Source organism: Streptomyces sp. NPDC001914 (assembly GCF_042891215.1).
Lineage (GTDB): Bacteria > Actinomycetota > Actinomycetes > Streptomycetales > Streptomycetaceae > Streptomyces.
In genome coordinates this window covers 539,116-756,764 of the sequence record NZ_JBIASW010000001.1, presented here as the reverse complement: position 1 = coordinate 756,764, position 217,649 = coordinate 539,116, and the positions used below count along the sequence as shown (strand labels likewise).

Sequence of the window (217,649 nt, the reverse complement as noted above, 5' to 3'; positions counted from 1 at the left end):
CTCCTTCTCGTAGTCGAACGGGAGCGGTTCGAGGTCGGTGAAGCCGGTGTTTGTCCGCCACTCGGTGACGAACTTCTTCGCCTGCGCTATCTCGCTGCGCCACTCCGCGGGCGACCAGCGGCGGACCCCGTCCGTGCCGCAGAAGTGACCGTTGAAGTGGGTGCCGATCTCGTGCCCCTCCAGCCAGGCCGCGCGTATCTGCCGGAGCGTGGCGTGGATGTGCCGGTCGGAGAGATAGCCGATGGCGGAGGCGCCCACAGGGTGCTGCGGAGGGTGGTACAGGTGCTTCTTCGACTCCGGCAGGGTGTAGATGCCGCTGAGGAAGAACGTCATGGACGCCCCGTGGTCGGCGGCGACCTTGCGGAACCGGGAGAACAGCTTGTTGCTCAGTTCGCCCGCGCCGTCCCAGGAGAACACGACGAACTGAGGAGGCCGTTCACCGGACTTCAGCCGCTTCGCCTTCGGCTGCCTCGGCTGGGCTCCGGTGTCCGCCGTGGACCCGTCGCCGATCAGTTTGACCGGCCGCAGCCGCGCCGGCCCGTCACCACCGCTTCCCACGGACCAGTCCCGGGCCGAGCAGGCCGACAGGGCTCCCAGCGCGCCCGCCGACGCCGTCGCGGTCAGCAGTCGCCTGCGTGAGACACCGCTCATGGTTCATCCCCCGATGTTCTTGGCACCGGCCCGGGTCCGGGGACGGAGCCTTCGTCAGAACGACGCGCCCCTCGCGGGGTACGTCAAACGGTGGGATGCGTGAAATTCCGGAAAGGGTCGCAGGAAGCGGGACGCGTTGCCGTTCTGTGACAAATCGCGCTGCCGCAGGGGCGGTTGGTGAGCAGGAGACGCCGCCCGGCGCCGCGAAGGGACCTGCGACGACGGGACCACGGGACCACGGGGCGACGGGGTGACGGGGTGACGGGGCGACGGGGCGACGGGGTGATGGGGTGATGGGGCGACGGGGTGACGGGGTGACGGGGTGACGGCCGGGCGTACGGGGTCAGGGGGCGGTCCCCGGCCGGACGACCGTCAGCGAGACCGACGACGCGTTGCCGGACACGGGCACCTCGCCCTGCGTCCACGTCACGGTGAGCGAGTCCTGCTCGTCGGGCGGCGTGACGATCAGCGAGGCGGGCGTCGCCGTGTTCGCTCCGCTGACCTCCGGGTTGGAGAAGGTCATGCCGGACCACGCGCTGTGCCCGGGCGTGAGCACGACGGTCGTCGGCGTGCCCGAGGACCGCCGCGGGTCGGGCCCGAGCTGCTTGCCGGACGCGTCGACGAAGGCCGCTCCGGGGTAGCCACGCACCGTGCAGGTCCGCTTGGACGTGTTCGTCAGGACGATCGGGAAGTTCTCCTGGCCCGCCCCGGGGTCGTTGCGGCCGACGGAGGCGCGCAGTTCCGAGGTGTGGCAGCGTCCGCCGCCCGCGGCGCTCCCCGCGGAGGCCGGGGCCGACGCGGACCCGCTCCCCGTCCCGGACCCCGTCTTCTCGGACGGGGTGCTCGCGGCCGTGCCGGCCGCCTCGGTGGAACCCGCCGTCGCGCCCGGGCTCGCGCTCGCGCCGCCGGACGCCGGTCCGGCCGTGCCGGGAAGGGTCGTCGGCGAGCCCTGCGGGGTGCCGTTGCCGCAGGCGGTCAGCAGGCCCAGCAGGGCGACACCCGCCAGCAGCCCGGCCCGCCGGGCCGCGGGGGAGGCACGGTGCGCGGACACCGTGCCGGTCCGGTCCGTGTCCGTCGTCGTACGCGGGAAGGTCGACATGTCACCACTCCTTGCGGATCTCCGTACGAGCCGGTCGCACGTGCGGGAGGCGCATCGCGCCCGTCATTCCTCTTGGATGCGCCCGGGGACCGAAAAGTTCGCGGGATCGCCGACGGGTTCCGGCGGGACCGCCGCTCCAGGATCAGGCCTTGAGGCGTACGGAGGCGATGACACCGTCGGCCGCGTCGTCGTCGCCGCTCTCCTGGCGGACCTGGACGTACACCTGGGGCCGCGCGCCGCTCCCCGTCGGGGTCAGCGCGGCCTCGGTGAGGCGGCCGTCCTCGCCGGGACAGCCGTCCCACGTCCGGATCAGCCCGTGCCAGCGCGCGCCGGAGTAGGAGTGGCTTCCGGCGTAGTGGCATCCCGGGTGCGTGATGGAGCGGACCGCGCCGGTCACGTCGCCGTGTTCGCTGAGTCCGACGAAGGCCCCGTCGACGCCGGAACGGAGGTCGGGCCACCGTGTCAGGCGGTCCGCGACGACGAGGCCGGGTTCGGTGCCGTCCCGAAGTCCCAGCGACCTCGGATTCCAGCCCGAGTCGCGCACCTGACCGCCCCAGGCGGCCGGTACCTCCACCGCGATCCGGCCCGTGCCGTCCTCGACCGTGAGGGTGCTCGCGGCGGACTCGTCGGTCAGCACCACGGCGGTGAGGGCGACCGCGGCGGCGCAGGCCGCCGCGACCCCGGCCAGCACGAGGAGCGCGGTACGCCGGCCCGGCCGGGGCGCGGGCACACGACCGGCCGTCATTCCGTCGGCCAGTCGTTCGAGCTCCCCGGCGAAGGCCTCGGCGCTCGGCCAGCGCCGCTCGCGGTCGGGTTCCATGGCGCGCAGCAGCGCGCGTCCGACGTCCGGACCGATGTCCGTACGGAGCCTGTCGGCGCGTTCGGTCCTGCCCGGCGGGCCGGGAACCGACCCGGTGACGAGGTGGTGGCCGAGCGCGCCCAGGCTGTACACGTCCGCCCGCGCGTCGATCCCGGATCCGGGCCGGGACTGCTCGGGCGGGGTGTACCCGGCCGACCCCGCCGCGACGGTGAGTCCGGAGGCCTGGGCCAGGCTCTTGGCGAGGCCGAGGTCGGCCAGCAGCACCCGGTCCGCCCCGCCGGCTGCGGTGCGCAGCAGCACGTTCGAGGGCTTGATGTCGCGGTGCACGATCCCCGCCGCGTGCAGGTCGGCGGCGGCCCGTGCCGCCAGCGCCGTCAGACGCAGCGCCTCGGCGACGGGCGGCGGACCGGCCTCGACCCGGTCGGCGAGGGTTCCCCCGTCCGCGTACTCCATGACGAAGTAGGGCCTGCCGTCCGGGAGTTCACCGATGTCGTAGACCTGGACCACCCGGCTGGAGTCGGCCTTGCGCAGCAGTCGCGCCTCGGAGAGGAAGCGTTCCCTGATGTCCAGCCGGTCGACCCAGTTCTCGGTGAGCACCTTGACCGCGACGGCCGCGTCGAGAACGTCGTCGTGGGCGAGCCAGACCACGCCGAAACCACCGGCGCCCAGGCGCCGTTCGAGGCGGTAACGGCCGATCCGCTCCAGCGAGTGCATACGACTATCATGCCTGGCCTCTGGTCGGCATCGAGGGGAGTGCCAGGTGGGAGAAGCGGACGAGACCGAGGGGCTCGCGCTGCTGGCGGCGGCCGGGGACCGGGCGGCCCTCGACGTCCTGCTCCGGCGGATCCGGCCCGAGGTCGTCCGCCGGTGCGGGCGCTTCCTGCCCTGCCGCGAGGACGCCGAGGAGGCGGCCCAGGACGTCCTGCTCCAAGTCGCCCGCGGGATCACGGCGTTCGAGGGCCGCAGCCGGTTCGGCACCTGGCTGTACACGGTGGTCGCCAACTGCGCCCGGCAGAAGTACCGCGAGCTGAAGCGGCGCGCCGCCGAACGGCCGGAGGTCATCGACGCCGCCCGGTACGTCGACCCGCGGACGACGAGTGTCATCGCGGGTTCCAGGGTCGACCTCCTGGAGGCGCTGGAGCGCCTGGAGCGCGAACACCCGCGTCTGGTGGCGCCGTTGGTCTACCGGGACATCTGCCGGCTGGAGTACGCGGAGGCCGCCGAGCGCGTCGGCGTTCCCCTCGGCACGTTCAAGTCCCGGCTGCACGAGGCCCGCAGAAGGGTCAGACCCTGGCTGTCGGACGCTTCCTGACGGGTTCCGCCGGGTCCGGGTTCCCGCCGGGTCCGGGTACCCGGCGGGAACGATGCCGTGCCTGACGCCGGTCAGCGCCGGGTGTAAATGAAGCCGATCTTGTCGACCTCGTCCCCCGAACGGCCGTGGAATCCGGCGAGCTGCCAGCCGCTGGGCGCGGTGCGGGTCACGCAGTCCGAGGTCGTCGTGCCCCCGGACAGGGCCCGGCCGAGGTTCGTGGTGAACTTGGCGTAGAAGACGCGTGTATGACTGTCCTTCACTCCCTCGCAGAGCTGCGCGGTGGTGACGTACTCACCACTGCCGAGGGTCAGTGACGCGGCGGTGCCGCCCGTGCCGCCGTGCGCGAAGCTGGTGCCGTCGCTCAGGGTCAGCCCCATCCGGTCCACCCGTGAGCCGGCGGAGATGGACATGACCGATGCGCGGGCGCCGGCCGGCACCCGGGCGATGTCGTTGAAGTAGTCGCCGTGCGGCCCGCCGAACTGGTCGCTGAGCTGGAAGCCGTCGGCGCGCGACCACGCGAACGACGCGGTGACGGGATCGTGGTCGGAGAGCATCAGACCGTCGGAGGTCAGGAAGCGCGTGTGCTCGTTGTGGTAGCTCGTGGCGTCGAGCGTGACGAGCTTGCTGCCGCGGTAGAGGATCTTGTCGACGACCTCGCAGGTGTCGGGCACCGTGGTGCCGCTCTGGTCGCAGACGAGGGCGTCGCTTCCCTTGGCCGGCGCGGTGCCGCCGCGCACGAGCTGGACCCAGGCGTCCGACAGGCCGTTGGCGGCGGCGAACTCCGCGATGGTGTCGCCGGATCGGGTGTAGCGGGTGTTCGTGTCGCCCATCACGACGACGGCGTTGCCCGCGGAGTGGCTGCCGATGAACGCGGTGAGCTGACTGAGGTTGTCGGCACGGGAGGAGAGGTCGCCGTCACTGGTGCCCGCGTTGGTGTGCACGTTGTAGAAGTCGACGTAGACGCCCTCGGCCAGGCGCTCCCGCATGAAGGTGAAGCCCTTGGGTGTGAGGCAGTCGCCCGAGTCGAGTTGGCAGGAGTTCCAGCCGACCCGCTCGAAGTCACCGGTGTCGTAAGGGATCTTCGAAAGGGTGTTGAGACCGCTGCCGATGCCCGCGCCGCCGCTGGTCGCGGTCCGGTACGCGTGCGCCGTGTCGGCCGCGTACAGGGCCGCGTGGAAGTTGAAGTCCTCCTCGACGTGGACGATGTCGTAGGGGGCGATGAGCCCGCCGATCGCCGTGGTCGCGCTCTGCCGGGGTGTCGGCGCGCTGGAGATGGCTTCGGGCAGCCCGGCGACGTTGTAGCTGAGCACGCTGAAGGTGCCGGAGTCGGCGGCCGCGGCGGAGGGCGCGGCCGCGGTGAGGCCGCCGAGCACGGCTGCTGCCGCCGCCGCGCCGGCGAGGAGTCTGCGGAGAGGGTGCATGGGGGGTGTCTCCAGGGGGCGAAGGGATGTCAGGAACCGACCGAGAAGGTGGCGTCGGCCTTGTCGGTGGCGGTGGAGATCGGATCGATGCGCAGCACGTAGTCCGCGTGCCTGAGGTGGCGGTCCGGGTGGTTGTGGGAGCGTAACGACGACCACGAGGCGTCGGCCAGGCCCGCCGTCCGGTGGAAGGTGGCGTCCTGCGCGAACGTCGTCGTCCCGTCGTCGACGTGGAGCGCCATCTGGTAGTTGCTGTGCCGCAGGTAGCGCGTGGGGTGGCTGACCGAACGGAACGAGACGCCGGCCGGGTCGGCGAGTCCGGTCACCAGAGTCCACTGCGCATCGGTGTACGGGTCGAACGGGTACGCGTCGATCCGGCCGACGTAGTTGGAGTGCCGGACGTAACGGGCCGGATAGTTGTAGGACTTGAGCCGGTTCCAGGCAGGCGCGCCCCACCGGGCGAGGAGGTTGTCGTACTCCGCCGTGGTGATCGGCTGGATGCTCGCGTGCTTGGAGTTCAGCGGCTGGGTGTACAGCCGCTGGTCGACCGCCGTCCAGGTGCCGCTCGCGAGATCGGCCGACTGCCAGGCGTAGAAGACACCGTTGGGCGTGTACGTGTCTCCCCACAGGTAATACGACCCCGTCGACTGTGACTTGACGAGGATCGGCGCCTCGGTGCCGCCGTGGGAGACCGGGGTGCTGAACACGGTGAAGCTGCCCGGGTCCAGCGACGTCGACCGGGCGCCCACAAGGGTCTGGTCCCTCTTGAAATAGAGGTAGTTCACCCCGCCGACGCCCACGGCCAGGTCGCCGTCGATCACGTCGTAACCGGGGTCGAAGAAGACCTGGGCGGCCGACGCGGTCACGAAGTCGGCCGTGTAGTTGACCATGATGACGTTGTGGCCGCTGGAGTCGACCGCGGAGTAGATGATCCCGTACTGCCCCCGCCCCGTGTCCCAGTAGGCCTCGGGCGCCCAGCTGTGGGTGGCCATGTCGTGCAGTTTCAGCCGCCGGTAGCCGCTGAAGCTCCGCAGATCCGCGGAGTCCCACACATGGATGTACTGGCTCTGCAGACTCCAGTCGGTGCCCTTGAGATCGGTGGCGAGCACCACGAACGTGCCGTCCTGTCTGCGCAGGACGAACGGATCGCGCAGGCCGCCGGTGCCGCCGGTCGGCGTCACGACGGGCTTGTTCTGGTTCAGCGGTGTCCACTGGAGCGAGTCGGTGCTGACGGCCAGATGCAGACCGTAGTCCGCTCCGTCGCCGTTCGGGGACTCGGTGAAGTAGCCCATCACATAGGCCGTCGCGGCCGCGGCGCGCGCGGTCGGGGCGCCGAGGGCGAAAGCGGCGGTGAGGCCGGCCATCGCCCCCAGCGCGACGCGCCGGGAGGGCTGAGGGGGGCTGCCGTTCATGCCGGTCTCCTTCGGTGGAGGAGCGGGGCGGCGGGGAGTACGCTCCTCCCGCCGGTCACTCCTGTTCGACATACCGAATGCTGTGCGACATGCTGTGCAACGTGCTGTGCGAGGCCTTACGGTAGGGGCCTGCCCGTGATGTGAACAGGGCCTGGAGAGACGGAAGTTGAGCGTGTTCCCGCCGCTTCGCGGCCAGAGGGCCGAGGGTTGCGGCCCGGCGGCTGTCGGAGCCGCTGTCTAGGCTGGTCCGCGTGAAGGAACAGAGCAGCAGACCACTCGCCGTGTTCGACCTGGACGGCACGCTCGCGGACACCGCGCACCGGCAGCGGTTCCTGGAGCGCTCACCGCGGGACTGGGACGCGTTCTTCGCGGCGGCGCCTCAGGATCCGCCGCTCGCGGAGGGCGTCTCGCTCGCGCTCGGCAGCGCGCGGGAGTGCGAGGTGGTCTATCTGACCGGCCGCCCCGAGCGATGCCGGCGGGCGACGGTGGAGTGGCTGGCCGAGCACGGCCTGCCCGAGGGACGCATCTGGATGCGGCGCAACGACGACCGCAGGCCCGCCCGCCGCACCAAGCTGGAGATCCTTCGCCGGCTGGCCCGCGACCGGGAGGTCCGCGTCCTCGTCGACGACGACGAATTCGTGTGCGAGGAGGCGGAGCGGGCCGGCTTCACGGTCGTACGGGCACGGTGGGCGGCCGCGTCGGCGGCACTGAAGGACGCGCAGGAGCGGGAGGGGCGGACCTGAGGCGACTGTCCGGCGGGTGGGGTGGACCCGTGGGCGCGGGTCGGGTCAGTCGGCGTCCTCCAGCCGGAAACCGAGCTTCAGACCGACCTGGTAGTGCTCGATCCGCCCGTTCTCGATCTGGCCCCTGACCTGGGTGACCTCGAACCAGTCGAGGTTGCGCAGGGTCTGCGAGGCCCGGGTGACCCCATTGCGAATGGCCTGGTCGACGCCTTCGTGGGAGGTCCCGACGATCTCGGTGACCCGGTAGGTGTGCTCGGACATGCGGCTGCTCCTCTCCGCCGTGGCGGGAGTGCCAGGCGTGTTTCCACGGTGCCCCACCGGGTGGCGCTCCGCGAGACGGCGGGGTGTCCCGGGTGACGGGGGCCCGCCGGGGCACGGTGAGGGTCGGGCCGACCGGAGCCGAGCCGGACCCCCCGCCGGCGGCCCCCCTGCCGACGGAACCTCCCGCCGACGGACCCCCTGCCGACGGGACCAGCCCCCGTTGGCGGGACCGGCCCCGCCGACGCCCCCCGCCGACGGGACCCCCGTCGACAGGACCCCCGTCGACGGAACCCCCGCCGACGGAGCCCCCGTCGACAGGACCGCCCCCGCCGACGGACCCCCCGCCGATGGGCGCCGCCGCAGCCGACGGGCCCGGCCGTGGACCGGTGTGCTTGAGTGAGGCGCTGCGCCGGCCCCCGGCCCCGCCGCTCATGTCCCGCCCGCCCCCTCCGGAAAGGAACCGGACGCCGTGCACGTACTCATCCTGGGCGGTACGACCGAGGCCCGCCGGCTCGCCGAGAGCCTGGCCGCGGGGACCCGGGCCGGCCTCAGGGTGACGAGCTCGCTGGCCGGACGGGTGGGCGCGCCCCGGCGGCCGCCCGGCGACGTCCGCGTGGGCGGGTTCGGCGGTGCGGAGGGCCTGGCGCGCTGGCTGCGGGAGCACGCGGTGGACGCGGTCGTGGACGCCACGCACCCCTTCGCCGGAACGATCAGCTCCAACGCGGCCTCGGCCGCGGCCGCCACGGGTGTTCCGCTGCTCGCCCTGAGCCGCCCCGGCTGGGTCCCGGTGGAGGGCGACACCTGGCACGAGGCCGGTTCCCTGGAAGACGCCGCCGGACTCCTGCCCTCCCTGGGCCGCAGGGTGTTCCTCACCACCGGCCGGCTGGGTCTGTCGGCCTTCGCGGCCCTGGGGGACCTGTGGTTCCTCGTACGATCGGTGGACGCGCCGCAGGCTCCGGCACCGGCCCGCATGGAGGTGCTGCTCGACCGGGGCCCGTTCACGCTCCAGGGAGAACGTGAACTGCTCCGGCGTCACGCCATCGACGTCCTGGTGACGAAGGACAGCGGCGGCGAGGCCACCGCCCCGAAACTGACGGCGGCCCGCGAGGCCGGACTCCCGGTGATCGTGGTCCGCAGACCGCCGGTGCCCACCGGAATCCCCGTCGTGACGGGACCCGAGGCGGCCGTCGGCTGGCTGGCTGATCGCTTCGGCCTGGGCCCCGACCGGACGTCGCCCGACACCTGAGGCGACCGCGACACGGCAGACCGGCCGCCTGCGGAGGTGGATCGCCGCCCGAGCCGAAACGGCGGTCAGCCGCTGGTGCCGTTCGCCGCTTCGGCGGTTGTCCGCCGGACGCGATAGTTCCAGCGGGCGAGCGACCGGACGACGTTCTCGGCGCCGATGGGGTTGGCGCTGTGCACGAAGACCGTCCCGATCCGGAAGGGCCGGCCGTCGAAGGCGGCTTCCTCCAGGAGCGTCACCACCGGCATGACGGTGTCGTCGCCGCCGAGATCGTGATCGAGCCAGAGCTCGTCGACGAAGCTGTCGCGATGCTCCTCCAGAAGCTGGACGCCTTCGCGACTGGTACGCGCGATCCGCGTGGCCCGCGGAAGCGCCCGGAGGTCATCTATGCCGAGCACGACGGGTACGGGTGCCGTGGGGTCTGCTGTCACCGGCCGATTGTCCCAGCAGCCGGTTACTCCTCCTCGCTCGCCATCGCGTTGATCGCCGCCGCTGCCATCGCGCTGCCGCCCCGGCGGCCTCGTACGATCAAATGGTCCAGGGCCGAGGGGTGGTCGGCCAGGGCGTCCTTCGATTCCGCCGCGCCCACGAAGCCGACGGGGACACCGATCACCGCGGCGGGGCGGGGGGCGCCCTCCTCCATCAGTTCCAGGAGGCGGAACAGCGCGGTGGGGGCGTTGCCGACGGCCACCACGGCGCCGTCCAGGCGGTCGCGCCACAGTTCCAGGGCGGCCGCGCTGCGCGTGGTGCCGAGTTCCGCCGCCAGGTCCGGCACCGACGGGTCGGAGAGCGTGCAGATCACGTCGTTGTCCGCGGGCAGCCGCTTGCGCGTGATGCCGCTCGCGACCATGGAGACGTCACAGAGGACGGGCGCGCCCGCACGCAGGGCTTCGCGGGCGCGGGCCACCACGTGGGGCGTGTAGGCGAGGTCGCCGACCAGGTCCACCATTCCGCAGGCGTGGATCATCCGGACCGCGACCTGGCTGACGTCGGCGGGCAGGGCCGCGAGGTCCGCTTCCGCGCGGATGGTGGCAAAGGACTCGCGGTAGATGACCGCGCCGTCCTTCTCGTAGTCGAACACTGTCTTCTCGCTCATCCGTTGACGTCGTTCCGGGTGCGTGCCGCCGCCGGAGACCGATCGGAGGGCGCGGGCATGACCGCGAGCATACCGATCACCTCGAAACGCCGATCCCGTGATCGTCACGTGGGTGTTCCCGCGGGAGACGGCAACGAGAAGGGGCTCCTGCGAGGCCGTCCTCGCAGGAGCCCGTCCGGTCACGTGCGGGCCGGCGCCGACGCCCGGGGTTCTGGTGTCGTGGAGCCCGCGCGGGACGTAGGCGGCGTCAGGGCGAGTTCTCGGCCGCCTCGCTCAGCGACAGCGCGAACCGGCCCTCCGCGTCCGTCCACCAGTGGGTCAGCCCGAAGCCCGCCGCGGCCAGTTCACCGCGGACGCCGTCCGCGCGGAACTTCGCCGAGATCTCCGTCCGCATCTCCTCGCCCTCCGCGAAGTGGACCGCCATGTTCAGCGCCGGGATCTTCACGGTCTGGGAGACACGCGACCGCAGCCGCATCTCGATCCACTCGTGCTCGGGGTCCCAGAGCGCCACGTGCTCGAACGCGTCGAGGTCGAAGTCGGCGCCGAGTTCACGGTCGACGACGCTCAGCACGTTCTTGTTGAACGCCGCCGTGACCCCGGCCGCGTCGTCATAGGCCGTGACGAGCACCGACGTGTCCTTGACGAGGTCGGTGCCGAGCAGCAGGGTGTCGCCGGGCGACAGCAGCGACCGTACGGACGCCAGGAACGCGGCGCGCTCGGCGGGCGCCAGATTGCCGATCGTGCCGCCGAGGAAGGCCACGAGCCGCGGCCCGGGGGTGTCCGGGAGCGCGAGATCGCCGGTGAAGTCGGCGATCAGAGCATGGACGTTCAGCCCGGGCCGCTCGGCGATCAGCGCCTGACCGGCCTGCGTGAGGGCGCTCTCGCTGACGTCCACGGGCACGTAGGTGTGCAGGTCCGGCATCGCGTCCAGCAGATGACGGGTCTTCTCCGAGGATCCTGAACCGAGTTCGACGAGCGTGCGCGCACCGCTCGCCGCGGCGATCTCGCCGGCCCGGGTGCGAAGGATTTCGCGTTCCGCGCGGGTCGGGTAGTACTCGGGGAGTTCGGTGATCTTCTCGAAGAGTGCGCTGCCGTGGGCGTCGTAGAACCACTTCGGCGGGAGGGTCTTGGGCCGGCGTCCGAGGCCGTGCAGGACGTCGGCACGCAGTGCCGCGTCGGTGGCGTCCTCGGGAAGGGTGCGGGTCAACTGGAACGGACTCACGTACGGGGCTCCTTGCGCTGTGCGGGTGCCATGTCGTCGCTCATGTCCTTGAGCGGCGTGAGCAGTACCTCGGTGCGGTTCGCGGTGAGAAGGGTGCGGTCGGGGACCTCCCGCCAGAGCGGGTCGTCGTCGTGCGGCTCGGAGGCCACGAGGGTGCGGCGGCCGGGCTCGCTCAGGTACCAGAGCGTGTCGCCCCAGGCGGTCGCGGTGATCGTCTCGCCGTTGGTGAGCAGCAGGTTGAGCCGTGAGCCGGGGGCCGCCTCGGCGACCTCCAGGACGGTGTCGGCCAGCGCCTGCCCCTCCTCGTCGCCGGCCCGCAGCCGGTGCAGGACCAGGGCCCACACGAACGCCGAGTCGCACCGTGCCTCCAGCGACAGCAACTCGGCCGGAGGCAGGCCCGCCACGAGCGGGGCGAGGCTCCCGGGCCAGCCGCCGACGGCGCCGTTGTGGCTGAACAGCCAGGGACCCGCGGCGAACGGTGCCGCCGCGGCCTCCCCGTCGGCGCCCGCCACGGTCGCGTCCCGCACCGCGGCGAGCAGGGCCCGCGTCCCGATCACCCGGGCCAGGTCCGCGAACGACTGGTCGCCCCAGATCGGACCCGTGCGCCGGTAGCGGGCCGGCACCGGGTCTCCCTCGACGTACCAACCCACGCCGAAACCATCGGCGTTGACGGTCCCGTGCCGCTGGCGCCTGGGCGCCCACGACTGCCGGTACAGGCTGTGCTCCGGTGCCACGAGGAGTGCGCCGAGCCTCTCCTCGTCACCCAGGAACGCCAGATGACGGCACATCAGGCGTTCCCGTCGCGGGCCGTGCGGAACCCGGAGAAGATCTGCCGCCGGATCGGGTAGTCCCAGTTGCGGAACGTGCCCCGGCAGGCCACCTGGTCCACCGCGAACGAACCGCCGCGCAGCACCTTGTACTCCGGGCCGAAGAACACCTCCGAGTACTCCCGGTAGGGGAACGCGACGAACCCGGGGTAGGGCTCCAGATCGCTCGACGTCCACTCCCACACGTCACCGATCAACTGCCGGACGCCGAGCGGCGACGCACCCGCCGCGTAGCTTCCCGCCGGGGCCGGGCGCAGGTGGCGCTGGCCCAGGTTGGCGTGGACCGGCGTGGGGTCCTCGTCCCCCCACGGGTAGCGCCGGGAGCGGCCGGACACCGGGTCGTGGCGGGCCGCCTTCTCCCACTCGGCCTCGGTGGGCAGCCGCCGCCCCGCCCAGCGCGCGTACGCGTCGGCCTCGTACCATGACACGTGCAGCACCGGCTCCTCGGGCGGTACGACTTCCGTCACCCCGAAACGCCGCCGCAGCCACTGCCCGCCCTCGCGCCGCCAGAACAGCGGTGCGTCGATGCCGTGGGTGCGGACGTGGTCCCAGCCCGCGGGAGTCCACCAGCGCTCCTCGCCGTAGCCGCCGTCCTCGATGAAGGCCTGGTACGCGGCGTTCGTGACCGGAGTGGTGTCGATGAAGAACGACGGGACCGTGCGCCGGTGCGCGGGCCGCTCGTTGTCGAGCGCCCACGGTTCGGTGGAGGTGCCCATCACGAACGGGCCGCCGGGCACCAGGACTTCGGCGGGACCGGTGAAGGGCGCGGCGGGCGCGGGGTCCGGCGCCGTGAGGACGGCGGGCCCCTTGCGCAGCTGATGGGTGATCAGCATGGTCTCGTCGTGCTGCTGTTCGTGCTGCGCGATCATGCCGAACGCGAATCCGGACTCGGTCAGCCGGGTGCCCTCGAACGCCGCGCTCTCCAGGACGTCCAGCGCCCGGCCGCGCACCTCGGCCGCGTACGTACGGGCCTCCGCCGGCGGCAGCAGAGGCAGGGAAGGGCGTTCGGCCCGTGAGTGCTCGAACGCGTCGTAGAGCCCGTCGATCTCGGGCCGCATCGCCTCACGCCCCGCGACCGCCCGCAGCAGCCACAGCTCCTCCTGATTGCCGATGTGCGCGAGGTCCCAGACGAGCGGGGACATCAACGGCGAGTGCTGCGCGGTCAGATCGGGGTCCTCCACGCAGGAGGTGAGCAGGGCGGTGCGGGCGCGGGCGGTGGTGAGCGCGTCCAGGGCGCGCTGCCGGAGCGACTCCGGATCCGTGCGCGGACCGGAGGCGGTCGTGTCGGAAGCGGTCGTGCCGGTCATGTGTTCATGTCCTTCCCGTCGGACAGACCCTGCCGTGGGCCTGCCGGGTGCCGCCCTGACCCGCCGTCGTGACGAGCCGCGGCCACGCCGGCCAGGTCGTCGGCGGGGCAGCGGCCCCGGGCCACATAGCGGTCGGTGAACTCGGCCACCGCGTCGAGGACTTCGGTGGTGGCACCGAGCCGGGGCAGCGCCTCGTACGCGGCCGCGAAGCAGATCGCCGCGGCCTCGCGCAGCTCCGGATCGGCGAGGCCGAACCGTGCCGCGTCCTGCCACAGCGGGTTGCGCGGCGCCGGTGCCGGACCGGCACGCTCCGCCAGCGGCTTGACGGTCCGGTAGGCGGTCTCGGCGGCGTCCGGGTCGTCGAACAGGGCCGCCGTCACCGCGAGCGGCACGATCCAGCCGTCCTCACCCGGCTGTGCGTCGATCATGCGGAGCTCCAGATGGCCGCGCGGCCGGACCGGCGGGAACAGCGTGGTCATGTGGTATGCGAGGTCCGCCCGGTCGGGTGGTGCGGCGGACCGCGTCCAGTCCCGGAAACTGAGGCCCTTGGGGACCTCCCAGGGCGCCTCGTCCGCCCGTACGCACATCACCGGCGCGTCGAGCACACGCCGGGCCCAGGCCGCACGGGGATCGCCGTCCAGAGGCGGCGCGTCGGTGCGTCCGGGGTCCATGGACGACCACAGGGACTGGCGCGTGGAACGCCAGCCCGTGCGCTGTCCGCGGGCCATCGGGGAGTGGGCGAACGCGGCCACCAGGACCGCGCCGAGCTGATGGGCCAGCCACCAGCGGCGCCCGTGCCCGAGCGGGCCCGGTTCCTCGTATCCGGCGTCCACGCACACCTGGACCGAGGCCGACGTGCACATCATGGCGCGGCCCTCGGGACCCGCGCGGTCGAGATACCGCTCCATGGCGTCGTACCTGGGTTCATGGAGAAAGCGGCTCGGCGCGTTCCACGGGTCCTGGCCGAAACCGCTGAGGCCGAGGCCCGCCTCGCGCAGGGTGGCGCGTACGGCGTCGAGGTCGGCCGAGACGGATCGCACGCACTCCATCAGGGAGGCGGCGGGGGCGGAGCTGAGTTCGAGCTGTCCACCGGGTTCGACCGTGAGCGCCGAACGCAGGGACACGGTCCGCAGTGCGGCGTACGCCGCTTCGAGTCGTTCAGGGTGCACCGGGAGCCGCGGCGCCCGCAGCTCGTGGACGAGCCATTCCACCTCGACACCGAGCAGGCGGGGCGGACCGGTCTTGAAGCAGATGCCACGGACCAGTGCCTCCACCTCGGCCTCGGTGACGGCGGAGCGTCGTCGCTCCGTACAGTCACTCACCGAATCGGACATGTCAGGATCCTCCTGAGATTCCACCATGCCGCCGGCCCGGGGTCTTGTGGGCCGGACCGGCAATGACCGTTCCACCCAAGACCCTCTCGGCGGTTCGCACAAGGGTGCAAACCCTTGCTTTCGGGACCGGGAAGCAGTGTTTGCGAGGCCGCGAAACTCTGTTGCGCCGCAGGACCAGCATCACTCACGATGCGTTCATGGGCACGACGGGGGATCGCACGCAGGCCGCGCCGGTGGCGCGTACGGGGGTGGCGCCATGAGCGCGCGCCTGCGTGCGATCGCCCGGGAGACCGAGGAGATCGTGGCGGCCGGGGGCTACCGCGGCCCGTCCGGGAACGCGGTGTCCATCGCCGCGGCGGTCGGGACCGCGCGGGCCGGGACGGTGCTGCACGGACCGGAGCCGGTGGACATACCGTCGGTGACGCCGGTCGTGACGTCGTTCGAGGTCACGGGCGAGAGCAGCCTGGAGGCCGCCCGTCGTCTGGTCTCCGGGGGCGGGGATCCCGTCGCCGTGCTGAACTTCTCCTCGGCGCGCAATCCCGGCGGCGGCTATCTGAACGGTGCGCAGGCCCAGGAAGAGGCCCTGTGCCGGGCCTCCGCGCTGTACACCTGTCTGCTGGGCGCCCGCGGTTTCTACGATCACCACCGCGCCCACCGTGACGCGTTCTACACGGACCGTGTCATTCACTCGCCCGGCGTACCGGTGTTCCGGGACGACCGCGGCCGGCTCCTCGACGAGCCGTTCCGGGCCGGTTTCCTGACCGCGGCGGCCCCGAACGCCGGGGTCGTCCTGCGCACCGCCCCGGAGCGGGCGGCCGATCTGCCGGGCGCGCTGGCGATCCGCGCCGAACGGGTCCTGGAGACGGCCGCCGCCCACGGCTACCGCCGCCTGGTCCTCGGGGCCTGGGGCTGCGGAGTGTTCCAGAACGACCCCGCGCAGGTGGCGCTGGCCTTCCAGGGTGTGCTGGCCGGTGGCCGTCTGGAGGGGTACTTCGACCGGGTGGTGTTCGGCATCCTGGACCGGACGCCGGGCCGGACCACCCGCGCGGCATTCGATCAGGTGTTCGCACCCGAGCCTCACCCGGCGTGAAGGCTCACTCGGGGTGAAGCCCATCCGGCGTGAAGGCCCAGTCGGCGTTGAGGCTCACTCGGTGTGAAGCCTCATCCGGCGTCAAGGCCCATCCGGCGTGGAGGCCCACTCGGCGTTGAGGCTCACTCGGTGTGAAGCCTCATCCGGCGTCAAGGCCCATCCGGCGTGGAGGCCCACTCGGCGTTGAGGCTCACTCGGCGTGAAGCCCCATCCGGCGTGAGGCCCCATCCAGCGTGAAGGTTCACTCGGCGTGAAGAGCTGCCTGGCCTGAGCCTCACGTGGCGTGAGGCCCGCCCGGCCGTGTGAAGTCCCGCCGGGCGCTCCGCACGGCCGTCACCGGAGAACCGGGACCCTCAGCGCCAGCCGTATCGTTCCCGCAGCCGGTACACCACGGAGTTGAACCGCATCCGGTCCAGCGCGCACGCCTCCCGGCGCATCCCGTCCTCGTGCAGCCGCAGCACGCGGTCCACGTTCACCCAGGAGTCCCGCCCGGTCCGGTCCCACGGACCGCTGCCGATCGGCACCCACTCGCGGTCGCCGTGGTGCGCCTTGCTGGAGAGCTGGACGGCGAGCAGCGTTCCCGCGGCCTCCCGGGCGACGACCAGCACCGGGCGGTCCTTGCCCCGGCCGTCGTTCTCCTCGAAGGGGACCCACGTCCAGACGATCTCCCCGGGGTCGGGGTCGCCGTCGTGCGCGGGGGAGTACTCGGTCTTCACGGGGCCGACCTCGCGGGGCTCGGCCTCGGTGGTCGCGGAGGGGCCGTAGCGGCCGGGGACGGCTTCTTCGGTGTCATCGGTAAAGGCAGTCACGCGGGCCACCGTAAGGCCTGCGCACCAGGTCGCGGCGGGCGGGTCCGGGGCCGGACGGCTTCGCGCGGACCCGGGACCGGGCCCAACTTCCCCACGGCTCCCGCCGAACGGCCTCACGCGGGCCGCCGGAAACGGCTCGGGCGCACGGGAGCCGTGGTGCAACTCCCGTACGCCCGCGCCCTACTGCTCGGGACCCCTGGTCTCCGTGCGCCTCAGCGCGGCGATCTCACCCCTCGTCCTTCTCCACGGGCACCTTCTCGCCGACCGGCGAAACGAACCCGTTGAGTTCCGCCGTCGGGTTCTTGGCCGGGCTCCCCTCGGGGTTCATCGAGGAGAGCAACTGGCGTGCCAGGCCGAGGCCGGTGCCGCCCATGGTGAGCGCCTTGGCGAACAGGTCCGACATGCCGTCGGCGCCGTTGAGCAGCACCATGTGATCCACGTTGCCGAACGCGCTCGCTCCGGCCTGGACGATCTCCGGCCAGTTCTCGGCGAGTTGCTGGGCGACCACGGCCTCCTGGTTCTCGGCCAGCGCGGCGGCGCGGGCCTGGATGGCCTCCGCCTCCGCGAGACCCTGGGCCCGGGTCGCCTCGGCCGTCGCCAGACCCTTGGCCTGCGCGGCGGCGGCCTCGGCCTCACCGGTCGCCCGGGTCGCCTCGGCGGCCGCGGCCCCGCGTGCCTTGGTCGCCTCGGCCTCGGCGTTGGCGGCCGTCTTGACGCGGGTCGCCTCCGCCGCCGCGGCGAGCTCGGTCTCCCTGGCCTTGGCCTGTGCCGCCGAGATCCGCGCGTCGCGCTCGGCCTCGGCCCGTGCCCGGGTCTCGTAGGCCCTGGCGTCCGCCGGCTTGCGGACGTCGGCCTGGAGCTGCTGCTCGCGGCGGTGCGCCTCGAGTTCGGCGACCCGGGTCTCCTGGACGACGACATCCTGCTGAGCGGCCGCCGCGGCGAGCGGGCCGGCCATCTGGGCCGTCGCCGCCGCCTTGTCCCGCTCGGCCTGGTAACCGGCCTGCTGGATCTCGCTGTCCCGGGTCGCCTCGGCCATCCGTGCCGCGGCCTTCTGCTCGGCCTCGGTGGCCAGCCGGTTCGCCTCCGCCTGCGCGATACGGGCATCACGCTGGACGGCGGCGGCGTGCGGCATGGCCAGGTTCCGGATGTACCCGGTCGGGTCCTCGATCTCGTGGATCTGCAGCGAGTCGACGATCAGACCGAGCTTCTCCATCTCCGTGCCGCAGGCGGCCCGCGTCTGACCGGTCAGCTTCTCCCGGTCGCGGATCATGTCCTCGACGGTCAACCCGCCGACGATGGACCGCAGATGGCCGGCGAACACGTTGTGCACCCGCTCGGCCATCATCTTCTGCTGGTCGAGGAAGCGGCGCCCCGCGTTGGCGATCGACACGAAGTCGTCGCCCACCTTGAAGATGACCACGCCCCGCACCTTGAGCGGAATGCCCTGGGTGGTCACGCAGTCCACGTGCAGTTCGGTCTCGTTGAGGTCGAGCGAGATCTTCCGCACCGCCTGCACGCCGGGAAGTACCAGCGTGCCGCGCCCCGTCACGATGCGGAATCCCATGCCTTCCTCGAGACCTTCGGTCCGATGCTTCGAACCGGAGATGATCAACGCTTCGTTGGGCTCCGCGACGCGCCACATGAGCTTGAAGACCACGACGACGAAGATCAGCGCGAGGACAGCAGCCCCCGCAACGACGCCGACAACCATCGGCATACGCCCCCTTTGGATGGTGCCCTTTCGGCACCGAACGAACGGGAGTGTGCTCCTCGCCGACGGCCGGGTACAGAGGCGCGTGAATCCTTGTCGCGTTCTTGACGCATACGGCTCTCACCTGGGACGGACGTCGCTCAACTGTCGTACGGGGAGCGCTGATCCGGGGGTGGGGGACCGGGAACGGAGGCGCGCTCAGTCGTCGTACGCGGCCGAGACGTACACCGTGCGCGGCGCCAGGTACTCCACGACCATCACCACCGTGCCCCGCTCGATGCGGTCCTTCGGCGCGGCCGGATACGCGAGGAAGTGCTCGGCGCCGCCGCGCACCCGGACCATCACCTCGCCGACGAGCCCGGGTCCGACCGTGCCGGTGACGCGTCCCATCAAACCGACCATCGAGGCATCGTCCATGGTCACAGCGTAAGGCCGGAACTCGCCTACACGGCCGGGGAGTCCACGACGGCTTCGTGCGGAGGCCACCGCTCGTGCCAGCGCAGGTCGGCCTCCAGCTGCGCGGCCAGCGACACCAGCAGCGGCTCGCTGGCCGCCGGGCCGAGCAACTGCGCGCCGACGGGGAGCCCTTCGCCGACGAAGCCGGCGGGGACGTTGACGCCCGGCCAGCCGAGGACGTTCCACGGCCAGGCGTACGGGCAGGCGGCGATCATCGTGCGGTCGGTGCGCAGACCGCTCAGGCCGAGCATCGAGCCGATGGCCGGCGGGGGAGCGGCCGTGGTGGGCGCGAGCAGCACGTCGTAGGTGTCGAAGAGCGCGCCGACGCGCCGTTGCAGCGCGGCCTCGGCCCGGCGGGCCGCCCGCAGCGGAGCGCCGCCGAGCAGCCGGCCGAAGCGCGCCGCGCCGTGGGTGCGCCGGTCGAGGAGTTCGGGGAACGGCACGGCGCGCACATGCTCGGCGATGCCCGCCGTGGCGCGTGGGACGAAGGTGAGCCCGATGGGCCCGTAGCGCGGATCGGCCTCCTCGACGGTGTGCCCGAGCGAGGCGAGCCGTTCCGCGAGCGCGAGCACCTGGGTCCGCACCGCGGGGTCGAGTCGCGCGGGCAGCGCGGTGAAGGGCGGTTTCAGCGACAGCGCGATGCGCAGCCGGCCCGGGTCGCGGCCCACGGCCTCGTGGACGCGCAGCGTGGCGGGCCGGTGCAGATCGCCCGCGTGGCTCCCGCTCGCCGCGTCCAGCAGCAGCGCGGCGTCCGCGACCGTGCGGGCGAGCGTGCCGTTGACCGTGATGCCCTGGAAGGACTCCGGGCGCGGCCAGGTCGAGATCCGGCCGCGCTGCGGTTTGATGCCGACCAGATGGGTCCAGGCGGCCGGGATGCGCACGGAGCCCGCCCCGTCCGAGCCCAGCGCGGCGGGCACCAGGCCCGCGGCCACGGCGGCCGCGGAGCCCCCGGACGAGCCGCCCGGGGTGTGCCCGTGATGCCAGGGGTTGCGGGTCGCGCCGAAGGCCGGGCCCTCGGTGAAGGGCCACTGGCCGAGTTCACAGGTGTTGGTCTTGCCGACGACGACGGCCCCGGCCGCGCGCAGCCGGCGGACCGCCTCGCCGTCCTCGGGCACCCGCGGGAAGTCCCCCGCGCAGCCGAACGCGGTCGGCTCGCCCGCCACGTCCATGTCGTCCTTGACCGCGACCGGCACCCCGAGCAGCGGCCGCCGGACGCCCGCGGCGAGCTCCGCGTCCGCCGCGTCGGCCTCCGCGAGGGCGGCCTCGGCGCGCACCAGCCGGAAGGCGTTCACCGTGGGCCGGGCCGCCTCGATCCGGGCGAGCGCCCGCTCGACCAGCTCGCGCGAACTCACCTCGCCCGCGGCCAGCGCACGCGCGCTCTCCGTCAGCCCTGGGGCACGGTCGGGATCCATCCGGGTCACCTCCGAAGCGGTCGTCTACCGAACGGTAACCTCTGGGGCCGCGTGACGGTACCGGGCGCTCAACCTCCTTTACGGAGGCGGGAGTTCCGTAAACGGGGGACCCGATCGGGGTGCCCCGGCGCGCGGCGGTGTCCGGGCCCTCTGCAAGGATGCGTCGCGTCATGGTGCAGATACCGAAACAGTCCGCCGGCCGGCCGGCGCCCGCACGACGTCCCGTACCGACCAGTGCCGACGTGGCACGCCTCGCGGGTGTCTCCCGCGCGACCGTCTCGTACGTCCTGAACAACACCAGCGCGGTCCGGATCAGCGAACCGACCCGGCGCCGGGTCCGCGAGGCCGCCGAGGAGCTCGGATACGTCCCGCACGCGGCCGCCCGCAGTCTGCGCGCCGGACACAGCCGCATGGTCCTGATGCCCGCCCCGGCCGCCCCCGTGGGCCCGCTCTACCACCGGTTCATGTCCGAACTCCAGTCCGAGCTGGGCCGGCTCGACTACACCGTCGTGCAGTACGGCAGTGTCGGCCTGCGCGGCGACGAGGCCGCCCGCGCCTGGGCCGAGCTGCGCCCGGTCGCGGTCCTGGTGCCCGGCAGCGGCCTCGGCCCGCAGGGTGTCGCGGTCCTCAAGAGGGCCGGCGCCCGTGCCGTGGTCACGCTCGGCCCCGAACGGGTCGAGGGCGCCCACGCGCTGCTCATGGACCACGGCCGGGTCGGCCACTGCGCGGGGGTCCATCTGCTGTCGGGGGGCCGCCGGAGCATCGGTGTGGTGATGCCCGGGGAGAGCGGCCTGGAGATCTTCTCCAGGCCCCGCCTCGACGGGGTCCGCCGTGCCGCGCGCGGCACGGACGCGACGGTGACCGAGCTGCCGCTGGTGTACGAGGAGGAGGCCGCCGCCGGCCTCGCGGCGCGCTGGCGTTCCCTCGGCCTCGACGCGGTCTTCGGGTACAACGACGAGTACGCGATGCTCCTCATGCGCGCCCTCCAGGACGAGGGGGTCGCCGTGCCCGAGGAGACCGCGGTTGTCGGCGCCGACGACCTCATGCTCGGCCGGCTGCTGCGGCCCCGGCTGAGCACCGTGCACCTCGATCTGCCCTCGGGCCGCGACCTGGCCGAGCTGGTCGACCGCGTGGTGCGGGAACCGGGCGCCGAACCCGAGACGCACGAGGTGCTGGGCGCACGAGTGGTGCACCGGGCGTCGAGCTGAGAGAGGCTGGTGCCGCAACAGGCGGACGGTCGCCCCCGCGACGCGGAGCCTGTTCGCCCGGCCCGCGTGCGGCGGGACCGGTCCCCGCGCCGGGGTTCGGCCCCGGCGGCACCGGACACCGGAGGCGCGTCATGCGGACCACGGTCGGCATCATCGGTGCGGGCCCGGCAGGACTCCTGCTGGCCCGGCTGCTGCACCGGACGGGGGTCGACTGTGTCGTCCTGGAGAGCAGGGATCGCGCGTACGTCGAGCACCGCCAGCGGGCCGGCATGCTGGAGCAGGGCACGGTCGACGCCCTGCGCGAGTGCGGAGCGGGCGAACGGCTGGACGTGGAGGGCCTGGTCCACCACGGGATCGAGCTGCGCTTCGAGGGCGAGCGCCACCACATCGACTTTCCCGGGCTCACGGGCGGCCGGACCGTCACGATCTACGCGCAGACGGAGATCGTGAAGGATCTCGTCGCCCTCCAACTGGCGGACGGGCCGCCTCTGTTGTTCGGGGCCGAGGCGCTCGCCGTGGAGAAGCCGGACAGCGCCGCGCCCGTCGTGCGGTTCGCGCACGAGGGACGGGAACGCACGCTGAACTGCGACTGGGTGGTGGGCTGCGACGGCGGCCACGGCGTCGCGCGTGCCGCGTTTCCGGCCGGCGCGGGCCGTACGTACGCGCACGACTACCCGTACTCCTGGCTCGGCATCCTCGCCGATGTGCCGCCCTCCTGCGATGAGTTGATCTACGCCCGGGGCGCCACCGGCTTCGCCCTGCACAGCATGCGCTCCCCGCGGGTGTCCCGGCTGTACCTCCAGGTCCCGAACGGCACCGACCCCGGCGACTGGCCGGACGAGCGCATCTGGGACGAACTGGCCGCGCGTCTCGCGGTGGACGGGGACTGGCGGCTGGAACGCGGGCCCATCACCGCCAAGTCGGTTACCCCCATGCGTAGTTGGGTGCACGAGCCGATGCGTCACGGGCGGCTCCTCCTGGCCGGGGACGCCGCCCACATCGTGCCGCCGACCGGTGCCAAGGGGCTCAACCTCGCGGTGTCGGACGTACGGCTCCTGGGCCGCGCGTTCGCCGAGCTGCACCGCACGGGATCTACCGAGCTCCTGGACCGGTACTCGCGGACGGCCCTCGAACGCGTGTGGCAGGCCACGCGTTTCTCGTACGACATGACTAAGATGTTGCACGCTCAACCAAATGAGGATGCCTTCGAACACCGGATGCAGCTCGCGCGACTGCGCCGGATCACCGCATCCCGCTCCGCAGCCGCCGAACTGGCAGCGAACTACACGGGACTTCCGCTGGTACCCCAGCCGCAGGAGTCCGCCGAGTCCCGCTGGTGATCAGTGAACGATCGGAGAGCCGACATGCCGCTGCTCGACCCCACGACCTGGCAGTCCCGCCCCCTCTCGGGCGATGAGCACACCGTCACCGAACCCGCCACCGGTGACAGCCTCGGCACCGTCACCCTCGCCTCCGCCGAGGACGTCGTGACGGCCGCGCGCACCGCCCGCGCCGCACAGACCGAGTGGGCCAGGACCCCGCACTTCGTCCGTGCCGGCGTACTGCGCCGGGCGGGCGACCTCTTCGCCGCGCACGCGGACGAACTGCGCGACTGGATCGTGCGGGAGTCCGGCTCCGTCCCGGGCAAGGCGGACTTCGAGCTGCACGTCGCCGCCCAGGAGTGCTACGAGGCGGCCGCCCTCGCCTCCCGCCCGACGGGCCAGATCCTGCCGTCGGAGGCCCCGCGGCTGTCGTACACGCGCCGTGTCCCGGTCGGCGTCGTGGGCGTGATCGCGCCCTTCAACGCACCGCTGATCCTCTCGATCCGCTCGGTCGCCCCGGCGCTCGCGCTCGGCAACGGCGTCGTCCTGAAACCGGACCCGCGCACGGCCGTGTGCGGCGGCCTCGCGCTCGCGGCCGTCTTCGCCGAGGCGGGACTTCCGGACGGGCTGCTCCAGGTCCTGCCCGGCGGCCCCGAGACCGGCCGCGCCCTCGTCGCCGACCCGCTGGTCCCGGTCATCTCGTTCACCGGCTCGACGGCCGCGGGACGCGCGGTCGGTGAGGCCGCAGGACGTCATCTCAAGCGCGCGCACCTGGAGTTGGGCGGGAACTCCGCCCTGGTCGTCCTGGCGGACGCCGACATCGAGGCGGTCATCTCCACGGCCGCCTGGGGCTCGTTCTTCCACCAGGGCCAGATCTGCATGACCACCGGCCGCCACCTGGTCCACGCCTCGCTGTACGAGGAGTACGTCGAACGGCTCGCCGCGAAGGCCGACTCGCTCGCCGTCGGCGACCCGCACCGCGAACAGGTCCACCTCGGGCCCATCATCGACGACACCCAACTCGCCAAGATCCACGGGCTGGTGGAGTCCAGTACCGCGGGCGGCGCGAAGCTGGCCGCGGGCGGCACGCACGACCGGCTCTTCTACCGGCCCACCGTCCTCGCCGGAGTCGACGACACGACCCCGGCCTACACGGAGGAGGTCTTCGGCCCGGTCGCGCCGGTCCGTTCCTTCGACACCCTCGACGAGGCGGCCGCCCTGGCCTCGGCGGGTCCGTACGGCCTCGCGCTCGGCATCGTCACCCGGGACACCGCGCGGGGCCTCGACCTCGCCGAACGCATCCCGACCGGAATCGCGCACATCAACGACCAGACCGTCAACGACGAGGCCGTCGCGCCCTTCGGCGGCACGGCCGCCTCCGGCACCGGCGCGCGCTTCGGCGGCGAGGCCAATCTGGACGCCTTCACCGACCTGCGCTGGACGACGGTGCGCGGGGACGTGGCGGGCTACCCCTTCTAGATCCCGGCGATCCGGGGCCCGGGGACACCTGACCCGGGCCCACCGCGGGGCCCGGGAGCAGCCGGTGTCCTCGGCCCGCTCCCGTCGCTCGGCCGGCCGGGCCTGCCCGGCCTACTCGGCGTTCTTGGCCTGCTGGGCCGCTACCGACTTGCGGACCTCGTCCATGTCCAGCTTCCTGGCCTGCCCGATGACGTCCTCCAGGGCGGCCGCGGGCAGCGCCCCGGGCTGGGCGAAGATCGCCACCTGGTCGCGGACGATCATCAGGGTCGGGATCGACTGGATGTCGAAGGCCGCGGCCAGCTCCGGCTGCGCCTCCGTGTCGACCTTGGCGAAGACCAGGTCGGGGTTGGCCTCGGCCGCCTTCTCGTAGACCGGGGCGAACTGACGGCACGGCCCGCACCACTCCGCCCAGAAGTCGATCAGGACGAACTCGTTGTCCGTGACCGTCTGGTCGAAGTTCTCCTTGGTGAGCTCAACGGTGCTGCTCATTCCATTTCCCTTCCTCGTGTCCGGGGCATGCCGGTCAGCACAACACAACCCACCGGGGGCCTATTCCGTGCGCGTATCCGGTGGCCACGGCGCACGGCGGCAACCAGACTGGCCCCATGACGGAAACGGAATCCATCGCCTACGACGTCGTGGTGCTCGGTGCCGGACCCGTGGGGGAGAACGTCGCCGACCGCGCCCGCGCCGCCGGCCTCTCCACCGCGGTCGTGGAGAGCGAACTGGTCGGCGGCGAGTGCTCGTACTGGGCCTGCATGCCCAGCAAGGCCCTCCTCCGCCCGGCCATCGCCCGCGCCGACGCCCGCCGGGTACCCGGCCTCGCCGCCGCCGTACAAGGCCCCCTCGACGCCTCCGCGGTCCTCGCCCGCCGCGACTGGTTCACCTCGGACTGGAAGGACGACGGCCAGCTCGCCTGGCTGGACGGCATCGGAGCCGACTTCCATCGCGGACACGGCCGGCTCGCCGGACCGCGCACCGTGACGGTCGACGGACCCGACGGCGAACGGCGCACGCTGACCGCCCGGCACGCGGTCGCGGTGTGCACCGGCACCCGCGCCCAACTCCCCGACCTCCCCGGCCTCGCCCAGGTCAAACCGTGGACGAGCCGCGAAGCCACCAGCGCGCACGCCGTGCCCGGGCGTCTGATCGTGGTGGGCGGCGGTGTCGTCGCGGCCGAGATGGCCACGGCCTGGCAGGCGCTCGGCTCCCGGGTCACGCTCCTGGTCCGCGGCAAGGGCCTGCTCCCGCGCATGGAGCCCTTCGCGGGAGAACTGGTCGCCGAGGCCCTGTCCGAGGCGGGCGCGGACGTGCGCACCGGCATCTCGGTGACGGCCGTCTCGCGCGAGAACTCGGCGGTGGTCGCCCTCACGGACACCGGTGAGCGCTTCGAGGCGGACGAGATCCTGTTCGCGACCGGCCGCGCGCCGCGCACGGACGACATCGGCCTGGAGACGGTCGGCCTGGAGCCGGGCAAGTGGATCGAGGTCGACGACAGCCTCCGGGCCGTCGGCAGCGAATGGCTGTACGCGGTCGGCGACGTCAACCACCGTGCGTTGCTCACCCACCAGGGCAAGTATCAGGCCCGGATCGCGGGTGCCGCCATCGCCGCCCGTGCGGCGGGCGTGCCGCTGCTGGAGACGGACCCCTGGGGCGCGCACTCCGCCACCGCCGACCACGCGTCCGTCCCGCAGTGCGTGTTCACCGACCCGGAGGCGGCGGCCGTGGGCCTCTCCCTCGCGGAGGCGGAGCAGGCCGGTCACCGGGTCCGGGCCGTGGACGTCGACATGTCCTCGGTGGCCGGCGCCGGACTGTACGCGGACGGCTACCGGGGCAAGGCCCGCATGGTGGTCGACCTCGACCGCGAGATCGTCCTCGGACTGACCCTGGTCGGCCCCGGCGTCGGTGAACTCATCCACTCCGCGACCATCGCCGTCGTCGGCCAGGTCCCGGTCGACCGCCTGTGGCACGCCGTCCCGTCGTACCCGACGGTCAGCGAGGTCTGGCTGAGGCTCCTGGAGGCCTACCGGGACGCGTGAGCCGGAAAGTCCCGGCCGGGTGCGGGGCCCCGGCCGGGTGTCGGGTGCCGGGCCCCGGCCGGGCCCCCGCGCACCCACCGGTACGGGGGCGGGGCTTCCGGCGCGGCACGCCGACACGGCGTCGCACACCGCTCGCGTGGCCCCGTACGACCGGATGCCCGTCGGCCCGCCCCGCACCCGCCACGTACGGGTGCGGGGCGGCTCCGACGGCCTGGCCGGTGTCAGGACAGGGACACCAGTTCCCGGTACTCCTCGCTCCACAGGTCCTCGTCCGCGTCCGGGAGCAGCAGCACGCGGTCCGGGCGCAGGGCGTCGACGGCCCCCTCGTCGTGGGTGACCATGACGAGGGCGCCCGGATACGTGGCCACCGCGGCCAGGACCTCGGCGCGGGAGGCGGGGTCCAGGTTGTTGGTGGGCTCGTCCAGGAGCAGCACGTTCGCGCCCGAGTGGACCAGCCCCGCCAGGGCCAGCCGGGTCTTCTCGCCCCCGGAGAGGACGCCGACCCGTTTGCCGGCGTCGTCGCCCGTGAACAGGAACGACCCCAGCACCCGCCGCACCTCGCCGTCGGTGAGATGCGGCGCGGCGCCGGCGAGATGATCCCGGACCGTTCCGGCGGGGTCCAGCGTGTCGTGCTCCTGCGCGAAGTACCCGAGGCGCAGCCCGTGCCCGCGCACCACCCGCCCGCCGTCCGGAACCTCGTGACCGGCGAGCAGCCGCAGCAGCGTCGTCTTGCCCGAGCCGTTCGGGCCGAGGATCACCAGGCGGCTGCCCCTGTCGACGGCGAGGTCGACGCCGCCGAGGACCCGCAGATCGCCGTACGACTTGGCCAGCGCGACCGCGCCGAGCGGCACGCGTCCGCACGGGGCCGGTTCGGGCAGCCGGATCCGGGCGACCTTCTCCGTCCGCCGGACCGGTTCGAGACCGGCGAGCAGGCGGTCGGCGCGGCGGTCCATGTTCCTGGCGGCCACGGCCGTCGCCACGTGCGAGCGCATCTTGTCGGCCTGCGCGTGCAGCGACGCCGCCTTGCGCTCCGCGTTGGCGCGCTCCCGGGCCCGCCGTCGTTCGTCGGCGTCGCGCTGGGTGAGGTAGGCCGCCCAGCCGGTGTTGTGGACGTCGAGCGTGGCGCGGTGCGGGTCCAGGTGGAAGACGCGGTTGACCACGTCGGCCAGCAGGGAGGTGTCGTGGCTGATGAGGACGAGCCCCGCCCGGCGGCTTGCCAGGAACCCGCGCAGCCAGGTGACCGAGTCGGCGTCCAGGTGGTTCGTCGGCTCGTCGAGGAGCAGGGTGCCGTCGTCCGAGAACAGGATGCGGGCGAGTTCGACGCGCCGCCGCTGCCCGCCGGACAGGGTGCCGATCGGCTGGTCCATCACCCGGGCCGGCAGACCGAGCCCCGCGGCGACCCGGGCCGCCTCGGCCGCGGCCGCGTATCCGCCGCGCGCCTGGAACTCGGCCTCGGCGCGCGCGTAGGCGTTCATCGCGCGTTCGGATCCGTCGGCCATGGCGGCTTCGGCGGCCCGCAAGGCCCGTACGGCACGGTCGAGACCGCGGGCCGACAGGATCCGCGCGGTGACCGTGACCGCGGGGTCCGCCGCGGCCGGGTCCTGTGCGAGGTGCCCGACCGCTCCGGTACGGGCGACGGAACCGGCGGCGGGCCGTGTCAGCCCCGCGAGGGTGCTCAGAAGGGTGGTCTTGCCGGCGCCGTTACGGCCGACCAGGCCGATGCGGTCGCCGGGGGAGACGGTGAAGGAGATGCCGGACAGCAGCAGGCGCGCGCCGGCGCGCACGTCGACACCGCGAACGGTGATCATGGGAAAACGCTCCAGAAGTCAATCGGCTCAAGGACACACGTGTGGCGTGGAAGCGGGTCCTGGAGCTAAGAGACGCGGGGCGTAGACATGCCCGCAGGCTAACGGAACCGGCGTCGGAGCGCCCGCGAATTACCGCCGGGGCCCGGCCGGGGTTCAGCCGGGGCCCAGCCTGGGCGGCGTGGCGAGGGGGCCCGTGAACGGCTCTCGTGGGACGGCGGTGAGCCGCCTGTACGCACTGAGGTGAGCGGTCCGGGTGCACGCGCCGGGGTGACCGGTCCGCACGGGGCCGGCGCGGACGGTTGGCGCGACACGCCGTGCGCTGTCGGCGCGGTGGCGTGGTGATTGACCCCGTACGGCACCGGGGTGATTGACCCAGTACGGCGCCAGGGTGATTGACCCAGTACGGCGCCGGGGTGATTGACCTCGTACGGCGCCGGGGTGGGCGCTCCGCGCGACACCGGGGTCCGTGCACCGTATGGCGCCGGGGCCGGGGTGAGCGCTCCGCACGGCACCGGGGTCAGTGCTTCGCACGGCACCAGGTGAGCGGTTCGCGCGGCGCCCGCCCGGCGACCGGTGCGGCGCAGACCGATCCCGGCGCGGTGGGCGTCCGCCGGGCGGGCCCGGTGAGTCAGTCCGGCAGCGCGAACCCCAGGGCCGCGGCCGCCCGTTCCGGTGTCGGCTGGGCCCAGAGTTCCGCCGCCGCCTGGTTCGAGGACAGTGAGCGCAGCTCCGCGCGGTCGAGGTAGAGCATGCCGTCCAGGTGGTCCGTCTCGTGCTGGACGATCCGCGCGGGCCACCCGCCGAACACCTCGTCGACCGCTCGCCCGTGCTCGTCGAGCGCCGTTAGCCGCACCTCGGCGTGCCGGGCCACCACGGCCTGCCAGCCCGGAACGCTCAGGCAGCCCTCGAAGAACGCCGCCCGTCCCGGACCGATCCCCTCGTACGAGGGATTGACCAGCACCCGGAAGGGCTGCGGCTCCCGCCCGCGGGCGAGGCGCACCTCGTCCGAGACGGGCGCCGGGTCCTCGATGACGGCGATCCGCAGGGGCACGCCGACCTGCGGCGCGGCGAGACCGACACCCGGCGCCGCGTGCATCGTGGCGCGCAGGGCGGCCACGAACCGTGCCAGGAGCCCCGGGTCGAGCTGCCCGTCGAACGGCTCCGTGCCCTGGCGGAGCACGGGGTCGCCGGCCGCGACGATCGGCAACGGACCCTCGTGGCCGAGGAGTTCCTCGACCAGGTCGCTCAGACTGATGCGGGGGACGCTGCCGTCACGTTCGGATGCCATCCCGCCAGGATGCCAAGCCGGACCGGGGTGATCGAGGCGGCGCGGGGGAGTCCCGCGACTTTCCTCGTGTGGCCCAGGACACACCCCGGCCGGACCGTTCACCTGTCCGTAAGGCCGCTCACCCTTCCACCCGGCCGTCCACCTGTCCCGCCGGGCCGTTCACCCCTCCGCCCGGCAGCCCACCCGTCCGCCCGCGTGGCGCACGGAAGGCCGGCCACCGAGGTGACCGGCCTTCCGGCATGGCTTCTGGACCCGGTACCGCCGAGGAGGCGGGACCGAACCGGGATCAGGATCAGGCCCCTTCGAATTCGCCTCCGAGCGCGGACGCGATCCGCAGGTGCGACGCCGCCTCGTCGGACCGGCCGAGGCGCTGGAGCGTGCGTCCCAGCATCAGCCGGGCGTAGTGCTCGACCGGGTCGAGCTCGACCAGGGTGCGCAACTCGGCTTCGGCGCGGCGCAGTTGGGCCGAGTGGTAGTAGGAGCGCGCCAGCAGCAGCCGGGGTCCGGTCTGCTCCGGCACCTCCTCGACCAGTCCGCTCAGCACACGTGCCGCCGCGGCGTAGTCCCTGGCCTCGAAGAACATCCGCGCCCGCTCCCAGCGTTCCGCGGCCGTCCCGTGGTCGTAGTACGTCGTGTCCACCACTGACCTCCTTCGACGGGCCACAACCGCACTGGTTGATTGAATATTCCACGAACTGGTCGGGGGGGTGGGGCCGGGCCGTGCGTCCGCGACGGCCCAGCCCCGGACTGCTGCGGACCGCTGTCGACCACTGTCGACCGCTACGGACTGCTACGAACCGGCGAGTTCCGCCTCGGCCCGCTCCGTCACGAGGGCCAGGACACGCCCGGCGGTGGCCAGATCCTCGGCCGGGATCCCGGCGTACACCCGGGCCGCGATCTCGTCCCCCGCGGTGCGGATCGACGCGAACAGCTCCAGTCCGCCGTCCGTCAGGGACACCTGCCCGGGCGCCGGCTCCTCGAGGAGCTTCAATGCCGTCAGCTCGTCGACGGTCCGCAGGGCCGCCGGCTCCTCGATCTTCAGGGCGCCGGTGAGCCGGCCCACGACCCGCGCCCGCTCGGCGGTCCCGCCGTTGTCGGACACGGCCCGCAGGGCCACCGACTGCTCGAACGTGGTGCCGCTGCGGGCCAGTACCCGCTCCAGGGCGGCGCGGCTCGCGTAGTGGGCGAGGCCGATGACCTGGCCGTTGACAGGGGGAACAGAGGTGGTCATGACTACTCCTCGGGTGAAAGCTCTTCGGAGAGGGGTGAAGCCTCGCCGGGACGGGTCCCGGCTCCGGTGAGCGGATCGAGCGGTACGTCGAGCAGGATGGCCAGTTCGGCGCTGAACGCGCGGGTGCGTTCGCCGCCGAGGCCGCCCAGCGGTTCGAGAAGCTGCTCCAGAAGGCCCTGGACCACGGAGATGGCGCGGCGGGTGACCTCGCGCCCGTCGTCGGTGAGGGTCAGCCGCACCGCCCGGGGATCCGCCGGATCGCGGGCGCGGTCGAGCAGGCCGGCCGCCTCCAGGGAACGGGCCAGCTTCGAGACGTAGAGCGGTTCGAGCCCGGTGTGGTCGGCGAGTTGACGCTGGCTGGGGTGCCGGCCGTCCCGGTGCATGCCGTACAGCGACGCCACCAGCGAGTACTGCGCGTGCGTCAGGCCCAGCGGGCCCACCGCCCGGTCCACCGCCACGCGCCATTTCGTCGACAGGCGCCACACGAGGAACCCGGGCGTCGCGTTCCCGGAATCCGGCTTCGCTGTACTCATGCAAGAAACAGTACATGGCTACTATGTCCATGGCTACTATTTTCTCGAACGGACCGTTCGGGACCGACCCGCCCGGGGCCCGACTCCCGGTCCGCCGCGCCGGTTCTGAGCCATGTGCCCCTCAATGGGCGGATAGATGGACTGACGAGAGGCCTCCGGCGGGACTAGGTTGTGCGCCATGAGCAATCTTGATCGGGAGGCGGTTCCCGCCCCCTGCGGCGGCCGCGGGTTCGTGGTGGCCGAGCCGGTGCGCGAACTCCTCAGCCCCCGCCGGGTCAAGCTCGGCGAGTCGACCGAGGTCCGCCGTCTGCTGCCCAACCTGGGCCGGCGCATGGTCGGCGCCTGGTGCTTCGTCGATCACTACGGACCCGACGACATCGCCGACGAACCCGGCATGCAGGTCCCGCCGCACCCGCACATGGGCCTGCAGACCGTGAGCTGGCTGCACGAGGGCGAGGTGCTGCACCGCGACTCCACGGGCAGCCTCCAGACGATCCGCCCGCGCGAACTGGGCCTGATGACCTCGGGCCGCGCCATCAGCCATTCCGAGGAGAGCCCCCGGGCGCACTCCCGCCTGCTGCACGGGGCGCAGCTCTGGGTCGCGCTGCCGGACAGCCACCGGCACACCGACCCGCACTTCGAACACCACGCCGAACTGCCCGTCGTCACCGCCCCCGGCCTGCGGGGCACGCTCCTGCTGGGCACGCTCGACGGCTCGACCTCGCCCGGTACGACGTTCACACCGATCGTCGGCGCCGATCTGGCCCTGACGAGCGGCGCGGACGTACGCCTCCCGCTGGAGCCCGACTTCGAGTACGCCGTCCTGTCCATGTCCGGCGAGGCCGAGGTCGACGGCGTGCCGATGCTCCCCGGCTCCATGCTCTACCTCGGCTGCGGCCGCACCGAACTCCCGCTGCGCGCCGCGAGCGACGCGGGCCTCATGCTGCTGGGCGGTGAGCCGTTCGAGGAGGAGCTGATCATGTGGTGGAACTTCATCGGCCGCACCCAGGAGGAGATCGAACAGGCCCGCGAGGACTGGGCCAAGGGCGCGCGCTTCGGCGAGGTGGTGGGCTACGACGGCGCCCCGCTGACCGCTCCTGAACTGCCCCCACTGCCCCTGAAGCCGCGCGGAAGGGTGCGCTGACCTGGGGTTCCAGCTCTGGTGCATGACTCTCGCGGGACGCGGCTGTCCCCGCCCGGCATCCGGTCGGGTCTGCCGCACGATCGAGTGACATCTTGACCTGCCCCAGGTCCTGGGTTCCAGTTCTGGTAGCTGACTGACAGACCTTCACGGAAGGCGGGCAGTCATGCCTCGCCCTTATCCTCCGGAGTTCCGGGCACGTGCCATCGCGCTGGTCCACGCACCCAGTTAGCCACCGCAGCTGGAACCCAAACCGTGGCGCAGGTCAACCTGTCACCCAAGCCTGCAGCAGACCCGATTGCCTGAATGCAGCGTCGTAGCGCGTGCGCTCCTGGCTCTCCGGAGGATAGGCAAATTCGAGTGTTGCCAACGCGTCCTCGGGCCGGCCGAGGAACTTCTGCGACGCCGCCAGCACGACAGGGCGAGGTCCGCGCGGTAGGCGATCACTCGCTTCGTTCATGAGGCTCCGCACCTTCAGGAGCACAAAAGCTTCCACGGACTTACGTGCATCGAGATAGGGGATCACCGAGGAGCTGACCCAACTCTTCAAGTGCTTGACAGCGTCCCGCGCTTCGGGCTCATTGGTGAATTTCAGGATGGGCGGATTGCGCATGATCTGGTCCAGCGCGGAGCGGTCGACCACGTCTTTGCGAACCACGACGGCGGCGTCATCAGCTGGAAGCATCGCGCGGGCGACTGCAGCGATCGCGGCTGACACGAAGGAAACGCTCAGCGACACCTGCACCGCGTCCCGTGCGTAGTGCGGGCGGACGATCAAATCGAAGTCGACTTTCTGCCGCCCGCCATCCCAAGGCCTGGCGTACGAAACGCTGCGCGCCGACCGCTTGAACCCGCTCAACTTCATGAGGTCGTCAAGCTGATCGGCAAGAGCCTGCCGAAGCCAGGTAAGTGCGGTGGCACGGTCAGGGCTCGTCTTGCTTCCTGTCATGGCACGATCCACATGTAGACACCAACAGCGCTGCTGCCCGGAGGCTAGCCCAACACCAAGATTGCCGCCTGCCGCGTTGAGCCACGCGTCGAAGGTGCATTGTGGGTCTGGTTCTGATCTCTTGCGGTTCGTGCGGCGGCTTCCAGGGTGCCGCAACCGCTTATCAGAGACGGGGTGCCCGGTGGACTAGATCAGTTTCCGTTGGCCCCCGGAACACGGCAGCGGGCCAATCGCGATCACGCAACTGGCCCTCTGAACAGCCTCGGGGTGGCGGGATTTGAACCCACGACCCTTTCGTCCCGAAGCAACTTGGGTAGGCGTCTCACCTAGGGTCAGTGTGCCTCTCGCCTGCTCCGACGGTTCGCAGGCGTCCGCGCTTGTCCGCCGCTGTCCATCGGCGTTGTCACGCAGTTAGACACTCACTCGGCAGAAGGCTCCTTCACTCCTCGCCCGCCGGAATGAGGCGATCGGCGCTCTCGGCGTCGTCCACATGTCCGTGCGCGTTCACGGTGATCGGAGTGGCTCGTCTCTACACCTGGTCGGCTCGCTCCAGGTGTGAGAAGTCCGGGTAGTCGGTCACCGGCCGACGGGTTCCTCGCTGGGGATCGACGAAAAGGCCTACGCCTGTCGCTGCGTCCCAGGCGTCCACGTCGACAGTCCGACCGATCGACGTCTGCGTGCCGTTGAAGATCTCAAGCCAACCCGTCCCGTTGAAGTAGTGCATCCTGCCATCGTCCCGGACGGCGACAGGACCACCCCATTACTCCCTCGTGACTCCCTCGTGGGACATCAGCTGAGGAATCACCCGGTGCTTGAACGTGGAAACTCCGTCTGACCTGTGGGAACGGCCGTAATGGGGAGGCGACCCCGATGCCTGGCCGGACCCCCCCCCGTCGACCGCTGTGCACAGGTCCTACTGGCACGTTGTGACACGCGCCTGCGCAAGGCTTCAAGGCTGTCGCGCGCCTCCTGGGTGCGTCCACCGGGGCCGACGCTCTGAGGCTGAGGGCGGCGAAAAGCGCGTTGGTATCCCCGGAGGCGTCCTGCCGGCCCGAAGCGGTCGTTCTGATTCGCTCTGGGCAGCTCACCCCGTGACCCGGGCCCGCTGGTCGATGCGGCTGGAAGGGTGCAGTTCGGACGTGGCTCCGGTGCCCTCGGCTCGGAGCGGCGCGTCGCCGGGTTACACAGGGGCATGCGCCTCGGCGCGGGGCGTGCCGGTGCCCTTCACGGCCCGGGACCCGACGACTGGAAGAGCACCGCACCGGCCGGAGCCCGCTACGTCGCGGGCTCGTGACCGCCGTACTCGCAGTCGGCATGCTGACGGCTTCAACGGCACCCGGATACGGGACCGACACGGCCGGTCCAGCATCCGGCCCACAGTTCACGCCGCTGACGGCAGCGGTGATGACCGAACCGACGCCGTTCCATGCCACGGACGGCAGGACGCACCTCTCGTACGAACTGCTCACCACGAACGCACTGCCCAGCAGCACGCAGGTGCGCCTCGACCGTGTCGAGGTCCGGGACGCCCGCACACACCGGGTGGTGGGCTCGCTGAGTGGCCAGGCGCTGGCCGATGCCGCCAATCCCGTGGGTGATCCCCTGCCGGGTGCGGACGGGTACACCCCGGCGCCCCCGGGGCCGACGCCGACCGTCATCCCGGGCTCCCAGCAGTGGGTCATCTGGCTCGACCTGGCCCTCGACCGCGGTCAGCATGTGCCCAAGGTCCTTGAACACCATCTCTCAGGTGCCGTCGTCACCGCCTCCGGTTCCTCCCCGTTCGAGGAGACCGTTCAGGTCACCCCGACCGGCCGCACCGCGCCGATGAACCTGAACCCGCCGGTACGCCCCGGCACGTGGTACTCCAGCGAGTCGTGCTGCGGGAACACCCATCACCGGCGCGGCCTCGGCCCGATCAACGGCCGCTTCGACGTGCCGCAGCGCTTCGCGATCGACTGGTACCGGGTCGGAGAGCAAGGACAGACCTGGGAAGGCGACCCCACACGGCTCACCAGCTACCTGAGCTACCGGCAACCGGTCGTCGCCGCGGCCGGCGGCAGAGTGGTGGAGGTCCAGGACGGGATCCCGGACAACACGCCGCCCGTCCCGCCCATCGAGGAGACCGTCGGCAACCACGTCACCGTGGAGGTCGCGCCCGGCCGCTACCTGCTTTACGCCCACCTGACGCCCGGCTCGCTCAAGGTCCGGGAAGGCGACCGCGTCGAACCCGGCCGGGTTCTCGGGCTGATCGGCAACAGCGGCAACTCGACCACGCCACACCTGCACTTCCAGGTGATGACCACAGCCGAGTTCTTCCCGACCGACAGCCCGCCTTTCACCTTCCGGGAGTTCCGCGTCGTCGGACAGGTCGAACCCCGCATCTGGGACGACAACCTGGGCCTGCAGCCGACCGGCGTCCTGCCGATCACGCCCTCGCCGTACGAGGGCCCTCACCGTGCGCGGTATCCGCTCGACCGCGAGGTGCTGGAGTTCTGACCGGATTCCGGTCGTGCCGACGGTCGAGACAACGGCGAAGGCCCAGGTTGCTGAACTGGGCCTTCGCTCAAGAGCGGATAACGGGAATTGGCTTTGTTCACGAGAACGCGCTCTCGTGAACAAAGCCAGGCACCGGACCGGCCATCTCGGCCCGCCACTCACCTCAGCTCCCATCCCGTCTGCCGTCAGGGGTTCTCGCGCATTTCCCCTGTATCCAGCGGTTCGGTCGACCCCGGCACCCGCAGGAAGCGCGTCGTCAGTTCCGCGTGGACCTGGGGAGTTCGTCGTGGACGTCGATCAGAGCAGTACACCGATGCCTCGTCCGGGGGAACTGCCGTTCCAGCCGCACTGTGGATAAGGCCTCGCAAGGTCAACTCTTGTACCAACTCCGCTGCATCTCCTGCGGGATCTCTTGCGACTTCTCTGGCGCGACGATCGCCCACATCACGGAATCCGTGCTGGTCAACTGCCCCGTGAAGGCATGGTCAGGGCTAAGACATCCCCGTTGTGACCGCTTGCCCTTGGCTGAGTGAAGGAGAAAGAAGGGCGGGAGTGCGGCGCGGACCCGGCCGGGGAGCAGGCGTGCGTACGAGTGCTGCGGCCGGAGCCGTGGACTCGGGCCGCCTGGTCATGTGACAAGCGCGCGGCGAGGGTTGATGTGAGGTTCGAGGTGCGGGAGAAAAGGAACCGAAGTTGTCCCTGCTGTGCGTCGCCATGGCTCTCGCAGCACGGGCAACCAGATCGGCAAGTTGGATCGAGGCACGGCCGTGAAAGGCTTCCCACGACTCCAACCTTGCCACCAACCACCACGCCCGCGGATCAACGGTGAGGCAGCTTGGCTCGTCGCTGTCCTGCTTCCGGACCACCACCTGGACTCCTCAGCGAGCCGCAGGGCGCGCGTCCACGGAGTCGTCCTGGACGTCGCGGTGGGACAGGGCGAGGTACGTGACGAAGCCGATGATGGCGATGGTCCAGGACGCGGTGACCGGGCCGAGGCCGAGGGCGAGGCCGCCGCGCGCGTGGCTCAGCGCCATCCAGTCGGCGACCGACGCCCCGAGCGGGCGCGTGATGACGTACGCGGTCCAGAAGGCGGCGACCGCGTTCAGGGAACCCAAGCGGTGGGCGCAGGCCGGCACCGCGATGGCGACGGCGTACAGGACGGCCGAGCCCAGGTAGCCGAGGCCGGCCGTGGCCGAGAGGTCTCCGGCCGCCGTGCCGAGCGCGAACGTGGCGAGCACGGTGGCCCAGTAGAAGATCTCGCGGCGGCGGGTGCGGACGCTGTGGATCGAGAGCGTGCGCTCACTCGCGTACCAGACGGCGAACACGGCGCCCAGCGCGACCAGGAAGAGCGGAGTGGAGATCGTGTACGGAACGCCGAGACCGACGTGGAGCACGTCCGCGGCCATGGTGCCGAACACGCTGACCATGACGATGGCGGTCCAGTAGATCCAGGCCACGTAGCGCCGGACGGCGAACTGGAGCGCCAGCGAGGCCGCGAGAGCCAGCCCGCCGAGCCCCACGGCGGGCACGGGGCCGAGCCGCTGGGCCAGGAGGTCGGAGGCGGTCTCGCCCATTCCGGTGGTCAGCACCTTGATCACCCAGAAGTACAAGGTGACTTCGGGGACCTTGCTCGCCAGGACGGCGGTGGGCGGGAGGGGTGGGGTGTGACGGGTGAGGTGCTCGGTGCTCATGGGCGGCACCATGACACGCCGGGACCCCTTCGCCACAGGGGGCTTTGCCAGGGCTTGGACGCTTCCGGAGCAGGTCTTGCCGGGACGGTCGACGAGCCTGAACGCGACCTGAACGGCCCGGCGGAATGCCTGGTCGGCGCCATGATCCCGGTGATACGAAGAGTGGTCGCGCGGGGTTCGCCGCCCCCCGGCGCGGCTCGTCCGTCACGCTTCCTCCACCAGGATCACCTCCAGCGTGCGCGGCCCGTGCACCCCCTCCACCCGGTCCAGTTCGATGTCGCTGGTGGCGGACGGGCCGGAGATCCAGGTCAGCGGGCGGGCCGGGTCCAGGCGTTCCATCGCCTGGGGGACGGAGGCCACCACCTGGCCGGGGACCCGGACGACGCAGATGTGGTGGTCCGGGACCAGGGTGATCCGGCGCCGGCCCTGGTCCGGGCCGCCGTCGAGGACGATCGTGCCGGTCTCGGCGACGGCGAGGGCGCAGCCGGTCACCACGCTCTCCACCTGGTCGAGTTCACCGGGTGTGCTCACGGCACGGTCGTGGACCCGGGTGGCATCCGCCGCCGACATCCAGGCGGGCGGGAGCCCCGGCGGCACGAGCACGTGCCGGGATCCGCGTGCGGCGAGCAACCGCATGACGACGTACGGCAGTTCGTCCTCGGTGGCGCGGTGCACGATCGCCCGGTAGTCCGCCAGGTTCTCCGCGAGCAGATCCACGGTCGCGGAGACACTCCGCGCACCGTGCTCGCGCAGGTAACTCCGGTCAACCGCACCTTCGTACGGCCCCTCGTCGTCCTCGGGCACGTCCGCGAGGGCCCGCCGCACCCGGCCGAGGACCAGATCCCTGCTGCTCATTTCGTCATGTCCTTTCCGCCTTGCGTGCGTTGCCACCAGGCGCGGAACGACTCCGCCGGAACCGCGGGCAGTTCACGGCTTCCGCTCCACGCCCTGCCGGGACCCGGCAGGGTCCGCGGATGGAAGCGCCGGGTCCCGGACGCCAGGCGCTGCCCGGTGCGCAGGACGCCGGGACGGCCGAACGCCCAGCGCGCCGCGCGCATCGCCGCCCGCTCGGCGGCGTGTCCCTTGGCCGGCCTGAGCACGACGGTGTTGCCCTCCCGGGTCGCCCGCCCGCCCTGCACGACCCGTTCGCGCAGATGGACGAGCACTTCGGGGATGTCGATCGCGACCGGACAGACCTCGTAGCAGGCGCCGCACAGCGAGGAGGCGTACGGCAGGGAGGCGTCGATCTCGCTCGCGGTGCCCCGGAGTTGGGGGCTGAGGATCGCGCCGATCGGGCCCGGATAGACCGAGCCGTAGGCGTGACCCCCCGCACGCTCGTACACCGGACAGACGTTGAGGCACGCGGAGCAGCGGATGCAGCGCAGCGCCTGGCGTCCGACCTCGTCGGCGAGCGTGTCGGTGCGGCCGTTGTCCAGCAGGACCAGATGGAAGCTCCGGGGACCGTCCCCGTCCGTGGTGCCCGTCCACATCGAGGTGTACGGGTTCATGCGCTCGGCCGTCGAGGAGCGCGGCAGGGTCTGCAGGAACACCTCCAGGTCACGCCAGGCCGGCACGGTCTTCTCGATGCCGACGACCGAGATCAGGGTCTCGGGCAGGGTCAGGCACATCCGTCCGTTGCCCTCGGACTCGACGACCACGAGCGTGCCGGTCTCGGCGACCATGAAGTTGGCGCCGGAGATCCCGACCTTGGCGCGCAGGAACTTCTCGCGCAGATGCAGCCGTGCCGCCTCGGCCAGTTCGGCGGGCGAGTCGGTGAGACCGTCGGGCGCCGCGCGGCCCCAGGCGCCCATCTCGCGGGCGAAGATGTCACGGATCTCACCGCGGTTGCGGTGGATCGCCGGAACGAGGATGTGCGAGGGCCGGTCCTTGCCCAACTGCACGATGAGCTCGGCGAGATCGGTCTCGTACGCGTGGATGCCCGCGGCCTCCAGCGCCTCGTTGAGCCCGATCTCCTGCGTGGCCATCGACTTGACCTTGACGACCTCGCTCTCGCCGGTCGCCTTCACCAGGTCCGTGACGATCCGGTTGGCCTCCTCGGCGTCGGCGGCCCAGTGCACGACACCACCGGCCGCCGTCACCGACTCCTCCAACTGCACGAGGTAACGGTCGAGATGGCGGAGCGTGTGGTCCTTGATCCGCCTGCCCGCCTCGCGCAGTTCCGCCCAGTCGGAGACCTCGGCGACGGCCTTGGCGCGCTTGGCGCGGATGGTGTGGGTGGCGTGCCGCAGATTCCCGCGCAGGGTCGCGTCGCCGACCGCCTCGCGCGCCGCCTTCGGAAAGGCCGGCATCCCGACGAACGTGCCGCTCATGCGCTCCGCCCCTCCGCGTCGCCCGCCCGCGTGCCCGCGTCGGCCACCGCTCCCGCTCCCGGTCCCGGCTCCGCGTCCGCCTCCGTGCTCGCCAGGATCTCCGCGATGTGCACGGGCCGCATCCCCGTCCTGAGGCGCCCCATCGTGCCGCCGATGTGCATCAGACACGAGTTGTCCGCGGCGCACAGCACCTCGGCGCCCGTCGACTCGGCGTTGCGCACCTTGTCGGCGCCCATCGCCGCGGAGACGTCCGAGTTCTTGAGGGCGAAGGTGCCGCCGAAGCCGCAGCACTCCTCCGCGCCGGGCAGCTCCCTCAGTTCGAGTCCCCTGACGGCCCGCAGCAGCCGGAGCGGCCGGTCGCCGAGGCCCAGACCGCGCAGCCCGTGACAGGCGGGGTGATACGTCACGGTGTGCGGGTAGTACGCGCCGACGTCCGTCACCCCGAGCACGTCCACCAGGAACTCGGTGAGCTCGTACGTCTTCGGCACCACCGGGGCCAGCGTCCGGGCCAGGGTGTCGCCGCGGCCCTCCGCGCGGGCCCGTTCACCCATCCGCGGATACAGCTCCCGCACCATCGCCCCGCACGATCCGGACGGCGTCACGATCGCCTCGTACTCCTCGAAGACCTCGGCGAAACGCCGGGCGAGCGGTTCGGCGTCGTGGCGGTAGCCCGTGTTGTAGTGCGCCTGACCGCAACAGGTCTGCCCCATCGGGAAGTCGACGTCGACACCCAGTCTGGTCAGCAGGCCCAGCACGGCGCGGCCCGTGTCCGGGTACAGCGTGTCGTTGACACAGGTCAGGAACAGGGCGACACGCATCGCGGCTCCTCGGGGTCGGTCACGGACGGTTGCAGGGTACGGGGCGGGTGCGTGGCGGACGGGCGACGCGCACCCGCCGTCCGGGCGGCGCGCCCCACCGTGTTCCTCATGGTCCCCACCTCACACGCGTTCCCCCGTCGAACTCGGGCGCGTTCCCCGGCCGGTGCTCCGGGACGCGGCTCTCACGACGTGCCGAGCCGTGACTCGGCCGCGCGCCACGCCGCCGTACCGCCCCGTGGCTCGTAGCGTCGGAGCGGTTGCGTGCGCGCCACCAGGTCGCGCATCTCGGCGCGGTCGCCGACCAGTCCGCGCGCCCGCGCCTGGACGAGCACGTTGCCGAGCGCGGCCGCCTCCGCCGGGCCCGCCACGACCGGCAGGCCGCACGCGTCGGCGGTGAGCCGGCACAGCAGCTCGTTGCGGGCGCCGCCGCCGACGATGTGCACGACGTCGACCGGATGCCCGGCCAGCGACTGCGCCTCCCCGATCGCCCGCCGGTGCGCGAGCGCGAGGGAGTCGAGGATGCAGCGGGTGATCTCGGCGCGGGACTCCGGCACCGGCTGACCCGAGGCCCGGCAGGCGTCCGCGATCCGCGAGGGCATCCGGCCCGGCGCGAGGAACGCCGTGTCGCCCGCGTCCACGACCGACCGCAGCGGCGTCACCTCGGCCGCGGCCGCGAGGAGTTCACCCAGTGCGGGGTCGCCCCACTCCCGTACGCACTCCTGGAGCAGCCACAAGCCCATGATGTTGCGCAGATACCGGACCGTGCCGTCCAGGCCCAGTTCGTTGGTGAAGTTGGCGGCCCGGCTCGCCTCGGTGAGGACGGGCGCGTCCAGCTCCAGACCCGCGAGCGACCAGGTGCCGGTGCAGATGTAGGCGAACCGTTCCCCGGTCGCGGGGACGGCGGCCACCGCCGAGGCCGTGTCGTGCGAACCGACCGTCGTCACGGGCACCGGGCCTCTGGTCCCGGTCTCCTCCAGCACGCGCGGCAGCAGGGTCCCGGCCGGCTCGCCGGGCCTGCGCAGCGGCGGGAACAGCCGCAGATCGACGCCGAGCCGTTCCGCGAGCCCGTACGACCAGTCACGGGTCCCCGGATCGATCAACTGGGTGGTGGAGGCGTTGGTGAGCTCGGTGCCCATCTCGCCGGTGAGCCAGTACGAGAGCAGGTCCGGGACGAGCAACACGTGCCTCGCCGCCGCCAGTTGGGCGGAGGAGCGGGCCGCCGTGAGCTGGTACAGGGTGTTGAAGGGCGCGTACTGCAGCCCGGTCGCCGCGTACAGCTCGGCGGCGGGCACACTCGCCCACACCTTCTCCGCGACACCCTCGGTACGAGAATCGCGGTAGTGCACCGGGTTGCCGAGCAGCGCTCCGTCGGCGTCCAGCAGACCGTAGTCCACCGCCCAGCCGTCGATGCCGACGGAGTCGACCTGCCCGGCCGCGCGCAGCCCGTCGAGGACACCCGCGTACAGCCCGAGCACGTCCCAGCGCAGCCCCTCAGGGACGCGGACGGGCCGGTTCGGGAAGCGGTGCGCCTCGGTCAGGCCGAGCGTGCCCGGCCCGACACGGCCGACCATGACGCGCCCGCTGGACGCGCCGAGGTCGACCGCGGCGAACCTCATGCCGGCCGTCATCGCAGGAAGGCGGCGGCGACGCCGGCGTCGACCGGGACGTGGAGCCCCGTGGTGTGCGTCAGGTCCCCGCCCGTCAGGGCGAACACGGCGGCCGCGACATGCTCCGGAAGCACCTCCCGCTTGAGAATGGTCCGCTGCGCGTAGAACTCGCCGAGCTTCTCCTCCTCGATTCCGTACGTCGCCGCCCGCTGCGCGCCCCAGCCGCCGGCGAAGATGCCGGACCCGCGCACGACCGCGTCCGGGTTGACGCCGTTGACCCGGATGCCATGCGCGCCCAACTCGGCCGCCAAGAGGCGTACTTGATGGGCCTGGTCGGCCTTGGTCGCGGAGTAGGCGATGTTGTTCGGGCCCGCGAAGACCGCGTTCTTGGACGCGATGTAGACGACGTCGCCGCCCAGCTTCTGCGCGATCATGACCCGGGCCGCCTCGCGTGAGACGAGGAAGGAGCCGCGCGCCATGATGTCGTGCTGGAGGTCCCAGTCCTTCGCCGTGGTCTCCAGGAGCGGCTTCGAGATGGAGATGCCCGCGTTGTTGACCACGAGGTCGACCCCGCCGAAGGCGAGCACCGCGCTCTTGAAGGCCTCGGCGATCTGCTCCTCGGAGGTGACGTCCACGGCGACGGCCACGGCCCTGTCGGGGCCCCCGAGCCCGGCGGCGACCCGCTCGGCCCCCTCGGCGTCGAGGTCGGCGACCACCACACAGGCGCCCTCGGCCACCAGCCGCTCGGCGATCGCCCGGCCGATCCCGCTGCCCGCGCCCGTCACCAGCGCGACCCGCGTGGCGAGCGGCTTGGGCTTCGGCATCCTCTGGAGCTTCGCCTCCTCCAGGGCCCAGTACTCGATGCGGAACTTCTCCGACTCCTCGATCGGCGCGTACGTGGAGACGGCCTCGGCCCCGCGCATCACGTTGATCGCGTTGACGTAGAACTCGCCCGCCACCCGGGCCGTCTGCTTGTCCTTGCCGAAGGAGAACATGCCGACCCCGGGCACCAGCACGATCGCCGGGTCCGCTCCGCGCATCGCGGGGGAGTCGGGCAGCGCGTGCCGCTCGTAGTAGGCGGCGTACTCCACGCGGTACTCGGCGTGCAGCTCCGCGAGCCGTGCGACCGCTTCCGCCGGCGAGGCGGCCGGCGGAAGGTCGAGCACGAGGGGCCTGACCTTGGTGCGCAGGAAGTGGTCAGGACACGAGGTGCCGAGGGCCGCGAGACGTCCGTGCTCGGCGCGGGCGAGGAAGTCGAGCACGTCCTCGGAGTCGGTGAAGTGGCCCACCTGCGGGCGGTCCTGGGAGGCGACCGCCCGGATGTGCGGCGCGAGCGCGGCGGCCCGCTCGCGGCGTTCGCGCGGGGCGAGTGCCTCGTACCCCGCGACGACGGGCCCGAACGGCTCCGCCTTCCCCCGGTCGGCGAGGAAGGCCTCGGCGGTGCGGATGACGTACAGCGAGTTGCGCTCGCACTCCTCGGCGGTGGCGCCCCACGCGGTGATGCCGTGGCCGCCCAGGACGCAGCCGACTGCCTGCGGGTTGGCCTCCTTGACCGCCGCGATGTCCAGCCCGAGCTGGAATCCGGGCCGCCGCCAGGGAACCCACACCACGCGGTCGCCGAAGCATTCGGCTGTCAGCTTCTCCCCGTCGGCCGCGCAGGCCAGCGCGATCCCCGAGTCGGGGTGCAGATGGTCGACGTGCGGGGCGTCGACCAGTCCGTGCATCGCCGTGTCGATGGACGGAGCGGCGCCGCCCTTGCCGTGCAGGCAGTAGTCGAACGCGGCGACCATCTCGTCCTCGCGCTCGACGCCCGGGTACACCGCGGTCATCGCGCGCAGCCGGTCCAGCCGCAGCACCGCGAGTCCGTCCTCGGTGAGGGTGCCGAGGTCCCCGCCGGACCCCTTCACCCACATCAGTTCCACGTCACCACCGGTCACGGGATCGGCGCCGGTGCCCTTCGCGGACGTGTTGCCGCCCGCGTAGTTGGTGTTACGGGGATCGCCGCCCAGCCGACGCGACCGCGCCAGCAGAGCCTCGGCTTCCGGATGGGGTGCCATGTTCCAGATCCTTTGAAAGAGGGGGAAAGGGGTGCCCTGTCAGGGGCGCGGGTTCACGTGGAGAAGGCGGATGGGGAGGGCCAGCCAGGGGCGGGGGTTCACAAGGAGGAGGGTCCAGGAGCAGCGCCCCGTCAGGGGCGCGGGGAACTGCGCGACGAGCCACGACGAGCCGCGCGGTCCGTGAACTGCGGGTTGGGGCAGACGCGATGCGGAGTTCGTGCGAAGAGAGGCTTGCGTGGAAGACGGGTCCAGGAGCAGCGCCCCGCCAGGGGCGCGGGGAACTGCGCGACCGGCCACGACGAGCCCTGCGGCCCGCGAACCACGGAGGGGGGCAGACGCGACGCGGGGCTCACATGGAGGAGGGCCCAGGTGCAGCGCCCCGTCAGGGGCGCGGGGAACTGCGCGACCAGCCACGACGATCCCGCGCCCCGCGCTCCACAGAGCGAGGCAGACACGACACGGCGGTCCCGACGGACCCGAGCCACCCCACCGAGGGAACCCGCTCCCGAAAAGCGGCCCCGGCAAGGCGACCCCCGGCAAGGCGACCCCCGCCAAGTCGGCCCCGGCCTAGCCGAGCACCCACCCCAGGAAAGCCGGCCCGGGCAACGAGCTAGGCCCCCCACCCCGCCTGGTTCCCCCCAACCCGCTCGACGGCAATCCGCTCCGCCCACCCGGACCGGCGATATGCGGCAACGGGATCCGGGTCGAGCCCCACCTCGGTGCGAACCTCCGCGAGCAGCGCCCGCACGTCGGTGCTGTACGCGTCCATGATCACCGCGTTCGCGGCCAGCACGTCCCCGCTCCGCTGCGCCTCGGCCAGCGCGGCCCCGTCGACCAGGAGAGCCTTGGCGGTGGCCTCCTGCACGTTCATCACGGACCGGATGATCGCCGGGATCTTCGCCTCGATGTTGTGGCACTGGTCGAGCATGAAGGCGACGTCCGGGGTGAAGCCGCCGCCGCGGATCACCTCGTACATGATCCGGAAGAGCTGGAAGGGGTCGGCCGCACCGACCATCAGGTCGTCGTCGGCGTAGAAGCGGGAGTTGAAGTCGAAGGCGCCGAGCTTGTTCTCGCGCAGCAGCGTGGCGACGATGAACTCGATGTTGGTGCCGGGGGCGTGGTGCCCGGTGTCGACCACGACCTGTGCCTTGGGGCCGAGCTTGAGACAGTGCGCGTAGGCCGTGCCCCAGTCGGGGACGTCCGTCGCGTAGAAGGCGGGCTCGAAGAACTTGTACTCCAGCAGCATCCGCTGGTCGTCGCCGAGCCGCGCGTACACCTGTGCCAGAGCCTCCGCCAGCCGGTCCTGGCGTGCGCGGAGATCGTCCTGGCCGGGATAGTTCGTCCCGTCGGCGAACCACAGCTTCAGGTCCCGCGATCCCGTCGCGTCCATGATGTCGACGCAGGCGAGCAGATGGTCGACGGCCTTGCGGCGCACCGCGGCGTCGGGGTGGCAGACGGAGCCGAGGCGGTAGTCGTCGTCCTGGAAGGTGTTGGAGTTGATCGCGCCCAGCTTCAGACCGCGCTCCTCGGCGTACTTCGCCAGCGCCGCGTAGTCGTCGGTCGTGTCCCAGGGGATGTGCAGGGCGACGGTGGGGGCCGCGCCGGTGAACTCGTGCACCTTGGCGGCGTCGTCCAGCTTCTCCCGCGGAGTCCTGGGCACACCCGGTTGCGCGAACACCTTGAATCTGGTTCCCGAGTTCCCGTACGCCCATGACGGCGTCTCGACGGCCTGGGTCTTGAGCGCGGCCTTCACCGCGGCGAACTCGGTCACTTCGGGACTCCTACGACTTCGGATGCGACAGCTTCTTTGAAACGACTGTCTGAAACGACGACTGTCTGAAACGATTCAGCAGCGAAGTTATGAGCCCCCCGAAAGGCTGTCAACCCCTCCGGCGCGGGCCGATCGCCGTGACCCTCCCGTGACACCGGGCCGTCGAAGAATTTCGACACGAACCCATTGACGAGCCCCGGTTGGCATGCCTAACGTCCCGGCAACCCAATTGAAACCTTTCACGACGCCGTGGGGCCGTCCCGCCGGCGCCGTCGAGGAGCCCCTCATGACCCACCCGTCCGACACGGGACCGGCCCCGGTGCTGGCGCTGAAGGACCTCTCGAAGTCCTTCGGCGCCGTGCGCGCCCTGCGGGACGTGTCCCTGGAACTGTTCCCCGGCGAGGTGCACGCGCTCGCCGGAGAGAACGGCGCGGGCAAGTCGACCCTCATCAAGACGCTCGCCGGCGTGCACCGACCCGACGCCGGCCAGGTGCTGCTGGACGGTGAGCCGACCGTCTTCCACGGCCCCGCCGACGCCCGCGACGCGGGCATCGCGGTGATCTACCAGGAACCCACGCTCTTCCCCGACCTCTCCATCGCCGAGAACATCTTCATGGGCCGTCAGCCCCGGCGGACGCTCGGCCGCATCGACCACAAGGCGACCCGCGCGGCGACCGCGGCCCTCATGAAGCGGCTCGGCGTCGAGCTCGACCCCGAGCGTCCGGCGCGCGGGCTGTCCATCGCCGACCAGCAGATCGTCGAGATCGCCAAGGCCCTCTCCTTCGACGCCCGCGTCCTGATCATGGACGAGCCGACCGCCGCCCTCACCGGCAGCGAGGTGGCCCGTCTGTTCGGCGTGGTGCGCACCCTGCGCGAGCAGGGTTCCGCGGTGCTGTTCATCTCGCACCGGCTGGAGGAGATCTTCCAGATCTGCGGGCGGGTGACGACCCTGCGCGACGGGGCCCTGATCTCCAGCGAGCCGCTGGAGGGCATGACGGAGGACGACCTCGTACGCCGGATGGTCGGCCGCGACCTCGACGAGCTCTACCCGAAGCAGGACGTCGAGGCGGGCGAAGTCGCCCTCAGCGTGCGGCGGCTGACCAGGGAGGGCGTCTTCACCGACGTCTCCTTCGACGTCCGGCGCGGCGAGATCGTCGGACTCGCCGGTCTCGTCGGCGCCGGGCGCACGGAGGTCGCGCGGTCGGTGTTCGGCGTGGACCGCTGGGACGCCGGGGAGGTGGAGGTCGACGGCCGGGCGCTGACCAACGGCGCCCCCTCCGTCGCCATGGCGGCCGGACTCGCCCTCGTCCCCGAGGACCGGCGCGCCCAGGGACTGGTGATGGACATGTCCATCGAGCGCAACATCGGCCTGACCGGGCTGCGTACGACGGTCAGGGCGGGCCTGATGGACCGCGGGGCCGAACGCAGCCGCTCCCTCGACTGGGCGGTCCGGCTCCAGGTGAAGTACGCCCGGATCGCGGACACCGTCGCCACGCTCTCCGGCGGCAACCAGCAGAAGGTCGTCCTCGCCAAATGGCTGGCCACCGGCCCCAGGGTGCTGATCGTCGACGAGCCGACCCGTGGCATCGACGTGGGCACCAAGGCCGAAGTGCACCGGCTGCTAGGCGAGTTGGCCGCCGACGGGGTGGCCGTCCTGATGATCTCCTCCGATCTGCCCGAGATCCTCGGCATGGCGGACCGCGTACTCGTGATGCACGAGGGCCGGCTCACCGCCGAGATCCCGCGCTCCGAAGCCACGGAGGAATCCGTGATGGCCGCCGCCACCGGGAGGGCCGCCGCATGACAGCCATCGAACGGGCCGCCCGGGCGGCCCGGACCGACCGCCGCCACGGCGGCCGGACGACCGTCACGGAGAGGGCCGCCCGCATGACCCCGATCACGCCCCGGAGGGCCGCCGCATGACGGTCACCGCGCCCACCCCCGCCCCCGCCACCGAGGTGCCCAGGTCCAGCGGCACCCGGCTGGTGGACCGCGTCTTCAAGATGCGCGAACTCGCCATCCTGGCCGTCTTCCTGGTGATGATCGCCGTCACCCAGCTCGGCAACAGCGAGTTCCTGTCCGAACAGGGCATCAAGGACCTGCTGCTGAACGCGACGATCCTCGTGCTCGTCGCCACCGGCCAGTCGCTCGTCGTCATCACCCGCAACGTCGACCTGTCGGTCGGCTCGACCCTCGGCATCAGCGCCTTCGCGGCCGGCACCTACCTCCAGGGCGGCGGCAACCCCGTCGTCGCGGTCCTGCTCGCGGTCCTGCTCGGCGTCGGCTGCGGACTGCTGAACGGCGCCCTCGTCAGCCTCGGCCAAGTGCCCGCACTCGTCGTCACCCTCGGCACCCTCTACATCATCCGCGGCGTCGACTCCATCTGGGTCGGCTCCCGCCAGATCACGGCGGCCGATCTCCCCGGCGGCTTCGTCGACTTCGGCTCCGGCGGCATCTCGGCGGTCCCCTATCTCGCGCTGATCGCCCTGGCCGTCCTGGTGGTCGCCGCGTACTTCCTCAAGCACTTCGGCGGCGGCCGCGAGCTCTACGCGCTCGGCTCGAACCCGGAGGCCGCCCGGCTCGCCGGCATCCCGGTCCGCAAGCGCATCCTGACCGCGTACGTCGTCTGCGGCGGCCTCGCCGGACTCGCGGGCGCCCTCTACCTCGCCCGGTTCGGCAACGTCGACTCCGGCACCGGCAACGGCTACGAACTCACCGTCGTCAGCGCGGTCGTGGTCGGCGGAGTCGTCTTCACCGGCGGCTCCGGCAGCGTCTACGGAGCCGCGCTCGGCGCTCTGCTGCTCACCTCGGTCAACAGCGTCCTGCCCGCCCTCGGCGTCAGCTCCGTCTGGGTGCTCGCCATCAACGGCATCCTGCTCATCCTCGCCATCGCGGTCGACCGGATCGTCGCGCTGCGCGTCGCCTCCGCACTGAAGAAGAGGAACGCCCGCCATGGCTGACTCCCCCTTCGCGCGCGCCGTCCGCTGGGACACGGTCGTCGGCGCCCTCCTCATCGTCCTGCTGCTCTTCTCCTTCTCCTTCGTGGACGGCTTCGGCAACGCGCTCAACCTGTCGTTCCTGATCGGCAACACCCTCCCGATCGCGTTGATCGCCCTGCCCATGACCCTGCTCGTGGTGGCCGGCGAGATCGACCTGTCCGTCGCCTCCACGGCCGGGCTCTCCGGATCGGTGATGGGCGCCCTGTGGAACCAGGGCATGGCGATCGAGACGATCATCCCGCTCTGCCTGGTGCTCGGCGTGGTGTGCGGGCTCGTCAACGGCCTGCTGGTGACCCGGCTCGGGCTGCCGTCGCTCGCCGTCACCATCGGCACCCTGGCCGCCTACCGCGGCATCGCGCAGATCGTGCTCGGCTCCGACGCCGTGACCGACTTCCCCGTCCCGTACCAGGACTTCGCGGCCGGACGCATCGGCGACAGCTTCGTCCCGCAGGCGTTCCCACTCTTCCTGGTACTGCTCGCGGTCGCCGTGATCGTGCTGCACGCCACCCCCTTCGGGCGCTCCGCGTTCGCCATCGGCGCCAACGAGGAGGCCGCCCGGTTCGCCGGCATCCGGGTCAGGCGGCACAAGCTGCTCCTGTTCGTCGCGACCGGCTTCATGGCCTCGCTGACCGGTGTGTTCTGGGCCCTGCACTACGCCAGCGCCCGCTACGACAACGCCACCGGGCTCGAACTGTCCGTCGTGGCCGCCGTCCTGCTCGGCGGCATCGACTTCGACGGCGGCAGGGGCACGCTCGGCGGCGCGATCGCGGGCGTCTTCCTGCTCGGCTCGCTCCAGAACGTGATGAGCCTCCTGAACGTCTCCGCGCAGTCGCAGATCGTCGTCACCGGCGTCCTGCTCGTCGTCTCCGTGCTCGGCCCCCGGGTCGGGCGCCAGATCTCCGTGGCGAGGGCGGGCCGCAGAGCCGCCGCCCCGACCCCGAACCCGTAAGCCCGCTCCACTCAGCCCCGTCGTCATCACCGTGGTCCGCTCACCGTCGCAAAGGAACCCTCAGCCATGCGCACATCATCGATCCGCCGCACCTGCGCGGCGCTCGCCGCCGTCACCTCCCTCGCCCTCGCCGTCACCGCCTGCGGCGGCACCACCAAGGACGACGTCAAGGACTCGGGCGGCTCCGGCGCCGCCGCCGGCGCCAAGGCCGACCCGAACGCGGCCACCAAGAAGGGCCTCACCGTCGGCTTCCTGCCCAAGGCGGTCAACAACCCGTACTTCACCTCGGCGGACAAGGGCGGCGAGAAGGCGCTCACCGAACTGGGCTCGAAGTACAAGGAGGTCGGCACCAGCAGCGCCACCGACACCAGCGGCCAGGTGAGTTACGTCAACACGCTCACCCAGCAGCAGGTCGACGCCATGGCGGTCTCCGCGCAGGACCCCGGCGCCCTGTGCACCGCGCTCAAGCAGGCCATGTCCAACAAGATCAAGGTCGTCACCTACGACTCCGACACCAAGGCCGAGTGCCGCAACGCCTTCGTCTCGCAGGCGAGCGCCGAGGACCTCGGCCGTACCGAGGTGCAACTCCTCGCCGAACAGATCGGCTACAAGGGCGAGATCGCCATCCTGTCCGCCGGTCAGACCGCGACGAACCAGAACACCTGGATCGGCTACATGCAGGACGAGCTGAAGGACCCCAAGTACAAGGACGTGAAGCTGGTCAAGGTCGCCTACGGCAACGACGAGGCCCAGCAGTCCTTCCAGCAGACACAGGGTCTGCTCCAGGAGCACCCGAACCTGAAGGGGATCATCTCGCCGACCACGGTCGGCATCAAGGCCGCCGCCCAGTACCTGTCCGGCTCCAAGTACAAGGGCAAGGTCAAGCTGACCGGCCTCGGCACCCCCAACGACATGCGCAAGTACGTCAAGAACGGCACGGTCGAGGCCTTCGAGCTGTGGGACCCGGCCAAGCTCGGCGAACTCGCCGCGCGCACCGCCGTGGCGCTCTCCTCGGGACAGATCACCGGCAGGGAGGGCGAGACCTTCAAGGCCGGTGACATGGGGTCCTTCACCATCGGCAAGGACGGTGTGATCAGCCTCGGCAAGCCGACCGTCTTCGACGCGAAGAACATCGACCAGTTCGACTTCTGACGTCCCGCCGGGCCGGCGGCGCCCGCGGGCCGGCCCGGCCCACTCCCAGGCCCCGGAGGGTCATCGATGCAGCGTGTGTGCTTTCTGCTGAAGGTCCGGGCGGACCGCCTCGACGCGTACCGCGAGCGGCACGCCGCCGTGTGGCCCGAGATGCTCGACGCGCTCTCGGCCACCGGCTGGCACAACTACTCGCTCTTCCTGCGCGAGGACGGCCTGCTGGTCGGCTATCTGGAGACCGAGGACTTCGCGGCCGCGCGGGCCGCCATGGAAGCCACCGACGTCAACGCCCGCTGGCAGAAGGAGATGGCGCCGTTCTTCACCGCGTTGGACGGCGCCAGACCCGACGAGGCCATGAAGCCCCTCACCGAGGTGTTCCACCTCGCCTGAAGGGCGCCCGCCGCTTCACCCGGCAGGCACCGCCCGGCCCCCGCGCACCCGGGCCCGCCCAGCGCGTCCCGTCCCCTCGGCGGCACGCGCGTCCCGTACCGCCCGAACCGTCCCCGCCCGCAGTCCGACCGAGGAGCCCGCGCATGAGACGACGCACCGTACTGACGACTGCCCTGCTGGGCGCCGTGGCCGGCCCCGCGCTCACGGCGGGGACGGCCCGGGCGGCCGCCCCCGGCCCCTCCGTCACGCGGACCGGCACCACCCGACTCGACGCCCAGGCCCTCTACTTCGTCTCCTACGACGGGCTGGTCAACAACAACTCGTTCCAGAAGAACGGCCTGTTGACCTATCGCGGACACCAGTACGCGGCCTGGTACACCGGGGACCGCAGCGCGGTCGTCGCCCGCCGCGCCCTGGGCGGCTCCACCTGGTCCACGATCACGCTCGGCCACAAGCTCAAGAGCGACGACTCCCACAACGTGATCTCCATGGGCGTCTCCAGGACCGACGGCCGGCTGCACCTGAACATGGACTCGCACAGCGACGGCTTCTTCTACGTCAAGTCGGTGGCCGGGCTGCTCGACAACCCCGCGTCGACGGCCTGGACCTCCGCCGTGCTCGGGGCCGTGCAGACCTCCCTGGACGGTCTCGCGCTCACGACGCAGTTCACCTATCCGCAGTTCGTCGCGACACCGGAGGGCCGCCTCCAGCTCTCGTACCGTGCGGGCGTCTCGGGCAACGGGCGCAACGCCCTCGCGGAGTACGACGGTTCGGCCTGGAAGGCGCTCGGCGAGTGGTCCGCCTCCACCGGGACCTACACCAGCGCCCACGGATCGAGCACCGCCCGCAACATGTACCTGCACGGGATCGACTACGACGTGAACGGCCGGCTGCACTCCTTCTTCACCTGGCGCGAGCAGAACGCCGCCGTGATGTGCAGCGCCGGAGGCATCACCAACCACGACACCGGCTACGTCTACTCCACCGACCGGGGCCGCAGCTGGCGCAACGACGCGGGCACCGTCGTCGGCACCACCGGAACCACGGGCACCGTCGCCGTCACCGGCACCGGACTCGTCGTCGACGCCCTCGACCCCGACCACTCCCTGATGAACCAGGAGAGCCAGGCCACCGACGCGGCGGGACTGCCGCACGCGATCATCAGCTACGTGCCCGGACGCTTCGGCCAGTGCACCACCGGCTACGTGAAGGACCGTACGGCGAACGGCCGGGCCTTCCACCTCCGCAAGGGCTCCTCGGGCACCTGGACCAAGACCGAGATCCCCATCGCCCTGAACTCCAGCCAGCGCACCAAGCTGGTCCTCGACCGGTACGACAACGCCTACGCGATCCTGCCGTTCGGGCGGATCGCGGGCGCCTCGAAGTCCTCCGGGCACACCGACTGGACGCTCCTGTTCGACGGCGGCGGCCTGAACGCCTTCGGCGAGGTCGTCATCGACGAGACACGCGTCCCACAGGACGGAACGCTGTCCGTGATGTACCAGGAGAAGTCCGGCGGCACCACGCCGTCGGCCCTGCACGTCGTCGATTTCCGCCTGCCCTCCTGACCCCCGGCTCCGGCCCGCTCGCGGATAATGTGAGGGCCCGCCCGCCGCTACTCGCTCTACTCGTGGAGGTTCCCGCCCGATGGCCCAGTCGGTGGGTATCAAGGACGTCGCCCGTGCCGCCGGAGTCTCCGTCGGCACGGTCTCGAACGTGATCAACCGCCCCGACTCGGTGGCGTCCGAGACGAGGGCACGTGTCCTGTCCGCCATCGACCGGCTCGGCTACGTACGCAGCGAGTCGGCACGCCAGCTGCGGGCCGGGCGCAGCCGGATCATGGGGCTCCTCGTCCTGGACATGGGCAACCCGTTCTTCGTGGACGTCGCGCGCGGCGCCGAGCGTGCCGCGCGGCAGGCCGGACTCGGTGTCATGGTCTGCAACAGCGCCCAGTCCCCGAGCGAGGAGGCCGACTATCTGTCGCTCTTCGCCGAGCAGCGGGTGCGCGGGGTGCTGCTGACGCCGTCCGACGCGAGCGGGCGCAACATCGAGGCGTTCCGCCGCAACGGCATCCCCTTCGTGCTGGTCGACCGGGTCGCGGACGGCACCACCGAGTGCTCGGTCTCCGTCGACGACGTGGCGGGCGGCGCACTGGCCGTCCGGCACCTCGTGGACGCCGGACACCGCTCGATCGCGTACGTCAGCGGACCACCCGGTCTCAGCCAGGTGAGGGACCGCCGTACGGGCGCTCTGAACGCGCTGCGCGAGGCGGGCCTAGGCCCGGAGAGCCTGCGCGAGCTGCCCACCGAGCGCCTGGACGTGGCCGCGGGCCGCGACGCCGGCGCCCGGCTCCTGGGCCTCGCCGAACGGCCCACCGCCGTCTTCTGCGCCAACGACCTGCTCGCCCTCGGACTGCTCCAGGCCATGTACGCGGCCGGCGTCGGCGTCCCCGACGACCTCGCGATCGTGGGGTACGACGACATCGAGTTCGCCGCCGCCGCGGCCGTCCCGCTCACCTCCGTGCGCCAGCCTGCCGTGACCATGGGAGCCCTCGCGGCCGAGCTGCTGCTGGAGGAGATCGACGCCGAGACCGCGCCCACGCCGCACGAACACCGCCGCGTCGTGCTCCAGCCGGAACTGGTCGTGCGCCACTCCAGCCTCGCTCCACGCTGACCAGCGGTTCAGTTCCCCGTCACCGGCCTGCTGAGCCACTGTTCAGTCCCTCTTCCCGGTCCCCGGGCCGCGGAGCCCGGGAGGCATGTGCTGAACTGGGACGCAGTCTGGAATCCGTACGACTCGGGAGACCTGTTGACCGTCAGCTACCGCCAGCCCGGTGTCGTCCTCACCGACCACCGCTTCACCGTGCCGCTCGACCACGACCGGCCGGCCGGTGAGACCGTCGAACTCTTCGCCCGCGAGGTCGTCGCGAGCGACAAGGCGCACCAGAACCTGCCGTGGATGGTCTACCTCCAGGGCGGCCCCGGCTTCGGAGCGAATCGTTTCGTCGGCCGTCAGGCCTGGCTCGACCGGGCCCTGAAGGACTTCCGTGTCCTGCTGCTCGACCAGCGCGGCACCGGGCACTCCACGCCCGCCAACCGGCAGACGCTCCCGCTGCGCGGCGGCGCCCGCGAGCAGGCCGACTACCTCGCGCTCTTCCGCGCCGACTCCATCGTCCGCGACTGCGAGGCCATCCGGCCCGGACTCACCGGCGGAGCGCCCTGGACGGTCCTCGGCCAGAGCTTCGGCGGCTTCTGCACCGTGCACTACCTCTCCACGGCCCCCGAGGGACTGAGCGCCGCCGTCGTCACCGGCGGCCTGCCCTCCCTCGACGCCCACGCGGACGACGTGTACCGCGCCGCCTACCCGCGCATCGAGCGCAAGGTCGCCGCGCACTACGCCCGCTACCCGCAGGACGTCGAGCGCGCCCGCCGGATCGCGGAGTACCTGCTCCAGCACGAGCCGGTGCTCAGCGGCGGCTACCGCCTGACCGCCGAGGCCTTCCAGTCGCTCGGCATCCTTCTCGGCGGCAGCGACGGCAGCCACCGCCTGCACTACCTGCTGGAGGACGCCTTCGTCCGCACCCCGCAGGGCCACACCCTCTCCGACGCCTTCCAGGAGGAGGTCCAGGCCCTTCTGTCGTACGCGGGCCACCCCCTGTACGCGCTCGTCCACGAGGCCATCTACGCCCAGGGCGGCCGTCCCACCGCCTGGTCCGCGGAGCGGGTGCGCGGCGAGTTCCCGCAGTTCGACGCGGCCAAGACGCTCGCGGACGACGGGCCGCTGCTGTTCACCGGCGAGTCCGTGCACCCCTGGATGTTCGAGACGGACCCGGCACTGCGCCCGCTGCGCGACACCGCCGAGGAACTGGCCGCGCGCACCGACTGGGCGCCGCTCTACGACCCGGCCCGCCTCGCCGTGAACGAGGTACCGGTCGCGGCGGCGGTCTACCACGACGACATGTACGTCGACGCCGGCCACTCGCTGGCCACCGCGCGCGCCGTCCGGGGCCTGCGGACCTGGGTGACCGACGAGTTCGAGCACGACGGAGTACGGGCCGGCGGTCCGCGTGTCCTTGACCGGCTGCTCGCGCTCACGCGTGACGACGTCTGATCGACCCGGCCTCCTCTAGGATTCTGACGGACTGTCAGAATCCTGAGGGGGCAAGGATGATCGACACCACCCGCACGGACATCCCGGAGGACGAGCGACGGCTCCGCCTCGACGTCGAGGACGGGATCGGCGTCCTCACCCTGTGCCGGCCCGCGAAGCTCAACGCGTGGAGCTGGGAGTCCACACGCCAACTCGGCCTGTTCGCCGACCGGATCCGCTTCGATCCGTCGGTCCGGGCGGTGCTGCTGCGGGCCGAGGGGCGCGCCTTCTGCGCGGGCATCGACGTGAGCGCCCCGGGCGGCGCGATCACCGGCCGCTCGGATGCCGAACGCGCCCGCGCCTACTACGAGGGCCTTCGCTGGGCCCACGAGCGCTTCGCGGCCTTCGCACGGCTGCCGCAGCCCGTCGTCGCGGCCGTCCAGGGCTACTGCCTCGGCTTCGGCTTCGAGCTCGCGCTCATGGCGGACATCAGGATCGCCGCCCGCGACGCCGTGTTCGCCCTGCCCGAGGCCCAGTTGGGGCTCGCCGTCGACGCCGGCGGGGACCTGCGGATCGCCCGCGAGGCGGGCGCGGGGTGGGCGAAGTTCCTCGCGCTGACCGGGAGACGACTGGACGCGGCGACGGCCGAACGCCTGCACCTCGTCCAACTCGTCACCGAAGAAGCCACCTTGGACGAGACCGCCCGAGCCGTCGCCGCCGAGATCGCGGCCAACGCGCCGCTCGCCGTGCAGGCCGTCAAACACGACATCGACGCGTACGCCGAAGCCCCGCTGACCGCGGCGCTCGACCGGACCGCCCTGTCGGCCGCGCTCACCCTCACCTCCGAGGACGCGGCGGAGGGATACGCGGCCAGGGGCGCCCGCCGCGCGCCCCGCTTCGAGGGAAAGTGACCCACGTGTTTTGATCGGTCACTGTTGTGTACGACGAGACAGCCAGGGGGGACCGATGCACGACAGTGAACTTCTCGCGGACAGGTTCGAGGAGCACCGGGGCCGGCTGCGGGCGGTGGCCTACCGGATGCTGGGATCGCTGAGCGAGGCGGACGACGCCGTCCAGGAGACATGGCTGAAGCTCGGCCGCACCGACCCGGACGAGATCAGGAACCTGGGCGGCTGGCTGACCACCGTGACCGGCCGGGTGTGCCTGGACATGCTGCGCTCCCGCACCGCGCGCCGCGAGGACCCGCTGGAGCCCTCCGGCACCTTCGTCCCCGACCCCGTCGTCAGCCCCCTGGACCGGATCGACCCCGAACAGGAGGTGCTGCTGGCCGACTCGGTCGGGCTCGCCCTCCTCGTCGTCCTGGAGACCCTGGAGCCCGCCGAACGGCTCGCCTTCGTCCTGCACGACATGTTCGCTGTGCCCTTCGACGACATCGCGCCCGTCGTGGGCCGCAACGCCGCCGCCACCCGGCAGCTCGCCAGCCGGGCACGCCGTCGCGTCAAGGCAGCCGCGCCCGAGCCCGAGCGGGACGTCGTCCGCCAGCGCGAGGTCCTCGACGCCTTCCTCGCGGCGTCACGCGGCGGGGACTTCGAGGCGCTGGTCGCCGTCCTCGATCCGGATGTCGTGCTCCGCGCCGACGCGGGCGCGCTGGTCGGCGGCGTGACCGTGTCCAAGCTGGTGCGCGGCGCGGAGGCGGTGGCCCGCCAGGCCCTCGCCTTCCGCCGGTTCGCGGCGAGTTCCCGGCTCGTCCGGGTCAACGGCGAGGCGGGCGTCGTCGCGATCGTGGACGGCCGCCCGCAGTCGGTCATGGCGGTCACCGTCGCCGACGGCAGGATCACCGCGATGCACATCCTGGCCGACCCCGAGCGTCTCGCCCGACTCGATCTCGCGGGGGAGAAGCCGGGAGAGTGACGGTCAGCCGGTGAAGGGACCGCGCCCCAGCTGGTCCCGCACCGGTGTGACCGGCGGGGCGACCAGGTCCCTGCGCTGCCAGTTGGCGCCGTCGACCACCAGGGTGTGGCCGGTGATGAAGCGGGCGTAGGGGGACGCGAGGAAGGTGGCGGCCCAGCCGAGTTCACGGGGTGTGCCGACGCGCAGGGCGGGCTGCCGCCGCCCGAGCGCGTCGGCCGCCCCGGCCGGGCGTTCGCCGAGACCGCCGCCGTCGTGACCGCCCTGACTGCCACCGTCGTGACTGCCCCGCCCGTCACCGGCGTGCCGACCGTTCTCGGCGTGCCGCCCGTCACGACCGTCCGTGGCGCCGGCGCCTCCGCCGCCCCGGCCGTTCTCGGCGTGCCGGCCGACCCCACCGACCCCGGCGGACCCGCCGACCCCGCCGGACCCGCCGACCCCACCGCACCCGCCGGACCCGTCGTTCTCGGCGTGCCGGCCGTCCGTGCCGTCCCGGTCGTGCCGTCCGCCGCCGATCGCCGCCCGGCCGTCCCCAGGCCCGCTGCCGGTCCCGGCCCCCGCGGGGTTGGCGTCGGTCACGGCCCGGGCCAGGTTGCCGCGGATGTCGTCCGTCATGTCCTCGTGCGGCATCAGTCCCGGCACCAGACCGTTGACCTGGATGCCGTACGGTCCCCACTCGACCGCCAGGGTGCGCACGAGGCTTTCCACGCCGGCCTTGGCCGCGGCGCTGTGCGCGAAGCCGGGGCCGCCGGTCCAGGCGTAGGACGCGCCGACGTCGATGACCGAACCCGGCGTGCCCGCGGCGAGGTGGCGCCGTCCGAACTCACGGGTCATCAGGAACGTGCCCGTGAGGGTGATGTCGACGACAGCCTGCCAGGCGTTCGGGGACATGTCCTCCGTGGCGACGGGGAAGTTGGCGGCCGCGTTGTTGACCAGCACGTCGGGCAGCGCGTGCGCGTCGAACACCTCGGAGACGCGCTGGGGGTCCCGTATGTCGCAGACCGCGGAGCTGACCCGAGTGCCCAGCTTCGCCAACTCCGCCCGTGCGGGCGACAGATGGCGCTCACGGCGGCTGACGATCAGCAGATCGGCGCCCAGCCGGGCGAACTCCGCCGCGATCGCCCTCCCGAGTCCGGTGCCGCCGCCGGTGACCAGCACCAGTGAACCGTCGTACGTCCCGGCCGGCAGGGCGCTGGCGCCGAGCGGGGGAGGGACGGGGAGGCCGGGGAGCGCGATGTCGTCCATGGCGGACTCGATACCCGGTGGGCCCGAAGACATCAAGAGCGGGAACGGGTGGATCACCTTGCGCAGGCGAGCCCGTCAAGTCGTTCCAGTTCAGGGCGTATGGAGAGATCGGTAGGCTGGAGGACATGCCCGAGGAAGTCAGTACATCCCAGGATCCCCGCGACGAACTGCGCGCCGACTGCGGCCGGTGCTTCGGGCTGTGCTGTGTCGCCCTGCCCTTCGCGCGCTCGGCCGACTTCGCGATCGACAAGCGCGCGGGCGAGCCCTGCCCGAATCTGCGCGGCGACTCCCGGTGCGGCATCCACTCCCGGCTGCGGACGGAGGGCTTCACGGGCTGCACGGTCTACGACTGCTTCGGCGCCGGGCAGCACGTCTCCCAGGTGACCTTCGGCGGTGTGGACTGGCGCTCGGGGCCGAAGGAGCGCGCCCGGCTGATGTTCGACGTGTTCCCCGTCGTACGCCATCTCCATGAACTGCTCTGGTATCTGAACGAGGCGCTGACGCTCCCCGCCGCGCGTCCGGTGCACGCCGAGGTCCGGCGCCTGATCGCCACGACCGAGGGCCTCGCCCGGCAGAGCCCGGAGGAACTGGCCGCGCTCGACGTCGGCGCGCACCGGCAGGAGGCCGGCGAACTGCTCCTGCGGGTCAGTGAACTCGTACGGGCGGGGGCGGGCGGGGGCAGGAAGAAGGACCGGCGCGGGGCGGATCTGATGGGGGCCAGGCTCAAGGGTGCCGACCTGCGGGGCGCGAGTCTGCGGGGCGCACTGCTCATCGCCGCCGATCTGACCGGGGCCGATCTGCGCGGCGCCGACCTGATCGGCGCCGACCTCAGGGACACCGACCTCACCGACGCCGATCTCACCGGGGCCATCTTCCTGACCCAGCCCCAGCTGAACGCGGCCAAGGGCGGCCCCGGCACCCGCCTCCCCGAATCGGTCACCCGCCCCGACCACTGGGCCACGCACGACTGAGGGAACCGCCGGACGGAGCACCGCGACCCCGCAGGCGGGAGACGGGCTCACTCGGCTGAGCGCGCCAGGGTCGCCGTCCGGCCCGGTGGCACCGGTGTGCGTCGTTCGAGGTGCAGGTGCAGTCCTTCCGGCATCAGGGTCAGCCGCTCGGCGACCCGCAGGCGGTAGCCGGGGTCGGGCCGCAGGTCGTAGCGGCGCAGCAGCAGTCCGAGGACCAGTGTCGCCTCGTGCAGGGCGAACTGGCGGCCGATGCAGGCGCGCGCCCCGGTGCCGAACGGCTTGAAGGTGTGCGCGGGCCGGGCCCGTACCGCCTTCGCCTCGAAGCGGTCCGGGTCGAAGCCCTCGGCGTCGGCGCCCCACACCTGCGGGTCGCGGTGCAGCATCGAGGTCAGGACCAGCGCCCACGCCCCCTGCCGCATCGGGTGGACACCACCGAGCACGGTGTCGTGCCGGGCCTCGCGCGCGAACGCCGGTGCCGTCGGCCACAGGCGCAGGGACTCGTCGAGGACCCGCCGGACGTAGCGGAGTTTGGCGACCTGCTCGTAGCCCGGCCGGTCGGTGCCGCCCCAGACGCGTTCGACCTCGGCACGCGCGCGGGCGGCCGTCTCCGGGTGCCGGGAGAGGTAGTGCAGGGCGAAGGACAGGGCCCCCGAGGTGGTCTCGTGGCCGGCGATCAGGAAGGTGATGACCTGGCGGCGGATGTTCTCGGGGGTCAGTCGTTCCCCGGTCTCGGGGTGGGCCGTCTCCAGCATGCGGTCGAGCAGGTCGCCCTCGCCGTCGGCGGTGCGGCGCGCGGCCACCACGGCGTCGACCGTGCGATTGAGGTGGGCCATGTCCGCCGCGTTGCGCCGGGAGGCGCCCCGCAGCAGGAGCGGTGCCAGCGGGACCGGGACGACGTTCAGGCGCTGCGCGTAGGTCAGCGTGCCCACCATCGCGGTCACGAAGGGGTGCGGCCGGGAGCGCTCGAAGGAGCCGAAGTCGTGGCCGAAGCCGGTCCTCGCGATCGTCTCCAGCGTCAGCTTCGTCATGTCGCCGGGCACGTCCACGGCGCGGCCCGCGGCCTGCTCGCGGTCCCAGTGGCCCGTCAGCCGCTCGGCCACGTCCAGCATCATCGGGTGGTAGCCCTCCATCGCCTCGCGGCCGAAGCCGGGGGCGAGGACGTCGTGCGCGAGCTGCCAGTTGGGCTCGTGGTTGTAGGCGGTGAACAGTCCGTCCCCGGCCACCGGACGGAGGTTGGCGACGCCCAGGCCCACGTGTTTCGCGAACCGTGATTCGTCGGCCAGTTCGGCGGCGAGCTCCGCGCCCCAGACGAAGACGATCTCGTTGCGGAAGGCCCGTCGCCGGAAGATCGGCCCGAGTTGCCTTGCGAACCTCATGGAGTCCTGGAGCGGGGAACGGACGCTCGCGCCCAGCACATCGCCGACCAGCGGGACGCGGCGCGGCGGGTGCGGGATGCGGTGCAGCTCCGGCCAGCCCAGTTCCGCGCTGCGGAACCCCTTCGGCCCTGCCTTCGCCTTCGTCTCCGCCATGACGCCATCTCCCTTGTGACACGGGCAGGTTGAGTCTGTTGTACGTGAGTTCAATAGCGGAGTTCAGTCTGATCCCGCTGTTGAACCGGCGTCAAGTAAAGTGCGGGCATGACGGGGAAGCAGGGGGAGCGCGCACGCCGCCGGCTCAGCACCGAGGCGCGCCGCGAGCAGCTTCTGTCGGTCGGCGCCCGCCTGTTCTCGGAGAGTCCGTACGACGACGTCTGGATCGAACAGGTCGCCGAGATCGCCGGAGTCTCGCGCGGACTCCTCTACCACTACTTCCCGACGAAGCGGGACTTCTTCGCCGCCGTGGTGGAGCGTGAGAGCGGGCGGATGCTGCGGATGACCGCGGCGGTGCCCGGCGTCCCGGTCCGCGAGCAGCTGGGCGCGGGGCTGGACACCTTCCTCGGGTACGTCGAGGAGCACGCGCACGGATTCCGCGCCTTCCACCGTGCCGACGCGGCCGGTGACCAGGCCGTGCGCAGGGTCTACCGGCAGGCGCTCGCCGCGCAGGAGCGGCAGATCCTCTCGGCCCTGGCCGCTGATCCCGAGCTCGGCAGGTCCGCCGAGGACCGGCCCGAACTGCGGATCGCCGTCCGCGGGTGGCTGGCCTTCACCACGGCCGTCTGCCTGGAGTGGCTGCGGGGCGCGGACCTGACCCGTGACCAGGTGCGGGATCTGTGCGCTCGGGCGCTGCTCGGCGCGATCACGCCCTGAGCCGTTCTCGCCGGTGGCCGCGACGCCGCCCTCGGCTGCGACGCCCGTCCGGCCGCGATGCCCCGTCCGGTCGTGACGCCCCGTCCGGTCGTGACGCCCCGTCCGGTCGTCGTGACGCCCCTCCGGTCGCGACGCCCTTTCGGCGGCCGTGACCCTTTCGGCGGCCGTGGATGCACGGTGGGCGCCTCCGATCGGCGAGACGTGGTTGGCGTACGGCCCGATCTTCGATAGGTTAGGCAAGCCTTACCTAAGGAGGAACTGATGGGTGACCGTCACACCTGGACGGCCGCGCCCGCCGCGGCGGAGCACGCCCGCTCGGTGCTCGCCGCGGCCTGGTCCTGCGCGGTGAGCGCCGAGGGCGGCCGTGAGGAGTTCGTCGGCTCGCACTCCGTCACGGCCGACGGCCGGGTGCTGCTGCGGGTGCCCGAGGACAGCGCGCTGCTCGCCGCGGCCATCTGCTCCCCGCGCGGAGAGCCGTCCGCCGTCCTGGAGTTCGCCGACGTCGCACCGGTCCCTGTACGGAACCGGATCCGGGCCAGGCTCTGGCTCGCCGGCTGGTTCGTCCCCGAGGACGGGCAGCTCTCGTTCCGGCCCACCAGCGCGGTGCTGCGCCGGCCCGACGGGACCGTGGTGGTCGACCTGGACGAACTCGCCGAGGCCCGGCCCGACCCGCTCGCCCTCGCCGAGGCCCATCTCCTCACCCATCTCGCCGACGCTCACCCGGACGCCGTCGAACGGCTCACCCGTCTCGTCGAACCCGACAGCCTGCACGGCGCGGTCCGCGTGCAGCCCCTCGCCGTCGACCGCCACGGACTCACCCTGCGCATCGAACGGGCGCGCGGCAACGGCGACGTACGCCTGCCGTTCCACGCGCCCGCCGACGACGTCTCCCAGCTCACGGAGCGCATGCACGTCCTGCTCACCCAGGCGAGCCTCGCCTCCTGCCCCCGACCGCTACAGCGGCAGCGCACAGACCGCGAGGGGTGAGGCGAACGGCTCACCCGTACGCCGGAGTTCACCGCTCTCCTGGTCGACCCCGAAGACCGTGACCGTGCCCGACCGCTGGTTCGCCGCGAACAGCAGCCGTCCGTCCGGCGAGAGGGCGATGTGCCGCGGGAAGTCGCCGCCGACGGGCACCGTGTCCAGCAGCCGAAGCCGCGCGCCGTCCGCCTCGATCGCGTACCGCGTCAGGCTGTTGTGGCCCCGGTTGGCGAGAAACGCGTACGACCCGTTCGGGGTCACCAGGAACTGGGCCGGGTAACTCGTGCCGCCTCCCGTGCCCGTGGACTGCGGCTCACCCACCGAAAGGCGGCCCGTCGCCGGGTCGTAGCCGCACACCGTCGCCGTGTTGTCGACCTCGTTGGCGAGATAGGCGTACCGGCCGCCGGGGTGGAACGTGAGATGGCGCGGACCCGCGCCCGCCCTCGTCCGCGCCCGGGAGACCTCGGTGAGCGTGCCCCGGGTCTCGTCCAGGCGGTAGGTGTACACCGTGTCGGTACCCAGATCGACGGCGAGCAGGTGCCCGCCGTCCGGGGCCGTGACGAACTGGTGCGCGTGCGGACCCTGTTGGCCGGGACCGGGCGCCGGGGAGGCGTGCCTGACGAGATCGGTGCGCTCGCCGAGCGCGCCGGACGCCCCGATGGGATGCACCGCGACGCTCCCCGACGCGTAGTTCGCGCTCAGCAGCCAGCGGCCGCCCGGATGCACGGACAGATGGCAGGGACCCGAGCCGCCGGTGGAGCGGCTGCCGAGCACCTCGTTCCCCGGGAGACGCACGGCCGTCACCGCGCCCGCGTTCTGCTCGTCGACGGCGTACAGCGCCCGGCCGTCCGGATGCACGGCGAGGAACGACGGGTTGTCGACGCCCGCCACCACACCGCCGCCGGTGACCGCGCCCGTCTCCGCGTCGTACGTGGCGACGCCGATCCCCTTCCCGCCGCCGTCCCCCGAGGTGTAGGTGCCGAGGAACAGCGGACGCGGACCGGACGGGGGAGCCGGGGACGAAGGCGCCGACGCGGAGGCCGACGCCGGGGGACCGGCCGGCGGCGCCTTCGGGAGCGTCGTCCCCGGGACCGGCGCCGTCACGGCGGGATCCGTCCGCGGCGCCCCGCAGGCCGGAACCGTCGGGGCGGCCGCGGCCGCGGCCAGCGCGCCGACGAAACGGCGTCTGGTCCAGCCGCCGCCCGCCCCGCGCGACGGTTCTGCACCACTGCTCATGCCTGCACCTCGGGATGTCGGTTGCCTCGGCCGGAACGGCCACCTTGGCGTGCGACACCCCCGACGTGCAAGATCGGCCCCCCGCGGCGCGCTTCACGCGTCGCGTTCGACGCGTCGCGCGGGACCGGCCGCGGGGATCTACCAGTCGCCGTCCCCGACGGGCTTGCCCGGCGCGTCGCCGAGCGGCTTGATCTGCTGGGGCGAGGGCTGCTGCCAGGGCTCGTGGTCGTCGCCCAGCCAGTCGCCCACCGGCTGCACCGCACCGAGCTGGTCCGTGGGCGCCAGATCCGTGGCGTCCTGGTCGTAGTAGTCGAACCAGGGGAGCCCCGCGCGGGTGTAGGCCGCCCGGTCCACCGGGGACGGCGGCGGCGCCTCGCCGGTGATGCGGCGCCATTCCGGGGGCGTCACGAGGTGGACGAACACGCGTCCGGCCGGTTCCTTCGCCCAGGCCTTCAGCGGCCGGTCGTCGCGGTAGACCTCCTGGCGCATCGAACCGCCCACGCCGAGACCCATCGCCGGGGCGCTGCGCGCACGCGCCGGGGCAGCCCCGGCGGGCGCGGCACCCGGAGCGGCCCCGGGCGCGGGCGGGGCGGCCATCATCGGCATGGCGGCGCCGTAACCCGGCGCCTGGGGCATCCGGCTCAGCGCCTCCGTCCGGCGGCGCTCCGCTTCCCGCCACGCCGCCAGCTCTCCGGCCTCCAGCGGGAACGACTGGAGCTGGACACCGCCCCAGACCTCCTCGCCGGTGACCTGGCCCTCGACCGTCGCCCCGAGACCGAGCGGCACGGCCACGAACTGGCGGACCGTCCCCTTGCCGGAGTTGATGCCGTCGAGCCAGGGCTGCCGGGGGAGAACCACGTAGTTCTGCGGGTCGCGGGAGAGCCGGGAGCTCCACGGCTTGCCGGACACCGCGCACACCTTGCCGACGCCCACCTGCAGCGCGGCGGGCTCCGTCGTCCCGCCGAAACTCAGCCACATGGCCTCGCGCAGATACACCGGCAGCATCACGCCGCCGCGCGCCCGCCACTCGGCGGGCACCCGGTCGCCGTAGTCCTCGACGCGCCGGACGGGGAACTCGCCGAGCCCCGGCGGCAACGCGTGCGTGCCCGTCTCGGGCAGCCGCAGCGTCCGTATGAACCGCACCTGCACCCCGCCCGGCAGCCGCAGTGCGTTCCCGTCGATCCGCACGGTGTCCTCGGTCATCCGCCCGCCCCCTCGTTCTGCTGCCACCGGCCGCGCCGTGTGCGGCTCACCGCCGCGGCGTCGCGCCGTTTCGTCTCACGGAACTCGTCATCTAGAACGCCTGGAGGCGTCGGAACGGTTCCGGTTCCGGCGGCGCGGGCGCAGCCAGTTCTCCAGCCGGGTGAGGCGCGGCCGGCGCTCGCGCTGCTCACGGGTGCAGCGGTCCAGCTCCTCGAACAGCCGCCTGGTGCGGTGCTCGGTGTCGAGCTCGTCGATGATGCGGTTGGTCTCGGCGAGGACCGAACCGTGGAGCTGCCACTGGCTCGGATCGCGCTGGACCTCCTCCAGGAACAGCTGGGCCAGCTTGTCGCGGGTGGCGGCGGCGGTGGCGAGTTCCGCGCTCAGCCGCTCCTCGGCGGACGCCGCGTTCCGCGCGACGTCGGTGGTCACCAGCACCGCGAAGCTGACGATCGCGTCGGCGATCTCGGACAGCAGTTCCTGGAGCACGGCTCCGGCCTGCGGTTCGAACAGCGGCCGGGGCTCCCGCTCCTTGGCCAGGTCGGTGAGGCTGCGCGCGAGGACCCGCAGGACCACCGTGCAGATCTCCAGGGTGTCCAGGCCGGTCCTCAGGACGACCCGGTGCAGCAGCCCCTCGCGCACGCGCGGGTTGAGTTTCAGACTGTCCTCGGCCTGCCGCAGGGCCGCGTCCACCCCGGCGATGTCGTTGTCGAGCCGGCGGGCCTCGTGCAGCCGCTCGGCCGCCACATGGAAGGGCGTGTGCGCGGCGGCACCCTCGCCGACCCGCAGCATCAACTGCCGCATCCGGCGTGCCAGGTCCTCGATCTGCTCCCCGGCGACCCCGACCCACACCGGCGGCGCGAGCACGAGGTTGCAGGTGAGGCCCACGACCGCCCCGATCAGTGTCTCCAGCACGCGGGCCCACGCCGTGTCGCCGACCCTCGTGACGCCGAGGACCAGCATGGCGCTGATCGCCACCTCGGGCACGAACTCGCTGACCCGGACCAGATGCCCCACCGCCAGCGAGGCGAGGATGATCAGGCCGAGACTCCACCAGGTCAGGCCCACCAGACTGCTGAAGCCGATGGCGATGACGACGCCCACCACCACGGAGTTCACCCGCCGGATCGCGGTGGTGATCGTCGAGTACAGGGTGACCTGCACGACCAGCAGCGCGGTCAGGGGAGCGGTCAGCGGCGCGGGCTCGGGACTGAGATGGATGGCCACCACGTACGCGATCGTCGCGGCGGCCGTCGAACGAAGTGTCTGGACGACCACCGGCTCCCGGCGCCGCTCCACGATCTTCGCGACGGATGCCGTCCACTCACCACGTGCCTCGTGCATCCTTGTGGCCTTCCCGTTTAACACGGGTACCGAACGTGCCGATTGCGGACCGTATCTGTCCGCAAGGGATCCTAGATTGAAGGTGTCAACCGGGACGGACCGCACCAGGAGGCACCGGAATGAGCGAGACGAGCAACGTCCAGGGCATCGAACTGCTGACGCTGTCGCACGACCGGCTGCGGGCCGTGGTCGCCGGTGTGCCGGGGAACGCCTGGTCGGCGCCGACGCCGTGCGATGAGTGGACGGTGGCCCAGGTGCTCAACCACGCCCGGCTCGATCAGCAGGCGTACGGAGCGGCGGTCACCGGTACCGGATGGCCCGAGTCGGACGCCTTCCACCCGGACGACGCCCTGGAGGCCGAGGCCGCGGCGTCGCTCGACAAGGTCCTCGCCCAGGTCGCCGACGTCTACGCGGGGCTGTCCGCCGACGCGCCGGAGGTGCCCACGCCGCTCGGACCGCTGCCGTTCCCGGTGGCCGCCGCCGCGGCCGCCATGGACGCGGGCGTGCACGCCTGGGACATCGCGGTGGCGACCGGTCAGGCGTCCCCCCTCGACGACGCCCTGGCCGACGGCATCCGGCTCGCGGCGGACCGGCTGGCCGACCACCTGCGCGACGCGTACGGAGTGTTCGCCCCCGCGCGCGAGCTGCCCGAGGGTGCCGGCCGCCCCGGGTCCCTGCTCGCCTTCCTCGGCCGCGACCCGCACTGGACGCCGGCCGTGCGGCCCTAGTGCGGCCCTAGTCGTACAGCTTCGTCAGGAAGGCGGACAGGCGGCCGACCGTCCGGGTGATCTGCTGTTCCGTCGTCAGGGTCTCCTCGAAGCGGCTTCCCGTCCGGAGGGGCTTCTTCCCCCGGACGTAGAGGGAACAGGAGAGGTCGGCGCAGATGTAGATGCCGACCGAGTTGCCCTCGCGGCCCGCCGCGCCCGCCTTGCGGGCCGTCATCAGCGAGACCCCGTCCCCGGGGTGCGTGGTCAGGCACAGCGAGCACATGCTGCGGTGCAGGAGTCCGCGCCGGGAGGAGGGCAGACGCAGGGCGACGCCGACGAGGTCCCCGTCCCGTTCGGACACGAGGTAGCTCCGGTCGGGTGCCCCCGGGTCCCGCCAGCCCAGGAAGTCCAGATCGTCCCAGGGCCGTTCGTCGAGGTCGCGAGGCGTCGCGAGGCGCTTGGCCTCACCCCGGGAGCAGTTGACGAACGAGTCGCGGACGGCCTGCTCGGTGAGTGATCGCATGGGGTTCTCCTGAATCCGCCGGGTTCCCGGACCGGGTCTCCTCGGTCGAAACCGGTGCCCTCGGTCAAAACCTAGGAGCCCTAGGTTTTGACCGAAGGTACCTAGCCCGATGGAACGGATCCAATGAATTTCGGGGACGCGACCGTCCCCCGCGCGCCGGGCGGCGAACGGGTCACCCGGGTGCGCGCCAGGCCGGCGCCGCGGCTCACGGCCGCCCCGGACGGGACCGGCCGGGGTGCGAACACCCCGGCCGGCGAAGAATCCTGGAGCGTACGGGCCTCAGGCCGCCCTGCTCGCGCCCCCGCGGTGCCCGCGGACGATCTCCGCGTAGCGGTGACCGCTGCCCTTGATCGTCCGTACCTGCGTCTTGTAGTCGACGTGCACGAGACCGAACCGCTTGTCGTAGCCGTACGCCCACTCGAAGTTGTCCAGCAGCGACCAGGCGAAGTAGCCGGCCAGCGGGACACCCTTGCGGGCGGCCGACGCGCAGGCCGCCAGGTGCTGTTCGAGGTAGGCGACGCGCTCCGGGTCGTGGACGGTGCCGTCGGGGCGTACGACGTCGGGATAGGCGGAGCCGTTCTCCGTGACGTACAGCTTGCGGGCGCCGTACTCGTTCGTCAGGCGCAGCAGCAGCCGCTCGATGCCGGCGGCCTCGACCTCCCAGTCCATGCCCGTGACGGGCACACCGGGCCGGCTGATCTGCCGTGCGTACGGGGCCGGACCGGTCGGGTCGTCGACCACGTGGGACGGGAAGTAGTAGTTCAGGCCCAGCCAGTCCAGTGGCGCGGCCATCGTCTCCAGGTCGCCCGCCACCTCCGGGAGGTCCACCCCGTAGACCTCGACCATGTCGGCGGGGAAGCCGCGGCCGAGCACCGGGTCGAGCCACCAGCGGTTGGTGTGCCCGTCCTGCCGCCGCGCCGCCGCGATGTCCTCCGGGCGGTCGGTGGCGGCCTCGATGCTGCCCAGGTTGTTGACGATGCCGATCTGCGCCCCGGGCGCGGCGGCGCGGATCGCCTGCGTGGCGAGTCCGTGGCCGAGCAGCAGGTGGTACGAGGCGCGCACGGCGGCCGTGAGGTCGGTCAGGCCGGGGGCCATCCGCCCTTCCAGGTGGCCGATCCAGGCCGAGCACAGCGGCTCGTTGAGGGTGGTCCAGTGCTGGACGCGGTCTCCGAGCCGCTCCGCGACCGCCGACGCGTAGGCGGCGAGGTGGTGCGCGGTGTCTCGGGCGGGCCAGCCGCCCCGGTCCTGGAGCACCTGCGGCAGGTCCCAGTGGTAGAGCGTGACCGAGGGGGTGATGCCCGCCTCCAGCAGGCCGTCGATCAGCGCGTCGTAGTAGTCGAGCCCCTTGGCGTTGACCGGCCCGTCGCCGCCCGGCATCACCCGGGGCCAGGCGACGGACAGCCGGTAGGCGTTGGTGCCGAGCCGGCGCATGAGATCGATGTCCTCGCGCCAGCGGTGGTAGTGATCGCAGGCGACGTCCCCGTCGTCGCCGTTGTCCACCTTGCCGGGGGTGTGGGAGAAGGTGTCCCAGATGGAGGGGGAGCGGCCGTCCTCGGCGACGGCGCCCTCGATCTGGTAGGCCGACGTGGCCGTGCCCCAGAGGAAGTCCTCGGGGAGGGCGGCGAGGTCGATGGTCACTGAAGTCCCTTCTTCGTCAATGGTGTCGATGTCCTCGGCGGGGCCGGTCACTTGACCGCTCCCGCCGTGAGACCGGCGACGAGGTAGCGCTGGAGCAGCAGGAAGCCGGCCACCACGGGGACGCTGACGACCAGCGAGGCGGCCATGATCTGGTTCCAGTACACGTCGTTGAGCGTGGAGTAGCCCTGGAGGCCGACGGCGAGGGTGCGGGTGTCGTCGTTGGTCATCACCGACGCGAACAGCACCTCGCCCCAGGCGGTCATGAAGGCGTAGACGGCGACCGCGACGATGCCGGGGATCGCCGCCGGGACGACGACGCGGAAGAGCGCCCCGAGCGGCCCGCAGCCGTCCACCAGCGCCGCCTCGTCGAGGTCGCGCGGCACCGAGTCGAAGTACCCGATCAGCATCCAGATCGAGAACGGCAGCGAGAAGGTCAGATACGTGAGGATCAGACCGCCGCGCGAACCGAACAGCGCGATCCCGGTGGCGTTGCCGATGTTGACGTAGATCAGGAACAGCGGCAGCAGGAAGAGGATGCCGGGGAACATCTGGGTGGACAGCACGGTGACCGTGAACACGCGCTTGCCGCGGAAGCTGTAACGGCTCACGGCGTACGCGGAGAACACGGCGATCACCACCGAGCAGGCCGTGGCCGCACCGGCCACGATCAGCGAGTTCGCGAAGTACTTCGCGAGCGGCACCGTCGACCAGATGTCGATGTACGGCCGGATGGTCAGCCCGCTCGGCAGCCAGCGGAACTTCCCCGAGACGTCCGCGAGCGGCTTCAGCGAGCTGGAGACCATGACGTAGACGGGCACCAGGACGAAGCCGGTGAGCAGGGTCAGGAAGATCCGCCGCGACCACAGGAAGGACCGCGGCGGGGCCATCGGGGAGCGGGGCGTGGTGGAGGTGCTAGACATCGGCCGTCTTCCTTCCCCGGGAGGTCAGCAGCAGGTAGGCGCCGGTCACCACGAGCAGGAAGAGCAGCAGCAGCACGGACATCGCCGAGCCGGTGCCGAAGTTCCAGGTGACGAAGGACGCCTGGTAGATGTGGACCGAGATGAGGTCCGCCGATTCCGGGGCGGTCTTGCCGAACAGGACGAACGGCGTGTTGAAGTCGTTGAACGTCCACAGGAACAGCACCAGGATCAGCACCTGGTTGACCGGCCGGAGCGAGGGCAGGGTGATGCGGCGGAGCTGCTGCCACAGACCGGCGCCGTCGAGGGCGGCGGCCTCGTACAGCTCACCCGGGATGTTCTGCAGGCCGGCCATGACGATCAGGAAGGCGAACGGCCAGCCCTTCCACACGGACACGGTGAGCAGGGCGTAGAAGCTGTTGTCGCCGATCAGCCAGAACGACGGCTTGTCGGTGATGCCGAGCTGGTCGTGCAGGACGTGGTTCACCAGGCCGTTGTCGTGCTGGAACATGAACACCCAGGTGATCACGGCCGCGTAGACGGGCAGCGCGTACGGCACCAGGAACAGGGCCCGCAGCACACCCCGCCCCACGAAGTTGTCCTGCATGTAGATCGCGGCCGCCGTGCCGATCAGCCAGCACAGGCCGACCGAAAGCAGCGTGAAGCCGATGGTGACGAAGAAGGAGTGCAGCAGCGCCTCGCCGACGGGCTCGTCGAAGTGCACCGACACCGAGTAGTTGTCGAAGCCGGCCCAGGGCGCGGTGCCCCAGTCGCGGATGTAGAACTGCGTGAGCTCCTTGAAGCTCATCACGATGCCGATCACCATCGGCACCAGGTGGACCAGGAGTTCGAGGACCAGCGCGGGCAGGAGCAGCAGGTAGGGGAGTCCGATGCGCTTGATCCGCCCGGTGCGGCGCGGGCCGCGCGCCGCACCGGGGGAGCTCTTGCGCACCGTCCGCTCGCCGGGTTCGGCGGAAGCGGCGGTCGTGGTGGTCATGAGGGTGTCCGCACTCACTTCTTCGGCATCTGCTGCTGGGCCTTCTCGAGCGCCGCCTTCACCGACGCGGTGGTCACCGCGCGGCCGCCGGCCGCGTCGGCGAACAGGCCCTTGATGGCGGTGCCGACCGCGGTCTCGAACTGCGACTCGTCGGCGACCTGCGGCAGCGCGGCCGCGCTCTTGGCCAGGGTGTCCTTCAGAACCGCGTTCGAGGGGGAGTTGAACGCGGTGTCCGACTGGGCGCCCTTGACCGGCGGGATCGAGGTGTAGGCGCCGTTGAGGATCTTCTGCTCGGCGTCACTGGTCATGAACTTCACGAACTTCGTGGCGCCGTCGAGGTTCTTGGTGTTCTTGAACACCGCGAGGTTGATGCCGGCGACCATCGAGTTGACGTTCGTGCCCGTGCCCGGGGTACCGGACTGCACCGGCACCGGCGCGATGCCGTACGCGTCGTCGGCCATGCCCTGCGACTTGAGGTTGGCCGCCGCCGACTGCCACAGCAGCATGGCGTTCTTGCCCTTGGCGAAGTCGCTGACCGACTGGTTCTGCGCGTACTCGGCGTTGCCCGGGGCGATGATCTTGTCCTTCGCCATCAGGTCCACGTACTGCTTGACCGCGGCGACGACCCCGTCGTTGGTGAAGTCGGCCTTGCCGTCGGCGGTGAAGAAGTCGGCGCCGTGCTGCTTGGCGAAGACGAAGGCGTGGTGGATGTTCTCCGACGCGTTGGAACCCTCCGCGCCGAGGCCCCACTTGCCGTTCTTCGAGATCTTCTTGCCGTCGGCGATCAGCTCGTCCCAGGTCGCCGGCGGGTTCGTGATGCCGGCGTCGGCGAACATCTGCTTGTTGTAGTAGAGCGCGTACGCCATCGAGTACAGCGGCACCGCGGCGGGGTCCTTGCCCTCGGCGCCCGTCGAGCCGAGCGCGGAGTCGACGAAGCGGTCCTTGCCGCCGATCTTGTCGAAGTTCTTCGCGTCCCAGGGCAGCAGCGCGCCGGTGGCCTGGAGCGAGGCGCTCCAGGTGTTGCCTATGTTCAGGACGTCCGGACCCTGGCCCGAGGTGGTGGCGGTGAGGATGCGGTTCAGCAGGTCGGACCAGGGCACGACCTCCAGCTTCACCTTGATGCCGGTCTGCTTCTCGAACTTGGCCAGTTCGGGGGCGAGCGTCTTCTTGTCGATCTCGATGCTGGCGCCCTGGTTGGACGCCCAGTACGTGAGTGTCTTCGGCGAGGCGTTGGACCCGCCGCTCGACGAGCCGCCGCCACAGGCGGTCGCGGCGGTCAGCAGAGTGATGGTGACCGCACCTGCGGCCGCGGCTCGGATTCTGCGCATGGCTGCTTCTGTCCCTTTCCCGGAGGGAGCCGTGAGGGGAGCCCGTGTTCACTTCCCGAACGATCCTCATGGCTTAATTTAGGACGTGAGTTAAGACCCGGAAGAAAGTCGCGTCAAGGGATCGCGCAGGGGTATCTTGCAGGTCGGGCATGCCGGAAGGGACATCACATGGCGGGGCGGAACGGGCGGACAGTGCGTGACCTGCGGCGGGGCAACCGGACCGCCGTACTACAACGGTTGTATTTCGACGGCCCGATGAGCCGCTACGAACTCGGTCCAGCGACCGGGCTGAGTTCCGGATCCATCAGCAACGTGGTCGCCGAACTCGTCGCCGACGGCCTCGTCGAGGAGGCCGGAAGCGTCGACTCCGACGGCGGGCGCCCCCGCACCCTGCTGCGCGTCGTGCCCGGCAGCGGCCACATGATCGGCGTCGACGTCGGCGAGACCCGGGTCCGCGTCGAGCTGTTCGACCTGACGCTCACCGAACTCGCCCGCACCGAGCGGCCGTTGGAGCACCAGGGATACGAGACCGACCCGCCGCTGCGGCGTCGGGGGTACGACGTCGACGTCATCGTCGGGCACATCCGCGACGGCATCGCCGAGGTCCTCGCCGAGGCGGACATCGCCCCCGGACAGCTCCTCGGCGTCGGCATAGGGGTCCCCGGCATCGTCGCCCGAACCCCCGAGCGCGGCGCGGTCGTGCACGGCCAGACCATCGGCTGGGACGCCGTCCCGCTGGAGTCCCTGCTCCGCTCCGCCTGCGAACTCCCCGACACCGTGCCGTACTTCGCGGACAACGGCGCCCGTACCCTCGGCCAGGCCGAGATGTGGTTCGGCGCCGGACGCGGCGCCCGCAACGCGGTGGTCGTGCTGTTCGGCTCCGGCGTGGGCGCCAGCCTGGTCACCGAGGAGGTCGAGACCGGCCGGTCCGTCGAATGGGGCCACCTGACCGTGCGGGTCAGGGGGCGCCGCTGCCGCTGCGGCGCGCTCGGCTGCCTGGAGGCGTACGCGGGAGCGGAGGCGCTCCTCGACCGCTGGCGGGAGGAGGGCGGGCGGCCCCCGGAGGACACGGACGAGGAGACCGCGCTCACCGCGATGCTCGCCGCCGCCTACCCGCCCGAGGGCACCGAGCCCGACCGCATCGCGCTCGCGGTCCTGGAGGAGACCGCCGAGTACCTGGGCGCGGGCCTCTCCGACCTGATCAACCTCTTCCAGCCCGAACGCATCCTCATCGGCGGCTGGGCCGGCCTCCAGCTCGGCTCCCGCTTCCTGCCCGCCGTCCGCCGGTACGCCTCCTCCTACGCCCTGCGCTACCCCGCCCAGCACGTCACCGTGGACCTCGGCCGCCTCGGCCCCGACGCCGTCACGGTCGGCGCCGCGATCCTCCCGCTGGCCGACTTCTTCGCCCGCGGCGGCCGGCGCGCGGAACCCGCGCCGACGGGACCGTCACCCGCCTGGCGCACGGCCCTGGAGGAACGCGCACCGCACTGATCCGCTTCGCCGCAGAGCGCGTTCGCGCCGCCCCGGGGGATCGGGGCCGTCACCGCCTCCCGGAAGCGTGAACGGCGGGCGGCAGGCGCCCGCGCCGCTCAGCCGAAGGCGTTCACCCCGGTCAGCTCCGCCGACAGCTCCCACAGCCGGGCGGCCTGTCCGGGATCCGTCGCGTGGGCGCTCACCCCGGTCCTGGTGCCGTCCGCCGGAGCCGGCTCGGCGATGTCGCAGTCCTCGCAGTACACCCCGCCCATGCCGGCGAGCTGCGGCGAGGTCGCCGCCCACACCTGGGTGGCCGCGCCCTGCTCGGGCGTCTTGAAGCCCTCCGGGTTCAGCGGCACGCCGTTCTCGTCGATCCAGCCGCGCTCGACCATCTCCTGCCTGGGCAGGTGCCGCTGGAGCGGGGTGAGGATGCCGCCGGGGTGCAGCGAGAAGGCCCGTACGCCGAAGTCCCGTCCCCGCCGGTCGAGTTCCACCGCGAACAGCACGTTCGCCGTCTTCGCCTGCCCGTAGGCCTGCCACTTGTCGTAACCGGTCCGAAAGTGCACGTCGTCCCAGCGGATGCCGGAGTTGTGATGGCCGGCGGAGGACACGGACACGACCCGCGCGCCGCCCGGCGCGATCGCCGGCCACAGCCGGTTGACCAGCGCGAAGTGGCCGAGGTGATTGGTCGCGAACTGGGCCTCCCAGCCGGGGCCGACACGCGTCTCCGGGCAGGCCATGATGCCGGCGCTGTCGATGACGATGTCGATGACACGGCCCGAGGCGAGAAACCGCTCCGCGAACGCGCGCACGCTGTCCAGGTCGCCGAGGTCGAGTTCGTCGGTCTCGGCCCCGTCGATGCCGGCCAGCGCCTCGCGCGCGGTCGCCGGGCGCCGCGCGGGGACCACGACATGGGCGCCCGCCTTGGCCAGGGCCCGGGTCGTCTCCAGGCCGAGGCCCGAGTAGCCGCCCGTCACGACCGCGAGCCGTCCGGAGAGGTCGATGCCCCGCAGGACGTCGTCCGCGGTGCTCCGGGCACCGAATCCCGAACCGATCTTGTGCTGTGCAGTGCTCATGCCCCGCACGCTACGAATGGGAGCGGGCTCGAAGTCAAGCGGACACGGCCGTGCCGGGGAACGGCCGGCCCCGGCAGAGAAAAAGACCCCGACCGGACGGGGGAATCGCGGTCGGGGTCGTCTGTGTGGGCGCCGATGGCGGTCGCCTCGCGGCGAAACGCTCCACAGGGCTTCAGCCGGACGATCGTCCCTGCGGGCTTGGGTGAGGCCCGGGGACACTGTCCCATCCACACCCACGGTTGGTTCAACGGGTAACTACCGGTGGGTGTTCCCCGGAACGGGGGCGTCGACGGTGACGTGCGTCACGGTGTTTCGCGGGTCCGGGTCCAGGTCAGCAGCTGCTCCAGCGTCCAGGTGGTGACGACACGCTCCGGCGGCACCCCGCACTCCTCGGCCCGCGCGCACCCGTAGATCTGCCAGTCGAGCTGTCCGGGCGCGTGCGCGTCGGTGTCCAGGGAGAACAGGACACCCGCCTCGACGGCCCGGCGCAGCAGCCGGCGCGGCGGGTCGAGGCGCTCCGGACGGCTGTTGATCTCGACGGCCGTGCCGGACTCCGCGCAGGCCGCGAAGACGGCGTCCGCGTCGAACGCGGACTCGGGCCGGCCGCGGCCCGTGATCAGCCGGCCCGTGCAGTGGCCGAGGATGTCCGCGTGCGGATTGCGCACGGCGGCGACCATCCGGCGGGTCATCGGCCCCGCGTCCATGCGCAGCTTGGAGTGCACGGACACGACCACCACGTCCAGTTGCTCCAGCAGCTCCGGCTCCTGGTCGAGCGATCCGTCGTCGAGGATGTCGCACTCGATGCCGGTGAGCAGCCGGAAGGGTGCCCAGCGTTCGTTGAGGGCGGCGACGACGGCCAGCTGCTCGCGCAGCCGCTCCGGCGACAGGCCGTTCGCCACGGTCAGCCGGGGCGAGTGGTCGGTGAGCGCCGCCCACGAGTGGCCGAGCCGTGCCGCCGTGCGCCCCATCTCCTCGATCGTGCTGCCGCCGTCCGACCAGTCGGAGTGCAGATGGCAGTCCCCGCGCAGCAGCTGCCGCAGGCCCTCACCGCCCTCGGTGAGCGGCCCCGAGGTCTCCCGTTCCGCCTTCTCCAGGTAGCCGGGCACCTCGCCGGCCAGCGCCTCCCGCACCACCTGCGCGGTCTTGGGGCCGATGCCCTTCAGCGACTCCAGCGTCCCGTTCGCGGCGCGCTCGCGCACCTCGTCGGCGGGCAGCCCGGCCAGCAGGGTCCGCGCGGTACGAAAGGCCCGTACGCGATAGGTGGGTGCCAGGCTCCGCTCCAGCAGGAACGCGATCCGGTCCAGGGCCTCGACGGGGTCCATCGGCACTCCTCCCTGCGGTCGCGCCGGCCGCCGCGCGCTTCCCCCAGCGTTGCCCAGTCGTCGCCGGACCGCACGGCGGATGTCCGGGGCGGGTCCGGCACCGGGCTCACGGGCTGCCCGGGCCGGTGCCGCTTGCGGGTCTCACCCGGCCGGGTGAGCGCCCGGATGCCGGCCGCCGCGTCCGCGCCGGGCCGGACCTGCGACGGACCCCCGGCACGTTGCCGCTGACCAGCGGGAAGAGCGGAAACCCCCTTACGCTCTAGTCATGACCGAAAGCGCGAGCCCTCACATCTCCCACCCACGGATCATGGTGCTCGGGGTGCAGCCGGGCACGCCGCCGTTCCGGATCATGGAGATCGACGGCGAGATGGTGGGCGAGGCGAAGGCGATCACGGACGTCCTGGAGTACGCGGCGGCGTACGGCATCACGGTCGACGATCTCGACGATCCCGACGTGGTCCGCTGGGTCGGCGGCGACAAACTCACCTGGCATCCGCGCTGAGGCGGTCGCGGCCGGGCGAAAGGGCCCGGCAGGGGTGACCGTGCCGGGCCCTTCACCGTCCGTACGGCGGTCGCTCAGCCGGTCGTCCACTTCTGGTTGGCGCCGCCGCTGCACGTCCAGATCTGCAGCCGGGTGCCGTTGGCCGGGTTGTTGCCCGTGACGTCCAGGCATTTGTTCGCCTGCGGATTCACGATGTCGTGGGCCGCGGTGACCGTCCATTTCTGGTTGGGTCCGCCGGTGCAGTCCCAGAGCTGGACCGTCGAGCCGTCCGCCGTTCCGTTGCCCGTGACGTCCAGGCACTTGCCGAGCGCGCGGATCGTGCCGTCGGCGGACACCGTCCACTGCTGGGCGCCCGTGCCGTTGCAGTCGTAGAGCTGTACGGGTGTTCCGTTGGCGGAGTTGGCGGCGGCCACGTCCACGCACTTGCCCGCGAGGCCCTTGATCGGGCCGGCGGTGCCGCCCGAGCCGTCGCTCGTGGTCACCTTCACCTCGTCGACGACGAGTTGCTGCGGGAAGGAGGTGGAGCCGTCGGGGTCGCCGGGCCAGTATCCGCCGACCGCGAGGTTCAGGATCAGGAAGAACGGCTTGTTGAACACCCAGGTGTTGCCGCCCAGATCGGCGGGTGTGCGCCGCTGGTAGACCGTGCCGTCCACCGACCAGGTGATCGAGTTCGGTGCCCAGTCGACCGCGAAGGTGTGGAAGGCGTCCGCGAAGGCCTGACCGTTCGGGAGGGAGTATCCGGCGCCGATGCCGGCGGAGCCGGAGTAGCCGGGACCGTGGATCGTGCCGTGCACGGTGGACGGCTCGAAGCCGACGTTCTCCATGACGTCGATCTCGCCGGAGTTCGGCCAGCCGACCTGCCCGATGTCGCTGCCGAGCATCCAGAACGCCGGCCACATGCCCTGTCCGCGCGGGATCTTGATCCGGGCCTCGACATGGCCGTACGTCGACGTGAACTTCCCGGAGGTGTTCATCCGGGCCGAGGTGTACTGGCATGTGCCGTACCAGCACTGGTAGTTGGCCGGATTCTCCTTGCGGGCCGTGATCACGAGATGGCCCTGGCCGTCCAGCGCGGCGTTCTTGTTGCCCGAGGTGTAGTACTGCCGCTCGTGGTTGTTGACGTTGTCGCCGGTCTCCAGCTGCCACTTGGAGGAGTCGACGGCGGAGCCGGCCGGACCGTCGAAGGTGTCCTGGAACGTCACGGCCGCCGCGGCCGCCGCCGGGCCCGCGTGGGCGGGAGCGGCGACGGCCGAGGCGGAGGCGACGAGCGCGGCGGACAGTACGGCCAGCAGACATCGGCGGAGCAGGCGTGGGGAGTCCATGACTCTCATTTCCGTACGGCCGCCCGTGACGGGTGAGCCGACTGAGGTGGGGGGTCCATGCTTCGCCTCTTGATTTAAGGAGTGAGGTAACGGCGTGTCAATACTCTGGTACGGACCAGCAGTTGGCGTCGCCTCAGACGGTGGAGCGCTTCTTCCTCGGGTGGACGGCCCGGCCGAGACGCCGGCCCAGCAGGAGGTAACCCACCAGCGCGCCGGTCGTGTTGAGGATGACGTCGTCGATGTCGAAGGAGCGGCCGGTGATGAGGGCTCCCTGGACGAGTTCGACCAGGAGCATGACCGTCGCCGTGAGGGCGACGACGCGCAGGATGCCGCGGGTCTTCGGGAACACCACCGGCATCAGCACGCCGAAGGGCACCCCGAGCAGGAGGTTCCCGCCGATCTGCTTGACGGCGTCACGCAGCTCGGGCTGGTCGAGATAGGCCCGCAGGGAGTCCCCGGGGTGAAGATTGTTGTGGATCAGCTCCGTGGACGCGGGCGAGGGCTCCAGCGTCAGCCGGGCCAGTACGACGGCGAACGCCACCATGGCCGCGAACGCGACCAGCATGGCCAGGAACCGGAAGGGCAGCGCCAGGGCACTCGTCTCCCGGGCCGGGGCCGGATCCGGCGTGCGCGCCGGCCTCCTGCGGCCGAAGGGCGACCACGAGCTCTTCTCCGGCTTGTTCCGGTCCGCCTTCGACGCCGCCTTGTCCCGGCCGGCCTTCGACGCGGACCTGCTCCGCTCGCTCTTCGGCGCGGGCTTCCCGTCCGATCCGGACTTAGGTGCCGGTTTGCCCCGGCCGGCCTTCGCGGCACGTGCGCGCAACGCGGTGCGGACCATGAGTCCCTCCCCTTTTCAACTGCCCTCTGGTGCAGCCCGCTTACCCCCGGCCGGGCCGAGAATGCCCGGCATCTCGGCCCGGGGGAGGACTTTGCGACAGGAGAGGGGCGTTCCTCGGGCGTCCCTCAGGCGTTCTTCGCCTTCGCGTAGTCGGTGGCCATGCCTCCCGCGAAGTCGTACACGATCACCTGTTCGTCGCCCACGACCCAGGCGTCGTGTCCGGGCGGGCAGACGAAGACGTCTCCGGGACCCACCTCGCCCTCTCCGCCGTCGTCCATGACGAGGTGCATGCGTCCCTGGACCACATAACCGTTGTGGTGGATCTCGCAGGTCTTCGTTCCGGCGATCGGGCCGACCGACTCGGACCAGCGCCAGCCCGGCTCGAAGGTTCCCACGGCGAAGTCGAGCCCGCTCATGTGGACCGCTTCGAGGTGGCCCCGCGGGAAGTCGCGTCGCTCGTCGGGCTTGTCCACCGTCTTGATCTCCAGCATGACGGCTTCCTTCCGTTGCCTTCCTCCATCGTCCGCCCGTCCCGAGGGGGCTGTCATCCGGAGTCGTCCGGGGGACCGCGGCCCCGACGGACGCGGGCGCCGGGCAGGGCCGCGTGCCCGTACCCGGCGCCCGCGGCTCGGCCCGGACCGGGGCTCGGCCCGGACCGGGGCTCCGCCCGGCCTGGTGCCGCGCCCGGACTCAGGTCCCGTAGACGACCGTCACGTCCGTGAAGCCGAGCGAGCGCAGCAGGCCCTCCAGCATGCCGGTGGTGTTCTCCTCGGCCCGAGCGGTGAGGCGGCTGTCCTTCGCGGCGTCGCCGATGTGCCGGGCCGCGAGGCGCTGGACGGCCCGCTCGTCGTTCGGGTTGTCCGAGAAGACGTCACCGAGCCGGTCGAGGAGACCGCGCTGCTTGGAGACGGCGTAGGAGTGGTCGGGGTCGAGGGCGGGTTTGCCCAGGGCCGCGTGCGGCAGACGGAGCGTGGCCGACGTGCGGTCGTCGTTGACCGTCACGTCCTTCTGGCCGACCCGCCCGAGATCGACATAGGCGTCGACGGTGCCGGCTCCCACGTACAGCGTGCGGGTGCCGCGGATCGCGTCGGGCAGGTACTTCGCGTCCTTCTCCAGGTCCACGACCACCTGGAAGTTGCCCGACGCGGCGTCGTAACGGCTCATGTCCTGAATGGACTTGAGCAGTGCGGGGCCCGAGTTGTCGTGGGTCTCCGTGCCGAACACATCGCGCAGCCCCGGCAGAACGGCCAGCCGCAGCCCGGCGAACAGCACCACGAGCACCAGCACGAAGGCGGAGACGACCTTCGCCCAGCCGGGCATGCGCTTGATGGACGTCGTCATGTAGACGGTCCTCCTTTCGACTGTCCGTCTACCCCGCAAGTCCGCCGACAGGCCGCCGGGCCGGCGTCGTGGCCGCCACGGCACTCCGTGGGCCGATCCGCAACCGGAAAACCCCCGGTCGTAGGCCCGAAGGGTGCCCAGTAGCATGAGGTGCGCACTCCGGGCCGATCTTGCGCCCGGCGACGCGATCCGGTTCGACCATGCGAGGAGCGGACGTGCGTGACATCGCCGTGTTCAGCGGTAGTGCCCATCCAGAGCTCGCGGCCGAGCTCTGTGCCCACCTCGGTGTGCCCCTCAGCCCGACCCGTGTCAGCCGGTTCGCCAACGACTGCCTGGAGGTCCAGCTCCAGGCCAACTGCCGCGAGCGCGATGTCTTCCTGGTGCAGCCCCTCGTCACTCCGGTGCAGGAACACCTGGTCGAACTGCTGATGATGTGCGACGCGGCGCGAGGCGCCTCCGCCGGGCGGATCACCGTGGTCATGCCCCATTATTCGTATGCGCGTTCGGACAAGAAGGACATGCCGCGGATCTCCCTGGGCGGCCGGCTCGTGGCGGATCTGCTCGTGGCGGCCGGGGCGAGCCGGGTCCTCGCGATGACCCTGCACTCTCCGCAGGTGCACGGCTTCTTCTCGGTGCCCGTGGATCATCTGCACGCCCTGCGCGAACTCGCCGCGCACTTCCGGGCGAACGACCTGTCGCGCACGACGGTGGTCTCGCCCGATCTCGGCAACGCCAAGGAGGCAGCCGCGTTCGCGCGACTGATCGGCGCCCAGGTGGCCGCCGGCGCCAAACAGCGGTTCGCCGACGACCAGGTCAGCATCAGCTCGGTCATCGGCGAGATCTCCGGGCGCGACGTCATCGTGCTGGACGACGAGATAGCCAAGGGCAGTACGGTCCTCGAACTCCTGGACCGGCTGCGCGAGTTGGGTCCCAGATCGATCAGGGTCGCCTGCACCCACGGGCTGTTCGCGGCGGGAGCCCTCAAACGGCTCAGTGAGCAGCCCGACGTACTGGAGATCGTCTGCACGAACACCGTGCCGGTCCCGGACGAGGAGTACACCGAGAAGCTGAGCGTCCTGTCCATCGCCCCGGCCCTCGCCGAGGCGGTGCGGCGCATTCACAACGGAGAGTCCGTCAGCGCCCTGTTCGACGCGCCCCGGAACCAATAGACAGGAGGGAGCGGACCTTCCCTCCCCACCGCTCGGTCACCAGGAGCGGCCGCCGTGCCCGGCCGGGAAGCCGCGGAGCAACGCTCGGCGTCACCCAGGCGATCAGGAGGGCTCGCAGTGGCCAAGGCGAAATTCGAGCGGACCAAGCCGCACGTGAACATCGGCACCATCGGGCACATCGACCATGGCAAGACGACCCTGACGGCGGCCGTCACCAAGGTGCTGCACGACCGCTTCCCCGATCTCAACCCCTTCACCCCGTTCGACCAGATCGACAAGGCGCCCGAGGAACGGCAGCGCGGCATCACGATCTCGATCGCCCATGTCGAGTACCAGACGGAGAACCGGCACTACGCGCACGTCGACTGCCCGGGGCACGCGGACTACATCAAGAACATGATCACGGGGGCCGCGCAGATGGACGGCGCGATCCTCGTCGTCGCGGCGACCGACGGCCCGATGCCGCAGACGAAGGAGCACGTCCTGCTGGCCCGGCAGGTCGGCGTCCCGTACATCGTGGTCGCGCTCAACAAGACCGACATGGTGGACGACGAGGAGATCCTGGAACTCGTCGAACTCGAGGTGCGCGAACTGCTCACCGAGTACGAGTTCCCGGGCGACGACGTCCCGGTCGTCAGGGTCTCCGCGCTCAAGGCGCTGGAGGGCGACCCGCGGTGGAGCGCGACGATCCTCGAACTCCTCGCGGCCGTCGACGCGTTCGTGCCGGAACCGGTGCGTGATGTGGACCGGCCGTTCCTGCTCCCGATCGAGGACGTCTTCACCATCACGGGCCGCGGCACGGTCGTCACCGGGCGCATCGAGCGCGGGGTGCTGAAGGTGCACAGCGAGGTCGAGATCATCGGCATCCACGAGCAGAAGACCCGGACCACCGTCACCGGCGTCGAGATGTTCCGCAAGCTCCTCGACGAGGGCCGGGCGGGCGAGAACGTCGGACTGCTGCTGCGGGGGGTCAAGCGCGAGGACGTCGAGCGGGGACAGGTCGTGATCAAGCCGGGTTCGGTGACCCCGCACACCCGGTTCGAGGCGCGCGCCTACATCCTCTCCAAGGACGAGGGCGGCAGGCACACGCCGTTCTTCGACAACTACCGCCCGCAGTTCTACTTCCGCACGACGGACGTGACGGGAGTCGTGACCCTGCCCAGGGGCACGGAGATGGTCATGCCGGGCGACAACACCACCATGGAGGTGGAGTTGATCCAGCCGATCGCGATGGAGGAAGGGCTGAAGTTCGCCATCCGCGAGGGCGGCCGGACGGTCGGCGCCGGGCAGGTCACGACGATCCGGGAGTAGGCGCGGCCGCGTCCGAGGGACTTCCCGGCAGGTCCGGGGCGGCCCCCGGACGGCTCAGTGCCGCCTCCAGCGAGGCCGAGGGCGGAAGGATCCGCGAGAGCCCGGTCAGCCGGAACATGCGCAGTGCCATCGGATGGACGCAGACCAGGTGCAGCCGTCCGCCCCGGTCGAGGACGCGGCGCCTGGCGCGGTACAGCAGCCGCAGGCCCGAGCAGTCGAAGAACTCGACGCACCGCAGGTCGATCACGACCTGCGGTGCGGGATCCGCGGTGACCTCGTCGAGGAGCGGGGTGATCTCCGTCGTGGCGAGCAGGTCGATCTCCCCGTGCAGTTCCAGCACCACATGACCGTGGTCCTGGTGGATCCGCAGATGCCGGGTGCACGGCGCGAAATCGCTCGCCACGCGGACATCACCTCCAGCCGGCTGTCGGCCCGCTCCCGGTGGAACGGGAGCGGGCTCACCGGAGGCCGGGGCGACGAAACGTCAAGCGATCACTGGACGGGCCCGGGCACCGGCTCGATGTAAAACCGTTTCCTGCCCTGCAAGTTACCCTCGTTGAGGTGAATTCCAGCATGTTCGATTGACATATGCCTCAGCTGTGTGGGGTCAGTCGACGACCAGGACGAGCTTCCCGCTGGTCCGGCCCGTGTCGCCCAGGGCGTGTGCCTTGGCGGCCTCGGCGAGCGGGAAGGTCTCGGCGACGGTGGCGCGCAACGCGCCCTTCTCGACGAGATCCGCGACCGCCTTCATGCCCGTCCGGTCGGCGTCGACGAGCATCCGCACCGCCCGGACCCCGAGCCGTTCGGCCTCCTCGTAGAACGCGTCGGACCCGACCGGCAGGATGGAGACGACGATGCCTCCGGGGCGCAGCACCCGCAGCGAGCGCTGTCCCGTCTCGCCGCCGATGGTGTCCAGGACGACATCGACGTCGCGCACGGTCTCGGCGAAGTCGACGCTGGTGTAGTCGACCGGCTCGTCCACGCCGATGGACCGCAGGAAGTCGTGCTTGCCCGCGCTGGCGGTGCCGATCACGTACGCGCCGAGGGACTTCGCGATCTGCACGGCGACGTGGCCGACCCCGCCGGCCGCCGCGTGGATCAGCACGCGCTGGCCCGGCCGTACGTCGGCCCGCTCGGTCAGTGCCTGCCAGGCGGTCAGGGAGACCAGCGGAAGGGCCGCGGCCTGGGTGTGGTCGATGACGGACGGCTTGTGGGTGAAGGCCCGTGCCGGACCGGTCACGTACTCGGCGTGCGAGCCGTGGCCGAAGGGGTAGGGCAGCATGCCGAAGACCTCGTCCCCGGGCTGGAAGGCGGCGACGCCGATCCCGGTCGCCTCGACCACGCCGGAGACGTCCCAGCCGAGGACGAAGGGCGGCTCGCCGAGGAACCCGCCGTTCTCGCGGTGCTTCCAGTCGGTCGGGTTGACGCCCGCGGCCCGTACCCGGACCAGGATCTCGTTCGGTCGCGGCGAGGGCCGCTCCAGGGTGACTTCCTCAAGGACCTCGGGACCGCCGAGGACGGTCTGGCTGATGGCTCGCATCGTGTTCACAGTGCTCATGGCGAACCAGCCTGCCCGGAGCCGCCCGAGCAGAAAATGGCATGATTGCCAACCTTCGATAAGATCGTGCCATGCGGACAAAGGCGCGGACAGCGGCGAGGGAAACGGCGAGGGAAGCGGTGCGGAAGACGGAGCGGGCAGGCCGGACGGGGTGTGCGGAGCGAGGGGAGCCGGTGGAGCGCGTGGAGCGTGTCGTGGTCCTGGCACTCGACGGCGTCTATCCCTTCGAACTGGGCATGCCGAGCCGGATCCTCGGCGCGGCGGACGGCCGCTACGAGGTCCTGACCTGCACCCTCGACGGCGGGCCGGTCCGTACCGACGCCGACTTCTCCATCACCGTGGGCCACGGTCCCGAGGTCCTGCGCACGGCGGACACGGTGGTGATCGCCGCCGTCACCCCGGCCGCGCTCCCCGTCGGCCGCCCCGACGAGGTCGCCGCCGCCCTCGCGTACATCCGCCCGGGAACGCGCATGGTCTCCATCTGCACGGGCGCGTTCGTCCTGGCCGCCGCCGGTCTGCTGGACGGGCGCCCGGCGACCACGCACTGGCATGTGGCCGACGCGTTCCGGCGCCTGTTCCCGCGGGTCGACCTGGACCCGGACGTCCTGTTCGTGGACGACGGCGACATCCTCACCTCGGCCGGAGCCGCGTCCGGCATCGACGTCTGCCTGCACATCGTCCGGCGTGACCACGGCAGCGAACTGGCCAACAAGGTGGCCCGCAGCTGTGTGGTCCCGCCGCTGCGCGAGGGCGGCCAGGCCCAGTTCATCGAGCAGCCCGTGCCGGAACCCTCGACGGCGAGCACCGCCGCCACCCGCGACTGGGCGCTCGCGCGCCTCGGCGACCCGCTGACCCTGACCGATCTCGCCGCCCACGCCGGAATGAGCCTGCGCACCTTCGCCCGCCGCTTCAACGACGAGGTGGGCCTCAGCCCAGGCCGCTGGCTCATCCAGCAGCGGCTCTCCCGGGCCCGCCATCTGCTGGAGGCCAGCGATCTGCCCGTGGACCGGATCGCGGGCGAGGTCGGATTCGCGACGGGGGCCTCACTGCGCCAGCACCTCCAGGCGACGATCGGCGTCTCGCCCCAGACCTACCGCCGCACCTTCCAGACCACGCACTGACCCCGCGGGGCCGGGCCGCGCCGGTCACGCGCCGTCCCCCGGACGACCGGCCGCGCGAGTCAGCCCGAGGACCGGCGAACGAACCTCCGCACCACCGCGTCGTAGGAGCACGAGCGACGGGTGGAGGAGCAGTGGTGGGGACGCGCAGCGGGATCGTGGCCGCGATGGTGCTGGTGGGGTTCGCGGCGGTGGCGTGCGGCGGGGACGGGCACGAGGGGGTGGTGGTGACCGGCTCCGCCCCCGCCACCCCGTACACCGGACCGCTGGACCTTCCGTACACGGCGGAGGGCGACGGGGACGCGCAGGAGAGTTCGGGTGCGGCGGGCCGGGCCCTGGAGTGCGACGGCGCGATCCGGGCGGGCGACGCGGGCGACGTGTGGAGCAAGGGCGACGGGGGGTCGACGCCCGAGGAGGGGCTGAAGGCGTACTTCGAGATCTACCAGCCCGAACTGCCGGAGCGGGGCTACCGGGTGGAGCGCTCCGAAGGGGATCGCGTCCTGTTCTCGTACGACGTCGGGGGCAGGACCAAGGTCGCCGTCGTCGTCGCCAAGGACCAGCCGCGGCGCCCGGGTTGGGGCCCGGAGACCAGCGCGTCCTGCGACCCCTCCGAGTTCCCGGCGAGCTGGACGAAGGCGCAGGGGTACGAGATCTGGACCGACCGGGACGGCCGGCGCGTGCCGACCACCGAGGTGAGCAGTTCGGTCGGTCCCGCGCACTGCGACTGGCAGAGCGCGCACTTCCTCGACCTGGGCCGGTACGGCCGTCAGTACGCGCGCGATCCGCACCGGGTCCTCCCGGACGGGGCACTCACCGCCGCCTATGACGGAGACGTCCGCATGCCCGCCGACGCCCGCGACACCGGCTACCGCTACGGCGACCGGAGGCTGTGGCTGACGCCGGACAGGTCCACGGCGTACATCAAGACCTCCGACGGAGTGGAGGCGTGGCCGGCCACGGCCTCGCACTTCGGCTGCAAGTGAGGCGCCGACCGGGCCGGCCGACGGTCGGCCCGGCGCGTCACCTGCTCGTGTGCAGGGCGACGAGGAGCTGCCAGACCTCGTCCGCGACGGTGTCCGGGGTGCCCTCCAGCAGGCCGTGCAGCCAGTCCGCGAGGACGCCCGCGAAGGTGGCGGCCACCGCGGAGGCGACGAGGGGGGCGTCCGGGGCACCGGCCAGGGTGCGCTCGGCCAGGCTGCGGGCCCGCAGGTCGCGGTGGAGCACGAGGCCAAGCGGCCCGCCGCCGCCCGGGGAGAGCAGCGCGCGGTAGAGACCGGCGTGCGGGACGAGTCCGGTGAAGAAGGCGCGCAGCGCGGGGGGCGCGGACACCGGGTCGGGCCGGCCGCGCCAGGCGTGCAGCGCCTCCACCGCCTCGCGCACGACATCGGCGCACGCGTCGACCGCCAGGGCCTCCAGGTCGGCGTAGTGCATGTAGAAGGTGGCCCGGCCGACCCCGGCCCGCCGCACCAGCGCGGCGACGCCGGTCTCCTCCAACGGGTGTTCGGCGCACTCCTCCAGCAGTGCCTGCCGCAGCTTCGCGCGCGTCCGGGCGGCGCGCGGGTCGTCGGGCGTCATCCGGCGAGCAGGACGGCTGCCAGGGCGAGCGCCCCCGGCAGCGCCTGGGCGAAGAGGATGCGGCGGTTCGCGGTGACCGATCCGTACACGCCCGCGACCACGACACAGCACAGGAAGAAGACCTGCGCGTCGTGCCCGGTCGGGTCCGCCGCGATCAGTCCCCACACCAGTCCGGCGGCGAGGAATCCGTTGTAGAGCCCCTGGTTCGCGGCGAGCGGTGCGGTCGCCCGCACCATCGGAGCGTCGAACCCGTGCAGCCCCCGGCCGGGCTTCTTCTCCCACAGGAACATCTCCAGCACCAGGATGTACAGGTGCAGCGCGGCCACCAGCCCCACCAGCACGTTCGCGACCGTTTCCATCGTCGGCGGACTCCCTCTGTGATCGTCATTTCCCAGACAGGTGTCCAGAATAACAGGACACCTGTCTGGGAAGCTTCCGGATCCTCTCTGGGGTTGTCGTGCGCTTCGCCGGGGTAACGATGGCTCCGGTTTCCTTTGCGGGGAGGGGAGTTGGCATGGCGCGCAGCCTCGGTCCGAGGGGGCGGAGGGAGCGCGAGATGCTGGCCGCGTTCCGGCGGGGGGACTGGTTCGAGGACAGGGGTCCCGTACGGGCATCCGTCGTCCGCGGGCTCCTGCTGGCGCCGCCGGCGGCCGGGACGGCCCAGCCGCCACGGCTGCGGCTCAGGGGCGTGACGATCACCGGCACCCTCGATCTCGCCGAGACCGTCGTCGCCGGGACCCTGCGACTCCATGACTGCCGCTTCGAGCAGGCTCCGTGTCTCGACGGTGCCTCGCTGGGCGGCCTGGAGATGCGAGGCTGCCGGCTGCCCGGTCTGTCCGCGGCGGGCCTCACGACCGGCTGGAAGTGCGAGATCTCCGGGTGCCGGGTGACCGGCCCCATCGATCTCTACGGCGCCTCGATCGGCGGCAGCCTGCACCTGGAGAACAGCCACCTGGCGGGACGGGGCGAGCGACGAGGTGAGGCGGCGCTGCAACTGCTGTGCGCCACGGTGGGAGGGGACATCCAGGCGGGCACCGGACTGCGCGTCGACGGCTGCACCGACCTGCGGGACACCTCGGTGCGGGGCACGGTCGTCCTCAAGCGTGCCCAGCTGATCAACCCGGACGGGACGGCGCTCAACGCCAAACGGCTCCACGTCGGTGGTGACCTCAACTGCCGCGCCGGGCTGGCCGCCGAGGGAACGGTCGACCTCCGCGATGCCCAGGTCGGCGGTGGCGTCCTCTTCGAACAGGCCTCGATCACCGCGGCGCACGGCCCGGCCCTGCGGGCCCACGGCATGGCGGTCGGCGCGGAGTTCAACTGCTGCGACGGGTTCGCCGCCCACGGCAGGATCAGCATCAGCAGTGTCACCGTGCGCAGCCGCATCAGCTTCGCGGACGCCGTCATCGACGTACCGCCCGGCACGCCGGCGCTCACCTGCCGCCGCTCCACGGCGTTCGAACTCGTCCTGGCCCCACGCGAGTCCATCAAGGGCGTGGTCGACCTCAGCCACACCCGGCTGACCCTCCTGCGCGGCGGGCCGGACGCGTGGCCGGACGCCACACGGCTGGACGGCATGGTCTACGACGGCCTGCTTCCCCGGCTCCCCGCGGCCCAGCGGCTTCCGCTGCTCGCTCGCGACCCGGAGGGCTTCACCCCGCAGCCGTACGAACAACTCGCCACGGCCTACCGGCTGCACGGGCACGACTCCGACGCCCGCACCGTGCTGCTCGCCGAACAACGTCACCGCCGCACCACTCTGGCGTGGCCGGGGCGGACATGGAGCCTGCTCCAGGATCTGACCGTCGGTTACGGCTATCGCCCGCTGCGGGCCGTGTGGTGGCTGTGCGCGATCGTGCTGAGCGGGATCCTGATGTTCACGCGCTGGCCCCCGCAGGCGGTCGACCCGGGCAAACCGCCCCGGTTCCAGGCCGCCATCTACACCTTCGATCTCGTGGTGCCGCTGGTCGACTTCGGGCAGGAGGAGGCGTTCCGCCCCAGCGGCGGACTGCAGTGGGCGGCCGTCGTCCTCGTCTGCCTCGGCTGGCTGCTCGCCACGACCGCCGCCGCGGGCGCCAACCGCATGCTGCGCAGGTCGTGACGCGCCCGCACCCGACAGCCGTCTCCCGGAGCCGGGGTCGGCCCCCGGACCCCGGGCCGGGCTTCCGGGCACGTGGGCGTGGATACGGGTATCCACGCCCACGTGCTCCAGGTGCCCGCTTCGAGACGGCGGGCCTCAGGCGTCCGGCGCCGCGTACACGCGTTCCCCTCCCACGTAGGTGAGCGCGACCCCGGTCTCCTTGATCGCCTCCGGTGGTCCCGCGAAGGGGTCGCGGTCCAGGACGACGAGGTCCGCGAGGGCGCCCGCACGCAGGGTTCCGGTGTCGTCGAGGTGGTTCGCGTACGCCGTCCCGGCGGTGTACGCCGTCAACGCGGCTGTCAGGTCCAGGCGTTCGGCCGGCAGGAACACCGGCCCGGGCTCGTCCGGGCTCACCCGGTTGACCGCGACATGGATGCCCTGGAGCGGATCGGGGCTGCTGACCGGCCAGTCGCTGCCCGCCGCCAGCCGCGCGCCGGAGCGCAGCAGCGAACCGAACGGGTACTGCCAGGAGGCCCGTTCGGGGCCGAGGAAGGGAATGGTCAGCTCGTCCATCTGCGGTTCGTGGGCGGCCCACAGCGGCTGGATGTTGGCCGTGGCGCCGAGCGCCGCGAAGCGGGGGACGTCGTCGGGGTGCACGACCTGGAGGTGCGCCAGATGCGGCCGGGTGTCGCTCGGCCCGTTCGCCTTCCGCGCCGCCTCCACGGCGTCCAGGGCGTGGCGTACGGCGCCGTCGCCGAGCGCGTGGAAGTGGCACTGGAATCCGAGCGCGTCCAACTCGGTCACGTAGGCGGGCAGATGAGCCGGGTCGATGAAGCTCTTGCCCCGGTTCGACGTGGCGCAGCCGCACTTGTCGAGGTAGGGGTCGAGCAGCGCGGCGGTGCCGTTCTCCGCGACCCCGTCCAGCATCAGCTTCACGCTGGTGGCCCGGAACCTGCCGTGCCGCAACGCGGCCCGCCGCTCGACGAGTTCGGGGATCTGCTCGGCGCCGCGCGCCCGGTCCCACCACAGCGCGCCGACCACGCGCGCGGTCAGCGAACCGTCACGGGCCGCCGCCATGTACGCCTCCGACGGATCCTCCATGCCGAGGAAGGATCCGACGATCGCGTCCTGCCAGGCGGTGATGCCCAGCGCGTGCAGATGCCGCTGCGCGTGCAGCAGCGCGGCGAGCCGGTCGGCCGGCGTGGCCGGGGGAGTGAGCCGGCCGACCGCCTGCATGGCTCCCTCCTGCAGCATGCCGGTGGGCTCGCCCGACGCGTCCCGCTCGAAGCGTCCGTCCGCCGGATCGGGCGTGTCCCGCGTGACGCCGGCGAGTTCGAGGGCGCGGCTGTTGACCCAGGCGCCGTGATGGTCCCGGTTCGGCAGATACACCGGCCGGTCCGGCACGACCGCGTCCAGGAGTTCCTTCGTGGGAGTGCCGCCCGCGAACGCCTCCATGGACCAGCCGCCGCCCGTGATCCACTCCCGCTCGGGGTGGGCCTCGGCGTACGCGCGGACGGCGGCCACGGTGTCCTTCGCCGTCTTCGCGCCGGTGAGATCGCACTGGGAGAGTTCCAGGCCCGCCGGGACCGGGTGGACGTGCGCGTCCTGGAACCCGGGCAGCAGCAGCCGCCCGGCGAGGTCGACGACCTCGGTGCCGGGGCCGATCAGATCGTGGACCTCGGCGTTCCCGACGGCGGTGATCCGCTCGCCGGTGACGGCCACCGCGGTCGCGGTGCGGCCGTCGGGGGTGAACACCGGGCCGCCGGTGAAGAGTAGGTCAGCGTGCATGGTTCCGTTTCCTTGTCCGGATCGCCGGAGGCGTTCAGTTGGGGGTGGCCAGGAGCTGGGGCGCGTCGGCGTCGGTACCCCGTCCGGTGGTGAAGTACGCGGACTTGCGCACCCACTTGGCCCAGGCGCCGGCCACGAAGCCCGAGACGATCATGAGGGTCGGGGTGAGCAGCAGGAACCAGCCGTTGTCCGCGCTGACCTCGAAATGATCGGCCGAGTCGTAGAAGGACCAGGCGAGATAGCCGGCGAGGCCGAGCAGCGCCACGGCGCTCAGGGCGGGCAGGACGACCGCGCGTATCCCGTCCCGCGGGTTCTCGCGCAGCAGCCCGCGGAACCGGGCGGCCGCCGCGAGGGCGATGAGCGCGTAGGACATGGCCACGACGATCCCGACGGCGTTGACCGTCGCCATGATCATGTCGGCGAGGCGGGGAATCACCAGCGAGAGCGCCGCCACCGCGACGGCCATCGCGCCGATGAGCAGCGTGCCGGCCGCCGGAGTCCCGTACTTGGCACTGACCCTGGACCACACGGGCCCGAGCGTACGGTCGCGGCTCATCGCGAACATGCCGCGCGCCGTCGGGATCACACCGGCCTGGAGCGAGGCGACCGCCGAGAACATCAGCGCCACCAGGGGCAGCGCGGCCAGCGGCTGGTCGGCGAGCCGGTTCCCGAGGAAGGCCAGCCCCTCGGCGCCGTGCCCGGCGAGCTCGTCCTCGGACAGCACCCGCTGGAAGGCCACCGAGCCGAGCAGGAACAGCCCGAGCATCGTCACCAGCGTGATGGTCCCGGCCCGCGAGGCGTCCCGGGGATCGCGCACCTCCTCGTTCACGGTGAACGCCGCCTCGAAGCCCCAGTAACAGAACACCGACAGCAGCAGGCCCTGCGCCAGAGCCGTCGCCGACGGGATCTGGAACGGGTCGAACCAGCTGAGGCTGAAGGGGTGCGGACCGCTCACGATGCCGTATCCGCAAAAGCCCAGCAGGACGACGTACTCGAAGACCAGCAGTCCGGCCTGGAGCCGTGCCGCCGTCCTGACGCCGGTCACCGCGGTGAGCGTGACGGCGACGAGGACGAGGACGCCCACGGCCGTGGTCTGGGCGGTCGAGCCCGGATCGAGCTCCAGCCCCGCCACCTCGTGCAGGCCCGCCTGGCCCGCGAGCTGGATCATCGCCGAACCGGTCACCGCCGTCGTGTACGCGAGGAACGCCACGGTGGCCACGATGCTCACCCAGCCGACCAGGAAGCCCAGCCAGGGACTGAGCGAACGGCCCACCCACACATAGCCGTTGCCCGCGTTCGGCTCGACCTTGTTCAGCCGGGAGAAGGCGCCCGCGATCCCGAGGATCGGGACGAAGGCCAGCAGCATGATCGCGGGCAGATGCAGCCCGACCACCCCTGCCGTCACCCCGAGGCCGATCCCGATGCTGGTGGTCGCCGCCGTGCTGGACGCGGCGATGGCGACACCGTCCAGAACGCCCAGCGTCTTGCGCAAGGACGGGGGATCCACACCGTACGACTTCTGCGTCATGGCCTGCTCCGATCGCACCCGGGGCCTGGTTCCGGCCCGATGACCGGAAATGAAACTGCCCGGGGACTTAACAGGTCAACGGCGTTGACATAAGGTCTCCCGCACCGGAGGGAGACACCATGACGTCCACGAACGACCGCGTCGTACCGCCCGCCGCCCGGCGGCGCAGACGCCCCACCAAGACCGGCGTCGTGCTCTCGGAGGAACTGATCGTCGAGACCGCCCTGCGGCTGCTCAAGGAGCACGGCGCCGACGCCCTCACCGTCCGCCGCCTCGGCCTCGCCCTCGGCGCCGACCCCAGCGCCCTGTACCGGTACTTCCGCGACACCGACGACCTGCTGCTCGCCATCGCCGACGAGCTCATCGGCCGCACGCTGCGCGCCTGGCGTCCCACGGGTGACTGGCGCGTCGACCTGCGGGAACTCGGCCTGCGCATGCACACCGGGGCCCTCGCCCATCCGCAGGCCGCCGTCCTCAGCTCCTACCGGGTGACCGGCCGGGTCCACGAGATCCAGGCGGTGGAGCGGATTCTCGGGGTGCTCCGCGGCGCCGGATTCCCGGATCCCGAGGCCGTACGGATCTACCACGCCTTCGTCGACCAGGCGCTCGCGTTCGCGGCCCTGGACGCCGCGAGCGTCGCCCTGCCCGCCGCCGCACGCGACGCGGAGGCCGACGTGTGGCGGGCGACGTACGCACGGCTGCCCGCCGGGACCCACCCGAACATCGCGGCGACGGCCCGCCACCTCGTGCTCGACATGCGGCACAGTTCCTATCCGACGGCGCTCGACCTGCTGCTGAGCGCCGCCGCGGCCCGGCTCGCGGAGATCACCGCGGGCGGCTCCGCGCAAGGACCCCGCGCGGACGGGTCCCGCCCGTCACACTGAGGCCCGCTCCACCGTCATCCCTGTGCGGGGCGACCCGCCCGCCGTGGCGCAGGTGCGCCGTCCGTACGCCGTCGACCAGGAGGCCGTCCGCAGATGAACCCGCCCGCCCGCACCCGCAAGCAGCGCAAGCAGGACACGCTCGACCGGCTGGAGAGCGACATCGACGTCTGGGTGTCCACCGCGGACAGCGCCGGGGGAACGCCGTACCTGGTACCGCTGTCCTACCTCTGGGACGGGACGACCGTCCTGCTGGCCACCCCCGCCGCCAGTCCCACGGGCCGCAACCTGCGGGCGACCGGCACGGTACGCCTCGGTCTCGGGCCGACCCGGGACGTGGTGATGATCGACGGCACCGTCCGGACCCTGGAGGCCGGCGAGCTGCCGGAGGGGACCGGGGACGCGTTCGCCGCCAGGACCGGTTTCGACCCGCGCGAACTCGACACCCATTACCAGTACTTCAGCATCACCCCGGTACGGGTGCAGGCCTGGCGCGAGGCCGACGAGCTCTCCGGCCGCGACCTCATGCGCGACGGCGCATGGCTGACGGCCGACTGACCTCGCCGGAGGCTCGTGCCCGGGACCGCTCAGTCGCGGCCGGACTTGGAAGAGGGCCACATGCCCGTGGACCGTTCGATGGCCTTCGCGCCCGAGCGGTCCACGGCGCTGCGGACCACCGCGAAGATCGCGCCCTGGAGGGCGGCCGCCAGCAGGATCTCGCCCCAGCCGCGGTCCTTGTCCAGGGCGTCGGGGGCGTCCTCCTCGTGACGTATCGCCATCCAGGTCTTCTGGAAGGCGAGCCCGGCGGCGGCGCCTCCGGCCCAGCTCAGGACGAAGCCGATCGGCTTGTACGCCAGGGGCAGTTTGAGCTTCTTCTGTTTCTTGGACACCGAGGCTCCTTCTCCGCTTCCGAGGCCGCTGACCTGCGCGGTCCTCCTCCCACCCGGTACGAGTGCCCTGTGTGCCGCCCTCGTACCCCTCGGTCCGATTGTCCCGGCCCGTCCGGTGTGAGGTGGGGACCCGAGGGAAACCGGCCGGTGTGAGTGGAGAAGAGACGACGCAACCGACGGATCGTGCCCCATCGACGCGGCGGAAGAGCCGTGAGGAGGACGGCTCGGACGACAGGACCAAGGTCACCGTGATCGTGGCGCTGGGCGCCAACCTGCTGATCGCCGTGGCCAAGGCGGTGGGCGGCCTGTTCTCGGGATCGCCCGCGCTCCTCTCGGAGGCCGCGCATTCCGTGGCGGACAGCCTGAACGAGGTGTTCCTGCTGGCGGCGCTGCGCCGCAGCCGCCGGCCCGCCGACCGGCGGCATCCGTTCGGCTACGGCAAGGAGCGGTTCTTCTGGTCACTGCTCGCGGCCGTCGGCATCTTCGTCATGGGCGGCTGCTTCTCCTTCTTCCAGGGCTTCGAGGCCCTGCGCAACGGCGCCGAGGAATCCTTCGGCGGCTACATGACCGGGCTCGCGGTGCTCGGCGTGGCCCTGCTCGCGGAGGGCGTCTCCTTGCTGCGGGCCCTGTTCCAGGTGCGCGGCAAGGGCGGCGACGGGCTGCGTGACCCGGCCCTGCGGACGGTCGTCGCCGAGGACGGTACCGCGGTCCTGGGTGTGATCTTCGCGATCGCCGGCATGGTGCTCCACATGATCACGGGCCAGGTGGTGTGGGAAGCCTGCGCCTCCTTCGCCATCGGGCTGCTGCTCGTGTGCATCGCCTTCTGGCTCGGCAGCGACGCCCGCGAACAGCTCATCGGGCGGGCGGTCGACGAGGAGCAGAGCGGCCGGATCCGCGAACTGCTGAAGGCGCAGCCCGAGATCGACAGTGTCGAGGCGCTGCTGACCATGGAGCTCGGCCTCGACTCGACCCTGGTGGCCGCCCGCATCGACCTGGTCCCCGGGCTCGACAGCGAGGAGGTCGAGGAGATGGCCGTCCGCGTCAAGCGCTCGGTCGCCCACACCTTCCCCGCGGCCGACCAGATCTTCCTGGACGTGACCGACGCCGGAGCCGCCCGGTCGGCCGGGCACCGCGGCGAGGGAGGGGCGGGTGACGGGGGCCGCGCCGCGGAAGAGGCCGCGGTCGCGGGTGACCCGGCCCCTACGGAAGGCTCCACCGGATCGGGCAGTGCCATCGGGGCCAGTCGCACCGGATCGGGCAGCCCCACCGGATCGGGCAGCCCCACCGGATCGGGCAGCCCCACCGCAGCGGGAAGCCCCGCCGCGACGGGGGAGCGCGGCGGGGCCTGAAGGCCGGGTGCCCGACGTCCTTCGGTTCATGCACACCGGCACCGCGGGAATCCGCGGCGCACCGGAGTCAGCCGACCGGCTCCAGCACGAACATGGGAATCACCCGGTCGGTCTTCTTCTGGTAGTCGGCGTACGGGGGATACGCGGCGACGGCGCGCTCCCACCACTGGTCCTTCTCCGCACCCGTGATCTCCCGGGCCCTGAACTCCTTGCGTTCGGGCCCGTCCTGGAGCTCGACGCGGGGGTCGGAGGTGACGTTGTGGTACCAGACGGGGTGCTTGGGAGCGCCGCCGAGCGAGGCGACCACCGCGTACTGCCCGTCGTGCTCGACGCGCATGAGCGGGGTCTTGCGGATCTTGCCGCTCTTGGCGCCGCGCGTCGTGAGGATGATGACGGGCAGGCCGGTGTCCATCAGGGTCGTTCCCTTGGTGCCACCGGAACTCTCGTACAACTCCACCTGGTCCCGGACCCACTGCGTGGGGCTGGGCTCGTACTCGCCCTCAAGTGGCATGACTTCCGTCCCATCGTCGCATCGGACTGGTCCTGTCTCGGCACGATTCAACACCAGCGCGGACGCGAATCTTCCGCACCGCGGCCCGCGTGGCTCCCTTTGCCGGGCCGATCCCCCGGTGGGGCGTACGGGGCCGCACCGGGTCCGGGCCGCGGCCCTCATGACGAGCCCGCCAGGACGCGTACGGCCAGCAGCATGATCACGCCGCTCGACACGAGCCCCGTCACCAGCCGTCCCCGGTGGCCGGTCAGAGTCCGGCCCAGCAGGGCGCCGCCCCCGGCGATCAGGAGCTGCCAGCTGGCGGACGCGGCGAACGCGGCGAGCACGAACACCCCCTGGTCCAGCGGACGTACCGCCTCGGCCGTCCGGCTGCCGAGCACCAGCGCGGCGAAGTAGACGACGGTGGTGGGGTTGAGCAGGGTGATCCCCAGGAGGGCGACGTAGGCGCGGACAGGGCGCGGAGGATCCTGCCCGGTCCGCTCGGGGAGCCGGCGCCGGCGGTAGCGGCGGACCGCGCCGATCGCGCCGTGGACCGCCAGCACGGCGAGGACCAGGGCGGAGGCCCGGCTCAGCGGGAGCATCACCGGCTGGAGCGCCGCGGCGAGCACGGTGCCCCCGAGGGCCGCGGCCAGGGCGTACAGCCCGTCGGCCGTCGCGACGCCGAGCGCGGCCGAGGCGCCGATCCGCAGGGACGTACGGGCGGTGAGGGAGACGAGGTAGGTCGCGACCGCTCCGACGGGCATGGCGATGCCATAGCCCGCGAGAAGCCCCGCGACGAGCGCGGCGGTCACGACCGGGGAAGCTCGGGCCTCCGGGGTCGGCCGGGCTGCTGCTGGACCCGCACCGGAGCGACGGTGGCGGAGGTCGGCGGCAGGAAGGCTTCGTTCGTGGACATGGGCAGATGTTCGGGCCGCCGGACACGGCCGTGCAACCCATTTTCGGAAGGGGTCTCCCGCGGACTTCGAGCCAACGCCGGGCAGGCGGGTGGACCGACCGGGCGGGAACGCCGGGGTAAGCGGAACCGCGCCCACCGCGCTTCGGCCAGATCGCGCGAGCGGCCCATCTGGCCGAACTTCGCGTGGCCGCATAGATGCCCGGGGCATCTAATGAAGATCGGTAAGAGGGAACCGTCGCTTGCGAGGTCACTCATGACAGAAACCCCCCTGACCCGACCCCCGTCACTCCCGGCCCCGGCGTCCGAGGGCCCGTCACTCCGGAGCCCGGCGTACGGGGCGGGCCTGGTATCCGAGAAGGGCCCGGCGTCCGAGAAGAGCCCGGTATCAGGGACGGGCCCGGTATCCGAGAAAGGCTCGGCATTCGAGAAGAGCCCGGCATCCGGGAAGATCCCGGTATCCGAGAAGGCCCCGCTGTCCGGGAAGGGCCCGGCATCCGGGAGGGGCCCGGCATCCGGGAGGGGCCCGGCATCCGGGAGGGGCCCGGCATCCGGGAACCCGGTGGCCCGGTCGTCGGCCGGTCCCGGGACCGCGGCGGCCGAGCCGTCCCCGGTCCGCTTCCCGCAGGACCGTACGTGCCCCTACCACCCGCCCGCCGCCTACACGCCCCTGCGCGAGGGGCGCCCGCTCTCCCGGATCACCCTGTACGACGGACGCACCGTCTGGGTGGTCACCGGTCACGGCGCCGCCCGTGAACTCCTCGCCGACCCGCGGCTGTCCACGGACCGCACCCGGCCGGCCTTCCCGGCCGTCAGCGAGCGGTTCGCGGCGGTGCGCGACCGCAGGATCGCGCTGCTCGGCGTCGACGACCCCGAGCACCACGTCCAACGCCGCATGCTGGTACCGAGTTTCACCCTCAAGAGGACCGCCGCGCTGCGTCCCGCGATCCAGGAGACCGTAGACCGGCTGCTCGACCGCATGGAGCGGAAGGGCCCGCCCGCCGAGCTGGTCAACGACTTCGCGCTCCCCGTGCCCTCCATGGTGATCTGCGCCCTCCTCGGTGTCCCGTACGGCGACCACGCCTTCTTCGAGGAGCAGTCCCGCCGGCTGCTGCGCGGCCCCGCCGCCGCCGACACCGAGGACGCCCGTGATCAACTGGATGCCTACTTCGGTGCGTTGATCGAGCGAAAGGAGAAGGATCCCGGGAACGGGCTCCTCGACGATCTCGTCCGCGATCAGCTCCGCGAGGGCAGGGTGGACCGGGAGGAGCTGATCTCGCTCGCGACCATCCTGCTCGTCGCCGGGCACGAGACGACGGCGAACATGATCTCGCTGGGCACGTTCACCCTGCTCGGCCATCCGGAACAACTCACCGAACTGCGGGCCGAACCGGCGCTGATGCCGGCCGCCGTGGAGGAGCTGCTGCGGTTCCTGTCCATCGCGGACGGACTGCTGCGGGTCGCGGTGCGGGACATCGAGATCGCCGGCACCACGATCCGCGAGGGCGAGGGCGTGGTCTTCTCCACCTCCGTCGTCAACCGCGACGAACTCGCCTTCCCCGAGCCCGACACCCTCGACTGGCACCGGTCGGCCCGCCACCATGTCGCGTTCGGTTTCGGGATCCACCAGTGCCTCGGCCAGAATCTCGCGCGGGCCGAGATGGAGATCGCGCTGCGTTCCCTCTTCGACCGCTTCCCCGGCCTGCGGCTCGCCGTTCCCGCCGACGCCGTCGCGTTCAAGCCCGGAGACACGATCCAGGGGATGCTGGAACTCCCCGTGACCTGGTGAGGAGCCGCGTGGACACGGGCGTTGTCATCGCGATCGACAGGGACGTCTGCATCGGCGCGGGGCAGTGCGCCCTAGCCGCTCCGGGCGTCTTCACCCAGGACGACGACGGATTCGGCGCGCTGCTCCCGGACCGGCCGGAAGGCGGCGGAGACCCGATGCTGCGGGAGGCGGCACGGGCCTGTCCGGTCGGCGCGGTCACGGTGGAGGAGCGGCCCGCCTGACCCCGCGGCCCGGCTCTACTTCCGCTCCTCCAGCAGGAGTTGGGCGGCGGCGCGCGCCTGGGCGGCGGGTTCGGCGCTCCCGTCGATGCCCGCCGTGACCATGGCGCCTTCGGCGAGGAGGAACAGCTGGTCGCCGAGCGCGGCGGGACGCCCCGCCGCGCTCACCAGCCCACCCAGATAGGCCCGGAAGGCCGCCTTGTGCGCCCGGGTCCGCTCGGCCACCCGCTCCGAGCCGGCGCCGAGTTCGCCGTACGCGTTGATCCAGGCGCAGCCGCGGAAGCCGGGCTCGGCGAACCACAGGCCGAGCCAGTCGAAGACGGCGAGGACCCGCCGCTCGGGGTCCCCCAGGCTCTCCACGTGCTCGGCGAGCCGTGCCCGCCAGCGGACGTCACGCCGCTCCAGGTAGGCATCCACCAGGTGTTCCTTGGCCGGGAAGAGCTGGTAGAGCCGCTTGAGCGACACGCCCGAGGCGCCGCGGATGTCGTCCATGCCCACGGCCTGGATGCCCCGGCCGTAGAACAACTGCTCGGCCGCGTCCAGGGCCTGCTCACGGGCGAGCGCGAGGGCCTGCTCGCGGGCCGGGGTGAGGGCGGGTTCCCGGGTGGGTGAGGGTGCCCGGTCCCGGGCGGTCGTGCTGTCCATACGGTGAGGCTCCTTGACCTGAGAACGAGCGTTCTCTATCTTAGCGGCCAGTCATAGAGAACGTACGTTCTCTCTTGTATTCGTCCACACTCAGGAGTCCTCATGGCCGCCGACCGCCCGCCCCTGCCGCCCTTCACCCGCGAGACGGCGCTCCAGAAGGTCCAGGCGGCGGAGGACGCCTGGAACACCCGTGATCCGCACAAGGTCTCGCTCGCCTATTCCGAGGACTCGGTCTGGCGCAACCGGGACACCTTCGTCACGGGCCGGGCCGGGATCGTCGAACTGCTCACCGACAAGTGGGCCCGGGAACGCGAGTACGCCCTGCGCAAGGACCTGTGGGCCTTCGACGGCAACCGCATCGCGGTCCGCTTCCAGTACGAGTCGCGGGACGGCGACGGTCAGTGGTGGCGCTCGTACGGCAATGAGCTGTGGGAGTTCGACGAGCACGGTCTGATGGCGAGGCGCGAGGCGTCCATCAACGACGTGCCGATCGAGGAGGCGGAGCGCCGGATTCACGGCCCCCGCCCCGAGTCGGAACGCGGACAGGGCTTCCCGCTCAGGTAGTTAGGGTTCCCCCGTGAACGAACCCACTGACCTCCGGAAACCCTTCCTCTATGTCGTCGTCTGTGCGGCGGGCGTTGCCAAGGGGGTCGGCTCGTTGATCACCGCGGCGCGGGAGCGGGGCTGGGAGGTCGGTGTCATCGCCACGCCCCAGGGCCTCGGCTTCATCGACGCGGCGGCGGTCGAGGCGATGACGGGCCGCCCGATCCGCTCCGCCTGGCGGGCCCCGGGCGATCCGCGTCCCTTCCCCGCGCCGGACGCGGTGGCCCTCGCGCCGGCCACCTTCAACACCGTCAACAAGTGGGCGGCCGGCATATCCGACACCCTCGCCCTCGGAACGCTGTGCGAGGCCTACGGACTCGGCGTCCCGATCGCCGTACTGCCCTGCGTGAACAAGGCGTTGGCGGCCCACCCCGCCTACCGGGCCGCCGTCCAGCGGCTCCGCGAAATGGGCGTCCGCTTCGGCGACCCGTACGGCGGTGAGGGTCAACAGGACGGCGGGGCAGGGGACTTCCACTGGGAACGAGTGCTGGACCTGCTGACGCCCCGGGTGTCTCCCGGCTCGCTGTGAGTGCTCCCGAGAAAGAGTTGAACATGTTCAAATTCGCTGGCAGGATGGCAGGCGCGTGATCGACGTCCGGTCGGACCGCAGTCGTTGGTGGGGGCCGTCGCGGAGGGCCGGATGGTGGGGATCGAGTCGCCCGGCAGGGCGGGCCGGAGCGGGGAGGCCGGCTCGCCCGGCGGGGCAGGGCGGATCCTGAGGTCCGGCGGGGCCGGGGCGGCCGGGTGGTTCCTGGCTCTTGTCGCCTTCCTGCTCCTCCTGACGGGATGCAATCCGCACATGTACGACGAGGTGCCCGCGGTGCACGACGTGCAGCGGGCGGAGCTCGTGCGCTCGTGGCGTTGCGTCGACGGGACCGAGGTCACGCTCCGCGCCGACGGGACGGCCGTCATCCGCCTCCTGGACGGGCAGGAGTTCGACTTCGACGACCGGTGGCGGGTGTCGGGGACGGGCGTGTGGGAGCTGACCGACGAGCGCGCCGGGTGGAACGACGGTCAGCACGTCCGGCTCACCCTCACCTCGCGCACGGCGACGGCCATGCGCGCTCCCGATGCCGAGGAATCGCTCGACCCGTCGGCCGGACTCGAACCGGCCCCCGATACCTACACCTGGACCTTCGAGCTGCGGCGGAACGAGAGGAAGGGGCTACTGCTGTACTTCTTCTTCGGCGACCCCGACTCGCGCAGCGCCTATGTCCTGGAGCGGGCCTAGGTCGTGTCCGCGACCTCGGCGCGCCCGCCGCCGGCTCAAGGTCTCCGGAACACCGTCATCGAGTGGCCGACGTCCTCGACCCGCCTGCTCGTCGCCAGCAGCTTCTTCAAGCGGGCGTCGGCCTTGTCGATCGCGGTGTCGGACACGACCAGCAGCCCGCGCACGCGCGCCGCGGGCACCGTGCGCGGGTCGGTCGCGCGGATGCCGTAGGCCGACGGTACCCCGGCGCCCTTGTACACGAGCCACACCTTCTCCTGGGGGTAGTGCCCCTTCAGGCGGTCGGCGAGACGGCCGAGGTCCTGGCCCCAGTCGACGTTCGAGTCGTGCAGCCGCAGATAGGTCTTCTCCGGACCGCCGAACGCCTCGTTCGAGTACGGCAGGTAGTACGGGTACGTCAGCAGTGAACTGACGGCCACGAACAGGACGAGTGCCGCCGTCCCGGCCCCGGCCCGGCCCGGCAGGCGGCGGCGGCCCACGCTCGCGGCCGGCGTCGTCCGGCCCGCCGCTTCCGGCCGGCGCCCCCGCGCGACGACGGTGCAGCCCGCCGCGACCGCGAGGAACACCGGCACGAACAGGGCGTAGCGCACGCCGAGATCACGGGAGCCGGTCATCGCCGAGGCCAGCAGCAGCGCCGGAGGGACCAGGAGGTACGGGGCCGCGGGGCGCAGCCGGCGTACGGTCAGGAGCGTGAGCGAGCCGGCCGCCCAGAGCGCCGTCATGCCGAGCGGGGTCTTCACCAGGAGCGCGGCAGGCAGGTAGTACCAGAGGGAGCCCTCGTAGAGCCGGCCGAAGAGGAAGCCCTGCCAGGTCGCGTTCTCGAAGCCGAACTGGACGTGCATCCCGTCCCGGTAGGGCAGGGGCAGGGGCAGGTGGTCGACGAGCAGCGCGCGCAGCCCGTGCACGGCGGGGAGATCGGCGGGCGCCGTCCAGCGCAGCCGGGGATCGACGGCCAGATAGGTCGCCCACACCACGGCGACGGCCACCACGGCCATCCCGGCGGCGGCCGCGGCGCCGCGTGCGAGCGTCCGGGCCTTCGCCCGCCTTGCGCCGTCCCGTGCCGCGGCGGGGCCGGTGCCGCCCGCGTGCCACACGGACACCATCGCGAGGAGCAGCACCACCGGTACGGCGGGCAGCATGCTCATCTTGGTCGCCACCGCCGCGCCGAGCGCCACGGCCGAGAGCGGCAGGTACGGGAACGGCCGGCGCCTGGCCCGCCACACCAGCCACACCGAGGTCAGCAGGAAACCCGAGGCCGGCACGTCGAGCGTGGCCAGCGAGCCGTGCGCGATCACGTCCGGCGAGAACGCGTACAGCGCGAGGGCCGCCAACGCGCCCGCGCGGCCCGCGAGTTCACGGGCGAAGGCGAGGACGACCAGCCCGAACAGCAGCGTCAGGACGATCACCGGCAACCGCGCCCACAACATCACCCGCCAGGGATCGTTGCCGGACTCGTACAGCACGTGCCGCCCGAGTTCGGTCTGGTCGCCGTCGAACGCGGGGTCGAGGTGCGGGTGCGCGAACAGCAGGCCGGTCCCGATGACCAGCTTGCCGAGCGGCGGATGCTCGGGGTTGTAGCGCAGGTCGTGCTGCTGGACGTAGACCGTCGCGGTGCCCACGTACACGGGCTCGTCGATCGTCGGGGTCTGCTCCACGGCCGTACTGACCATGGCGACGGCCATCTGGAGCAGCAGCAGGACCACGGCCACCACGAACACGGCGCGTTCGTGCCCCCGCAGCCGCCCGAGGAGCGGGTGCGGTGCCACCGCGCCGTCCGCGGGCGCGCGCTCGTCGTGCCTGCTGGCCAGGAATGTCGGCATGCCCTTTGTTACGTCCGCTCCGTACGAGCCTGCTCACCGGGCGGCCCGCGGATTCGGGTACGCGCCGAGGCGCCGGCCGGATCGTCCGGTCGGCGCCCGGGCAGGGGAGTCACGAGTATGCCCGGCCTTGCGCGCAACTCGAGGTGTCGCGGGCGGCGATGTGCGCGGGGCCGGTGTGCTCGGGCCCCTCCGTCTCCGCCTCCCTCAGTACGGGGAGGCCGGGTCGCGCGGAGTGACGGCCACCGCCCGGCGCAGCGCGGCCCGCCAGGCGAAGGCGATCGCGAGTTCGACCAGGCCGATCAGCACCATCCACAGACCGAGCAGCCGGGTCAGGGCACGGGCCGACTCGGTCGGCAGGGCGAGTACGACGATGCCCGCGATGACACCGATCGCCGCCCCGCACAGGACGAAGCCGCGGTGCGGCAGATCCCTGGAGGACAGGGCCGTGTACGCGGTCAGCACACCGGACACGAGCCAGACGATGCCGAGGATCAAGGAGAGCGCGGCGATGGTCTGCATCGGGTTGCGCAGGCACAGGACGCCGGCCAGCACGTAGAGCACCGCGATCAGCAGCGTGGCGAACCGGTTGCCCTGCTCCCGGTGGCCGAACACGGCCACGAACCGGAACCCGCCGATGACCAGCAGGTAGAGGCCGAGGAGGACCGCGAGGACGTGCAGGGTCTCCTCCGGCCAGACCAGGACCAGGATGCCGGGGATCAGCGTCGCGACGGCGGAGCCGAGGAGCCAGGTCCAGGAGGCGCCGACGCGGTCCAGGATCACCACGGGGTCGCCCGGGGGCGCGGAAGCCGGGCGGCCGGGCCCGGGCTCAGGTCCGGTGTGCGGTGCCGAACCATGCGATTCCGTCATGGTTCCTCCTCACGCGGTCGAGCGGACCGGTCGCGGGCCGCCGACGGGACGGTGGGTGGATTCCCGCCGTCCACGGTCCCGTGCGCCGGGCCCCGGCGGCTCACCCCCGGCGGGTGATCCTCACGGTCACCCGGGCAGTTGGCGCATCTCCACGACCCGCAGTCCGAGCGAGCGGCAGCGGGCCAGTAGTCCGTACAGATGCGCCTCGTCCACGACGGGGCCGAACAGGATGGTCTGACCCGAGATCAGCACGTGGTCCATCTCCGGGAACGCCTCGGAAAGCGTCTCCGACAGATGTCCCTCGACACGGATCTCGTACTGCATGCGGGGCTCCCCCCGGCGGGCGGCCCGGGGCAGGTGGACGGCACCCTTCCCCACGATCATCCGGCAGCCGGCGCCGCCCGCCCTCACCCGCAGGAGGTGAACCTGGGGCCGGACGGCCGCCTCGACCGTCCGCCGAGGTCACGCCTGTCCGAGGGGGACGGCCGGGCTGCTGCCCGGGCCCGGCTCCTTCCCGCGGCCCGTCCGCCCGGTCGGCAGGTGCGTCGTGACCAGGAAGCTGGCCAGCGTGATGCCGCCGGCCGCCAGGATCGCCGCCTTCAGACCGTTGAGCTGTGCCGTCGCGTACGAGTCCGTGACGGCGTCGACCTCGGCCGGCGGCAGCCCGGCCTGTTCGGCCGCCGAACGCACCTGGTCGGTGGGGACGAAGCTGATGCCCGCCTCCAGCGCGACGCCGGTCTGCTCGCGTGCCTCCTGCGACACGTCCGGATGCTTCGCCACCTCGGTGGTGAAGGCCTGCGCCAGCGCGCCGACGAGGATCGACCCGATCAGGGCCGTACCGAGCGCGGAGCCCAGGTTCTGGGCGGTGAACTGGAGCCCGCCGACCTCGCTGCGCTCCTCCTCGCCCGCGCTGGACTGCACCACGTTGCCGAGCTGGGAGGCGAGCAGGCCCATGCCGACGCCCAGCAGGGCCATGGCCCCGGCGAACTGGGCGTCGTCGATGACCGGTTGGATGGTGGCCAGCAGCCACGTGATGGCTCCGAGCAGCGTCAGCAGAGCCAGCCTGACCACGCGGCGCGGCCCCATCACCCGCCCCAGCCGGGAGGCCAGCACGGAGGACAGCAGCATCGTGACGGACACCGGGAGCAGCCGCAGACCCGTCTGGAACGCGTCGAACCCCTGCACCACCTGGAGATACAGCGGGATGGCGAAGAACAGCCCCAGCAGGATGAGGTTCTGGCTGACCAGCGTCAGCAGACCGGAACGCAGCGGCAGCCGGTGCAGCAGCGCCAGATGGATCAGCGGGTCGGTGCCGTGCGCCTCCCTGCGGCGCTCCCACTTGGCGAAGACGGCCAGGACGAGCACCCCGGCGGAGACGACGAACAGCGTCGGGGCGAAACCGAGGACGGTGAAGGGCGGGTTGCGGGGCTGCACCCACCCCCAGGTGCCGCTCTGGAGGACACCCAGCACGCCCAGCCCGAGTCCGGCCGCCGACAGGAAGGCGCCCCAGCCGTCCAGCCGGGGGCGCTTCTCGGGCCGGGGCTTCTCGGGGATCGCCCGCCGGAAGCACAGCATGGCGACGACGACCACGACCTCGCCCGCGAAGACCAGCCGCCAGGTGAGGTACGTCGTCACCCAGCCGCCCAGCAGCGGTCCGACCGCGATGCCGGCGCCGGCGAGTCCGCCGATGACGCCGTACGCGACCGCGCGGTCCCGCCCGCTGTAGGACTCCGCCACGAGGGCCGCCATGGCCGGCAGCACCAGAGCGGCCCCCAGCCCCTCGACGACCGACCAGCCGAGCGCGAGCATCCACAAGGTGGGAGCCACCGCGGTCAGGGCCGACCCGACGCCGTAGACGACGAGCCCGACGAGGAACAGCCGACGGCGCCCGAGGATGTCGCCGAGCCGTCCGCCGGTGGCCATGAAGGCCGCCATGACCAGCGCGTAGAGGGTGATGACGGCCTGGATGGCGGTGACCTCGGTGTCGAAGTCCTCCACGAGCTGGCTGATGGACACGTTCATGACGGACGTGTCCAGGACCATCAGGAACTGCGCCGTCCCGAGCACGGCCAGAGCGCGCCAGTGTTTCACCGGTGACCACCTCATCGATTCGGCCCGCAGGACCAAGGGCGCCGGACGGCGGCGTCCGGCCCGGCTCCTGGAGGAGGCCGGCGGCGCCGTAACCACGGCACATCCATGGCACCCGGAGTCACGCCTCCCCGCCATCCGGGGATCCGCTCCCATGGCACCCGAAGCGGGGTGCCGCGCGCCTCACCCGCGGCGGGGGACCGGAAAGTCTGTCTTGCGACATTCGGGACAGCGGGTGACGATCAGTGTGCGGGGGTTACACCGGGGAGGGAGCCGTGGACCCGGACCACATCGGATCGGACGCTTCACCGCTGCCGAGACATCGCGGAGGCAGGACCCCATGGCCGGGCTGCTGACACCGGGTGGAGACCCGCTGCTCGCCGTCCGGTTCACCGTCCCGGACCTGACGGAGACCTTCGTCCGCAGGCCGCGGCTGACCGGGCGCCTCACCGAGGGAGTACGGGGTCCCCTCACCCTGGTCAACGGGCCCGCCGGCGCCGGGAAGACACTCCTGGTCGCCCACTGGATCTCCACGAGGGACCGCCCGGACGACGTGGCCTGGCTGACCGTGGAGCACGAGGACACCGGCCCCGGCATCTTCTGGACGTACGTCCTGGAGTCCCTGCGGCGCCACGGAGCGGCCGTCCCCGACGACATCGGCAGCCCGTCCAGCCCCGGCGACGTGGACCACTCCCTGCTGACCCGGCTTGCGGCCTGGCTGAGCGAACGGGCCGAGCCCGTGATCCTCGTGCTCGACGAGTTCGACCGGGTGGGCGCCTCGGCGGAGGTCGCCGACGAGCTCCAGTTCGTACTGCGCCACGCGGGCGGCGGCCTGCGGCTGATCGTCGTCAGCCGTACGGAGCCACAACTGCCGCTCCACCGCTACCGGGCCGCCGGAGCGGTCGCCGAGGTGCGGGGCGCCGACCTGGCGTTCGTCCCCGGCGAGACGGCCGCGCTGCTGAACCGTCACGACATACGGCTGTCGGACGAGGGCGCGCGCTCGCTGACGGAGTGGACCGGAGGCTGGGCGGCCGGGCTGCGCCTGTGCATCCTGGCCGCCCAGCACGTCGACGACCCGGACACCTTCATCAAGAACTTCGAGGCGGGCCAGAGCACGCTCGCGGACTTCCTGCTGGCCGAGGTCCTGGAGGCGCAGTCGCGGGAGACACAGGACCTGCTCCTGCGGTCGAGCATCCTCGACCAGATCCACCCGGATCTGGCCAACGCCCTGACGGGCCGGGACGACGCCGACGCCATCCTGGCCGGGCTCCAGCACGCCAACGCCTTCGTCGAGGCCATCGGCCACTCGTGGTACCGGCTGCACCCCCTGTTCGCGGAGATCCTGCGGGTCCACCTGCGGGTCAGGCTCCCCGGTCTGGAGCCCGAGCTGCACCGGCGGGCCGCCCGCTGGCTGAGCGAGGCGGGCCTGCTGGCGGAGGCCCTGCCGCACGCGGCGGGCGCGGGTGAATGGGAGCTCGCGGCCGGCCGGTTCGTCGACGAGCTGGCCGTCGGCGAACTGCTGACCGGCCTCGACGCCGAGCGCCTCGACGGACTCTTCGCCGCCATGCCGCCGGACGCGGCCGGACCGGCCGCGTGCCTGGTGCGCGCCGCCCGGGAACTCGTCCGCCACGACATCGACCGGGGCCTGGACCATCTGCGCCGGGCGGGGGAGGACCTGGAGGGCGAGGAGACCGGCACGGCGGCCCTGCGGCTGAGCCACGCGCTGCTGCGGGTGTTCGCGGCCCGGCTGACCGGCTCGGCGGACGGGGCGCAGGCGGCGGCCGAGGACATGACGGCGGCGGAGCTGTCCGTGCCGGCCGAGAAGCTGGAACGGCACCCGGAGCTGCCGGCCCTGATGCTCACGGCGCTGGGCTCCGCACAGCTCTGGGCGGGACGGCTCGACGCGGCCCGGATCTCGCTGTCCGCCGTCACCCAGGTCGACGACGGACCGTCCACCGCCTCGCCCCGGCACGAATCCCTCGGCCGGCTCGCCCTGATCGACCTCCTGTGCGGACGCCCCGGCCGCGCCGAGTCGCACGCGCGGGCGGCGGTCGCCGGGGCGGAGCGCTCCGGCCTGCCGCCCCCCGCCCGCACGGGCGTCGCCCAGCTCGTCCTGGCGGCGGTCGCCGTCGACCGCGACGACCTGGCCGCGGCGCAGACCCACCTGGACCAGGCGACCGCCTCCAGCGCGGTCGCGCACGATCCCGTCGCGACGGCGGGCCTGGCCCTGGTGCGCTCCAGGATGCTGCTGGCCAAGGGACATCCCAAGGAGGCGCTGCGCGTCCTGGAGGAGCTGAAGCGCCTTCCGCACGGGGTCGAACCCTCGCCCTGGGTGGGCGAACGGGCCGCTCTGGCCATGTCCACCGCCTACCTCGCCCTGGGCGAACCGCTCGCCGCGATGGACGTGCTGGTCGAGGAGGGTGCGACCGGGCCCGAGGCCACGGCCGCCGCCGCCCGTGCCCGGCTCGCCACCGGTGACCGTGAGGCGGCGCGCGCCCTGCTCGACGCCCTCCCCGCCGAGATGGACGAGGGGCCGGCCGTCGCCGTCCGGGTGCTGCTCGCACGGGCGCAGACGGCGGACGCGCTGGGGGACGACTCCACCGCCCAGCGGCTGGTGGCGCGGGCCCTGCGGACGGCCAGGCCGGAGCATCTGAGGCGGCCGTTCCTGGAGACCGGCCCCTGGCTGCGGACCTTCGTACGGCACCGGCCCGTGCTGGCCCAGGGACATGAATGGCTCCCGGAGGCCGCCGCGGTCCGGGCCACCGGACAGGACCCGCGGACGGGCCGGGACACGGTGTGCGAGCTGGTGATCGAACCGCTCAGCGAGCGCGAACAGGAGGTGCTGGAACGGCTGGCGCAGATGATGTCGCGGGACGAGATCGCCGCCGACCTCCATCTGTCGGTCAACACGGTCAAGACCCACCTCAAGAGCGTCTACCGCAAGCTCGCCGCCACCCGCCGGGGCGAGGCCGTACGGCGGGCCCGCGACCTGCACCTGCTGTGAGCCGCGGACCGCTCGCACCGGATGCCGGCCGGTCGGGTCGAGCCCGGTCCGGTCCGGCTCCGGCGCCGTCGTCCGGCTACAGCGCGTCCGAGTCCGGCCGTGCCACGCAGAGCGCCCAGATGACGAATCCGTACAGGGCTATCAGCGTCAGAGACCAGACCGGGTAGTACGGGATGTCGAGGAAGTTGGCCACGATCAGCAGCGCGGCGATGCCGATGCCGATCACCCGGGCCCAGGTGGCCGCCGTGAACAGGCCGAGGCTCACGATCACGGCGAGTGCGCCGAGTGCCAGATGGATCCAGCCCCAGCTCGTCAGGTCGAACTTGAAGACGTAGTTCTGCGTGGTGACGAAGACGTCGTCCTCGGCGATGGCCATGACGCCCCGCAGGATGTCCAGGACGCCGGAGACGAACAGCATCACCGAGGCGAAGATCATCAGACCGCTCGCGGCCGTCAGTGTGCCTTTGGAGCGGGTGTGATGCTGGGTGGTTGCCATGGCGAGACCTCCGTTGCACGGGCTGCGACCGCAGCCACTCACCACGAGCCTGCGGCACCCGGGCCCCACCGGCCTCACCCCCTGAGGGTGACGGTGAACGGACATCCGCCCCCGAGAGGCTGCCGCGGCCCGGCCGCCACGCCCGGGAGCGGCCGCCACCGGGTGCGGCGGGCGGCCCGCGATCACGCGTGCCGCCCCGGCCTCCGTCAGTGCGTCCTGCGGACGTAGTCCTCGCTGCCGGGTGTCGAGACCAGCACGTCCCGGCGCACGATGCTCAGCCGGTCGCCGAAGGCCGCGCGGGCCTTGCGCAGCCCGCTGTCGGTGTACTCGATCACCACCACCCGGTCGTGGAAGGCCTTCGCGTACGTGCCGCACTCGTCGTACTCGCCGCACTCCTCGGCCACCGCGAAGTCGAGCCCGGCACGCGACCGGACTCCCGCGAGTTCGGCGGTGTTCTTCTGCCCGATCGCCAGATGCCGGGCGTGCGCGTGCCGCGAGAGCAGGCGGATGAAGGCCGTCGCGTCGTTCGCGGTCAGGAGCTCGTGCGAGCGGGTGTAGCTGTCGTAGTTGTCGGGCTCGACCGCGTCGAACCCCTTGTCGGCGCAGTCGTCGATCCACCGGCCGACCCGCTCGGCCACCCGCCGCCGCTTGTCCGGCGTCCGGATGTCCAGCAGCGCCTCGTTCCAGTCCTTGTCCACCACGACCTCGCCGTCCGCGTCGCGCAGCAGCAGGTCGGCGGGCCACTGTCCGCGTTCCTCGGGCTGGGCCTGGAAGGCGTTGACGTAGCAGATGTTGTACAGGCCGCGGGCCGGTGAGGACGAGCGGTCGCGGCTGACGACGCGGACGTCGGCGGCCGGGGGGTAGGCGCCGCCGATCTGGTAGTCGAACCCCGCGTGGAGCGGGGGGAGTCGCACGGAGGTCGCCGTCCGGCCGGGGCGGGGCGCCGGCCCGGACGAGGCGCTCGTGTCGTTGCCCGTGTCGCAGCCCGCGAGTGTCAGGAGGACGGCCAGGGTCGTGGCCGAGGCCCGGACTCCGGTACGGAGAACACGTGTGACGGGAGGCATGTCCGCTCCACGAATCGCGAGTACGTCCCCGCCTCGGACGCCGCGAGCGGTCCTGGCGACTTTGGCCGGACTTGGAGCTGGTCCGTCACCGGCTGGGCGCACCTCTGGGTGCCGGGTCGCGCCACGGCACCCAGAGATCAAATCGTGCGGGCCCCGCTTCGTCAAATGCCCGCCCGGGCCGGGGCCGCCGCCGCTACGCTGTTCCGCCCGCGGCAGGCGGCACCGCACCACGGGGCGCCCGGGGGCCGGCGTCCCCGGGGACGGTGCCGGTCCGGCGTCCTCAGGGGCGCGGGTGGTGCGGATGATCCGGATGGTGCGGCGGATGCGGGGGCGGGGGCGGCAACGTCGTGACGTCCGGCGCCGGTTCGGGCCACACCAGCAGCACGGGGCAGGGGGCGTGGTCGACGACGAAGCGTCCGGCCGGTCCCAGGCTGTGCGGGCCGAGCCGGCTGCGGTCGCCGTCGCGGGCCAGGACGAGCAGATCGGCGCCCTCCGCCGCCGCGACGACCTCCCGCTCCACCCGGCCCGTGCGCTCCAGGCGGGTCGCCGGGCCGTCGAGCCGCCGGGCCGCCGCGTCCAGGAGCTCGGCCGCGGAGGCCGTGCCCAGGGTCTCCAGGAGGTCGCCGGGGTCGGGCTCGGAGCGCCCGCGTCCGAGGAGCCCGGCGAAGGCGCCGTGCGCGAGACCGGGCACGGCGGTGTCCGTGACGTGCAGCAGCACCACGTCCGTCGCCCCGGGGGCGTGCGTCCGTACGGCGTCCACGCACGCGGGCCAGGTTCCCTCGGCCAGCCAGACGACCACCCGCATGTCCATCAGCCTCCGATGACCTGGAGCGAGAGCCACAGCGCCAGCACGGCCGGCACCAGCGCCGCGGGTACGGCGATCAGGCCCAGCCGGGTGAACTCCTTGAGATCGACGCCGTGTTCGTGCTGATGCACGATACGCCGCCACAGCAGCGTCGCGAGGGAACCCGCGTACGTCAGATTGGGTCCGATGTTGACGCCGAGCAGGACGGCCAGCACCGCGCCCGCGCCCGAGTCGGCGGCCAGCGGCAGCAGCACGAGGACCGCGGGCAGGTTGTTGATCAGGTTGGCCAGGACGGCGGCGATCGCGGCGATGCCGAGCAGGGCCGCCGCCGAGTCGCCGTCCGGGAGGAGACCGTCGAGGGCGTCGGCCAGACCGTTGTCGACGACCGCGCGGACGACGATGCCGAGCGCGAGGACGAAGGCGAGGAAGGAGGGCGCCGCCGCGCGCACCACGGTGAGCGGGGTGGTGCGGCGGCGCAGGAGAGCCCGGCCGGCCAGCACGAGGGCCCCCGCGGCGGCGGACCAGGCCGGGTCGATGCCCACGGCCGAGGCGAGGACGAAACCGGCCAGGGTGCAGCCCACGGTGATCAGGGCGAACAGCGGCAGCGCCGGCGCCTCCTCCGCACGCGGAGCGGCCGCGCCCGCCGCGATGTCACCGGCGAAGAAGCGCCGGAAGACCACGTACTCGGCGCCGATCGCGACCAGCCAGGGCAGCACCATCAGCGCGGCGAACCGCGTGAAGCTCAGACCGCTGGCGGTGAACGCGAGGAGGTTGGTGAGGTTGGAGACCGGCAGCAGCAGCGAGGCGGTGTTCGACAGGTGGGTGCACGCGTACACGTGCGGCTTCGGGCGCGCCCCCATCCGCGCCGCCGTCGCGAAGACGACCGGGGTGAGCAGCACGATGGTGGCGTCCAGGCTGAGCACCGCAGTGATCGCCGAGGCGAGCGCGAACACCGCGGTCAGCAGCCGGCCCGGCTGCCCCGCCGCCCAGCCGGCCATCCACGCGCCGCACGCCTGGAAGAGTCCTTCGTCGTCGCAGTACTTGGCCAGGACGAGGACCGCCGCCAGGAAGCCGATCACCGGACCCAGATGCGCCGCCTCCGCGCGGGCGTGGTCCCAGGAGATCGCGCCGGTGGCCAGGACCAGCCCGGCGGCCGGAACCGCCACGACCGCCTCCGGCCAGTTGAACGGCCGGACGACCGCGCACACCAGGACGGCCGCGAGCAGGACGACGGACAGGGACTCGGCGAACGGGCTCGCGAGAGCGGCGGCCAGGGGGGTGCCGGCCGCGCCGGGGACGCCGTGGACGAGCGGGCTGTTCAGGATGGTGTTCCTCCGGGCGGTGATGGCGGCGCCCTCCATCACATCAGACGGGGCGGCGGGGGCCCGTGAAGGCCCTCCCCTCGCGTCGCCGCCCCGTCCGGTCTTCCGCTCAGCACGGGGCGGCGACGACTGATGGCCGAACGGTTCCCCGGACAACGCTCACGCGTCGTCGAACCGGTCTCCGAGCGGCGCCCGCTTGTCGTCGGCCGGTGCCTGAGTGGCACTCACCCGTCCTCGGCGGGTCCCCGAGGGGCGTTCACCCGTCGTCGGCCGGTCCCCGAGCGGCGCTCATTCCTCGCCGAGGAGGGACAGCTCCGCCCAGATGGTCTTGCCCTCCGGGGTGTGCCGGCTGCCCCAGCGCTGGGTGAGCTGGGCGACGAGCAGCAGCCCGCGCCCGCCCTCGTCGAACGTCTTCGCCCGGCGCAGGTGCGGCGCGGTGTGACTGCTGTCCGAGACCTCGCAGATCAGGATCTCGGTGTCGTGGATGAGCCGCAGCCTGATGGGCGGTTCGCCGTAGCGGATGGCGTTGGTGACCAGTTCGCTCACGACCAGTTCGGCCGTGAAGGTGGCCACGGTCAGACCCCAGCGCTCCAGTTGGTCGGCGACCTGCTTGCGGATCGGCGCGACGAGGGCGGGGTCGGCGGGGATGTCCCAGGTCGCCACGTTGGACGGGGCGAGGCCCTGCGTACGGGCGAGCAGCAACGCCACGTCGTCCGGCGCGCCGCCCGCGGGAAGCAGCGCCCGGAGGATCGCGTGGGCCGCCGCCTCAAGATCCCGGGACGACTCCTGGAGGGCGCGGCAGAACAGCCTCAGGCCCGCCTCGACGTCCCGGTCGCGGCTCTCCAGCAGGCCGTCGGTGTACAGCGCGAGCACCGTGCCCTCGGCCAGGTCGAGTTCGGCCGACTCGAAGGGCAGCCCGCCCAGGCCCAGCGCCGGACCGGGCGGCACGTCGATCTGCCGGGCCGGTCCGTCCGGCGGCAGGACGACGGGCGGCGGATGGCCCGCGCTGGCGAGCGTGCAGCGCCGGGAGACCGGGTCGTACACCGCGTAGACGCAGGTGGCGCCCACCTCCCCGGTGGTCCCCTCGGCCCCGGCCTCGACGGACAGCCGTACGACGAGGTCGTCGAGGTGGGTGAGCAGTTCGTCCGGCGCCAGATCGATGTCGGCGAGGGTGCGGACGGCGGTGCGCAGCCGGCCCATGGTCGCCGAGGCCTGGATGCCGTTGCCGATGACATCGCCGACGACCATGGCGACGCGCATCCCGGACAGCGGGATCACGTCGAACCAGTCGCCGCCGACCCCGGCACGCGCCGCGGGCAGATAGCGCGACGCCGCCTCCAGGGCCGCCGTCCGGGGGAGGGACTGGGGGAGGAGGCTGCGCTGAAGGGCCAGCGCGGTCTGCCGCTCGCGCGAGAAGCGGCGGGCGTTGTCGATGCAGACGGCGGCCCGGGCGGTGACTTCCTCGGCGAGCAGCACGTCGTCGGTGGTGAAGGGGTCGGGCCGCCGGAACCGGCTGAGGACGACCACCCCGAGGGTTCTGCCGCGGGCCCGGACGGGCACCGACATCGTGGCGTGGACGCCGTACTCCCGTACGTGTCTGCCGCGCGGTCCGTCCCAGCTCAGCCACTCCGCCAGCGTGCCGTCCGCGTTCGGCGCGACGAGGGGCCGGCCGGCGATCAGCGAGTCGGCCTGCGGCGAGGACACGGGATAGATGTCGGCGTCGCCGGGTTCGAGGACCGCCTCCGGGTTTCCCGCGTTCACCGAGCGGTGGGCGGCGCGGCGGAGCGTGACCGGGGTGGCCGGGGGCCCGACCTCGTACTCCTCGCCGTCCTCCGGGGGGTCGAGCAGGTCGACGCTGACGAAGTCGGCGAGGGCCGGGACGCAGACGTCGGCCAGCTCCTGGGCCGTCCGGGTGACGTCGAGGGTGGTGCCGATGCGCACGCTCGCCTCGTTGACCAGCTGGAGCCGTTCGCGGGCGCGGTGCTCCCCGGTGAAGTCGTGCGCGGCGACACACGCGCCGATCACGCGGCCGTGGGTGTCGGTGAGCGGGGCGATCCGCGCGAGCCAGTGGTGCGCCCGGACCTCGCCGCCGCCGCGCGCGTACGTCTCCACGGAGCGCGCCCGGCCGGACGCGAGGACCTCGGTCATCTCCCGCTCGACCAGTTCGCCGTTCTGCCGGGAGCCGATCTCGGAGGGGCGCAGGCCCCGGATGCGGTCCTCCGGGAGGCCGATCACCTCGGACATCGCGTCGTTCAGGCCGTACAGCCGCAGCTGCTCGTCGTAGACGGCCATGGCGCAGGGTGCCTGCGCGAGGACGGCGCGGACCAGCGGGTCCTGAAGGGCGCGGGGCTCGCGGCCCTCCAGCGGGGTGAGCACGAGCCAGTCCCCGTCCCGCTCCAGGCGGTGGGCGAGCAGCCACACGGACAGGACCCGGCCGTCGCGGTGGCGCAGGGCGAGCACCCCGAACCGGCGGTCGCCGCCGGACCCCGCGAGCGAGCCGGGGGTTCCGGGGGCCAGGAGATCGGCCGCCGGGCGGCCCTCGACCTCCTCCGCGGTGTGGCCGAGGAGCCGGCGGGCGCCCTCGCTCCAGTGGATCAGGGTGCCGTTCCCGTCGATGACCGCCCGTGCGGTGGCGGTCTCGTCGAGAGGGTGGACCGGGCTCATCGTCGCCACTTTCCCTTGTACGCACACTCACAGTGAACAAGCGCGTCGTCCGGGCTCCAGAGTAGTGGCTGGGCGTCTCGCGCACCCTCGAACGCGGAGAGCCGGGACAGTCGTGCGGGCGGGACGGCTCACGCGTGGACGCGTCGGCCGGGGAGTTCCGTGCGCGGGAAGCGTGCGTGAGAACCCGGTGTCCGCGCACGGTTCGCCCGGAACGCGGGGGAGGGGGAAAGCCTTTTCGGCCAGGCCGGGCCGCCGATCGCTTTTGACGCGATTTCAATAAGGCTGAACTCGCTCGTGCGCCTTGTTGACGGAGAGCGTGTTGTGCGAGGGTGAGCCTCCCGCGCTTGGTCAAGGGCCGGGTCTGAATCGCTGTTCGCCATTCCCGGCTGTCGACGGGCCCAAGAGGCCCCCTGAGCGACGGTCGCCGCACGGCCTTCGTCCCCGGCCGTTCTCCCGGCGCTCCGTCAAAAGGTCCACACCAATCGGGATTCCTTTTCGACGGGCAAGCACGTCCTGTGTGCCCCTTGCACCTCGGAAGGAACCCGCTCCCGTGCGCACCCCCCACCCGCCGCTGCCCGACCGTCCGCCGGGCGGATACTTCGGCGAGCCCGACGAGGAACTCGCCGCTGTGCTGAGGGGCGGTTCGGAGGCCGACACCGCCCGTCCCGTCGCCCTGCTGACGGCCAGGCACTGGCGTCCGGCGTACGACTACGCGGTGATCTGCCTCGCCACTTCGTCACGGGTCGCCTCCTTGGTGACCGATGCCTCCTTCCATCACGTCCTGGACCGCATCGGCGAGGGCGAGCAGGCTTTCGCGCTGCGGCCCGAACTCCTCGTGACGGTACGGGACACCGTCCGGACCTGGGCCGCGGACGACCGGATATGCGAGGCCCTGCCGGCCTTGCGCAAACCCGCGGGGGGCCGCGGAATGCGCGCGGCGAAGTCCATGACGGGCGAGAACCGCAAACTCGCCGAACACGCTTTCCTCGGTCTTCCGGGCATGGCCCGGTGCCTGTTGTGGCACACCGAGGTGGAGGCGGAGTCGCTGTCCGTCCCGGCCGGTCTTCTCGGCCTGGAGGAGCCCATCGCGGTCGCCGCCTGGGAACAGGCCCGTGAGCAATTCCGCCAGGCATGTCTGCGGGCCCATCTGGAATTCGCCCCGACCAGGGAATGCCGATTCCACAACCGGCTCCTCGACGCGCCGATCCGGCGCGGCGACGCCCTGCTGCCGGAGGTGCGCCAGCATCTGTCGGAGTGCTCCTACTGCCGCCACGCGGCGGCACAACTCAGCCATTTCGAGGGTGGGCTGGGAGTCCTGATCGCCGAGTCCGTGCTCGGCTGGGGCGCCCGCCGCTACTACGACTCCCGCCGGTCGCGCGGACGGCAGGGGCTGCTGCGGCAAAGCGTCTCCCCGTTCCGGGGCAGGCGGAAGCGAAGCGGTGAGAGCGCCGGCAAGGACGGACGTCTCCCGGACGAGGGACGCCCGTCGAGCCGTGGACGGACCGGAGAGGCCGCGGGCGCCGGGGACGACGCACGCGCGGAGAACGGCGAGCCCCAGGTGGGCCGCGGCCGCTCCGCCGGGCGCGGTGGCCCCCGAGCCGAGGGGCGCTCGGGCAGGGTCGGAGGCCTCGGGACCGAGGACCACGACGGCCTGGGCGGACGTTTCGGGAGCGACGCGCCGTCGGGCGGGGCCGGAGGCTTCGGGAGCGACGGGCGTTCGGGCGTGGGCCGAGGCCCGGGAGCCGACGGGCGCTCGGGGCGGGGTGGACGTCCGGGAGCCGAGGGGGGCTCCGGCGCGGGCGGGGATCACGGAGCCCGCGTGGGGTCCGAAGCGGGTGTGCGTGCCGGAGTGGGCGTGGGGTCCGAAGCCGGTGTGCGTGCCGGAGCCGGCGTGGGGTCCGAAGCCGGTGTGCGTGCCGGAGCCGGCGTGGGGTCCGAAGCCGGTGTGCGTGCCGGAGCCGGCGTGGGGTCCGGAGCGGGTGTGCGTTCCGTGGGCGGTGGGCGAGCCGGTGGGCGGCGGCGGGCTCAGCCCCTGTTCGCCTCGACCGGGCGCCGGGCCGCCAGGCCTTCGGAGGGGTCACAGCAGGCCCTGGTCACCGGGGCCGGACTGTCGGCGGCCCTGGTGGCGACCGTCCTCGCGGTCAGTCTGTGGCCGAACGAGGAGGGCGGCGCCGAATCCGCCGCCGCGAGCAGCAGCCGGACGCTGTCGCCGACCCAGGGGTCACAGGTCCCGCCCGTGATGTCGACACCGTCCACGGCGGCCGGAGTCGCCGCGAAGGGCGAGCGGACCCGGCTGCGCAACGTGGACGCCGACCTGTGCCTCGACGTACGGGACGCGAGGGCCGTGGAGGGCGCCGAGGCCACGCTGGACGTGTGCTCGTCCGCCTGGACCCAGCAGTGGGTGTACGAGAGGGAGGGCCTGCTGCGCAGCGTCGCGGGGCCCGAACTCTGCCTCGACGCGCGGGCCGACGACGGTGTCCTCCTCCTCGGCCGCTGTGCCGTCGAGGACGAGCAGCGGCGCGAGGACCTGCGCTACGACCTCACCGACGAGGGCGAGCTGCTGTCCCGCGGGCGCGACGGGCTGGCCGTCGCGCCCGTGTCCACGGACCCCGGCGCCGACATCGTGGTCAAGGTCCGCGACTACTCCGACATCCAGCGCTGGCGGACCGAACGCCCCTAGGGCGGAGACACCCCAGGGGCGTTCGGTCACGAGACGACGTCCTGGGGCGGCTTGCCCGCGATGAAGTCCGCGGCGTTCTGGACCGCGGCCAGGGCGATCCGTACGAGCGTCTCGCGGGTGACACCGGCGACGTGCGGGGAGAGCACGACGTTCGGTGCCTTGAGCAACCGCAGGGCCGGGGTGGGCGGTTCGGGGTCGAAGACCTTCGACCTCTAGAAGACACTGCTACTTCGGAGCATGCTGTCTGCCACGCTCCGGAAGGAGAAGCCGTGCTGCCGATCCCGCAACGGCCCTGCCTGTACACCCGCCTGTCCTATGCCCCCGACGGCTCCCTGGAGAAGGTCGAGAACCAGGAAGCGGACGGGCGGACCACCGGAGCCCGCCTCGGCTGGCCGGAGTTCTGCTGCGTCTACGTCGACAACTCCCGTTCGGCCTGGCAGCGCAACCGCAAGCGCCCCGACTGGGACCGCATGCTGCTCACCCTCGACCGTGACAGCGGCCGCCTCAACCCGGCCGACCCGAAAGCGTCCCACCACCACGACGGCATCATGACCTACCACGGCGACCGGCTCATCCGGCAGCCGTACGACCTCGAGCTGCTGCTCAACATCGCAGACACCCGGCGCATCCCGCTCGCATCCGTCAGCGGCGTCCGCGACCTGTCCAGCCCCGACGACCGCTTCATCCTGCGCATCGAGGCCGCACAGGCCTGCCGCGAGGTCGACAACCTGTCCCGCCGGCGCAAGCGCGGCTACAAGGCCGACGTCGAGTTGCGCGGCAAGGGCCAGCAGGGCGGCTCCCGCCCGTACGGCTGGGGCGTCCCGACCGGCAGGATGAAGCTGCGCAGCGACCCCGAGACCGGCGAGCAGGTCCTGGTCCCGATCCTGGACTACAACCAGATCGTGCCGGAGGAAACCGAGCACCTGAAGGAAGCGGTCACGAAGCTCCTGGCGGGCCTGTCGATGCGCGGCGTCATGGCGTACATGAACTCCGTCTCCACCACGACCCTGGGCGGTCAGTGGTCATCCCGCACACTGTGGGCGCTGCTGACGTCGCCTCGCCTCGCCGGGATGATCGAGCTCGACGGCATTCTGCACAAGGCCGTGTGGGAGCCGGTGATCTCCAACGAGCAGCGCGAGGCACTGATCGCTCTACACGAGCGGCGGCGGGCCGAGACCCCGAATCCCGGAGCCGGGCGACGGCACCTCCTGTCGGGGCGTGACGTGCTGAAGTGCAACCGGTGCCGCGGTACGCACTGGGGGCGGAAGCCGACGACTCAGAAGGGGCGCCCGCGGCGGGCCAACTACTACTGCCACGAGTGCCGGCTGAGCCGCAGTGACGTCTACCTGGACGCCTACGTTTCGGGTCGGGTCCTTCGGCTGCTCAACTCGCAGCGGTTCCTGACGGAGCTCCAGGCGGCGGCTTCCAACGGCGCGCCCGAGGTGGCCGCGGAGATCAGTGCGCTGGAGGAGCGCAAGAGGCAGACGAAGCAGCAGCTCCAGGACCTCGCCGATCACCCCGATGTCGACCCGGCGCTGGCGGCTCTGGCCCTCGCCTCGTTCGACCGGAAGATCGCGGAGCTGCGGAACAAGCTGGCCTTGAGCTCACGGCAGCGACTGCTGACACGCATGGCTGGGATCAGCCGCGAAGCGTGGGAGGCCGAGCTGATCGACGTCCGTCATGAAGTGATTGCGGCGCTCTTCACGGTCGAGGTGTTCGCGACGGCCCGGCGTGGCCCCGGGTTCGATCCGGACAGCGTGGTGCTGCACCGGAAGTCCCTCAGGGCCACACCGGATGGGTCACAGTCCGAGACAGAGCCCCAGCAGCGGCCTGACGGTGGCGCAGACGTTCAGGGCGGGTGAGTCCGTTGCCGTCGGACGCGGTGACGGCAGCGGAGCGGGAGCGGTGTGAGTGGGCGGCGGTGTGGATGCTCCGCTGGTGCCGGGCGGGCTCGCCGAGGTGTGGCGGGGTGTCGGCTTGGCGGAGGCGACAGTCTGGGGGCTCGGCTCGACGACGGTGGCAACCTTCAGGCCGATGTCGGTAGTCGAGTCCCAGCGGACAGGTGTGGCCGGGTCCGTCGGTACGTCGGTCGGTGCCGGGTCCGACGGATCGGGAGTGTCCGTCGGCGAGCGGCCGGACCGTTTACCGGCATGGGTGACGACGTCGGGCCCCCCGTCGGGCGGTCCTTCGAACCCTGAGCCGGGGACGGTCACCAGTGCGGCGACGACGGCCGCGCTGGCGATGACGGCGGTGCCGGCGGCGACGGCCAGGTGCCGCTGGTTGCGGCGCTGGGTCAGGAAGCCGCTGACGTTCTGGCCGAGGTACAGAGACAGGTGGCCCTTGCGGCGCACCGGAGCATCTATGGGCGTGGCCGGTTGTGCATCCTCCACTTCGTGCAAGTTGGTCTCCGCGACCCAGGTCATCCCGATGTCACGAAGGATCCGTTCACAGTCGCGCTCGACGCGTAGCTGGGCAAGCTGCCGACTGAGTCGCCTCAGTCGCCGGAAGAGCAGCGCGAGCAGGAGTGCGCCGAGTGCACCCGCGAGAATGATCATGTGATCCTCCCCTACGAGCAGCACACGGTTGGCTGAAATGTGTGGTGCAGGAGTAGAGCGTGCGTCAACTTTGGACAACTTATGACGCGTGTAAAAGGATCGTGACCTGTCCGTTATGTAGTTCTGGCCAACGCTTCGCTAGGCGCTACGACCTGGGGCTTTGCTGTTCGACGGGTCGTCGGTGGATCCGTTTCCGTCGTCCTGGGCCTCGATCTGCTCCGCCAGCGTGCGCAGCAGGAGCGCCTTCTCGCGGGCACTGCGCGGGCGCTCGTCGAGAGCGTTCAGGATGACCTTCTGCTGCCACTCTTCGAGCTGGGCGAGCGGCTCGGCCGTCTCCTGTATGGGGGCCGGCGGGGGAACCTTGCTCTGCTCCATCTCGCGCAGGATCTCGACTGCCTTGTCACGGCCCGTGTCGGCCAGGCGGTCCGCGCTGATGCCGAGGGTGAACGCCATCTGAGCCAGCGTCACGTCCGGTGCGATCACAGGGGTGCCCGAGTCGCCACGCCAGCCGCGTTCGATCTGGCGCCAGCGGCTGCCGGAGAAGCGGGTCTCCATGCGGGCCGCCGCGGTCTCCGGGCTCAGCCCGGACGCTTCCCGTACGAGGCGGATGAGCGTCGCCTCCGGCGGTGGGGGTGTCGCCGGTGCTGCCATGGCCGTCGTCCCTGCTCCCGAGGTTATTGGACTTTCTTGAACTGTATCGAACCGAGTTGCCTCCCTGCCTAGGGCTCCCCACACAACCTCCACACCTGGAACGGCTCCGTCGGGACGGCTCGTTGTCGTGTCAAAGAAAGTCAGATCAAGTAGCTCGTACAGGCTTGTACTGTCCGAGGTTGTGTCGTACTGTCTCAGCCATGAGAACGCCACTGGACCCAACGCGCTTGAAGCGCCGGAGGATCGAGCGGGGGCTGAGTCAGACCGCGCTCGCTCATCAGGCCGGGGTCAGCAAGCAGTTGGTCTGCATGGTTGAGAAGGGCACCGCGAACTTCTCGCCGGCGAACCTCTCGAAGATCACCGATGTCCTGGGGTGCGACGTCGACGACCTCGTCCCGGTCAACGAAGCCCGCACCCGTGTTCACCAGCTCATGAGCCTCGTCACGGAAGGCGACGTCACCTTCGGCCCCGGGAGCCTCGGCAAGATGGCCGAACTCCTCGGCTGCGAGGTGGCCGACCTCTCGCCCGAGGACCTGAAGGCGATCGCCGAAGCGCTGGACTGCGAAGTCGCGGACCTGCTCCCGGCGGACGACGCCGCAGAACTCACCGGAAGGCCGGCCTGATGGCGGGCCGCGTGTGCCACACCGCGGACGAGGCCTTCGAGGCCGGATGGAACGAGCCCTGCTCTCACGGCGACGACCCCGGCGAGTGCCCCGCGTGCCGCCTGACCGACGCCGAGATCAGCCGCTTCGTGGTCCTGCTCGGCGGGCTCGCCAAACCGGTCAACACCGGGCGGCTCGCCGCCTGATGACCCACCTGCTCAACGTCGTCTGCGACTGGATCTGCAAGGCCTGCAACCACCGCAATCCGCCGCTGCGGATGAGCTGCCGTCGCTGCCGCACAGACCGGCCACTCGGCTCCTGAACAACGAAGAGGGCCCGCCGTGCACCCGGCGGACCCTCCGGCCCACCACCCATCACCTTGAGAGGAAGAGGTGGACCCGATGCAATCCAGCATCGCACAAGCCACCGCCGCCACCACGGTCCTCGGCCGCGAGATGCGCGACCGCACCCCGGCGGAAGCGGAGCGCGACGACCTCCGGGACCTGCTCACGGTCATCCGAGACGCCCTCGACCTCCCCGCCGACCACCGGCGCGAAGCGCTCCTCAGCGCCCGGGTCATGCTCATCTCCGGCACCTTGCGCGACGTCCTCGACGGATCCCCGCTCATGGGCATCTCGTGGGAGACCGACTTGCTCCGTCGCCTGATCGAAGAGGCGGGCGGCCCCCATGCGTGAGCCCATGAGCGACGCCGAACTCGCGGAGGCACAGCGGCGCATCATGCGCCTGCCGAAGGGCCCCTGGCCCGTCGAGCCGAACGAGTACGGCCTGCCCGACCAGGTCGGCCCGATCGCATTTCTGCAGACCTGGAACACCGACGAGCAGCTGCCCGTCGTCGAGTTCATCGGATGGGCCCGCGACGCCGTACCTGCCTTCATCGGCGAGGTCTCCCGCCAACGCGACCTGATCCGCCGCCTGGAGGGCCAGTTGAAGGCCGCGCGCCGCGAGGAAGCGGGGGCGAGCCGTGGCTGACCACCTCGCATTCCCGTGGGCACTCGACCTGAGCGCCGATCAGCTAGGCGAGTTCATCAACGACCTCTGGGGCGCGGCCGCAGCCGAGGACGACCTCGAAGCACTCACGGCCGTCGAGAAGGTCATCGCCCAGTACAGTCCGGCCGGGGCGCAGGCGTCGGGCCCTCTGTCCGAGCGTGATCTCGCAGTCCTCACCGGACTTGCCTACGGGGCGACGTACGCGGCGCTCGGAGAACGTCTGGGCATCGCCGCGACCACGATCGAGAGCATCGTCCTGGCAGTCTGCCGCCAGCTCGAAGTCCAGTGCTTGTCCGACGCCCTTGAGTTCGCGGGGCGTCGCGGCTGGATCCCGGAACTGCCTGTCCCGGCGTCCATCGGGCGCCGAGTCGGCCGGGGATACAACGCGTGGCGTCGCAACCTCCGCGATCGAGTCGCCGAGATGCGCGCTGCCCCCGGCGAGGCCGTTCCACTCGGCCCCTACAGCTCGTACAGCGGCGCCTGGAACGCGGCCCGGCGCATCACCAAGGGGCTGTGGCCTGAGGTGCAGCCCGCCGGTGCCTTCTCCGCGCAGGTGGTCGTCAGCGAGCCCAACCAGTGGGTCGTCGAGACCCGCTACATCGGCGACCCCACCAGTACGAAGGAGCAGCCGTGATCAAGTACGCCGTCATCTCGGCCGCAGGCGACCTCACCCACCACGAAGGCGAGATCGACTGGGATGCCGTCATCGGCGACGAGGGCAAGGCCCGCGTCGGACTGCGGCGGGACATCAAGGCGAGCGGCTGGGTCAACGACGTCGGCCTCCGCTTCCCGGAGCGCTTCCCGCGCAACGCGGTCGGAGCGTGCGTCCTGGCCAGCTTCGGCGCGGCCATCCGGCCGTACGCCGGCCCCGTCGTCTTCACCGGCTGGGACCCCCGGAACACAGCGCTCGGCCTTATCGAGATCTGCTCGCTGCCCGATCCTGTCGACGTCCTCGACTCGATCCACGGCGACGTCCTCAAGGCCCTCGCCGGACAGACCCCGCGCGACCTCTCCCCGAGCTGGGCGGAGTCGATGCGCGAGATCGCCGAGCACGCCCGCACCGCGCCCTCCCCGACCCTCACCATCCGGTCGGTGACGGTGCGATGAAGACCACCCGCCCGGCGTCAAAGCCGACCGCCGCCTGCGCTCCCACCGCAGGTGCAGCGGAAGCCAAGGCAGGGGAGGGGCCGCGCCGTTCCGCCCCGGTGAACCTGCCTGCGCCGGGCGGGATCCCGACCACTCGCCCGGAGTCAAAGTCCCCGGCCGCCTTCCTCAGGCACCCCGGCGGTACGGAATCCAAGGTCGCCGAGGAGCTGCCCCCTACTGGCGCTCCCGAGACGCGGCCTGCTCCGGGCGAGTCCCAGACCACCCGTACGGCGTCAACGTCACCCGCACCGGCCTCTAGAAAGCCGGTGTCGGGAGCGAAGGCGGGAGAGGGCCTGACCGAACTCACAGGCCTGAAGACCCCGCCTGCGCCGTACGGGTCCCAGACCGCTCGCCCGGAGTCAACGTCACCCGTCGGCGGCATGAGCAGCGCCGCATCGGGATCCAAGGACGGAGAGGACCACAGTGTGAAGCAGGTACCCGTGACCCCGCCTGCTCCGGGCGAGCTCCACTTCCCCACCGCTCGACTCCTGCTGCCGGCAGGGGCACACCAGGACGACTGGCACGCAGCCCGCCGCACTGGAATCGGCGGCTCCGACGTACCCGCCATCCTCGGCATGAGCAGCCACCGTGGCCCCCTGCACGTCTGGCAGGAGAAGGTCGGCCTCCACGTAGAGACGGCGGACGCCCGCCTGGAACGCGCGGCCCGGCGCGGCCACCGACTCGAAGGCCTGACCGCCGAGTTCTTCTCCGAGGAATCCGGCCTGCTCGTCCTCGACGCGCCCGGAACCCTCCAGCACGTCGAGCACGCGCACTGGCTGGCCAACCCCGACCGGCTCACCCTGCGCCCCGACGACGAGCAGGCAGCCGACCCGGGCATCTTGGAGTGCAAGTCCCGCACCTGGCGCTCCGCCAACGCCGAACACTGGCACGGCGACGAAGCACCGGACGCCCCGGCCGTGCAAGCGCACTGGTACCTCACCGTCACCGGATACCGGCAGGCCCACCTCGCCGGCCTCATCGACGACGACCTCGTCTGGTTCCGCCTGGAGCGCGATGACGAGCTCTGCCAGATGCTCGCGGACGCCGTCGACCGGTTCTGGTTCGACCACGTCCTGACCGGCATCCCGCCGAAGGTCGACGGCTCCCGGGCCGCCGCCGAACTCCTCGCCCGCATGTGGGAGGCCGACGAAGAGACCGCGGTCGAGGTCGACCCGGTCGAGGCGCTGTTCCTGAACCAGCGGCGCCGCGAGCTGAAGGACCAGGCCGCGCGTCTGGACGACGACCTGACCGCCGTCGAGAACCGGATGAAGCAGCTCGCCGGGACGGCAGAGATCGCCACCGTCGGCGGCAAGCCCGTCTTCACCTGGAAGGCCAACGGCCAGTTCGCGCACAAGCGGTTCCGCGCTGCCGAACCCGAACTCGCCGCCGCCTACACCCACATGGTCCCGGCCGTCGACACCGACCGCCTCGCCGCCGACCACTCAGAGACCTACCGCAAGTACCGGGCGCGCGTCCTGCGCACGCCCTCGGAGGGATGACCATGTCCGACCTGAAGGGCCGCGTGCAGCAGGCCACCGGCGGAACCGACGACGGGCAGCCCGAGCAGGCCCCGGTCACCGACCTCGCCGTCAGCGACACAGCCCTGCAATGGCTCCAGAGCCGCGCGACCTACTTCACCGACGCGCTGCCCCGGCACGTCGACAAGGCCCACTTCATGAGCGTCGCCCTGTCCGTCATGCCGAACCTGGAGCGCTGCACACACGCCAGCGTCCACCAGGCGTTCCTGGCCTGCGCTCGCTTCGGTCTGGAGCCGGACGGCCGTCAGGCCGCGATCATCCCGTACGGCGAGGTCGCGACATTCCAGCCCATGTACCAGGGCCTGATCGAGCTGATGTACCGGCACCCGCGCATCGACTCCGTGCACTTCGGGTGGGTGCGTGAACGGGACCAGTGGGACTACACGCCCACCGAGCCGTCGCCGAGAGACTTCTTCCACAAGCCGCGCGTGGACCTGACCGAAGAAGAGCGCGGGCCCGTGATCCTCGCCTACGCCTTCGCGTGGATCGACGGCCGCCGCTCGCAGGTCATCATCCTCAACCGGTCCCAGGCTGAGCAGATCCGCAACAAGTACTCGAAGGCGTACAAGAAGGCCGAGCGGAACAACACCAAGGACTCGCCCTGGCACACCGACTTCGACGCCATGTGGGCCAAGTCCTGCGTGCTGCGCCTGCGGAAGGTCGTCCCGACCTCGACCGAACTCGCCGAGCTCGTGGAGATGGACGACGACCTGGACGACACCACGTCCGCGCCCCCGGTCATCCGAGGAACAGTCCTCGCCCGCGACGACCAAGCCCCCGGCGAGGACAGCGCGGACCGCCAGCCATGGCCGACGACCGCCACACCCGGCTCCGGCGCCCGCGAGGCCGGTGAGACGGAATGACCGCCGCCCACAGGGAAGCCCTGGCCCGCTACTTCAGGCGGCGCGGCACCCCCGCCTTCACCACCGAGTCGTACACCCGGCAGGGCATGCTCGACGCCCTCCGGGAGGCGCGGCGCCACCGCTCCGGCGACGCACACGTCCGCTTCCTCGGCCAAGCCGCAGCGACCTTCGTCCGTGACCTCACGGAGGTCGTTGACCTTCCGCCGGCCGACATCGCGACCGTGCTACTCGCGGCGGGCGGCGCGGTCGGAGTCTTTGCCGAGCTCCACGGGTTCAACGGGACCGATATCGCCGGTCTCCTCCAGTACGCCGCCGACGACCTCGACCGGGCCGCGAAGGCCGGTGAGCAGCCGTGACCGAGAACACGACCGAGGAAGCCATGGCGCGGGCGCTGATCGAACGCGGCTACCGAACGATGACGACCGAGACGTGGTCCCGGCAGAGCGCTCTTGACGCACTCGCAGAGCAGCGGCGGCGTCACCCCGACCATCCCCGTCGGAGGGCACTCGACGCGCTCGCTGATGTCCTGGCGGACCGGCTCGTTGGGCACGCCGGTGTCACCCCGGAGGACATCGCCACGGTGCTGCTTATCGCCGGGGCCACCGTCGGCGCACTGGCCGTCATGCACGAGCTTCCCGGCGTCGTCGCTTCGGAGATCCTTCAGGTCACCGCGGCCGAGCTGGATCGTCGCGGGAAGGCCGGTGAGGGGAAATGACCCGCCCCGCCTTCCACATCACTGTGCACGGCACGCCGGGCCCCCAGGGCTCGAAGACCCGCAACGCTGCGGGGGCCCTGTACGAGTCGTCGGCCAAGGTCAAGCCGTGGCGCGAGGCCGTGAAGTCGGCTGCTCTCGACGTCCTCTCGTACGACATCTGCTGGTCGCCTCTCCGCGAGGCGGTCCGGCTGGAGGTCGTGTTCACGCTGCCCCGCCCGAAGAGCCACTTCGGCACCGGCCGGAACGCAGGCCAGGTCAAGCCGTCCGCCCCGCAGTACCCGACCGGCAAGCCGGACACCGACAAGCCGGACACCGACAAGCTGCTCCGCTCCACCCAGGACGCCTTGAAGGACGCCGGCGTGCTCGTGGACGACTCCGTCGTCACCGACACGGCCGCCGAAAAGCGGTACGTGCTCACCGGCGACGACACCCTCTCGCACCCCGGCGCCGTCATCCGGATCTGGCGCTTGAACACCCCGAAGGAGGCTTCGTCATGACGCAGTTGAAGTTCGACGCGAGAGTCAGCGCGTCGGCACAGGAGGCGCTGGAGTCGCACGTCCGGCCCATGTATGACCAGCCCGGCAGCCGCCGCATGGCGATCGTCGAGTTCGCTCACATCGAGCGGATGGAACCGGCGCCCGGCACCGAGAAGGAGCCTCAGGTCAAGGTCCGCATCGTCGGCCTGGAGGTGCCGAACAAGGACCAGGAGCACGCGGTGCGCGACGCGCAGCGCTTCCTCCACCTCCAGCGCACCGCGCGCGGCACCCTCGACGACGAGGGGCAGTTGGAGCTCTCCGAGTCCACGCTGCGCCTGACCGGCGGGATGCTCGCGTTCATCGAGACCGCTCGGCTCCGCGCGGGTCTGGAGCACTGGCGGGAGTACGCGCGGCGCATCCAGCACGGCCCGGAGCTGACGGTCACCGAGATCCGGCACGAGATGCAGGCCCTCGCCGACGGGCTCACCGCCGTCCTCAACACCGCTCGCGAGCACGGCGAGAGCGAGGGCTGACTGTGTCCGTCTTCGTCGCAGGCCTCCGGTTCGGCGCCATGTCCGGCGCCCTCACGTACGGCATGAGCAGCTTCGACGGCCCCCTCGCCCTCGGTACGGCCGGTGTCGCCTGCGTCCTCACATGGATCGGCGGCGCCTCCATCTTCCTGCCCCGCCGCTGACCCCACCCCCAACCCGACTGCCCCTGAAGGGAGGTGACCCCATGCCTCAGAAGGTCCGCGTACCGCTCCGCGTCGTCGTCGGCCACTACACCGACGCGGCGATCCCCGTGTACGTGAAGGTGGCCGCGCTGTCGCGGCGCGAGAGCGGCTGCGAGGCCGGGGTCGCCTACCTCGGGGGACTGCTCGGGCTGGGCAAGTCGACGGTGGAGCGTGCCCTGACGCAGCTCATGCGCCCGGCGCCCGACGACGACATTGCCGAGGTCACCAGCTACCGGCGCACCCACCGTGGCGGCCGCGGGCACACCGCGGTCCGCAGGGTCCGTGTCGCCTCGCGCACCGAGCACGGGGCCTGGGTCCCGACCCGGGCGGCGGAAGCGCTCAGCCCCCGCCAGCTCCGCGCGTACGCCGCCTTGTCGTACGCCACGGCGACGGGCCATCACCTGACGCTCGCCGACCTCGGCCAGGTCCTTCGCCACCGGTCCGGGAAGAAGGCCGGCCAGCCCCTCGACCCGCGCTCGGTCCGGGCCATCCTCCGCGGCCTGGAGGACCTGGGGTGGATCAGCGTGGACCGGCGGGCCGGATACCGCGGCCGCCACCTCTACACCGTCTACGACGAGCCCACGCACCCGGCGCTCACTGCGGACGGTGAAGAGGGATCGGGTGGGGATCTTGACGGGGGATCCCTCGCGTCTAAGGAAGACCACGAGACTGACTCACCGGATGATCAACCGCCCACCGCCGCCCTTGGTATCCGCCGTAGGCGAGAGCAGGTAGTAGCGCGAGAGCCTGTGGAAAACCCGCAGCTTCCCGCCGCGTACCGCCGCCCGTACGCGGGGCCTGCGCTGAGTCTCGCTCCGCGGATCTGGCGAGTCCTCGAACCGGTGAAGAGCCTGCTGTCGGGCCTGGCGCCGTACGTGGTCCGTGAGCTGGCTCGGGAGATCGGCCGACAGCTCGGCGAGGGCCAGGAGCCGCAGCGGCTGCGCCAGCGGCTGGAGTTCCGTTACGCCTCCACGGACACGATCCGTGACCCGGGCCGGTGGCTCCTCGGCCCGGGCATCGTCCGCCGCGGCTGCGGTCTGACCGCTTGCGAGTCGGGGCGGATCTGGCACACCGGCCGTGCGTGCGACGTCTGCGCCCGCGACCGTGCGGCCGCCGCGCGGCTCCGCCAGATCGCGGGCGAACTCGCCGAGCGGGAACGGCAGCTCGGCATCCACGCCCCCTACCGGCTCGCGCCCGGCCCCGAGCCAGCCGGGAGGCCGCCGTGGACGTGAGCGACGTTCCCCGGCCCGCGACGCACCAGCTCCTCGCCCTCGCGGCCGCCGCCCGACCGGACTGGTCAACAGACCACCTCCGCGACGTGATCGCCCAGGCCCGCTGCCGGGACTTCACCTGGGGCCGACTCCTAGTCGCCGTCGCCCAGCTGATCGCCGACCCCGAAGCCGAACCCCCCGACCTGCTGGCCGGATCACCCGACGCCTGGCGGTACCGACCCCGCCCGGCACCCGACACCGCGCACCGCGGAGCAGCTGCCGCCCGGGCGGCCCTCCACAACACCGACACCGACTGAGAAGGGAGGCGATGGCGATGACCGCAACGATGCACATCGGCCGTCGCATCACCCCGCTCCACCCGCTCGCCACACTCCGCACCCGCTGGAACGCGTTCGCACTGGCGCACTTCCGCCGCGTGCAGACCGCCTACTTCCAGCAGCTGCACGACGCGCTGCCGCTGGACGACCCGGACCGGCACGTCCTGGACGCCCCGGCCTTCGAGGCCGCCTTCGCCGGCCTCGCCGTCGACCACCCCGACAAGGTCACCCCGGCCGACGGCGGCCAGGCCGCCCGCGACGCCGACCGCGAGCAGCTGCTCCTCGCCGCCTGCGACGCCTGGTTCCGCGAGATCCACGGGCCCGAGCACCGCTGGAGCCCGCGCCTGCTGTCCCGGTACGAGCGGCTGATGGTCAGCGTCAGCACCTGCTTCCACCCCGGCGGCCCGTCATGACCGCCGCCATGGAGCGCCTGAGCAGCGGCGACACCGTGCGGATCCGGGAGGAGCTGCACGAGATCACCGGGCACACCCTCGCCGAGGTGCGGATCACCCGGGTCCGCTGGCCCGCAGGCCTCCAGTGGGTCGCCCTGCCCCTCGTCGCCCGCCTGAAGCCCACGCCCGGCCGTCGGGAAGTCCCCCTCGGCGAGGCAGGCCTGCACCGGACGATCGCGCACCTGCTCCGCAATGCCTTCCCGCACGCCGACTGGTCGCTCGCGCAGGACTACGACGTCACCACCGGCGTCCTGCGCGAGCACACACCCCGCGTCCCCTCCTGCCTGACGAGTGATGCCCGATGAGCCGCCCCAAGTCCCGCCCGAAGCCCGACCACCAGCACGCCGCCGAGCAGGCCCGCCAGATGCCCGGCACCTGGGTCCTCGCCGGACCGTACGCCTCGACCGCGAACGCCAAGGTCGCCGCACTCCACGTCCGCCAGGGCGAGCGAGGCCGGCTGCCGGCCTACACCCCGGCCGGAGCCTTCAAAGCGCGCAGCGAACTCACGCAGGAGGGCGCCGACCTGTGGGTCTGCTTCACCGAAGCCCCGACGGACGGAGGAGAGCAGTGACCTACCACAACCACCTGTACGACGGCATCGGCTCCCAGCCCGAGGAGACACCCGAGCAGCAGCTCGCCGCGGAGAACCGGCGCCTGCGCGCTCTGAACGCCGCGCTCACCGAACGCCTCGAAGGCCTTCAGCGCGACAACGAAGGCGCCTACCGCGACCTGGCGGCCGCCAACGGCGGAGCCCGCTTCGACCGCACGGACCCCTTCCCGCCAGAGCCGCCACGAAAGCTCGGCCAGGTCCCCATGCCGATGCCGCTCCCGTCCGCCCTGAGGAGATTCTGGTGATCGCCTACGCCCTCGGCTCCGTCGGCGTCCTCGGCACGGCGGCCCTCGCCTACTACCTGGCCCCGGCAGCGCGCGGCGCTCACCGATACGTCGTCCCCCGCTCCGAACTCCGCGCGGAAATCGTCCGGCTGGAGGCGAAAGCCGACGCCCTGGTGTGCACCCTCACCCGGGCCGCCATCGCCGTTCACGTCGCCCGCGCGGACCGCGAAGAGGCCTGGGCGATGCTCGGCCAGGCCGAAGGGCTCGTCGCCGACCTGGAGAAGAAGGTCGCCGACCGCGACGAGCTCCTCGCCGAGACGGTCCGGCTCCAGGCGGAACTCGACAACGCGCGATCCATGCGGCAGTTGTCCGCCGGACCGCGCCCGCCCGATGACGCCTCCGCACTCCCGGACGACGTGCAGGAGTTCATCGCCACCACAGCCACCGCCTGGCGCGCCCGCGCCTGACCCCGCAAGCACCGCCCGCCGCCGGGATGACACCGGTCCCCGGCGGCGGGCGGCACCAACAAGGAGAAGAGCACCATGTTCGGACGCTTCAAGAAGACCGAGCCCGTCCAGCCCGCTACGGCCCGCGCCCTCGTCTGCCCGCCCCTCACCGGAGTTCCCGCCGGCCTCATCTCGCTCGCCAAGACCGCCGGCACCTCGCTGGAGAAGGCGGGCGTCCCCCAAGGGCTGCGCGCCGCGGTCTACCTCGTCGTCGACCGCTCGTGGTCGATGCGCGGCTACTTCGCGGACGGCTCCGTCCAGGGCCTCGCGGACCAGGCGCTCGGCCTGGCCGTGAACCTCGACGACGACGGCACCGTCCCGCTGGTCCTGTTCGACAGCCAGCCGTACCCGATCGTCGACATCAGCCTCGACAGGTACCAGGGCGTCGTCGCCGACCAGCACCAGCTCCACGGCGGTGCGCCCACCATGGGCGGCACCCAGTACGCGATCGCGATGAAGGCCGTGATCGAGCACTACCGCAACTCCGGCGCCGCGGACCCGGCACTGGTCGTCTTCCAGACCGACGGCGCCCCGCAGGACGCCGACACCACCCGCCTCCAGCTGGCCCAGGCCTCGAAGCTGCCGATCTTCTGGAGCTTCGTCGGGTTCGGCCCGGACGAAGTCGACTTCCTGAAGCAGCTCGACCGCCTCCCCGGCCGCGTCGTCGACAACGCCTCCTACTTCCACGCCGGAAGCCGCCCGCGGAACCTGCCCGACAGCGTGCTCTACGACGGCATCACCGGCGAGTTCGGCCGCTGGCTGACCGCCGCCCGCGCCAAGGGGGTCCTGCCGCGATGAACGGCTGCCCCATCTGCCACAAGCCGTTCCCCTGCCTCGACCACTAGAAGGACCCACCAGCCATGAGCCTGCACAAGCCCGGCCTCCGCACCGTCGTTGCCTCCCTCACAGCCGTCGTGGTGCTCAGCCTGACCGCCGCCTCGTGCGACGACAACAAGGCCTCCGAGCCGTTCAAGGACGCCCCGCGCAGCCACGTGAACAACGGCTCCGCGATGGACGTCGTCCGCGGCTCAGACGGCTTCACCAACCTCGGAACGAAGTGCGACCACGGCAATCGCGTCTACGTGGCCTACCACGGCGACGGCGCGTACGCCGCGATCGCCGTCGTCCCTCAGGACCCCACCTGCAACTAGACCTCCGGCGCGGGGCCGCCCGGCCCCGCGCCCGACAGGGAGCCCTCCATGAAGAAGCAGCCGCCCACACCCATCACGGCCCCGCTGACCACCACGACGCTCAGCGAAGTCGTCGCCGCCGATCTCGGCATCACGACCGAGGAGGCCTATCACATCGTCGTGACCGTGTTCTCGGCGATCGGCCGCGCTCTCATCGCTGGCCACAAGGTGGCGGTCACCAACTTCGGCACGTTCCTGCCGTACCGCACGAAGAAGCGCAACAGCCGCAACCCGCAGACCGGGGAGAGCCTGATCGCCCCAGCCCACAGGGCCATCCGGTTCCGGATCTCGCCGACGCTCTCAGCGGCCGTCCGGACCCGAACCCGACGGTTCAGCATCCGCAAGCAGCCCAAGCGCACTGCGGCCGCGGCCGCGACGGGCAGCAAGTGACCCGCCGTGGACAGCACCAACGGGCAGGTCCCCGGCACCCGCACCTCACCACGTGACTGGCGCTCACGCGCCCAATGTCTCAAAGACCCCGACCTGTTCTTCGCCCGGGAGACCCAGGTCGTAGCCCGGAAGGTCTGCATCGGCTGCCCAGTCCGCGTCGAGTGCCTGGACGACATCCTGGCGACCGAACGCGGCGAGCCGGACAACCGCCGGCACGGTGTCGTCGCTGGCCTGACAGGACGGGAGCGGTGGCGGCTCGACCCCACCGCTCCCGGGCACGGCGACGACGGAGCGTCGCTCCTCGACCTGGACACACCCGACCCGAAGTGCGGCAGCCACGACGCGATGATCCGGCACCTCAGCAGAGGAGCCCAGGTCGACGCCGAGTGCTGGACCGGCCTCCAACACCGCGAGCGCCAGAACCAGTTCAAGCGCGGCCAACCGGAGCCCGCACTGGCCGCCGTCCCTGAACCGAAGCGCCGCCGGAAGGCAGAGCCGAAACCGAAGCCGGAGCCGGCGCCTCAGCCCCGGCCCGAGCCGGTGGCCCGCATCGGACTTCCGCTCGGGGCGACGACCAAGGAACGGCACGTGTACCGGCTCTGGTCCGAGGGCCTGCCCGACCTCCACATCGCCCGCCGCGCCGACATCAGCACCCAGGCCGTACGGCGGGTCCGCGACACCTACGGACTGATCGCCAACCCGCCCACCGCGAAGGCCTCGTAGCCCACACCCACACGGAAGAGACATGGACCCCTTCGTCATCGCCGGCATCGCCTGCGGCCTGATCGCCCTCGTCACCCTCGCCTTCGGCGACAACGACGCCTGGTTCTTCGGCCTCATCGCGATGGCCTGCCTGCTCGGCTCAACCTCCGAGGTCTTCAAGGACCACCGGTTCAACGCTCTCGTCTTCCTGCTGTTCGGCACGCTGTTCGCCGGCGTCGCCCTGCGCGCCGTCTTCGCGGCCCGCCGCGCCCGGAAGGGCTGAGCCCGATGGTCACGCTCACCACCCGCCAGATCCTCCTCGTCGGCGCCATGGGAGGAGCGGGCCTCGCCGTCGGCCTGGCCCTCGTCTTCGCCGTGGTCTTCGGCACGGCCACCGCCTACTCCCGGCTCCTCGACCGCCTCGCAGCCTGGCGCACCCGCCGCCCGGCGCGGATCGAAGCACGACGAACCCGCCGCGAGGACCGCAAGACCTGCCGGGCCATCGAGGCACTCGGCACCACCGACCACCCCACCGACCTGTAAGGACACGCAACTCCCATGCACTACGGATCACTCGCCGCCACCGGCGCCACCATCACCATCGGCGGCATCGTCTTCGACCAGCTCCGCCTCGTCGTCATAGCCGTCGGCCTGGTCGTCGGCGGCGCCCTCCTCATCCGCGCCGGCTTCCGCCGCGGCAAGACCCCGAGCGACATCTGATGGCCGCGCCCCGCGCCTGGTGGGCAGGCCGCAGACGCAACCTCCTCCTGGCCGCCGTCCCCCTCACGGGGGCGGCCGCCTGGGCCATCGAGCACGCCATCGCCACCGCGGCCGCCTTCACCGGCCACGGCAACTCGATGGCGTTCGCCTGGCTGGTGTCCTTCCTGCTGCTGTGGTGGATTCCGCTCTGCTGGCTGGAGAAGCCGACCACTGCCAACCCGCGCCAGCAGCGCCACCTCGACGCCCTCGTCGTCACCGTCCAGGTCCCCGCCTACAACGAGGACGAGCCCGCCCTGAAGGCGTGCCTCCAGTCCGTCTTCGACCAGACCCGCCCCGTCGACCGGATCCGCGTCGTCGACGACGGCAGCATCGACAAGGCGACGAACACCCCCATCACCTACGACAGCACGAAGGCCTGGTTCCTCGAGGAAGCCGACCGCCGCGGCATCCACGCCACCTGGGACCGCACCGTCAACCGCGGCAAGCGCCACGCACAGATGCACGTCCTGGCCGACGACCCGGGCGACATCTTCGTCACCCTCGACTCGGACTCGATCCTCGACCGCGAGGCCGTCGCCGAAGGCCTGAAGCCGTTCAAGGACCCCAAGGTCCAGTCCGTCGCCGGATGCGTCATCGTCCTCAACTCCCGGACGAACCTGCTCACCCGGATGCTGTGCATGCTCTACACCCCCTTCACCTGCGGCTTCCGGTCCGCGCAGTCCGTGATGAAGCGGGTCATGGTCAACAGCGGCACCCTGGCCTTCTACCGGGCCGACGTCGTCCGCGCCCACGCCGGGAGCTACGAACACGAGCGCTTCCTCGGCCGGCCGATGCAGATGAACGACGACTCCATGCTCACCATGTACGCGATGCTCGCCGGGGACACCGTCCACCAGCCGTCCTCGCTCGTCTTCACGCTGGTCCCCGAGACCTGGAAGCACTACCGCAACCAGTCCATGCGCTGGATGCGCGGTACCTTCGTCCGCACCTTCTGGTGGATGAAGTACATGCCGCTCACCGGCGCCGGATTCTGGATGCCCATCGCCGAGCTCCTGCAGCTCCTGCTGTCCGTCGTCATCCCGGTCGCCCTGGTCGCCGACCCCGTCCAGCGGGCCCACGCGGGCACGCTCGCCTGGTCCGTGGTCCTGGTCGCCCTCGCGATGAACTGGCTGATCGCCCTCAGGTTCCTGATGGTCGCCCGCGACGACGAGCCGCTGTCCTTCCACATCTGGCTCGTGCTCCTGGCCCCGCTCGCCGGCCTCTGGCGCATGTTCGTCCTGCGCCCCATGCACCTGTACGCGATGGTCACCTGCTGGAAGGTCAGCAAGTGGGGCACCCGCGACGCCGTCGAAGTCCCCGCGGCCGCGAGCGTCGACGACGACGCCGCGCAGGCGCTGCCGGACGACGACACCCTCCGGCTCCCTCGCATCCCGGTCGCGAAGCTCCTCGACCCGGAGACCGAGACGACGCTCACGCTCCCCATCCCGCGGCCGCGCGAAGCCTGGTCACCCAGGCCTGAAGGGACATCGCGATGAGCGACAGCGCGCATCCGGCGCTCGCCACGTTCCGCGTGTACCGCGACCGAGACGTCTCCGGGATCTCCGGAACGGGCGTCATCGCCGAGGGCTGCCAGTTCTCCACCGGGTGGGTCGTGACCCACTGGCTCGACCAGCCGCCCATGAACGAGCCGAAGACCGACGTCTGGTACCACAAGGGCACCGGCCCCATCACGAAGGTCCACGGCCACGGCGGCGCCACCAGGATCGTGTGGACCAGCGAGGAGGACCAGGCGCGCCGCAAGCTCGCGGCTGGCATCGTCCAGGCCTTCGACGTCCCCCCTGAAGCCGTCGGCGGCCAGGCCGAGATGGACTGCCTCCTCGAGGACCTCGAACGCCGCCTGAAGGAGACGTCGCACTCCTTCGAGCAGGACTACAAGGTCATGGACGGCTTCGGCAGTGTGCCGGGACCGGTCCAACTGACCGGGTACACGTCCGAGTACGTCGACGCCATCGCGCCCATGCTCGAAGGCCTCATAGCCCGGCGGAACCGACTGCGCGCCGCCCTTGGCCGGATCTACTCACTCGCCGGGTCCTGGCTCTCCGCACACGGCTCTTCGACCTTCCCCGTACAGACAGCCGGCGCCGTGCTACTCACCAACCTGGACGAGGCAACCGGAACGCGGAACGTCGTCCACCCGGACCAAGACGCCCAGGTCAGCGCACCGCAGGAGGTGGACGACAATCTGCGTGCCGTTGAATGCTCCGCCCAGCACCATGGCTTCCCCGGCGACCACCGCCAGTGCATCCGTGCAGGGCAGCATCGCGGCGACCACATCGACGAGAAGGGCTTCCACTGGTCCGACACCGTCGCCGTGTACCCCGTGACCGTCCTCGCCCCCGACAGTCCCAGCGGCGCAACGACCGCCTGGACCGCGCCGGGCTCGCCGCGCAGCCTCGGCGACTGGAGGAAGTCCACGTGCGTGCCGGTTCCCGACCAGCACGACCGGGCCTCGGACAGCTGCTCCATCCCGGAGCACGCCTGCCCTGCATGCGGTGACTGCGTGCACCAACACCCCGCTGCCGACACCTGCGGCGCCGGGACCGGGGTCCCGCTGCACCAGGGGTGGCTCGCCGGCATCGAAGTCAGAGAAGCCTGCCCGTACTGCCCGGGCGGGCCGATGTTCGCCCGGCACCTGCTCGGCGCCCACATCCAGGAGACCCACGCCCGGGTCCAGGCCGTGCTCGCCGCCGGCGAAAGCCTCGACGAACGCCTCCCCGACCCGGAGTCGAGCTGCCACGTCCCGCACGAGATGGAGCTCTGAATGTCCCAGGAGCCTCCCGGGTTCTTTATCACCCCCAGCGCCGCCCCGCGCCTCCTCTACGCCCACAGCGACGGCCAGGGCACCACAACGTCGACCGCATCCCGGTCGACGACCCCCGCGAACGCGCACTCTGCCGTGCCCTGCTCACCCACGCCCTGCAACTCCTTGACGAAGCGGAGGCCTGAAATGGCACGCCTGATCAAATCCGCGAGCGTCGACCGGCTCCTGCTCGACCGCGGCCTCGAGCGCAGCGAGTTCGAGGGTGGTGACTGGGACCCAGGGTTTCGCGTCGCCCAGGCCGGCCGCCGCGCGGTCCATGTCTTCTGGGACGGCCCGGGCGAGGCAGACCAGCTCGAAACCATCACCGCCGAGTTGCGCGCCGCGGGCCTTCACGTCGTACCGACTCAGCAGGATCGCGGCGGGCGCCGGCGGCTGGAGGTGACCCGCCCGTGAGCGAGCGACGTGTCATCGACTGCGAGGCGTTGTGGGAGGCGGCAGAACGGACGCCCGGCTTGCTCGACGCTGTCCGGCAGTGGTGCCGCCAGAACGGCATCGACCCGAGCAGCGTGCCGGTGTCCTCCGACATGGTCATCGAGGACAGCGCGTTCGGGCTGGTCATCCGCTACGACGCGTTCCTCTTTGACGAGAACGGTCGGCGGTACGTCGACCCGGAGAACCCCGGCCACCCCGCGATGGCGGAGCGCACCGTCGTGCTCGTCATTGCACCGCCTTACGAGTGGACCCACGGAGGCGAAGCGTAATGACGACCCTGGCCCCCGAACCCGTCGCCACGGACCAGCACGAAGAAGACACCACACACGCCCTCTGCTGCTCAGAACAGGAAGCGCTCTGCCGCGCCGACGTCAGCGAGGAGCCGTTCACCAGCAAGTTCACCGACTGCCTCCCCTGCCTGTTCACCGAGTACTGCCCGCGCTGCGGGAAGCGCACCTACATCCACGGAGGTGATGCATGAAACCCAGCTTCACCCGCGGGTTCCGCCTGCACCTGCCGGGCGGCCGTTTCCTCGACGGCGCCGAGTTCCCCTCCGGCCGCTCGCTCGTCGTTGATGACCCCGAGCACGGTCTCGCCACCGCGGCGACGTCGATGGAGCAGCTGCTTGGCAGCTATCACGGATCCCGCGTCGAGTGGCCCGGCGACCAACTCGTGCCGAGTGTGCTCTTCGAGGACTTGGCCGCGTCCGCTGCAGAGCTCGCGGCCGCGACCCCCAGCCCGGCTGCGAGCCGTGCGGTCGCGGCGCTTGCGCGGCTCAGCACCTACCTCGGCCACGACGTGAGCGCGCGAGCGGCAGAAGCACGGCCACCGCGCGTGACCTGGCACGTGGAAGCCGCCGCTGGCGATACCTGGCTCCAGGCGACCCGGCCCGTCAGCGCTCGCGCCAGCGCCGAAACAGCGCTCACCGGCCGCCGACAACGGCACCCCGACCGTGAGTTCCGCATCGTCCGAACCACCACCACGCACATCGTCGAGGAGTCCTGATGGAAGCCGACCACCACATCATCGAGATCGACCGCCATGTGTGGACGCTGAAGGCCCCCGCACACCACACAGAGGTCGACAAGACCATGTCCGTCGCCAATCAGGAGCGCAGTCTGCTGACCGCCGGAGGCTCATGGGCCGGGGACGTGTTCCTGTCCGGAGACGACCAGCACGTCGTCGTCTCCTTCGACGCCCGGCGCCCCGACAAGACCACCACCAGTGCGGCGTTGGACGCCGATGAGGAGGTTCGGACGGATGGTTGAGAGCGGCACGGCACCACGCTCACCAATGGGGCGCTGCCAGCACACGACGAGCGGCATCCACGAATCGCTGGGTTGCTACGTCGAGTTCTCCGCTTGCTGCCGCGTAAGCACTCGTTCGCTCAGCAAAGTTGAGACCTGGCGCGCGCATCGCATTCGCCTTAGCCAGAAGGGTGTCGTGCACCGCCGCTGCATGCTCCATCATCTCGTCCGGGCCGGTGATCTTCACGGAGGTCACGGCACGTTGGAGGGCACTCAGAGCTTCGTTGGCTGGCGCCCACAACCCCCTGTGATCGCCTTCGTCCCGCCACTCGGGCTGCACGCGCGCGAGGATGATCGGGCCAAGAGCGGAGGTCACTTCGTCACATCGGTCGAGTACCGCAGCGAAAGCGAGGCGCCGCTCCTCTCGGAGTCGATGGCGTACGTCGACGGTCTCCTGGTCGTGGACCTGTTTGCGGCCGGCTCGTGCTTGAACGAAAGCCCCGCCGAGCGCGCCAGCCAGGGTGCCTGCAATACCCAACCCAGCCGCCCAGACGGCAGCCTCCCCTTGATCCATGCCGCACATCCTGCACGACCGGAGGCGGCCAGTGCAGACGCTTGACCGCCTGGTCGCCGACCTCCTCGACCGGTACACCGGCGACGAGGAGCACCCGGGCGACGGCGGCCCGGGCCTCATCCGCCGGCTGGACACGCTCGGCCTGCGCACCCGGCAGCCTCCGCAGGGCGGACACGCCCCGCCCGGGTCGCGGCCGCCGACGTCTCTGGAGGCGGTGTCCTGGTCTCAGCGCATCAAGGTCGACGCGATCGGACTGGACATGCAGCTCCGGCAGTCGGCCCGCACCCAGTCCTGGTACCGGGCGCTCAAGGCCATTCCGCCCGGGGCCGAGAACGCGGACCGGGTGGGCGAGGTGACCCGAACAGTGGCCCGCTGGCACGCCACCGTGCTGACCGTCCTCGGCCTGCGCGGACCGTCCCGCCACTTTCGCGAAATCGTGTGCCTGGCCTGCGGCCAGAAGACCGTGTACGGGCGCGCGGACGACGACCGGCCGCGCGCCTGGTGCATCAACGACGAGTGCCGGGACGGCGATACGGAGCAGCCGGCCCGGTACGAGGGGACGCGGCTGTACCTGCTGACGGAGAACCGGGTGTCCTGACCTCAGTCGCTCCGGTCGCTGCCCTGGCCGCGGGTGGGCGGCCGCCGGCGCTCGATGCCCGCCTCCCGAGCGATGCGGCGGAAGTACTCGTCGCTGTAGCCGGTGAGGCGGGCGAGGTCGCCGACGGTGGCGCCGTTCTCGCTCATCTCCCGGATGGCCATCTCCCGGATGGGGTCCTTCAGTTTCGCGAGGGCGAGGACGGCGCGCCGGTTGTTGCTGAACAGTCGCGCGGCGTCTTCCGGCGGCTGGTAGTTGCTGCGGGCCATGCGGTCCATGATCGCATCACGCCGGGGACTCGGCGCCGGGCTGTCGGCATGTGTAAGCATGTACAACCACCCCCTAAAAGATCTCGTACTTTCTTTGACATTTCTCTTCCTTAGGGCAACAGGTTGGCCTATTCTTATTAGTGAAGCAAGGGCCTACGAAGCCAAGGGGGAGTCATGAACGCGCTGCTCAGCCACAGGATCACGGTCGCCGAATACCTCGTGCAGCGTGGCCTCCCGGCTGACTGGCGCTTCGGTTCCCCGTTCGGCCGGGTCGCGGCGCGGATCTACCGCACCACCTACCGCTCCGAGCCCGCCCGCGCCTTCCGCTTCATCAACGGCCGCTTCCGCCGGGTCATGGCGTACCGGCCGTCCGAGCTGCACGTCCTCGCGACCGCCTGGGAGCAATACGGCCGTACCGCCGGTGCCCGCCCCACCCCGGCGCCCCGCCCCACCCCGGTCACCTTCCGCTCGTCCGGCGACGCCATGCGGTGGACCCCGGGCGCCGGACCGATCCGCAACCACCCGTAACCCGCACGTCGTCAGGAGTCATGTCCGACACGCTGCTCAGCTCGCTCGACCTGATCGAGCCCGGCGACCTGGTGATCTACACCGGGTCCATCCCGTCCCTGCACGGTCTGTGGCTTGCCATCCCGTGCCCCTGCCGGATCTGCGAGGCCATCGACGCGTTCGGCCTCCCGGACACCCGGTTCGCGCTCGGCGACCCGTGGGGCCAGCGGCCCGGTCCGCACCACGTGCGGCGCGAGTCCATCACCCGCTCGATCGCCTGCACCTGAGACCGGTGCGCGGCCGGGGCCCGAGACCCGGCCGCGCACCACCCATCGACCGCACCAACTGCCCCGGAGGGGGGACATCATGAGCACCACCGACGTCAACCAGGCCTTCCACGACCAGCGCGCCGCGCTGATCAAGTCGACCGGCGCCGAGCGCCGCACGGACGGCACCTACGCCGCGACCGTCGGCTACGACCGGGGCGAAGTCATCGGCCGCGACGGCCTCGACACCTCGCGCGGCACCGCCGCCCTCTACACGTCCACCCCGGCCTGGCACGGCCTCGGCACTGTCATCCCCGGCGGGATCACCGACGTCGACACCGTCCTGCGCGCCGGACAGATCGACTTCGAGGTACAGAAGCGGCCCGTGTACTACCAGGTCAAGGGCAAGCGCAGCCGCTTCGCCGACCACTTCGTCACCGTCCGCATGGACACCGCCGCCGCCATCGGCATCGTGGGCCAGCGGTATCAGGTCTTCCAGCAGAAGCAGATGTTCACCTTCCTGCAAGAACTCGCCGCCAGCCACGGCGTCCTCTGGGAGAGCGCGGGCGCACTGCGCGGCGGACGCCGGGTGTTCGTCACCATGCAGGTCCCGGACAGCATCGTCATCGACCGGGGCGGCATCGCCGACGAGATCGTCCTCTTCATCGTCGCGATCAACTCGCACGACGGCCGGTCGATGGCCGAGGTCGTCGTCACCCCGTGGCGCGTCGTCTGCGGCAACACCGAGCGCTTCGCCCTCGCGGACGCCCGCTCACGCTGGGGCATCCGCCACACCTCCAGCGGCCTGGAGAACATCGCGGAGGCCCGCCGCCACCTCGGCCTCACCCTCAAGTACGCGGAGGCCTTCGAGGCCGAGGAGACCGCCCTCGCGCGGACCGACCTCGCCATCGACGACTTCCACAAGGTGATCGCCGACCTCTGGCCGCTGGACGACGACGCCACCGACCGCATCAAGACCAACCACGCCGACCGCGTCAGCTCCTTGGACGCGATCTTCCGCACCGAGACCGACCGCGTCGGCCGCACCGCCTACGCGGCCGAGCGCGCCGTCACCGACTACCTCGACCACATCGCACCCCGCCGCCCCGGCAAGACCATGACCGAGGAGATCGCCCGCGCGACCGCGCTCCTCGAAGGCACCGACGACGAGATCAAGAGCAAGGCCCACAAGCGCCTGCTCCTCCTCACCCGGGCCTGACCACAGACCGGCGGCCGGGACTGTCCCCCCTGGCCCGGCCGCCACCCAGGGCCGCGCCCCGTTCCATCCCACCGCCAACGGGGCGCGGCCCGTCCCACACCTCAACACCGAGGCGCCGTAGCTCAGTTGGCAGAGCAGCGATCTTATAAGTCGCAGTGCACGGGTTCGAGTCCCGTCGGCGCCACTCCGAAAGCCGTACTTCCCGAGTGGAGTCACGATGACCGAGACGACCGTCCGCCCGTACCCCCAGGCACCCGACCAGATTGCCGCCGCCGTACTGGACGCGATCGAAGCACAACCCGAAGCCTTCAGCATGACCGCGTGGTTCTGGTCACGCAGCTCCCGGGCCCGGGCCCTCGCACCGGAGCAGACGCCCCGCTGCGGAACCACGTTGTGCGTCGCTGGCTGGACGGTGCACGTCACCGGCTGGACCCTGCACGCCGACGGCGTGAGCTGCAGCAAGGACGGCGTCACGCGCGACATCGAAGCGACCGCGCAGGCCGCCCTCGGCCTCACCTACTCGAACCTCTTCTACGGCTCGCCGGACGACGCCATCGCGGGGCTCCGCCAGATCGCCGGACGCTCCGACACCCCCTGACCGGTTGAGGGCCCGGCACAGCCACCGCGCGTGGCCGCAGCAATAGGGCCCGGACACCCGAGGCGCAGGCCTGAAACGGCAGGCCCTCAACCACCCTCCGTCCGGCGGCGGGACATGCGACCGCGCAGCAGCGCACCGACTCGCTTCCCGCCGCCGGGCCCCACACGCCGAGAGGACGACATGACTTACCCGGACGGCTACGACCAGGACGACGAGGAGCAGCCCGAAGGCGGCTGCGACCACTGCACCGGCTCCACCCCCGAGGACCTGGAGCGCGCCATCAGCGGCGCCAGCATCGCGCCCGTCTGCGCCTGCGCGATCGGACAAGGTGCGAGCCCCGAGGACTGCGTGTGCGGCCCCGACCAGGAAGGGAACGATGACCAGTGAGCAACGACAACGGCATCCCCGTCGGCACCATCGAGACCCGGCCGGTCGGCTTCGTCGAGTCCGGCGAGCAGGCCGCGATCCTGCGGGACACCCTCGCCGCCGCCGGCGTCGAGCTCGGCGAGTACGAGCGGCAGGCCGTCGAGTGGCTGTCCCGCTGGGAGTGGGCGACCGTCGCGACCATCTGCTCGTGGCTGGCCCGGGCGGCCGCCGCCCGGCCTCCGGCCCCGACCGTCGCACTGCCGTCCCGCTTCCACGCGACCCCGGCCGAGGTCGACCAGCACCTGCGCCGGGTCCTCGCCGAGGACACCTACCTGCGCTACCAGCAGACCATCGGTCACCACGCGACCGCTGAGGCCGCCAAGGACGTGCGTATGGAGGTCGTGCTGCCGGACGCACCGGACCGCAAGCAGTGGAACGAGGTCGCCGACTTCGTCGACCCACGGCTCCACGGCGGCGCGTACCCGTCACAGCTCCTGTGCTCGCAGCATGACGGCTTCGGCCCCTGCCCGGGCGCTCCGAAGTGCACCCCCGCCGAGGCACCGCAGGAAGCGCGATGAGCATCGTCTTCATCAACCCTGGCTCGGGGCCGGTCCACGGGGCCACCGTCGAACAGGCCACCCAGAACACGGCCATGTTCGTCCTCGACCTGGGCGCGCGGCACCTGCCCGTCGCCAACGCCGAGCGCCGCCACGAAGCGGACTACGGAGACGGACGCTTCGCCTTCGAAATCACCATGGCGGACGGCCGCAGCATCGAGATCCAGATGCCGGGCCTGCCCGTCGAGCAGGTCCGCTACCTCGGCAAAGACGACCAGAACATCTGGGACTTCCCTCGCCTGTACGTCGACGGCTCGTCATGGGTCTGGAACTTCGCGCTCGGCTCATGCGAACCCGAAGACGAGGACGACTGATGAACGACGCCAAGCCGCTCCTGCTCCTCGACGTCGACGGCCCGCTCAACCCGTTCGCCGCGAAGCCGCACCGCAGGCCCGAGGGCTACGAAACCCACCGGCTGAAGCCTGGCTGCTGGGTCGCGCAGCACGTCGGCGTGCCCGAGCACCTGGTGAAGCCGCTCCGCGTCTGGCTGAACCCGTCGCACGGTGCCGCGCTCCAGAAGCTTCCGTTCGACCTCGTCTGGGCGACGACGTGGGAGCACGACGCCAACGACTGGATCGGCTGGCGCATCGGCCTTCCCCGCGAACAGAACCTGCCCGTCATCGAGTTCGGAAGCCAGTTCGTCACGCGGTCCGACGGCACGTACGTGAAGACGTGGCGCGTCGTCGAGTACGCCGCCGGCCGGCCGTTCGCGTGGGTCGACGACCAGATCGGTGACATCGACCGCGAGTACGTCGCCCGGCACCACGAAGGGCCCGCGCTCCTGCACTGGATCAACTCCGCCCGCGGCCTGACCGACGGCGACTTCGCCCTGCTCGCCGACTGGGCGGCCGGACTCACTTCGAAGGAGAACACCGATGCCCACCGGCCCTGAGCACTACGTCGAGGCCGAGCGCCTCACGCGGCAGGCCGACACCTGGATGAACGCCGACACCGGCTGGAAGGCCGGCCTCACGGTCACGGAGCGGCTCGCCCACCGCATGGCCGACCTGGCCACCGCGCAGGTGCACGCCACCCTCGCGGGCGCCGCCGCGGCCGCCATCAACGACCACAGTCCCGCCGAGGGCGGGATGCCGATGGAGGACTTCGACGCGTGGATCAAGGTCGCCGGTGTCTGGCAGCGGAAGCCCAAGGGCGGTGACGACTGATGCCGCGCGAGGCCTACATCGAGCGGAACTTCAGCCCCTCCAGCCAGGCGCTGATCGCGAAAGCTGACGAGATCTGCCGCGCCTACGCGCAGCAGGGGTTCGACCTGACCCTGCGGCAGCTCTACTATCAGTTCGTCGCCCGCGACCTGATCCCGAACAAGCAGTCCGAGTACAAGCGGCTCGGCTCGGTCGTCAACGACGCACGCCTGGCCGGGCTGTTGGACTGGGACTACATCGTTGACCGGACCCGGAATCTGCGAGGCCTCTCGCACTGGGAGAACCCGCACTCCGTCATCCGCTCCGCAGCCTCCGGGTACCGGACCGAGCGGTGGGCGAACCAGCCGCACCGGGTGGAGGTCTGGATCGAGAAGGACGCCCTCGTCGGCGTCATCGCCGGGGTCTGCCAGCGCTACGATGTCGACTACTTCTCCTGCCGCGGCTACACCTCGCAGTCCGAACTGTGGGGCGCCGCGCAGCGGATGATCCGATACCAGCGTCGCGGGCAGAAGCCCGTCATCATCCACCTCGGCGACCACGACCCGTCCGGGGTGGACATGACCCGGGACATCCGCGAGCGCCTGGCGCTCTTCGAGGCCGACGTCGAAGTCCGGCGCATCGCGCTCAACATGGACCAGGTCGAGGAGCACGAGCCGCCGCCGAACCCCGCGAAGCTCACCGACTCCCGCGCCAGCGGCTACATCCGCCAGTACGGGCGCAGCAGCTGGGAGCTCGACGCCCTGGAGCCGACACTCCTGGACCAGCTGATCGAGGGCGAGATCTGGTCCTGCCGGGACGTCGACCTGTGGGACGCGGCCACGACCGCGATGGAACAGGAGCGCACCCTCCTGCGGAACGTGGCCAGCCGATGGACCGAGGTCGCGGCCTTCATCGGGGCGGAGGGCGCGTGATGGCAATCGGCTACGCGCACACCCTCTACTGCGACCGGCCCGGCTGCCGCAACAAGGTCACCGTCCCCGACACGCGCTCCGCGGCGCACGCCAGAAAGGTCGCCGAGCGCCGGTTCGGCTGGCGCATCGACCAGGGCGAGCGCTGCCCCAGCGAGGCGGCGCGCGCTGCCGGCGCCGCCCCTGAAGCACCCCACTGCACCCCGAAAGGCGCCACCCCGTGAGCCGTGTCTACTTCCACAGCCCGTCCGGCGACGCGGAGCTGCGAGGCTCCGAACGAGCCTGGCTCAGCGGCCTCGTCAACGACCTGGCCATCGGCATCCTCGCCCTGCACGACCCGAGCCGAGTCGACAGGCTGATCAGCCTGGCCGCACCCGGCCACTACATCGCCCTGCACGCCGACCGGAACCCGAACGGCATGCGCCTGGAGACCGCGTACCGGCTCGCCTTCCTCCACGGCGACCCCTACACCGATGCGTTGGTTCAGCACCGCGGCCGCCCCGTCGACACCTTTACCCTCGGCCTCAACACCGCGATGCTGCTCGGCAACGACCAGATCCGCCTCGCGGCACGCCTCCACGCCCAGTGCGAGCTCCACACCTGGGTGGACGGGCCCAACCGGGCCTGGCTCGCCGACGTGATGGAAGCGGGCCTCGAGTCCGGCATCTACCGCCGCGGCATCCAGTACGTTCCGGACCCGGCACGGGACCGTGACGAGCCGCAGTGGGTCTCCCAGGGCTGGGAAGACGTCATCACCCTCCTTCGTGCGCGAGACGATGAACCGGTCGTCGCGTCGTTCTCGGTCACCGAGCAGTTCCCGAACCCCGGCCGCATGTGGCAGGAGTTCGGCGAGTCCGGTGACGGCTGGTACGAACTGTCGGCGGCCGACCAGTGGCAGTTCGCGATGGACTGGCTGCGACAAGCCCCCGGCAACCTGGAACTGAAGCCCGACGACGACCCCTACCGGTTCGGGCACGGCCTGACCATCCACGACCTTTTCGCCCACGACTGGGAGGACCGCCTCGACCGCGCGCTGTCGGACATGGGCGAGGACTCATGAGCGGCGCGCTGTCGATCCTGCCGTTCAAGTGCCCGCTCTGCGTCGGCGGCATCGAACCCAGCCCTGACGGCCAGGGCCGCGAGCGGTGCCTCCACTGCGCCGGTTTCGGCCTGACCGACGAACCGCTCGGGGGCGCCGAGCGGGCGCCGCGGCCGCCGGGCGTGATGCGCACGTGCTGCGCCGACTGCGCCTTCCGTCCGGGAAGCCCCGAGCTGGAGAACGCCGGTGTGCAGCTCCCCGACGACGAGCCGTTCTTCTGCCATCAGGGCCTGCCCGTCTCCGGGTTCGGCGCCTACACGCCCGTCGCCACCTTCCGCGGCCTGCCGCTCGGCGCCATGGTGTGCGCCGGCTGGTGGGCGCTGAAGACCGGAGAAGAACTTCCGGCCAAGCCGTACCGCGAGGTCGGCGTCTCCGAGGACGAGGTCGAGAAGCGGTGGGGTAGGGCCTGATGCGCGATCACGGATACGCCCGATACCGGCTCGACGGCTGCCGCTGCTACGTCTGCGCGTTCGCGCGCAGCCGGTACGACGAGAACCGTGATCGCGCGATCGCGTACGGCACCTGGAATCCGTGGACCGACGCCGAACCCGTCCGAGTCCACATCCAGTTCCTCCGCTCCTGCACCATGGGGCTGCGCGCCATCGCCGCCGCTGCCCCCTGCAATCGCAAGGTCCTCCAAGGGGTGATGGCCGGGCAGCCGAAGCTACGCCCTGACACCGCCGCCCGGATCCTGGCCGTAGAGCCCCTCCTCGAAAACCTCGCGCCGGGCACCCTCATGTCCGCGATCGGCACCCACCGCCGGGTGCACGCCCTCGTCGCCGTCGGCTGGCCGCAGCAGTACCTGGAACGGCATCTGCGTACCGGCCCCGGCAACCTCGGCATGATGCTCAAACGCGATCAAGTCACCGTGCGCCGGGCCCTCGACGTACGGACGATGTACGACGCCCTCTGGCGTGCCGACCCGGCAGACCACGGGGCGACGCCGGGCGGCATCAGCCGGGCCCGCAAGTACGCCGCAGACCGCCAGTGGGCGCCACCCGGAGCCTGGGACGACCAGTCCATCGACGATCCCGACGCCCGCCCGGACTGGACCGGGACGTGCGGCACCCCAGAGGGCTTCTGGGCACACCGCTCCATCCGAACCCGTCCGTGCCCGCCATGCCGCCTCGCCTACAACGCCCAGGCGCGCGAGCGCCAAGCTGCCCAGAAGGAACCCACGTGAGCGACCGAACTGCCCTCGGCGACCGGATGAAGCGGCACGAAGCCGCGTACCGCACGGTCCTGCCCCGCCGCACCTTCGCCATCGTCCGCGTCGACGGGCGCGCCTTCCACACCTATCTGCGTGACGCCGCGAAGCCCTTCGACCTGCCGTTCATGGACGACATGGATGCCGTCGCCGAAGCGCTCTGCGAGGAGATTGCTGGCAGCGTCTTCGCCTTCACCCAGTCCGACGAGATCAGCGTGCTCGTCACCGACTTCGCCAGCGAGACCACCGAACCGTGGTTCGGAGGCGTCACCGCCAAGTGGCTGAGCGTCTCCGCATCCGTCGCCACTGCCGTCCTCAACAACCTCCGGCCTACCCGCCGCGCCTTGTTCGACGCCCGGGTCTTCACCTTCAGCGACCCCGTCGAGGTCGCGAACTACTTCCTGTGGCGCCAGCGCGACGCCGTCCGCAACTCGATCAGCATGACCGCCCAGGCCCACTTCTCCCACAAGCGGCTCACCGGCGTGGACGCCAACGGGATGCAGGAACTCCTCTGGTCCGAGGCCGGGGTGAACTGGAACGACTTCCCGGACGGCTGCAAGCGGGGCCGGGTCACCGTCCGCGAGACCGGTGAGCAGCCCGTCCAGTACGTCGACAAGCGGACGCGCGAGACGGTCCGCACCACGGCCGTCCGCTCCTGGTGGGAGACGAACGCCGCACCGCACTTCACCACCGAGCCGGGCTCCTGGCTCGCCTCCGTCATCCCCACTCTGCCGCGCCTCGACGCCGCACCGGAAGGTCCCCGATGAGCCACCGCCCCTACCCGCGCCGCGGTCGCGCTCTCGCCCAGGTCGAGCGCGGTCGCGTGCCCGAGCCGCCGCTCTGCCCGATCTGCCAGCACCCCGTCCCGCGGCACGCCACCGAAGAGGGACACCCGGTGTGCACGCGAGGCCAAGGCCCGATCTCGTGCCGGGACTGCGCGGAGCTGTGGGCCCGTATGCCCATGGTCGCCGCCATGGCCAACTTCGGCATCGCCTTCCACCACGGCGCTGAGCCTCACCGCCTGGTCGTCGAGCAGCCCCGCCGGGCCGGGAAGTCGGCCGTCGTCCGCGCAATCGTCGACCGGGCGCTGAAGACCGGCGAAGTCATCCACGTCGCCACCCGCCACGGCCTTCGCTGCATCGGCGGAGCAGAGCACGCGTGCACGCTGCCGCCGTTCTGCCCGGAGCAGCCAGTCGTCCTGGCGCGCGTGGAGCGCACCGTCTCCTCGCACCCCTCGCAGTGGAACGCCTGGACCCCCGAAGGCCAATACCTGTACCTGAGGTACCGGCACGGCATCGGAACCGTCGACGCCCACGACTCCGAGGACTCCTCGACGTGGACGTACTCGCCGGAGCGACGCCTCGCCGCCTTCGACACCGGGCAGACGTACGACGGCGAGATCAGCCTCGCCGACTTCTGCGAGCGTGCTGGCCTCCAACTCGCCGACGGAGCCGAGGTGGTCGGCGAATGAGCGCTGTTCGCGCCGTCACGGAGGTCCTGGCCGTGTGGCTGACCTTCGACGTGTGAAGTCCTCGCACTCGTAAGACGCACCCGACGCCGGTATTGCTGCACCCGACATTGCCGAGACGAATTGCTGGAATCACGTGCGATGAATCCTGCGGGCTGCTTAAATGGGGGTACCCCAGCGGGTAAGGACCTTCCGCTGAAGAGGTGCCAGGGACGACGGGTGTCGCCCCTGGCATTGTGTGCCGCCGTCGGGCTACGGGTGTGCTGTGCTGAACAGCTCAACATAGAGCTGGAGTAGAGCCACTACCAGGCACAGGAGCCCATAGTCCGGCGGCTGTTCCTCTCCGGACATAACTTCCCTCTCTCTCCTTTCCGTGGATTCGGCTGACCGATGCTTCGGTCGCCGGTCGCTAACCTATGCCGGTTGGCGAGAACGGTGAATCGAATGACCGGAAGTGGTTCGAATGGATAGCTGATTGGCCGCTTTTGATCTATAGGCGCGCATGAGGTCTGCCTGGGCTGGCGTTTGCGCGCATTGGGCTGATCGAATAGTTAATTCTTGAGATAGCACCTCTGTGAAACTGGTATGGGGCCGCCCATCGAGGTCCACGCGCGCCTGCGTTGCTGGTGAGCCCTTCGAAAGGGCGGCCGTATGTCGCCGGGTTCCGGCTGCTGGAACTGACATTCACCGGACGCGGGTGACCGTCACCACCGGGTGCCGCGTCGTCCCGGCGAGGACCTCCACGGTGAGGCCTGGCGATACGGTGGTGTAGCTGCCGGTGGCCCGGGCGTGGACCCGCCGTCCCGGCCCCGCGGAGGCGATGTGCGCGGACACGGCGGCGGCGAGTGGCGCGGTGAGAGCCTGCGACAGCGCGCGGCGCCCGTCGGGGAGCTCCACGACGAGGGCGCGCGGCCGCGCCCCGGGTCCGGTGTGGCCGACGACCTCAGCGTCAACGGTCTCGGCGTGCCGGACCTTCTGCCAGATCCGCCCACTCCGGTACAGGGAACTCGCCCGCTTCGCGACGACCCCCTCGATGCCCTGCTCGTGCAGCGTGTCGTACCAGACCTGCGCCACGGTCGGATCATCGGTGGCCGGCACGGCCTGGATGGGCGGCGGCACGTCGGCGAGGACGTCCAGGAGCAGGGCCCGGCGCTCCGAGTATGGACGCCCGCGGACATCGCCGTGGACCGGGTGCTGGAGGATGTCCCACGCGGCGAACGTGGCCGGCCACCGCTCGGCCAGATCGCGGGCCCGCGGCGGGGCGGAGGCGGCCCGGGACTGCGCAGCGCCGAAGTCGACGCGGCCGTCCCGGTAGATGACGGCCTCCCCGTCGAGAACGGTGCCGGGAGGCAGCGTGTGGAACGCGGCGAGCGCAAGATCTAGCCAGACCGCGGTGACGTCCCGCCCGGACCGCGCTTGCACGCGGGCCGTCTCGGCTTCCCGCCAGAGCACAGCTCGATGCCCGTCGAACTTGATCTCGTACCACCAGCCGTCCCCGGTCGGCAGGCGCGGAACCGCCCGGGCGAGCGCGACCTCGACAGGAAACTCCATGTCACCACCATGATCGCGACGCCGAGCGACCGCCCGCCGGGCTACTCCAGCAACCCGAGCTCCGTGTCCGGCCGGCAGTGCGGACACGCCGGCACCCCTTCGACCAGCGCGCTCCGCGCCTGGTCCCGGGCCACGCCGACGGAACGCTTCCCCGCCATGAGGCAGCCGCCGACGTGGACGTACACCGCGGGCGTGTGACCGTCCAGGCCCCGCTCGATAAGCCAGTCCGGCTCGGGCGGCCGGGCATCCAGCCCGCGCTGCCGCTCCGCCTGACGCTGCTCCTCCTCCCGGATCCAGCGTTCGGTCCGCTCCAGGTCCGCCCTCTGGACTCGGGCGAGGAAGTGCAGCAGGTCGAGGCGGGCAGACACGGTGCGATCGTTCACATGTTCGATATTACGGAGGTAGGATCCCACCCGCACACCAGGGGCCCGACGGAAGGAGTAGCGCCATGGATGACGCTGACCTGCTGCTTCGTCTCCGCGTCGACCCGGCCGACCTTGACCCGGCGCCCGAGCGACTGCGGCCCGCGGACGCCGAGCACCGCATAGGCCTGCCCTGCGCTTCGTGCGGACTGCCGGGGTACGCCACACGAATCGTCCGCCTGGCCGACGGCTGCCGCTGGCTGGACACCTGCCGCGACCACATGATCGCCTCCGCCACCTTCCAGGCCGCAAACCGGCCGCGGGGTGACATCCTCACCGACCTCCGCGAGGCCGCGGCCGACGCGGGTGTCGCGCTGACCGTCGTCATCTACGGCGAGGCAGGCTGAGCCCGTGGAAGGCCGCTATCACGTCACCCTGGTGCTCGACGGCAAGCCGACCATGCACGGATGGTGGAAGACCAAGCCGCTCGCGATGAGCCAGTACGGCGGGTGGATCGGCAGGTGGGGCCGGCCCGGCGCGCGCATCACCGTCGTCGACGCGGACACCGAGGACCTGCTGGCAGAGTGGCCGAGCGGCGACTGATCAGTCAGTGGCTTTGTTCTCGAGTTTGGAGGCAGTTGCGTGGAGTGGTCGACGGGGTTGCTCGGGTTCGCCGCTGGGCTCCTGATATCCGTCATCACCGCCCCTGTGGGGGTCTCAGGAGCGGTCTTCCTGCTGCCCGTCCAGGTCAGTGTGCTGGGCGTGCCCAGCCCGGCCGTGACACCCACGAACCTGCTTTACAACGTCGTGGCTGGCCCCGGTGCCCTCCTCCGCTACTGGCGGGCCGGACAGTTGGGCGGGCCGCTGACCCGGCTACTCATCGCAGGCACCGTTCCCGGCGTAGTCATTGGCGCCATGATCCGTGTCTACGCCGTTCCCGGCCCGCGCATCTTCCGCCTCCTTATCGCGGCACTGCTCCTACCACTCGGCTTGTGGCTGTGGCTGAGGACCGTGCGCCCGGCCTCACCCCGCACCCGATATCAGCGTTCGCCCCACGCGACGACGTCGCTGGCCCTGGCCGTCGGCGTGGTCGGTGGCATCTACGGAATCGGCGGTGGTTCGCTGCTCGGCCCGATCCTCGTCGGCCGCGGCGCACCGGTCGCCGCCGTCGCCCCCGCGACCCTGGCCTCCACTTTCGTGACCTCCGTCATCGGAGCGGCCACCTACGCGCTGCTCTCCTTCGCCGCCACCGGCGATGTTGCCCCCGACTGGCTGCTGGGCCTGTCCTGCGGCGCTGGCGGCCTCGTAGGGGGATACCTTGGCGCACGCTTCCAGTCGCACCTGCCCGAGACGGTCCTCCGAATCGTGCTCGGCACCCTCGCCGCCGGAATCGGCGCGCTCTACGCAGTCCAGATCCTTCGCTGACGGTGCCGTGCCCACAGCACGTACAGAGCCAGGTCAGTGCTCCCAGACTTCCGGGCCTCCGCCACGCCAGTCGATTAGTGCCGTCGCCTCTACCCAGGCCGGGTCCGGATCGTCGAGGCCGGCCCGGCGAAGAAACTCCGCGATGTCCCCCAGGCTGTACGCCAGCCCCAGGATCTCTCCGTCCATCCGGACCCGCCGGCCGCCCTGCTCGTCGGGCGGATACACGATGATCGGCAGCACGGTCATGCGGCCACCTTCACCTGAGCTGCATAATCGCGCATCTCGGGCAGGGTGAAGGTCCCTGCCGACCTAGGGGCGGCAGGAGCCTTCGTCATGGCCCGCTACTCGGCCGGGTCGGCGCGGTGGCGGACGGCCTTCTTCACGGCCATCTCGACGGCCATTCGGTTCTCACCGGCCGCCTCCGCGTGCGCGGTGATGGCGGCCTGGACGACGTTGACCGCCTCCCGCCATGCCTTCCACTGGGCGTCGTAGTCGGCGCCGGTGAGTTCGGCCAGGCGGGCGCGGGCCTCCTCGGCGGCGCGCTCGAGGGCGATCAGATCATCGGGATTTCCACGCGGAGATCATAGGCGGGCAGCAGAAAGCCCCTGCCACGGCGCGTGGCAGGGGCCCGGTGGTGGGGTGTCAGCCCCAGGTCGTGTCACTCGCGACGATCACCCCTCGGCTTCGGCCAGACGTTCGACGCACGGCCGTCGCACGGCAAGCTCGGCGCGAACATGCCCAGAGACGATGCCGCCCCATTTGGGCGTGCCGTGGATGTTGTACGCCGGGTCATCCTGGCGCAGCGCTCGCCGCTCCTCGGCTCCCGCCTCACCGCGGGAGTCGTACCAAGTCACCTCGAACGCAGCCACCTGCGGCCACCATGCGTGCAGGTCAGCGTGAGCGGCCCATCGGTTCATCGGGTTGCGCCCGATCCCGACGTATAGAAGGCGGCCGGAGTCGTCGCTCAGACGGTAGACCGCCGTCTCGTCAGTCCCCTTGGGGGCGACCCCTGGATGTGGCATCTGTCCCTGAACCTTGCGCATCTCGTGCGCCTCCGTCCCTCTGGATATCGGTCCGCTGCCCCTGCCTTGACTTCCGGTTGCGGAAGTACGGCTCCAGCACACGCCAGTCGAAGAGCCGCATGCGGCCGACCTTCGGGGCCTGGTTCAACGGGAGCGGCCAGTCCGGGTCCGTCTCGGCGAGCTGCCGAATCCGCTGAACGCTGAGGCGCGCCAGCTTCGCCTTCTCCAGGCGGTCGGGGATCTCCGGGAACGTCACCATCTCGGGCCCCCCTCTCGCGTGCGTCTGGTCTCCCTCAGGGGAGTCGGGCATGCCTCTATCCTCTCAGACTTCCTTGTTTTAAAACAAGGAAGTCGCTACTCTCGTGCTCGGTAAAGGGAAAACCCCTCGGCCCATGCGGAGTGGCGACTCCGGGCCGAGGGGTGGACCCGCCTAACAGCGACGAAAGAGCAGGTCCGCCATGGAGCGTACCGATCAGACCAGCCAAGGGCCCACCCCCCACGCCCCGTTCGCCTGGAGCGACGAGGACAACGAGCCCGTCATCCCGCGCATCCCTCACCCGCGCGCCCCGCAGGCCGGTGCCCGATGAGCGAGAGCCCCCTCGACAACGCCGTCCGCACCCTCGCCATCCTCCTCGCCGACCGCATCGCCGCCGTAACCCCGAACGAGCCGATGACCGAGGCCGCCCGCATCGAACTGTGCGCCGAACTCGCGGATGGCGAACAGTCGTTGTACAGCCAGCTCCTGGCCGCCACCGTCGTTCCCCGACAGACCGGCACCCGGGCCCTCTACGCTGCGGCGCTGCGGCGGCAGGTCGGTGTGCGATGACTGAGCCGACCAGGCCCGACCTCACGCCGCAGGCGAACCGAATTCTCGCGGAGCCCGCGACACCGGCCCTGTGCGGGCAGGACTACGACGCGGCCGGCGACGTACGCCTGACCATGGCGCAGCAGGACGCGAAGGCACGGCGCTGATGGGCCTTTTCCCGCGGCGTGCGCAAAGCACCCGGGCCTACCCCGCCGCCGGCGCCTCCGTCACCGGGTCCGCCAGCCGCTTCCGCCGCGCCAAGACGACCGGCGCCCGCCAGGCGCAGGCCGAGGCCGACAGGTGGGAGGCGAAGGACCGCCAGCGAAGCGGCACGAGCGTTTGGAGCTGGAGGAAGCCATGAGCCTCGGCATGATCCGCTACCGCGTCGAGCGTCCCGACGGCGAGTTCCTCAGCGAGTTCAGCACCAACGCGCTGGACGTCGCCGAGGAGCGGATCGCCCGAATCCGCAAGCACGTCCCCGACCTCAAGGTCACCGAGACCCCCGACGACTGACCCACCACCCAACGCCGCCCCCGCCACCTTCATCCGCGGGGGCGGCCTCTCCCGTCTGGAGCTCACCGTGTTCACGGACCAGCCCATCGCCTGGACGGCCGCCCACGGGCCCGCCGTCCTGATCGCGGGCGTCCTTGTCCTACTCCTCGCCACCCTCGCCGGATACATCGCCCACCGCGCCAGCGGCACCGTGCTCGCCGCGGGCATCGGCGCCCTCGTCTGCACCGGCTTCTCCGCCGACACGTCCTGGCGCTTCGCCGACCACCGCCTGCACATGGCGGTCGATGAGCGGCTGTGGCTGTTCGCGGCCGGCGACATCGTCCTCATCGTGTGCGCCGTCATGGCGCGAGCGAACAAGCTGGCCACCGCCGACGAGCACCAGGCGGGCACGCCGGGTGTCCCCGGCGTCATGGTCTGGTGCATCGCCGGCGTACAGATCGTGCCCGCGTTCACCGAGTCCGGCCTCGTCGGGGGCCTGGTCCGCGCCGTGTTCGGCCCGGTCATGGCCGCGCTGCTCTGGCACCTGGCCATGGGGCTGGAGATCCGTGTCGCCCGGCCCGAGGCGCTGTCCTCCGGGCTGCCCGCGCAGATCGGCCACGAGCTCCGCGAACGGCTGCTGTCGTACCTCGGCCTCGCCGCCCGCGGCCGGACCGCGGTCGAGATCAGCCGCGACCGGGCCACGGCGCGCGCCGTACGCCTGGCCGCCCGCCGGCACCGCGGCTGGTGGGCCCGGGCGGCGCTCAAGTCCAGCGTCGCCCGTTCCGGGGCCGCGACCAACGGCGACCGCCGCCACACCCTGCTGCAGCAGGTCGCCGCCCGGCGCACCGCGATGGACCTGGCGACCGTACCTGTCACCTCGCCATGGGTACCCGAGCCCGTACCCGACCCGTACCCGCGTACCCCGCTCGGGGTGACCGGCGCCGAACTCCGCTCCATGGACCCGCTCGACGCCGTACTCCAGGTACGGGCCGCGCAGCCCGACCTGACCCACGCCGAACTCGCGTCGGTGTGCACCGAGTACGGCGTACCCGTCTCGCCGACCCAAGTGCTGATCGCGGTCCGTACCCGTACCCGTACCTGCCCGCCCGTACCTGCCGTACCCGAGGACTCCGAGCCGGAGCAGCCGGGCCCCCCGGCCGCGCCTCCGGGTGAGCCGGAGCCGGAGGCCGTACCTGCCGCCGCGCCCGTACCCGACCCGCCGCAGGTACCCGTACCCGACACCATCGAGTACGGGTACGGCGTCACCGGCATGCACCTCGACGTGACCACCGAACCCGAGGTACGCCGCGAGTTCGCGTGCGCCGTACCTGCCACCCATACCCGTACCCGCCGTACCCGGCCCGAGGTACACGCCCGTGTACCCGACGTACCCCGGGGGATCGGCGGCGGCGGAGCCGCCCGCCTGGACGAGCTCGCCGACGGCGCGCGGTACGCCCGGCGCGAGGCCGAGACCGCGGGCCGTACCCGTACCCCGGAGCCCGTACCTGGCGAGCCGCGCGGGCCCGTACCCGTACCCGTACCCCGGCCGGCAGGTACGGGAGGCGCGGACGACGTACCTGCCCTACTCGCCCGAGCCCGCGCCGTGGACGCCGCGCACCGCGGCAAGCACGGCCGCCCGGCCGGCATCCAGACCCTGAAGAAGGAGCTCGGCGTCGGCCAGCCGAAGGCCACGGCGATCCGCGCGGCGCTCGACGGGAGGCAGACATGAGCCGCCGCGCGAGCAGCGAACCCGGCGCGGACGAGCTGCGCGTGCGCGGCATCCTCCGCCAGCGCGGCGTCGGGCCCGCCGCGCTCCCGCCGAAGCCCGTGGAGCGGCCACAGGACTGGCTCGACGACATCCTCAACAGCCCGCCACCGGCGGCCGCGGAGGCTCCGCCACCTGCTCCGGAACCAGCCCCGGTCCCGGCGGCCGCTGAGAAACCGAAACCCAAGACCGCGAAGAAGCCGAGGACCGCGAAGCCGAAGCAGAAGAAGGGCAAGAAGGCCGGCCGCCGCAGGCCCGGTCAGGCGCGCACCGCATGGGACAGCCGCCCGCCCTCGCCCCGCCAGTCCCTGGCCGAGGCGTACGACCGGATCCCGTACCGGCTGAAGTGGCTGGCCTACCACGCGTCAGCGGCCTACCTCGGCTGGACCGCCGGCCTCGTCAGCTGGGTCACCTACGTCACCGCGTGGATCGCGGCCACCGGGCTCGGCACCATGCAGGCCGCGCTCTGGTACGGCACCGCGGCCGCCGCCTTCCTGCTCTACCGCCAGTCCCGCCGCCGCTGGTTCCCCGTGGCCTGGCTCGCCGCCGTACCCGCCTCATCCGTCGTCGTCGGCGTGCTGCTCTACGGCACGCCCTCCCCGTAAGGACTTCCGCAGTGAACCTCGGCCCGGTCGGCCTGGCCTTCGTCCTCACCGTCCTGCTCATCGTCGGCATCCCCGGCGGCGGTCAGCTCCGCGCCCTGGGCTGGTGGCCCACGCTCATCCTGTCGATGCTCGCCGGCTCCGCGTACAAGGCGGCCGGGGGTCCGTTCCGGATCGTCCCCGACTTCGTCGGCAGCCTGATCTCCACCGCTCGGGGAGTCGTCCCCGGCTTGACCATGCCGGCCCTCGCGTTCGGCCTGGCCATCGTGATCCTCTTCAAGAAGCTCAACACCCGCCAAGTCGGCTTGCTGGGCATCGTGTTCTGGTACGTCGCCGCTGGCGCCGGCGGCTCGTGGTCGTACGTGTCCGACGCGGTCGCCAACCTCGGGGTGAACGTCTCGTGACCTACTTCAGCCTGCGCAAACGCAACCAGGAGACCGAGCCCGAGAAGGCCGAGGAACTGCCGGAGGCGGCAGACACCGAACTCGAGGAAGCCGAAGCGTCGGCCGACGAACGGCACCCGCTCCTCGCCGGGCTCCTCGGCCCCGGGGAGTGGATCGCGGCCCGGCTCGGCACCGGGCCCGCCTGGGGCGTGCACGTCGTCAGTGTGTGGGCGGTCGCCTTCTACGGCGGCTGGGTCGCCGTCGCTGTCCCGGTGGCCTGGGCGCTCTCGGTGGCCGCGTTCATCCCGCGCGACTACCTGGTGCGCGCAGCGGAGGCCGTCGAGGCCTTCGACGCACGCCGCCGGAAGCCCGCGCTGGCACCCGCTCCGGAGGCCTCGCCCGACGGGGAACCGGAGGCCGTCCGGCGGCTCCTCCTGGACCTCATCGGGGAGGCCCGCGGAGTGCACCTGCGGACCGTCCTCGCCTACCTCCAGAAGCACGGCCAGTGGGAGGGCCGCACGGTCGCCGAGTTGAGGGTGCATCTGGAGGCCCTCGGCATCCCCGTCCAGCCCAAGGTGAAGGTGGGGAAGGTGCCCACCCGCGGGGTGCTCCGCGTCGACCTCGACGCCCTGCCCCCGCTCTCGGAGACGGCCCCGTCTCCCACGCCGTCTCCGCCCGTCTGACCTGCACGTCTACCCGCTGTCTCCCGCCCGGGAGACAGTCGATCTACCCCTGCTCTTCCGGAGGAATTCCCATGCCGCACGAGTACTGGTGCCGCCAGTGCGGGGCCGCGTCGCCGGATCAGCGCGAGCGTCGCGCTGACGCCGAGGACGAGCTCGTCGAGCACCGGCGGGCGGCGCATGGCGGGCTCCGCCCGGAAGCGGGGGACGGGGTACGCAGCGTGCACGCGGACGCCCGCGGCGACGGCATCCTGCCGACAGGCTCGCTGTGGGCTCTGCTCTTTCTTCTCGCGCTGCTTCTGGCGAACTGCTGGGGGCACTGAGCCTGCCGGCCGACCTCCTTGAGATCCGTCCAGGCCAACACCTAGCTCAGCAGGGGGACATGAAGCCAAAACCATGCGACCTCGCCCATTAGCTCCGTAACATCCAGCCCACGTAAGCCAGGGGAGAACCATGCACCGCACCATCACCGCGCTTGCTGCCGTCTGTCTGCTCATCGGCGCGGCCGCAGGCTGCTCCAACGACAGTGAAGACTCCAAAGGGACTTCCCGGAGACCTGCCGCCGCGGCGTCGACCGCTCATCCGTCACCGAAGAAGCTGGCCGACTACTACTCCGACAAGTTCGACGCTGTCTCGGACGACTCGGTGTCCGAATGCCAGACGCCCAGCAGCACGACCTGCGCCACCGACCTCGGGGCCATCATGGCCGTTGTCGATGACCTGGAAGACGACATCGACGCCCGCGGAGGTGCAGCCGAGTACCCCAAGAGCACCAAGCAGATTGCCCAGATGCGTGCCGCGCAGCGCGAGTACGAGGAGAACGAGTGCGAGGCCGACCCAGCAGCCGATGATCCGAACTCCGATTGCTGGGGCATCGTCAACATCACCCTCGGCTCGACGACACTCAGCTTCGCCCTCCAGACCGACGAACTGACCTGACCGGTCATCACCGCCTCGGCCCGCCGCGGCACCTCGAAAGGACGCACCGTGAGGCTGCGCTGGAGAATCCCACTCCCCGGCCCGTTCTCGATCGGCGGCAGCATTCCCCTGACGGGCGGATCACGGCGCCGGCGGGGCGGGGGACGCGGGTGCGTCACAGCCCCTCTCCTCCTGGTCTGGTGGTGTCTCGTATTTGAGGGCTGGCTGTGCTGGTGGCTGCTCAAGCCGTTCTACATCCTCGGTGTTCTGGCGCGCCGGCGGACGACAGGGCAGCCCACACCGATCTGGAGGAGCCGCAACGGCTGGTGGTGACGGAACAGCGAGACGACCTGGATGTGCCCGGGCGAGCAGAACGCGTGGCCACAGGAACGAGACCGCACTGGATGAGGCGGCGACGGAGCGGGGGAGACAAGTGGACTCTGGAACTGCCGGAATCGTCGGGGCGCTGGTTGGCGGCACGCTTACCTCGGTGACCGCGCTTGTCAGCAACCGGTGGACCCACCGGATGGCCCGAGAGCAGTTGGAGGCCCAGAGCCATCAAGCCGACCAACAGCGGCGCTTCGACCTCCGCACAGAGCTCCGTGAGCCTCGCCAGCTTGCCTACTCGGAGTTCATCGCGCAGGCCCATCGCATTCAGGAACTGGCGGGCACCACATGCCGTGACAGCGATGAGTGGAAGGGCCGGATTCTTCCAGCAGTCCAAGAGCTCGGGAAGCTGGGAGCGTCCGTCGCGGTCGTCGGACCCGCTGCCGTGGCCGCACGCGCAGCCGGATTCGTGCAAGCGACGATTGGACTGCTGCGCCATGCAGGTGGGTGGGTGCCGAGCGAGCGTAGCGAGGACCTCGCGGCGGCCGTCGCTCTGGTGGCTCCCCTGGATGCCTTCATCGAGGCCGCACGGAAGGCCTACGAGGATGACGGGTCGAACGTTGGTACCTAGGTCCCGGCGTGGGCGGGTTCACCTCCATGTCCCCTGCCGCATGGAGCGGACCTAGAGCTTGTCCTGGCGATCATGAGCGGAGCCAGAGGCAAGGCTCACCCGATTTGCTCGGCGATTTCCAGGAGGTTGGGGTGCAACCGCCTTGTAGAGAGCTCAACGCCCAACAACCGGCCGTTCGCGTCGAAGTCGAGCACCGCAGCCATGTCATCGCCAGCGATCGCTTGCCGTACTGCTTCACCAGGAGCAACGGCATCGACCAAGTAGATGTAGGCCATGCCTGCCTTGGCGTCGTACGTAACCCGCATCCTCTTCATCCCCGTCTCTCGATCGCACCAGATGCCCAGCTAGGCTATCGGCCACAAGATCGCTGGGACAGGCTCCAGGTTCCGCCCCGTCGAGCATGTGACTATCGCCCGATCTGGTCGTTGAATCGGGGATGGGGCGGGGAGTCTCACGGATGCCGAGTGGGAGCGGCTGCGGCCGGTCCTGCCGGTCAGCAACAGGCGTTGTGGCCGGTGGCGGGACCACCGGCAGGTGATCGACGGGATTCTGCACCGGGTGCGGACCGGGGTGCACTGGCGTGACCTGCCCGAACGGTTCGGACCGTGGAAGACCGTCTACGAGCGCCACCGCCTCTGGTCGGCCGACGGTACCTGGGAGCGCCTGCTCCAGCGGGTCCAGGCCGAGGCGGACGCGGCCGGCGACATCGACTGGGACGTCTCGGTGGACTCCACCATTGTCCGGGCCCACCAGCACGCGGCTGGCGCCCGCACCGATCCACCGCCGGCCCTCGCGCCAAAGGGGGCCGGGTCAGGAGAACACCAGGACGAAACGCCGTGGCAGAGTCTCCTCGCCCGCCTGGCGGAGGTGGTGCAGGAGGCGAGGGGCTCGGCCGCTCGCGCGGCGGGTTCACCACCAAGATCCACCTGAGCGCGGACGGCCGCTGCCGCCCGCTGTCCCTGCTCGTCACCGCGGGGCAGCGGGCCGACTGCACGCAGTTCGAGTCCGTGCTGGAGAAGATCCGCGTCCCACGGGCCGGTTTGGGCAGGCCCCGCAAGACGCCCGAGAGTCTGGCTGCCGACAAGGCGTACAGCAACGGACCGTGCCGTGCCTACCTGCGCAGACGCGGCATCCGGCACACGATCCCGGAGAAGGCCGACAGCCGGGCCGCCCGCCTGCGCAAAGGCTCACGCGGCGGACGGCCATCGAGCTTCGACGAGGAGCGGTACAAGAAGCGCAACACCGTCGAACGGGCCATCAACAAGCTCAAGCACGCCCGAGCCGTCGCCACCCGATACGACAAGCGCGGACACGTCTACCTCGGTACTGTCACCGCAGCCGCCCTCGTCATCTGGCTCCGCACATGATCGACCGGACGGAACCTAGTTGAGCGGCGTCACGTGTCACATCTCAGATACGAAGAGTGCATAGAGCATCCACCCCAAGTCACATGCGCGCCACAATTGCGCGCTCAGACCGTTCTTGGGGGGGGACCATGCGCACCAGAGCCGCACTCATCGCCATCGTCATCTGCGCCGGCACCCTGACGGCCTGCGATGCCGCGGACCATCAGCAGGGCAAAGCCGAGCGGGCTGGCAGCGCCGCGGCGTCCAAGTCCGCGGACTGCGGACCCGACTCGAACCTCTCGCAGTCCGACTGGATCGATCAATGCGGCAGCCTCTCGCCGTCCGAGAAGCAGCCGGACACGGAGCTCGCGGTGGGGGACACGTTCGTCTACAACGACGGCGCCAAGATCACCGTGACCAGCATCCGCCGGCTGACCGCCTTCGGCGAGTGGGACGACCGGCCGGACGCCGACCAGACGGGCTACCGCGTCTCCTGGTCCATCACCAACGGCACCAAGAAGCCTCTCGACGTGGACCAGTGGTCCGAGTCCGAGCAGGGCGCCACGAACGGCGGCGAGGTCACGATGCTCACCGTCGAGAAGGGCTCCCACTCGATGACGGGCCGCATCGCCCCGGGACAGACCGGCACCTTCACCAGCGAGAGCTCCCTCAGCAAGTCCAACGGCACGAAGATCGTCATCACCATGACGCGCATGGACGACCAGGCCGACATGCTCGCCGACGACCCCCACTGGACCGGAACGATCAACTAGGCGCGGCGCCTGCCGTACTCCGCTGTGCTCTCGGCGCACGAGTCTCCTGCCAACCCTCGCTGGGCGGAGCGTCGCAGACGACAAGCAAAATCCAACACGGCGGCTGTGAGCTGCGCGTATCGTCTGCGCCATGGCAAGCACAATCTGCGGCTGGTGCGGTGACCGCACGCACATGTCCATGGTCTTGGAACCCCGAATGCTGCCCATGGCCGCTTGGCCTCGGCAGATTGTAGATCAGCCGGTGTGGATGGCGGCCTTCCGCTGTTCCAGCGAGCAATGCCATCGGATCTCCGTTGGCTGGTCAGTTCTCTACCAAGTGTCCAGTGTGGCCACAGCGAAGATTCAATTGCCTCTGGCGCCTTCCCTGGAATGGGAACCGCGGCGCATTCGCCGACCGGAATTCCTCGATATGCCAGAGGAGATCGCCGACACGGCCAGCGAGGCCCACGCGTGCCTCAGCGTTGGTGCCGCCCGCGGCGCCGTCGCATTGGCTCGGGCAGTCATTGAAGCCACGGCCAAGGCCAAGGGCATCAAGGAAAGCGGCATCGCAGGGAAGATCGACGCTCTGCGCGATAGTGGCAGCATCAGTGCACTCACAGCGGAAGCAAGCCACCAGATTCGACGCGACGGAAATGGTATTGCCCATGGTGACATCGGAGATGAGCCGATCTCACAGGACGACGCCGAGGCCATCCTGGAGTTCATGGATGCATTCCTGGACGAGGTCTTCCAGCGCCCAGCAAAGTTGCAGCGCTTGAAGCAGCGCCACGACGAGCGCAAGCAGGGAGCGGCTGTCCCCGCTCAAACGCTGCCGCCGGCGCCTTCAGGAGCTCCGGCGTAGCCACCGCGCCCGCGGTCGCCGGCCGAGGAGGCCCGTTCATCTCCTCGGTTGGCGCTTGCGCCAGCGCCGCGCCGTCCACCACCCCGCCCGGTAGAACTGCCAGCGCTTCGGCAGGTACAGCAGATCGTCGCGGGCTACGTCGATGAAGGCCCGCTGTGCCTCCACGACCCGGCTCACCGCGTTCGTCATGTCGTCGTTCGACACGGTCAGGTCGAGATCGAAGACTGCGTTCAACTGATCGAGCACCAGATCGGCGGCCTCCAGCGGTGCCGGATTGGCCACCAGGCGGACGTCCATGTATGCCTGGAGTACCTCGCTCTGCTGCGCCCGTAGAGCGTGCAGCGCTTGCCGGGTCGCGCGTGTCGCTAGGCCAGGCCTGAACGTCACCGTCCACCGCCTCGGACCCACGCGCATCGCGTAGAGCTGCGCTTCCAAGCGCGTGGCGGCCATGGTCGTGTAGGCCTCGGTGACTGCCGCCTGGAACCGGGCATAGACCTGGCGGCGCTCATCTCTGCTACCCAGGCGTACGCCTGCCTTGGACTGGAGCTGCTTCGTTACGGCGTTGCTCGCCGCCTTGGCCAGCGACGAAGCGCCAACACTGATCGGATCAACCACGGCGACAGTGTGCACCCTCAACTCGTACCCAGGTATGCAGAATTGAGCGTGTCGCACGCGAACTACTAGCCTGGGAGGGAGTGGCTGGCGACTGCACCGCTACCGGGGTCTAGGCAACAGGCAGTCCTAATAACAGGATTGGTGCATGGCGAGGAAGAAGCTCACGAAAGCCGCCAGAGCCGCCAGGCAAGCCGAGAAGCTCCAGGAGCGGGTCCGCCGAGAGCGAGCGGTCATGGCGGAGCGAGTGCGAGCGGCGCGACAGGAACGAGTGGGCGACGGGGTGTCGAAGCCGCCGCCAGACGACCCCGTGTCGGTGCATGCCATGTCGGCCTCCATTGAGAGCAGTCGCCGTCGGCATTGACGACGGAACGGGGGACGCTGGCCGCTGCACACTGTCCTTGTGAACACCTCAATCGGCAAGGACGATCGACCTCTGATCACTACCGACATGGCGGCCTATTCGATGGGGTTGAGCCCCAAGCGGTTCCGCGACTGGGCACGCCGACGCGGCATTACCCCGGCTAGTTCCCGCCCCAACCCCAACCGCGGCCAGGCCCTCGCACTGTGGGACCTGGCCGACATCGCGGGAGTCCTGCGCCAGGCAGGGCGGTCAGCGGACACCAGCACCGTCCGCTGACCGATGCCCGTACGTACTGTGCGGGACAGGTTCCTACAGTCCTTGACAGAAGATCGCCGCGCGCTCATTCTGTGAGACGTTGGCACCGGTGTCCCGCAGGTCTCACCGACAGACCCTCGACACCCTCACCATCCACCCCAGCCCGGCCTCCGTGCCGGGCTTCGTCGTACCTGGAGGGCCCATGCTGCGCCGATACCGCACCCAGTACGACGTGCCTGGCCTAGGCCGCCGAGAGTCCACCTGGTGGCAGCTCGGCAACCGCATCTGGCGCCACCGGGTGCGCCCCGTCCACTGACCATGGCCGAGCTCAGCGAGCAGGACATCCAGCGCAGGACCAGGCAGGCCCGCAGCGGCCGGCCGTGGCACCGCCTCCAGGCGCAGGTCTACGTGGAGGAGACCCACTGCTGGATCTGTCATCGATGGGTGGACCAGTCCCTGCCCGGCACGACCCACCCCATGGCCCGCACCGTCGACCACGTCCATCCCCTCTGGCTCGGGGGAGACCCCCTCGACCGGGCGAACTGCCGCCTCGCTCACCGGCGCTGCAACACCGCCCGGAACAACCAGGTCAGGGCCGCGAAGCGGCCGCGCCCAAGCTTCACGGTCAACGCCTCGGCGCTCTGACCTGCGGATATGCCCTCGGTCTGGTGTGATCGAGGGTCCGGACATGATCCACCCGGGTTCCAGGTCGCCGGATCACGCCGGGCGGAGCCTGGATTGCAAGCCCCTGACCTGCGGGAATGTCGGAATGTCGGATTTAATCCGTTTTTTTGATCAAGCAGTGACTGACCCCGCCCCCACCTGACCCTCCCTCTCCCCCCGCGATTTTTGGGCAGGCCAAAGGATCATGGTGGGAGGGGTTTTCGAGTGAAAGATGAGCCTGCCGGTCTCGGTGATCGGGGCCGCCGGATGTGGCGGGAATCCCTGGCGGTCTGGTCTCTGACTCCGGCGCATCTGGTGCTGCTGGAGGAGGCTTGTCGGTTCGCCGACCGGCTCGAAGTGCTCGACTCCATACTGCGCGCCACGTCAAGGGAAGTCAACCCAGATTTGGCGCAATTCGCTGATATTTCGGCACTGTTGGGGGAGTCCCGGCAGCAATCGGCGGCCCTCAAGGCCCTCTTGGCGGAGATCCGGCAGGGCCAGTACGGCTCGTCCCCGGCCTCAGTGGATCCGGCGGGAGGTGCGGGCGTTGCTGACCTCACCGCCAGGATCGCTCGCAAGCAGGCCGAGAGTTGAGCTCGCCCCGCCGTCGGCGTACACGCTCGGGCCCGAGGCTTGTCTCCTGGCGAAGCGTGCCGGCCTCGAAGCAGACCCGTGGCAGGCCGACAGCCTCGACCTGATGATGTCCGTCCGCCCCGACGGGAAATGGGCGTGCTTCGAGTTCGCCGAGTGGGTGCCCCGCCAGAACGGCAAGGGCGCCATCCTGGAGATCAGGGCGTTGGCCGGGTTCCTGCTCCTGGGCGAGCAGCTGATCATGTGGTCGGCGCACGAGTACAAGACCGCGATCCGGGCGTTCCGGCGCATGAAGGCGCTGTTCAAGAGGCTCGGCAAGCAGGTCGGCGCCAACGAGAACCTGCTCGAAGTCGACGGCATCCTCATCAAGGTCATTAACACCAACGGTGAGGAAGGCTTCGAGCGGCTCGACACGAACGCCGAGTTGAAGTTCATCGCCCGGAGCAAGGGCAGCGGCCGCGGCTTCACCGGGCACACGAACATCATCGACGAGTCCTTCGCGTACACGTGGGAGCAGAACGAAGCTCTCATGCCGACGATGCGGGCCGTCCCGAACCCGCAGATCATCTACACCTCGACGCCGCCCCTGAACGGTGCCAGCGGCGACGTGATGTATGCACTGCGCCAGCGAGCCGAAGCAGGAGGGGATGCCTCGCTGGGATACCGGGACTGGGGTCTCGGCGGGGACCTGGAGGCGAAGACCCTCGCGGAGATCAACCTCGACGACCCGGCCCTGTGGCAGTCCACCAACCCGGCCTGGGGCTACCGCGTCACCGAAGAGGCCACGGCCCGGGACCGGCGCGGAATGTCGGACGAGGGCTTCGGCCGCGAGATCCTCGGGATCTGGCCCAAGCGCGCCGAGGGCTCCACGGTCATCGACCCGGCGAAGTGGGCGGCGATGCTCGACGAGCACTCGCAGCGCGACCGGGAAGCCGGCCTCGCGCTCGGACTGGACATCAGCCCGCTCCGCGACGCGGCCTCGATCTGCGTGTACGGGCTGCGCGCCGACGGCATGGGCCACGTCCAGATCGCCGACTACCGGTCCGGCACGAAGTGGGTTCTGCCCCGGCTGATCGAGCTGCGCGACGCGCTGGAGCCCATCGCCATCGCCATGGGCCGCGGCACCTTCGCCTTCCTCAAGACCGCCCTGGACGACGCCGGATTCAAGGTTCCCGAGGACCCGGAGGAGCCAGAGACCGGCGACCTCGCGGTGACCGGCGCGATCGACATGGCGGCCGCCACCGGCCAGGTCCTCGAGGGAGTGCGCGAGCAGCAGTTCCGCGTCGCCCCGTCCCGGCACCTGGACGTCGCCGTCGCCGGCGCCAAGACCAAGACGTCCGGCGACACGATCGCGTGGACGCCGACCAAGTCGGACGTGGACATCACGCCGCTCGTCGCCATGACTCTCGCTCGCTGGAGCTACGACTCCCGGTCGCACCTCCTGGCGGCCGCCGACTACGACGTCACCGCGTCGATCTTCTGACCCGTCCGCCGTACCCAGGCGCCCCGCCGGGGCGCTGTATCCGACCGGAAGGGGTCCGACGTGCGTAAACCCCTTCCGCCGCTGGGGCTGGACGCGCGGCGCGACCACGGCCGAGCGGCGCAGCATCGGCCCGGGCAACGTCTCGTGGCCCACCAACGACATCGCGTCCCCGGCCGCGGCGTCCGAATACGGGGCGCTCGGTCTCACCCCGGTGTTCGCGGCCGGCCGGCTGCTGTCCTCGTCGGTGTCGTCGCTGCCGATCCAGCAGTACCGGCGAATCGGCGACGCCACGAGGAAGCTGCCGCTCGCCGGGCTGTTCAGGTCGCCGTCTGCACAGGGGACGATCGACGACTGGATTGGGCGGGCGATGACGTCGCTCGTCTACCGGGGCAACGCCGTCGGGCTCGTGATGGAGACGGACTGGCTGGAGTACCCGACCCGGATCGAGTGGCTGAACCCGGCGCTGGTGTACGTCCAGGACCAGATGCCGCTCGGCGAGCGCGGCAGCTTCACGGACCCGGTGTGGACGTACTGCGGCGTGGAGATCCCGGCCGAGGACATCGTGCACATCCCCTGGATGACGATGCCGGGCCGCGTGTGGGGGCTGTCGCCGCTCGCCGCGTACGCGGTCACCGTGTCCACGGGCCTGGCCGCGCAGAAGTTCGTCGACGACTACTTCCGCAACGGCGGGCAGCCGCCCGGGCACTTCCGCAACACCGCCCAGACGGTCAATCAGGCGGACGCCACCGTCATCAAGCGGCGCCTGGTCGACGCGATCCGCTCCCGCGAACCCATCGTGTACGGCAAGGACTGGGAGTACGCGCCGATCACGATCAGCGTGGCCGAGGCGCAGTTCTGCGAGACGCAGCGCCTCACGGCCACACAGATCGCCGCCGTCTACGGCATCCCGCCCGAGAAGATCGGCGGCGAGACCGGCGGCTCCTACACCTACAGCTCCCCGGAGCAGCGGCAGATCGAGTTCATCACCGACGCCCTCCTGCCCTACCTGGTGAAGCTGGAGAACCACCTCAGCGCACAGCTCCCGCGCGGCCAGTACATCAAGTTCAACGCCGACGCCCTGATCCGCGTGGACATCCTCACCCGGCACTCGGTGTACGAGAAGTCCCGCCTGATCGGCCTGAACAACCTCGACGAGCTGCGCGCCCGCGAGGACGAGCCGCCGCTGCCCGACGGCCGAGGCCAGGACTACACGCCGCTCCCCATCCAGGCGGGCGCCGCCGTCCACGTACCGCAGATCCGCGGCGAGAGGCCGCCACACGACGGCGGGCTGCGCCTCGTCAAGACACAGGGGAGAGACCATGGTTGACCGGCTCCAGCTCCGGGACTCCCCGGAACGCCGCGGCATCGCCTCCGGGCAGTTCGAGCTCCGCGAACTGGGAGGCGGGCAGCTCCTCCTCACCGGCTACGCGAGCGTCTTCGAGGCCCCGTACGAGGTGTACGGAGGCCCGCCGTACGGCTGGACCGAGGTCGTCGACCGGAAGGCCTTCGACACGACCCTTGCCGCGCGGGCCGACACCCACCTGCTGATCAACCACGCTGGCATGCCGCTCGCCCGCACCAAGTCCGGGACGCTGAAGCTCGCCGCGGACTCGACCGGCCTGCACGTCGAAGCCGGCCTCGACCCGTCCGACCCGGACGTCCAGAGCCTCGTCCCGAAGATGCGCCGCAAGGACATGGACGAGATGAGCTTCGGGTTCCGCGTCAAGGACGACGAGTGGAACGAGGACTACACCGAGCGTCGCCTCCTGGAGGTGAGCCTCCACAAGGGCGACGTCTCCGTCGTCAACTTCGGCGCCAACCCGGCCACTTCCGTGCAGCTCAACAGCGCGAGCGAGGCCCTGGAGTACCTGGCGGGCCTCGACCCGGCGGCCGCGCTCGCCGAGCTCCGCTCGGACGGCATCGACCTGGCACGGCTGGCCCGGGCCCGCGACAACGTGGCCGCCCTGCACCGGCAGATGCGCCCGGCGGAGCCGAAGCGCTCCTCGGGGACGATGACGCTCGCCGAGGCGCGCGCCATCGCGGAAGGCTCGGTCGTGGTCCGTCTCGCGGACCAGATCCCCGTCCACTCGACGCCGACCTCCGCCGAGGCCATCGACCGGCGGGCGGCAGCCGACGGCGCCACCGGCAGTCCCGTGCTGCTGCGGTACGTGCACGCGCACGTCGACCCGGCCGGCGCCCCCGACGACGCGGCGTCGTACCGGTTCCCCCACCACGACCCCCACATCGGATCCCCGGCATCACTGCCGGCCGTCCGGCACGCCCTGTCGCTGCTCCCCGGAGCCGACCTGACCGCCGACCAGAAGGCCGCCGTGGAGCGGCACCTGCGCCGGCACCTCGAAGACGCCGGGTCCTGACCCGACGCATCCCTGGCGCACTGCGCCCGCACCACCCGTGACCTGGCACAGGGCACGGCGCTGTCGACCGCCTGGCACTGGCGCACCGACGGCTCATCTCGGCCTGGCACTGGCCGCCGTCATGATCCGTATCGCCAGAAAGGCACGCTCATGGATGAGCGATTCCGGCGGCTTGTTGCCCGCCGCGAGCAGATCGCGCAGCAGCGCTCCGACACCCTCGCCAAGCGCAAGGCCATCACCGACCTTGCCGAGGAAGAGGCGCGCGAGGATCTGCTCCCCGAGGAGGACGCCGAGTTCCGGGAGCTGACCGGACAGATCGCATCCTTCGACGACCAGCTGTCGCAGCTCGACGAGCGGATCGCCGAGCTGTCCGCCGAGGCCGAGCGCGACGCCACGGTCACGGCCGGCGCCGCCGCGGTCAAGCGCGCGAAGGCCCGCGTCTCCAGCGTCACGGAGTCCCGCACCTACGAGAAGGGCAACGGGCGCTCCTACCTTCAGGACCTCGCCCGCCTCCAGCTCAACATGGACGCCGACGGCGGCGCCCGCGAGCGGCTGGTCCGGCACGCCCAGGACGTCGCGACCGACCCCGAGTACCGCGACCTTCTCCGCACGGACGGCAACGGCGGCTACTTCGTCCCGCCGGTGTGGCTGATGGACCAGTACATCGAGCTGGCCCGAGCCGGCCGGGCGTACGCGAACGTCGTGAACAACCAGCCGCTGCCCGGCGGCACCGACTCGATCAACATCCCGAAGGTCGCCACCGGTACGACCACGGCGATCCAGACGGCGGACAACGGCGCGGTCTCCGAGACCGACGCCACCGACACGTTCATCAACGCGCCGGTCCGCACGATCGCCGGTCAGCAGGACGTCGCCATCCAGCTCCTCGACCAGAGCCCCGTCTCCTTCGACGAGGTCATCTTCCGGGACCTGGTGGCCGACTACGCCACGAAGACCGACCTTCAGGTCATCTCCGGCTCCGGCTCCTCCGGCCAGGTCACCGGTGTCCGCGCCACCTCCGGCATCACCACCATCACGTACACCGACGCGACGCCCACCGTCGCGAAGCTGTACTCGAAGATCGCGGACGCCGTGCAGCGGGTCCACACCCTGCGCTTCATGGCGCCGACCGCGATCGTCATGCACCCGCGCCGGTGGGCGTCGCTGCTCGCCGCCTCGGACTCCAACGGCCGCCCGCTGGTCGTCCCGGACGCCGGGAACCCGCAGAACGCCGTCGCGACCCTCGGTGTCGTGGGCTCGCAGCAGGTCGTCGGACAGATGCACGGCCTGCCCGTCATCACCGACCCGTCCATGCCGACCAACCTCGGCGCCGGCACCAACGAGGACGTCGTCCACGTCATTCGGGCCAGCGACATCCTCCTGTACGAGTCGGGCATCCGGTCCCGGGTCCTGCCCGAGGTCGGCTCCGGCAACCTCACGGTCCGCCTCCAGATCTACGGCTACCTCGCGTTCACGGCCGCCCGCTACCCGGCGTCCGTGGTCGAGATCGGCGGCACGGGTCTGGTCGCCCCGTCGTTCTGATCCGCCCCTGGGGCCGGGCCTCGCGCCCGGCCCCTCTCAGGACAGGAGCCACATGCACGACGAGCAGCAGTTCACGCGGCATGCCGAACAGGGCTGGCTGTCGTGGGACGCATGGTCCCCCGAGCAGGACGTCTGCCGGTTCGCCGGGCTGCTCCAGCGCATGCTCCAGCCGGAGACCGTGCTGGAGACCGGCGTCGGGATCGGCCGCATCACCAGCCACCTCGACCTCAGCTCCTGCCAGTTCCTCGGCTTCGAGTCGAATCCGGACTGGCGGCGCGAGCCTGCTCACCCGGACCTGGTGACGCCGAACGCCGACCAGATGGCCAAGGCCGACTTCGTGATCCTCGACAGCGACGTCGACTACCGCTTCGCCGAGATCGCGCTATGGGGCGAGCACGGGCGGCCGGGCTCGGTCGTCCTCGTCCACGACACGGGCAACGGGCACCAGCCTTCGACCGTGCACGCCCAGATCGGCTTCGCGTGCGCCCAGACCGGCCAGCCCGGCACCTTCCTGAAGAACCCGCGGGGCGCCTGGCTGGGGATCCACGCGTGAGGATCATCGGGCTGCTGTCCTGGTACGAGGAGCCCGCCTCGTGGCTCGCCGAGTGCGTCGCCGGCCTCGCCCAGATCTGCGACCACCTGGTCGCCGTCGACGGCCCCTATGCACGCTTCCCCGGGGCTATCCGGAAACCGGCGTCCGGCTCTGAGCAGGCCGACACCATCGCCCGCACAGCGGCCGGTGCCGGGATCGGCTGCACCATCCACGTCCCGCGCCAGCCCTGGTGGGGCAACGAGGTCGAGAAGCGCAGCTTCATGTTCGACCTCGCCATGACGATCGCCGAGCCTGGCACCGACTGGCTGCTGCGGGTGGACGCCGACGAGGTGTTCACCACGGTCCCGCCCGACACCCGCGCGTTGCTCACGAAATCAGACCGTGACGTCGCCGAGGTCACGATGTGGGAGCGCGGCATCGACGACGGCCAGGACAGCCAGTTCCCGATCCGGGTCCTCTTCCGGGCCTTGCCCGGCATCCGCATCCAGCAGGCCCACTACGTCGTCACCGTGCCTCGGCCGGACGGCGGCACCCGCGTGCTCGTCGGCAACGACAGCGTCCACCAGGCCGAGCTCGCTGAACCGCTCTGGGACGTCCGCCTCGAACACCGCACCCGACAACGGCCCGCGATGCGTCGGGCCGCCAAGGACCAGTACTACGCCCAACTCCCGGAGATTGAGCAGGTGAGCAGGCTGTGAAGGCCATCGACGACCGCTACAAGCGGGCCATGATCGACGAGTACGAAGGGCACGTCCGCGCCAGGCGGACGGAGCTCGCGGAGCACGTGGCGGAGACGCTGCTCAGCCAGTACGGCTACGACGTCAACGCCCTGGCGGACGACGAGCCGTCGGAGACGACAGAAGCCGGCCCGGCGCCGGAGACCACCGCGGTGGCGCCGCCGCCCGAGGCCGCGGTCGAACCCAAGCCGCAGGCCCCGACCGCGGACACCAAGCCGGCCGCCGCGAAGAAGACCACAGCCGCCCCGGTCAAGAAGACAGCAGCGGCACCGGCGAAGAAGGCGGCCGCGGCCGCCGAGAAGCCGCAGACGGAGGACAAGTAGCCGTGGCGGAGAACGTGTTCGTCGTGACGCTGGAGGCCTCCGGCGAGGTCATCCCAGCAGTCGAGGAACCGGAGAGCGACGCGCTCGATGACGAGGAGGTGACCGATGGCTGACGGCCTGAGCTCGACACTCGTCAGCAACCTGCTCAACACGCTGCGCACGGCCGGTGCCGCCTTCGGGCCGGTCGCCACGTACGTGCAGCTGCACACCGCGAGCCCGGGCGCCGCCGGAACGACTGCCGTGTCGGCCGGGTCCAGCACCCGTATTGCAGCCACTCTCAGCGCGTCATCCGGCGGCTCCGCGCTCGCGCTCAGCGCCGACGTCGGGCCGTGGACGAACGGAGGCACGTCCGAGACGATCACCCACATCTCGGTGTGGACCGCGAGCAGCGGCGGAACCTTCGAGTTCTCGATCGCCCTGACCTCGTCGAAGGCCTGGGCGGCCGCGGACACCTTCCTGCTGAAGACCCTGGGCATCAGCCTGTCGCCACAGGCGGCATAGGGCCCAGCGGCCCGAGCCGGAGGCCGAGTTGACGACTTTCACGGACGACTTCAACCGGTCCAACGGTGCTCCCGGGGCAAACTGGGTCGACGGGACTGGCCTGTGGACCATCGTCTCCAATCAGCTCTCGTCGGGGACCGCAGGCGGCACGATTGTCATCCGTGCCGCGACCGCGATGGCCACGAACGACAACTCGGCGCAGGTCACGATCGCCGCCACCGCAGCTGTCTCGCACGGTGTCTGGTGCCGCGGTAATACGGGCTTTACCAGCGGCTATCTCTTCAGGAACGACGGCTCCGGCTGGACCCTCTTCTCGGTCGTCGGCGGCAGTTTCACTTCGATCGGCTCCTACGCTGCAGCAGCCGCCGCGGGCGACGTCGTGAAGGTCCAAGCCGTCGGCTCGACGATCAAGGGCTTCGTCAACGGTGTCCAGCGCGTCTCGGTAACCGACACCGCCGTGACCACCGGCACCAGCGCCGGACTCAGGGCCGAATCAACATCAGCCCTCCGCTTCGACGACTTCACCGCAGCAGACGTCACCTCCGGCGCCACCGGCGACGCCGCACTCGCAGCCACGGCATCTCTCTCCGCCAGCGGCTCGCGCGGCACCTCAGGTGCCTCGGCGCTCACCGCGACCGCAGGCTTGACCGCCTCTGGCCAGCGCTCCACGGCGGGCGATTCCACACTGGCGGCCACGGCGGGACTGACCGCGAGCGGCCAGCGAGCAACCTCCGGCGACACCGGCCTGACCGCCACAGCCGGACTCACCGCCGACGCTGTCCGCGGGACGGCAGGGGGCGCCGCCCTCACAGCAACTGCCGGCCTGACCGCCGACGGCGAACGGGCCACCGCCGGAGCCGCCAGCCTGACGGTCACGGCCGGACTCACGGCCGACGGCGTACGAGGGACGTCGGGGGCAGCCGCGCTGGCCGTGTCGGCGGCTCTCACCGCTGACGGCGTGGTGGTCACCAACGGCAACGGCGACGCCGCCCTCACCGCGACCGCCGCCCTCACCGCCGCGGGCTCTGCCGGACGCCGCCTCGACGCATCGCTCACTGGCACGGCCGCCCTGGTGGCGGCTGGAACGCTCGGCACCGCGTCCGGAGGCAGCCTCGCCGTCACGGCGGGCCTCCAGGCCTCCGGTCAGGTCTCCGGAGCGATCGTCCGCGGCAGCGCCCGGCGAGCAGCAGGTACCCAACCCGGGGCACGGCGTGGCGAACCAGCAGGACCGCGGGCGCAACACGGACCGCCAGCCGTCCCGACAGCGAAGGGAGGAGCCCAGTGATCGACCTCGGAGCCGTCTATCAGGTGGCCGTCGACGTCGCCGACGCATCCGGCACTCCCACGAACCCGGCCGACGCGACCCTCACGATCATCCTGCCGGACGGGACCACGGTCGGCCCCGCCGTTCCCGCACCGACGACCACCGGGCAGATCCGCGTCGACTACGTGACCGCCCAGGCTGGCAGACACGTCTGGCGGCTCGTCACCTCCGGTCCGACGACGGCGTACGCGGACGTCTTCGACGTTCAGCCGGCGGCCCCGGACAGCATCGTCTCCCTCGCCGAGGCGCGAACCCACCTCAACATGCGGCCGGATGAGACCAGTGACGACGACGAGCTCCGCGGCTTCATCGCCGCGGCGACTCGGGCAGTGGAGCGCGCACTCGGCAGGAAGGTCGTACGGCGCACACTCGTCGACCGGTTCGATCTGCGCGGGCCGACTACGCAGGTCATGCTGCGGAACGTGCCGGTGCAGTCGATCACCTCTGTGGTGTCGGCCGACGGGGCCACAACGTGGAACGTGGCCGACCTTCAAGTCGACGGTGAGACCGGGCTCGTGACGGTCGTCTCGGGCGCCCGGCTCACTGGCAGTGTGGACATCACGTCCCAGGCCGGAATGTCTGTCATCCCGGATGACTACCGCCTCGCCGGCAAGATCATCATCGGGCATCTGTGGGAGACGCAGCGCGGCACGATGGGCGTCCAACTCGGCGACAACGACGAGGCGTACGTGCCCGGCCGGTCCTACGCCGTCCCGCGGCGCGCACTTGAACTACTCGACGCTCCACTCCCGGGGGTGGCCTGATGACCGCCCAGTGGCAGACACGCGTCCCGGACGCCATCGACGCCCTGGTCGCCGTCTTCACCGCGGCGCTCGCCGGACAGGATGCGACCGTCCGAGACGGGGCGTCCGTGTCCCAGGCACGGGTCACCGACCTCCTATCCGTCGGCTACACGGGCACCGAAGAGAACGACGTCGACGCGCAGGCAGTCGGAGAAGGGCTGGCCGGCAGTCCGGACCGGGAGACCTTCACGATCCGATGCGCGGCTGCATGTCTTCGGGGCGGCACCGACCTCCCGGCAGCCCGGCGGCGGGCGTACGAGATCTTCGGCCTGGCCGCGGCCGCAGTCGCCGCCGACCGGACGCTGAACCGCACGGTGATGCGCGCCATGGTCGACAGCCACTCGCTCACCCAGGACCAGAGCGACAAGGGTGCACAGGCCGTCGTCGTCTTCAACGTCTCCTGCGACAGCTACACACGCGGCTGATCAGCGGCGGCGCGCCTGCTGGCACGTCCACGAACCACCACTGCGCCCACCCCGTGCCCGGGGACCATCCCGCCTGCCCGCAGGGCCGTCAATGAGAACAGGAGTGCCATGACTGCGCTCGTCACCCAGGTCGTGCCCAACGTCGGGCTCGACATCGCCGCCCTTCCCGTGGCCGTCGCGAACGGCGACACAGCCGCATGCGGCGGCGGGACGTTCCTCTACGTCAAGAACACCAACGCCGCAGCCTGCGTCGTCACCCTGGTGACGCCGGGCCAGGTCGACGGCCGGCTCGCCATCGCCGACTCGACATTCAGCATCGCGGCCAACACCGGCATCGGCGTGATCCCGCTCCTGCCGAGCCTGTATGCCGACCCGACGACCGGCCTCGCCACCATCAACTACAGCGTGACCAGCGGCGTCACGGCCGCGGTGGTGAGGGTCCCGTGAGCGACACGATCGTCATGCGGCACCCCACCCTGCCGCCGACGCAGGAGATCGAGGTCCCGCGCGACGCCATGCCGCACTACACCTCTGCGGGCTGGCAGCAGGTCCCGCAGGAGGAGCTCGACGAGCGTACGGCCCTCGCGGCGGCCGCCGCGCGCGACGCCGCTGAGGCAGAACAGACCACCTCCGCCCAGGACCAGGACGGGCCGGACCAGGCCGACGACGAGACGCCGGTCGAGGCCGCAGCAGACGAGCCGGACGACACGGAGCCGGCGGAACCCAAGAAGCGGCCGGCGCGGCGCGCCAAGGCCCCCCAGGAAGAGGAGAGCTGACCCATGGTGGCCACGCCGATCGCCGCAACCTCCCGGTACATCCCGCCGGGCACGACCCGCTACTACTGGGTCGCCACGATCTCCAACTACCTGTCCCCGACCCGCGGCGAGCTCAACGCCGGCACCGACCTCACCGGCGAAATCTCGGCCGTCAGCGGCTTCGCCACGTCGTCGGACCAGCAGGACACCCCCGACCTCGGCTCCCGGTTCGTGTCGAAGATCCCGGGCCGCATCACCGCGGACGACTCCAGCATCACGATGTACGCGTCGTCGACCTCGTCCGACGCCCGCACGCTCATGCCGCGTGACACCGCTGGCTACATCGTGGCCTTCGCGGAGGGCGACGTCACCGGCCAGAAGATGGACGTCTTCCCGGTCAAGGTCACGTCCGTCCCGAAGAGCCGCGACGTCGAGAACCCGGCCGGCATGACGTTCCAGTACGCCATCACCCGCATCCCGGCCGAGAACGTCACCATCCCGTGAGCATCCGCCTCCAGGACAGCGGTGACCTTCGGCGCGTCAGCCGGGAGCTCCGGCAGATGGACAACAAGGAGATCACCAAGCGGTTCCGCAAAGAACTCCGCGCGGCTGCCCGTCCGCTCGTGCCGAAGGTCCAGGCGGCGATCCGTGAGATCCCGTCCAGCCGCGGCTACAGCGCGGACGGGCTGCGCGGCAACCTGGCCCGGGCCACGCGCCTGGAGGTGAAGACCACCGGCAAACAGGCCGGCGTCGCGATCCGTGTGGACGGGCGGAAGATGCCCGCCCACATGAAGTCCCTGCCCGCCATGGTCGAGGGCAAGAAGCGCTGGCGGCACCCGGTCTTCGGCAACCGCGAGAACTGGGTCACCCAGAAGCGCGAGCCCTACTTCTACAAGACCGTCCGCGTCGCGGGTCCCGCCTCCCGGCGGGCCGTCAACCGCGTCCTCGACGGCATCACCAAAGACATCAGCTAGGAGCACCAGCACATGGCACTCTCCCGCGACTCGATCCTCGAGGCCTCGGACGTCCAGACCGAGACCGTGCCCGTCCCCGAGTGGGGCGGCGACATCATCCTCCGCGGCCTGACCGGCGAGGAACTGGACGCCTACCAGGCGAGCCGCCGCCAGATCCGCAACGCGGGCACCAAGGAGCAGGAGGTCGTCTTCGTCCAGGACAACGCCCGCGCGACCCTCCTGGTGAAGTGCATCGTCGACGAGGCCGGCAACCGTGTCTTCACCGACCGCGACGCCGGTCTGCTCGGCATGAAGAACGGCAAGGTCCTCGACCGCCTCTTCGAGGTCGCCTCCTCCCTCTCCGGCCTCAGCGACGAGGACCAGGAGGAGATGGAGGGAAACTCCGAGACGCCGGATCGGGACGGCGATTCCAGTTCCTCCTCGCCCGAGCCCTCGGCCGAACCCGAGCCGAGCTCCTCCGAAGTATCAGCGCCCGCGAGCTAGCGGAGTGGGAGATCTTCTACGCCCTTGAGGCGGAGGACGAAGAAGCCGCACTCAACGAGAAGCCGTAGCCGCCGTCGCACCAGGACGTGACCCGATCACCCGCTGAGGGGAGGCGTCATGTCCTCCACCGGCATCATCTACCGGCTGATCGCCCACGACTCCGCCTCGCGGACCTTCCACAACATCGGCAAGGCGGCCAAGAGCACAGACTCGACGCTGGCCAAGCTGGGGAAGACCGCGGCGATGGCCGGTGCCGCGGTTGCCGGCGGACTGGCCTTGGGCCTCGCCAAGGGCGCCAAGGACGCGAGCCGCTTCCAGGCGGAGATGACCCGCATCTCCACCCAGGCCGGCGGCACCGCGAAGGACGTCAAGGTCCTCTCGGAGCAGGTCCTGAAGCTGGGCACGTCCACCCAGCAGGGCCCTCAGCACCTCGCCGAGAGCCTGTACCACCTCAAGTCCGTCGGCATGGACAACGTCCAGGCGATGAAGGCCATGAAGGAGGCCTCAGACCTCGCCGCGGTGGGCCACGCCAACCTGGAGGCGACCACCAACGCGCTCGCGGGCGCATGGCGTACCGGCATCAAGGGCGCGACCTCGTTCCACGAGGCCGTCTCCACGGTGAACGCGATCATCGGCGCGGGCAACATGTCGATGGACCAGTTCAACGCGGCCATCGGCACCGGCATCCTCCCGTCGGCGAAGACCTTCGGCCTGTCGATGAAGCAGGTCGGCGCGGCCCTCGCGCTCATGACCGACGAGGGCATCGACAGCGCCAGCGCCGCGACACGGCTGCGCATGTCCTTCAGCCTCCTCGGCGCTCCGAGCGGCGCAGCCGAGAAGCAGCTGAAGAAGATCGGCCTGACCGGCCTCGACCTGGCCGAAGCGATGCGAGGCAAGGACGGCCTGATCGGCGCGATCAGCCTCCTGAAGAAGCACCTCGACGACTCGGGCATGTCCGCGTCGCGGCAATCCCAACTCCTGTCCAGGGCGTTCGGTGGCGGCCGGTCCTCCAGCGGCATCCTCCTGATGCTCAACAACCTCGACGTCCTGGAGAAAAAGCAGGAGCAGATCAACCACTCCACGGGCAAGTTCGACGACGCGGTCAAGATGCAGAGAAAGACCGCCGAAGCCCAATGGCACCTGCTCACCAGCAACTTGGAGGTCATGGGCATCCGGGTCGGCACGAAGGTGCTGCCCCCGGTCACGAGCTTCGTGCACTTCCTCGCGACCACAGCCATGCCCGCGGCCGCCCGCTTCGGCACCGCAATGGCCCACCTGGTCCCCGTCGACCAGATCAGGCAGGGCCTGAACCAGGCGAAGGGCCTGGTCGGAGACTTCCTGTCCGGGCTGACCGGCGGCAAGTCGGTGTCCGGCATGGTCGGCGACTTCATGGACGGGCTGTCGGGCAAGTCGACCCCGAAGGCCGGGATCAAGCTGCCCAAGGCGACCGCCCCGAAGAACGTGTCACCGTCCGCGGTCGCCTACGGCATGTCGCCAGCGCACCCGACCGGGGAGAAGACGGTCCTCGGGCTGCCCCCGTCGGCCATCGCGCACGGCATCGGCAGGACCCCGGACATCAAGGCCAAGCAGCCCCTGCCACCCGCGGCGATTCGGTACGGGCAGAGCATCACCCAGAACATCCCGAAGGCGCCGAAGGTCAAGATGTCGGCTGCCCAGCAGTTCGGCAAGACCATCAGGGACGCGGTCTCGGGCGGCATCGACCACATCGACTGGGGCAAGCTCGGCGGTCACCTCGGCAAGGGCCTGGCGGACGCGATCGGCTGGGTCGGCAAGCACACCGCCGACTTCACCAAGAAGATCGCCGGGATCCTCGGCAAGCTCGACTTCGTCGAGATCGGCAAGGGCTTCGGTGCCGCAGCGCTCCCGCTCGCGATCGGTTTCATCGCCAACCTGTTCGCGCCGCTCTTCAGCCTCGACTTCTGGAAGCACCACTGGCTCGACACGATCATCGCCGTCATCTCGATCATCCCGATCGGCCGCGTCGCGGGCGCCCTCGGGAAGGTCTTCGAGCACATTCCCTTCCTGAAGATCTTCGAGCCGCTGCTGAAAGGCGTCGGCAAGCTGGGCGTGTGGCTGGAGAAGGGCCTGGCGAAGGTCTTCGGGCCCTTCCGGCGCGGCATCGTCGACGGCTTCAAGCGCGCCTTCCCGGCCGCCGAGGGCATCATCCGCGGCGCCATCGACCGGTTCATCCTGCGGCCGTTCGGCATGTTCCGGGAGATCGGCCGGCTCGCGCCGCGCTGGCTCGCGGACGGGATCCAGCGCGGCACAGCCTGGGTCGTCGAGAAGATCCTCGGCCTGTCGAAGCTGATCGTGCGCCCCTTCGCCAAGGCCGGCAGCTGGCTGATCGGCAAGGGCTCCGAGCTCGTCGGAGGCTTCACCCGCGGCGTCAGCAGCGGCGCCAAGGGCGTCGGGTCGTTCCTGTGGCGGTGGGTCGGCCGGCCTGTCGTCGACGCCTTCAAGGGCGCCGGGACGTGGCTGTGGACGAAAGGCCGCTCGGTCGCATCCGGCTTCAAGTCGGGCGCGGTCTCCGGCGCGAAGTCGATCGGGAGCTTCTTCTGGCGCTGGGTCGGCAAGCCGGTCGTCGACGCTTTCCGCGGGGCCGGGTCATGGCTGATGTCCAAGGGCCGGGCCCTGGTCGGCGGCTTCAAGTCGGGGGCCACCGCCGGAGCCAAGGCCGTGGGCAGCTTCATGTGGCGCTCGATCGGGAAGCCGACGGTCGATGCGTTCAGCGGTGCCGGCAAGTGGCTGTGGTCGAGCGGCAAGTGGCTGGTGTCGGGCCTCAAGTCGGGGACCGTGTCGGCGGCCAAGGGCCTCGCCGGGTGGAGCAACCGGACCATCGTCCGGCCCGTCGTGGGCGCGTTCAAGGGTGCCGGGTCGTGGCTGGTTAAGGCGGGCGGTTACCTGCTCGGCGGCCTGAAGAGCGGCATTGTTGGCGCGATCAAGGGCATCGGCGGCTGGCTCTGGAAGAACCTGGTGTCGCCGATCATCAGCGCGGTCAAGCACTTCTTCGGGATCAAGAGCCCGAGCCGCGTCTTCATGGGCATCGGCGGTCACCTGGTCGGCGGCCTGATGAAGGGTATGGCCACGACGTCGGGGACGGCCATCGCGAAGAAGATCTTCGGCGACCTGCCGCACGCCCTCAGCCGGATCGTCCACAAGGGCCTGGTCTCCGTAAAGAAGCTCCCGGGGAAGGCCCTCGATGCGCTCAGCAGCATCGGCGACTCGATCGGCCTCGGCGACAACTCGACGTCGGGCTCGGCCCAGCAGTTCGCGCAGGCGGCACTCAAGAGCTACGGCTGGGGCCCCTCGGAATGGCCCGCCCTCAAGGCCCTGTGGAACGGGGAGTCCGGCTGGAACTACCGCGCCCGCAACGCTTCGTCGGGCGCCTACGGCATCCCGCAGGCGCTGCCGGCCAGCAAGATGGCGTCGGCCGGATCGGACTGGAAGACCAACGCGGCCACCCAGATCAAGTGGGGCCTCGGCTACATCAAGTCCCGGTACGGCAGCCCGTCCGCCGCCTGGTCGCAATGGCAGGCCCGCTCCCCGCACTGGTACGCCGCTGGCACCGGCGGCGCAGCGAAGGGGCTCGCCTGGGTCGGCGAGCGCGGCGCGGAGCTGGTGAACTTCGGCGGCGGCGAACAGGTGATGTCGCACAAGGACTCCATGGCGTTCGCCAAGCACCACGGCATCAAGCTGCCCGGGTACGCGTCGGGCACGATCCTGAACGCGTCGGACCGGGTCCACCGGGACCGGCAGCGCGTCGAGGACGCGAAGGACGCACTGGCGAACGCGAAGCGCCGGCACAAGGGCGTGGCGGCGGCGGAGAAGAAGCTGGAGGCCGCGCGGAAGGAACTGAAGGCGGCGGAGATCGCGCTGTCCAACGCGAAGAGGTCGGCCAAGACCAGCATCTCCAACACGATCAACACCGGTCTGCTGAAGAAGCTGGAGACGGGTACGTCGGCGGCCATCGCCTCGGCGGTCAAGTCCCTGGCGACGAAGCTCCTCAACGCGGGCTACACCAAGACCGCGGCGAGCATCCAGAAGAAGGGCACCAAGCTGGAGGGGCTCGCCGACAAGCGAGCCTCGGTGCAGAAGACGATCGCTACGGCGAATGCGTACGCGACCGACCAGGCCAGCAACATCAAGGACTTCCTCGCCATTTCCGGGACGTCCGCGACGAGCGTCAAGGACCTGATCTCGCAGGCCGGCGCGCAGCAGAAGACCGCTTCGGGCTTCGTCGCCCTGAGCAAGTCGCTGAAGGCGCGCGGTGCCTCGAAGGAGCTGCTGCAGCAGCTGTCCGATGCGGGCCCGGGCAGCCAGCTCGCGACAATCCTCGGCGCGAAGTCCACCACCACGACGGACATCGCGAAGCTGAACAAGCTGATGGCGTCCGGCGGGAAGCTCGCCACGTCGTTCGGCCGGGACATGGCCGACATGATGTACGACACCGGAAAGCACGCGGGTGACGGTTTCCTCGCAGGTCTGAAGGCCACCGAGAAGGACTTGCAGAAGCAGATCAACAAGCTGGCCAAGGACCTGGTCGCGCAGATCAAGAAGGCGCTGAAGATCAAGTCGCCGTCGGTCGTCATGCGTGACGAGGTCGGCAAGAACGTTGTCCTCGGCTGGGTCGCCGGAATGGACATGCACGGCCACCTCGTCGGCGGCGCCGCCCAGCGCCTGGCCGACACCGCGTCCGGCGTCAACGTGCGCCGCCGCTACGTCCCGACCGCGGCCGCCAGCCAGCGCACCGCCCGCGAGGACGCCCTGTGGGAGCGGTTCGCGACCGCTCTGGAGAACCGCGAAGCGTCTGAGATCCACGTCCACTTCCGCGACGAGAAGCTCCGAGACCTGATCGATGTCCGGGTCACGCCGAAGATCAGGGCCTCCGAGCAGGCGCAGGCGCACCGGGCCAAGGTGGGGAGGCGTTCGTGACGATCTCCTACGGGACGACCGGCGCGCAGTCGACCCACACCGACACGATCACCCCCGCGGTCGTCGGGTCGGCCGGGAACCTCGCGATCCTCCAGGTCGTGTCCGGGCACCCGCTGGACTCCGTGCCGTCCACGCCGTCCGGATGGACCCTGGTCGGCAGCGCGTCGGGCGGCGGCGGGTCCTTCGGGGCCTCCGCCGGCCCGCGGCGGCTGACCTACTTCGCCCGGGTCCTGCTGGGCGGCGATGCGAACCCGACCACCGCGATCCCGTCGGGCTCTTCCGGGTCGGTCATCGCCGGCCGGATCGTCAGCCTGTCCCGGAGCGCGGGCACCGGTTGGCGGTGGGCGGCCAGCTTCGGCGACGACCAGACCAGCGGCACCGCCTTCTCGGCCACCGGAACCGTCGCCCTCACCTGGAAGTCCGGAGACTTCGCGCTTCTCGGGTACGGAGTTGCGTCCAGCTCCGACTCGTACACCGCGGAGGCGGTCACCGCCGCGGGCATCACCTTCGGCACGGTCACCGAGCGGGCCGACGCGGCAGTCGCCACCGGCAACGGGACGACGACAGCGCTGGCGACCTGCACCGTGTCGTCCGGAACCGCGACCGTGGCCCCCACCGTGACGGCCACGTTGGCGAGCGCGTCCATCGGCATCGCCGGCGTGATGCGCGTCCGCGAGGCCAGCTCCGACATTGCGGTGAGCGCCCAATCCGTCTTCCCGCCCAGGAACTTGGTCTCGGCGACCGGCCTGACCGGCGACGACATCGTCATGATCAGCCTGCTGAGGCTGGCAGGCGGCGACCTGGAGCCCGTGCGCGCCGCGACCAGCGTCGATGTCACCGGCCAGGCGTCGTTCCTGCGGGTCGACGCGGAGCAGCCGTTCGGGATCGCCCTCACCTACTCGGCTGTGCTCACGGACGTCAACGGCAACCAGTGGACCGTGACGGCCAGCCCGATCACCTCGACTGTCACCAGCGACGTCATCTCCGACGCGATCCGCGGAGTCGGCGCCGCGGTCAAGTTCGAGAGCCCGCTGGAGTGGAAGCGTGACCGGGACGCCACCACCTTTAACATCAACGGCCGGCTGATCGTGGTGGGCAAACCCCGATCCGCCAGGACGGGCACGCTGGTCGTGCGCGTGGAGTCCGACGATGACGGCGACGCTCTGAACGAGATGTTGGATGCGGCGACAGAGGGCACGATCCTTGTCCGCAAGCAGATCAGCCTGTCCCGGCTTGACGGCACCTACGCGCTCCTCGACGACACGGAGGCGCCGACGTGGTTCGACGAGTACAGGTGGTTCTCCCTCAGCGTGGCCAAGGTGGATGACTGGCCGGACGTCATGGAGGCTGCGGGCTTCACGCTCCAGGACATCGCGAACAACTTCTCGACTCTGGCGGACATCGCGGCGTTCTTCACCACGAACCTGCTGGCCATCGCACAGTTCGACTTCGGGCCCTGACGTGCTCGACATGTCCGCCACCGCCCTCGCCGTCGTCAAGGGCAGCTACACCATGTCGATCCGGGCTGAGTCCTGGCTTGGCGGCGTCCTCTTGGCCGACGGCATCCCGGTTGCCGACGGCGGCGAGAGCCGCGACCGGAGTCTGGCCGTGCCCGAGCAGATCTCGCTCACCGTGCCCCGGCGCGCGGGCGGCTTCGACTGGGACCCGGGCACAGACCCGGGCCACCCGCTCGCCTCGTTCGGCCAGCAGCTCCGCATCGACTACGGGGTCGACGTCGGCGGCCAGATGGAGTGGATCAACCGCGGCTGGTTCCTCATCACCTCCTCGGAGACCGACGGTGACACCGTGTCCGTGAACTGCGCGGGCCTGCTCACCCAGATCGATGAGGCCTCGCTCGTCTCCCCGTTCCAGCCGTCCAGCAGCGACACGCTCGTATCCGTCGTTCGCGCGCTGATCGAACCGGCGCTCACCGTCAGCTTCGACGGCACCCTCGTCGACCGGGCGGTCCCGCTCGGCATGCAGTTCGACTCCGACCGCCTCGGCGCCGTCACCGAAGTGCTGACCGCGTGGGGCGCTGCCGAGCGGGTCACCGAAGACGGATACCTGATGATCGAGCCGGTCTCCGACGCCGGGTCCCCGGTCCTGTCCATCACCGACAGCCGGGCCACCGGCACCGTCGTCCGCTGGGCAGGCTCCACGACCCGGGACGGCGCCTTCAACGTCGTCGTCGCCCAGGGCGAGGACGCGTCGGGAAATCAGCTTCAGGGCGTCGCCTACGACGGGGACGGAGCGAGCCCCTACCAGTACGGCGGCCCGTTCAACCCCCTGCCTGTCCCGTACGCGTTCCAGTCGTCGCTGCTGACGACGGTCGCCCAGTGCCGGGCCGCGGCGGCCGCCCAGATGAAGCTCCTGCGGCGGCAGGCGTTCCGGCGTCTCCAGGTGACGATGGTGCCGCACCCGGGCCTGGTCACCGGCGACATCCTCTCCGTCACCGGCGCCGGCCTCACCGCCGCCCGCTGTGCCATCGAGCAGTTGAGCCTGCCCTACTCGCCCGGCGAGCAGAGCCTGACCGTCCGCGTGCTGTAGGGGGTGCTGTGCCGGACTTCGCTGACACCCGGGTCTCCCTTGCGGGGAAGGGCATGGTGCGCGGCACCGCCCTGACCGCACCCTCCTCGAACGCGATCCTCGTGTCCGTCGGCGGGATCACGGTCACCGCCCGGGTCGCGGTCGGACTCACGGTCGCCGCAGGGAACATCGTGCTGATGGCCCGGCTCGGCAGCCTCTACTACGTGGTCATCGTGGTGCCGGTCGCGCCGACGTCGACTCCGGCGACGCCGCCGCCGGCCGACACCGCGCCGCCGGACACCGGGGATGCGCCGCCCGCGCCGAAGCCGACGGTCCGGACGGGCACCCTGACGTGCGTGCCGACCTCCACGGCCTGCTACCGGGACGGCAGTTGGCGCTCCGACGGCGACCCGACGAACAGTTTCGACCTTTACCAGGGCCGGTACGGCGGCTCGTCGTACGGCCGCAACACGGGCGCGGCGTTCTACGGCAGCAAGCCGCACACCCTGTCCGGTGCGACGTGCACGAAGGCCACCCTGAAGGTGAAGCGGCTGTCCGCCGGAGACTTCGCGTCCCGCTCCGCGACCCTGCGCCTCGTCTCGCAGACCAGCCGGCCGTCCGGCGCGCCGACCCTCAACGAGACCACGTCCGGGCCGTCCCTGAAGATCGGCGACTCGACGACGTTCACCCTGCCGACGAACTGGGGCCAGGCCCTGATCGACGGCACCCGCGGAGGCATCGCCATCGCCGTGTCCAGCGACGACCCGTACATCCACCTCGCGGGCCGCGGCTCCTGGTCCGCGGCCATGACCCTGACGCTCTCCTGGAGGCGATGAATGACCGCGAACACCTCCAAGGGCATTCCGTACCCCCAGAGCACGGACCACACCCGGCTCTGGGAGCACATGCAGAACCTCGCCACAGGCGTCGACGGGGTGACCTTCGGCAACGTCGACCGGCAGGTGTTCACCGCCTCCGGCACGTGGACCCGGCCCGCGGGCGCGATCCGCGTGTTCGTCCAGGTGCAGGCGGCCGGGGGAGGCTCCGGGGGCGTGGCAGCCACCAGCGCCGGACAAGCAGCCTGCGCACCCGGCGGCTCCGGCGGGGAGTACGCCGAAGGGTTCTTCACTCCAGCCGCGACGGGCGCAACCGTCGCCGTCACCGTGGGTGCGGGAGGAACCGCCGGAACGGCCGGCGCCAACGCAGGCGGAGACGGAGGCGGCAGCCAGTTCGGCTCCCTCATCACCTGCACCGGCGGCACCGGATCCGCGGGCGGGACCGCCTCGTCCGCCACCTCGATCGGCGCGCCCAACGGGGGCACCGGCGGGACCGGCGGGGACTTCCGCGTCGCCGGCGGCGACGGCGGAAACGGGCAGACCGTCGGCGGCGTGCCCGTGAAGTACAACAGCGGCGGCTACGCCTTCCTCGGCGGCGCCCGCCGAGCGTCCGGCGTCGCGGCCACCACCACGACCGGCTTCAACGGCTACCCGTACGGCGGAGGAGCGTCCGGCCCGGCCAACGGCGCCAGCCAGTCCGCCGTCGCCGGCAGCACCGGCGCCGGCGGCATCGTCATCGTCACCACGTACACCGCATAGGAGTTGGGCATGCCCCTGCAACCACCGGAGACGTCCACCAGCGAGGTCACCTGGACGGTCAACGGCCGCCTCAGCGACAACTCGATCACGTCCTTCCAGGTGCGGGTCACCGTCGAAGGGCCCCAGGCGGAAACCGAGGGCGACGCCTGCCTCCAGGCCCTCGTCGACACCCTCGGCGCCCGGTTCGTCGGCGTGACCGGGACCAAGGGGTACACGTCGTACGCCACGCGCGCGATGACCCCGTCGTGACCGTCTACGTCTGCTCGCTGAAGTCGAACGTCCCGCAGTCGATTCCCGCAGACGGCGCCTATCACGTCGTCCGGTTCCCGTTCGGCGGCGCGGAGCCGTCGGACTCCTGGAACATGCACCAGGTCCAGCAGCCTGACGGGGCGGCGGTCTCCAACTGGCAGACCAGCGACCGGTCCGGACTCATCTGGCCGGCGCGGCAAGGGTGGGGCGAGCTCCACGCGATGATCCAGTGGGAGGACGGCGCGTACAGCGAGCTCCGCGACCAGTTCGTACGGGACCCGCTCGGCCTCACCGACAACCCGGTCGACACCACGGCGACCGACCACCGGCCGCCCAGCCCCGGCATGCAGTGCTTCACCAAGAGCCACGGCATCTTCGTCTACCCCGGCACCCCGATCGCGCTCCGCGTCGCCCACAACGACGGCCAGGCCCGCGACGTCGTCCTCGCCGAGTTCAAGCTCGCGATCCACGTCTGAGGGAGACGCCGTGGCACCCGGCCCGTACGACCGGCCGCCGTCCGACTGGCCGGGCCAGGAGACCGACGGCCTCGTCGAGCTCACGCCCGACATCTACTTCGGTTGGACAGACGAGCCCAACCCCCTCTTCTGGCACCGGTGCGCCGCGCTGGCCGACGTGCCCGAGGAGCGCACCGTCCACGGCCCGTGGGTGGCTGCCGGCACGGGCGCTCACACCCTCGTGTCCCGCGACCCGCTTCACCTTGAACCGAGCCTGCTGTGGCGCTGCTGCGACCTGCACGGCTTCGTCCGCAACGGGGTCTGGATCCCCGCCTGATCACCGAAGGAAGGAGTACCGACGTGCGCCTTCTGTGCTGCCACTGCCGCGAGATCACCGAGCTCGCCCCAGATGCTGAACCGCTGCACGCCTGCCCGAACTGCGGCTCCACAGCGGTCCCCGCGGACCTCGACGACACGGCCACGGTGACGCTCACCAACCACGAGCTCCGGATCCTGTGCATCTGGGCGAGCAACTACGCCGAGGCCATCAAGAACTCCCCGGGCAGTGAGGACAGCCCCAAGGTGATCTACGGGATCCTCGACCACCTCAGCACCCAGACCGACGCCGCCCTGTCCATGCGTCAGGAGATGGCCGACCTGCGGGGTGCACTGCCCGGCTCCACAGTCACGGTCTACCGAAATGGCGAGGGGACGGATATCTGATGGCACGCCACGACCCGACCGAGCTCGCGAAGGCCGCCTACGCGGCGTACGGCGGTGCCACCGGCGGCAAGAACTACCGAGGCCTGCCGATGCCCTGCTGGGAGGACTTGACCCCGGTCATCCAGACCGCGTGGGAGGTCGCCGCCGAGGCGATCGCCCGCCGCGTCCTCGGGCTCGACAAGGCGGGCCCGCCCGCGCTCCCGAAGAGAGGGGCACCCCGGTGACCATCCACGGCATCGACGTCTCCAACTACCAGTCCGAGTCGTACGGCCTCACTGGCGTCGAGTTCGTGATCGTGAAGGCCACGCAGTCCACGAACTACGTCAACCCCCGGCACACGGCGCAGGTGAAGCGGGCCCGCGACAACGGCCGCGTCGTCGGCCACTACCACTTCCTCGTCGCGGGCAACGTCCAGGCCCAGGCCGAGTACTTCCTCACCCACGCCGCCCCGAAGGCCGGCGAGCTCCTGGCCTGCGACTGGGAGACGAACCCCGCCAACGGCACGCTGCCGAGCACCGCGGAGAAGGACGTCTTCATCCGCGCGGTGAAGCGGCTCCGGCCGGACAACCGGGTGTTGCTCTACACCGGCCAGAAACTGTGGTTGGCCAAGGACACCAGCGGCTACGCCGGGGACGGTCTGTGGATCGCCCAGTACAACGGACGGCCCGGCCAGCCCGCCATCACGGCGCCGTGGCTGATCCACCAGTACACGTCCACTCCGCTGGACACCAACGTGGCGAACTTCGCCAGCCGCGCAGAGATGGCCGCGTGGGCGGCCGGACGGGAGGCCGAAGTGGCCCTGACCGATGCAGAGATCCAGAGGGTGGCCGACGCGGTCGTCGCCAAGCTGATCGCAGGCGGCGGCGTGCTGGAGGGCACCGACCTGTCCCGGATCTGGGGTGCCGACGTCGTACCCGCCGCCCGGCCGCCGTACAACAACCCGGACTACTTCAAGGCCGACGGCAAGACGCCCGACAACACGGCCTGGACGGCCGGGTACGCGCAGCAGACCCAGGTCGAGGGCATCCGCGAAACGCTCGCCCGGGTCAAGGCCGTCCAGACCGCGCTCGCTGCGCTCGACCCGGAAGCGCTCGAAGCCGCGCTCGTGGCCAAGGTGGCCGGCCTCCAGATCACCGTCACCGCACCGAAGGGAAGCTGACATGAAGCTGCCGCGCTACGCGAAGGCGATCGTCGCCGCGGTGGTTGCTGGCGCCGGGTCGCTGGCCACCGCGCTGAACGACGGGACCCTCACGGCGGCCGAGGGCGTCACGGTCGTCCTCGCCGTGCTCACTGCTCTCGGCTTCACCTGGGCGGTCCCCAATCGGCCGCAGCCGCCCGAGGCGTGAGGGCCGCGGCGCGCCGCGCCGCAGCACCCACGTCAGCACCATTCGAGAGGGGGCCCTGTATGGCGGATGACCCGACCTTGGGAGAGGTGATCAGGACCATGCAGGCCCTCAACGCGCGGTTGGACCGGTTCAGCGCGCCGGAGGTCTACCAGTTCCAGCACGAGCAGCTCCTCGCCGAGATCCGCGAGATCCAGGGGGAGCGGGCGGCGGAGAAGCAGGCCCGGGACGAGAAGGAGCGCCGCGAAGAGGAGGCCAGGCGGGAGCTGGAGGCGAAGCGCCAGGCCGACCGCCGCCTGATCTTCTCGGTACTCCTCGCGCCCATCGTGGTCCTCCTCCTGCAGCTCTACCTGAGTGCCCGTCTGGCGGCCGGGTGATGAGGCGACACGCGACGGATGAGCAGGCCCGCCGTGAGCGGCGGCGCGGCGACCTTCGCTGGGCGGCCCTGGTCTTCGCTCTCGGCGCTCTTCTGACCGCGGTCGTCGTGGGCGGCGTGTGGATCGCCGGACAGCTGCGCACGGCCAACCAGGCCCGGGACGCACTCGCCCTCCAGGTGCAGCGGCTCGGCGCGTCCCCGGTCGCGGGACCGCCGGGCAGCCGCGGCGAACCCGGCCCCAGCGTCACCGGGCCGTCCGGCCTGCCGGGCCCGGCAGGACCGTCCGGAGCGCCCGGCCGCGACGGCAGGGACGGCCGTGACGGCGCCGATGCGACCGGCCAGCCGGGCAAGGACGGCGCCGACGGGGAGCCCGGTGTGTCCGTGACGGGCGCCCCCGGCGGGGCCGGACCCACCGGGCCGGCCGGGGCGACCGGAGCGCAGGGCCCGGCGGGGAAGGACGGCAAGGACGGCGCCGACGGACGGGATGGCCGTGATGGTCAGACGTGCCCGGACGGCTACAGCCTCCAGCAGTCCCCGGACGACGCCGACGCGCTGGTCTGTCGCCGCGACGACGCCCCCGCGCCTCAGCCGGACAGCCCGAGCCCCTCAGCGCCCATCGCCTTGGGCATGCCCGCGCTGGACCCGACCCGGCGTACCTGGATCTGAAGGAGCGACATGGCGATCACCTCCAGGGCCAAGCCCTCACCCACTCCATCGCGACGCTCGAACATCGGTCTCGCCATAGTCGTCGCGGCCGTCGTCGCTGTCGGACTTGCCCTGGTCCTCCTGAACGCTCAGCAGCAGGAGCGGTTGGCCACGGTCCGCCAGACCCAGGTCAGCGGCCAGAAGACCGCTACCGGCCAGCGCACCGACCAGACACAGTTGACGTGCGTGCTGTGGGCCCTGCTCCGCGAGGAGAACTCGAGGAAACTCACGCCCGACGTACAGAAGGCGGCCGACCGCATCTGTGCGGGAGTCCCGACCCCCGCACCCAGCGGCTGAACCGCTGGCCGAGCGCCCCTGCCCCCGCCGCCTTCGTGCGGCGGGGGCTTTCGTGCGTCTACAGCTCCCGGTCGCCGCTCTCAGGGCGGGTGTCGGCAAGCTCGATCCCTCGCAGGCGTCGTAGCCATCGCGTCAGCGCGTACAACGCGATGGCGGCCCCTCCGCAGGGCTCCCAGACCTCTGTGACGAGTGCCGTCAGGCCGCCGTCATCCACGATGTAGACCGCCTGTGCGCCGACCACTGTCGTGATGAAGGAGTTCGTACGGGACTGCACGGACAGGAGCCAGTCGACGGGGCGCCAGGCGGGCCGGGCCAGGTCACTGGCACGCATTCGCAACGCGGCGAAGACGAATTCGAGGGCCAATACCAGCTGCCGCGTGGCGGAATGCGTCACGCCGTCCTCCGGCGACCCGGCGAGTACAGCGGTCCAGTCGCGACCGAGGTGTGGTCGCTGTGGCCCCGCGAGGCGGGCAGCCAACGCGGTGGCGCCCAGTGCGGCCGCTCGGCGGCGGGGGATGTGCAGCACACCTGCCGTTCGGGCGGCTGCAGCAACGGCCTGCGGTGTCCAGCGCCTCCTGCGGGTGATGCGCTCTACACGCACGTCCTGCACCATCGGCACTGGCTCGCTGTGCCGCGGTTCCCGGCCCGGAATCCGATCCGCAATCCGCATCACCCGCGCGGTGGCGGTGAAGGTATCCGTGTCCACCGTGAATCTGACGGTGTTCGCCCTGAATGCGCCCGAGCCCAGGAGATTCTCGACGCGAGGAGCCCGGAGGGCGTTGAAGAGAGCAAGTTGCTCGTCTGGCGTGAGTTGGTGCCACGCGTCCTGGGCACTGTCCACGAGCAAAAGTTGGCGGATCACGCGTTCCCCCCGGCGAGGCCGAGGCCAAATCGGCGGGACCTGCGAGTCTCAAGCGCCTCGGTGGCATGTCGCCGACCCATGCCGGTGAGTTCATAGAACCGGCGCGCGGGTCGGCCGGGGTGGGGGCCGGTCTCCTCCCGGCTTGTCAGCCAGCCGCGTTCGGAGAGCCGATCGAGGATGGGGTACACGGTGCCGGGGCCGAGGTCGGCGTCGCGGCAGATGCTGAGGCCCCAGGCCGGCGCATCGTCCGTCGCGGAGAGCAGTGCCTCCAGGACGGCGATGGTCGGCTTGGTGAGCCGGATGTTCGCCATGTCCTCAGTGAAGCATGTATCGAGTACGAGCATCAAGCGTATATCGAGATAGATACACGTGCTGGTGATGGCGCGACAAAAATCTGATGTCCAGGGCTGGTTGCACGGCTACCGTTGACGCGTCCAGGTGCGAAGGCAACGGCTACTTCTCCTGTAAAGAGGGAGACGCGGGTTCGAATCCCGCTGCTGGTCTCGGCCAGTGTCGTCTAGCGGCCCAAGACGCCTTGTCGCCGTCGCCGAACTTGATCTCTGGACCTCAGGCCTGAGCCGCCCGCCACGGGGGAGTAGCGGGCGGCTCTGCTGCGTCCGTTCAGTCGGCGAGCGGCAGCCGGTAGAACGGCTTGTCCTTGCGCGGCTCGACTCCGAGTGCCGTGTAGAAGTTCAGAGCCGCCGGGTTGTCCGCGTCGGCCGTCCACTCCAGGCGCGAGCAGCCGGCCACCTGCCCGGCCTGCTGCACAGCCTCCATGAGCTGTCCGGCGACACCGCCGCGGCGGTGGTCCTCGCGGACGAAGAGCTCCTTCAGGAAGATGCTGGTGTCTGCCCCGGCGGCCGGCCAGAGGAAGCTGTACGAGGCGAAGCCGAGGACCTCGTCTCCCTCACGCGCGATGAGGACGGTGGCCACGGGCTGGGGGCCGAAGAGCGCGGCCCGGATCTGGCCCGGGTCGGCTGGATCGGCCGGGCCGCCGTAGTACGCCTCGACCTCGCCGAGCAGGCCGGAGATGGCGTCGACGTCCGCCTCAGTCGCCTTCTCGATCCTCACTGTTGCCGCCCCTCTCTGCGGCGGGCAGCGCCAACACCTCGCGCAGCACCCGCACTTCCGTCACCGCTCGTGCCTCGGGCACCTTAGCTGCCACGTCCCGGGCGCGATAGATGATCAGTGACGATCGGTGCTGGTCGGGCAGGCCGACGACGGTCTGCGTGGCGAGGGCGGCTGCCCCGGCCGGGTCGCCGTCTGTGGCGAGGCACATCGCCTGGTCGAGGCGGATGAGGGCGCGGTCGGTGCGGTCGGTGGCTGGGTAGAGCTCCAGGGCGCGCGCGTGTTCCTCGGCTGCCCGGGTGGTCTCGCCGAGGTGGGTCCAGGCGTTCCCGGAGTGGAAGCGGAGCTGGCTCTCGCTGTATCCGAACGCTGATCCGATCTGTTCGGTGGCGGGGAGCCGTTCGAGCGCGGTCTCAGCGGCATGGAGTGCGGCGGCGCTCTCCTCGCGAGCGCCGAGAACGGCGTGCGCGCGAGCTTCGAGGGGCGCGGCGAGTGCGGGGCCGACGCAGGGGAGTCCGCCGGCCAGATGTTGGGCGCGGGCGGCGAGTTCGACGGCGCCGAAGAGGTCGCCGCTGTAGTACCGCTCGTAGGCCTCTTGGGCGTAGATCCAGGAGAGGGTGGCCCGGTCCTCGGCGGCGGATGCTGCCGCGCGGCCGGTTCGCCACCATGCCCGGGACCGGTCGTCTCCGAGCTTCAGCAGGGTGAGGGCCATCAGCCCGGCGAGGCGGGCGGCCGCGATCGTGAGGGTCTTGCGGGCGGCGGCAGGGTGCCGGTGGTTCAGGAGGAGGCGAAGGTCCTGGAAGTCGCTGACGAGCTCGGGAAGCAGTTCGCCCTCCGGCCGGTAGCGGGTCGCGCGGCCGTGACGGGCGACGGTGAAGTCCCACTCGTCGAGCCCGGCTTCGGTCATCGGGCCGGCGGCTAACGCTTCGCTGAGCCCGCGCTGCAGCGAGTCGACCTGGTCCAGGACGCCGGTCCCGGGCCGCTGCTGCGCCAGGGCGACGAGTAAGCCCTCCCCGCCGAGAGCCCGGTCGAGTGTGGCGGCGATGTCCGTGGTTGGGGAGCGCTCGCCGGACTCCAGGTACGACACGTAGCTCTTGCCGCAGGAGGCGAGTTCCGCGACGTCTCGCAGCGATCGGTTGCCACGCAGTCGACGTAACGCCTGCCCGAAGGTCTCGCTCATGGGGTGGTCCCTCTGTCCACGGCGTCCACGGTGTCCACTCGGTTGTGGACCCTTGTGGACGCGCATGTTCTGGTGCCTGACGGTCCGTTGGGACAACGCTAGCGGCATGCGCTGGCGCCGTCAGCGAAACGGACATTGGCCCTAAGTCGAACCCGGCGGCCGCGCGAACGGCCCCGGGGGTGGGCAACGCTCGAACCGGAAAGGGAGCGTCGACATGACAGAGAGTAGAGCGTCGGGAGGCGGACGCGAAGCCCCCGCGAAGATGACGGTCCGCGTCTACACCGTTAGCCGTACGGGGGTCGTGACCCGGCCGCGGGCCACGGTAGTCGTGCCGAACGACTACCGGCCGCCGCTGGAGCCGATCGGCACGCAGCTCCCGCCCTGCGCGTGCCCGATCCACCGCGCGGGAGCCGGCCGATGAGTCCCGAGACCCAGGACGACGTCGCCGTCGTGGATGTCGTCAGCGCGCGGCAGACGGTCGCCCTGCTTCTGCCGCTCCCGGACGAGCCGCTTGCCGGGCTCGACGTGGACGCGTTGACGCTGACGCTGCGCGGGCACATGGACCGGCTGATCCCCGAGGTCGAGAGATGGGCCGGCCGACTGCACCGGGACGACGTTCCCCGGTACTGCGCGCTGGCCTGCGTCGGTGAGGCCCGGGGCAAGCTCCGTGCCCGGCCGAACTCGGGTCCGGGCGGGGGCCTGGCGTACGCGCGGAAGTTGGCGCGTTCCCTCGCCGCACTGTGCGACCACTTCGAGACGCTGACCGGCCAGGTCATGTGCGTCGCCTGCGACCGCCCGATCCGCCGGACCGACGACGCCGTCCCCCTGGACCAGGTCAGCACCTCCGGGGGCGCGATCACCGCGCGCGTGCACGCCGACTGCGCCGACGCGCCGCGCCCCCGCCGCTAGTTCGGCCGCCCGCCCCGGCGCACGGGGCCCTATGGCGGCCGATTCGGGTCAGGGCCGCACCCACAGACCCCGCCTCGTCGAGGAATCGGAAGCCTCGCCCCGGTGGGAAACCGTCCCGTCGCAGGTCCCGGAAGACCTCGGCGGGGCGGCCACGCTCCCGTCCCGGGCCCCAGCCCTGGACAGGTCAAGCCCCGGGGCGGGAGCACCCTTCAACAAAGGAGAACCCCTGTGACCATGGCACTTGAGCGTCCCGTGGACCTCACAGAACCGACCACGCTCCTCCTCCCGGAGGTGGCCGGCCAACTGATCAACCGCATCACGACCGACCACCCGGAGATCAGCGTCGACCTGGCGCGCCGGATCGTCGGTCAGACCGCGGCCTTCATCGCCGCGTCCGGCCGCCAGCCGGGACAGAGCCTCGCCCCGAGCGCCCTGGTCGACATCGGCTGGCACGCCTTCCTCCTGCACACCGTCGACTACGCGGCCTTCTGCGAGCGGGTCGTCGGCCGCTTCGTGCATCACGTCCCCACCGACGACGGCCAGGAAGCGGCCGGTGAGGTGCAGCAGACCAGGAAGCGGACCATCGCGGCCATCGAGGCCGCCGGCTACGCCGTCGATTCGGAGCTGTGGCCGGACATGGCCGACTGCACCCAGTGTCACGCCGGTTGCACGAACAGCCCGAACACCGGCAAGAAGTAGTACCCCCTGTGCAAGACTCCAGCCGCCCGGTGCCACCACCGGGCGGCTGGCCCTACGAGCGGAGCGGAACGTGGCGGAGGCAGCAATCGCCTGGGACACCTACTCGCAGCAGCGGCCCGACCGGCGTCTGGTGAATGCCCGGGGCGAGACGACCTGGTTCAACTGGACGCAGTACTCGGACCACGGACCAGGCGTCGAACTCCTCAGGGCTCCGGACGGCGCCCTCGTGTTGGACCTCGGCTGCGGCAGGGGAGGAAATGCCGCGCACCTGGCGGCGATCGGCATGCGCGCCGTCGGAGTCGACATCTCGCCCAGGCAACTGGAAGCCGCGCGCGCCCGGTGGGGTGACATGCCAGATCTGGAACTGCTCCAGGCGGACGCGCTCGACTTTCTCCACCGCCCGGGCCCACTGTTCGATGCGGTGTACTCGGTGTACGGCGCGCTCTGGTTCTCCGATCCTGCACAGATGCTGCCGGCTATCCGGGACCGAATCCGTCCAGGCGGAACGATGGTGTTCTCCCAGCGCCCCCCGGTCGAAGGCTGCTACGGATGCCAGGCCTCGTACATTCCGCGCGGCGACGACCAGGACCCCGCCGTTGTGAAGCGATGGGACTACGAGCCGGACGTCTGGGTGGACCTCCTCAAGGTGCACGGGTACACCGACGTGCTGGCCCGGGTGCTCCCCGCGCCCCCGGGGCCCAAGACTGTGGGAACGCTGATCGTCCAGGCCTGGCGTTGACCGGTCAGTCGACGATGACGGAGACCCGGGTGTCGAGCGCTGCGGCGATCCTCAGGAGATCGCTGTACCGGGGGTCGCTGGTGCCCGCTTCGATGCGCTGGAGGGTGCGCCGGTCAAGGCCGGTGAGCTCGGCGAAGGACTCCTGAGTGTGGTCGGCGTTCAGCCGTAGGCGACGGACGCGGTCGCCTAAGTCGCGACGCCTGTCGATGATCCACTGAGGCTGTTCGCGAGGCACTAGACAAACTTGGACACCCCATGATCACATGTCAGCGTCAGGCCTGTCGCATTTTGCGATCATGAGCGGGAAGTTGAGTAGCAACTACCCATGGATGATCGCGAGCTGATTGCCAGTCTCGCGCTGGGCACCCTTCGGGGGTCCGGTGATCGGCATGACCCTGCAAGCCCCCGGCCCGTCGGCGTCCCGGAAGACGCTGGCGGGCCGGGTCTGTTCGGATCGTGTTCGAAAAATCTTGGGCATATGCCTGCCGCACACTTCCCACGGGGCCCCGCTTCGGCAAGACTCCTGTACGTACCAATGAGCCCCGCTGGTGCGTGGAGGCCCGGAAGACCTCTCGCACTAGCGGGGCTCTTTGTGCTTCGGCCCGCCCTAGGTACCTGCCTGGCGGCCCTCTTCGGATGCCGACCGCCTCAACGCGCCCTCCCACCTGCGGGTTTGGCAGAACCCTCTGTATAGGTGTTTTCTGTCGGTCGAAGACGTCGAGGCCCGCTCCGGCGAGGGTGCCCGCGTGCAGCGCGTCGGCGAGCGCGTCCTGGTCGATCAGGGCGCCCCGCGAGGTGTTGACGACGAACGCGGTCGGCTTGAGCAGCGCGAGCCGTTCGGCGTTCAGGAGATGACGGGTCGCGTCGTTCAGCGGCGCGTGCAGGCTCACGTAGTCCGACACGCGCAGCAGTTCCTCCAGTTCGACATGGCGGGCGCCGAGCCGGGCCTCCGTCTCGTCCGACGCGCGCGTGGGACCGGCGTACACCACGCTCATGTCGAACGCGACCGCGCGCCGCGCGACCTCCTCGCCGATGTGACCGAGCCCCACGATCCCGAGCGTCTTGCCGGACAGCTCCGTGATCGACTGCTGGAGCCGCGGCAGCGCCCAGTCCGCCTCGGTCAACGCCGTGTGCGCGGGCACCAGTTGCTTGGCCAGGGCGAGCATGAGGGCGAAGGTCTGCTCGGCCACGTTCTGCTTCTCGGCCCCGCTGGAACCGATGTTGCACACGGGCACGCCCCGCCCGCGGGCCGCGTCCAGGTCGACGTAGTCGAAGCCGTGGCTCGCGCACTGGATCAGCTCCAGGTCCGGCGCGGCGGCGATGTGTTCGGCGGTGACCGGGCCGAGGCCGGTGACGACGACATGCGCCTCGCGCAGCGCCGCGGGATCCTCGTCCGTGGCCTCCACGACGGTGACGCGGGCCTGCCCCGGGAAGAGGGTGGCGAGCGCCGCTCCGGCCGTTCGGCCGCCCACGTGCGGGGAGACGACGGCGAGCACGTTCTTCGTGACGGTCATGCGGTCTCCTCGATGAGGTCGTCGGGTCCGAGCGAGGCCGGGCGGGCGTGTCCGGACAGGGCGAGGGTCAGATCGAACTCGGCCAGCAGACAGCGGACGACGTGTTCGACGCCCGCCTGGCCGTCGAGGCCGAGACCGTAGGCGTACGGACGTCCGACGAGCACCGCCCGCGCCCCGAGGGCGAGTGCCTTGAAGACGTCGTCGCCGGTGCGGATGCCGCTGTCGAAGAGCACGGTGAGCCGCTCGCCCACCGCCGCGGCCACGCGGGGCAGCGCGTCGGCGGCAGCGACGGACCCCGCCACCTGCCGGCCGCCGTGGTTGGAGACCACCACGCCGTCCATCCCGGCCTCTTCGGCCTTGCGGGCGTCGTCCGGGTGCAGGATGCCCTTGAGGACGATCGGGCCGTCCCAGTTCTCCCGCAGGAAGGCCAGATCCGGCCAGGTCTTGCCGGGGTCCGCGAACATGCTCACGAAGTGCATCACGGCCGCGTTCGGGTCCTCGTGCACCGGCTTGGGCAGACCAGCCTGGAACGCCGGATCGGAGAAGTAGTTGGCGGTGCCCACGCCGTGCAGGAACGGCAGGTACGCCTGGTCGAGGTCGCGCGGGCGCCACGCCAGCAGCGGGGTGTCGAGCGTGACGAACAGCGCCGTGAACCCGGCCGCCTTCGCCCGGTCCAGGAAGCTGCGGGTGACCTCGCGGTCCTTCGCCCAGTACAGCTGGAACCAGCGCTCGCCGTCGCCCATGGCCTCGGCGACCTGCTCCATGGGGGTGCTGGAGGCGGAGGACAGGATGTAGGGCACGCCCTGCGCGGCGGCGGCCCGCGCCGCGGCGCACTCCGCGTCCGGATGCATGATCGACAGCACGCCGATCGGCGCCAGCGCGAGCGGAGCGGGCAGCGGCCGGCCCAGCACCTCGACGGACAGGTCGCGTTCGTGGACGTCCCGCAGCATGCGCGGCACGATCCTGCGCCGGGCGAGGGCGGCGCGATTGGCCCGCGCCGTGCTGCCGTCGCCCGCGCTCCCCGCCACATAGCCGACCGGGCCGGGGCCGAGCCGCTGCTCGGTCAGCTCCTCCAGCCGCGTCAGATCGGTGGGCAGCCGCGGCACGGCGCCCGTCATCCCGTTCAGATAGATCTCGTACTGGAAGTCGGCCCAGTGCTTCGCCATCCGTACGTCCCGCCTCTCGTCCCCAAGACCGCGCTGTACGAGGTCGATCCTGGCGAGGGTGACAAGTCCCGTCCACCGTGGTGCGCACAACGCGCGGCTGGAATCATCACGGTGTGACAAACAAGCCCTCCGAGGTCCGCGAACGCGTCCGGCAGGACATGGTGGCCGACCCGCGTGTCGTGGAGGCGATCGTCGCGGCGGTGCACGAACAGGTGCCGGTGTACGCGGCGCTCGACGACAGCCGGCTGCCCGAGGTGCGGGCCATCGCGGCCTGGGGCCTGGAGCGGCTGCTCCACCTGTGGGCCACGGACAGCACCCTGGGACCGGCCGACCTCCGGCGTTTCCGGGGCATCGCCTCGGCCCGCGCGGCGGACGGGCGCCCGGTGCAGGCGGTCCTGCGCGCCTACCGGGTCGCGGGCACCGTCCTCACGGACGAGGTCGCCGCCCGCGCGCCGGGCCTGGGCGCCGCCGACGCGTTCGCGCTGGCCCGCATGCTCCTCGTCAGCCTCGACACCCTCTCCGAGGAGATGGCCACCGCGTACGCCGCCACCAGCGAGGACCTGACCGGTGACCGGACGCGGGCACTGCGGCTGCTCCTCGACGACCTGATCGCCGGGCGGCACGCCTCGGTGGGCGTGCTGGCCGACCGCTCCGCCAGGCTGGCCGTCCAGCTGCCGGACCCCTGCTGCCTGCTGGTGGCCGAGCCGGCAGCGGCGGACCGGCCCGATCCCGCGCACGGCACGGCGACGGACCTCCTCGACCCCGCGCACGGCACGGCGGCGGACCTGCTGGACGCGCTGGCCCCCTCCGGCGGCGAGGTGACGTCGCTGGCGACGGTACGGGGCTCCCGCGCCGTCCTGCTGCTGCCGCTCGCCGCGTCGGCCCGTGCCGGGGCGGTCCTCGGCGAGCGTTCCTGGCGCGGGTGCGTCGTCACCGGCGAGGGCCTTGACCGGATCGCGCTCGCGCACCGGCTCGCCGCCGACGCCCTCGACACCGCCCCGGCCCACGCCCACCGGTCCGGACAGGTGCTCACCGACGCCGACGCGCAGGTCCTCGCCCTGCTCGGCGGCCGCCCCGCGGCCGCGCCCGACCACATCGCGCGGCTGGTGCTCGGACCGCTCACCGAAGCCGCGCAGCGGCATCTGCTGGACGCCCTCACGGCGTACATCGACTCGGGCTCGGCGAACGCCGCCGCACGGGCCCTGCACCTGCATCCGCAGTCCCTGCGCTACCGCCTGCGCCGCGTGCACGAACTGACCGGCCGCGACCCGCGCGACCCCTGGCACCGGCTCACCCTGGACATCGCCCGGACGATCCGCGACTGAGGCTCGGAGGTACCGGGGCCCCGGTCACTCCTCGTCGGCGGACGGGTCCTGAGCCCCGGTGTCCGGGCCCTGCGCGCGGACGCGCTGGACATGCTCCAGCGAGTCGCGCAGTTCGCCCAGCCAGTCGTCGGTGTGCCGCTGCACGAGACGCACGCACCAGGCCAGGGCGTCGCTGCGGCTGCGGGCGACCCCGGCCGCGACGAGCGTGTCCAGAACCTGACGTTCCGGCTGGCGCAGCCGGGTCATGACGGGCGCGGCGACATGGGTGAACAGGGCGCGTTCGGTGCCGCACTCCACGCCCCAGGAGACCTTCTTGCGGAAGCGGTGCTCGGCCTCCCGGGCCACCTCCACGCGGTCCTCGCGGGTGCGCTCGCGGAACTCCTGGATACGGGCCAGGAGCGCCGCCTCCTTCTCGGCGTCCGAGGCGCCTTCGGCGAGCCTCGGCTCGGGGATGCGGCCGACGACGGTGATCTCCTCACGGTCGGCCGTCACCTCGGTCAGGCTCTCGAAGAGGTCGTCGGGCAGGCGGCCGGCGAACCAGCCGCGCAGCTTCTCGCGTTGCTCCGATGTAATCATGTAATCACCATTACTCGCTCCCGGATGCAATGCAAGGGGTGCCGGAGAAGTCCGCCGACAGCGGAAGTCGAGGCGGCATGCCGGTTCAAGCGGAATGTTTCAGGCCTATTGCTGAGCCGTGTCTTTCCGGCCAGCCGACCGTTGGCGGTCATCGGCGGGCGCTCAGTTACGGGCTTCACGCGTTCGAATTCTGTGACTTCGAGCCACTGATTCAATACTCAAAGTTACCGAAACGTGAGGGGTCGATGTGTGTTTCCTGTGCGTTCTCGGCAGACTCGCGCTCGCCGAACCGGCACCGACCGAGCCGGTCTCGCATTTCGAATCGAGCGGAAGGATGCACACAATGCCGAACACCGCGCGTTGGGCAGCGACTCTCACCCTGACGGCCACCGCCGTCTGCGGCCCCCTCGTCGGATCCGCCCACGCAGCCCCCTCCGGGCTCTACGCCCCCTCCGCCCTGGTGCTCACCACGGGCCACGGCCAGACCGCCGCCGCCGCGACCCCGGAACGTGCGGTCACTCTGAACTGCGCCCCGACGGCCTCCGGGACCCATCCCGCCGCGCCGGACGCCTGTGGTGAACTCCGGGCGGTCAAGGGCGATCTCAACGCGTTGACGCCAAGGAACGACGTCTTCTGTACCAGGCAGTACGACCCCGTGGTCGTCACGGTCGAAGGCGTCTGGCAGGGCAAGCGCGTCTCGTACGAGCACACCTTCGCCAACGAGTGCGTGAAGACCTCCTACGGGATGACGGTCTTCGCGTTCTGAGGGACCGGGATCGCGTGGCCGTCGTGAACATGGACCGGGATCTGTAGCTGGGGAGTGCGGACCCCGTCACGAAGCGCCATGTGATTTCGCACCGAGGGCCGGTCAGACGGAGTGGGGCCGTCGACCGGCCTTCGGCATGTCCGCGTGCAGCCGAAGCCTCCGCGCTGCGGTGCCTCCGTGCCGCCGACGCCTCCGCGACGCGGTGCCTCCGTGCCGCCGAAGCCTCCGCGACGCCGGTGCCTCCGTGCCGCCGAGTCCGTGGCGCCGACGGCCGATGCCTCCGCGATGCCGGCGTCACCCGCCGCAGGGGCGCCACGGCGGACGCCGGCCGTGCCGGAAGCCCGTACCCGTGCCCTACCACGCCGGGGCGCGCCGTGTGCCGCACGGCCCACCTCCGTCACCGGTCCGGGTCACCCGGGATGCCGGTGCGGCCGGGGTGGAGTAGCGGTGGAGCATGGGTGCACTCCTCGAATGGGACCAGCGGCTGTTCACACGGGTGGCCACCGCACGGGTGCCCGGAGCCGATCCGGCCCTGCGCCGGCTCAGCCACGCGGCCAACCACGGCCGTCTGTGGCTCGGCACGGCCGCCGGACTCGGCCTCGTCGGCGGTCCGGCCGGGCGCCGGGCGGCGCTGCGCGGCCTCGGCTCGCTGGCGCTGGCCTCGTTCACCGTCAACACGCTGGTGAAGTGGAGCGCCCGCCGCCCCCGCCCGCTGCTGGAAGGCGTCCCCACGATCCGGCGCCTGGCCCGTCAGCCGCACACCACCTCCTTCCCCTCGGGACACTCCGCCTCCGCCGCGGCCTTCGCCACCGCCGTCGCCCTGGAGTCCAGGCGCTACGGCCTCCTGGTCGCGCCCGTGGCCGCCGCCGTCGCCTTCTCGCGGGTCTACGTGGGCGTCCACTACCCGGGAGACGTCCTCGCCGGTGCGGCCATCGGCGCGGGCGCGGCCGCCCTCACCTGCCGCTGGTGGCCGCCGCGTCCCGTTCTGCCGGAGCGGGAGCGGCCCGCCGCGCGCGCGCCCGCGCTGCCGCACGGCAAGGGGCTGGTCGTCGTCGTCGACGAACCGGCCGGTGCCGCGGTGCCCGAGGTGCCGGGGTCGCGCGCCCGGCGGCTGCGCGCCCTGCTCCCCGGGGCCGAGGTGATCGAGAAGGGCCCCGGCGACGACCTCGTGGAACTGCTCGCCATGGCGGCCGACCGGGCGGTGGAGGCCGGCGGCGCGCTCGGTGTCTGCGGCGGCGACGCCGGGGCCGGCGCCGCCGCGCGCGCGGCGGCCGGCCGGGGTCTGGCCCTGGCCGTGTTCCCCGCCGGGGTCGCCGACCGTTTCGCGCTGGACGTGGGGGTGCCGGACGCCGAGGACACCGCCCTCGCGGTCGTCCGGGGAGAGGCGGTGCAGGTGGACGTCGGCGTCGCCCGCGCGGGGACGGGGGAGGACACCTGGTTCCTCAACGAGTTCAGCATTGGCCCCTACCCCGAACTCGCCCGGCTGCGGGCGGACTTGGCGCGGCGCCGACCCGCCGCGCCGACGACGGCCCTCGCGCTGGTCAAGGCGCTCGGTGCCGCCAGCCCGGTCGAGGTGAACGTCAACGGCAGGCCCCGGCTCCTGTGGCTGCTGCTCGCGGGCAACGGCCGTTACGTTCCGGAGGGGCTGACCCCCGCGTTCCGGCCGCGGCTGGACGACGATCTGCTCGATGTGCGCCTGGTCGACGCGCGCCACCGCCTCGCCCGCACCCGCGCCGTCGTCGCCGCGGCCCTCGGGACCCTGGAACACTCGCGGGTCTACGAGGCCGAGCGGGTTCCCTGGCTGGAGCTGGACGGCGTCGTCGGCACGGACACCCTCGCGTTCGACGGTGAACCGCGGCCCGGCGCCGCCGCTTTGAGGCTGGAGAAGGAGTACCGCGCCCTGGTCGTGTACCGGCCGGTCCGGGGGAGGGGCGAGGCGGTCCGGGATGCGGGCGGGGCCGCCGTGGGGGCCCCGCGCCGGGGACGGGGGAGGGGCCGCCGTCTCCCTGCGGACGGCGGCCCCTCGGCCTGAAGGTGATCCGGCGTCCCCCGGTCACTCGGGGACGACCGTGATCGGCGTTCCCCGGTCACATGTGGACGACCGGTGCGGCGTCCGGGTCCTGGGCCGGGGTGCCACGGCGGTAGAGCACGAGCGCGAGGAGCGCTCCGGCGGCGAAGAAGCCGGCCGACCACCAGAAGGCGGTGGTGTAGCTCTCGATCGTCGACTGGGCCTGGACCAGCTTGTCCGTCGCGTCCTTGCCCGCGAGGTAGCTGGTCGCGGCGCTCGCGGCGAGCGTGTTCAGCAGCGCGGTACCGATCGAACCGCCCACCTGCTGCATGGTGTTGACGGTCGCGGAGGCGACACCCGCGTCCTCGGGGGCGATCCCGCTGGTGGCCAGCGACATGGCGGGCGGCATCACCATGCCGAGACCCGCGCCGATCAGCAGCAGCTGGGGCAGGACGTCGGTCGAGAAGGACGAGCCGATGCCGATGCCGGTCAGCCAGGCCATGCCGATCGCGGCGACCGCGAAGCCCGCGGGGATGACGGCCTTGGGCCCGATCCGGGGCACGAGGACCGTGGTGGAGACCTGCGCCATGACCATGAGGGCGGCCATCATCGGCAGGAACGCCACACCCGTCTTGGTGGGGCTGAAGCCGAGGTTGAGCTGGAGGTAGTAGGTCAGGAAGAGGAAGACGCCGAACATGCCCGCGCCGGTGATCAGCACCGCGAGGAACGAGGCGGCGCGGTTGCGGTCGAGCAGGACGCGCATCGGCAGCAGCGGGTGCGCGGCACGGGTCTGCCACCAGGTGAACGCGGCCAGCAGGACGCCGCCCGCGACGAGGAAGCCCCAGGTGGCCGGCGAACTCCAGTCGTGCGTCTCGGCGTTGGAGAAGCCGTAGACCAGGGAGAAGAGACCGGTGGAGACCAGCAGGGTGCCCGGCAGGTCCAGCTTGGAGTTCGCCGCGTCACGGTGACCGCTCAGCAGGACCCAGCCGCCGGCGAAGGCCACGACCGCGAAGACGAGGTTCACGAACAGCGTCCAGCGCCAGTCGAGCGCGTCGGTCAGGAGGCCGCCGAGCAGCAGGCCCACGGCGCCGCCGGCGCCGGCGATCGCGCCGTACACGCTGAACGCCTTCGCGCGTTCCTTGGCGTCGGTGAACGTCGTGTTCAGCAGCGAGAGGGCGGCCGGTGCGAGGAGGGCGCCGAACACACCCTGCAGGGCGCGCGCGGTGACCAGCATCCCGAAGCTGGTGGAGGCGCCGCCCAGGACGGAGGCGGCGGCGAATCCGGCGACCCCGATCAGGAAGGCGGGCTTGCGGCCGAAGAGGTCCGCGATGCGCCCGCCGAGCAGCAGCAGGGACGCGAAGGCCAGCGAGTACGCGGTGACGATCCACTGCCGGTTGCCGTCGGAGAATCCGAGGTCCGCCTGGGCGGAGGGCAGGGCGATGTTCACGATGGTGGCGTCGAGGACCACCATGAGCTGGGCGATGCCGATGATCGACAGGATCCACCAGCGCCGCTTCGACGAGGGTGCGGACGCCGGGTCCGCGGCACCCGCGCCGGCGCCTTTGGTCAGGGTCTGGGACATGGCAGAAGCACTCCAGGGAGGTGGCTCGTTACGTGTACGTAAACGAAACGGTTTCGTACACATCGACCTTCCGACCATAAGCCCCGACCGAGCGAAACGGCAACGTTTCGCTAGCCGACCGGGTGTGACGTGCGTCCCATACGCGTCCCTAGACTGGGGAACGAGAGCCCGCAGGCACCCTCACGAAGGACCGATGCGCCATGTCCGCCGAAGTCACCGCGGGTACGGGGACGTACCTCACCTTGGACGACGGCCGCCCCGCCGTCCGCTTCAGCCGCGTCTACGACCACCCCGTCGACCGCCTGTGGCGGTTCATGACCGACCCGGACGCGCTGGCCGCGTGGTTCCCCTCCCGCGCCGAGATGGAGCTGCGCCCCGGTGGCACGATCGCCTTCAGCGGCGATCCGCACATGCCCGAGTCGACCGGGCGGGTCCTCGACGTCGGGCCGCCCCGGCATCTCTCCTTCGAATGGGGAGGCGACGAACTGCGCTTCGGCCTCGAAGCGCTCGACGACGGGCGCACCCGCTTCACGCTCACCGACGTGCTCGCCGAGCGGAACACGGCCGCCCGCAACGGCGCCGGTTGGGAAGTCTGCCTCGCCGCTCTCGACCGGGCGGTCGGCGGTGGACCGGCCGAGAGCCCGCGCGCCGGCGGCATGAAGGCCTGGAGGGAGATCTACGAGGACTACGTCGGGGCGGGTGTCCCCTCGGGTGCCCCGGTGCCGGCGACGGACTGACCGCTCAGGCGAGCTGGCGGCGTACCAGTTCGTGCAGGCGTCCCGTCGTGTCCGCGAGCAGTTGCGCGGGTGGGCCCTGCTGGGCGATCCGGCCGTTCTCCATCACGATGACACGGTCCGCGTCCAGCACCGTCGACAGCCGGTGCGCGATCACCACCCGGGTGGCGTTCAGGGCCTTGGTGCTCTCGATCACCGTGCGCTGCGTCGCGTTGTCCAGGGCGCTGGTCGCCTCGTCGAAGAAGAGGATGCGGGGCCGCCGTATCAGCGCCTGGGCGATCATGAGGCGCTGGCGCTGGCCCCCCGAGATCGCGCCGCTGCCCGCGACGAGCGTGTGCAGCCCCATAGGCATCCGCCTGATGTCCTCGCCAAGACCCGCCATCTCGGCCGCCTCCATCGCCTCCTCGGGCGTGTAGGCCCCGGTGCCGCAGATGCAGTCGAGGACCGACCCGGTGAAGGGCTGCGCGTGCTGGAGCACCACACCGCACTGACGGCGTACGGCGGACTGGTCCAGGGCCGCGAGATCCTGGCCGTCGTACAGCACGCTGCCCGACACCGGCCTGTCGAAGCCGATCAGCAGCCGCAGCAGCGTGGACTTGCCGCAGCCGCTCGGGCCCACGACCGCCACGAACTCGCCCGGCCGGACGGCGAACGACACGTCGTCGAGGACGAGCGGACCGTCGTCGGAGTACCGGAACGACAGCCGTCGCGCCTCGATCGCGCCGGACAGGACACCGGGACGCGTACTCGCCCCGCGCACCTCGGGCGTCGCGTCGAGCACCGGCCGGATCTCCTCGAACATCGGCAGCGCGGCCGCCGCGGAGACCAGCGCGCCGGTGATCTGGGTGACCGACGTCAGCAGCATCGTCAGCGACGTGCTGAAGGTGAGGAAGTCCGCGGCCGTCAGCGAACCGCGCGCCGGACCCGCCAGGAGCATGAACATCAGCAGGGTGCACAGCGGCAGATACACCGCGCCCATCACGGTCGTCAGGTTCTTCACGCGGCCGACGCGCTGCTGCAGTTCACGGCTGCGCGCGAACTCGCCCGCCCAGGCCGCGTACGCGTAGTTCTCGGCCGCCGCGACCCGCAGCTTGGGCAGCCCGCGCAGGGTCTGGAACGCCTGGTTGTTGAGCTTGTTGCCCAGCGCCACCAGACGGCGCTGCCCGCGCACCTGCCACAGACCGAGACCCAGGAACACGGCCGCGACGACCACCAGCATGCCGATCGCGGCCAGAGCCATCGGCACGCTGTACCAGAGCAGCAGGCCCAGGTTCATGGCGCCGACCGTGCCCGCCTGCGCCAGCGTGGGGCCGACCCCCGCGAGCAGACGCCGGATCGCGGAGACGCCCATCGCCGCACTCGCCAGCTCGCCGGTCGAACGGGCGGCGAAGAACGAGGTCGGCAGTCTCAGCAGCCGGTCCCACACGGCCGGCTGGAGACTCGCCTCGATCCGGCCCTCCATGCGCAGCAGCGTGAGGTTCTGCAACAGCATGAACGCCGCCGACACGACGCTGGTGACCATCAGCGCGAGACACACCTGCACGATCAGACCGTGCTCCGCCTTCGGGACGTAACTGCCGAGCACCCGGCCGGTCGCGATCGGCACCAGCGCGCCGATCGCCACGGTCACCAGAGCGCTGACCGCGAGGTTGCGCAGATCCCCGCCCGCGCCCGCCAGGCAGAACCGCAGCAGCCGCAGCGGGCCGAGCCCGCGCTCGGGCAGCGGGCGGTAGAACATCACCGCCCGCGGCTCGAACTCCGAGGCGTTGGCCTTCTCGACCGGCGTCTCCCGACCGGACGACGGCTGTACGGCGACATAGCCACCGCGCCGCCACAACAGCGCCACCGGCGCACCGGACACCGCCCGGCCGCCCACCAGCGGGCCGATGTCGTCACGCCACCAGCGCCCGTCGAGCCGCACGGAACGCGTCCGTAGCCGTGAGGCGAGCGCGATCCGCTCGACGGGGTCGAGCCGATCGCTCTCCGTCCCGCTTCCCGCCCGCTCGGCCAGGGTGATCCCCGCCGCGCGGGCGACCAGCTCGCAGGCCGCGTACGTGGCGTCCGCCTCGGCCGCGGTCGGGCGGTTCTCCGACCGTCTGCCGATCGAGGCGAGCAGCGTGCGGTCGGCCCGGTCACGGACGGCCTCACCGGCCTTGATGCCCGCCGCCGCACGGTCCTCGTGGCCGGCCTCCAGCTCCTCGATCCAGCGGTCGAGCGTGGACAGCAGCCGGTACTGCTGGTCGACCATGCTCTGCCAGACCCCGGAGTCCATCAGCAGATCGGCCGCCGCCTCGGCCCCGTACAGCGAGCCGTACTGCACGCTTCCCGGCGGGACCCGCATCCAGAACACGTCGTCGTCGGTGGGCGCGGGCGCGTGCTCGGCGGCCGTCGGCGCCTGGAAGAGGACGGAGAGACCGCGTCCGACGCCGAGCGCGAGGGCGTGCTCCAGCGGGCTGGACGCGGGCGGCACCAACTGCGGGTTGCCGTAGGCGTCGTACGACCACGTCGCCGTGCCGGCCTGTTCGTACAGTTCGCGCAGCCCGATCCGGCGCAGCTCGCAGCCGCGCAACGGCCGTCCCACCAGCGTGTGCTGAGGGCCCGTCACCGGACCGAGCAGCAGGGAGCCCGCTTCGAGCCGGCCGAGGTGATGCCAGTGGCCCTCCTCGGCCGCGTCGACCGCGAACAGGTCCATGGCACCCGCGACCACCAGCCACAGGACCTGCGGACCCTCCAGGTCCAGACGGGTCAGGCCCGCGCCGCCGACCGGGGTACCCATGCCGCCCAGCGCCCCGAGCACCACGTCCTGCCCGTGGACGCCTTCGTGAACCGTGGTCATCTCAATGCTCCCTGACCAGACCGGCGTACGGTCCGCCGGCCGCCACCAGTGCCTCGTGCCGCCCGCGTTCCACGACCGAGCCGTGTTCGAGCACCACGATCTCGTCGCTGTCCCGCACCGTGCTCAGCCGGTGGGCGATCACCACGCAGGCGCAGCCGCGCCGGCGCAGGTTGTCCATGACGGTCTGCTCCGTCTCCGCGTCCAGCGCGCTGGTCACCTCGTCGAGCACCAGGATGCTGGGCCTGCGCACCAACGCCCGCGCGATCTCCAGGCGTTGCCGCTGACCGCCCGAGAAGTTCCGGCCGTCCTGCTCGACCCGGCTGTGGATCCCGCCGGGACGGCGCGCGACGACCTCGTACAGCGCCGCGTCCTGGAGGGCGGCGGTCACCGCGTCGTCGGTGATCGAGGGGTCCCACAGCGCCACGTTGTCGCGGACCGTCCCCTCGAAGAGGAACACGTCCTGGTCGACGAACGACACGGACGAGGCGAGCGCTCCGCGCGGGATGTCCTCCAGCCGGCGGCCGTCAATACGGATCGCGCCCTCCCAGGGCGTGTACAGGCCCGAGATCAGCCGGGACACCGTCGACTTGCCGCTGCCCGAGCCGCCGACCAGAGCGACCTGCTGCCCCGGGCCGACGGTCAGCGAGAACCCGGTGAGCAGCGGCTCGTCGAGGGGGCTGTAGCCGAACGTGATGTTCTCCAGCTCCACGAGACCCCGCAGCCGCCGGGTGGAACCACCGGAGCCGGGGCGGTCGTAGAGCGGGTCGGCGCGGAAGTTCTCGACGTCCTTGAGCCGGGCCACGTCGGCCGCGAAGTCCTGGATGCGCCCGGCGACACCGTTGAGCCGGGTGATCGGCGCGGTGAAACGCGTGACCAGCGCCTGGAACGCGACCAGCAGACCCACGGAGACCTGCCCCTCGACCGCGCGCAGGCCGCCGATCCACAGGATCAGCGCGCTGTTGAGCATCGCCAGCGTCGGGGCGACCACCCCCAGCCACGCGCTCGGCACCCCGAGACGCTGCTGTTCCTCCAGCGTCGTGGCGTGCTGTCCGGCCCACTTGCGGAAGTAGCCGTCCTCACCGCCGGTGGCCTTCATCGTCTCGATCAACTGCAGCCCGGTGTAGGCGGTGTTGGTCAGCCGGGCGGTGTCGGCGCGCAGCTTCGCGGTGCGGGTCGCGCGCAGCCGGATCACCACGCGCATCGCGACCACGTTGAGCAGCGCGACTCCGATGCCGACGGCCGTGAGCTGCGGGTCGTACGTGTAGAGCAGCACGGCGTACAGGACGACGACGACCGCGTCCACCCCCGCGGCGGCGAGATCGCGCGCCAGGGTCTCGGCCACGGCGTCGTTCGACTGGAGCCGTTGCACCAGGTCGGCGGGGCTGCGCTGGGAGAAGAAGGTGACCGGCAGCCGCAGCAGATGGCGCAGGAACCGGGCGCTGGAGAGCGTCGAGGAGATGACACGGCCGCGCAGCAGGTTCGCCTGCTGGAGCCAGGTCAGCACCACGGTCAGCAGCACCGAGACACCCATCGACGCGAACAGCACGCCCAGCAGCGAACTGTGACCGCCGATCAGATACTGGTCGATGAAGGTCCGGCTGAGCGCCGGCACGGCCGCGCCCACCGCCACCAGCAGCAGACTCGCCAGCACCGCCACGGGCATCGTGCCCGAAGTGCCGCGCAGCCGGGCCGGCATGGCGCCCAGTACTCCCGGTCTGCGGCCGCCCCTGCGGAAGCCGGGGCCCGGCTCCATGACCAGGACGACCCCGGTGAAACTGCTGTCGAAGTCCTCCATCGGCACGAAACGGCGGCCCTTGCCGGGGTCGTTGACGAACACGCCCCGGCGTCCGAGACGGCGGCCCATGCCGTCGTACACGACGTAGTGGTTGAACTCCCAGAACAGGATCGCGGGCCCGCGCACCTCGGCGAGCGCGGCCGTGTCCATCTGCATGCCCTTGGCGGTCAGACCGTAACCGCGCGCCGCCTTCAGCAGGTTGCTCGCGCGCGATCCGTCCCGCGAGACACCGCACGCGATGCGCAGTTCTTCGAGCGGGACGTGCCGGCCGTGGTGGCCGAGCACCATCGCGAGGGACGCCGCACCGCACTCCACGGCCTCCATCTGGAGCACGGTGGGGGTGCGGACACTCTTGACCCGGGTCCTGGGCACGCTGCGCCGGGGCGGCGCGGCGCGGCGTCTGCCACGGGTGTCCGGCGCGGCGCTCACGGCAGGAGCCAGTCGACGGGGCGCTGACCGGCGAGCCGGACGGAGGCCGTGGCCAGGGTCATGGAGGTGAGCGTGTAGGGCGGCCCGTCCGCGGACGACCACTTCAGGCCGCTGCGGGTGGTGGACGAGCGGTCGAGCCTGACCAGGACGGCCACCGGCCTGCCCTTCTCGCTGAACTGCTCGCCCAGTTGGGTGTCACCGAGGTAGGCGGCGATCTGCTGGCGGGTCTGCACGCTGCGGCCCACCGTCTTCACGTGCCCGCGCAGCACGCCGTACCGCTCCGTGGGCACCGACTGGACGGTGAGGTCGACGGCGGCGTCGGCGGGAATGGCGGCGGCGCTCGCGGCGGAGACGTACACCGTCGCGTACAGCGGGTCTTCGGCGTGGGCCACCTTCTCCACGGCTGCGACGTTCGCGCCGGTCGAGATGATCGCGCCGATCGTGGCGGCCAGGGCGGTGACACGCCCGGCGGCGACCGTGCGGACGACGGCCGTCTCGCCCTGCGCGGTACGGACCTTCAGCAGGGGAGCGTTCCCGGGGAGGCGTTCGCCCTCCTTCGCGAGGACCGCGGTGACCTGCCCGGCGACCGGACTCTGGAGGATGTAACTGCCCTCGGCGTGGGTGAGGACGGCGGGCGCGCCGACGGTGGAGTCGACGGTGCCGGTCACGGCCCAGACGGAGGCGGCGGCCATGGCGACGACCGTCACGGCCAGCGCGAGCCGGCCCTGCGGGCGGGCGAGGCGTACGGGCAGGTCCAGTTCTTCGGGGGACCGCAGCTTGGCGAGGGCCTGTTGGCGGAACTGCACGGGATACTTCTCACCTGTTCGAGAGGCTGACGGCACCCGAGAGTCCCGGAGCCGGTGGGGCGGCTCCGGGACTCGGCGGCGTGAAACGCGATCAGAGACCGGCGACCAGGCCGGAGACCGGGGCGGTGTTCAGGCCGGTCACACCCTCGACGGTGCCGATGGCCGTGCCCAGGACGCCGGAGACCGGGGCAACGCCGTCCACCAGGCCGGTGACGGTGCCGACGGCGTTCAGCGAGAGGCCACCGGAGACGTTGTCGAGGTCGGCGTCGGAGATCTCGGCGGTCTCGACACGGGGGGTGGAGTTCATGATGGAACTTCCCTTCATATGGATATTCACAAGGGGGAGAGCGGCCCCCTCTGGGGGACAGACGACGGCCGCCACCGCGGGGGTGCGGCTCCCGTTCCCGGGAGCGGTGCGACCTCCGCGGTGCAACGGATCAAAGCACGGCCGCGGAGCGCGATTCCAATCAACCAGGGCTCTCACCTGGGAATTTGTGCTCCATGAGCGGTGAAGCGTGCAGGGGCGCACACGCGGCTGCGGCCACTTCTTCACATGCTGCGCGGCATTGATCCACCCGGACCCTTGCCACCCCCGCGCCGAAGGGGACAGTCCCGGCCCAACGGCGCGCGGGGGGCGCGCGACTGTGCAGATCCCCGGTCCGCGGTGACCTCCGTGAGCACGGGCTGTGCAGATTCCCTGAATCCAGGATTCCGCCTCCGCTCGTCGACACAGCGTCTTCGGCCGGTCACGGTCCGTGCCGGACGGGGTGAGGGTGTCGGCGGTCAGCCGAGGATCGCGTACACCGTGCTCGCCCGCGCGGCGATCTCCGCCGATCCCTCGGCGGTCATCGTGATGTCCGCGAAGGCCATGCGGCGGCCCAGCTTGGTGAGGACCGTCTCGATCAGCACGTCCGCGTCCGTCACCGCCCGCTGGAAGCTGGTGGACTGCTGAACCGTCGTCATGGGGACGAAGGCGCCGCGGGCGGCGGAGACCGCGATCACGGTCGCCGTGTCCGCGGCGGCCATCAGGGCCTGGCCGGAGAGTGAGCCGCCCTCCCGGGCCAGCCGCGCGGACCACGGCAGCCGCAGGACCGCGCGACGGTCGTCCAGTTCGGTCACGGACAGGCCGAGATCGAGCACCCAGGGGGCGAAGTTGTCGGCGAGGATCTTGTCGGCTTCGACGAGGGTCAGTGTCATACGGCGCATTGTTCCCCTCCCGGCCGCCGGATCCCCTCGTGCGACGGGGTGCGTGCCGGGCGGTGCGCGACGGGCGCCGCGGACCCGGCCGTGCCCGGCGGCCCGCCGGTGAAGGAAATGCCCTGGTTGTCCCCGCAATCGATGCCTTTGGCGACGTCAACTTCCGCAATTTGCAATGGCAGTTGAACAGCTCCGGAGGCACACGCGTATCAACCGGCAAGCAGGCGCCCCCCAGTCAGCTGCCGGACGCGGCACCGCCCCCGTCCCCAGGAGGTCAAGAGTTGAGTCACAAACGGATACCCAAGCGCAAGGCCGCGATCGCGGTTGGCGGCGTAGCGGCGCTCGGAGCGGCGGCTCTGCTGCTGCCCAACGCCAACGCGTCGCAGTCGAACGGGGACGCCGCCACTCCCAGAACCTTCAAGTCGAACGACGTCTCGGGCGTCGCCTCCATGCTGGCCTCCCAGCTGGGCGACGCGTTCGCCGGCTCGTACTACGACGCGGCGAACAAGCAGCTCGTCATCAACGTCGTCGGTAACAACAGCAACGTCGTCAACCAGATCGAGCGGGCCGGTGCCGTAGCCCACCAGGTGCAGAACAGCACCGCCGACCTGGAGGCCGCGGCCAAGACGCTCAGGACCGAGGTGTCGATCGCCGGCACCGCGTGGTCCGTCGACCCGAAGACCAACGAGATCCACGTGACCGCGGACTCGACCGTCACGGGCGGCAAGTGGAACACGGTGGAGTCGACCGTCAAGGGCCTCGGTTCAGGCGTCGCGACCCTCTCGAAGTCGGCCGGCACCCTCAAGACCTTCGTCGACGGCGGCGACGCCATCTTCGGCGGCAACGCCCGCTGCTCGCTCGGCTTCAACGTCACCGCCGGCGACGGCACCCCCGCCTTCCTCACCGCGGGGCACTGCGGTGTCGCCGCGGCCCAGTGGTCGGACGCGCAGGGCGGCGCCCCCATCGCCACCGTCGACCAGGCCACGTTCCCCGGAGCCGGCGACTTCTCCCTCGTCAAGTACGACGACCCGGCCACGCAGACGAACAGCGCCGTCAACGTCGGCAACGGGCAGAGCGTCCAGATCAACCAGGCCGTCGAGGCCGCCGTGGGCCAGCAGGTCTTCCGGATGGGCAGCACCACGGGTCTGCACGACGGCAACGTGACCGGTCTCAACGCCACCGTGAACTACCCGGAGGGCACCGTCACGGGCCTCATCCAGACCGACGTGTGCGCCGAGCCGGGCGACAGCGGCGGCTCCCTGTTCACCCAGGACGGCGGCGCGGTCGGCCTGACCTCCGGCGGCAGCGGTGACTGCACGGCCGGCGGCGAGACCTTCTTCCAGCCCGTCACCACCGCCCTGGCGGCGACCGGCGCGACGCTGGGCGCCGGTGACGCGGGAGCGGGTGCGGGCGACGCGGGTGCCGGTGACGCCGGTGCGGGTGCCGGTGACGCGGGTGCGGGCGACGCCGGTGCGGGTGCCGGTGACGCGGGTGCCGGCGGCGCGGTGGACCCGAGCGCGAGCGCCGCTGACCCGGGCGCCGGTGACGCGGTGGACCCGAGCGCGGGCGCCGACGACGCCGCGGGCGCCGGCCAGAACGGGACCCACCACAAGTCCCGCAGGCAGCACAACTGATCCGGTGCCGCGGCCCCGCTCCGGGCCGCGGCCACGGGTGACGGTCCGGACCGCGCGTCCGCCCCGTCAAGCCGGTCGATCCGGCGATCAAGAACCACTGACCGGCCAACGGAACAGGGAATTCCGGTCGACAGTGGACAGGTCCGGCCCTCCGGCGGGAGGGCCGGACCGCTCCTCATCCGCCCCCGGTCCCGCCGTGCGGCCGGACCCGCAGCAGGAGCAGGGCGACGTCGTCCGGCCGCTCCCGCGGGGCCTCCCCGTCCTGCAGGAGCAGGGTGTCGGCCAGCTCGTCCAAGGGCTGGTGACCGCTCGCCGCGAGCCGTCGCGCGAGATCGGCGAGGGCGTCCTCGATGTCCACCCCGGGGGACTCGATCAGACCGTCGGTGTAGAGGGCGAGCACCGAACCGGGGACGAGCGGCACCTCGGTCGTCGGATAGACGGCGTGGGCGTCGATCCCCAGCAGCGGCCCGCCCGCCAGGTCGAGCACCTTGACCTTGCCGTCCGGCCGCAGCAGCAACGGCGGCGGATGCCCCGCCCGGGACATCACGGCGACCTCGCGCGCCGGGTCCAGGCGCAGGTACAGACAACTGGCGAACCGCTCGGTGCCCAGGTCGATCAGCAGCCGGTTGGTGCTCCCCATCACCTCCTCCGGCGCCTGGCCGACCGCCGTGTACGCGCGGACCGCGGTACGGATCTGCCCCATCAGCCCCGCCGCCGTCACGTTGTGCCCCTGCACGTCCCCGATCACCGCCGCCGCCCGGCCGTTCGAGGTCACCATGTCGTAGAAGTCCCCGCCGATGTCCATGCCCTGCGTCGCCGGCAGATAGCGCGCCGCCGCCTCGACGGAGGCCAGCGGGGGCAGCGAGGCCGGCAGCAGCGCGGCCTGCAGACCGTGGGCGAGCTGGAGCTTGGCGTCGTAGAGCAGGGCGCGCTCCAGGGCCTGCGCGATCAGCCCGCTCAGACTGGTCAGCACCGCCCGCTCGTCGGCCGCGAAGTGGTGGGACTGCGCGTACCCGAGCACACAGGTGCCCACCGGCCGTCCGGAGGCCACCAGCGGCAGGTACGCCCACGCGCCCATGCCGTCGGGTGTGGCGTTCCGCGCCGGGTACAGCCGCTCCAACTGCTCGCGCGAGTCGAAGAACGCGGGCACACCGGTGTTCAGCGCCTGGGTGCCCGGGGTCTGCTCGCTCAGCGGCAGCCCGTTGAAGCGCTCCACGATGTGCGCGTCCGGATAACCGCGGTGCCCGAGCACGTGCATGCGCCCGGCCCGGCTGGCGAGCACGA

At 71.4% G+C, this 217,649-nt stretch carries 245 protein-coding genes, 1 tRNA gene and 3 pseudogenes (2 of these 249 only partly in view); 157 read left to right on the top strand and 92 right to left on the bottom strand.

Annotated features, from left to right (window positions below; genetic code table 11):
* The 3 genes from ACFYYF_RS03690 to ACFYYF_RS03680 form a co-directional block, all read right to left on the bottom strand.
* On the bottom strand, positions 1-651 hold the 5' portion of the coding sequence (locus ACFYYF_RS03690; RefSeq protein WP_388771024.1) for a hypothetical protein. The gene continues 597 nt to the left of window position 1, outside the view; 651 of the gene's 1,248 nt are visible here — the first part of the coding sequence; its start codon is at positions 649-651; the stop codon falls past the left edge of the window.
* Between the two features lie 343 nt (positions 652-994).
* Positions 995-1,750 carry a DUF4232 domain-containing protein gene (locus ACFYYF_RS03685; protein ID WP_388771021.1) on the bottom strand — a complete coding sequence of 252 codons (756 nt, stop codon included), beginning with the start codon at positions 1,748-1,750 and terminating at the stop codon, positions 995-997.
* A 142-nt stretch (positions 1,751-1,892) separates the two neighbouring features.
* A complete protein-coding gene (locus ACFYYF_RS03680) occupies positions 1,893-3,284 on the bottom strand; it encodes a serine/threonine-protein kinase (RefSeq protein WP_388771018.1) in 1,392 nt (463 codons plus the stop codon).
* Positions 3,285-3,330: 46 nt separating this feature from the next.
* Between ACFYYF_RS03680 and ACFYYF_RS03675 the strand changes: the two genes are divergently transcribed.
* A complete protein-coding gene (locus ACFYYF_RS03675; protein WP_388771016.1) occupies positions 3,331-3,882 on the top strand; it encodes an RNA polymerase sigma factor in 552 nt (183 codons plus the stop codon).
* Between the two features lie 71 nt (positions 3,883-3,953).
* On the opposite strand, the gene ACFYYF_RS03670 is transcribed toward ACFYYF_RS03675, so the two are convergent.
* Together ACFYYF_RS03670 and ACFYYF_RS03665 are read right to left on the bottom strand one after the other, a co-directional pair.
* Positions 3,954-5,303, bottom strand: coding sequence for a jacalin-like lectin (locus ACFYYF_RS03670; RefSeq protein ID WP_388771013.1), 1,350 nt, complete (start codon positions 5,301-5,303; stop codon positions 3,954-3,956).
* Between the two features lie 29 nt (positions 5,304-5,332).
* On the bottom strand, positions 5,333-6,712 hold the full coding sequence (locus tag ACFYYF_RS03665) for a glycoside hydrolase family 43 protein (protein WP_388771012.1): 1,380 nt from the start codon (positions 6,710-6,712) through the stop codon (positions 5,333-5,335).
* Positions 6,713-6,963: 251 nt separating this feature from the next.
* On the opposite strand from ACFYYF_RS03665, the gene ACFYYF_RS03660 reads away from it, so the two are divergent.
* Positions 6,964-7,455 carry a hypothetical protein gene (locus ACFYYF_RS03660; protein ID WP_388771011.1) on the top strand — a complete coding sequence of 164 codons (492 nt, stop codon included), beginning with the start codon at positions 6,964-6,966 and terminating at the stop codon, positions 7,453-7,455.
* A gap of 45 nt (positions 7,456-7,500) precedes the next feature.
* Here ACFYYF_RS03660 and ACFYYF_RS03655 read toward each other — a convergent pair whose 3' ends face one another.
* Positions 7,501-7,716 carry a dodecin gene (locus ACFYYF_RS03655; protein ID WP_103547697.1) on the bottom strand — a complete coding sequence of 72 codons (216 nt, stop codon included), beginning with the start codon at positions 7,714-7,716 and terminating at the stop codon, positions 7,501-7,503.
* Positions 7,717-8,185: 469 nt separating this feature from the next.
* Here ACFYYF_RS03655 and ACFYYF_RS03650 point away from each other — a divergent pair, with 469 nt between their 5' ends.
* Positions 8,186-8,962 (top strand): cobalt-precorrin-6A reductase, encoded by a 777-nt coding sequence (locus ACFYYF_RS03650; protein ID WP_388771009.1) that lies wholly within the window; start codon positions 8,186-8,188, stop codon positions 8,960-8,962.
* A gap of 65 nt (positions 8,963-9,027) precedes the next feature.
* Here the strand turns inward: ACFYYF_RS03650 and ACFYYF_RS03645 are convergent, their stop codons facing one another.
* The 6 genes from ACFYYF_RS03645 to egtA form a co-directional block, all read right to left on the bottom strand.
* Positions 9,028-9,390 carry a cyclic-phosphate processing receiver domain-containing protein gene (locus ACFYYF_RS03645; protein WP_388771007.1) on the bottom strand — a complete coding sequence of 121 codons (363 nt, stop codon included), beginning with the start codon at positions 9,388-9,390 and terminating at the stop codon, positions 9,028-9,030.
* 23 nt (positions 9,391-9,413) lie between these two features.
* Positions 9,414-10,055: a precorrin-8X methylmutase gene (locus ACFYYF_RS03640; protein ID WP_388771005.1), complete on the bottom strand. Its 642-nt coding sequence runs from the start codon at positions 10,053-10,055 to the stop codon at positions 9,414-9,416.
* A gap of 247 nt (positions 10,056-10,302) precedes the next feature.
* Positions 10,303-11,277 (bottom strand): L-histidine N(alpha)-methyltransferase, encoded by a 975-nt coding sequence (gene egtD, locus ACFYYF_RS03635; protein WP_388771003.1) that lies wholly within the window; start codon positions 11,275-11,277, stop codon positions 10,303-10,305.
* Positions 11,274-12,065 carry an ergothioneine biosynthesis protein EgtC gene (gene egtC, locus ACFYYF_RS03630; protein ID WP_388771000.1) on the bottom strand — a complete coding sequence of 264 codons (792 nt, stop codon included), beginning with the start codon at positions 12,063-12,065 and terminating at the stop codon, positions 11,274-11,276. Before egtC ends, egtD begins: the two co-directional genes overlap by 4 nt.
* Positions 12,065-13,411 carry an ergothioneine biosynthesis protein EgtB gene (egtB, locus tag ACFYYF_RS03625; RefSeq protein WP_388770998.1) on the bottom strand — a complete coding sequence of 449 codons (1,347 nt, stop codon included), beginning with the start codon at positions 13,409-13,411 and terminating at the stop codon, positions 12,065-12,067. Before egtB ends, egtC begins: the two co-directional genes overlap by 1 nt.
* Positions 13,408-14,745: an ergothioneine biosynthesis glutamate--cysteine ligase EgtA gene (gene egtA / locus ACFYYF_RS03620; protein WP_388770996.1), complete on the bottom strand. Its 1,338-nt coding sequence runs from the start codon at positions 14,743-14,745 to the stop codon at positions 13,408-13,410. The genes egtB and egtA overlap by 4 nt, the downstream gene beginning before the upstream one ends.
* A gap of 256 nt (positions 14,746-15,001) precedes the next feature.
* Between egtA and ACFYYF_RS03615 the strand changes: the two genes are divergently transcribed.
* Positions 15,002-15,835 carry a TIGR02452 family protein gene (locus ACFYYF_RS03615; protein WP_388770994.1) on the top strand — a complete coding sequence of 278 codons (834 nt, stop codon included), beginning with the start codon at positions 15,002-15,004 and terminating at the stop codon, positions 15,833-15,835.
* 353 nt (positions 15,836-16,188) lie between these two features.
* Here ACFYYF_RS03615 and ACFYYF_RS03610 read toward each other — a convergent pair whose 3' ends face one another.
* From ACFYYF_RS03610 to ACFYYF_RS03595, 4 genes are all read right to left on the bottom strand, one after another.
* The gene (locus tag ACFYYF_RS03610) at positions 16,189-16,644 is read right to left on the bottom strand and encodes a type II toxin-antitoxin system PemK/MazF family toxin (RefSeq protein ID WP_388770992.1); all 456 of its coding nucleotides are present in this window, start codon (positions 16,642-16,644) and stop codon (positions 16,189-16,191) included.
* A 226-nt stretch (positions 16,645-16,870) separates the two neighbouring features.
* Positions 16,871-18,361: an SPFH domain-containing protein gene (locus ACFYYF_RS03605; RefSeq protein WP_388770989.1), complete on the bottom strand. Its 1,491-nt coding sequence runs from the start codon at positions 18,359-18,361 to the stop codon at positions 16,871-16,873.
* Positions 18,362-18,553: 192 nt separating this feature from the next.
* Positions 18,554-18,778: a hypothetical protein gene (locus ACFYYF_RS03600; RefSeq protein WP_361675577.1), complete on the bottom strand. Its 225-nt coding sequence runs from the start codon at positions 18,776-18,778 to the stop codon at positions 18,554-18,556.
* 20 nt (positions 18,779-18,798) lie between these two features.
* Positions 18,799-20,223, bottom strand: coding sequence for an amidase (locus ACFYYF_RS03595; RefSeq protein WP_388770985.1), 1,425 nt, complete (start codon positions 20,221-20,223; stop codon positions 18,799-18,801).
* Positions 20,224-20,393: 170 nt separating this feature from the next.
* Between ACFYYF_RS03595 and ACFYYF_RS03590 the strand changes: the two genes are divergently transcribed.
* The 3 genes from ACFYYF_RS03590 (at position 20,394) to ACFYYF_RS03580 (ending at position 24,232) form a co-directional block, all read left to right on the top strand.
* On the top strand, positions 20,394-21,431 hold the full coding sequence (locus tag ACFYYF_RS03590; RefSeq protein ID WP_361675571.1) for a LacI family DNA-binding transcriptional regulator: 1,038 nt from the start codon (positions 20,394-20,396) through the stop codon (positions 21,429-21,431).
* A 131-nt stretch (positions 21,432-21,562) separates the two neighbouring features.
* Positions 21,563-22,771, top strand: coding sequence for a 4-hydroxybenzoate 3-monooxygenase (locus ACFYYF_RS03585; RefSeq protein WP_388770982.1), 1,209 nt, complete (start codon positions 21,563-21,565; stop codon positions 22,769-22,771).
* A gap of 24 nt (positions 22,772-22,795) precedes the next feature.
* Positions 22,796-24,232, top strand: a complete 1,437-nt coding sequence (locus ACFYYF_RS03580) for an aldehyde dehydrogenase family protein (RefSeq protein ID WP_388771548.1) — start codon at positions 22,796-22,798, stop codon at positions 24,230-24,232.
* A 111-nt stretch (positions 24,233-24,343) separates the two neighbouring features.
* Here the strand turns inward: ACFYYF_RS03580 and trxA are convergent, their stop codons facing one another.
* Positions 24,344-24,721, bottom strand: coding sequence for a thioredoxin (gene trxA / locus ACFYYF_RS03575; protein WP_361675561.1), 378 nt, complete (start codon positions 24,719-24,721; stop codon positions 24,344-24,346).
* Between the two features lie 116 nt (positions 24,722-24,837).
* On the opposite strand from trxA, the gene ACFYYF_RS03570 reads away from it, so the two are divergent.
* Positions 24,838-26,271 carry a dihydrolipoyl dehydrogenase family protein gene (locus tag ACFYYF_RS03570; protein WP_388770981.1) on the top strand — a complete coding sequence of 478 codons (1,434 nt, stop codon included), beginning with the start codon at positions 24,838-24,840 and terminating at the stop codon, positions 26,269-26,271.
* 221 nt (positions 26,272-26,492) lie between these two features.
* On the opposite strand, the gene ACFYYF_RS03565 is transcribed toward ACFYYF_RS03570, so the two are convergent.
* The 5 genes from ACFYYF_RS03565 to ACFYYF_RS03545 form a co-directional block, all read right to left on the bottom strand.
* Complete coding sequence (locus ACFYYF_RS03565; protein ID WP_388770978.1) at positions 26,493-28,079, bottom strand: ABC-F family ATP-binding cassette domain-containing protein; 1,587 nt, start codon at positions 28,077-28,079, stop codon at positions 26,493-26,495.
* 628 nt (positions 28,080-28,707) lie between these two features.
* Complete coding sequence (locus tag ACFYYF_RS03560) at positions 28,708-29,367, bottom strand: peptide deformylase (RefSeq protein ID WP_388770975.1); 660 nt, start codon at positions 29,365-29,367, stop codon at positions 28,708-28,710.
* A gap of 292 nt (positions 29,368-29,659) precedes the next feature.
* Positions 29,660-30,007 (bottom strand): tetratricopeptide repeat protein, encoded by a 348-nt coding sequence (locus tag ACFYYF_RS03555; protein ID WP_388770973.1) that lies wholly within the window; start codon positions 30,005-30,007, stop codon positions 29,660-29,662.
* 150 nt (positions 30,008-30,157) lie between these two features.
* Positions 30,158-30,598 (bottom strand): MarR family winged helix-turn-helix transcriptional regulator, encoded by a 441-nt coding sequence (locus ACFYYF_RS03550; protein WP_388770970.1) that lies wholly within the window; start codon positions 30,596-30,598, stop codon positions 30,158-30,160.
* A gap of 2 nt (positions 30,599-30,600) precedes the next feature.
* Positions 30,601-31,131: a MarR family winged helix-turn-helix transcriptional regulator gene (locus ACFYYF_RS03545; RefSeq protein ID WP_388770968.1), complete on the bottom strand. Its 531-nt coding sequence runs from the start codon at positions 31,129-31,131 to the stop codon at positions 30,601-30,603.
* A gap of 178 nt (positions 31,132-31,309) precedes the next feature.
* Between ACFYYF_RS03545 and ACFYYF_RS03540 the strand changes: the two genes are divergently transcribed.
* Positions 31,310-32,275, top strand: a complete 966-nt coding sequence (locus ACFYYF_RS03540; RefSeq protein WP_388770966.1) for a pirin family protein — start codon at positions 31,310-31,312, stop codon at positions 32,273-32,275.
* A 262-nt stretch (positions 32,276-32,537) separates the two neighbouring features.
* On the opposite strand, the gene ACFYYF_RS03535 is transcribed toward ACFYYF_RS03540, so the two are convergent.
* Both ACFYYF_RS03535 and ACFYYF_RS03530 read right to left on the bottom strand, forming a co-directional pair.
* A complete protein-coding gene (locus tag ACFYYF_RS03535; RefSeq protein WP_388770964.1) occupies positions 32,538-33,221 on the bottom strand; it encodes a hypothetical protein in 684 nt (227 codons plus the stop codon).
* Positions 33,222-33,750: 529 nt separating this feature from the next.
* Positions 33,751-33,945 carry a hypothetical protein gene (locus ACFYYF_RS03530; protein ID WP_388770962.1) on the bottom strand — a complete coding sequence of 65 codons (195 nt, stop codon included), beginning with the start codon at positions 33,943-33,945 and terminating at the stop codon, positions 33,751-33,753.
* Between the two features lie 680 nt (positions 33,946-34,625).
* Between ACFYYF_RS03530 and ACFYYF_RS03525 the strand changes: the two genes are divergently transcribed.
* Positions 34,626-35,717, top strand: coding sequence for a M23 family metallopeptidase (locus tag ACFYYF_RS03525; RefSeq protein ID WP_388770959.1), 1,092 nt, complete (start codon positions 34,626-34,628; stop codon positions 35,715-35,717).
* 878 nt (positions 35,718-36,595) lie between these two features.
* Here the strand turns inward: ACFYYF_RS03525 and ACFYYF_RS03520 are convergent.
* The 7 genes from ACFYYF_RS03520 to rhaI all read right to left on the bottom strand — a co-directional run bounded on the left by ACFYYF_RS03520 (position 36,596) and on the right by rhaI (position 45,991).
* On the bottom strand, positions 36,596-37,408 hold the full coding sequence (locus ACFYYF_RS03520; RefSeq protein ID WP_388770957.1) for a hypothetical protein: 813 nt from the start codon (positions 37,406-37,408) through the stop codon (positions 36,596-36,598).
* Between the two features lie 204 nt (positions 37,409-37,612).
* Entirely contained in the window at positions 37,613-38,263 is a 651-nt protein-coding gene (locus tag ACFYYF_RS03515; RefSeq protein ID WP_388770955.1) for a lactate utilization protein C, read from the bottom strand.
* Positions 38,260-39,738: a LutB/LldF family L-lactate oxidation iron-sulfur protein gene (locus tag ACFYYF_RS03510; RefSeq protein WP_388770953.1), complete on the bottom strand. Its 1,479-nt coding sequence runs from the start codon at positions 39,736-39,738 to the stop codon at positions 38,260-38,262. The genes ACFYYF_RS03515 and ACFYYF_RS03510 overlap by 4 nt, the downstream gene beginning before the upstream one ends.
* Positions 39,735-40,556: a (Fe-S)-binding protein gene (locus ACFYYF_RS03505; protein ID WP_388770951.1), complete on the bottom strand. Its 822-nt coding sequence runs from the start codon at positions 40,554-40,556 to the stop codon at positions 39,735-39,737. Before ACFYYF_RS03505 ends, ACFYYF_RS03510 begins: the two co-directional genes overlap by 4 nt.
* A gap of 182 nt (positions 40,557-40,738) precedes the next feature.
* Entirely contained in the window at positions 40,739-42,172 is a 1,434-nt protein-coding gene (locus ACFYYF_RS03500; RefSeq protein ID WP_388770949.1) for a rhamnulokinase family protein, read from the bottom strand.
* An 8-nt stretch (positions 42,173-42,180) separates the two neighbouring features.
* On the bottom strand, positions 42,181-44,220 hold the full coding sequence (locus tag ACFYYF_RS03495; protein ID WP_388770947.1) for a bifunctional aldolase/short-chain dehydrogenase: 2,040 nt from the start codon (positions 44,218-44,220) through the stop codon (positions 42,181-42,183).
* 610 nt (positions 44,221-44,830) lie between these two features.
* Positions 44,831-45,991, bottom strand: a complete 1,161-nt coding sequence (gene rhaI / locus ACFYYF_RS03490) for an L-rhamnose isomerase (protein ID WP_388770945.1) — start codon at positions 45,989-45,991, stop codon at positions 44,831-44,833.
* Between the two features lie 286 nt (positions 45,992-46,277).
* Between rhaI and ACFYYF_RS03485 the strand changes: the two genes are divergently transcribed.
* The 11 genes from ACFYYF_RS03485 (at position 46,278) to sigJ (ending at position 57,439) form a co-directional block, all read left to right on the top strand.
* Entirely contained in the window at positions 46,278-47,795 is a 1,518-nt protein-coding gene (locus ACFYYF_RS03485) for a sugar ABC transporter ATP-binding protein (RefSeq protein ID WP_361675518.1), read from the top strand.
* Entirely contained in the window at positions 47,792-47,914 is a 123-nt protein-coding gene (locus ACFYYF_RS03480) for a hypothetical protein (protein ID WP_388770942.1), read from the top strand. The genes ACFYYF_RS03485 and ACFYYF_RS03480 overlap by 4 nt, the downstream gene beginning before the upstream one ends.
* On the top strand, positions 47,911-48,951 hold the full coding sequence (locus ACFYYF_RS03475) for an ABC transporter permease (RefSeq protein ID WP_388770940.1): 1,041 nt from the start codon (positions 47,911-47,913) through the stop codon (positions 48,949-48,951). Before ACFYYF_RS03480 ends, ACFYYF_RS03475 begins: the two co-directional genes overlap by 4 nt.
* Positions 48,944-49,939, top strand: a complete 996-nt coding sequence (locus tag ACFYYF_RS03470; protein ID WP_388770937.1) for an ABC transporter permease — start codon at positions 48,944-48,946, stop codon at positions 49,937-49,939. The genes ACFYYF_RS03475 and ACFYYF_RS03470 overlap by 8 nt, the downstream gene beginning before the upstream one ends.
* A gap of 66 nt (positions 49,940-50,005) precedes the next feature.
* Entirely contained in the window at positions 50,006-51,091 is a 1,086-nt protein-coding gene (gene rhaS / locus ACFYYF_RS03465; protein WP_388770935.1) for a rhamnose ABC transporter substrate-binding protein, read from the top strand.
* A gap of 66 nt (positions 51,092-51,157) precedes the next feature.
* Positions 51,158-51,478, top strand: coding sequence for an L-rhamnose mutarotase (locus tag ACFYYF_RS03460; RefSeq protein ID WP_361675503.1), 321 nt, complete (start codon positions 51,158-51,160; stop codon positions 51,476-51,478).
* A gap of 143 nt (positions 51,479-51,621) precedes the next feature.
* Positions 51,622-53,046: a BNR repeat-containing protein gene (locus ACFYYF_RS03455; protein ID WP_388770932.1), complete on the top strand. Its 1,425-nt coding sequence runs from the start codon at positions 51,622-51,624 to the stop codon at positions 53,044-53,046.
* Between the two features lie 79 nt (positions 53,047-53,125).
* Positions 53,126-54,151, top strand: coding sequence for a LacI family DNA-binding transcriptional regulator (locus ACFYYF_RS03450; protein ID WP_388770929.1), 1,026 nt, complete (start codon positions 53,126-53,128; stop codon positions 54,149-54,151).
* Positions 54,152-54,286: 135 nt separating this feature from the next.
* Positions 54,287-55,588 (top strand): alpha/beta fold hydrolase, encoded by a 1,302-nt coding sequence (locus tag ACFYYF_RS03445; protein ID WP_388771546.1) that lies wholly within the window; start codon positions 54,287-54,289, stop codon positions 55,586-55,588.
* Positions 55,589-55,644: 56 nt separating this feature from the next.
* Complete coding sequence (locus tag ACFYYF_RS03440) at positions 55,645-56,478, top strand: enoyl-CoA hydratase/isomerase family protein (protein WP_388770926.1); 834 nt, start codon at positions 55,645-55,647, stop codon at positions 56,476-56,478.
* A gap of 55 nt (positions 56,479-56,533) precedes the next feature.
* Positions 56,534-57,439, top strand: coding sequence for an RNA polymerase sigma factor SigJ (gene sigJ / locus ACFYYF_RS03435; RefSeq protein ID WP_388770923.1), 906 nt, complete (start codon positions 56,534-56,536; stop codon positions 57,437-57,439).
* Between the two features lie 3 nt (positions 57,440-57,442).
* Here sigJ and ACFYYF_RS03430 read toward each other — a convergent pair whose 3' ends face one another.
* Positions 57,443-58,681, bottom strand: a complete 1,239-nt coding sequence (locus ACFYYF_RS03430) for an SDR family oxidoreductase (RefSeq protein ID WP_388770921.1) — start codon at positions 58,679-58,681, stop codon at positions 57,443-57,445.
* A 125-nt stretch (positions 58,682-58,806) separates the two neighbouring features.
* Between ACFYYF_RS03430 and ACFYYF_RS03425 the strand changes: the two genes are divergently transcribed.
* Positions 58,807-59,652 (top strand): pentapeptide repeat-containing protein, encoded by an 846-nt coding sequence (locus tag ACFYYF_RS03425; RefSeq protein WP_388770919.1) that lies wholly within the window; start codon positions 58,807-58,809, stop codon positions 59,650-59,652.
* A 47-nt stretch (positions 59,653-59,699) separates the two neighbouring features.
* Here the strand turns inward: ACFYYF_RS03425 and ACFYYF_RS03420 are convergent, their stop codons facing one another.
* Positions 59,700-61,181 carry a cytochrome P450 gene (locus tag ACFYYF_RS03420; RefSeq protein ID WP_388770916.1) on the bottom strand — a complete coding sequence of 494 codons (1,482 nt, stop codon included), beginning with the start codon at positions 61,179-61,181 and terminating at the stop codon, positions 59,700-59,702.
* Positions 61,182-61,289: 108 nt separating this feature from the next.
* Here ACFYYF_RS03420 and ACFYYF_RS03415 point away from each other — a divergent pair, with 108 nt between their 5' ends.
* On the top strand, positions 61,290-61,898 hold the full coding sequence (locus tag ACFYYF_RS03415; RefSeq protein ID WP_361675476.1) for a TetR/AcrR family transcriptional regulator: 609 nt from the start codon (positions 61,290-61,292) through the stop codon (positions 61,896-61,898).
* Between the two features lie 261 nt (positions 61,899-62,159).
* Entirely contained in the window at positions 62,160-62,885 is a 726-nt protein-coding gene (locus ACFYYF_RS03410; protein WP_388770913.1) for a DUF2470 domain-containing protein, read from the top strand.
* Here the strand turns inward: ACFYYF_RS03410 and ACFYYF_RS03405 are convergent.
* The 3 genes from ACFYYF_RS03405 to ACFYYF_RS03395 form a co-directional block, all read right to left on the bottom strand.
* Positions 62,853-64,115 carry a lactonase family protein gene (locus ACFYYF_RS03405; protein ID WP_388770911.1) on the bottom strand — a complete coding sequence of 421 codons (1,263 nt, stop codon included), beginning with the start codon at positions 64,113-64,115 and terminating at the stop codon, positions 62,853-62,855. The two genes, ACFYYF_RS03410 and ACFYYF_RS03405, sit on opposite strands and share 33 nt — an antisense overlap.
* Positions 64,116-64,253: 138 nt before the next feature.
* Positions 64,254-65,318: a hypothetical protein gene (locus ACFYYF_RS03400; RefSeq protein ID WP_388770909.1), complete on the bottom strand. Its 1,065-nt coding sequence runs from the start codon at positions 65,316-65,318 to the stop codon at positions 64,254-64,256.
* An 87-nt stretch (positions 65,319-65,405) separates the two neighbouring features.
* Positions 65,406-66,659, bottom strand: coding sequence for an aromatic acid exporter family protein (locus ACFYYF_RS03395; protein WP_388770907.1), 1,254 nt, complete (start codon positions 66,657-66,659; stop codon positions 65,406-65,408).
* A gap of 119 nt (positions 66,660-66,778) precedes the next feature.
* Between ACFYYF_RS03395 and ACFYYF_RS03390 the strand changes: the two genes are divergently transcribed.
* A complete protein-coding gene (locus ACFYYF_RS03390) occupies positions 66,779-67,387 on the top strand; it encodes a TIGR03086 family metal-binding protein (RefSeq protein WP_388770905.1) in 609 nt (202 codons plus the stop codon).
* A 7-nt stretch (positions 67,388-67,394) separates the two neighbouring features.
* On the opposite strand, the gene ACFYYF_RS03385 is transcribed toward ACFYYF_RS03390, so the two are convergent.
* The 5 genes from ACFYYF_RS03385 to ACFYYF_RS03365 form a co-directional block, all read right to left on the bottom strand.
* On the bottom strand, positions 67,395-67,889 hold the full coding sequence (locus tag ACFYYF_RS03385) for an FBP domain-containing protein (RefSeq protein ID WP_388770903.1): 495 nt from the start codon (positions 67,887-67,889) through the stop codon (positions 67,395-67,397).
* Positions 67,890-68,168: 279 nt separating this feature from the next.
* Positions 68,169-69,527: a GH1 family beta-glucosidase gene (locus tag ACFYYF_RS03380; protein ID WP_361675455.1), complete on the bottom strand. Its 1,359-nt coding sequence runs from the start codon at positions 69,525-69,527 to the stop codon at positions 68,169-68,171.
* 47 nt (positions 69,528-69,574) lie between these two features.
* A complete protein-coding gene (locus ACFYYF_RS03375; protein WP_361675452.1) occupies positions 69,575-70,447 on the bottom strand; it encodes a carbohydrate ABC transporter permease in 873 nt (290 codons plus the stop codon).
* Entirely contained in the window at positions 70,440-71,441 is a 1,002-nt protein-coding gene (locus ACFYYF_RS03370; protein WP_361675449.1) for a sugar ABC transporter permease, read from the bottom strand. Before ACFYYF_RS03370 ends, ACFYYF_RS03375 begins: the two co-directional genes overlap by 8 nt.
* 14 nt (positions 71,442-71,455) lie before the next feature.
* The gene (locus tag ACFYYF_RS03365; RefSeq protein WP_388770900.1) at positions 71,456-72,769 is read right to left on the bottom strand and encodes an ABC transporter substrate-binding protein; all 1,314 of its coding nucleotides are present in this window, start codon (positions 72,767-72,769) and stop codon (positions 71,456-71,458) included.
* Positions 72,770-72,937: 168 nt separating this feature from the next.
* Between ACFYYF_RS03365 and ACFYYF_RS03360 the strand changes: the two genes are divergently transcribed.
* Entirely contained in the window at positions 72,938-74,260 is a 1,323-nt protein-coding gene (locus ACFYYF_RS03360; RefSeq protein ID WP_361675443.1) for an ROK family transcriptional regulator, read from the top strand.
* 98 nt (positions 74,261-74,358) lie between these two features.
* Here the strand turns inward: ACFYYF_RS03360 and ACFYYF_RS03355 are convergent, their stop codons facing one another.
* Both ACFYYF_RS03355 and ACFYYF_RS03350 read right to left on the bottom strand, forming a co-directional pair.
* The gene (locus ACFYYF_RS03355; RefSeq protein WP_388770897.1) at positions 74,359-75,318 is read right to left on the bottom strand and encodes an SDR family NAD(P)-dependent oxidoreductase; all 960 of its coding nucleotides are present in this window, start codon (positions 75,316-75,318) and stop codon (positions 74,359-74,361) included.
* A 302-nt stretch (positions 75,319-75,620) separates the two neighbouring features.
* Positions 75,621-76,640: a PHP domain-containing protein gene (locus tag ACFYYF_RS03350; protein WP_388770894.1), complete on the bottom strand. Its 1,020-nt coding sequence runs from the start codon at positions 76,638-76,640 to the stop codon at positions 75,621-75,623.
* Between the two features lie 265 nt (positions 76,641-76,905).
* Here ACFYYF_RS03350 and ACFYYF_RS03345 point away from each other — a divergent pair, with 265 nt between their 5' ends.
* Positions 76,906-77,142 carry a hypothetical protein gene (locus tag ACFYYF_RS03345; RefSeq protein ID WP_361675434.1) on the top strand — a complete coding sequence of 79 codons (237 nt, stop codon included), beginning with the start codon at positions 76,906-76,908 and terminating at the stop codon, positions 77,140-77,142.
* 74 nt (positions 77,143-77,216) lie between these two features.
* Here ACFYYF_RS03345 and ACFYYF_RS03340 read toward each other — a convergent pair whose 3' ends face one another.
* The 4 genes from ACFYYF_RS03340 to ACFYYF_RS03325 form a co-directional block, all read right to left on the bottom strand.
* Positions 77,217-78,464, bottom strand: a complete 1,248-nt coding sequence (locus ACFYYF_RS03340; RefSeq protein WP_388770891.1) for a ricin-type beta-trefoil lectin domain protein — start codon at positions 78,462-78,464, stop codon at positions 77,217-77,219.
* A gap of 133 nt (positions 78,465-78,597) precedes the next feature.
* On the bottom strand, positions 78,598-79,302 hold the full coding sequence (locus ACFYYF_RS03335; RefSeq protein ID WP_388770889.1) for a VanZ family protein: 705 nt from the start codon (positions 79,300-79,302) through the stop codon (positions 78,598-78,600).
* Positions 79,303-79,427: 125 nt separating this feature from the next.
* Positions 79,428-79,793, bottom strand: a complete 366-nt coding sequence (locus ACFYYF_RS03330; protein WP_361675428.1) for a cupin domain-containing protein — start codon at positions 79,791-79,793, stop codon at positions 79,428-79,430.
* A gap of 199 nt (positions 79,794-79,992) precedes the next feature.
* Positions 79,993-80,643: a DUF4230 domain-containing protein gene (locus ACFYYF_RS03325; RefSeq protein WP_388770886.1), complete on the bottom strand. Its 651-nt coding sequence runs from the start codon at positions 80,641-80,643 to the stop codon at positions 79,993-79,995.
* A 215-nt stretch (positions 80,644-80,858) separates the two neighbouring features.
* Between ACFYYF_RS03325 and ACFYYF_RS03320 the strand changes: the two genes are divergently transcribed.
* Both ACFYYF_RS03320 and tuf read left to right on the top strand, forming a co-directional pair.
* A complete protein-coding gene (locus ACFYYF_RS03320; protein WP_361675423.1) occupies positions 80,859-81,812 on the top strand; it encodes a ribose-phosphate pyrophosphokinase in 954 nt (317 codons plus the stop codon).
* 117 nt (positions 81,813-81,929) lie between these two features.
* Positions 81,930-83,123: an elongation factor Tu gene (gene tuf, locus ACFYYF_RS03315; RefSeq protein ID WP_388770883.1), complete on the top strand. Its 1,194-nt coding sequence runs from the start codon at positions 81,930-81,932 to the stop codon at positions 83,121-83,123.
* Here tuf and ACFYYF_RS03310 read toward each other — a convergent pair.
* Positions 83,104-83,526 carry an anti-sigma factor antagonist gene (locus tag ACFYYF_RS03310; RefSeq protein WP_388770880.1) on the bottom strand — a complete coding sequence of 141 codons (423 nt, stop codon included), beginning with the start codon at positions 83,524-83,526 and terminating at the stop codon, positions 83,104-83,106. The genes tuf and ACFYYF_RS03310 overlap by 20 nt on opposite strands.
* A gap of 204 nt (positions 83,527-83,730) precedes the next feature.
* Complete coding sequence (locus ACFYYF_RS03305) at positions 83,731-84,681, bottom strand: NADP-dependent oxidoreductase (RefSeq protein WP_388770877.1); 951 nt, start codon at positions 84,679-84,681, stop codon at positions 83,731-83,733.
* 173 nt (positions 84,682-84,854) lie between these two features.
* On the opposite strand from ACFYYF_RS03305, the gene ACFYYF_RS03300 reads away from it, so the two are divergent.
* Both ACFYYF_RS03300 and ACFYYF_RS03295 read left to right on the top strand, forming a co-directional pair.
* On the top strand, positions 84,855-85,802 hold the full coding sequence (locus tag ACFYYF_RS03300; RefSeq protein ID WP_388770875.1) for a GlxA family transcriptional regulator: 948 nt from the start codon (positions 84,855-84,857) through the stop codon (positions 85,800-85,802).
* A gap of 164 nt (positions 85,803-85,966) precedes the next feature.
* Positions 85,967-86,782 carry a hypothetical protein gene (locus ACFYYF_RS03295; RefSeq protein WP_388771543.1) on the top strand — a complete coding sequence of 272 codons (816 nt, stop codon included), beginning with the start codon at positions 85,967-85,969 and terminating at the stop codon, positions 86,780-86,782.
* 37 nt (positions 86,783-86,819) lie between these two features.
* On the opposite strand, the gene ACFYYF_RS03290 is transcribed toward ACFYYF_RS03295, so the two are convergent.
* The gene (locus ACFYYF_RS03290; RefSeq protein ID WP_361675407.1) at positions 86,820-87,374 is read right to left on the bottom strand and encodes a TetR/AcrR family transcriptional regulator; all 555 of its coding nucleotides are present in this window, start codon (positions 87,372-87,374) and stop codon (positions 86,820-86,822) included.
* Positions 87,371-87,733 carry a DUF1304 domain-containing protein gene (locus ACFYYF_RS03285; protein ID WP_388770872.1) on the bottom strand — a complete coding sequence of 121 codons (363 nt, stop codon included), beginning with the start codon at positions 87,731-87,733 and terminating at the stop codon, positions 87,371-87,373. The genes ACFYYF_RS03290 and ACFYYF_RS03285 overlap by 4 nt, the downstream gene beginning before the upstream one ends.
* Before the next feature lie 155 nt (positions 87,734-87,888).
* Here ACFYYF_RS03285 and ACFYYF_RS03280 point away from each other — a divergent pair, with 155 nt between their 5' ends.
* The gene (locus ACFYYF_RS03280; RefSeq protein ID WP_388770869.1) at positions 87,889-89,475 is read left to right on the top strand and encodes an oxidoreductase; all 1,587 of its coding nucleotides are present in this window, start codon (positions 87,889-87,891) and stop codon (positions 89,473-89,475) included.
* Positions 89,476-89,610: 135 nt separating this feature from the next.
* On the opposite strand, the gene ACFYYF_RS03275 is transcribed toward ACFYYF_RS03280, so the two are convergent.
* Together ACFYYF_RS03275 and ACFYYF_RS03270 are read right to left on the bottom strand one after the other, a co-directional pair.
* Positions 89,611-91,242, bottom strand: coding sequence for an amidohydrolase (locus ACFYYF_RS03275; RefSeq protein WP_388770867.1), 1,632 nt, complete (start codon positions 91,240-91,242; stop codon positions 89,611-89,613).
* 34 nt (positions 91,243-91,276) lie between these two features.
* Complete coding sequence (locus tag ACFYYF_RS03270) at positions 91,277-92,770, bottom strand: APC family permease (RefSeq protein ID WP_388770865.1); 1,494 nt, start codon at positions 92,768-92,770, stop codon at positions 91,277-91,279.
* Positions 92,771-92,889: 119 nt separating this feature from the next.
* On the opposite strand from ACFYYF_RS03270, the gene ACFYYF_RS03265 reads away from it, so the two are divergent.
* Together ACFYYF_RS03265 and ACFYYF_RS03260 are read left to right on the top strand one after the other, a co-directional pair.
* Positions 92,890-93,654: a TetR/AcrR family transcriptional regulator gene (locus ACFYYF_RS03265; RefSeq protein WP_388770862.1), complete on the top strand. Its 765-nt coding sequence runs from the start codon at positions 92,890-92,892 to the stop codon at positions 93,652-93,654.
* 93 nt (positions 93,655-93,747) lie between these two features.
* A complete protein-coding gene (locus tag ACFYYF_RS03260) occupies positions 93,748-94,209 on the top strand; it encodes a pyridoxamine 5'-phosphate oxidase family protein (RefSeq protein WP_388770859.1) in 462 nt (153 codons plus the stop codon).
* Between the two features lie 29 nt (positions 94,210-94,238).
* Here the strand turns inward: ACFYYF_RS03260 and ACFYYF_RS03255 are convergent, their stop codons facing one another.
* Entirely contained in the window at positions 94,239-94,541 is a 303-nt protein-coding gene (locus tag ACFYYF_RS03255; RefSeq protein ID WP_388770856.1) for a DUF4235 domain-containing protein, read from the bottom strand.
* 98 nt (positions 94,542-94,639) lie between these two features.
* Here ACFYYF_RS03255 and ACFYYF_RS03250 point away from each other — a divergent pair.
* Positions 94,640-95,689 (top strand): annotated as a pseudogene (locus ACFYYF_RS03250) (cation diffusion facilitator family transporter); the annotation flags it as partial.
* A 268-nt stretch (positions 95,690-95,957) separates the two neighbouring features.
* Here the strand turns inward: ACFYYF_RS03250 and ACFYYF_RS03245 are convergent.
* A complete protein-coding gene (locus ACFYYF_RS03245; protein ID WP_361675383.1) occupies positions 95,958-96,401 on the bottom strand; it encodes a nitroreductase family deazaflavin-dependent oxidoreductase in 444 nt (147 codons plus the stop codon).
* 158 nt (positions 96,402-96,559) lie between these two features.
* Entirely contained in the window at positions 96,560-97,192 is a 633-nt protein-coding gene (locus tag ACFYYF_RS03240; RefSeq protein ID WP_388770854.1) for a LysE family transporter, read from the bottom strand.
* 663 nt (positions 97,193-97,855) lie between these two features.
* On the opposite strand from ACFYYF_RS03240, the gene ACFYYF_RS03235 reads away from it, so the two are divergent.
* Together ACFYYF_RS03235 and ACFYYF_RS03230 are read left to right on the top strand one after the other, a co-directional pair.
* The gene (locus ACFYYF_RS03235; RefSeq protein WP_388770851.1) at positions 97,856-99,082 is read left to right on the top strand and encodes a cytochrome P450; all 1,227 of its coding nucleotides are present in this window, start codon (positions 97,856-97,858) and stop codon (positions 99,080-99,082) included.
* Between the two features lie 8 nt (positions 99,083-99,090).
* Positions 99,091-99,303 (top strand): ferredoxin, encoded by a 213-nt coding sequence (locus tag ACFYYF_RS03230; RefSeq protein WP_388770849.1) that lies wholly within the window; start codon positions 99,091-99,093, stop codon positions 99,301-99,303.
* A gap of 15 nt (positions 99,304-99,318) precedes the next feature.
* Here ACFYYF_RS03230 and ACFYYF_RS03225 read toward each other — a convergent pair whose 3' ends face one another.
* Positions 99,319-99,945 (bottom strand): TetR/AcrR family transcriptional regulator, encoded by a 627-nt coding sequence (locus ACFYYF_RS03225; protein WP_388770846.1) that lies wholly within the window; start codon positions 99,943-99,945, stop codon positions 99,319-99,321.
* A 102-nt stretch (positions 99,946-100,047) separates the two neighbouring features.
* Between ACFYYF_RS03225 and ACFYYF_RS03220 the strand changes: the two genes are divergently transcribed.
* The 3 genes from ACFYYF_RS03220 to ACFYYF_RS03210 all read left to right on the top strand — a co-directional run bounded on the left by ACFYYF_RS03220 (position 100,048) and on the right by ACFYYF_RS03210 (position 101,779).
* Positions 100,048-100,509, top strand: a complete 462-nt coding sequence (locus ACFYYF_RS03220) for a nuclear transport factor 2 family protein (RefSeq protein ID WP_388770843.1) — start codon at positions 100,048-100,050, stop codon at positions 100,507-100,509.
* A 13-nt stretch (positions 100,510-100,522) separates the two neighbouring features.
* Entirely contained in the window at positions 100,523-101,077 is a 555-nt protein-coding gene (locus ACFYYF_RS03215; protein WP_388770841.1) for a flavoprotein, read from the top strand.
* Positions 101,078-101,188: 111 nt separating this feature from the next.
* The gene (locus ACFYYF_RS03210; RefSeq protein WP_388770839.1) at positions 101,189-101,779 is read left to right on the top strand and encodes a hypothetical protein; all 591 of its coding nucleotides are present in this window, start codon (positions 101,189-101,191) and stop codon (positions 101,777-101,779) included.
* A 35-nt stretch (positions 101,780-101,814) separates the two neighbouring features.
* Here the strand turns inward: ACFYYF_RS03210 and ACFYYF_RS03205 are convergent, their stop codons facing one another.
* From ACFYYF_RS03205 to ACFYYF_RS03190, 4 genes are all read right to left on the bottom strand, one after another.
* Positions 101,815-103,596, bottom strand: a complete 1,782-nt coding sequence (locus ACFYYF_RS03205) for an ArnT family glycosyltransferase (protein ID WP_388770837.1) — start codon at positions 103,594-103,596, stop codon at positions 101,815-101,817.
* 204 nt (positions 103,597-103,800) lie between these two features.
* Positions 103,801-104,463, bottom strand: coding sequence for an HdeD family acid-resistance protein (locus ACFYYF_RS03200; RefSeq protein ID WP_388770834.1), 663 nt, complete (start codon positions 104,461-104,463; stop codon positions 103,801-103,803).
* A gap of 126 nt (positions 104,464-104,589) precedes the next feature.
* On the bottom strand, positions 104,590-104,787 hold the full coding sequence (locus tag ACFYYF_RS03195) for a hypothetical protein (protein WP_151467062.1): 198 nt from the start codon (positions 104,785-104,787) through the stop codon (positions 104,590-104,592).
* 138 nt (positions 104,788-104,925) lie between these two features.
* Positions 104,926-106,554, bottom strand: a complete 1,629-nt coding sequence (locus tag ACFYYF_RS03190) for an MFS transporter (protein WP_388770832.1) — start codon at positions 106,552-106,554, stop codon at positions 104,926-104,928.
* A 337-nt stretch (positions 106,555-106,891) separates the two neighbouring features.
* Here ACFYYF_RS03190 and ACFYYF_RS03185 point away from each other — a divergent pair, with 337 nt between their 5' ends.
* Entirely contained in the window at positions 106,892-109,555 is a 2,664-nt protein-coding gene (locus ACFYYF_RS03185; protein WP_388770830.1) for a LuxR C-terminal-related transcriptional regulator, read from the top strand.
* Between the two features lie 76 nt (positions 109,556-109,631).
* On the opposite strand, the gene ACFYYF_RS03180 is transcribed toward ACFYYF_RS03185, so the two are convergent.
* From ACFYYF_RS03180 to ACFYYF_RS03160, 5 genes are all read right to left on the bottom strand, one after another.
* Positions 109,632-110,051, bottom strand: a complete 420-nt coding sequence (locus ACFYYF_RS03180; RefSeq protein WP_361675349.1) for a hypothetical protein — start codon at positions 110,049-110,051, stop codon at positions 109,632-109,634.
* A 206-nt stretch (positions 110,052-110,257) separates the two neighbouring features.
* A complete protein-coding gene (locus ACFYYF_RS03175; protein ID WP_388770827.1) occupies positions 110,258-111,115 on the bottom strand; it encodes an endo alpha-1,4 polygalactosaminidase in 858 nt (285 codons plus the stop codon).
* Between the two features lie 280 nt (positions 111,116-111,395).
* Complete coding sequence (locus ACFYYF_RS03170; RefSeq protein WP_361676248.1) at positions 111,396-111,920, bottom strand: universal stress protein; 525 nt, start codon at positions 111,918-111,920, stop codon at positions 111,396-111,398.
* Between the two features lie 5 nt (positions 111,921-111,925).
* On the bottom strand, positions 111,926-113,281 hold the full coding sequence (locus tag ACFYYF_RS03165) for an arsenic transporter (RefSeq protein WP_388770825.1): 1,356 nt from the start codon (positions 113,279-113,281) through the stop codon (positions 111,926-111,928).
* Between the two features lie 249 nt (positions 113,282-113,530).
* Positions 113,531-115,906: a SpoIIE family protein phosphatase gene (locus ACFYYF_RS03160; RefSeq protein ID WP_388770823.1), complete on the bottom strand. Its 2,376-nt coding sequence runs from the start codon at positions 115,904-115,906 to the stop codon at positions 113,531-113,533.
* A gap of 550 nt (positions 115,907-116,456) precedes the next feature.
* On the opposite strand from ACFYYF_RS03160, the gene ACFYYF_RS03155 reads away from it, so the two are divergent.
* Complete coding sequence (locus ACFYYF_RS03155; RefSeq protein ID WP_388770820.1) at positions 116,457-118,586, top strand: RICIN domain-containing protein; 2,130 nt, start codon at positions 116,457-116,459, stop codon at positions 118,584-118,586.
* A gap of 26 nt (positions 118,587-118,612) precedes the next feature.
* Here ACFYYF_RS03155 and ACFYYF_RS03150 read toward each other — a convergent pair.
* Positions 118,613-118,789, bottom strand: a pseudogene (locus ACFYYF_RS03150) (phosphoglycerate dehydrogenase); the annotation flags it as partial.
* Between the two features lie 66 nt (positions 118,790-118,855).
* On the opposite strand from ACFYYF_RS03150, the gene ACFYYF_RS03145 reads away from it, so the two are divergent.
* Positions 118,856-120,448, top strand: coding sequence for a recombinase family protein (locus tag ACFYYF_RS03145; RefSeq protein ID WP_388770817.1), 1,593 nt, complete (start codon positions 118,856-118,858; stop codon positions 120,446-120,448).
* Here the strand turns inward: ACFYYF_RS03145 and ACFYYF_RS03140 are convergent.
* On the bottom strand, positions 120,386-121,141 hold the full coding sequence (locus ACFYYF_RS03140; RefSeq protein ID WP_388770815.1) for a hypothetical protein: 756 nt from the start codon (positions 121,139-121,141) through the stop codon (positions 120,386-120,388). The two genes, ACFYYF_RS03145 and ACFYYF_RS03140, sit on opposite strands and share 63 nt — an antisense overlap.
* A 138-nt stretch (positions 121,142-121,279) precedes the next feature.
* On the bottom strand, positions 121,280-121,792 hold the full coding sequence (locus ACFYYF_RS03135; RefSeq protein ID WP_388770812.1) for a hypothetical protein: 513 nt from the start codon (positions 121,790-121,792) through the stop codon (positions 121,280-121,282).
* Positions 121,793-121,992: 200 nt separating this feature from the next.
* On the opposite strand from ACFYYF_RS03135, the gene ACFYYF_RS03130 reads away from it, so the two are divergent.
* From ACFYYF_RS03130 to ACFYYF_RS02965, 34 genes are all read left to right on the top strand, one after another.
* Entirely contained in the window at positions 121,993-122,415 is a 423-nt protein-coding gene (locus tag ACFYYF_RS03130) for a helix-turn-helix transcriptional regulator (protein WP_388770811.1), read from the top strand.
* A complete protein-coding gene (locus ACFYYF_RS03125; RefSeq protein WP_388770809.1) occupies positions 122,415-122,600 on the top strand; it encodes a hypothetical protein in 186 nt (61 codons plus the stop codon). The genes ACFYYF_RS03130 and ACFYYF_RS03125 overlap by 1 nt, the downstream gene beginning before the upstream one ends.
* Positions 122,601-122,795: 195 nt before the next feature.
* On the top strand, positions 122,796-123,089 hold the full coding sequence (locus ACFYYF_RS03120; protein ID WP_388770806.1) for a hypothetical protein: 294 nt from the start codon (positions 122,796-122,798) through the stop codon (positions 123,087-123,089).
* Positions 123,082-123,384, top strand: a complete 303-nt coding sequence (locus tag ACFYYF_RS03115) for a hypothetical protein (RefSeq protein WP_388770803.1) — start codon at positions 123,082-123,084, stop codon at positions 123,382-123,384. Before ACFYYF_RS03120 ends, ACFYYF_RS03115 begins: the two co-directional genes overlap by 8 nt.
* Entirely contained in the window at positions 123,377-124,036 is a 660-nt protein-coding gene (locus tag ACFYYF_RS03110; protein ID WP_388770800.1) for a hypothetical protein, read from the top strand. Before ACFYYF_RS03115 ends, ACFYYF_RS03110 begins: the two co-directional genes overlap by 8 nt.
* On the top strand, positions 124,033-124,509 hold the full coding sequence (locus ACFYYF_RS03105; protein WP_388770798.1) for a hypothetical protein: 477 nt from the start codon (positions 124,033-124,035) through the stop codon (positions 124,507-124,509). Before ACFYYF_RS03110 ends, ACFYYF_RS03105 begins: the two co-directional genes overlap by 4 nt.
* A gap of 464 nt (positions 124,510-124,973) precedes the next feature.
* On the top strand, positions 124,974-126,047 hold the full coding sequence (locus ACFYYF_RS03100; RefSeq protein ID WP_388770797.1) for a YqaJ viral recombinase family protein: 1,074 nt from the start codon (positions 124,974-124,976) through the stop codon (positions 126,045-126,047).
* A 2-nt stretch (positions 126,048-126,049) separates the two neighbouring features.
* Positions 126,050-126,949, top strand: a complete 900-nt coding sequence (locus ACFYYF_RS03095) for a recombinase RecT (protein WP_388770794.1) — start codon at positions 126,050-126,052, stop codon at positions 126,947-126,949.
* Complete coding sequence (locus ACFYYF_RS03090) at positions 126,946-127,305, top strand: hypothetical protein (RefSeq protein WP_388770792.1); 360 nt, start codon at positions 126,946-126,948, stop codon at positions 127,303-127,305. The genes ACFYYF_RS03095 and ACFYYF_RS03090 overlap by 4 nt, the downstream gene beginning before the upstream one ends.
* Positions 127,302-127,664: a hypothetical protein gene (locus ACFYYF_RS03085; RefSeq protein ID WP_388770789.1), complete on the top strand. Its 363-nt coding sequence runs from the start codon at positions 127,302-127,304 to the stop codon at positions 127,662-127,664. Before ACFYYF_RS03090 ends, ACFYYF_RS03085 begins: the two co-directional genes overlap by 4 nt.
* A complete protein-coding gene (locus ACFYYF_RS03080; RefSeq protein WP_388770786.1) occupies positions 127,661-128,161 on the top strand; it encodes a RusA family crossover junction endodeoxyribonuclease in 501 nt (166 codons plus the stop codon). The genes ACFYYF_RS03085 and ACFYYF_RS03080 overlap by 4 nt, the downstream gene beginning before the upstream one ends.
* A complete protein-coding gene (locus ACFYYF_RS03075) occupies positions 128,158-128,673 on the top strand; it encodes a hypothetical protein (RefSeq protein ID WP_388770783.1) in 516 nt (171 codons plus the stop codon). The genes ACFYYF_RS03080 and ACFYYF_RS03075 overlap by 4 nt, the downstream gene beginning before the upstream one ends.
* A gap of 38 nt (positions 128,674-128,711) precedes the next feature.
* Positions 128,712-128,834, top strand: a complete 123-nt coding sequence (locus ACFYYF_RS03070) for a hypothetical protein (protein ID WP_388770780.1) — start codon at positions 128,712-128,714, stop codon at positions 128,832-128,834.
* Between the two features lie 41 nt (positions 128,835-128,875).
* Positions 128,876-130,105, top strand: a complete 1,230-nt coding sequence (locus ACFYYF_RS03065) for a hypothetical protein (RefSeq protein ID WP_388770778.1) — start codon at positions 128,876-128,878, stop codon at positions 130,103-130,105.
* On the top strand, positions 130,102-130,401 hold the full coding sequence (locus ACFYYF_RS03060; protein WP_388770776.1) for a hypothetical protein: 300 nt from the start codon (positions 130,102-130,104) through the stop codon (positions 130,399-130,401). The genes ACFYYF_RS03065 and ACFYYF_RS03060 overlap by 4 nt, the downstream gene beginning before the upstream one ends.
* A 17-nt stretch (positions 130,402-130,418) precedes the next feature.
* Positions 130,419-130,835 carry a hypothetical protein gene (locus ACFYYF_RS03055; protein WP_388770773.1) on the top strand — a complete coding sequence of 139 codons (417 nt, stop codon included), beginning with the start codon at positions 130,419-130,421 and terminating at the stop codon, positions 130,833-130,835.
* Positions 130,832-131,179, top strand: coding sequence for a hypothetical protein (locus tag ACFYYF_RS03050; RefSeq protein WP_388770771.1), 348 nt, complete (start codon positions 130,832-130,834; stop codon positions 131,177-131,179). The genes ACFYYF_RS03055 and ACFYYF_RS03050 overlap by 4 nt, the downstream gene beginning before the upstream one ends.
* Positions 131,176-131,445: a hypothetical protein gene (locus ACFYYF_RS03045; RefSeq protein WP_388770768.1), complete on the top strand. Its 270-nt coding sequence runs from the start codon at positions 131,176-131,178 to the stop codon at positions 131,443-131,445. The genes ACFYYF_RS03050 and ACFYYF_RS03045 overlap by 4 nt, the downstream gene beginning before the upstream one ends.
* Complete coding sequence (locus tag ACFYYF_RS03040; RefSeq protein ID WP_388770765.1) at positions 131,442-131,729, top strand: hypothetical protein; 288 nt, start codon at positions 131,442-131,444, stop codon at positions 131,727-131,729. Before ACFYYF_RS03045 ends, ACFYYF_RS03040 begins: the two co-directional genes overlap by 4 nt.
* Entirely contained in the window at positions 131,726-132,175 is a 450-nt protein-coding gene (locus ACFYYF_RS03035) for a hypothetical protein (protein WP_388770762.1), read from the top strand. The genes ACFYYF_RS03040 and ACFYYF_RS03035 overlap by 4 nt, the downstream gene beginning before the upstream one ends.
* Before the next feature lie 75 nt (positions 132,176-132,250).
* Entirely contained in the window at positions 132,251-133,012 is a 762-nt protein-coding gene (locus ACFYYF_RS03030; RefSeq protein WP_388770759.1) for a VWA domain-containing protein, read from the top strand.
* A gap of 62 nt (positions 133,013-133,074) precedes the next feature.
* Positions 133,075-133,365: a hypothetical protein gene (locus tag ACFYYF_RS03025; protein ID WP_388770757.1), complete on the top strand. Its 291-nt coding sequence runs from the start codon at positions 133,075-133,077 to the stop codon at positions 133,363-133,365.
* A 48-nt stretch (positions 133,366-133,413) separates the two neighbouring features.
* Entirely contained in the window at positions 133,414-133,794 is a 381-nt protein-coding gene (locus tag ACFYYF_RS03020) for an HU family DNA-binding protein (RefSeq protein ID WP_388770754.1), read from the top strand.
* 6 nt (positions 133,795-133,800) lie between these two features.
* Complete coding sequence (locus ACFYYF_RS03015) at positions 133,801-134,517, top strand: WhiB family transcriptional regulator (protein ID WP_388770751.1); 717 nt, start codon at positions 133,801-133,803, stop codon at positions 134,515-134,517.
* A gap of 22 nt (positions 134,518-134,539) precedes the next feature.
* Positions 134,540-134,779 (top strand): hypothetical protein, encoded by a 240-nt coding sequence (locus tag ACFYYF_RS03010; protein ID WP_388770749.1) that lies wholly within the window; start codon positions 134,540-134,542, stop codon positions 134,777-134,779.
* Between the two features lie 5 nt (positions 134,780-134,784).
* Entirely contained in the window at positions 134,785-135,039 is a 255-nt protein-coding gene (locus ACFYYF_RS03005) for a hypothetical protein (RefSeq protein ID WP_388770747.1), read from the top strand.
* Between the two features lie 15 nt (positions 135,040-135,054).
* Positions 135,055-135,216: a hypothetical protein gene (locus tag ACFYYF_RS03000; protein ID WP_388770745.1), complete on the top strand. Its 162-nt coding sequence runs from the start codon at positions 135,055-135,057 to the stop codon at positions 135,214-135,216.
* Positions 135,216-136,751, top strand: a complete 1,536-nt coding sequence (locus ACFYYF_RS02995) for a glycosyltransferase (protein ID WP_388770742.1) — start codon at positions 135,216-135,218, stop codon at positions 136,749-136,751. Before ACFYYF_RS03000 ends, ACFYYF_RS02995 begins: the two co-directional genes overlap by 1 nt.
* Complete coding sequence (locus tag ACFYYF_RS02990; protein ID WP_388770739.1) at positions 136,748-138,037, top strand: hypothetical protein; 1,290 nt, start codon at positions 136,748-136,750, stop codon at positions 138,035-138,037. The genes ACFYYF_RS02995 and ACFYYF_RS02990 overlap by 4 nt, the downstream gene beginning before the upstream one ends.
* Before the next feature lie 186 nt (positions 138,038-138,223).
* Positions 138,224-138,490 (top strand): hypothetical protein, encoded by a 267-nt coding sequence (locus tag ACFYYF_RS02985; RefSeq protein ID WP_388770737.1) that lies wholly within the window; start codon positions 138,224-138,226, stop codon positions 138,488-138,490.
* The gene (locus ACFYYF_RS02980; protein WP_388770735.1) at positions 138,487-138,798 is read left to right on the top strand and encodes a hypothetical protein; all 312 of its coding nucleotides are present in this window, start codon (positions 138,487-138,489) and stop codon (positions 138,796-138,798) included. Before ACFYYF_RS02985 ends, ACFYYF_RS02980 begins: the two co-directional genes overlap by 4 nt.
* Positions 138,798-139,010, top strand: coding sequence for a hypothetical protein (locus ACFYYF_RS02975; protein WP_388770733.1), 213 nt, complete (start codon positions 138,798-138,800; stop codon positions 139,008-139,010). The genes ACFYYF_RS02980 and ACFYYF_RS02975 overlap by 1 nt, the downstream gene beginning before the upstream one ends.
* On the top strand, positions 139,007-139,534 hold the full coding sequence (locus ACFYYF_RS02970) for a hypothetical protein (protein ID WP_388770730.1): 528 nt from the start codon (positions 139,007-139,009) through the stop codon (positions 139,532-139,534). The genes ACFYYF_RS02975 and ACFYYF_RS02970 overlap by 4 nt, the downstream gene beginning before the upstream one ends.
* The gene (locus tag ACFYYF_RS02965) at positions 139,534-139,797 is read left to right on the top strand and encodes a hypothetical protein (RefSeq protein ID WP_388770728.1); all 264 of its coding nucleotides are present in this window, start codon (positions 139,534-139,536) and stop codon (positions 139,795-139,797) included. The genes ACFYYF_RS02970 and ACFYYF_RS02965 overlap by 1 nt, the downstream gene beginning before the upstream one ends.
* A 19-nt stretch (positions 139,798-139,816) precedes the next feature.
* Here the strand turns inward: ACFYYF_RS02965 and ACFYYF_RS02960 are convergent, their stop codons facing one another.
* On the bottom strand, positions 139,817-140,350 hold the full coding sequence (locus ACFYYF_RS02960; RefSeq protein WP_388770726.1) for a hypothetical protein: 534 nt from the start codon (positions 140,348-140,350) through the stop codon (positions 139,817-139,819).
* Between the two features lie 31 nt (positions 140,351-140,381).
* Between ACFYYF_RS02960 and ACFYYF_RS02955 the strand changes: the two genes are divergently transcribed.
* Positions 140,382-140,948 carry a hypothetical protein gene (locus tag ACFYYF_RS02955; protein WP_388770724.1) on the top strand — a complete coding sequence of 189 codons (567 nt, stop codon included), beginning with the start codon at positions 140,382-140,384 and terminating at the stop codon, positions 140,946-140,948.
* Between the two features lie 2 nt (positions 140,949-140,950).
* Here the strand turns inward: ACFYYF_RS02955 and ACFYYF_RS02950 are convergent, their stop codons facing one another.
* Complete coding sequence (locus ACFYYF_RS02950; RefSeq protein ID WP_388770723.1) at positions 140,951-141,214, bottom strand: hypothetical protein; 264 nt, start codon at positions 141,212-141,214, stop codon at positions 140,951-140,953.
* Positions 141,215-141,388: 174 nt separating this feature from the next.
* Between ACFYYF_RS02950 and ACFYYF_RS02945 the strand changes: the two genes are divergently transcribed.
* From ACFYYF_RS02945 to ACFYYF_RS02865, 17 genes are all read left to right on the top strand, one after another.
* Entirely contained in the window at positions 141,389-141,742 is a 354-nt protein-coding gene (locus tag ACFYYF_RS02945; protein ID WP_388770721.1) for a hypothetical protein, read from the top strand.
* A gap of 20 nt (positions 141,743-141,762) precedes the next feature.
* On the top strand, positions 141,763-142,008 hold the full coding sequence (locus tag ACFYYF_RS02940) for a hypothetical protein (RefSeq protein WP_388770718.1): 246 nt from the start codon (positions 141,763-141,765) through the stop codon (positions 142,006-142,008).
* Between the two features lie 79 nt (positions 142,009-142,087).
* Entirely contained in the window at positions 142,088-143,206 is a 1,119-nt protein-coding gene (locus ACFYYF_RS02935) for a DUF932 domain-containing protein (protein WP_388770716.1), read from the top strand.
* Between the two features lie 111 nt (positions 143,207-143,317).
* Positions 143,318-143,390, top strand: a tRNA-Ile gene (locus tag ACFYYF_RS02930).
* Between the two features lie 33 nt (positions 143,391-143,423).
* Positions 143,424-143,804 (top strand): hypothetical protein, encoded by a 381-nt coding sequence (locus tag ACFYYF_RS02925; RefSeq protein WP_388770714.1) that lies wholly within the window; start codon positions 143,424-143,426, stop codon positions 143,802-143,804.
* 180 nt (positions 143,805-143,984) lie between these two features.
* Positions 143,985-144,191, top strand: a complete 207-nt coding sequence (locus tag ACFYYF_RS02920; RefSeq protein WP_388770711.1) for a hypothetical protein — start codon at positions 143,985-143,987, stop codon at positions 144,189-144,191.
* Entirely contained in the window at positions 144,188-144,748 is a 561-nt protein-coding gene (locus ACFYYF_RS02915) for a hypothetical protein (protein ID WP_388770710.1), read from the top strand. Before ACFYYF_RS02920 ends, ACFYYF_RS02915 begins: the two co-directional genes overlap by 4 nt.
* Positions 144,745-145,101, top strand: coding sequence for a hypothetical protein (locus ACFYYF_RS02910; protein ID WP_388770707.1), 357 nt, complete (start codon positions 144,745-144,747; stop codon positions 145,099-145,101). Before ACFYYF_RS02915 ends, ACFYYF_RS02910 begins: the two co-directional genes overlap by 4 nt.
* A complete protein-coding gene (locus ACFYYF_RS02905) occupies positions 145,101-145,679 on the top strand; it encodes a hypothetical protein (protein ID WP_388770704.1) in 579 nt (192 codons plus the stop codon). The genes ACFYYF_RS02910 and ACFYYF_RS02905 overlap by 1 nt, the downstream gene beginning before the upstream one ends.
* Positions 145,663-145,953 carry a hypothetical protein gene (locus ACFYYF_RS02900; RefSeq protein ID WP_388770701.1) on the top strand — a complete coding sequence of 97 codons (291 nt, stop codon included), beginning with the start codon at positions 145,663-145,665 and terminating at the stop codon, positions 145,951-145,953. The genes ACFYYF_RS02905 and ACFYYF_RS02900 overlap by 17 nt, the downstream gene beginning before the upstream one ends.
* Complete coding sequence (locus tag ACFYYF_RS02895; protein WP_388770698.1) at positions 145,953-146,861, top strand: hypothetical protein; 909 nt, start codon at positions 145,953-145,955, stop codon at positions 146,859-146,861. The genes ACFYYF_RS02900 and ACFYYF_RS02895 overlap by 1 nt, the downstream gene beginning before the upstream one ends.
* Complete coding sequence (locus ACFYYF_RS02890) at positions 146,861-147,082, top strand: hypothetical protein (RefSeq protein ID WP_388770695.1); 222 nt, start codon at positions 146,861-146,863, stop codon at positions 147,080-147,082. Before ACFYYF_RS02895 ends, ACFYYF_RS02890 begins: the two co-directional genes overlap by 1 nt.
* The gene (locus ACFYYF_RS02885) at positions 147,079-147,918 is read left to right on the top strand and encodes a hypothetical protein (RefSeq protein WP_388770692.1); all 840 of its coding nucleotides are present in this window, start codon (positions 147,079-147,081) and stop codon (positions 147,916-147,918) included. Before ACFYYF_RS02890 ends, ACFYYF_RS02885 begins: the two co-directional genes overlap by 4 nt.
* Positions 147,915-148,367: a hypothetical protein gene (locus tag ACFYYF_RS02880; RefSeq protein WP_388770689.1), complete on the top strand. Its 453-nt coding sequence runs from the start codon at positions 147,915-147,917 to the stop codon at positions 148,365-148,367. Before ACFYYF_RS02885 ends, ACFYYF_RS02880 begins: the two co-directional genes overlap by 4 nt.
* A complete protein-coding gene (locus ACFYYF_RS02875; RefSeq protein WP_388770687.1) occupies positions 148,367-149,140 on the top strand; it encodes a hypothetical protein in 774 nt (257 codons plus the stop codon). The genes ACFYYF_RS02880 and ACFYYF_RS02875 overlap by 1 nt, the downstream gene beginning before the upstream one ends.
* The gene (locus ACFYYF_RS02870; protein ID WP_388770685.1) at positions 149,137-149,931 is read left to right on the top strand and encodes a tRNA(His) guanylyltransferase Thg1 family protein; all 795 of its coding nucleotides are present in this window, start codon (positions 149,137-149,139) and stop codon (positions 149,929-149,931) included. The genes ACFYYF_RS02875 and ACFYYF_RS02870 overlap by 4 nt, the downstream gene beginning before the upstream one ends.
* Entirely contained in the window at positions 149,928-150,635 is a 708-nt protein-coding gene (locus ACFYYF_RS02865) for a hypothetical protein (protein WP_388770682.1), read from the top strand. The genes ACFYYF_RS02870 and ACFYYF_RS02865 overlap by 4 nt, the downstream gene beginning before the upstream one ends.
* A 681-nt stretch (positions 150,636-151,316) precedes the next feature.
* Here ACFYYF_RS02865 and ACFYYF_RS02860 read toward each other — a convergent pair.
* Complete coding sequence (locus tag ACFYYF_RS02860) at positions 151,317-152,183, bottom strand: ATP-dependent DNA ligase (protein WP_388770680.1); 867 nt, start codon at positions 152,181-152,183, stop codon at positions 151,317-151,319.
* Positions 152,184-152,224: 41 nt separating this feature from the next.
* Complete coding sequence (locus ACFYYF_RS02855; RefSeq protein WP_388770677.1) at positions 152,225-152,566, bottom strand: DUF6233 domain-containing protein; 342 nt, start codon at positions 152,564-152,566, stop codon at positions 152,225-152,227.
* 65 nt (positions 152,567-152,631) lie between these two features.
* Between ACFYYF_RS02855 and ACFYYF_RS02850 the strand changes: the two genes are divergently transcribed.
* Genes ACFYYF_RS02850 through ACFYYF_RS02840 form a run of 3 tightly spaced genes read left to right on the top strand, consistent with a single transcriptional unit; the run spans position 152,632 to position 153,970 of the window.
* The gene (locus tag ACFYYF_RS02850; RefSeq protein ID WP_388770675.1) at positions 152,632-152,952 is read left to right on the top strand and encodes a hypothetical protein; all 321 of its coding nucleotides are present in this window, start codon (positions 152,632-152,634) and stop codon (positions 152,950-152,952) included.
* Between the two features lie 4 nt (positions 152,953-152,956).
* The gene (locus ACFYYF_RS02845) at positions 152,957-153,148 is read left to right on the top strand and encodes a hypothetical protein (protein WP_388770672.1); all 192 of its coding nucleotides are present in this window, start codon (positions 152,957-152,959) and stop codon (positions 153,146-153,148) included.
* 39 nt (positions 153,149-153,187) lie between these two features.
* Positions 153,188-153,970, top strand: a complete 783-nt coding sequence (locus ACFYYF_RS02840) for a sulfite exporter TauE/SafE family protein (RefSeq protein WP_388770670.1) — start codon at positions 153,188-153,190, stop codon at positions 153,968-153,970.
* 33 nt (positions 153,971-154,003) lie between these two features.
* Here the strand turns inward: ACFYYF_RS02840 and ACFYYF_RS02835 are convergent, their stop codons facing one another.
* Positions 154,004-154,216 (bottom strand): hypothetical protein, encoded by a 213-nt coding sequence (locus tag ACFYYF_RS02835; protein WP_388770667.1) that lies wholly within the window; start codon positions 154,214-154,216, stop codon positions 154,004-154,006.
* A gap of 87 nt (positions 154,217-154,303) precedes the next feature.
* Here ACFYYF_RS02835 and ACFYYF_RS02830 point away from each other — a divergent pair, with 87 nt between their 5' ends.
* Complete coding sequence (locus tag ACFYYF_RS02830) at positions 154,304-154,462, top strand: hypothetical protein (RefSeq protein WP_388770665.1); 159 nt, start codon at positions 154,304-154,306, stop codon at positions 154,460-154,462.
* Between the two features lie 179 nt (positions 154,463-154,641).
* On the opposite strand, the gene ACFYYF_RS02825 is transcribed toward ACFYYF_RS02830, so the two are convergent.
* The gene (locus ACFYYF_RS02825; RefSeq protein WP_388770663.1) at positions 154,642-155,013 is read right to left on the bottom strand and encodes a hypothetical protein; all 372 of its coding nucleotides are present in this window, start codon (positions 155,011-155,013) and stop codon (positions 154,642-154,644) included.
* A 437-nt stretch (positions 155,014-155,450) separates the two neighbouring features.
* On the opposite strand from ACFYYF_RS02825, the gene ACFYYF_RS02820 reads away from it, so the two are divergent.
* From ACFYYF_RS02820 to ACFYYF_RS02770, 11 genes are all read left to right on the top strand, one after another.
* The gene (locus tag ACFYYF_RS02820; RefSeq protein WP_388770660.1) at positions 155,451-155,579 is read left to right on the top strand and encodes a hypothetical protein; all 129 of its coding nucleotides are present in this window, start codon (positions 155,451-155,453) and stop codon (positions 155,577-155,579) included.
* Complete coding sequence (locus tag ACFYYF_RS02815) at positions 155,576-155,818, top strand: hypothetical protein (RefSeq protein WP_388770658.1); 243 nt, start codon at positions 155,576-155,578, stop codon at positions 155,816-155,818. The genes ACFYYF_RS02820 and ACFYYF_RS02815 overlap by 4 nt, the downstream gene beginning before the upstream one ends.
* On the top strand, positions 155,815-155,964 hold the full coding sequence (locus ACFYYF_RS02810; protein ID WP_388770655.1) for a hypothetical protein: 150 nt from the start codon (positions 155,815-155,817) through the stop codon (positions 155,962-155,964). The genes ACFYYF_RS02815 and ACFYYF_RS02810 overlap by 4 nt, the downstream gene beginning before the upstream one ends.
* A gap of 190 nt (positions 155,965-156,154) precedes the next feature.
* Positions 156,155-156,310, top strand: a complete 156-nt coding sequence (locus ACFYYF_RS02805) for a hypothetical protein (RefSeq protein ID WP_388770652.1) — start codon at positions 156,155-156,157, stop codon at positions 156,308-156,310.
* A gap of 67 nt (positions 156,311-156,377) precedes the next feature.
* Positions 156,378-158,018: a hypothetical protein gene (locus ACFYYF_RS02800; RefSeq protein WP_388770650.1), complete on the top strand. Its 1,641-nt coding sequence runs from the start codon at positions 156,378-156,380 to the stop codon at positions 158,016-158,018.
* The gene (locus tag ACFYYF_RS02795) at positions 158,015-158,659 is read left to right on the top strand and encodes a hypothetical protein (protein ID WP_388770647.1); all 645 of its coding nucleotides are present in this window, start codon (positions 158,015-158,017) and stop codon (positions 158,657-158,659) included. The genes ACFYYF_RS02800 and ACFYYF_RS02795 overlap by 4 nt, the downstream gene beginning before the upstream one ends.
* Before the next feature lie 11 nt (positions 158,660-158,670).
* Complete coding sequence (locus ACFYYF_RS02790) at positions 158,671-159,060, top strand: hypothetical protein (protein ID WP_388770645.1); 390 nt, start codon at positions 158,671-158,673, stop codon at positions 159,058-159,060.
* Positions 159,057-159,722: a hypothetical protein gene (locus tag ACFYYF_RS02785; protein WP_388770642.1), complete on the top strand. Its 666-nt coding sequence runs from the start codon at positions 159,057-159,059 to the stop codon at positions 159,720-159,722. The genes ACFYYF_RS02790 and ACFYYF_RS02785 overlap by 4 nt, the downstream gene beginning before the upstream one ends.
* Positions 159,723-159,793: 71 nt before the next feature.
* The gene (locus tag ACFYYF_RS02780; protein WP_388770639.1) at positions 159,794-160,042 is read left to right on the top strand and encodes a hypothetical protein; all 249 of its coding nucleotides are present in this window, start codon (positions 159,794-159,796) and stop codon (positions 160,040-160,042) included.
* A 130-nt stretch (positions 160,043-160,172) separates the two neighbouring features.
* Positions 160,173-160,658, top strand: a complete 486-nt coding sequence (locus ACFYYF_RS02775; protein WP_388770636.1) for a hypothetical protein — start codon at positions 160,173-160,175, stop codon at positions 160,656-160,658.
* Between the two features lie 469 nt (positions 160,659-161,127).
* Positions 161,128-161,595: a hypothetical protein gene (locus ACFYYF_RS02770; protein WP_388770634.1), complete on the top strand. Its 468-nt coding sequence runs from the start codon at positions 161,128-161,130 to the stop codon at positions 161,593-161,595.
* 95 nt (positions 161,596-161,690) lie between these two features.
* Here the strand turns inward: ACFYYF_RS02770 and ACFYYF_RS02765 are convergent, their stop codons facing one another.
* Positions 161,691-161,900 carry a DUF2283 domain-containing protein gene (locus tag ACFYYF_RS02765; protein ID WP_388771541.1) on the bottom strand — a complete coding sequence of 70 codons (210 nt, stop codon included), beginning with the start codon at positions 161,898-161,900 and terminating at the stop codon, positions 161,691-161,693.
* A gap of 124 nt (positions 161,901-162,024) precedes the next feature.
* On the opposite strand from ACFYYF_RS02765, the gene ACFYYF_RS02760 reads away from it, so the two are divergent.
* The 3 genes from ACFYYF_RS02760 (at position 162,025) to ACFYYF_RS02750 (ending at position 164,555) form a co-directional block, all read left to right on the top strand.
* Positions 162,025-162,962, top strand: a protein-coding gene (locus ACFYYF_RS02760) for an IS5 family transposase (protein WP_388771539.1) whose coding sequence is annotated in 2 segments (ribosomal slippage) — positions 162,025-162,366 and positions 162,369-162,962 — 936 coding nt in all. Because the reading frame shifts where the segments join, the coding sequence is not laid out codon by codon here.
* A gap of 128 nt (positions 162,963-163,090) precedes the next feature.
* Positions 163,091-163,714 carry a hypothetical protein gene (locus tag ACFYYF_RS02755; RefSeq protein ID WP_388770631.1) on the top strand — a complete coding sequence of 208 codons (624 nt, stop codon included), beginning with the start codon at positions 163,091-163,093 and terminating at the stop codon, positions 163,712-163,714.
* Between the two features lie 130 nt (positions 163,715-163,844).
* The gene (locus ACFYYF_RS02750) at positions 163,845-164,555 is read left to right on the top strand and encodes a DUF4145 domain-containing protein (RefSeq protein ID WP_388770629.1); all 711 of its coding nucleotides are present in this window, start codon (positions 163,845-163,847) and stop codon (positions 164,553-164,555) included.
* A 36-nt stretch (positions 164,556-164,591) separates the two neighbouring features.
* Here the strand turns inward: ACFYYF_RS02750 and ACFYYF_RS02745 are convergent, their stop codons facing one another.
* Positions 164,592-165,170, bottom strand: a complete 579-nt coding sequence (locus ACFYYF_RS02745) for a hypothetical protein (protein ID WP_388770626.1) — start codon at positions 165,168-165,170, stop codon at positions 164,592-164,594.
* A gap of 400 nt (positions 165,171-165,570) precedes the next feature.
* Here ACFYYF_RS02745 and ACFYYF_RS02740 point away from each other — a divergent pair, with 400 nt between their 5' ends.
* The 35 genes from ACFYYF_RS02740 to ACFYYF_RS02570 all read left to right on the top strand — a co-directional run bounded on the left by ACFYYF_RS02740 (position 165,571) and on the right by ACFYYF_RS02570 (position 192,540).
* Positions 165,571-165,807 carry a hypothetical protein gene (locus ACFYYF_RS02740; RefSeq protein WP_388770623.1) on the top strand — a complete coding sequence of 79 codons (237 nt, stop codon included), beginning with the start codon at positions 165,571-165,573 and terminating at the stop codon, positions 165,805-165,807.
* 88 nt (positions 165,808-165,895) lie between these two features.
* Positions 165,896-166,102 (top strand): hypothetical protein, encoded by a 207-nt coding sequence (locus ACFYYF_RS02735; RefSeq protein WP_388770621.1) that lies wholly within the window; start codon positions 165,896-165,898, stop codon positions 166,100-166,102.
* Positions 166,103-166,104: 2 nt separating this feature from the next.
* A complete protein-coding gene (locus ACFYYF_RS02730; protein WP_388770619.1) occupies positions 166,105-166,431 on the top strand; it encodes an HNH endonuclease in 327 nt (108 codons plus the stop codon).
* 243 nt (positions 166,432-166,674) lie between these two features.
* Positions 166,675-167,043: a hypothetical protein gene (locus ACFYYF_RS02725; protein WP_388770617.1), complete on the top strand. Its 369-nt coding sequence runs from the start codon at positions 166,675-166,677 to the stop codon at positions 167,041-167,043.
* 103 nt (positions 167,044-167,146) lie between these two features.
* Positions 167,147-168,523 carry a hypothetical protein gene (locus tag ACFYYF_RS02720; protein WP_388770614.1) on the top strand — a complete coding sequence of 459 codons (1,377 nt, stop codon included), beginning with the start codon at positions 167,147-167,149 and terminating at the stop codon, positions 168,521-168,523.
* Between the two features lie 34 nt (positions 168,524-168,557).
* Positions 168,558-169,850: a phage portal protein gene (locus ACFYYF_RS02715; protein WP_388771537.1), complete on the top strand. Its 1,293-nt coding sequence runs from the start codon at positions 168,558-168,560 to the stop codon at positions 169,848-169,850.
* Positions 169,843-170,898, top strand: coding sequence for an HK97 family phage prohead protease (locus ACFYYF_RS02710; protein ID WP_388770612.1), 1,056 nt, complete (start codon positions 169,843-169,845; stop codon positions 170,896-170,898). Before ACFYYF_RS02715 ends, ACFYYF_RS02710 begins: the two co-directional genes overlap by 8 nt.
* A gap of 150 nt (positions 170,899-171,048) precedes the next feature.
* Positions 171,049-172,440 carry a phage major capsid protein gene (locus tag ACFYYF_RS02705; protein WP_361684391.1) on the top strand — a complete coding sequence of 464 codons (1,392 nt, stop codon included), beginning with the start codon at positions 171,049-171,051 and terminating at the stop codon, positions 172,438-172,440.
* A gap of 52 nt (positions 172,441-172,492) precedes the next feature.
* Positions 172,493-172,993, top strand: a complete 501-nt coding sequence (locus ACFYYF_RS02700) for a hypothetical protein (protein WP_388770609.1) — start codon at positions 172,493-172,495, stop codon at positions 172,991-172,993.
* Positions 172,990-173,691 carry a hypothetical protein gene (locus tag ACFYYF_RS02695; protein WP_388770606.1) on the top strand — a complete coding sequence of 234 codons (702 nt, stop codon included), beginning with the start codon at positions 172,990-172,992 and terminating at the stop codon, positions 173,689-173,691. The genes ACFYYF_RS02700 and ACFYYF_RS02695 overlap by 4 nt, the downstream gene beginning before the upstream one ends.
* Positions 173,688-174,053, top strand: a complete 366-nt coding sequence (locus ACFYYF_RS02690; RefSeq protein ID WP_388770603.1) for a hypothetical protein — start codon at positions 173,688-173,690, stop codon at positions 174,051-174,053. Before ACFYYF_RS02695 ends, ACFYYF_RS02690 begins: the two co-directional genes overlap by 4 nt.
* A gap of 105 nt (positions 174,054-174,158) precedes the next feature.
* Positions 174,159-174,554, top strand: coding sequence for a hypothetical protein (locus ACFYYF_RS02685; protein WP_388770600.1), 396 nt, complete (start codon positions 174,159-174,161; stop codon positions 174,552-174,554).
* A gap of 28 nt (positions 174,555-174,582) precedes the next feature.
* On the top strand, positions 174,583-175,839 hold the full coding sequence (locus ACFYYF_RS02680; RefSeq protein ID WP_388770598.1) for a hypothetical protein: 1,257 nt from the start codon (positions 174,583-174,585) through the stop codon (positions 175,837-175,839).
* Entirely contained in the window at positions 175,836-176,642 is an 807-nt protein-coding gene (locus ACFYYF_RS02675; protein ID WP_388770596.1) for a phage head-tail connector protein, read from the top strand. The genes ACFYYF_RS02680 and ACFYYF_RS02675 overlap by 4 nt, the downstream gene beginning before the upstream one ends.
* Positions 176,642-177,106: a hypothetical protein gene (locus ACFYYF_RS02670; RefSeq protein WP_388770593.1), complete on the top strand. Its 465-nt coding sequence runs from the start codon at positions 176,642-176,644 to the stop codon at positions 177,104-177,106. The genes ACFYYF_RS02675 and ACFYYF_RS02670 overlap by 1 nt, the downstream gene beginning before the upstream one ends.
* Positions 177,107-177,214: 108 nt before the next feature.
* Positions 177,215-177,553: a hypothetical protein gene (locus ACFYYF_RS02665; RefSeq protein WP_361684375.1), complete on the top strand. Its 339-nt coding sequence runs from the start codon at positions 177,215-177,217 to the stop codon at positions 177,551-177,553.
* Positions 177,550-177,882, top strand: a complete 333-nt coding sequence (locus ACFYYF_RS02660; RefSeq protein ID WP_388770589.1) for a hypothetical protein — start codon at positions 177,550-177,552, stop codon at positions 177,880-177,882. Before ACFYYF_RS02665 ends, ACFYYF_RS02660 begins: the two co-directional genes overlap by 4 nt.
* A gap of 3 nt (positions 177,883-177,885) precedes the next feature.
* Positions 177,886-178,365, top strand: coding sequence for a hypothetical protein (locus ACFYYF_RS02655; protein WP_388770586.1), 480 nt, complete (start codon positions 177,886-177,888; stop codon positions 178,363-178,365).
* Positions 178,362-178,835: a hypothetical protein gene (locus ACFYYF_RS02650; RefSeq protein WP_388770583.1), complete on the top strand. Its 474-nt coding sequence runs from the start codon at positions 178,362-178,364 to the stop codon at positions 178,833-178,835. The genes ACFYYF_RS02655 and ACFYYF_RS02650 overlap by 4 nt, the downstream gene beginning before the upstream one ends.
* 12 nt (positions 178,836-178,847) lie before the next feature.
* On the top strand, positions 178,848-179,318 hold the full coding sequence (locus ACFYYF_RS02645) for a phage tail assembly chaperone (protein ID WP_388770581.1): 471 nt from the start codon (positions 178,848-178,850) through the stop codon (positions 179,316-179,318).
* Between the two features lie 117 nt (positions 179,319-179,435).
* Complete coding sequence (locus ACFYYF_RS02640; RefSeq protein ID WP_388770578.1) at positions 179,436-184,271, top strand: phage tail tape measure protein; 4,836 nt, start codon at positions 179,436-179,438, stop codon at positions 184,269-184,271.
* The gene (locus ACFYYF_RS02635) at positions 184,268-185,731 is read left to right on the top strand and encodes a hypothetical protein (RefSeq protein ID WP_388770576.1); all 1,464 of its coding nucleotides are present in this window, start codon (positions 184,268-184,270) and stop codon (positions 185,729-185,731) included. Before ACFYYF_RS02640 ends, ACFYYF_RS02635 begins: the two co-directional genes overlap by 4 nt.
* 10 nt (positions 185,732-185,741) lie before the next feature.
* A complete protein-coding gene (locus ACFYYF_RS02630; RefSeq protein ID WP_388770574.1) occupies positions 185,742-186,818 on the top strand; it encodes a DUF5047 domain-containing protein in 1,077 nt (358 codons plus the stop codon).
* 8 nt (positions 186,819-186,826) lie between these two features.
* Positions 186,827-187,633: a hypothetical protein gene (locus ACFYYF_RS02625; protein WP_388770572.1), complete on the top strand. Its 807-nt coding sequence runs from the start codon at positions 186,827-186,829 to the stop codon at positions 187,631-187,633.
* Positions 187,634-188,392 (top strand): hypothetical protein, encoded by a 759-nt coding sequence (locus tag ACFYYF_RS02620; protein WP_388770570.1) that lies wholly within the window; start codon positions 187,634-187,636, stop codon positions 188,390-188,392.
* Between the two features lie 9 nt (positions 188,393-188,401).
* Positions 188,402-188,641, top strand: coding sequence for a hypothetical protein (locus ACFYYF_RS02615; protein WP_388770567.1), 240 nt, complete (start codon positions 188,402-188,404; stop codon positions 188,639-188,641).
* Positions 188,638-189,117: a hypothetical protein gene (locus ACFYYF_RS02610; protein WP_388770565.1), complete on the top strand. Its 480-nt coding sequence runs from the start codon at positions 188,638-188,640 to the stop codon at positions 189,115-189,117. Before ACFYYF_RS02615 ends, ACFYYF_RS02610 begins: the two co-directional genes overlap by 4 nt.
* 10 nt (positions 189,118-189,127) lie before the next feature.
* The gene (locus ACFYYF_RS02605; RefSeq protein WP_388770562.1) at positions 189,128-189,433 is read left to right on the top strand and encodes a hypothetical protein; all 306 of its coding nucleotides are present in this window, start codon (positions 189,128-189,130) and stop codon (positions 189,431-189,433) included.
* Between the two features lie 23 nt (positions 189,434-189,456).
* On the top strand, positions 189,457-189,819 hold the full coding sequence (locus ACFYYF_RS02600; RefSeq protein WP_388770560.1) for a hypothetical protein: 363 nt from the start codon (positions 189,457-189,459) through the stop codon (positions 189,817-189,819).
* Complete coding sequence (locus ACFYYF_RS02595; protein WP_388770558.1) at positions 189,819-190,043, top strand: hypothetical protein; 225 nt, start codon at positions 189,819-189,821, stop codon at positions 190,041-190,043. The genes ACFYYF_RS02600 and ACFYYF_RS02595 overlap by 1 nt, the downstream gene beginning before the upstream one ends.
* Positions 190,040-190,978: a glycoside hydrolase family 25 protein gene (locus tag ACFYYF_RS02590; RefSeq protein ID WP_388770556.1), complete on the top strand. Its 939-nt coding sequence runs from the start codon at positions 190,040-190,042 to the stop codon at positions 190,976-190,978. Before ACFYYF_RS02595 ends, ACFYYF_RS02590 begins: the two co-directional genes overlap by 4 nt.
* A 1-nt stretch (position 190,979) precedes the next feature.
* Positions 190,980-191,165, top strand: coding sequence for a hypothetical protein (locus tag ACFYYF_RS02585; RefSeq protein ID WP_388770553.1), 186 nt, complete (start codon positions 190,980-190,982; stop codon positions 191,163-191,165).
* A gap of 59 nt (positions 191,166-191,224) precedes the next feature.
* Positions 191,225-191,539, top strand: a complete 315-nt coding sequence (locus ACFYYF_RS02580; RefSeq protein ID WP_388770550.1) for a hypothetical protein — start codon at positions 191,225-191,227, stop codon at positions 191,537-191,539.
* Positions 191,539-192,204, top strand: a complete 666-nt coding sequence (locus ACFYYF_RS02575) for a collagen-like protein (protein WP_388770547.1) — start codon at positions 191,539-191,541, stop codon at positions 192,202-192,204. Before ACFYYF_RS02580 ends, ACFYYF_RS02575 begins: the two co-directional genes overlap by 1 nt.
* A gap of 9 nt (positions 192,205-192,213) precedes the next feature.
* Positions 192,214-192,540, top strand: coding sequence for a hypothetical protein (locus ACFYYF_RS02570; protein ID WP_361684337.1), 327 nt, complete (start codon positions 192,214-192,216; stop codon positions 192,538-192,540).
* Between the two features lie 58 nt (positions 192,541-192,598).
* On the opposite strand, the gene ACFYYF_RS02565 is transcribed toward ACFYYF_RS02570, so the two are convergent.
* The 4 genes from ACFYYF_RS02565 to ACFYYF_RS02550 all read right to left on the bottom strand — a co-directional run bounded on the left by ACFYYF_RS02565 (position 192,599) and on the right by ACFYYF_RS02550 (position 195,650).
* On the bottom strand, positions 192,599-193,381 hold the full coding sequence (locus tag ACFYYF_RS02565; protein ID WP_388770544.1) for a hypothetical protein: 783 nt from the start codon (positions 193,379-193,381) through the stop codon (positions 192,599-192,601).
* Between the two features lie 17 nt (positions 193,382-193,398).
* Positions 193,399-193,713, bottom strand: a complete 315-nt coding sequence (locus tag ACFYYF_RS02560; RefSeq protein ID WP_388770542.1) for a PadR family transcriptional regulator — start codon at positions 193,711-193,713, stop codon at positions 193,399-193,401.
* A 310-nt stretch (positions 193,714-194,023) separates the two neighbouring features.
* Entirely contained in the window at positions 194,024-194,473 is a 450-nt protein-coding gene (locus ACFYYF_RS02555; protein ID WP_388770539.1) for a GNAT family N-acetyltransferase, read from the bottom strand.
* On the bottom strand, positions 194,451-195,650 hold the full coding sequence (locus ACFYYF_RS02550; RefSeq protein WP_388770537.1) for a helix-turn-helix domain-containing protein: 1,200 nt from the start codon (positions 195,648-195,650) through the stop codon (positions 194,451-194,453). The genes ACFYYF_RS02555 and ACFYYF_RS02550 overlap by 23 nt, the downstream gene beginning before the upstream one ends.
* Before the next feature lie 214 nt (positions 195,651-195,864).
* Here ACFYYF_RS02550 and ACFYYF_RS02545 point away from each other — a divergent pair, with 214 nt between their 5' ends.
* The 4 genes from ACFYYF_RS02545 to ACFYYF_RS02530 all read left to right on the top strand — a co-directional run bounded on the left by ACFYYF_RS02545 (position 195,865) and on the right by ACFYYF_RS02530 (position 197,997).
* Positions 195,865-196,071, top strand: a complete 207-nt coding sequence (locus ACFYYF_RS02545) for a hypothetical protein (protein ID WP_388770534.1) — start codon at positions 195,865-195,867, stop codon at positions 196,069-196,071.
* Positions 196,068-196,559 (top strand): DUF6415 family natural product biosynthesis protein, encoded by a 492-nt coding sequence (locus ACFYYF_RS02540; RefSeq protein WP_388770532.1) that lies wholly within the window; start codon positions 196,068-196,070, stop codon positions 196,557-196,559. Before ACFYYF_RS02545 ends, ACFYYF_RS02540 begins: the two co-directional genes overlap by 4 nt.
* A gap of 228 nt (positions 196,560-196,787) precedes the next feature.
* Complete coding sequence (locus tag ACFYYF_RS02535; RefSeq protein WP_388770529.1) at positions 196,788-197,258, top strand: glycine-rich domain-containing protein; 471 nt, start codon at positions 196,788-196,790, stop codon at positions 197,256-197,258.
* Between the two features lie 70 nt (positions 197,259-197,328).
* Complete coding sequence (locus ACFYYF_RS02530; protein WP_388770527.1) at positions 197,329-197,997, top strand: class I SAM-dependent methyltransferase; 669 nt, start codon at positions 197,329-197,331, stop codon at positions 197,995-197,997.
* 4 nt (positions 197,998-198,001) lie between these two features.
* On the opposite strand, the gene ACFYYF_RS02525 is transcribed toward ACFYYF_RS02530, so the two are convergent.
* The 3 genes and pseudogenes from ACFYYF_RS02525 to ACFYYF_RS02515 form a co-directional block, all read right to left on the bottom strand.
* A complete protein-coding gene (locus ACFYYF_RS02525) occupies positions 198,002-198,232 on the bottom strand; it encodes a helix-turn-helix transcriptional regulator (protein WP_388770524.1) in 231 nt (76 codons plus the stop codon).
* A gap of 466 nt (positions 198,233-198,698) precedes the next feature.
* Positions 198,699-199,511: pseudogene (locus tag ACFYYF_RS02520) on the bottom strand (2-hydroxyacid dehydrogenase); the annotation flags it as partial.
* Positions 199,508-200,677, bottom strand: a complete 1,170-nt coding sequence (locus tag ACFYYF_RS02515; RefSeq protein ID WP_388770521.1) for a lactate 2-monooxygenase — start codon at positions 200,675-200,677, stop codon at positions 199,508-199,510. The gene ACFYYF_RS02515 and the pseudogene ACFYYF_RS02520, both read right to left, overlap by 4 nt.
* Positions 200,678-200,790: 113 nt before the next feature.
* Here ACFYYF_RS02515 and ACFYYF_RS02510 point away from each other — a divergent pair, with 113 nt between their 5' ends.
* Positions 200,791-202,002, top strand: a complete 1,212-nt coding sequence (locus ACFYYF_RS02510) for a PucR family transcriptional regulator (protein ID WP_388770518.1) — start codon at positions 200,791-200,793, stop codon at positions 202,000-202,002.
* A 24-nt stretch (positions 202,003-202,026) separates the two neighbouring features.
* Here the strand turns inward: ACFYYF_RS02510 and ACFYYF_RS02505 are convergent, their stop codons facing one another.
* Positions 202,027-202,578 (bottom strand): hypothetical protein, encoded by a 552-nt coding sequence (locus ACFYYF_RS02505; protein ID WP_361675325.1) that lies wholly within the window; start codon positions 202,576-202,578, stop codon positions 202,027-202,029.
* A 343-nt stretch (positions 202,579-202,921) separates the two neighbouring features.
* On the opposite strand from ACFYYF_RS02505, the gene ACFYYF_RS02500 reads away from it, so the two are divergent.
* On the top strand, positions 202,922-203,344 hold the full coding sequence (locus tag ACFYYF_RS02500; RefSeq protein ID WP_361675322.1) for a protease inhibitor: 423 nt from the start codon (positions 202,922-202,924) through the stop codon (positions 203,342-203,344).
* A 454-nt stretch (positions 203,345-203,798) separates the two neighbouring features.
* Entirely contained in the window at positions 203,799-205,376 is a 1,578-nt protein-coding gene (locus ACFYYF_RS02495; RefSeq protein ID WP_388770515.1) for a phosphatase PAP2 family protein, read from the top strand.
* Between the two features lie 55 nt (positions 205,377-205,431).
* Here ACFYYF_RS02495 and ACFYYF_RS02490 read toward each other — a convergent pair whose 3' ends face one another.
* The gene (locus ACFYYF_RS02490) at positions 205,432-206,934 is read right to left on the bottom strand and encodes an MFS transporter (protein WP_388770512.1); all 1,503 of its coding nucleotides are present in this window, start codon (positions 206,932-206,934) and stop codon (positions 205,432-205,434) included.
* 200 nt (positions 206,935-207,134) lie between these two features.
* On the opposite strand from ACFYYF_RS02490, the gene ACFYYF_RS02485 reads away from it, so the two are divergent.
* Complete coding sequence (locus tag ACFYYF_RS02485; protein ID WP_388770510.1) at positions 207,135-207,671, top strand: SRPBCC family protein; 537 nt, start codon at positions 207,135-207,137, stop codon at positions 207,669-207,671.
* Positions 207,672-207,675: 4 nt separating this feature from the next.
* On the opposite strand, the gene ACFYYF_RS02480 is transcribed toward ACFYYF_RS02485, so the two are convergent.
* The 5 genes from ACFYYF_RS02480 to ACFYYF_RS02460 form a co-directional block, all read right to left on the bottom strand.
* Complete coding sequence (locus ACFYYF_RS02480) at positions 207,676-210,504, bottom strand: NHLP bacteriocin export ABC transporter permease/ATPase subunit (protein WP_388770508.1); 2,829 nt, start codon at positions 210,502-210,504, stop codon at positions 207,676-207,678.
* Position 210,505: 1 nt separating this feature from the next.
* Entirely contained in the window at positions 210,506-212,728 is a 2,223-nt protein-coding gene (locus tag ACFYYF_RS02475) for an NHLP family bacteriocin export ABC transporter peptidase/permease/ATPase subunit (protein WP_388770505.1), read from the bottom strand.
* A complete protein-coding gene (locus ACFYYF_RS02470) occupies positions 212,725-213,534 on the bottom strand; it encodes an HlyD family efflux transporter periplasmic adaptor subunit (RefSeq protein WP_388770502.1) in 810 nt (269 codons plus the stop codon). The genes ACFYYF_RS02475 and ACFYYF_RS02470 overlap by 4 nt, the downstream gene beginning before the upstream one ends.
* Before the next feature lie 91 nt (positions 213,535-213,625).
* Positions 213,626-213,841 carry a type A2 lantipeptide gene (locus ACFYYF_RS02465; RefSeq protein ID WP_361675305.1) on the bottom strand — a complete coding sequence of 72 codons (216 nt, stop codon included), beginning with the start codon at positions 213,839-213,841 and terminating at the stop codon, positions 213,626-213,628.
* 476 nt (positions 213,842-214,317) lie between these two features.
* Positions 214,318-214,731 carry a PaaI family thioesterase gene (locus tag ACFYYF_RS02460; protein WP_365488116.1) on the bottom strand — a complete coding sequence of 138 codons (414 nt, stop codon included), beginning with the start codon at positions 214,729-214,731 and terminating at the stop codon, positions 214,318-214,320.
* A gap of 281 nt (positions 214,732-215,012) precedes the next feature.
* Between ACFYYF_RS02460 and ACFYYF_RS02455 the strand changes: the two genes are divergently transcribed.
* On the top strand, positions 215,013-216,365 hold the full coding sequence (locus ACFYYF_RS02455; protein ID WP_388770498.1) for a S1 family peptidase: 1,353 nt from the start codon (positions 215,013-215,015) through the stop codon (positions 216,363-216,365).
* 175 nt (positions 216,366-216,540) lie between these two features.
* Here the strand turns inward: ACFYYF_RS02455 and ACFYYF_RS02450 are convergent, their stop codons facing one another.
* Positions 216,541-217,649, bottom strand: the 3' portion of a protein-coding gene (locus ACFYYF_RS02450) for a SpoIIE family protein phosphatase (protein ID WP_388770495.1). It continues 1,060 nt past the right edge of the window; the window shows 1,109 of its 2,169 coding nt (coding positions 1,061-2,169); the start codon falls outside the window, past its right edge; its stop codon occupies positions 216,541-216,543.

Bases quoted from the DNA above. Each gene is read 5' to 3' on its own strand.
- ACFYYF_RS03685 (WP_388771021.1), bottom strand. From the start codon at position 1,750: ATGTCGACCTTCCCGCGTACGACGACGGACACGGACCGGACCGGCACG.
- ACFYYF_RS03680 (WP_388771018.1), bottom strand. From the start codon at position 3,284: ATGCACTCGCTGGAGCGGATCGGCCGTTACCGCCTCGAACGGCGCCTG.
- ACFYYF_RS03670 (WP_388771013.1), bottom strand. From the start codon at position 5,303: ATGCACCCTCTCCGCAGACTCCTCGCCGGCGCGGCGGCGGCAGCAGCC.
- ACFYYF_RS03665 (WP_388771012.1), bottom strand. From the start codon at position 6,712: ATGAACGGCAGCCCCCCTCAGCCCTCCCGGCGCGTCGCGCTGGGGGCG.
- ACFYYF_RS03655 (WP_103547697.1), bottom strand. From the start codon at position 7,716: ATGTCCGAGCACACCTACCGGGTCACCGAGATCGTCGGGACCTCCCAC.
- ACFYYF_RS03640 (WP_388771005.1), bottom strand. From the start codon at position 10,055: ATGAGCGAGAAGACAGTGTTCGACTACGAGAAGGACGGCGCGGTCATC.
- egtC (WP_388771000.1), bottom strand. From the start codon at position 12,065: ATGTGCCGTCATCTGGCGTTCCTGGGTGACGAGGAGAGGCTCGGCGCA.
- egtB (WP_388770998.1), bottom strand. From the start codon at position 13,411: ATGACCGGCACGACCGCTTCCGACACGACCGCCTCCGGTCCGCGCACG.
- egtA (WP_388770996.1), bottom strand. From the start codon at position 14,745: ATGTCCGATTCGGTGAGTGACTGTACGGAGCGACGACGCTCCGCCGTC.
- ACFYYF_RS03615 (WP_388770994.1), top strand. From the start codon at position 15,002: ATGAGCGCGCGCCTGCGTGCGATCGCCCGGGAGACCGAGGAGATCGTG.
- ACFYYF_RS03605 (WP_388770989.1), bottom strand. From the start codon at position 18,361: ATGCCGATGGTTGTCGGCGTCGTTGCGGGGGCTGCTGTCCTCGCGCTG.
- ACFYYF_RS03595 (WP_388770985.1), bottom strand. From the start codon at position 20,223: ATGGATCCCGACCGTGCCCCAGGGCTGACGGAGAGCGCGCGTGCGCTG.
- ACFYYF_RS03590 (WP_361675571.1), top strand. From the start codon at position 20,394: ATGGTGCAGATACCGAAACAGTCCGCCGGCCGGCCGGCGCCCGCACGA.
- ACFYYF_RS03585 (WP_388770982.1), top strand. From the start codon at position 21,563: ATGCGGACCACGGTCGGCATCATCGGTGCGGGCCCGGCAGGACTCCTG.
- ACFYYF_RS03580 (WP_388771548.1), top strand. From the start codon at position 22,796: ATGCCGCTGCTCGACCCCACGACCTGGCAGTCCCGCCCCCTCTCGGGC.
- trxA (WP_361675561.1), bottom strand. From the start codon at position 24,721: ATGAGCAGCACCGTTGAGCTCACCAAGGAGAACTTCGACCAGACGGTC.
- ACFYYF_RS03570 (WP_388770981.1), top strand. From the start codon at position 24,838: ATGACGGAAACGGAATCCATCGCCTACGACGTCGTGGTGCTCGGTGCC.
- ACFYYF_RS03565 (WP_388770978.1), bottom strand. From the start codon at position 28,079: ATGATCACCGTTCGCGGTGTCGACGTGCGCGCCGGCGCGCGCCTGCTG.
- ACFYYF_RS03560 (WP_388770975.1), bottom strand. From the start codon at position 29,367: ATGGCATCCGAACGTGACGGCAGCGTCCCCCGCATCAGTCTGAGCGAC.
- ACFYYF_RS03550 (WP_388770970.1), bottom strand. From the start codon at position 30,598: ATGACCACCTCTGTTCCCCCTGTCAACGGCCAGGTCATCGGCCTCGCC.
- ACFYYF_RS03545 (WP_388770968.1), bottom strand. From the start codon at position 31,131: ATGAGTACAGCGAAGCCGGATTCCGGGAACGCGACGCCCGGGTTCCTC.
- ACFYYF_RS03540 (WP_388770966.1), top strand. From the start codon at position 31,310: ATGAGCAATCTTGATCGGGAGGCGGTTCCCGCCCCCTGCGGCGGCCGC.
- ACFYYF_RS03535 (WP_388770964.1), bottom strand. From the start codon at position 33,221: ATGACAGGAAGCAAGACGAGCCCTGACCGTGCCACCGCACTTACCTGG.
- ACFYYF_RS03530 (WP_388770962.1), bottom strand. From the start codon at position 33,945: ATGCACTACTTCAACGGGACGGGTTGGCTTGAGATCTTCAACGGCACG.
- ACFYYF_RS03525 (WP_388770959.1), top strand. From the start codon at position 34,626: ATGACCGAACCGACGCCGTTCCATGCCACGGACGGCAGGACGCACCTC.
- ACFYYF_RS03520 (WP_388770957.1), bottom strand. From the start codon at position 37,408: ATGAGCACCGAGCACCTCACCCGTCACACCCCACCCCTCCCGCCCACC.
- ACFYYF_RS03515 (WP_388770955.1), bottom strand. From the start codon at position 38,263: ATGAGCAGCAGGGATCTGGTCCTCGGCCGGGTGCGGCGGGCCCTCGCG.
- ACFYYF_RS03510 (WP_388770953.1), bottom strand. From the start codon at position 39,738: ATGAGCGGCACGTTCGTCGGGATGCCGGCCTTTCCGAAGGCGGCGCGC.
- ACFYYF_RS03505 (WP_388770951.1), bottom strand. From the start codon at position 40,556: ATGCGTGTCGCCCTGTTCCTGACCTGTGTCAACGACACGCTGTACCCG.
- ACFYYF_RS03500 (WP_388770949.1), bottom strand. From the start codon at position 42,172: ATGAGGTTCGCCGCGGTCGACCTCGGCGCGTCCAGCGGGCGCGTCATG.
- ACFYYF_RS03495 (WP_388770947.1), bottom strand. From the start codon at position 44,220: ATGGCACCCCATCCGGAAGCCGAGGCTCTGCTGGCGCGGTCGCGTCGG.
- ACFYYF_RS03485 (WP_361675518.1), top strand. From the start codon at position 46,278: ATGACCCACCCGTCCGACACGGGACCGGCCCCGGTGCTGGCGCTGAAG.
- ACFYYF_RS03480 (WP_388770942.1), top strand. From the start codon at position 47,792: ATGACAGCCATCGAACGGGCCGCCCGGGCGGCCCGGACCGACCGCCGC.
- ACFYYF_RS03475 (WP_388770940.1), top strand. From the start codon at position 47,911: ATGACGGTCACCGCGCCCACCCCCGCCCCCGCCACCGAGGTGCCCAGG.
- ACFYYF_RS03470 (WP_388770937.1), top strand. From the start codon at position 48,944: ATGGCTGACTCCCCCTTCGCGCGCGCCGTCCGCTGGGACACGGTCGTC.
- rhaS (WP_388770935.1), top strand. From the start codon at position 50,006: ATGCGCACATCATCGATCCGCCGCACCTGCGCGGCGCTCGCCGCCGTC.
- ACFYYF_RS03460 (WP_361675503.1), top strand. From the start codon at position 51,158: ATGCAGCGTGTGTGCTTTCTGCTGAAGGTCCGGGCGGACCGCCTCGAC.
- ACFYYF_RS03455 (WP_388770932.1), top strand. From the start codon at position 51,622: ATGAGACGACGCACCGTACTGACGACTGCCCTGCTGGGCGCCGTGGCC.
- ACFYYF_RS03450 (WP_388770929.1), top strand. From the start codon at position 53,126: ATGGCCCAGTCGGTGGGTATCAAGGACGTCGCCCGTGCCGCCGGAGTC.
- ACFYYF_RS03440 (WP_388770926.1), top strand. From the start codon at position 55,645: ATGATCGACACCACCCGCACGGACATCCCGGAGGACGAGCGACGGCTC.
- sigJ (WP_388770923.1), top strand. From the start codon at position 56,534: ATGCACGACAGTGAACTTCTCGCGGACAGGTTCGAGGAGCACCGGGGC.
- ACFYYF_RS03430 (WP_388770921.1), bottom strand. From the start codon at position 58,681: ATGGACGACATCGCGCTCCCCGGCCTCCCCGTCCCTCCCCCGCTCGGC.
- ACFYYF_RS03425 (WP_388770919.1), top strand. From the start codon at position 58,807: ATGCCCGAGGAAGTCAGTACATCCCAGGATCCCCGCGACGAACTGCGC.
- ACFYYF_RS03420 (WP_388770916.1), bottom strand. From the start codon at position 61,181: ATGGCGGAGACGAAGGCGAAGGCAGGGCCGAAGGGGTTCCGCAGCGCG.
- ACFYYF_RS03415 (WP_361675476.1), top strand. From the start codon at position 61,290: ATGACGGGGAAGCAGGGGGAGCGCGCACGCCGCCGGCTCAGCACCGAG.
- ACFYYF_RS03410 (WP_388770913.1), top strand. From the start codon at position 62,160: ATGGGTGACCGTCACACCTGGACGGCCGCGCCCGCCGCGGCGGAGCAC.
- ACFYYF_RS03405 (WP_388770911.1), bottom strand. From the start codon at position 64,115: ATGAGCAGTGGTGCAGAACCGTCGCGCGGGGCGGGCGGCGGCTGGACC.
- ACFYYF_RS03400 (WP_388770909.1), bottom strand. From the start codon at position 65,318: ATGACCGAGGACACCGTGCGGATCGACGGGAACGCACTGCGGCTGCCG.
- ACFYYF_RS03395 (WP_388770907.1), bottom strand. From the start codon at position 66,659: ATGCACGAGGCACGTGGTGAGTGGACGGCATCCGTCGCGAAGATCGTG.
- ACFYYF_RS03390 (WP_388770905.1), top strand. From the start codon at position 66,779: ATGAGCGAGACGAGCAACGTCCAGGGCATCGAACTGCTGACGCTGTCG.
- ACFYYF_RS03385 (WP_388770903.1), bottom strand. From the start codon at position 67,889: ATGCGATCACTCACCGAGCAGGCCGTCCGCGACTCGTTCGTCAACTGC.
- ACFYYF_RS03375 (WP_361675452.1), bottom strand. From the start codon at position 70,447: ATGTCTAGCACCTCCACCACGCCCCGCTCCCCGATGGCCCCGCCGCGG.
- ACFYYF_RS03370 (WP_361675449.1), bottom strand. From the start codon at position 71,441: ATGACCACCACGACCGCCGCTTCCGCCGAACCCGGCGAGCGGACGGTG.
- ACFYYF_RS03365 (WP_388770900.1), bottom strand. From the start codon at position 72,769: ATGCGCAGAATCCGAGCCGCGGCCGCAGGTGCGGTCACCATCACTCTG.
- ACFYYF_RS03360 (WP_361675443.1), top strand. From the start codon at position 72,938: ATGGCGGGGCGGAACGGGCGGACAGTGCGTGACCTGCGGCGGGGCAAC.
- ACFYYF_RS03355 (WP_388770897.1), bottom strand. From the start codon at position 75,318: ATGAGCACTGCACAGCACAAGATCGGTTCGGGATTCGGTGCCCGGAGC.
- ACFYYF_RS03350 (WP_388770894.1), bottom strand. From the start codon at position 76,640: ATGGACCCCGTCGAGGCCCTGGACCGGATCGCGTTCCTGCTGGAGCGG.
- ACFYYF_RS03345 (WP_361675434.1), top strand. From the start codon at position 76,906: ATGACCGAAAGCGCGAGCCCTCACATCTCCCACCCACGGATCATGGTG.
- ACFYYF_RS03340 (WP_388770891.1), bottom strand. From the start codon at position 78,464: ATGGACTCCCCACGCCTGCTCCGCCGATGTCTGCTGGCCGTACTGTCC.
- ACFYYF_RS03335 (WP_388770889.1), bottom strand. From the start codon at position 79,302: ATGGTCCGCACCGCGTTGCGCGCACGTGCCGCGAAGGCCGGCCGGGGC.
- ACFYYF_RS03330 (WP_361675428.1), bottom strand. From the start codon at position 79,793: ATGCTGGAGATCAAGACGGTGGACAAGCCCGACGAGCGACGCGACTTC.
- ACFYYF_RS03325 (WP_388770886.1), bottom strand. From the start codon at position 80,643: ATGACGACGTCCATCAAGCGCATGCCCGGCTGGGCGAAGGTCGTCTCC.
- ACFYYF_RS03305 (WP_388770877.1), bottom strand. From the start codon at position 84,681: ATGAGCACTGTGAACACGATGCGAGCCATCAGCCAGACCGTCCTCGGC.
- ACFYYF_RS03295 (WP_388771543.1), top strand. From the start codon at position 85,967: ATGGTGCTGGTGGGGTTCGCGGCGGTGGCGTGCGGCGGGGACGGGCAC.
- ACFYYF_RS03290 (WP_361675407.1), bottom strand. From the start codon at position 87,374: ATGACGCCCGACGACCCGCGCGCCGCCCGGACGCGCGCGAAGCTGCGG.
- ACFYYF_RS03285 (WP_388770872.1), bottom strand. From the start codon at position 87,733: ATGGAAACGGTCGCGAACGTGCTGGTGGGGCTGGTGGCCGCGCTGCAC.
- ACFYYF_RS03280 (WP_388770869.1), top strand. From the start codon at position 87,889: ATGGCGCGCAGCCTCGGTCCGAGGGGGCGGAGGGAGCGCGAGATGCTG.
- ACFYYF_RS03275 (WP_388770867.1), bottom strand. From the start codon at position 91,242: ATGCACGCTGACCTACTCTTCACCGGCGGCCCGGTGTTCACCCCCGAC.
- ACFYYF_RS03270 (WP_388770865.1), bottom strand. From the start codon at position 92,770: ATGACGCAGAAGTCGTACGGTGTGGATCCCCCGTCCTTGCGCAAGACG.
- ACFYYF_RS03265 (WP_388770862.1), top strand. From the start codon at position 92,890: ATGACGTCCACGAACGACCGCGTCGTACCGCCCGCCGCCCGGCGGCGC.
- ACFYYF_RS03260 (WP_388770859.1), top strand. From the start codon at position 93,748: ATGAACCCGCCCGCCCGCACCCGCAAGCAGCGCAAGCAGGACACGCTC.
- ACFYYF_RS03245 (WP_361675383.1), bottom strand. From the start codon at position 96,401: ATGCCACTTGAGGGCGAGTACGAGCCCAGCCCCACGCAGTGGGTCCGG.
- ACFYYF_RS03225 (WP_388770846.1), bottom strand. From the start codon at position 99,945: ATGGACAGCACGACCGCCCGGGACCGGGCACCCTCACCCACCCGGGAA.
- ACFYYF_RS03220 (WP_388770843.1), top strand. From the start codon at position 100,048: ATGGCCGCCGACCGCCCGCCCCTGCCGCCCTTCACCCGCGAGACGGCG.
- ACFYYF_RS03210 (WP_388770839.1), top strand. From the start codon at position 101,189: ATGGTGGGGATCGAGTCGCCCGGCAGGGCGGGCCGGAGCGGGGAGGCC.
- ACFYYF_RS03205 (WP_388770837.1), bottom strand. From the start codon at position 103,596: ATGCCGACATTCCTGGCCAGCAGGCACGACGAGCGCGCGCCCGCGGAC.
- ACFYYF_RS03200 (WP_388770834.1), bottom strand. From the start codon at position 104,463: ATGACGGAATCGCATGGTTCGGCACCGCACACCGGACCTGAGCCCGGG.
- ACFYYF_RS03195 (WP_151467062.1), bottom strand. From the start codon at position 104,787: ATGCAGTACGAGATCCGTGTCGAGGGACATCTGTCGGAGACGCTTTCC.
- ACFYYF_RS03185 (WP_388770830.1), top strand. From the start codon at position 106,892: ATGGCCGGGCTGCTGACACCGGGTGGAGACCCGCTGCTCGCCGTCCGG.
- ACFYYF_RS03180 (WP_361675349.1), bottom strand. From the start codon at position 110,051: ATGGCAACCACCCAGCATCACACCCGCTCCAAAGGCACACTGACGGCC.
- ACFYYF_RS03175 (WP_388770827.1), bottom strand. From the start codon at position 111,115: ATGCCTCCCGTCACACGTGTTCTCCGTACCGGAGTCCGGGCCTCGGCC.
- ACFYYF_RS03170 (WP_361676248.1), bottom strand. From the start codon at position 111,920: ATGCGGGTGGTCGTCTGGCTGGCCGAGGGAACCTGGCCCGCGTGCGTG.
- ACFYYF_RS03165 (WP_388770825.1), bottom strand. From the start codon at position 113,281: ATGGAGGGCGCCGCCATCACCGCCCGGAGGAACACCATCCTGAACAGC.
- ACFYYF_RS03160 (WP_388770823.1), bottom strand. From the start codon at position 115,906: ATGAGCCCGGTCCACCCTCTCGACGAGACCGCCACCGCACGGGCGGTC.
- ACFYYF_RS03140 (WP_388770815.1), bottom strand. From the start codon at position 121,141: ATGATCATTCTCGCGGGTGCACTCGGCGCACTCCTGCTCGCGCTGCTC.
- ACFYYF_RS03135 (WP_388770812.1), bottom strand. From the start codon at position 121,792: ATGGCAGCACCGGCGACACCCCCACCGCCGGAGGCGACGCTCATCCGC.
- ACFYYF_RS03130 (WP_388770811.1), top strand. From the start codon at position 121,993: ATGAGAACGCCACTGGACCCAACGCGCTTGAAGCGCCGGAGGATCGAG.
- ACFYYF_RS03125 (WP_388770809.1), top strand. From the start codon at position 122,415: ATGGCGGGCCGCGTGTGCCACACCGCGGACGAGGCCTTCGAGGCCGGA.
- ACFYYF_RS03120 (WP_388770806.1), top strand. From the start codon at position 122,796: ATGCAATCCAGCATCGCACAAGCCACCGCCGCCACCACGGTCCTCGGC.
- ACFYYF_RS03115 (WP_388770803.1), top strand. From the start codon at position 123,082: ATGCGTGAGCCCATGAGCGACGCCGAACTCGCGGAGGCACAGCGGCGC.
- ACFYYF_RS03095 (WP_388770794.1), top strand. From the start codon at position 126,050: ATGTCCGACCTGAAGGGCCGCGTGCAGCAGGCCACCGGCGGAACCGAC.
- ACFYYF_RS03090 (WP_388770792.1), top strand. From the start codon at position 126,946: ATGACCGCCGCCCACAGGGAAGCCCTGGCCCGCTACTTCAGGCGGCGC.
- ACFYYF_RS03080 (WP_388770786.1), top strand. From the start codon at position 127,661: ATGACCCGCCCCGCCTTCCACATCACTGTGCACGGCACGCCGGGCCCC.
- ACFYYF_RS03075 (WP_388770783.1), top strand. From the start codon at position 128,158: ATGACGCAGTTGAAGTTCGACGCGAGAGTCAGCGCGTCGGCACAGGAG.
- ACFYYF_RS03070 (WP_388770780.1), top strand. From the start codon at position 128,712: ATGTCCGGCGCCCTCACGTACGGCATGAGCAGCTTCGACGGCCCCCTC.
- ACFYYF_RS03065 (WP_388770778.1), top strand. From the start codon at position 128,876: ATGCCTCAGAAGGTCCGCGTACCGCTCCGCGTCGTCGTCGGCCACTAC.
- ACFYYF_RS03055 (WP_388770773.1), top strand. From the start codon at position 130,419: ATGACCGCAACGATGCACATCGGCCGTCGCATCACCCCGCTCCACCCG.
- ACFYYF_RS03050 (WP_388770771.1), top strand. From the start codon at position 130,832: ATGACCGCCGCCATGGAGCGCCTGAGCAGCGGCGACACCGTGCGGATC.
- ACFYYF_RS03045 (WP_388770768.1), top strand. From the start codon at position 131,176: ATGAGCCGCCCCAAGTCCCGCCCGAAGCCCGACCACCAGCACGCCGCC.
- ACFYYF_RS03030 (WP_388770759.1), top strand. From the start codon at position 132,251: ATGTTCGGACGCTTCAAGAAGACCGAGCCCGTCCAGCCCGCTACGGCC.
- ACFYYF_RS03025 (WP_388770757.1), top strand. From the start codon at position 133,075: ATGAGCCTGCACAAGCCCGGCCTCCGCACCGTCGTTGCCTCCCTCACA.
- ACFYYF_RS03020 (WP_388770754.1), top strand. From the start codon at position 133,414: ATGAAGAAGCAGCCGCCCACACCCATCACGGCCCCGCTGACCACCACG.
- ACFYYF_RS03010 (WP_388770749.1), top strand. From the start codon at position 134,540: ATGGACCCCTTCGTCATCGCCGGCATCGCCTGCGGCCTGATCGCCCTC.
- ACFYYF_RS03005 (WP_388770747.1), top strand. From the start codon at position 134,785: ATGGTCACGCTCACCACCCGCCAGATCCTCCTCGTCGGCGCCATGGGA.
- ACFYYF_RS03000 (WP_388770745.1), top strand. From the start codon at position 135,055: ATGCACTACGGATCACTCGCCGCCACCGGCGCCACCATCACCATCGGC.
- ACFYYF_RS02995 (WP_388770742.1), top strand. From the start codon at position 135,216: ATGGCCGCGCCCCGCGCCTGGTGGGCAGGCCGCAGACGCAACCTCCTC.
- ACFYYF_RS02990 (WP_388770739.1), top strand. From the start codon at position 136,748: ATGAGCGACAGCGCGCATCCGGCGCTCGCCACGTTCCGCGTGTACCGC.
- ACFYYF_RS02985 (WP_388770737.1), top strand. From the start codon at position 138,224: ATGGCACGCCTGATCAAATCCGCGAGCGTCGACCGGCTCCTGCTCGAC.
- ACFYYF_RS02975 (WP_388770733.1), top strand. From the start codon at position 138,798: ATGACGACCCTGGCCCCCGAACCCGTCGCCACGGACCAGCACGAAGAA.
- ACFYYF_RS02970 (WP_388770730.1), top strand. From the start codon at position 139,007: ATGAAACCCAGCTTCACCCGCGGGTTCCGCCTGCACCTGCCGGGCGGC.
- ACFYYF_RS02965 (WP_388770728.1), top strand. From the start codon at position 139,534: ATGGAAGCCGACCACCACATCATCGAGATCGACCGCCATGTGTGGACG.
- ACFYYF_RS02960 (WP_388770726.1), bottom strand. From the start codon at position 140,350: ATGGATCAAGGGGAGGCTGCCGTCTGGGCGGCTGGGTTGGGTATTGCA.
- ACFYYF_RS02950 (WP_388770723.1), bottom strand. From the start codon at position 141,214: ATGGCCCGCAGCAACTACCAGCCGCCGGAAGACGCCGCGCGACTGTTC.
- ACFYYF_RS02945 (WP_388770721.1), top strand. From the start codon at position 141,389: ATGAACGCGCTGCTCAGCCACAGGATCACGGTCGCCGAATACCTCGTG.
- ACFYYF_RS02940 (WP_388770718.1), top strand. From the start codon at position 141,763: ATGTCCGACACGCTGCTCAGCTCGCTCGACCTGATCGAGCCCGGCGAC.
- ACFYYF_RS02935 (WP_388770716.1), top strand. From the start codon at position 142,088: ATGAGCACCACCGACGTCAACCAGGCCTTCCACGACCAGCGCGCCGCG.
- ACFYYF_RS02925 (WP_388770714.1), top strand. From the start codon at position 143,424: ATGACCGAGACGACCGTCCGCCCGTACCCCCAGGCACCCGACCAGATT.
- ACFYYF_RS02920 (WP_388770711.1), top strand. From the start codon at position 143,985: ATGACTTACCCGGACGGCTACGACCAGGACGACGAGGAGCAGCCCGAA.
- ACFYYF_RS02910 (WP_388770707.1), top strand. From the start codon at position 144,745: ATGAGCATCGTCTTCATCAACCCTGGCTCGGGGCCGGTCCACGGGGCC.
- ACFYYF_RS02905 (WP_388770704.1), top strand. From the start codon at position 145,101: ATGAACGACGCCAAGCCGCTCCTGCTCCTCGACGTCGACGGCCCGCTC.
- ACFYYF_RS02900 (WP_388770701.1), top strand. From the start codon at position 145,663: ATGCCCACCGGCCCTGAGCACTACGTCGAGGCCGAGCGCCTCACGCGG.
- ACFYYF_RS02895 (WP_388770698.1), top strand. From the start codon at position 145,953: ATGCCGCGCGAGGCCTACATCGAGCGGAACTTCAGCCCCTCCAGCCAG.
- ACFYYF_RS02890 (WP_388770695.1), top strand. From the start codon at position 146,861: ATGGCAATCGGCTACGCGCACACCCTCTACTGCGACCGGCCCGGCTGC.
- ACFYYF_RS02880 (WP_388770689.1), top strand. From the start codon at position 147,915: ATGAGCGGCGCGCTGTCGATCCTGCCGTTCAAGTGCCCGCTCTGCGTC.
- ACFYYF_RS02875 (WP_388770687.1), top strand. From the start codon at position 148,367: ATGCGCGATCACGGATACGCCCGATACCGGCTCGACGGCTGCCGCTGC.
- ACFYYF_RS02865 (WP_388770682.1), top strand. From the start codon at position 149,928: ATGAGCCACCGCCCCTACCCGCGCCGCGGTCGCGCTCTCGCCCAGGTC.
- ACFYYF_RS02860 (WP_388770680.1), bottom strand. From the start codon at position 152,183: ATGGAGTTTCCTGTCGAGGTCGCGCTCGCCCGGGCGGTTCCGCGCCTG.
- ACFYYF_RS02850 (WP_388770675.1), top strand. From the start codon at position 152,632: ATGGATGACGCTGACCTGCTGCTTCGTCTCCGCGTCGACCCGGCCGAC.
- ACFYYF_RS02835 (WP_388770667.1), bottom strand. From the start codon at position 154,216: ATGACCGTGCTGCCGATCATCGTGTATCCGCCCGACGAGCAGGGCGGC.
- ACFYYF_RS02830 (WP_388770665.1), top strand. From the start codon at position 154,304: ATGGCCCGCTACTCGGCCGGGTCGGCGCGGTGGCGGACGGCCTTCTTC.
- ACFYYF_RS02825 (WP_388770663.1), bottom strand. From the start codon at position 155,013: ATGCGCAAGGTTCAGGGACAGATGCCACATCCAGGGGTCGCCCCCAAG.
- ACFYYF_RS02820 (WP_388770660.1), top strand. From the start codon at position 155,451: ATGGAGCGTACCGATCAGACCAGCCAAGGGCCCACCCCCCACGCCCCG.
- ACFYYF_RS02815 (WP_388770658.1), top strand. From the start codon at position 155,576: ATGAGCGAGAGCCCCCTCGACAACGCCGTCCGCACCCTCGCCATCCTC.
- ACFYYF_RS02810 (WP_388770655.1), top strand. From the start codon at position 155,815: ATGACTGAGCCGACCAGGCCCGACCTCACGCCGCAGGCGAACCGAATT.
- ACFYYF_RS02805 (WP_388770652.1), top strand. From the start codon at position 156,155: ATGAGCCTCGGCATGATCCGCTACCGCGTCGAGCGTCCCGACGGCGAG.
- ACFYYF_RS02795 (WP_388770647.1), top strand. From the start codon at position 158,015: ATGAGCCGCCGCGCGAGCAGCGAACCCGGCGCGGACGAGCTGCGCGTG.
- ACFYYF_RS02780 (WP_388770639.1), top strand. From the start codon at position 159,794: ATGCCGCACGAGTACTGGTGCCGCCAGTGCGGGGCCGCGTCGCCGGAT.
- ACFYYF_RS02775 (WP_388770636.1), top strand. From the start codon at position 160,173: ATGCACCGCACCATCACCGCGCTTGCTGCCGTCTGTCTGCTCATCGGC.
- ACFYYF_RS02765 (WP_388771541.1), bottom strand. From the start codon at position 161,900: ATGCGGGTTACGTACGACGCCAAGGCAGGCATGGCCTACATCTACTTG.
- ACFYYF_RS02755 (WP_388770631.1), top strand. From the start codon at position 163,091: ATGCGCACCAGAGCCGCACTCATCGCCATCGTCATCTGCGCCGGCACC.
- ACFYYF_RS02750 (WP_388770629.1), top strand. From the start codon at position 163,845: ATGGCAAGCACAATCTGCGGCTGGTGCGGTGACCGCACGCACATGTCC.
- ACFYYF_RS02730 (WP_388770619.1), top strand. From the start codon at position 166,105: ATGGCCGAGCTCAGCGAGCAGGACATCCAGCGCAGGACCAGGCAGGCC.
- ACFYYF_RS02720 (WP_388770614.1), top strand. From the start codon at position 167,147: ATGATGTCCGTCCGCCCCGACGGGAAATGGGCGTGCTTCGAGTTCGCC.
- ACFYYF_RS02710 (WP_388770612.1), top strand. From the start codon at position 169,843: ATGGTTGACCGGCTCCAGCTCCGGGACTCCCCGGAACGCCGCGGCATC.
- ACFYYF_RS02705 (WP_361684391.1), top strand. From the start codon at position 171,049: ATGGATGAGCGATTCCGGCGGCTTGTTGCCCGCCGCGAGCAGATCGCG.
- ACFYYF_RS02700 (WP_388770609.1), top strand. From the start codon at position 172,493: ATGCACGACGAGCAGCAGTTCACGCGGCATGCCGAACAGGGCTGGCTG.
- ACFYYF_RS02685 (WP_388770600.1), top strand. From the start codon at position 174,159: ATGGCTGACGGCCTGAGCTCGACACTCGTCAGCAACCTGCTCAACACG.
- ACFYYF_RS02670 (WP_388770593.1), top strand. From the start codon at position 176,642: ATGACCGCCCAGTGGCAGACACGCGTCCCGGACGCCATCGACGCCCTG.
- ACFYYF_RS02665 (WP_361684375.1), top strand. From the start codon at position 177,215: ATGACTGCGCTCGTCACCCAGGTCGTGCCCAACGTCGGGCTCGACATC.
- ACFYYF_RS02655 (WP_388770586.1), top strand. From the start codon at position 177,886: ATGGTGGCCACGCCGATCGCCGCAACCTCCCGGTACATCCCGCCGGGC.
- ACFYYF_RS02645 (WP_388770581.1), top strand. From the start codon at position 178,848: ATGGCACTCTCCCGCGACTCGATCCTCGAGGCCTCGGACGTCCAGACC.
- ACFYYF_RS02640 (WP_388770578.1), top strand. From the start codon at position 179,436: ATGTCCTCCACCGGCATCATCTACCGGCTGATCGCCCACGACTCCGCC.
- ACFYYF_RS02630 (WP_388770574.1), top strand. From the start codon at position 185,742: ATGTCCGCCACCGCCCTCGCCGTCGTCAAGGGCAGCTACACCATGTCG.
- ACFYYF_RS02620 (WP_388770570.1), top strand. From the start codon at position 187,634: ATGACCGCGAACACCTCCAAGGGCATTCCGTACCCCCAGAGCACGGAC.
- ACFYYF_RS02615 (WP_388770567.1), top strand. From the start codon at position 188,402: ATGCCCCTGCAACCACCGGAGACGTCCACCAGCGAGGTCACCTGGACG.
- ACFYYF_RS02595 (WP_388770558.1), top strand. From the start codon at position 189,819: ATGGCACGCCACGACCCGACCGAGCTCGCGAAGGCCGCCTACGCGGCG.
- ACFYYF_RS02585 (WP_388770553.1), top strand. From the start codon at position 190,980: ATGAAGCTGCCGCGCTACGCGAAGGCGATCGTCGCCGCGGTGGTTGCT.
- ACFYYF_RS02580 (WP_388770550.1), top strand. From the start codon at position 191,225: ATGGCGGATGACCCGACCTTGGGAGAGGTGATCAGGACCATGCAGGCC.
- ACFYYF_RS02575 (WP_388770547.1), top strand. From the start codon at position 191,539: ATGAGGCGACACGCGACGGATGAGCAGGCCCGCCGTGAGCGGCGGCGC.
- ACFYYF_RS02570 (WP_361684337.1), top strand. From the start codon at position 192,214: ATGGCGATCACCTCCAGGGCCAAGCCCTCACCCACTCCATCGCGACGC.
- ACFYYF_RS02560 (WP_388770542.1), bottom strand. From the start codon at position 193,713: ATGGCGAACATCCGGCTCACCAAGCCGACCATCGCCGTCCTGGAGGCA.
- ACFYYF_RS02550 (WP_388770537.1), bottom strand. From the start codon at position 195,650: ATGAGCGAGACCTTCGGGCAGGCGTTACGTCGACTGCGTGGCAACCGA.
- ACFYYF_RS02545 (WP_388770534.1), top strand. From the start codon at position 195,865: ATGACAGAGAGTAGAGCGTCGGGAGGCGGACGCGAAGCCCCCGCGAAG.
- ACFYYF_RS02540 (WP_388770532.1), top strand. From the start codon at position 196,068: ATGAGTCCCGAGACCCAGGACGACGTCGCCGTCGTGGATGTCGTCAGC.
- ACFYYF_RS02515 (WP_388770521.1), bottom strand. From the start codon at position 200,677: ATGGCGAAGCACTGGGCCGACTTCCAGTACGAGATCTATCTGAACGGG.
- ACFYYF_RS02505 (WP_361675325.1), bottom strand. From the start codon at position 202,578: ATGATTACATCGGAGCAACGCGAGAAGCTGCGCGGCTGGTTCGCCGGC.
- ACFYYF_RS02500 (WP_361675322.1), top strand. From the start codon at position 202,922: ATGCCGAACACCGCGCGTTGGGCAGCGACTCTCACCCTGACGGCCACC.
- ACFYYF_RS02495 (WP_388770515.1), top strand. From the start codon at position 203,799: ATGGGTGCACTCCTCGAATGGGACCAGCGGCTGTTCACACGGGTGGCC.
- ACFYYF_RS02490 (WP_388770512.1), bottom strand. From the start codon at position 206,934: ATGTCCCAGACCCTGACCAAAGGCGCCGGCGCGGGTGCCGCGGACCCG.
- ACFYYF_RS02485 (WP_388770510.1), top strand. From the start codon at position 207,135: ATGTCCGCCGAAGTCACCGCGGGTACGGGGACGTACCTCACCTTGGAC.
- ACFYYF_RS02480 (WP_388770508.1), bottom strand. From the start codon at position 210,504: ATGACCACGGTTCACGAAGGCGTCCACGGGCAGGACGTGGTGCTCGGG.
- ACFYYF_RS02465 (WP_361675305.1), bottom strand. From the start codon at position 213,841: ATGAACTCCACCCCCCGTGTCGAGACCGCCGAGATCTCCGACGCCGAC.
- ACFYYF_RS02460 (WP_365488116.1), bottom strand. From the start codon at position 214,731: ATGACACTGACCCTCGTCGAAGCCGACAAGATCCTCGCCGACAACTTC.